We start from the raw sequence: 230,686 nt of genomic DNA on the forward strand, positions 1-230,686 counted from the left end.
CACAATATGCATTGGAGCAATGCTCAAATATTGAAGGCATGACAATTTACGGACCGAAAGAACGGGCTGGGCTCGTTACCTTCAACCTCGAAGGCATTCATCCTCACGATGTGGCAACTGTTCTGGATGCGGAAGGTATTGCGATCCGAGCCGGGCACCATTGCGCCCAGCCATTGATGAAATGCTTAGAAGTATCAGCGACAGCACGGGCGAGCTTTTATCTATATAATACTGAAGAAGAAATTGATTTATTCATTCGCGCAATTCAAAAAACAAAGGAGTATTTCGGCAATGTCATTTGATAATCTTGACACATTGTATCGTCAAGTCATTATGGATCACTATAAAAATCCTAGAAATAAAGGCTCTCTTCAAGACAGCGTTACGGTTGACATGAACAATCCAACCTGCGGTGATAGAATTCATTTGACAATGAAAATTGAAGATGGAAAAGTCATCGATGCGAAGTTTGAAGGGGAAGGCTGCTCCATTTCGATGTCATCGGCATCCATGATGACCGAAGCGATCAAAGGACAAACGATTGAAAATGCTCTTAAGCTTTCTAAAATCTTCTCCGATATGATGCAAGGCAAGGAATACGATGATGATATTGATTTAGGAGATATTGAAGCATTGCAAGGCGTTTCAAAATTTCCAGCTCGAATCAAATGTGCAACGCTTGCCTGGAAAGCGATGGAAAAAGGTGTGCGATCTGAAGTCGAGTGATAAAATTAAATTAGATTGGAGTGAGAAAGTATGGCGAAAAAAATGCCTGAAATAGGCGATTATAAGTATGGTTTTGTCGATAAAGACGTTTCTATATACCGAGCAGAACGCGGATTGACAAGAGAAATTGTTGAACAAATTTCGAAAATGAAAAATGAGCCTGAGTGGATGCTGCAATTCCGCTTGAAAGCTTTAGACCATTTTTATAAAATGCCAATGCCTCAATGGGGCGGCGATTTGTCTGCTTTAGATTTCGATGAAATTACTTATTACGTAAAACCTTCTGAACACTCAGGACGTTCTTGGGATGAAGTTCCAGAAGAAATTAAACGCACTTTTGATAAGCTCGGAATTCCTGAAGCGGAACAAAAATATTTAGCAGGTGTTTCTGCCCAATACGAATCAGAAGTTGTGTATCACAATATGAAAGAAGACCTTGAAAAAATGGGCATCATTTTTAAAGATACAGACAGCGCCTTAAAAGAAAACGAGGACATCTTTAAAAAATATTGGGCGACGGTCGTTCCGCCGACTGATAACAAATTTGCCGCTTTAAACTCTGCAGTTTGGTCAGGGGGTTCATTTATTTACGTTCCGCCTGGAGTAAAAGTTGATACGCCTTTGCAAGCATATTTCCGAATTAATTCAGAAAACATGGGACAATTTGAACGGACGTTAATTATAGTTGATGAAGGTGCCCACGTTCATTATGTTGAAGGATGTACGGCGCCTGTCTACACAACTAACTCGCTGCACAGTGCTGTTGTAGAAATCATTGTGAAAAAGGGAGCCTATTGCCGCTATACAACAATTCAAAACTGGGCAAACAATGTGTATAACTTAGTAACGAAACGTGCGGTTTGTGAAGAAAATGCAACAATGGAATGGATTGACGGAAACATCGGTTCGAAATTAACTATGAAATATCCTGCAGTCGTTTTGAAAGGTGAAGGTGCACGCGGCATGACATTGTCCATTGCCCTTGCCGGTAAAGGTCAACATCAAGATGCAGGAGCGAAAATGCTTCATTTAGCGCCGAATACTTCATCTACGATTGTTTCGAAATCGATCTCGAAACAAGGTGGAAAAGTAACGTACCGAGGTATAGTCCATTTTGGTCGGAAAGCAGATGGAGCACGTGCAAACATTGAATGCGACACATTAATCATGGATAACCAATCAACTTCCGACACGATTCCATATAATGAAATCTTAAACGATAATATATCTTTGGAACATGAAGCAAAAGTATCGAAAGTATCTGAAGAGCAGCTGTTTTATCTCATGAGCCGCGGCATTTCTGAAGAGGAAGCAACCGAAATGATCGTCATGGGATTCATTGAACCATTCACAAAAGAGCTGCCAATGGAATACGCCGTTGAAATGAACCGCCTCATCAAGTTTGAAATGGAAGGAAGTATTGGATAATCCTTATAATACTAAGGGGGTGTCTAATAAGTCGTTTTTACGGCTTATTGACGCCCCCATTAATGTTTTAGAAAAGTTGATATATCGGTGTTTATAATTTTTTGTTTTCAATGGGGATTTGACTTTCTGGACAGTCCCACAATTCACCCACAAAAATTAGATATTCATGTTTGTATACCGTTAATACAACTCCAGTGCCTCGTCCTCAATTTTCTTGGTCACATGGAGATATGTGTCAGCGGTATTTTTATGCTTTAGTATCTTAATCTTTCGCTCCAGCTAAAGGAGAGCATCATGTAAAGAAAGAACAAGGAGTTTGCATGTTTGCACACTTCTGTGGCAGCAGGAAACGTCACTCACCGGACTATTTCTATAGTTTACATTGCATAACAGCTTTTCTCCAATGCCAATAGTGGCTGTGAGAAAGAAGAATCAGAAGGCTTTAAAATTTCCCTTGCCCCTCTCCTCTAGAACACCATAAATGATGGCTTACGTTTTTCTATGAGTCTTGAACATTTCTCATACCAAAATAAAACCGAGCCGCAAATCATTGCAAGGAGAATAAAAGATAACAAGAAAAATAATGGATTGATAAAACCAAATGCTATATTATTTGCAGTAATTTCATCTCCTGATAAAAATTCATCATATTAGGAGTATAAGATGTTGGCCAAATATAACTGTTCCTAAAATATATAATTATGGAGTGCAAGAGAAACAATCACGGCTTCTTTCACGATCTTCAACACAACCACCTTAATACATTTGTATTGCGCGTCATTTTCTGAAGCCGCATCCTTTTTAATGAGACCCTTTCATAAAGAAGAAGCAAACTTATTTATACGATCAAAATATATTTAGCCCTAAGCGATAATTTACCTATTAAAATCCCATGTCCATTCCCAAAACTTACTACCTTGGGCTACTATAAAGTAATCAAACCATTTTTCAAAAGTCAGGTTTAGAAACCCAAACGGATCGTCCAAACTTCCGCCGTTGTCAAGCCAATAAAGATATCCTTTTCTTTCGGGAGCTAAAGCTATAATGAGCCGGCAGCCATCGTAGCCATATCCAATAGGAAACCAATCTGGAGGATAATCAATATATTGATAATCCTCTAGTATCTCTTCGACAGATAATAATTGCAGTCCACCTCCGTTTTCAGGATCATCAAATAATGTAGCACCATTACATATTTTCAGAAAGTCTTCATAGTCACTAGGAATATTAAAAGGCAGCTTCTTGATTTCTTCTTCTGTTGCAGGGGGATTGAAACGAAATTGTAGTTTTCCTAAAAATCCTTCTTCATTTTGAACAACCAGCATATTCTTTTCATCTAGTCTTTTATTCAAAGCATCTAAAGTCATTTTGATTCGTACTGACATGTTGTGGCTATCACTCCTTTTATCATTCATCCAGCAAGGACTAACAATCTTTCTGTGGAAATCCTTTTACAGTTGTATGAGGTTACTAAAATTGTAGAATACGGTGTATTTTATCATTTGGCCAAACTGTGCTCTTATATGTTTATTATACCATTTTCTGTAATTTTTCTATCTGAAGTAGTCCAATTGGCAGCATCAGCTTTTTCAAGTTGTAAATGATGAATCTGTGAATTATTTCCTGATCATAGATCCTTATAACATCTTTACTTTACCTGTTTTTTCGATCAGCAACTGTACAGGATGAGATATTTGAACTTTTTTGTTGCAAAACTCTTTATTTTTATTGTTGTTATAAATACAATGTCCAAAAATACTGCCAGCCTTTTATAACAAAAAAATGCTTAAATCGTGAATCTTTTTCGATGCTGTATTATGATGAGTATATAAAGACTACATTGATAGGAGTAAGAAATGATTTACATAGGCTTGACAGGTTGGGGAGATCATGATTCTCTCTATCCATCCGGAACATCATCGAATGATAAATTAACGATTTATGCAGGACATTTTCCTGTTGTTGAGGTCGATTCCACTTTTTATTCGATACAGCCTGAGAAAAACGTTCGAAAATGGGTGAACGAGACGCCCCAAAATTTTCAATTCATTGTAAAGGCGTATAAAGGAATGACTGGACACGAAACAGGCTTAGGATCTTTCGAAAGCCGCTCAGAAATGTTCGCTGCTTTTTATAAAATGATTCAGCCCTTTCAAGAAGCGAATAAATTGGCAATGGTTCTTTTTCAATTTCCCCCTTGGTTTCACTGCAAAAGAGAAAATGTTGATTTCTTGCGATGGTGCAAAGAGCAAATGAAGGATGCCCCTTGTGCACTAGAATTTCGCCACCGCTCCTGGTTCCTTCCTACATATTATGAAAAAACGCTTCAATTCATGGAGAAGGAAGGGTGGATTCACACCATTTGTGATGAGCCGCAGGCAGGGGAAAATTCAGTTCCGACCGTATTATATTGCACGAATAGAGAAAAGACCTTGGTAAGATTTCATGGACGAAATGTTCATGGATGGCTGAGGCCAAAAGAAGGGAATTGGCGTGAAGTACGATATTTATATAGATATAATGAACAAGAGCTTGATGAATGGAAAGGACACATAAAAATGCTGAAAAAGCAAACTAAAGATCTCTATCTCATTTTCAACAACAACTCGGGCGGAGACGCGGCGGACAATGGAAAAGAACTGATGAAAAAGTTAGGAATTACATATCATGATTTAGCGCCAAGGCAGCTTGATTTATTTGAGTGTTTTGAAAAGTATCCCACTGAAGGAGAGAGCGACTTTGATTGAGACGGTTCATATATATCATACGAATGATCTGCACAGTCATTTTGAAAATTGGCCGAAAATCGTTCATTATCTAAAAACAAAAAAACATATTCATAAAAGTAAAAACGAAACTGTTTTTTTATTCGATATCGGCGATCACGTCGATCGCTTTCACCCAATTACTGAAGCGACCGGGGGAGTCGCAAATGTTGAGCTGCTGAATCATTTAACTCCAGATGCAATAACGATTGGAAATAATGAAGGAATTACTCTTCCTTTTGAAGCATTGGATCGGCTGTATAATCATGCACAATTCCCTGTCATTGTGTCTAATTTATTTTACTTAGACGGTACTAGACCAAAATGGGCAAAGCCTTATGTGATTAAACATTTACAAAATGGAGTCCGAATCGGTATTTTAGGCGTAACGGTTTGCTTTGAGCAATTTTACCGTCAGTTAGGGTGGATGATAACAGAACCGATGGCAAATATAAAAGAAACATTGGAGGAAATCCGGGGCAAAGCAGATGTTATCATTCTTTTATCACACCTTGGAATATCCGATGATGAATGGATTGCTCAACAATTTCCTGATATCGATGTTATATTAGGAGCCCATACACATCATGTGCTTGATCGTGGAAAGCTTGTAGGCAATACGCTTTTGGCGGGAGCAGGAAAGTTTGGACAGTGGCTTGGACATATTGAACTTAAGATCGACTCTGCTCAAAAGAAGCTGGTAAATAAAAAAGCGGAGATTATTGAAACGAAAACGATTGAAAAAGAAGATGTTTTTACTATAAAGTGGCTTGATCAAAAAAAAGCTGAAAGTGCTCAAAAACTTAACGAAGCTGTTGTGGAATTAAAAGAAGAATTACGGATTGATTGGTTTTCAGATTCACCATTTGCAAAACTGTTGGCTTCCGCTTTAAAAGAATGGTGCGATGGGGAAGTTTCCATGGTGAATGCCGGAGTATTGCTTGAATCGCTTCCGAAAGGACTCGTCACAAAAGGCGATTTGCACCGGATTTGTCCTCATCCGATTAATCCTTGTAAAATCATGGTTCAAGGCGATCAATTAAAAGAAGTTATTTTACAAGCACGGACAAAAGAAATGGAGCAATTGAAGCTTAAAGGATTAGGCTTCAGAGGCAAAGTAATGGGGCGTATGGTTTTTGACGGCATTGAAACGGTCATGGAAACGTTGGAAGATGGCAAGGAACATGTGAAAAAGATCTTTGTAAATGGAAAACATCTTGATCAAAATCATGTGTATGCAGTGGCAACTATTGATATGTTTACATTAGGTCCATTATATCCGCAATTAAGCCGTGTAAAGAATAAAATATACTTCATGCCTGAATTGCTAAGAGATGTACTTGCTTGGAAATTATCGAAACAGTTCCTGCAAATCCATCAATAAATTTTTGTCAACATCTCCTTTCCTTTCATAAAGTGAAGTAGGGAAGGAGGGTATTTTATGGTATCTGTATCGCCGGTTAAAATTGGTGATCATCAATTTACCGCCATTACCATTCAGCTGCCAAAAACGAATTTCATGGCTGTTACAGCCGAAAAAGGTTATATTATGTGCGGTGCGCTTGATGTAGCCTTATTGAATGAAAAATTAAAAGAGAGAAAAATTATTGCCGGCCGCGCTGTCGGAGTGAGGACAATTGAGCAGCTTCTTGAAGCCCCATTGGAATCAGTCACAACAGAAGCGGAGGCAATTGGCATTAAGGCAGGGATGACAGGCAAAGAAGCACTATTGAAAATGGTAGAAAAATAAAAAACAACCATTATCTTTTTATAAAAGAATGATTATTGCTCATCTATAGTGTACAGATGAAAGAAGTTTCCAAAACGTACCATCTATGAATTTAAATAAGATGTATTCCTTAATGGATTTTTCAACAGACATGAAAAAGTATTTTCTATCATTTGATCAGTGATATAGTCGCAAGTAATTGCCATTCAGTCGAGTAAAAAACATAAAATTGATTCATAAAGAGCCCGTTCCTGAGTTGGTGCGGGCTCTTTATTTTTTTTCTTTTTGCCATTCAAGCCGTTCCCATAGTTTTAAATGCGGATAAGGGTCAAAAGACCACTCGGTTTTACCGTTGTCTTTATACATCCCGTAATGCAAGTGCGGCGGGAATTTGCCAGATGTTCCTGGAGGGCCGTAGCCGCTGCTTCCGACAGAACCGATGATTTGCCCCGGTTTTACGATTTGTCCAACGTGAATGTCTTTGGCAAAGCCGTTTAAATGTGCAAAATAATGGTACGTATTCTGAATGTCCCGAATACCGATTCTCCAGCCCCCATAGCGATTCCAGCCTTTCATTTCGACAATTCCGTAGCAAGTGGAACGAACCGGTACGCCATAATGTGCAAATATATCTGTGCCTTCATGAATTCTCCGGCCGCCCCATCCACGCGCATCTCCCCATGTGTCACGGTAGCTGTAATCAGTTCTGACGGGAAGAGGAAAAGCATGCTCGTTTAATTGCAGATGCCCGAAATGTTTGAACAATTTCATATGACCTAAAATAATTCCGACCGTTTTATCACGGTGATAATAAGACCATAAACCAATTTTTAAATTTTCTATATCATTACCATATTTTGATAAAAAATGTGCAAAACTATATAAGACATCTTCATCATGATCCATTTGCGCTTTGCCGTCGCCGTTTCCATCCATTCCGATTCCCCCGAATAGCTGAATGCTAACCGGATTTTGGTCGTTCAGATTCGGATTGGCTGTCCCAGCCCATTTATCAGGAGGAATGTAAATGCCAATAACTCCTTTTTGTTTTGGGATATCATTTTTTATTTTTCTGACGTTTCGTTCGTATTGGTCGCACGCAGCCAATACATACCAAGGAATCTGGGTGATGGCTTCCACCTTTTTATACAGGCTCATTCGCAAATGATTTATTTGTTGTTCAGTTAATTGACTGGACGCATTGGCATGGCTGGAAAATAAAGATAAAAGTGCAGCCAATAATAACATTTTTCTGAGAACCACAATTGATAAACTCCTTTCCATCATGTCATGTCTTAGTGTAAGAAAAAAGTAAAGTTTCAATGGCTGGAAATTGAAGGAATATAAAATTCCTTTTTCTTGTCCAATATCTTTCCTTATGTTAAATTGACTATAGTGTATCATCTTTATTTTTTTAATGATTACATATTGGAGATGATGAAAAATGGCTCAAAAAGAAGAAAGTTTACGAAAACCTGAATGGCTTAAAATAAAATTAAATACAAACGAGAATTACACAGGGTTAAAAAAATTGATGCGCGAGCAAAAGCTTCATACGGTTTGTGAAGAAGCGAAATGCCCCAATATTCATGAATGCTGGGCAGTGAGAAGAACGGCAACATTTATGATTTTAGGAAGCGTTTGTACACGCGCATGCCGCTTCTGTGCAGTGAAAACAGGACTGCCAACCGAGCTTGATTGGCAAGAGCCGGAGCGTGTAGCGGATTCCGTCCGCATTATGAACTTAAAGCATGTTGTCATCACTGCAGTTGCCCGTGATGATTTGAAAGATGGCGGAGCAGCCGTTTTTGCTGAAACGGTTCGTGCTGTGCGCAAAAAAAATCCATTTACTACAATAGAAGTTCTTCCATCTGACATGGGCGGAGTGTACGAAAATTTAAAAACATTAATGGATGCTAAACCTGATATTTTAAACCATAATATTGAAACTGTTCGGCGCTTAACCCCAAGGGTTCGCGCTCGTGCAACCTATGAACGTTCTTTGGAGTTTTTGCGGAGAGCAAAAGAAATCAATCCGGATATTCCGACAAAATCAAGCATTATGATCGGGCTTGGGGAAACGAAAGAAGAAATTATCGAAGCGATGGATGACCTTCGTGCAAATCATGTTGACATCATCACAATCGGACAATATTTGCAGCCTACGAAAAAACATTTAAAAGTTCAAAAATTTTACCATCCAGATGAATTTGCAGAATTAAAAGAAATTGCTTTGTCAAAAGGATTCAGCCATTGCGAGGCAGGTCCGTTAGTCCGTTCGTCTTATCATGCTGATGAACAAGTAAATGAGGCAGCCAAACAGCGGCAGGCAAAAGCTTAAAGCCACAGAGCCGTCAAGAACTTCTTGACGGCCCGTTTTAATAAAAATAGGTAAATAACCTCTAAAAAATTCACCTATGCATCAACGTTTATTTCATTGATCTTTTATGTCGTGATCAATACTTTCGTTCATTTCTCCGAATCCTTCGCCATTTGCATTTTCACCAGCATTCAATTTTCTTCCTTGGGGAGACTTTAACATGCGCTGAATGGTCTGGTTTAAATTGCGGTTAATATTTGGAGACTCTCCATCAAGAGTGCTGTATGATTCGATTTCTTTAAACAGATTAGGATTATCGGTTACATAAATATGAAAATAACGCGGAACAATGGATGCAGCTGTCTTTTTCACTTGGTCAGCTGTTTCAAATTTGTTGTTTGAATCGGTTTTATACGCTATAAGAACTTCTTCATCTGTTACGAGCGTAGCAGCATCATGAACATTTGGAAGCTGGACGGCAAGCCTTCCGATTACGTCTGCTAATTGTTCCCGATTGATGACAGGAGTTTTTACTGTGGCTTTCTCTATTCCGGCTGTTGGACTTTTTTGATGCCGGACATATCCAAAGCTGTCTGAATCTTTATTGCTGTTATAATTATCATTTCTTTCTGCCACGTTTACAGTATTCCCGTTTTCATTATATAGACCTTTTCCTTCTTGATCATATTGGCACCCGCTGGCTGCAAGCGCAGCTATGATAAAAGGAGTAAAAAGCCTTTTTTTCATTTCAGCACCTCCTTATAATTTTAGGATTGCCGCTTTTAAAAAATTGTTGTCAGGCAATTGATGGAGGGAAATCATTTGTTTATGATAAACATATGGAAGAGGGTGAATTTGTAAATGATCACAATTTTTAATCAAACATACGAGCTTATAAAAGATTTTAAAAATGGTTTTAATGAAGAGGCTTTTAAAGCAAGGTACAGTGAAATTTTAAACAAATATGATTATATTGTCGGCGATTGGGGATATAGCCAATTGCGGCTGAGAGGATTTTTTGATGATCAAAACCAAAAAGCAACACATGATACGAAAATCAGCTCATTAGATGAATATTTGTATGAATATTGCAATTTCGGCTGTGCTTATTTTGTATTAAAGAAAATAAAAAAATAAACGCCAGATGCAAAAACATCTGGGTGTGAAAAAGTAATCAGGACGGCATACAGCCGTCCTGATTACTTTATTTCATACGGGTCTTCTTCATTTTTATCAGGTTCATCATGAGGAGGATGACTGCCCGGAAATTGTCTCGGCAAATTCTGATGCAAGGATTTGAATTCATAGTTAAAACTGCTATATGGACGCTGACCTTCTTCCCAAGGTGTGCTTTTATTCTCCACAGGTTCATCCTTTCCCCGCGGAGCTCCGTAGGCGCCTTCCGGCATATCCTCCGGGATAATATAGTTTCGCATTGTTTCCACTACTGAAAAATCAGTATATTCATTTTGTTTGTCCATTTTGTTCACCTGTCCATGATTTTACCATTATCGTTCCTCATGGAAGGTAATTTATTCATTAGACGATCTCATATAAAAACTCCCGAAGCTCTTTTGCGTCTTCATCATTTAATTGATAAACATCTTCTAAATACCCCGGTTCTTTAAGATCATCTTCCCCAATGATCGCAAACCGGTTGCTTTGCAAATTTAGTACAAGATATTTTCCGTAATAGCGGTCCGATTGAATAATGGCTAAATCAAAGCGTTGATTTTCTCCCATAAAGCTAACAAATCTTGTTTTTGTCTCGACGGTTTCATCATACAAAAAAAAGCGTTCGGCCATGATTCATTACCTCCGTTTCTTATAATTGCATTGTAGCATAAGATGATGCATTCACAACGATTTATCGCAAATTTGTGAGAAAACTTACCTCTGCTTCGATTCGCATAGCGATTTTTCTGTTGAAATAGAAGCAAAATAACACAATTTTTTTATCAGCCCGCACATCTGCTGCCAATCAGCCCATGATTTCTGTATCGAATGGGAAGTTAATTGGAGAAACATATCATGAATCGGCACGAAAGTCATATTCAAAATCCTCCTCTGCTTGTCATGAAAAATCGTCATCTGTAAAAGCAATTTTTTGTGCCTTTACTAAATTGAAAAAATCTAAGCGGATCGGATCCTACCCGGCATGCAAGATGTATCAAACCGCGGAAAGCTTGCGCCTGCTCAATAACGAAATCCAAATTTTAGAAACATCAGCTCTGTTTGCCAAAATCGATCCGTCTAACGAGAGGATTTTAGTGCTCTGCTTTAAAAAACTCAAAAGTGTGTAAAGTAGTAGGTAGTTCAAATGGTCGAGTATGGTAAAATAAAAAACGGATACAAAAACCTTAAGAAAGGAAAGAAATCATATGTATTTTGTGGACAGAAAAAAGATTGAAGATACTGTAAAATTTGTAGAAGATCTTGTATCCATGTTTGAAGGACATCAACAGTGGGAGTCTGATGTTGAAAAAAAAGCGTTGGAGCGGATTGCCCAATTGTTGATTGAGGCGATTTTAGATATCGGAAACGGAATTATTGACGGTTTTATTATGCGGGACCCGGGAAGCTATGAAGATATTATTGACATTTTAGAAGATGAATCTGTCGTTGACAGCAGGGATGCGGAAGGATTAAAAAAATTAATTTCCTACAGAAAAATGCTCGTTCAAGATTATTTAAACATACGGCATGAAGAACTGTATGATTCAATATCAACCCATTTACAAGTTTTGAGAAATTTTTGCCATCGTGTTCGAACCTACTTGGAAGATGAACTAGGACCAGTTACAGCTTTTAAGCCGTAATGGATTGATTGAAGGAGTGAAAAAAAATTGAAGAAATATAAAGGATATTTCATCGATTTAGACGGCACCATGTATCGGGGTACAGAAAAAATTGAAGAAGCTGAAGAATTTGTTAAAAAACTGAAGGAAAAAGGAATTTCGTACTTATTTATGACAAACAATTCTTCTAAAACCCCGAAGCAAGTAGCTGAAAAACTAATCAGTCTCGGCATTCCGGCGGAAGAGCATCAAATTTTAACTTCAAGCATTGCCACAGCCAATTTTATTTGGGAAAGAAAACAAAATGCTTCTATATATGTAATCGGTGAAGAGGGGCTGCGAAAGGCCTTGGAGGAAAAAGGTTTTCGCTTCGTCGATGAAAATCCGGATTTTGTCGTTGTGGGTATTGATCGAAACATCAATTATGAAAAGCTTGCCAAGGCCTGTTTAGCGGTTCGCGCAGGTGCAACATTTATTTCAACAAACGGGGATACTGCTCTGCCGACTGAGCGAGGACTGCTTCCAGGCAATGGCGCCATTACATCGGTCATTTCAGTATCTACAAATGTTCAGCCGATTTTTATCGGAAAACCTGAAAAAATTATTGTAGAGCAAGGGCTGAAAATGCTGAAAACGAAAAAAGAAGAAACGCTTCTTGTCGGAGATAATTACGAGACGGATATTAAGGCAGGTATCCAATCAGGGATGGACACCCTTCTTGTGCATACAGGCGTAACAACGAAAGAACACTTAAAAGATAAAGAAATACAACCGACTTATACAGTGAATAACCTTTCGGAATGGCATGTGCTATGATGAAGCCTTTTTCTTTTCCAGCTGATTTCACAATAGGTGCTCCGCTGCCCCTACTGTGAATCAGTGGATCGATGGGCGAGCCGGCTTGAAGCTGCCGCTGCAATGGCTCCGACAATATCATCTAGAAAAGTATGACACTTACCTGTGCTTTTATCGTTTAAATGAGCAAGTATACCAGGCTTTTGTTTATCGATATAGCCATAGTTCGTAAACCCGATTGATCCGTAAATATTCACAATGGAAAATGCAAGAATTTCATCAATTCCATATAATCCTTCATCCGATTGGATGATCGACTGAAGAGGCTCCTGTAAACCCCCCTTTTCTGCTAGAACATCTAATTGAATTCCGGTTAAAATGGCATTTTGAACCTCTCTTTTCGAAAGAACTCTTTCCACGTTTTGCAAACAGTCTTCCTTTGTTAAGTTCGGATAATATTGCTGCTGTAAAAAATAGACGAGCTCTGCGATGTCATCCGGTGTAACTCCTCTATCTTTCAGCCATTTTCTTGCAGTTTGCTCTATTTTATCCATGTCGTTCACCCTATCTTTTACAAGTATATGAAAGTGCTGAAATCGGCTGTGACGCCGATTTCAATAAATTCTTGCTTAAATTTTCAAAAAGCATCAACATCTTTTTTATATTGTATACACAAAAGCTTTTCTACATGTTATAGTTTATGGCATTTTTTCATTATTTATATTGGGGTGTTTTTTTGAACAATGGATTTATAGGGGGAACTAGGAATGAAAGAGCTTTTAAAAAAGCATTATGGAATAGATGTACTCGACTTTTTTTCAATTGGTCAATGGCAGGGGTTTAAAACAAAAAGAAATATCGGTTTTATTGCTGCTGTTTCACATATTGACCATAAGGAGCTTTATGAACTGTATGAAATGAGTCGTTATCTCCTTATGACTAACGAGAGAAAAGCTGCTTCGTTTTTATTAACTGTAAATGGGGATCTTACGGCAGAACATAATGGAACGCGCTACGCTGTGTTTCAAATACCTCATCAAACAAAGCGGCTTAATATAACTTCTCTCGGAAAAGAGCTGTCATTTTTTCACGAAGTTGGCAGAAGGCTGCCTTTTACTCCCGTTCATTCGAATCGAATTGGGCAATGGAGAAATTTATGGGCAAGGCGGATCGATCAAATGGAGCAATTTTGGAGTATTCAAATTGCTTCAAAGCCTCATCACGCCTTTGACAAGCTATTTATTGAATCCTTTCCATATTATTTAGGCTTAGGCGAAAATGCCATCCAATATTTAGCGGATACTGAGCTTGATGATCGACCATTGCCGGTTGATTCCGGCACCATATGTCATCAACGTTTTACGAGAGAAATATGGGAAAACGCATTTTCATTGCCTGTTGATTTCGTTTTTGATCATGGAGGAAGAGATATTGCTGAATGTTTAAGGTATGATTTTCTGACAGGAAGGCAAACAATTGATGAGCTTTTTTTGGCAGAATACGACCGAGCGTCTCCGTTATCCTCTTTTTTTTGGCGGTTAGTTTTTAGCAGGCTTTTGTTTCCTGTTCATTATTTTGAATGTGTTGAAAACTATTATCTTGCAGAGGAAGAAGAAAGGGATTCTCTGCAATTTCAAATGGAAAAAATTTTGCAAACATCTTCGCAGTATGAGCAATTTTTATCTTCGTTTTCATCTATGATATATTTGAGGAAAAAGCAAATTGTATTGCCGGCTTTGACATGGTTATAAAAGGTTCAGTCGCATTTTGTTGTGGTATCATAAAAAAGAAAGCAGCTAAAATCTTGCAGCTGTTTCGAACAAAGCATTGATTTTGTCATATCAATTCAAAACAATAGCTATTTATTAGAAGAAGGAGAAGATGAATCAGTGACCCAATATATTTTTGTAACAAGAAAACTGCCAGAAAACCTATTGGATCCTCTTCGTTCTATCGGAGTTGTCGACATATGGGAGCAGGATTCTCCATGTCCGAGGTCTGTATTATTGGAAAAGGCAAAAAAAGCTGATGCTCTGCTTACAATGCTGTCAGACCGGGTGGATGAAGAACTGCTTCAAAAAGCCAAAAAATTAAAAATCGTTGCTAATTTAGCAGTCGGGTATGACAATATCGATCTCGAAGCGTCGAAAAAGTACGGCGTGACTGTAACTAATACACCGGATGTACTAACAGATACGACTGCCGATTTAACCTTTGCTTTGTTAATGGCAGCGGCAAGAAGATTGGTTGAAGCTGCGGAGTATGTAAAAGAAGGAAAATGGACAGGGTGGTCTCCATTTTTGTTGGCAGGAAGCGATATCCATCATAAAACGATTGGGATCGTTGGCATGGGGAAAATTGGAGAAGCTGTTGCGAGACGGGCAAAAGGATTTGATATGGAAATTTTGTATCATAATCGTTCAAAGAAACCGGAAGTGGAAAAAGAGCTTGGAGCGAAATACTGCACATTTGATGAATTGCTAGAGAAAGCCGATTTTGTCGTTAATTTAACACCATTAACAAATGAAACGAAAAACTTGTTTGACGAGGAAGCCTTTAAAAAAATGAAAACAAGTGCAATATTTGTTAATGCTGGCAGAGGAGCATCTGTTGATGAAAACGCTTTGTATAATGCTCTAAAAACTGGTGAAATCGCTGGTTGTGGATTGGATGTGTTTAAAGAAGAACCGATTGATTCCAATCATCCGCTTTTATCATTGAAACAAGTTGTAGCACTTCCGCATATCGGCAGCGCGAGTCGGGAAACCCGCATAAAAATGATCGAACTTTGCGTCGAAAATATTCAACGTGTGTTAACGGGCGAGAAACCGAAAACAGCCGTTGTTTAAACGCCCAAAAAGCGTTTACATATGCGGATGATGAAAATTTCTCTTGTAAAATCAGTCATTGAAATTTATAATGTCTTATAAAACAGTTAATGTCTTTTTACGGCAGACAATTGTCTATTATAAATAAACATAAGGGAGATGAATTGGTTGGAATCAATCTCAGTAGGACTGCTCGGTTTAGGCACCGTTGGTAGCGGAGTAGTAAAAATCATTGAAGACCACCAGGATAAGCTCATTCATTTAATCGGGTGCCCGGTGAAAGTAAAAAAAATTCTTGTTCAAAATACAAATAAAAAAAGAGACGTTCATGTAGAACCTTCCCAATTAACGACAAATGTTCATGAGGTAATAGAAGATCCGGATATTGACGTTATTATTGAGGTCATGGGGGGAATTGAGCAGACACGGGAATATTTGCTTGAAGCATTAAATCGGAAGAAGCATGTTGTGACGGCAAATAAAGATTTGATGGCCGTGTACGGAACTGAGTTGCTCAAAAAAGCGACGGATAACGGCTGCGATCTTTTTTATGAAGCAAGTGTCGCAGGCGGCATCCCGATTCTGCGTACATTGGTAGATGGATTGGCGTCAGACCGGATTACAAAAATGATGGGGATTGTTAACGGAACGACAAACTTTATTTTAACGAAAATGTCAAAATACGGAACCCCTTATGAAGAAGTGCTGAAGGAAGCGCAAAGATTAGGATATGCAGAAGCTGATCCGACTTCTGATGTAGAAGGCTTGGATGCAGCGAGAAAGATGGCGATTTTGGCAAGACTTGGATTTTCTATGGAAGTAGATTTAGAAGATGTGGAAGTAAAAGGGATAACGGATATTACACAAGAGGATATTGATTACAGTAAACGGCTCGGCTATACGATGAAATTAATCGGCATCGCCCATCGAAGCGGTGATAAAATTGAAGTTAGTGTACAGCCTGCACTGCTGCCCGATCATCATCCGTTAGCTTCCGTCCAAGATGAATATAATGCGGTTTATGTGTACGGCGAAGCAGTAGGGGAAACAATGTTTTACGGTCCTGGCGCAGGAAGCTTGCCAACTGCAACCGCTGTTGTTTCGGATTTAGTAGGCGTATTGAAAAACATGCGTCTAGGTGTAAATGGAAGAAGCGCCGTAGCCCCGCAATATCAGAAACAATTGAAGGCACCTGAAGAAATTTTTGCCCAATACTTTTTACGAATTCACGTAGAAGATCAAGTTGGAGCTTTTTCAAAAATTACATCCCTCTTTTCAGACAGAGGTGTAAGCTTTGAGAAAATTCTCCAATTACCTCTGAAAAATAAAGATTTAGCGGAAATTGTCATCGTTACCCATAAAGCATCGAAAAAAGATTTTGAGGAAATTTTAATGGAGCTCCGAGATTTGCAGGTTGTTAAGGAAGTTAAAAGTACGTATCGAGTAGAAGGGAACGGCTTATTATGAAATGGAATGGACTAATTGCAAAATATAAAGAATTTTTGCCAGTAACGGACAAAACACCGATGCTGACATTGAACGAAGGTAATACTCCTCTCATTCATTTAGAAAAATTATCTGAAAAATTAGGCGTTGAGCTGTATGTGAAAACAGAAGGAGCGAATCCTACCGGTTCATTTAAAGACCGCGGTATGGTGATGGCAGTTGCAAAAGCGGTGGAAGAAGGAAGCACAACTATAATGTGCGCTTCAACTGGAAATACGTCTGCAGCTGCTTCCGCCTATGCGGCACGTGCAGGATTGCGTTCCATTGTTGTTATACCGAACGGAAAAATCGCTTTTGGAAAGCTTGCCCAAGCAGTTATGTACGGCGCAGAAATTTTTGCAATTGAAGGAAACTTCGATGATGCCTTAAAAATGGTTCGTGAAATTTGTGAAGAGCTGCCAATTACTCTTGTCAATTCTGTAAATCCTTACCGAATTGAAGGGCAAAAAACAGCGGCGTTTGAAATTTGTGAACAGCTGGGAAAAGCTCCGGATTATTTGGCGATTCCGGTTGGAAATGCTGGAAACATTACAGCATATTGGAAAGGATTTAAAGAGTTTAATGAGCGGCACCAAACAGGGCTTCCAAAAATGCACGGTTTTGAAGCGGAAGGCGCCGCAGCCATTGTAAAAAATCAAGTGATTGAAAATCCGGAAACAGTGGCAACTGCCATTCGAATTGGAAACCCAGCAAGCTGGGAATTTGCTGTCAATGCTGCCAATGAATCAGGCGGAAAGATCGATATGGTAACAGATGAAGAAATTTTGGATGCTTATCAATTAATTGCAAGAACGGAAGGCGTTTTTGCTGAACCTGCTTCAAGTGCATCTATTGCAGGAGTGATGAAAGATGTAAATTCGGGGAAAATCCCGAAAGGAAGCACAGTTGTAGCAGTATTGACCGGCAACGGATTAAAAGATCCGAATACTGCGATCGATGTGTCATCCATCCAGCCGATCGTGCTGCCTAATGAAAAGAAAGCTGTGATGGACCATCTCAAGGGAGATGGGCATGTATGAAAGAAGGAGACATGTTAAAAATTCAAGTTCCCGGAAGTACAGCCAATCTTGGCCCCGGTTTTGATTCTGTAGGGCTCGCTTTAAACCGCTATTTAACACTAGCCGTTACATTTGCGGAAAATTGGACATTTAAGCCGGTAAGTGAAGAAGTAGCAAACGTACCGGAAGGGAAAGAGAATTTAATTTATAAAGTCGCTTCCAAGCTAGCAGAAAAACATAGTGTTAATCTTCCTGCATGTTATGTGGAAATTTCAAGTGATATTCCGATGACAAGAGGACTCGGAAGCAGCGCGGCCGCCATTGCAGCAGGGATTGAGCTTTGCGATCGTGTTTGTAAACTGAATTTGAGCGATGAAGAAAAAATTCATTTTGCCAGCAAGTTTGAGGGACATCCGGATAATGCCGGAGCTTCTATAGTAGGCGGTCTAGTGGTCGGCTATTTAACAGATGACCACACATATTTTGTAAAAGTGGATAATCTGGATGTGGATATTATCGCGGTTATTCCGCCATATTATTTATATACGAAGGATTCTAGAGGCGTTTTGCCGAAGACATTTAAATTTCAGCAGTCGGTGAAAGCCAGTGCGATCAGCAATGTGCTTGTTGGGAGCATCATGAATAATAATTGGGAATTGGCAGGCCAAATGATGGAAATGGACATATTCCATCAACCGTATAGGGAAAGTCTAGTTCCTGAACTGTCAGCTGTTCGAAAGATAGGAAAAGAGCACGGTGTGTACGGGACTGTATTGAGCGGTGCAGGTCCAACGATATTGTGTTTTGCTCCAAAAGGCATGAGACACTCATTGCGTCCTAAACTAAAAGAGGCTTTTCCTCATTGTGAAGTAACACAGCTAGAAATTGATTATGAAGGGACAAAGTCTTGGTTTACTCATATTGAAAGCTTGATATAAAGAAACAAACCGGCTTTTCGCCGGTTTGTTTCATTAAAATACTTGTTCTACTTCTACGATGCCTGGAACTTCTTCCAGCAGAGCCCGCTCAATACCTGCTTTCAAAGTAATGGTAGAACTTGGGCAGCTCCCGCACGCACCTAAAAGGCGCAATTTCACAATGCCCTCTTCAACATCAACTAATTCGCAGTCTCCGCCGTCACGAAGCAAAAACGGGCGCAGCTTATCTAAAACTTCCTGTACTTGTTCTTTTATTTGAACATCTGACATACTATCGACTCCTTTCTTATCCATCATTATATTCAAAATGAGCGATAAAATCTATTTGTAAGTTTCAAATTCATTGTATCACATTTTTTTTAAATCTAATATGGATAATCTAGGAGATCATCATTTTATTAAATAGGAGAGAACAAACATGAGAAAACCGGTAGAAATTTGCGTTTATGGTGCAGAAAACTTATGTCCAAGCTGTGTAAATTCGCCTTCAGCAAAAGATACATTTGAATGGCTGGAAGCAGCACTGACTAGAAAATATCCAGATCAGCCATTTGACATCACATATATTGATATATATTGTCCTCCGGAAGATGAAGAGAAAAAGAAAATAGCCGATCAAATCGTGAAGGAAGAATATTTTTATCCCCTTGTTGTCATAAATGGAGTGGTAGTAGGAGAAGGAAATCCAAAGATAAAAAGGATTTTTCAAGAGATGGAAAAACATGGTTACCAACCTGTGTAAGAAAGAGTTTACTCGTCATCCAGAACTGTGAAAGAAAAAGTGCATTGTCGATTTCTTCAAGCCAAAAGAACAGATTCGCTAAAAAAAAAAAAAACGCTGCTTCGTTTTTTTGCATGCAAAATAATAGACAACTGTATTTCTCTTGATTTATATTTTCCAGTGAAAGAGTTCCGGAAAAAGAGAAGCCGGACGTACAAATGAACGCCCGGTTTTCTCATGCTCCACTATGATATTTATAAATCCAAAGAATTCCTGATTTTAAAAGACGTGGCACACGTCCAGTGAGTGCGCGATCTCCTACCATCCCAAAACCTGATTTTTTTCCGAGAGAACCGAGAACGCCTTTTAATTTGAACGGCGGCAGTTCCTCTGGAAGAGGTTCGTTGTTCCATTTTTTGAGCAATACTTGTACAATTTGTTCAGCCTGCGCTTCGGCAAGTTGAGCACTTGGTGCGTAAGGAAGGCTTGCACAGTCTCCAACAACATACACATGTTCATCTTGAGGAAGATGATGGTATTTTGTTAAAATAACCCGTCCTTGCCGGTCTTTTTCAACATTCAATTTCCTTACGACATAATTCGGTTGAATTCCTGCGGTCCAAACGACAACATCACAAGGAATCGGTTCATCATGGTTATAAACCATATTTGGCTCAACTTTTGTAATATTGGCGCTGTTGATTACTTCAACCCCGTGCTCTTCAAACCATGTTTGGACATATTTGCTTAATCGTTCCGGGAAGTTTGATAAGATCACTTTTCCGCGGTCAAACAGCTTGATTTTTAAATCGGATCTGCTTTCACGCAGTTCGCTTGCCAATTCAACGCCGCTCAATCCGGCTCCAACTATGCAGACTGTTGCACCTGCTCCTAAATTGTTCAGCTTTTGATACGTTTCACGTGATTGATCGATTGTTTGAATGCTGCAAGTGTATTTGTCAGCACCCGGAACATTATGATACTTGTCTTCGCATCCTAATCCGATGATAAGATCATCATACGTGATTGGAGATTGATCTTTTAAATGTACAAGCTTTTGTTCAAGGTCAATGTCCGTGACTTCACCGTAATGAACGTTCAATTTCGGGTGTTCTGGAAAGGCCACGCGCACGTGCTGATCTGAAATCGTTCCCGCAGCCAGCGCATAGTATTCCGTTTTTAAACAATGATAAGGGTTTTTATCCACTAATGTTATTTCGACACCATCCGGCAAGTTATTGGGAAGCAGCTTGTGAAGAATTCTCATGCCGCCATAGCCGCCTCCGAGGAGCAGTAACTTTCTCATCGCGATTCCCCTTTTCCCTGCAAATGTTTACCCCAAAACTGTGACAATCGTAACAAATGCCACTAAAAGTATAACGAATTTATGTATAAATCACAACATACTTAAGGAAAAATAGCACAATTGTTATGGCAAAATGTTAAATGAGCCTTGAAGTTCAATGCTTTGACAATGAAGAAAAAAAGCATTATGATAGGCTACTGAGTATAGAAGGAGGACAATTCACGTGAAACCAATTATAGAGTTTTGTGTCAGCAACTTAGCAAACGGTTCACAAAAAGCATTAGAACAATTAGAAAAAGATCCTAATTTAGATATAGTTGAATACAGCTGCCTAGGGTATTGCGGCCAATGCTACGAATCGCTTTTTGCCCTTGTAAACGGAGAAGCGGTAGAAGGGGAAACGGCAGAAGAGCTAGTGAAAAATATTTATCAATTTTTAGAAGAAAATCCAATGTTTTAATAGAAAATAAAAGTGAATGATAAAATTAAAAGGGAGACAAGCTTTTGATTCTCCTTATTTTGATCCTGTCTCTAAATATTTCATTCGAGGTATGAGAGCATATTATAAAATGTAAGTATGAATCTCAATATTGTTTCTCAGTACGACGCTTGCCTTTGCGGATGAGTCTTTTTTTTACGTATGAGCAAGGTGTTTGAAGCGGCAGGCTGATGATATAAAAAATAAAAGCCCCTCTTATATTTCCCGAGGAGCTTTTATTTATATATGAAAACGGGGGATATTTTTATTGTCAACAAATTTTGAACGTTTTATACTTATAAAAACAAATTTTTTGTTGTTTTGGAGGAAAAGATGGAAACTTTTCAATTTACAAAAATGCATGGATTAGGAAACAGTTATATTTATGTAAATGGATTCGAAGAAACGCTTCCGGAGCATCTCCTGCCAGATATTGCGCGAAAAGTTGCGAACGTTCATACCGGCATCGGTTCAGATGGGCTAATATTAATTCTTCCATCTGAACGTGCGAATGTGAAAATGAGAATTTTCAACAGTGACGGTTCAGAAGGAAAAAACTGTGGAAACGGTTTGCGCTGTGTCGCAAAATATGTTTATGAGCATAACATAGTAAAAGAGAAAAAGTTTTTGATCGAAACACTTTCTGGCTTGGTTGAAGCCGAAGTCCATGAAGAAAATGGACGAGTATCAAGCGTCACAATTGATATGGGTCACCCTAAGCTGTTAAAAAAGGAAATACCGATGGCCGGAAACGGAGATGAAACAGCTATTGGTGAAATCATAGAATTTAACGGCTCGAAATATGAAGTCACAGCGGTTTCGATGGGAAATCCACACATCATCTTTTTTGTAGACGATATTGAGAAAGCTCCATTAACAACATTGGGACCGATTGTCGAAAAAGATGCAAGATTTCCAGAAGGGGTAAATGTAGAATTTGTCGAAATCGTCAACGACCATGAGCTTCATTTTCGAGTATGGGAAAGAGGTTCAGGTGTCACACAAGCTTGCGGCACCGGAGCATGTGCGGCAGTGGTCGCATCCGTATTAAACGAGCAAACAACAAGAGGCAAAGAAACAGTTGTCCATCTTGCCGGCGGCGATTTATTTATTAAATGGACTGACGAGGGGAACATTTTGATGAAAGGACCTGCTGAAACGGTTTGCACGGGGACCTATTATTATGAATCCGGTTCAGAAATTTGAGAGTTTTTTTCTGAAAAGGTATACTAAAAGTGACTCAAAAATTAATGAAAAGGAGGATGGGTCATGTCTGAAATTGTTATGCTTACCGAAGCGGCAGCTTTTCAAATAAAAGATATGATGAGAGAAAATGAAGAAGAAGGCGCCTATTTGCGTATTGGTGTGAAAGGCGGCGGCTGCACTGGACTTTCATACGGCATCGGGTTTGAACAAGAAAAACAAGAAGATGATCACGAATTTGAACAATTCGGCATTCGGATTTTAGTGGATAAAGACAGCGCCCCTATATTAAAGGGAACAAAGATTGATTATAAACAATCGATGCTTGGTGGAGGATTCACGATAGACAACCCTAATGCGATTGCGTCTTGCGGCTGCGGCGCCTCCTTTAGAACTGCAACACACGCTGGAACACCGGAAGAGTGCTAAAAAAGATTCTTTCCTGAAGCCAAGCATAATGATCGCTTTATTCCTTAACTTTTTCTATACTCACAATAAAATATATCCTAATAAAGTGGAATCCAAAAAGAAAAAGTCTGCTTTATTAGGATATTTTTATGGGAAAAACGGCTAAATGCAACTTATTAAAAGTGATAGAGAATTAAATGAGGATATTTGCAGATCACAGATTTTCATCATGGAAGACCGTGCGAAAGACTATATGAATCACCGATGAAAGTTGAAAAAAGATAGGGCTGTCCGTTGAGTTCCTAAAATGAAGGATTTTGGAGCTACTGTGAAGGATAAAAATAAAGGAATAAAATTTGTAAATGTCCTTCATAGAGGCAATGAAGTCCAACAAGAAGCAATTGTATGTGTTGAATATCCGTCATAAAACTTTTGAAGAACTTAATGAAGAAAGAGAGCATAAGAAAAGTCATTTATAAAACTTCTGAAGGATATAAACAAAGGAAAAATGGTCTGTCCGATAAGCCCCTTCTTCTTGATGCAGTCTGGTTTCTTTAGAAAAGTACTTGACAAAAAGGCTGTCTCAAAAGGTCATAAAAAATGACCTTTTACGAGACAGCCTTTATTCTTTCCAATAAAATTTACTTTTGCTTGTTATTCCCGCTGTAAGGGAGCTGTTCAGAAAGTCAAATCCCCATTGAAAAACAAAAAATCATAAGCACCGATATATCAACGTTTCTAAAACATTAAAGAGGGGGTCAATAAGCCGAAAAAATGACTTATTAGACACCCACATCTTTTTTCATCAATTAAACATACTTGTGCTGTGCATTGGCTGAACTTTTGCGCTTGGGTCAATATAAGCTTTGGCATTGTTTACAGCTGTTGGACCTTCGCCAAACCCAGTCGCAATTAATTTTATTTTTCCTTCATAAGTACAGATGTCTCCGGCAGCATAAATTCCCGGAATATTTGTTTCCATTTTTGAGTTAACAACAATCGAATTTTTCTCAATTTCCAGCCCCCAGTTTTTGATAGGGCCTAAAGAGGAAACGAAGCCAAAATTGACAATTACTTCATCTACATCAATAATCTCTTTCCGATCTCCTTTTGCTTCTTCGACTACGACTTGTTCAATTCGATCCTTGCCGATAAGCTCAACAGGAACAAAAGGTGTTAATATATTTGCTTTAGAATTTTTTAATTGATTTACGCTATGCTCGTGCGCGCGAAATTTATCTCTTCGATGGACAACCGTTACTTTTTCTGCAATAGGCTCAAGCATTAACGCCCAGTCAACAGCTGAGTCGCCGCCTCCAAACAGGACGACCTTTTTGCCTGCAAAATAGTTTAAATCTTCTACAAAATAGTGCAGGTTTTTCCCTTCAAATTGCTCAGCATTTTCCAGCTGAAGTTTACGTGGTTGAAATGCGCCGTTTCCGGCAGTGATGATAATCGTTTTTGAATAATGTATTTCTGAATTTGTCGTTAACTTAAATGTCCCGTCACTTTGTTTTTCAACTTCCTGAACTTCCTGTTCAAGGCAGACGGTTGGATTGAATAAGGCAATTTGTTCTTTTAAATTATTGACTAATTCTTGAGCTCTAATTTTTGGAAACCCCGCTACATCATATATGTATTTTTCAGGATAAAGCGCTGTCAATTGCCCTCCTAATTGTGGAAGGCTTTCAATAATTTTAACAGAAGCCTGCCTCATTCCTCCGTAAAAAGCTGTGAACATCCCGACAGGTCCCCCGCCAATAATCGTTATATCGTAGACTTTGCTGTCCTCTTTCACAGACGATTCCCCCTCTTGTTAATCTTTATTAATCATATCATAAAAAAAAGATTGTAAAAATACAAAAATTCTGTCATTTAAAGATTTATAAAGTTGATCATTTAGCTTAAAAATAAACTTGAAAAGTTGGACACAAACGGATATCATGACTATAGGTAAAAAGATGTTAAATTTTATTGACAATTTTGCCCTTATAATTTTTTGTCCAAGAACGTGAATATTTTCACAAATTATGTGAAAAGTGAGTCTAGAATTGACCGCTTTAAAAATTACGGAAAAGGTTGGTGTGTCTTGTGAGAAATCCTAAAGTTGTTATTTTAGGTGCCGGTTATGGAGGATTAATGACCGTAACACGTCTACAAAAAATGGTGAGTGTGAACGAGGCTGATATTACACTTGTCAATAAGCATGATTATCATTATGAAACAACATGGCTGCATGAAGCATCTGCAGGCACCCTTCATCATGACCGATGCCGCTATCCAATTAAAGATGTAATTGATACAAACAAAGTAAACTTTGTGCAAGATTCTGTAAAATTAATTAAAACAGATGAGAAAAAAGTCATTCTTGAAAATGGCGAGCTTAACTATGATTACTTAGTAGTCGCTCTTGGGGCTCATCCGGAAACGTTTGGAATCCAAGGGTTAAAAGAATACGCTTTCACAATTTCCAACATTAATTCTGCTAGACAAATTAGAGAGCATATTGAATATCAATTTGCTACATACAATACAGAAGAAGAAAAAGATGATACACGTCTAACCATTGTAGTCGGAGGTGCAGGATTCACTGGAATTGAGTTTTTAGGCGAACTTGCCAACCGTGTTCCTGAGCTTTGCCGAGAGTATGATATTGACCCTAAAAAAGTCCGTATTATTTGTGTGGAAGCAGCACCGACAGCACTTCCAGGTTTCGATCCTGAACTTGTGGAGTACGCAGTCAATCAACTGCAGCGCAAAGGTGTTGAGTTTAGAATCGGCACAGCGATAAAAGAATGTACTGAACAAGGAATTATTGTTGGGAAAGACGATCAAACGGAAGAAATAAAAGCAGGCACTGTTATTTGGGCGGCTGGTGTGCGCGGAAACAGTGTAATTGAAGAATCTGGTTTTGAGGCAATGCGGGGCCGCGTAAAAGTAGAGAAAGACTTGCGCGCACCAGGACATGATGATGTGTTTATTATTGGAGACTGTTCATTAATTATTAATGAGGAAATCAATCGTCCATATCCGCCGACAGCACAAATTGCAATGCAGCAGGGAGAAGTTTGCGCGAGAAATTTAGCTGCATTAATTCGCGGTAAAAAAGAACTCGAACCATTTAAGCCAGATATTAAAGGAACTGTTGCTTCTCTAGGAGAAGATGATGCAGTAGGTATTGCGTTAGGCAAAAAAATGGTCGGTACAAAAGCATCCTTCATGAAGAAAATGATTGATAACCGCGCGCTATATATGGTTGGCGGAGCAGGTCTCGTGTTGAAAAAAGGAAAATTCAAATTTTTTTAAGCTGAAGAAAAGAGCAAAGGCTTAAGGGCTTTTGCTCTTTTAAAATAATGTTTTATAAACATGAACAGCTTTTGTAATTTCTTTTAAAGCAGGAAAGTAAAATGTTTGGAGAAGGAGCCGCTCTGTATTTATTGAATTTTCGTAGTAATAAGCTTTTAAACAAATTAAATTAAAGAGCTCGCTATGCTGATTGCGATTAGAGGGTTCGATTCAGCATAAAATCGCCATGCAGATCTGCAATTATATAGTAGCCTGATGTATTTGGTCTGTCGGACAGCTATACCCGATATTTCCTTCAAAGTTCTTCGTTTTATTCTCAAGTTCTTGTGCTTCTTTTGTTTGTTTACACCGTCTTTTTTGTGCTTGAAGGAATGAAAGTTCTCTCTTAAATGTTGAAGCCAAATCCCTCTTTATGGTACAAGCACAAAAGCTTCTCACATGAGTAAAAAACAGACAAAGCACTGTACAATAGGACAATCTTTCTTAAAGGTGATTTTTGGCATTTTAAAACATTTGGGGAAACTTCCAGTTTTTTTTGTATAAATTTTGAACTGCTCAAAGGTTGGAGAGCCTACTGAGAACCTTTTTGTGTGCATGTCAAACTTGCTTTGCCGATTTATGCCATTAAATGAAATCTTGTACTTGATATATTGGAATAAATAGGTTAATAATTAAGGTAACAATTTATCGATTTGCTGCTTTAAAGATTTGGCACATGTAAGAAGATCTGGCAAATTAACAAAGGCTGGTCAAGTTTTTTCCTTATTAAACCACATAAAAACTTTTAATAATAATACGACAGTTTTCTGAGGGTGAGGACACGATGATGAACATACCGGTGCTGTTGATTTCCATGCTGCTGTTCTTAGTTTTATTTTTTGGAATCGGTTTTTTATTAAATATGCTTTTAAGAATGTCATGGATAATGGCGATACTTTATCCGTTAGTATGTATTTTTTTAATTGATGAAGTGAATTTTTTTGATTATTTCAAATCACCTAGCCGCTCATTTTCTCTGTTGGGGGAAAAAATCGCCTCTCTTGCCGTAGCAGACATTCTCATTTTAGGAAGCGGGATGGTAGGTGCGATCCTATCAGGGATTGTCATTCGAATGCTTCGAGCAAGAGGATATCAAATGTTTTAAGCTTTTCCGTATAATCGGAAGGCTTTTTTTTTAACAATGTTATTTGAGTGCCTACATTTTATTTTTAATTTATCGGAAAATTTATACATGTCGGAACGTATTGAAAAATACGCTCCTTTCAAAAGCTCCTCCAACGTATATTTTGTTTGCGATTTGGAAACAAATAGACGGTGAGAGGAGTGAAATTAGAAAAAATGAAGAGTATAAAAATGTGGACTAGAAGAATTATGATGAGTCTGTTGTTTATTGGGGCGTTTTTAACAACTTTTGAAACCATTTCAGGTGTGAAAGCAGATGAACTGACAAAATGGGTGATCAAACAATATAATCAAAGAGAAAATTCCCAACAAGCCGTTGCAAAAAATATTAATCATGCAAATCAAGGACAGACGATGGAAAAATCCATTGATTTATCAAAGTATCCAAAAAAAACAGTTGTGGCTACCGGATATACAGCCGGATATGAGTCGACAGGAAAACATCCTGGCCACCCTGAATATGGAATTACTTATTCAGGTGTTAAAGTAAAAAGGGATCATTTTTCCACTATAGCAGCAGATTTAAACGTTTTTCCGATCGGAACGATACTTTATGTACCCGGATATGGCTACGGAGTTGTTGCAGATAAAGGTGCTGCGATTAAAGGCAATCGGCTTGATTTGTATTATGAAACAGTAGAAGATGTTTACAATCAGTGGGGAAAGAAAAAAGTGGATGTTTATTTAGTTAAAAAAGGAAACGGAACGTTAACAGAAGAGGAATTAAAAAAATTAAACGAAAATAAAACGATGGAAGTTTTTAGACAACGGTAGCTTATCCCACAGGGATGGGCTTTATTTTTTGGTTTGAAAATAAAGCAAAGTTCTATTCGACCTCGTATAATAATTGAAGGAGGTGGAAAAATGTTTAAAGTACTAGACGGTTTAGAAGGGGAAAGTTTAATTGTTGGCCTTTTTAAGCAAAACGGAAATTTGTCAAAAGCTTTGCAGGAGCTGGATAAAAAATTGAACAATCAACTCACCAAGCTTATAAAATCAGGTGAAATTTCTTCTGCGAAAAACAGTGTCGCAAAACTATATACATTCGATGCTGAAAACGTAAAACGAATTTATTTTGTCGGGCTTGGGAAAGAAAAAGAATTCACGTTCCAAAAGGCAATGGAAGCTTTTGGGCATGCGTTTCAAGCTGTTCAACAAGATCAGAAAAAGATTGTAAGCGTACAGCTTTCTACCTTTATTGGAGGAGATGTGGAAGAGGTAGATGCAGCTCATGCACTAGCGGAAGCGTTTGCCCTTTCTACATACAAAATAAAAAACTATAAACAACGATCAAGCAGCAGCGAATCAAGCATTGAAGCTGTTCATGTTTTGACAGATGCAGATAAAGCGAAAATAAACGCAGCCTTAACTGCCGGTTATGTTTATGGAAGAGGAACAAATTCGGCAAGAACTCTTGTGAACATGCCTTCAAATTTATTAACTGCGACAGAACTCGCGAATTATTCCATCGAACTGGCCAAAAAATATTCTTTTGAGATCGAAATCCTTGAAAAAAAGGATATGGAGGAAATGGGCATGGGGGGGATATTGGCGGTAAATAAAGGCTCCAGTGAACCCCCTAAAATGATTGTGTTAAAATACCAAGGAAAAAAGATTTGGGACGATGCGATTGGTTTAGTCGGCAAGGGAATTACTTACGATACTGGGGGCTACTCGTTAAAACCTAGAGATGGGTTAGTAAACATGAAGACTGATATGGCAGGAGCAGCAGCCGTTTTAGGAGCGATGGAAATTATCGGTGAAATAAAACCGAAACAAAATGTTGTAGCCGTTATTCCGGCTACTGACAACATGATTGGCAGCGGAGCGATGAAACCGGATGATGTCATCGTGTCATTAAGCGGAAAAACAATTGAAATTTTAAATACAGATGCTGAAGGGCGTTTAGCTCTTGCAGATGGCATCACTTATGCAAAGCAGCATGGAGCGAAATACATTATCGATGTTGCCACTTTAACCGGTGGAGTTATTGTTGCTCTAGGAAAGCACACAACAGGTGCGATGACGAACAACGAAAAACTGTATGATCAGCTTTTGAAAGCGTCTGTTGAATGTAATGAAAGAATATGGAGATTGCCAATTTTTGAAGATGACCGTGAGCGGGTAAAAAACAGTAAAATGGCGGATTTGAATAATTCCCCTGGCCGGGAAGGACATGCGATAATGGGCGGTGCTTTTTTAGCAGAATTTGCTGAAGATACGCCGTGGGTTCATTTAGACATTGCCGGGACATCCACTACTGCTAAGAAAGGCCCTCTAGGACCTGAAGGAGCAACTGGTGTGATGACTCGAACATTGGCGGCCTTTGTGGAAAAATTCGTGCCGATTAAATCATGATGGAGTCATCCATCATTCGGTTGAACTATTGCAGATTAGGCTTTATGTCAGAAATGTTATTGCTGTTTCAGTTTTTCGGCAGGAGCCGCAATTCAATATAGGAGAGAGACGGAATCTATTTTGTAAAAAAGATGACCCATTCAGTATGCTTGAAAATCGTGGATTGATTTCTTTCTGACATGTATGTTGTCGGAAGCAACACCAAATTAGGATAATGTGTCGGCACATTCTGACTTAACAAATTGCTGCACATTTATCCTGATTTGGTCTGTATTGTGCACGATTAGCCCAGTACTTAACATGTCTGTAAGTGCGCATTTTTTATTGCTTTTCAAAAGAGAGCGAAGGCTTTTTTTGCATTTTTGATAATAGATTCGCGGAGAACTGTTTTCCTTCTTGTAAGGTAAGTCGAAAATATATGTGTATTATGTGGCAGAATTCATATTTGCGAACTCTTTTTCAAAAACTTTTTCTACAGGAACATAATTGTACCCAAGATCGCGGGCGACTGCCTCATACGTTATTTCTTTGTTGGCAACGTTGACACCTAATTTGATCGCTTCGTTTTTGGCGATTACTTCTACTAACCCTTTGTTGGCTATTTGCAATGCATATGGAATGGTCGAATTAGTAAGGGCGAACGTAGATGTTCTCGGAACTGCTCCCGGCATATTCGCAACTGCGTAATGAAGGACTCCGTGCTTTACATATGTCGGATTGTCATGAGTGGTGACATGATCGCTCGTTTCAAAAATCCCGCCCTGGTCAATGGCAACATCAACGATGACTGATCCAGGTTTCATCGATTTTACCATTTCTTCAGTCACAAGCTTTGGCGCTTTTGCACCGGGGATTAAGACAGCACCGATGACTAAATCCGCTTCTTTTACTGCTTCGAAAATATTATAGGAGTTAGACATGAGCGTTTGAATGTCGTTGCCAAAAAGATCATCTAATTCCCGAAGACGCTTAGGACTTACGTCAAGGATCGTTACATGAGCTCCTAAACCGATAGCCATTTTTGCAGCATTTGTACCGACTACCCCGCCGCCGATGATGACGACCTTGCCGCGTTCAACGCCTGGAACACCGGATAATAGAATACCTTTTCCGCCGTACGGTTTTTGTAAAAATTGCGTTCCAACCAGTGTTGCCATACGACCGGCCACTTCGCTCATCGGTGTTAACAGGGGTAACGAATGACCGTCAGAAACTGTTTCGTAAGCGACCGCAATCACACCGGATTCCTTCAACTCTTTTGTCAGTTCAGGATTAGCTGCAAGGTGCAAGTAAGTAAACAGAATAAGACCATCACGGAAATATTTATATTCTTCTTGAAGCGGCTCCTTGACCTTCAACACCATATCTGCTTCCCAAACCTTGCTTGTATCATGAAGAATTTCGGCGCCTGCTTGAATATATTCTTCATCATGAATTCCGCTTCCAAGACCTGCACTTTCTTCTACGAGTACACGGTGACCTGCCTTGACTAATGAAACAACTCCAGCTGGTGTAATGGCTACACGATTTTCGTTATTTTTAATTTCCCGCGGTACACCAATTATCATTGCAATCCCTCCTGTATAGTATAATTTCGTTTTAATATTCCATATGTACCAACAATGAGTCGGAATTTTCATGTACCTGTCCATTTTATTGTTTCTTTTCCTGCTGGCAATCATTCATTGAATTTTTTGTTTTTATATCATATGCAAATCGGTGTATGTTTGTCTGCAGCTTTCAGCGAAACCGCCAGTATATTTGCATGAATTTATAAAATCCACTTCCGTTGCGAAAATTTCGAACATATGGTATCTTATACAGAAATATTTAGGAGGGATGAGCTGTGAAAAGGGTCACTTTAATGGAAGTCTTCACTCATCCAATTACACAAAAATATTTAAAACGATCTGGCATCGCTCACGCGATTAAAACGGCTGATCACGCTTTTCGTCTTGCGATAGCATTCAATGTAAATCCCGATCTTGCGACAAAGGCGGCGCTGTTGCATGATATTGGCCATTATGAATGGTACACGGACGGTAAATGGGATTATGAAAAATATCGAAAAAATGATATTCATGCAATAAAAGGAGCGAACAGGGCGCATAAACTGCTGATAAGGCTTGGGGAAAAGCCTGAAGCAGCCAAGCAAATTGCTTTAGCTATTCTCCTTCATACGGATTCGTATTTGCCTGATGGTAATTTAAAGCAAAATCCTCTTCAGCGTATAGTTCGGCTTGCTGATGAATTGGATGAAGAACCAGGCGGAATGCATCATTACCGTCAAATTGACGAAAAGCTGGCTTTAAAGAAAATTAGGACTCTAGATAAAAAAGTTGAAAAGTACTATTCTCAGTTAAAATCCATTGTATAAGCGAACAATTTAGGCGTTTGATCATACAATACTATAAACAAACAATGGAAGTGGTGGTTTCGTTTGCCTTCTTTTGTAGGTCCAATTGAGATTAATGAAGTCGACTCAGGAATCATAAAAGTGGGTGACAGCTTTTCTATTTCTCCTAAGGCGAGTTTAAAATCTGCGCTTGGTTCAGGAGCTTTAAATGTTGGAGACTATGTAAAAACATTTGACGTTCGTAGCAAAACGAATGAACATTCGAAAAGTTTCATTGATCAACCGATAATAGGGAATAGGTAAAATATTTTGCAAAACCTGAGATTGATTTTTCTTTCAACTCAGGTATTTTTTTATATAGAGGGAAAAAAGGAGTGAAACAATGAAAGTACGAAAGGCAAATATAATACATAACGATGAAGAGATCAGAAACGTCTATATTTATGAAAACAAAAAAGAGGAGTATATATTAGTTGCTGTACCGCAGCTTGAATGGTCCAAGATCATTAAATATGAAGAAATCAATGACAAAACAAGAGAACATTTACAAAATTCTATTGCAAAAAGATCGAATGAGAACATTGCCATTTCACTTTCTTCGAAAATTACTCAATGGATACAGGAAATGTAAATTTTCAAGAGGATTTGAGAAACATGTAACCTCTGCTGTCAGACGGAGGTTACATTAGATTGCTTTCTTTTCTCTCTACTAATTCTATGACATCATGTATGTCGACTTGTAATACGGAGCAAATTTTTGCAAGCTTATCTAGAGGAAGGCGCTTCGTTTTGTTGTGGCACATTTCCCATACAAGCGTATGGCGAATATCAGCTTGACGGGCAAGTTCTCGTTTGGTCATTCTTTTTTGTTTCAATAAATTGTCCAATTTAATATGTATAACATATTCTTTTTTTTCCACTATGTTCACCCTTATTTGTCATATCTTCTCGGGATTTAGAAAATATTCTATCAATGTTCTTTCGTTCATTCAACCCTCTTTTATCAAAATTTTCCTTCTTTTTTATATGAATTTAACAAATGGGGGAAAGAAGGAGTCCTTCTGTTATAAAAATCATGATCATGCAATCTTTATAACAAGTTTGCCATACATCGCAAAAAGACACATACAATCACATTGCGTGTTTTTCGGTATCACGCATAAAACTTCAAATTAGTTTTTCGGTGAAAAATGATCGAAAATTCTATAAAATAAATATGAAAGATCGAAAAAAGGATCTTTTCAAGGGAGTGTGATACTTTGAATCATCAAGAAATCGAAAAAATCAACAAGATCTTCTTAATGCTTGAAAGGGAGTTAGACGAAACGAAAAAGGCGCTTGATAATATCAATAAGAGCATTGACAAATACGATAAATATCAATATACGAAAATTGTATAATGAGGCGACGACCAAATTTGGTCGCCTTTTTTATGATAATATATATAATTTATAGTATAATAATTGTAAAACATCCATAGATTTCAAGCTGAATATAAATCAGATCAAAAGGAGGGGATGGCATTAAAAAGTGAGTTATTATTAAACAAAGTTCAAGTGGCAATGTTTATGAAGGATGCGGTCGAAAGGTCTGTAGACTGGCTTTACTTGCGGAATCTTTTGCATCGTTTTATCGAATCTAAACAAACATTTCCTTTTGCAGAGCTTTGTTATTTGCATGCGAACGTATTCAACAGCGAAAATGATGAAGAAGAATTGTACAAGCTTATGGCAGCTGTTGAATTGCTCGTCCTAGCTTTTGATATGTTTGATGATTTGGAGGATCTGGACAACTTTACAGAACCGTGGATGGATATTGATAGAGGGGAAGCGATTAACAGCTCATCCTTTCTTTATACGTTAAGTTTATCGCATATCCATTCGCTGTCATCACCTTATCGTTCTGAGATCCTTGGTCTGTTTCTTGAATATGCTTTGCAGGCTATGAAAGGCCAGCATATTGATTTGGCAAATGCCGTGAAGACAGAAAAAGAATGTTTGCAAATGATTAGATGGAAATCAGGTTCCCTTACAGCTCTTGCAGCTGAAGCGGGTGTCATGTTTGCATGCGGGAAAAGATACGAGGAAGTTAAGGAATACGGGCACCAAGTAGGGATTGCCGGCCAGATTGAGAATGATTATAAAGGATTGTTTACTCCGCATAAACAGGACAGGAAGTTTTTGAAGCCGTCACTGGCATTACTTTATTTGCAAAGGAAATTTAATCAAACAAGCGTGGATATTTTACAATATGTGCACAGCGGAAAAGACTTTGACGAATACTTTGGAAGCATTGTAGCTTTTAAAGAAAAGCTGTTGGAAGCGGGAGTCACCCAATATTTAAATGTGATGAAACACATCGCGCTTAAGAAGGCTGAAACTTATATAAAAAAACTTCCGCTGCCTGCTGAAAAATTGGATGAACTATTAACAAATTTAATCAAAAAATAAAAAAGGAGAGATCAATATGCAAGAAATCGTAAATTTCTTAATCGAAAACCCTGATGTTTTGGAGAAAGTCGTGAATGGACAAGCTAGTTTGATTGGAGTTGAATTGGAAGAATTATTGGGTATAATTGATGGGTTTGTAGATACGCTTTCTGCAAATTACAGCTATTGGTTATCATAATTTTAAAACGTTAAGCGGTGGGTAGTGTTGATTGAAAAGTTTAAAATAATGGATAGATTTTATAAATTATTAGTCATCATTAGCGTTTTCATTGTTTCTCATTCATTATATCTATTTTTTAAAGCTCCATATATTGGAGCTAATCTTAAATTAAATGAGAAAGGTCAAGTTGAAATCGTTGATTTAGATCCTGCTGCTTGGGCGAGCAAAGCGGGGATGAAAAAGGGGGATATATTATTAGAACTTAATGGAGAAAGAATTCAAGGTATAAATATTCAACTTCAACAAGACAGTATTTTAAAGATTAAATCTCAAGATGGAATTAAAGTATTAAAAGTAGAAAATTTAATTTTTTCTGAACATTCCTTGTACATGCTCATTATTCCATTAATTATTTATTTTCTTTGTTTGTTTTGCAGCTATTTTATATATAAATCAAATGAAAAAATAAATAGTATTTCTCCATATTTTTTAAACATTTTTTTATTGTTTATTTCTTTAGCTTATTTAAGCGGCAGTGCTTCGGCACGTGGTGATCATGTTTCACAATACTTAGTGCTCTTATTTTTTATTAGTGTTCCAGTCATTTATTTACATTTTTTATATTATTATTTTCTTGAATTTGGAAACGTATTGTTCAACAAAAAACTGATATATGCAGGGTATTTTATCGTTTTCCTCAATATAGTTGCGAGAATCATTGAAGATTTTTATAATCATTTAAGTTTATTCACAAAATTCTTTAGTTTATTTTCTTTTTTAGTTGTCTTTTTTATAAGCTTTGTTACCAAAATTGTTGGTTTAAGAAAAGTTAAATTTTCTGAAATTGAATACCCTGTCAAAGTACTAATCGTTACAAACGTTATTGCTTTTTCACCGTTTATTGTTCTATATGTCATCCCTTATTTGTTTTTGGAACAAGCAATTTTTTCGCCTGCCCTTTTAGCGTCATTTTTGTTATTAGTACCTTTTTCCCTTGTGTATCAGTTTCTATCATCAAAGATATATGATATTGAGTTTATTCTAGGCAGAGTCAAATATTATGCTCTCCTTTCCATTTTGCCGACTATCTTTTTAGTGGCTTTTATCATACTGCTAAAAGAACATAATCCCAAAATTTACCCTATTCAACTTTCAATTATTATATATATATTAATGATATTTGTTTTTTATTTTAAAGAAATTGTTGACTTCCGCTTCCGGTTTAAGCGGTTTTCGGAAAAATATAATTATCAGGACAGCATTTTGAAGTATGCGTCAAGGATCCGGAAAGCAGGCAGTTTAAAACAGATGATGGCTGAGTTAAAATCGACCATTTTAGAGGTTTTGAAGGTCAGCCGTGCATATTGCCTTGTTGTTCATGAGAGTGGACGGATCGAAATGGTTGATGATGATGGGGATGGCGGTCTTTTAGAAATTGCCCCATACGAAAAAGATATTTTAAATGCTGTAACAGAAATAGGGAAAATTGTAGAATTTGATAAAGGGTTTGTGTTAACTGTCGGTGAAACGAATAGACGGAAATATGTTATTATTTGCCTTTCTGTCATCAAAACCCCTAAACTGACTCGTGATGAAATTTCTTGGCTGAATTCCCTTGCTTTTTATACGAATGTAACTGTAGAAAACTTTTTGAAAATAGAAGAATTGATGGAAAGGCTTGAAAAAGCGGAAGAGGGAAACAGCAATCCTGCATGGCTCAAAAAACTGCTGTTTGCAATTGAAGAGAAGCAGCGCTCCAATTTGGCGAAAGATTTGCATGATTCTGTGCTGCAAGATTTGATTTCGTTAAAAAGGCAATGTGAATTGGTTCTGGAGGAATCTGGACAATATCCTGCTGCTACGATCGAAAAAATTCAGAGCATGAATCAAAACATTCTTGATATCATTCATATGACGAGGGAAACGTGTCAAGAGCTGCGTCCGCAAATTTTATATGACTTGGGACTCGTCAAGGCGGTATCAAAGCTGGTAGCGCAATACGAAGAACAGTGTAATTTTCAAATCCGCTTTAATACGGGGAATTTTAACAAGCAGCTTGATATAAACATGCAGCTTAATTTGTACCGGATCATTCAGGAGCTTTTATCAAATGCGCGCAAGCATTCGAATGCGAAGCAAATATTAATTATGCTCGTCAATATAAGAGAAAAAATTGTATTGCACTATGAAGATGATGGCGTAGGCATCGATGAAGAACTGTTGTATGCGAAAACAGAAAGCATGGGATTGTCCGGAATTAGAGAGAGGGTAAAAGCTTTGGATGGTGAAATGAAGATTGAGACTTCTCCGGGAAATGGATTTCGGGTCTTAATTGAAATTTAATCACATTCTTGACTTGGCTTTTGCCAAGTCATTTTACTGTAGATTTTGTCTAAAGAGGTGGAAAACATGATTCGTATTTTAGTGATTGACGATCATCCTGCTGTGAGAGAAGGGACAAAAGCGATATTGGAGACGGATTCTGAAGTTGAAGTGGATTGTCTGGAGCCTCCTTATACGGCTGAACTTATGGAGAAAATCGATTTTTTGCAATATGATGCAGTTCTTATGGATATGAATTTAGGTGACGTCAACGGGATTGAACTGGCAAAGCAAATAACATCTCAAGAACACCAATGCAAAGTCCTTCTTTATACTGGATATGATGTCAATGATTATATGGAAGAAGCGATTTCCTTAGGCATTCATGGAGTGATCAGCAAGACGGAGTCAAAAGAGAAAATATTATCTCACATTCGCCATGCGTTGCTTGGTGAGATTATTCTATCATTTGATTACGTAAAAAAATTGATTGAACGACAGACATTAAAGTCGCCATCTATGAAAGAAGCAAATGAGCCTTTAACAGATCGGGAAAAAATGATTTTAATGGAGGTCGAAAGAGGGTTAACAAATCAAGAAATAGCAGATAAGCTGCATTTAAGCAAAAGATCGATTGAATATAGTCTGACTTCCATTTTTAATAAGCTGCACGTCAGCTCTCGGACAGAAGCCGTATTAATTGCGAAGTCAGAAGGCATTCTTTAAATAAGAAGTCCCGTCCAATTTGATTGCTAAAAAAGATAAGGCTCATGAATGAACCTTATCCTTTGCTTTCTTTTTTTCTTTTAACTCATCAATTTTGCTGTTTTCCCATAGTTTCACTTTTGTATGGTAAGCTGCGCGGCTGATTAAATGTCCTGCTACAGGCGATGTTAAAAATATAAACAGGATTCCCAGCAAAACTCTTCCATTCATATGGTTTTCAAGCACCCAAAAATATAAGAACACCCCTAGTAAAATAGAGAGCACACCTAATGTCGCGCTTTTGGAAGCCGCATGGTTTCTCGTATATACATCTGGTAGCCTCAACACACCAATGGCGGAAATTAGGCTGAAAAAGGCTCCTTGGAGAATGAGATATCCGATCACAAACTTACTGATTGTTTCGATCATTTTCGATAATTTCTCCTTTCTCCAAGAATTTAGCAATCGATACCGTGCCGATAAAAGCTAAAATTCCAATTAATAAAATAATGTCCAAAAAAGCGCTTGTATCTAAAACAATCGACATGATCGCTGTGATCCCGACTAAGTTGATGCCGATCGCATCTAATGATATGGCACGGTCTGGAACGGATGGGCCTTTGATGAGCCGAATCATCAATAAGAAAGAGGAAGCAGCGATAAGAGCCAAAGAAATCCAAATAATAAATTCAAACATTAACGGCTCACCTCCTTAATAGCTTTCTCAAAACTGCTTTTTATATCTTTTCTTGCTTGTTCGACATTCGCTATATCCACAGAATGGATATAAAGCGTTTTATTATCATCGGAAATATCAATAACAAATGTTCCTGGTGTTAAAGTAATGAGATTGGATAGAATCGTAATTTCCCAATCTTTTTCCAATTCTGTTTCAAAGGCAAAAATTCCAGGCTCCATTTTCAATTTTGGCGACAAAACGATTTTTAAAACAGCAATATTTGCAAGGACAAGCTCCTTCAAAAAGATGAATATGAGCTTTATGACAGCGGCAATATTGTACAGATAAAATCGTCTTGGAAAAAAACGGCGCAGCGCGAAAAGAATGATAATACCTAAAAGATATCCGATAAAAAATGTGATGAATGAGTAGTCATCCTGCAAAAGCATCCATGTAATGGCAATCATAAAATTTAACAGTATTTGAAAGGCCATGTGATCTACTCCTTTAATACGGCTTCAATATAAAGATCTGGAGAAAGAAGAACCTGTTCCGCCTGTTTGATGTATGAAGAGATAAATTCTGTGCCAAGCCCGTAAAATAATGAGAGAGCAAGCAAGAAAGCAGCCGGAACGTAAAGACTTTTTACTTGACTGGTTTCCCGAACTTGCGGAATTTTTTCCTCTCCCCAAAAACCGTTAATAAATATTTTCATCACAGAATATAGGACTAAAAGGCTTGAAAGCAAGACTGCGAAAGCTAATACAAATTCACCTTGCTCAAATCCCCCTTGGACTATTTTCAGTTTCCCGATAAAACCGCTTAATGGTGGAATGCCGGCTAAAGCTAATGCGGCGATAAAAAACATCCACCCAAGTGTTGGGTATTTTTTTATTAGTCCACTGAATTTATCAAGGTTTGTTGTTCCAGTGATCGAAAAGACGATTCCGACCAAAAGGAACAGCAACCCTTTAATAATCATATCGTGGATCATGTAATAAACAGATCCTTCTAAACCTGATTCGGTCATTGTGGACACTCCGAATAAAATGACACCAACGCCTGTCAAAATGTTGTATATCACGATCTGTTTAATATCCGAGAAGCTAATGGCGCCAATAACGCCAAATATGATCGTAAGCACCGCCAGCCATGCGATAAACGTATGAGTAAATGCAATGTCCTGCAAAAAAATAAGCGTAAACACTCTTGTGATCGAATAGACGCCAACTTTTGTCAAAAGAGCACCAAATAGAGCCGTAACAGCTGCTGGCGGAGCCTGATAGGAGCCGGGCATCCAGAAAAAAAGCGGGAAAATGGCTCCTTTCAATCCGAATACAATTAAATACATGATGGAGATGGCCGCGATGATGCCGGATGAGCCTAATTCTGCGACTCGCAGGCTCAAGTCAGCCATGTTTAATGTACCTGTTACAGCATATAGAAATGCAACGGATATGACAAATAAAGCCGATGAAATAACGTTTACTAAAATGTATTTAATAGTTTCTCTTAATTGCGGCTTTGAATTTCCGTGAACAATTAAAAAATAAGAAGACATGAGCATAACTTCATAGAACACAAACAGATTGAAAAGATCTCCTGTCAGAAAAGCACCGGACACTCCGGTCAATAAAAACATGACGCCGGAATAGTAGAAAAATTTGCTTCGATTATAAACTACTATTTTGTAGGAAAATAGCAAACAGGCAAAAACAATAATGTTTGCCGTTAAAACAAGCAGAATCGCGTACATATCGGCTACAAGAACAATCCCAAACGGCGCTTTCCAATCTCCGACTTCAAGGGAAATGATTCCGTTTGTATGAACATAGTGAACAAGGAAAACGGAAATGCCGATATTTATAACGGAAGAAACAGCGCTTAAATATTTTTGCACTTTTTCTTGTTTATTGAAAAAAATAAGCAATACTGCAGTTATCATAGGAATAATAATCGGTAAAATAATGATATTGTTATTCATTTCTGATCATTTCCCCTCAATTGATCCATATCGTCTGTTCCAAGTTCTTGATAAGATCTGTAGGCTAACACTAAAAAGAAGGCTGTTACTCCAAAGCTAATGACAATTGCAGTTAATATAAGTGCTTGCGGCAAAGGGTCTACATAAGAAGCTGCGTGTTCATCTAGCAGCGGAACAGTTCCTTTTTTCAGTCCCCCCATCGTTAAAATGAGGAGATGAGCTCCGTGACTCAAAAGACCTGTTCCAATAATGATCCGCAATAAACTTTTTGAAAGCATTAAATATGTAGCTGTCATAAACAAAATTCCTGCAACAATGGAAGTTACAATCTCCATTATTCCGTCTCTCCAATCGTTTGAATAATCGTCATTGTCACACCAACAACAACAAAATATACACCGAGATCAAAAATGACAGCAGTCGCAAGATGCGTATCGCCTAAAACCGGTATGTGAACGTGGCCATGTGTATGGGAAAGGAACGGAACTCCGAAAAGAAAGGAGCCGATCCCCGATAAAATCGCAATCAATAATCCGAACGCCGCCACTTTAACATAATTAATGGGCAAAATCGCTTTCACGGTTTTGACATCAAAAGCGATCAATAATAAAACGATTGCTCCTGATGTGATGAGCCCGCCGATAAACCCGCCTCCAGGGGCATTATGGCCAGCGAAAAATAAATGGAACGAAAAAATGATCACGATAAAAAGCACGATTTTTGTAATTGTTTGCAAAATAAGATCATTCGTTTTTAAACCCGTTTTCTTCAACGTCTTTCCCTCCTGTGCGAAGGCGAATCATACTGTAGACAGCAAGCGCTGCGATTGCCAAAACAGTTATTTCAAACAGCGTGTCAAAGCCGCGGAAATCGACTAGTATAACGTTGACGACATTGTATCCGCCGCCCAAGCTATAGCTCGTTTCCAGAAAGTATTCCGCGATCGTTTTTCCAGTGCGTTCGCTGCTTGCGGAAATGGCCAGCAGCGTTACAATCCCCCCGACGCCTGCTGAAATTATAAAATTCACTAGGCGGAATCTTCGAGTTTTATCTTTTTTCTGCAGCTCAGGTAAGAAATAAAAAGCAAGCAAAAACAAGGCAGTTGATACCGTTTCAATAACTAGCTGCGTTAAGGCTAAATCCGGCGCTCTAAATAAAACGAAAAACAGTGCGAGTGAATACCCGACGGAGCTAAGTGCAATAATGGCTGTCAATCTGGATCTTGCCAAAACAGCTGTGATTGAACCGGCTATCATAACAATCGACAGGATCAATTCATAAATTCCGACAGGTGCAGCATCATCCGCAGCAAAAGAGATTGATTGCTTGATGATCATTGTCGCTCCAACTGCCATGATCATAAATGCAAAAATATAGACGAGATAGTCGCGAATAAATCCAGTCATATAAAAGCTTGTCAGCCGGTTGGAAGTTTTGCCTGCCGTTTTTAAAGAATGATCATATAATTGATTGAGCGTCATCCTTTTCGGCTGCAGATCGTAAACTCTTTTCCATTTTGACGCTGTCAAGTATAGGAATATTCCAAGTATCACTACGCCAACTGTCATCCAAAATTCCGCAGTAAAGCCGTGCCAATGTGAAATATGAATGTGAAAATGTTCTCCATCCTTCAACACGCTAGGCATGACAGATTTCATTGCCGGTTCGATTAAGCTGTAAGCAAGCAAGTTTGGAAAAAATCCAAAAATAACAACAAGGGATGCCAGCACAATAGGCGGAATCAGCATTCCGATCGGCGCCTCGTGGGGCTTTTTAGGCAGATTTTCCAGCTGCAATTTTCCAGCAAATGTTTTAAAAACAAACATCATGCTGTAAATAAATGTAAAAATACTACCGATCCATGCGAGCACTGGAAGTAAAAACCCCCATGTTTCTGTTTGAAATACATCCATGTTCAATACTCGAATCATACCGGTAAAAAACATTTCCTTGCTTAAAAATCCATTAAATGGTGGAAGACCTGCCATAGAAAACGCGCCGATTAAACCGATCGTAAAGGTAATGGGCATAAGGGACATGAGTCCGCCAAGCTTTCTAATATCTCGAGTGCCTGTCTCATGATCAACAATGCCTGCAACCATAAATAGGCTGCCTTTAAATGTCGCATGGTTAATCAAATGGAAAATCGCTGCTAAAATCGCAACTGAATAAAATTCAAAATGATCAAACAAGAGAGCGGCAGAGCCGACACCTAAAAGGGACATAATCATGCCGAGCTGGCTGACAGTTGAAAAGGCTAACATCGCTTTTAAATCTGTTTGTTTCACCGCATGGAAGGATCCCCAGAATAAGGTGAAAATTCCGAAAAGTGAAACGATCCAAAACCATTCGGCACTTCCTGCAAATACAGGTGTGAAACGAGCAACTAAATAAATGCCTGCTTTCACCATCGTTGCTGAGTGGAGATACGCACTGACTGGCGTTGGCGCTTCCATCGCATCAGGCAGCCAAATGTAAAAAGGAAATTGGGCGGATTTTGTAAATGCTCCCAATAAGAGCAGAATAAGGGCTGGGATAAATAATCCATTGTCGGCGATACTGTTGCTTTGGGCAATTGTTTCACGAATGCTGAATGTTCCAGTCATGATGTAGAGCAAGATAAATCCGCCAAGCATGGAAAGCCCGCCGAAAACAGTAATAAGCATCGATTTTAGCGCCCCGTAACGTGATCTTTCCCGATAATGCCAATAGCCAATTAATAGAAAAGAAGAAAAGCTGGTAATTTCCCAAAAAGTATATAAAACAATAGTATTATCAGTTAAGACTACTCCAAGCATTGACCCCATAAACATCAACAAATAAACGTAAAACGCATTCAGCTGTTCTTTTTCCTTCGACAAATAGTAGATCGAATAAAGAACAACGAGAGAGCCGATACCGGTAATGAGCAAAGCAAACAGAAGGCTAAGTCCGTCCACATAAACAGCAAAATCAATTCCTAATGATGGAATCCATTTAACAGTTTGTACGATACCTTCTTTATACTTAACTCCCGGCAAAAATTGAAGAAAAAATATGAATAAACATATAGGAAGGGGAAGTACAAACCATCCAGTATGTATTTTCCGAAATGTCTTATATAGGAATGGTACCATGAAAGCAAATAGAAATGGAAATAATATAGCCCAATGCAGAAATGTCATGTAAACCCTCCTTATCCAATGTTTTGGACTAGCTGTATTTTATTGTTCTCAATATTTTTTGCATATATAGCTTTTTAAATTTCAAGTTCATAAGACCACAAATATCGTATCAAAAAAATCATAAAATGTATATTTTTTTGTGAAATTTCCCACCTTGAAAATGAGGTGGTATGATGACAAAAAAGGTAATGACAGCCATTTTAATTTTTATCTTATTATTCAGCATTTCATGGTATTTGCATGAACAAACGAAACAGACGTATGTACATCCATCATATGAGTGGACGCCAATCAATACTTTTTCCAAAAATATGAAGGGAGAAACGTTTGCACCAAGAGAATACATTCGTGTCATCAATTACTTAGAATGAAATGCCAAAAATATTTAAGCAAATACAAGTAAAATCGAGTTTTTTAAAGGAAATTGGCGATTGCCCAGTTTTTTTCTTTATTTACAGGAAGAACAATTTATGAGATGAACAGGAAGTTTTAAAATTTCCTCGGATTATTGTAAAAAACGTTTTTTTATGTTTTCACTAGGAAGGATGCATTTGTTTTTTTGACCGAACCATTTATATCGGTTTTTAGCAATGATCTGATAAAAAAAATCGCGAATTGGTTTCGGGATGATGATGAATCCGTAAAATATTTTCAAAAACCCGCTTAAGTGTTTGGCGATATGTAAAGCAGCAGTGGATTTTGTATAACAGCGATTCCCATCCGATAATACGAGCGAATCAAAAGATTCAGTCGAAAGGCCGAATTGCTGTAATAATTCCTTTCCCTTGCTTGATTGCAGCGGTGCGAATATAAAAATTTCATCTGGATCGTGCGAAATGATGAAATTTACGGTCGAATCGCAAAAATTGCACATGCCGTCGAAAAGAATGATTTTTTTTGGCTTCATCGATATTCACTCCTTTCTTCTATTTTATAATAAAAAATTCATAAAAAATTTTTTATTTTCCGAAATGGAAGATATTTATTCTTGTTAAATGATATAATGAAGTAACGGTGTTTTCGGAGCAGTGATTCATAAGGGGGGAGGATAACGTGGAGGCCAAGAAGCAGTTATTTATTGATTTTGAATTTACAATGGCTGAGAACAAAATGAATCCGGAAGGCTTTTTTCCGGAAATTATCGAAGCGGGTGTCGTAAAGGTAGAAAGGGGAAAAATTAAAGAGACGTTTTCCACATTTGTAAAACCTAGATTTTTTCCAAAATTAACAGAACGATGTAAGCGTTTTTTGGAAATTACCCAAGAACAAGTTGATAACGGTCTATCGTTTTCCGAATTGGTTCATCTTCTTCGCAAGCTTTCTTTTGGGGAAGAAACAATGATCGTGACATGGGGCAACATGGACATGAAAGTTCTTCGCCATAATTGCAAAGAGCATGGACTGCCATTTCCAATAGCAGGTACGGAGATCGATTTATCAATGGAATATAAAAAATTTTTTGGCGACCGCAATCAAACAGGATTGTGGAAAGCTGTGGAGGAATACGGCAAAAAAGGAATCGGCAAGCATCATCGTGCACTTGACGATGCGTTAACAACTTTTAATATTTTTAAGCTGATTGAAAAAGATAAGCAATATCTTTTGAAACCAAAGCCGCTGACAATTGGTGAACGAATAGATTTAACAAAATTATGGCAAAAGCAAGCGACATGAAAAGGCCAGCTGCAATTTGTAGTGGCCTTTTCATAATGCTTTAAAATATTCTCTCTCTAATCGATTCAAGTTTTCAAGAGAACGCAATGCCCAATCGCTTCCATCTTCCTCAAGCTCCTTCTTTAAAGCAGCGGAAGCTTCTTTCAGAGAAGTTTCGTAATCAGGAATTTCCCCGTTATAATGGTGAACCATTTTTTTTGGAATATTTGCTTGTTCATTGAAGGAAAGTGCTTTGCGTTCATGAAAGAACGGAACATCTGCTTGTTTCGGCTGGTGCAAATCCCCTTGCATCGGATGTTTTAAAACCGCTTTTACTCTTACTAAATAATGATTCTCCCGAATTTCGGTAACTTCCCCGATATATTTACCGGTTTTATAAATGCCTGTAACGATATCCCCGACTTTTATGTCCAAAGTTTTCCCCTCCAGCAATTGTAATGTTTTCACCTATTGTACACTTTTATTTTCAGAGCAGATGGCATGATAAAGCAAAATTTTGCTATAGTAGAAAGATAGAATGGATTTGAAAGGTCGTGATGATCATGGAATGGCTTCTAAATTTTATTCTATATTTTCCGGAAAATAAAATTGAATATTTATATGGTTTTTTGCAAATGGTTCCGTTTATCATTTTAGCTGTAGTTGCGATCATTTTTTTTAAAAAAATATCCCGCAAGGAAGAAGAAAAAGCGAATGAGCTGCTGAAAAAGCTTTCAGAAAATGAGAAAAAAAGAAGCTGAAACCGGGAGGCGATGCCTCCCAACGAATGTTAAGAAAGAGCCGTTTTTAGTCTCTTTAATCCATCTAGGACCATCTGCCGCGGACAGCCGATATTCATCCGCACAAAACCTTCTCCAGCCTTGCCGTATTTACTGCCCAGTTCCAATGCTAATTTTCCTTTTTCAAGCAGCTGTTTTTTTAATTGTTGTTCAGTCATATTTAATGAACGGCAATCAAGCCAAATTAAATACGTAGAATCAGGATGGATTACGTTTATACTTTTTAAATGCTCCCCAATATATTGTTCGACAAGTTTTACGTTTTCTTCAAGGTAAAGGAGAAGTGAATCCAGCCATTCATGTCCGTTATTGTAGGCTGCTTCCATTGCCGTAATGCCAAAAATATTTAAAGAAAAATGCCCCTGCTTTCTTTTCACTTGTTTAAATTTACCTAATATTTTCTTATCAGGAATGATCACTGCTGAAGCTTGAAGGCCGGCAAGATTAAATGTTTTGCTTGGCGCAATAGCTGTAATGGAATTTTGAGCAAATGATTCACTGATGGAAGCAAAAGGAGTGTGCTTATTGCCGAACAGCAAAATATCTGAATGAATTTCATCTGAAAAAACAAACACGCCGTTTTCTAAGCACAATTCGCCGATTTTTGCAAGCTCCTCTTTTGTCCATACTCTTCCGCTCGGGTTTTGCGGGTTGCAAAGAATCAGCATTTTGACGGATGGATCTGCCAGCTTTTCCGCCAAATCTTCAAAATCGATAGAATAACGCCCGTCTTTTAAAACTAATTCATTCTCCACAACAATGCGTTTATTATACTTCACCATGTCAAAAAAAGGCTTGTATACCGGGGGCTGAATCACAATCCGATCCCCCTCTTCCGTTAATGCTTGGATGGCTATGCTCATTGCTTCCACTACGCCTGAACAAAAATCAAGTGAATCGGCTGAAATTTCCCATCCATGTCTTGTTTTTAGCCAATTTTGAACCGATTTTTTTGTTTTGGAGGCGACGCCAGTATAGCCGTACACACCGTGTTCGACTCGTTCTTTCAAAGCCGCTATGACCGCATCGGGAGATTTCAAATCCATATCAGCTACCCACATTGGCAAAACATCTTCATGTCCGAACAATTCTTTTGTGAAATCCCATTTGTAAGATTGTGTTCCTTTTCTTTTTATTACTTGATCAAAATCACTCATCTTCTCACCTCAATACCAATGTATATGTGCTAAAATACAATTGCAAACATTTTGTACCAATTTGGGGGAAGCGATATGGAACAAAAAGAGGCAAATTTATTTATGATTGAACTGTTAAGTGAATGGGATCCGCTCCAACTGGGCAATGATGCTTACGAACTGGAAATAGTTGATTGCATTCAAGCCGTTCATACAATTGATCACCCTTTACAGTTGGCTAGGAAGATTCAGTCAATTTACGAATTCTCTTTTGAAGAGGTTATACCTTTAAAGGAATGTGAAAAAATCGCCAAAAAACTATTGGCGATTAAAAAAAATGTGTCATGCCAATTATTGTAAAAACGCTTACCTATTTAGCCGAAACAAAAATCAAAAATGTGATTACTAACATGATATGGCCGCTCTTCAGGCACTAAATGGCCTGTTTGTTTGAAGGAGACAAAACGAGAGATGGGCAAATCTTTCTGAAGCTGGTATCCGACTTCGATTGGAACGATTTTATCTTCTTCCCCCCATACTAATAAGCATGGAATTTCAATCGTTTTTAAGTCTTGTGAGGAAAGATCTCCTTCACGTTCACGAATCATTCGGGTCAATGCTCTGAAAATTTTATCGTCATAAAACGGTTCGCTATATCCGTATATCATGTCTTCGTTAATGAGCGATTGGTCGTGCACGACACTGCATAAGCTTTTCCATACGCCTTGCCTGATAAATTGTCTTTTAACGTAAAGGTAAAAATACGGGAGATATGAACAAAATATGAGAGAGGAAGGCATCTTTTGCATATAACCAGAGCTGCAAATGAGCACAATTTTTTTAAACAAATCAGGTTTTTGCTTAGCTGCATATAAAGAAATTTGTCCGCCCATGGAATGGCCGACAATTACAGCCTGTTTGATTTGCAGACGTTCTAAAAGCTCTATAACCGCTTTTGCCATGTTGTGATAGGAATAGAAAAACTTCGTTGCTTTTTCTGATTTCCCAAATGGGGGAAGATCAATGGCTATAATGGAAAAGTGCTTTTTTAATAAAGGGATTAATTTTCTATAGCTGAAGGTGGAGGATAAAAATCCATGAATCAGCACGATCGTATCTGTTTGTTGTGGATGATGATAATATTCGTAATATATATTTGTTCCTAATATTTTCATCTTGTGATGGATTTCCTTTAGCAATGCTTATTTCTCCTTTCAGTAATTTTGTACCGTTAGTTTATCCATCAATTTAAAAAATTTTCTGGCATAGTGATGTAAAAATTCTGGAACGTGATATAATTATCTGAAGATTCCATTTTAGGGGGATTTACAAAAATGAAATTGACTGAAAAGGAAACAGAAATTTTAGAAATTTTGGAGGAAGACAGCCGCTTAACACCTGAAACAATTGCGAAAATGATTGGACTTTCTGAGGAAGAGACAAAGAAATTGATTTCAGGTTTAGAAGAGAAAAAAATCATCGTGAATTATGCGACAACTATTGATTGGAAAAAGGTAGACGGACATGAAGGCGTAACAGCCATGATCGATGTAAAGGTGGCTCCAAAAAGAGGCGTAGGGTTTGATGAAATTGCCGAACGCATTTATCGATTTAACGAGGTTAAATCGGTTTATTTAATGTCAGGCGCTTATGATCTTTCTGTCGTGATTGAAGGAAAAACAATGAATGATATAGCCCGTTTTGTATCGGAGAAGCTGTCAACGCTTGAATCCGTTTTATCTACAACAACACATTTTATTTTGAAAAAATATAAACATGACGGAATCATTTTTGATCACGAAGATAAAGATAAAAGAATCGTGGTGTCACCATGAAAATGAAGACGTTAAATTCATATTTGTCAGAAACTGTCATAAATATGAAGCCATCAGGCATCCGCAAGTTTTTTGACCTGGCTGCCAATATGGAAGGCGTTATTTCACTTGGTGTAGGAGAGCCTGATTTTGTCACTCCATGGAATGTACGCGAAGCCTGCATTCTTTCCTTGGAACAAGGATTTACATCTTATACAGCAAACGCTGGATTGTATGAGCTTCGCGAAAAAATCAGCGAGTATTTGTTCAAACGTTTTGATTTACAGTACGATCCGGCTGAAGAAATTATTGTAACAGTTGGTGCGAGTCAAGCGATCGATATAGCTTTCCGGTCTATTATTAATAGCGGGGATGAAGTATTAATAATAGAACCTTGCTTTGTTTCATATGCGCCTCTGGTCACTCTCGCGGGAGGGAAGCCTGTCAGCGTATCTACCTTTGGAGAAGAAGAATTTAAAGTCAATCCGAAAATTTTGGAAAAATATATTACAAGTAAGACAAAAGCCATTATGATTTGTACGCCAAACAACCCGACAGGAACGGTTTTATCGAAGAAAGAGCTGGAAGCAGTTGCACAAATTGCTAAGCGATATGACTTGCTGGTAGTGGCTGATGAGATTTATGCTGAGCTCTGTTATGAAGACGAATATGTAAGCATGCCGAGTATTGAAGGTATGAAGGAACGGACAATTCTTATTTCCGGCTTTTCTAAAGGCTTTGCCATGACAGGGTGGCGGCTTGGGTATATAGCTGCTGACCGAGTTTTTGCGCGTGCAATGTTGAAGGTTCATCAATATTCGATCATGTGCGCGCCGACAATGGCCCAATACGCTGCATTAGAAGCATTGGAAAATGATGAAGATGTTTTATATATGCGGAAAAGCTATCAAAGAAGAAGAAACTACATTATTCAGTCGTTAAATGAAGCCGGTTTATTTTGTCATATGCCGGGCGGTGCCTTTTATGCTTTTCCAAGCATTAAAAGCACCGGATTGTCTTCCGAGGAATTTGCGGAGAGATTGCTTTTAGAAGAAAAAGTAGCAGTAGTCCCCGGCAATGTTTTTGGCCAAAGCGGCGAAGGATATATTCGTTGTTCATACGCATCATCTATGGAGCAGCTTCAAGAAGCGATGAAAAGGATCAAACGATTTGTACAATCTTTATAATGCTTTTATTGCCTGGCCTAATATGAGGCCAGGTTTTTTTATTTATTTTTGCTCAAATGAGTACATTGTGTTATAATTGATCACCGCATATTCGTTTTAAGCAGAAATTATGAATTAGGAGTGTTTAAATGGCTAATCAATATCCTATCGGGGCTGTTTTAGTTGGTAAAGTGACAGGAATCCAGCCGTACGGTGCATTTGTAGCATTGGATGAAGAAACGCAAGGTCTAGTGCATATTTCGGAAATTGCCCACGGATATGTAAAAGATGTCCGGGATTACTTAAAGATCGGCGATGAAGTAAATGTAAAAATTCTTTCTGTTGATCATGAATCGGGAAAGATCAGCTTATCCATTAAGGCAGTGGAAGAAAAATCAAAACCAATTGCTAAACAAAAAACAGAAAACGAAGCGTCAAGAGGCTTTAACACATTGCGTGAAAAGCTGCAGGAATGGATTGAACAATCAAAACACGAAAATATTATAAAAAAATAAAGACATACGCATCATGGTCATGGCGGAATTTTACGGAAACGTTATTGTAGAACACGAATTTGCTTTTTAATACTTATTCCTGTTACAAAGACTGCTATCGAACTTTGCCCGGACATTCTTTTAAAGATTTATCGAATGTCATTTCGGTTATAGAAGTTCGAAAAGCGGCAATCCTTCAAGCTGCGCTAATGAAAAAAACCGGCAATTATGCCGGTTTATTTGAACCCTACTTTTCGGTTCTGTCGATTTTAGAAAAAAATTATAGAAGGTTTTTTTACAGAAAATTATGTCGATTTTTTAAGCTCCGAATTTTGATCTCATTGAAATGCTTGTTGTCTTTATCTTGTTTCCGTCTTAGGCTCATTACGGGCAAATTCTGCATCAGGTTTAAATAAGAGAGCAAGATTAATGAGACCGGCAATACCGACTATACCATAAATGATTCTAGATAAAGCAGCATTTTGGCCGCCAAAAATAGCTGCCACAAGATCAAATTGAAAAAATCCGATAAGACCCCAGTTCAGGGCTCCGATTATTGTAAAAAGCAGTGCAATCCGCTGTAAAGTGCTCATGTTGCTACCTCCTTTAAGTTGAATTTTTCCTTATTAACTTGTATCAAAATGAAAAATTTATACATCTGATAGCAGGAATAATGAGCCTGTTCTGTTTATTGTTTTCTTGATTTCGACAAATATTTTCGATAAAGTGGAAGACATGGCAGATAAATTTTTAGAGATGGAGGAATTGGCTTATGGCACATGTACGTTTTGATTACTCTAAAGCTTTATCTTTTTTTAGTGAGCAAGAATTTACATATTATCAAGATTTTGTAAAGGTTGCCCATCATTCCTTGCATGAAAAATCAGGTCAAGGAAGTGATTTTTTAGGCTGGATCGATTTGCCGCAAGATTATGACAAGGAGGAATTTGCACGGATTCAACAATGTGCCGAAAAAATCCGTTCGGATTCTGATGTATTGCTTGTCATCGGAATCGGAGGTTCTTATTTAGGTGCTCGAGCTGCAATTGAAATGTTGAACCATTCATTTTTTAATGCTCTTTCAAAAAGCCAAAGAAAAGCGCCGCAAATTATTTTTGTCGGAAACAATATAAGTTCTACATATATCCAAGATGTTATTGATTTTATAAAAGAAAAAGATTTTTCCATTAATGTCATTTCTAAATCTGGAACAACGACAGAACCAGCGATAGCGTTCCGAATTTTCCGCAAATTATTAGAGGATAAATATGGAAGAGAAGAAGCGAAAAAACGTATTTATGCTACGACAGATAAAGCGCGCGGAGCCCTCAAAACACTCGCAAATGAAGAAGGATATGAATCATTTATTATCCCGGATGATGTCGGCGGACGATATTCTGTTCTAACTGCTGTCGGGCTTCTTCCGATTGCGGTAAGCGGAGTGGATATTGAAGAGATTATGAAGGGCGCTCAAGATGCAAGAAGAGATTTTTCTTCTTCCGAGCTAATGGAGAATCCAGCTTACCAGTATGCCGTTGCGCGCAATATTCTTTATAATAAAGGGAAAACAATTGAAATGCTCATCAATTATGAGCCGGCTCTTCAATATTTTGCGGAATGGTGGAAGCAGCTTTTCGGGGAAAGTGAAGGAAAAGATTTGAAAGGTATTTTCCCTGCTTCAGCCAACTTTTCGACAGATCTGCATTCGTTAGGACAATATGTGCAAGAAGGGCGCCGGGACATATTTGAAACGATCTTACATGTAGAGAAGGTACGGCATGACATAACGATTGAAGAAGATGAAAGCAACCTGGACGGATTAAATTATTTAGCCGGAAAATCTGTTGATTTTGTCAATAAAAAAGCATTTGAAGGGACTCTCTTAGCTCATACTGACGGGGGCGTACCGAACCTCATTGTTTCCATTCCTGAATTAAACGCTTATACATTCGGATATCTCGTTTATTTCTTTGAAAAAGCTTGTGCAATGAGCGGTTATTTACTTGGCGTTAACCCGTTTGACCAGCCAGGCGTAGAAGCATACAAAATCAACATGTTCGCTCTTTTAGGCAAACCGGGCTTTGAAGAGAAAAAAGCTGAGCTTGAAAAACGCTTGAAATAAAAGGGAATCATGTAAAAAAGAACGGCAATTGCTGAATTTTCCTTTGCCAAGCAGACAGAATTTGATTAAGCAGCAGCTGTAGCTATTTCTAGCTACAGCTGTTTTATTTTTGTCTATCTGCTGCCCGCTTCCGACAATTGGAATGCAATGTTGCTCTTTTATTCCTTTATTTAGAAAAATAAATACACAATTTGCTCTTCATCGCAATATTTTTGACTGTCACGTTATATCCCTTCCATTAACAGAAGCCCTTTAACTTTTATCTGTCCGCTGTAAGAGCGTGGAGCATATTATTGGGAAGAGGGATCCGCATAGTTAGAGCAAAAATTCGAAATAAAAAACCAATTTTTTAACTTAAAATAATGACTTTCCATCAAACGAACAATTCGCTCGAATATTTGCCGAATGCAAAAATCGCCATTTTCCATAAAGCTTGAAGAGCATCTTTCATGACTACTTTTTCACCATTGGGTAAACATAATAAAAAATGAGCAGGAAGGTGTTTAAGTTATGATTGAAATTTCTTCATCTTTGGAAGGAAAACAATATCCTTTATACGATTTAGAACTGGAATTAAAACAGTTAGGATACACAATTGGAGGGAATTGGGATTATGATCACGGTTATTTTGATTATCTGATGGATGATGACGACGGATACCACTTTTTAAGAATACCGTTTCGTGCTGTCGACGGGCAATTGGATGCACATAATGCAACGGTAAGACTCGGCCGGCCTTTTATTTTAACCCACAAATATAAAGAGGGACTTGACGATCATGCGGCAATTGGAAACTTCCAAGCCTCCTTTAATCAGTTTTCCGAACCGGCGGAAAAAGATGCCGATGTTTTAGAGCCTTATGTTCAATTAGGAGAGACACTAATTCAAGAGCTTGAAAGAAGATTAAATTAGCTTTTTAAAGCTATTAAACAATCGTGTTGAACGACTGTAAAATTGTGGGGAGGGTTTAGAAAAATCTCTTCCCCTCTTTTGATGCCAAAAAGAATGATGCCATTGGAAAACAGGTCATTATGTAATTGCTGAAAATTTTTCCCGATGTCCTGGTCTGTTGGAGATTCAATTGTTAAGCGGGCGCCGTATGCTTTCCCGAGCTCTAATATAACATTCGAAAATCCATTCTGAAATAAGAAGCTGTTTAAAAAGACTTGACCAACCACCTGGAAAGATTGAATAATCTCATCAGCTCCCGCCCGTTTGGCATTCAATGTTTGTGTTTTTGTCATCATTTCGCAAATGGTGTACACGGACGGATTTGACGCTTTTACCGTAATTAATACTAAAATCGTGAGCATGTCGGCTTCCAATTCGTTTCTATGTTGATCAGCTGTGATGAAGACAGCTTTTGCCTCTTTAATGTTTGCTTTATTTAAAATTTGATCATCGGCAGGATTTCCTTTAATAAAGTGTATGTTTTCATCAATATAAGGTGCCTCAGATAATGTTTGGTCGATAAGAACAATAGGGCAGTAAAATTTTATAATACGCAGTGTTTCAATAATCTCCTTTGTTTTTTCATTCCAGCCAATTAATAAAAAATGGTTTTTCCCTTTGAAAGGAATTTCCCCGTCAATATAGGCATTTTGCCTTTTTACAGCAGCAGCTGATAAATTCGTAAAATAGGATGTTAAAAATGCTACTCCGGTCAAAATTAGTATCATTCCGAATGTACGTCCCAAAAAAGTTTTTGGAACGAAATCGCCATAACCGGTTGTAGACATTGTTACAAGAGCCCACCATATGCCTTCAAAAGGTGTAGGAAACTCCTTCGGTTCTATGTAAGAAATCATCGTGCCAAACAAAATTAAAATCATTAACACAATAACAGACATTCGGATAAAAACCGGCCACCTTAAATATTGAATCCAAAGCTTTGTCGATTTCATGATTTACTTCCTTTCGTTTCGGCAAGAAAAGAGAAAATTTCTGTAATAATTGTATTGATTTTTTTGGAAACGGCCTCTTTTCCGTATGCATCGACCGCGCGTTTAATCGCCTTGATGGTTTGATCTTCAAATTCTATAATGCTTACATCTTCTTCTGATTCATTGTACAGCTCGATAAAAACATCTAACGCATCGTTCATGTTATCAATTGCGGTACTCAGTTGTTTTTTCTCTTCATTATTAAGTTTCATCTCAACACCCCTGTATTAGTATGTGCAAATTCTTTTTTGAAAATGAAACTTTTCGTATACAAATGCGTATGAATATGTTGGACAGCTGAATTCATAATTATGGGGTGATTTTACAGTAAAGCTGAATGAAATGGTTCATGTCATCGTAGAATAGTAAAGACATGTGTCAGTTCTTTTACATTGATACAAAATTCTGTACAAATTCCTTCAAAAATTGTTATATTATTGTTAACTATAAAAAATAGAACGGGAGGTTTTTCAAAATGCTTTTTCATCCGATGGACATTCTGGTGTTCATTGCCTTCGGAATATCTATTTGGGCGCAATTCCGTGTGAAAGGGAATTTTGCTAAGTATTCCGATGTGATCGCTTCGAGTCATTTAACAGGGGCAGAAGTTGCGCGGAGAATTTTGGATCAAAACGGACTTTATGACGTTCCAGTCGAGCCTGTTCACGGGCAGCTGACAGACCACTACGATCCAATTCATCGGGTTGTGCGGTTATCAGAGCCGGTTTATTACGGAAATTCGATTGCGGCCGTCTCCGTCGCGGCGCATGAGTGCGGACACGCAATTCAACATAAAGAACGGTATGGTGCTCTTGTGTTAAGACATAAAATGTTTCCAGTTGTCAATCTTACATCGGGAATTGCTCCGATTTTGCTTATTGCCGGGTTTTTATTACAAAGCTTAAACTTGTTAGGGCTTGGGATTATCTTTTTCTCCGCTGCAGTTGCATTTCAGTTGATCACATTGCCTGTTGAGTTTAATGCGAGCTCTAGAGCAAAAGCTATTTTAGTAAGCGACGGCTTTATCCGAAACGAAGAAGAGCACGGAGTCAATAAAGTATTAAATGCAGCGGCTTTAACGTATGTTGCGGCAGCTTTAATATCTCTATTTGAACTTCTGAAATTCGTGATGATTTTCTTCCAATCTCAAGAAGAATAAAAATTGGAAAAGGGGCTTATTCGTATAATAGGCCCCTTGTCATTTTAGAAAAAGCGCAAGGCTAAGAGGCGGTGTTTATCATGTTAAAAAAATTTATATTACAGACGAGCCGGCGTGATGAAATGATTGACATTACAATGTCAATTCAACAGTTTGTGCATGAATCAGCCGTTTCAGAAGGGATAGTTGTGGTATACTGTCCGCACACGACAGCAGGCATTACGATCAATGAAAATGCTGATCCTGACGTAAAGCGGGATATGATTCGCCGTTTCGATGAGCTGTACCCATGGGAGAATCCGCTTGACCGGCATTTTGAAGGGAATACTGCTGCTCATATGAAAGCAAGTACTGTCGGAGCATCCCAGCACGTTATCATCTTGGAAGGAAATTTGCTGCTTGGGACATGGCAAGGCATTTATTTTTGCGAGTTTGACGGACCTAGAAAACGGACATATTATGCAAAAATTTTAAAAGGATAGGTTTTAGTTAAAATGTATAAAAAGTTTGCCCGATTCTAGCCGAAATTCGTTTATTTTTATTTTCACGAATATAGTTTTGATAAGTTGATAGGTACTTGTAATTCGGTCTTGTAACTTGATCTTTTAAATAAGCCGATTCAACCGCTTGTCTTTTTCGATATCGATTTAACGTTTCGATGACGCCTTTTGCATCACGAATTCCGATTCCGTGACCGTAATACAGATTATTGCCGAGATGAATCGCATTTACCCCCCGCCACTGTGGTGTTTCCGGGTTAAAATCCGGGTTGTTGAAATAAACGCAGTCTCCTGGGACAAAATCAGTCGTAACGGTCGTTCGGACTCCGAGGTCTTTGTCGTAATGCCAGTCATATAAAACAAGATCTGCAAATAAATAATTAAAAGCTTTTTCTCCTATTGAATCAAGAGCAGCTTTATAGAACACAATGACTATAGCTGTTGCACATTCAAATGCATATTTATTTCCATTTATAAAAATGTCCTCTATTCCTTTTGCCGGAGTCACATCTTTTTTTAACAAAAACGCCCCTTTACTGCTCAGCTGCCAGAAGCGATCATGACAGTATGAATTTTCAAATGTCGCAAATTGCGCTTTGCTTTTTAAAAGGTCGAGCGAAGCTTCGATCGTTTTTCTCCTGAATAAAATTTCAAACTTTAATTCATTTAAGGATTCATAGCGATAAACTTTGTGGCTGTTTGCCATCCAATCAATAATTTCCCGATCTTTTGCATCTGAAAAAAATTCTTTTAATTCATTAGCTGTAATAGGCCTATTTTGAATTGCAATCATTTATCGTTCCCCCCTCTGTAGCCATCGTATGATTTTGATAAGTAATTGGTCCATGTAAATTCTGATATATCTTTGAAAAGAGCGTTACCGCATCAACTTTTTTACAGGAGAAAAACCTCTTATGAAATTTCGTCATTTGTATAAATTTATACTTGTATTGGAAAAATCATCACGCTATAATATTGTCTGTGACAAATGAAAAACGGGGCATTAGCTCAGTTGGGAGAGCGTCGTGCTGGCAGCGCGAAGGTCAGGGGTTCGAGCCCCCTATGCTCCATTTAAAAAACCCTTGTTGACCAAGGGTTTTATTATTTCTTCATAAAAAATGAGTTTTTTGTGATAATATTCGTCTTCAATGAAAAGATGAAGGAAAAAGCTTTTCCGTAAAGATTGTATAAATCTACTGATTGAATTTATAAATATATTTTGTGATAAAAAAAGTTTGTAAAAAATGCAAATATAAATCCGAGTGGAAACGAAAAAATGACGGACCAACCGTTCACTTTTCCGTTTTCTTCGCTTATTCTTATAGCTTCTTTATATCCATATGCAAAATGGAAAATGGATAAAAAATAAGCAATAATTAAGAAAGCCAGATCCATTTTTATCCCTCCCGCTTTTGTCTCTCTAAATTTTATATATTCATGCTTGTCCATTTTTAATACAAAAAAATAAATGCTATGGCTGCATCAGCATTCTGCTTTTATTTGTACTTGGCTGCATCGCGTCTTTTTTTAAGTTGAGGAAACTATTGTCTCGATCGATAAATTGCTTCACAGTGTCAGGTTTCAATCCGGTGAAATCGTGTTTATGAAAACGGTGATGCTGACAAATGCTTGACATCGATTTTCCTTTGGCTCGTTAGATAGAAATTTTAGCGGATCACAAACAGTAAGAGGTGCTTAACAATGCGTTTGTTTGTGGTAAAATATGTTCTAACAGATAATTATTTGAATGAGTATGCTTTCGTCTACTAAATCAATTTTTGTCTAACGACTATCAAAAATAAATCTTTTTTTATAAAAATTTATATTGCAATTAGTGGTTAATGGTGATAGAATATCAAATGTCGTTAAGATCAATGAGACATTAGTCATGAATAAAAAATTACTTTTTAAAAAAACTCTTGACATTTTGCTCTGAATAGTTGTATATTGAAAAAGTCGCTGTAAAAATACAGCGGAAAATGATCTTTGAAAACTGAACAAAACGAAAAGCGTGCCTGTTGATTCTGACAAGAGCATTTGGTGACAAACTTTTTTTTGGAGAGTTTGATCCTGGCTCAGGACGAACGCTGGCGGCGTGCCTAATACATGCAAGTCGAGCGGACCGAAGGGAGCTTGCTCCTTTAGGTTAGCGGCGGACGGGTGAGTAACACGTGGGCAACCTGCCCTGCAGACTGGGATAACTTCGGGAAACCGGAGCTAATACCGGATAACACCGAAAACCGCATGGTTTTCGGTTGAAAGGCGGCTTTTAGCTGTCACTGCAGGATGGGCCCGCGGCGCATTAGCTAGTTGGTGAGGTAACGGCTCACCAAGGCGACGATGCGTAGCCGACCTGAGAGGGTGACCGGCCACACTGGGACTGAGACACGGCCCAGACTCCTACGGGAGGCAGCAGTAGGGAATCTTCCGCAATGGACGAAAGTCTGACGGAGCAACGCCGCGTGAGCGAAGAAGGTCTTCGGATCGTAAAGCTCTGTTGTCAGGGAAGAACAAGTACCGTTCGAACAGGGCGGTACCTTGACGGTACCTGACGAGGAAGCCACGGCTAACTACGTGCCAGCAGCCGCGGTAATACGTAGGTGGCAAGCGTTGTCCGGAATTATTGGGCGTAAAGCGCGCGCAGGCGGTTCCTTAAGTCTGATGTGAAATCTCGCGGCTCAACCGCGAGCGGCCATTGGAAACTGGGGAACTTGAGTGCAGGAGAGGGGAGCGGAATTCCACGTGTAGCGGTGAAATGCGTAGAGATGTGGAGGAACACCAGTGGCGAAGGCGGCTCTCTGGCCTGTAACTGACGCTGAGGCGCGAAAGCGTGGGGAGCGAACAGGATTAGATACCCTGGTAGTCCACGCCGTAAACGATGAGTGCTAAGTGTTAGAGGGTATCCACCCTTTAGTGCTGCAGCAAACGCATTAAGCACTCCGCCTGGGGAGTACGGCCGCAAGGCTGAAACTCAAAGGAATTGACGGGGACCCGCACAAGCGGTGGAGCATGTGGTTTAATTCGAAGCAACGCGAAGAACCTTACCAGGTCTTGACATCCCCTGACAACCCTAGAGATAGGGCGTTCCCCTTTCGGGGACAGGGTGACAGGTGGTGCATGGTTGTCGTCAGCTCGTGTCGTGAGATGTTGGGTTAAGTCCCGCAACGAGCGCAACCCTTGACCTTAGTTGCCAGCATTCAGTTGGGCACTCTAAGGTGACTGCCGGCTAAAAGTCGGAGGAAGGTGGGGATGACGTCAAATCATCATGCCCCTTATGACCTGGGCTACACACGTGCTACAATGGGTGGTACAAAGGGCAGCGAAACCGCGAGGTGGAGCGAATCCCAAAAAACCACTCTCAGTTCGGATTGCAGGCTGCAACTCGCCTGCATGAAGCCGGAATCGCTAGTAATCGCGGATCAGCATGCCGCGGTGAATACGTTCCCGGGTCTTGTACACACCGCCCGTCACACCACGAGAGTTTGTAACACCCGAAGTCGGTGGGGTAACCCTTACGGGAGCCAGCCGCCGAAGGTGGGACAAATGATTGGGGTGAAGTCGTAACAAGGTAGCCGTATCGGAAGGTGCGGCTGGATCACCTCCTTTCTAAGGATATATACATTGAAATAGGGTACGCTTTTCCGTTTTGTTTAGTTTTGAAGGATCATATCCTTCTTGATTGTTCTTTGAAAACTGGATAACGGAAAGACATTCACGAATAGATCGCTCATGTTAGGAAGAAACGGTTAAGTTAGAAAGGGCGCACGGTGGATGCCTTGGCACTAGGAGCCGATGAAGGACGGGACAAACACCGAAATGCTTCGGGGAGCTGTAAGTAAGCGTCGATCCGGAGATGTCCGAATGGGGGAACCCACTGCCCGTAATGGGGCAGTATCCATACCTGAATCCATAGGGTATGGAGGGCAACCCGGGGAACTGAAACATCTAAGTACCCGGAGGAAGAGAAAGCAACAGCGATTCCCTGAGTAGCGGCGAGCGAAACGGGAACAGCCCAAACCAAGAGGCGTGCCTCTTGGGGTTGTAGGACACTCGATTAAGGAGTGACAAAGGAACGGGGTAGACGAAGAGGTCTGGAAAGGCCCGTCAGAGAAGGTAACAACCCTGTAGTCGAAACTCCGTTCCCTCCCGAGTGGATCCTGAGTACGGCGGGACACGTGAAATCCCGTCGGAAGCAGGGAGGACCATCTCCCAAGGCTAAATACTCCCTAGTGACCGATAGTGAACCAGTACCGTGAGGGAAAGGTGAAAAGCACCCCGGGAGGGGAGTGAAAGAGAACCTGAAACCGTGTGCCTACAAGTAGTCAGAGCCCATTAACGGGTGATGGCGTGCCTTTTGTAGAATGAACCGGCGAGTTGCGATTTCGTGCAAGGTTAAGCCGAAAGGCGGAGCCGCAGCGAAAGCGAGTCTGAAGAGGGCGAAATAGTACGAGGTCGCAGACCCGAAACCAGGTGATCTACCCATGTCCAGGGTGAAGGCAAGGTAACACTTGCTGGAGGCCCGAACCCACGCACGTTGAAAAGTGCGGGGATGAGGTGTGGGTAGGGGTGAAATGCCAATCGAACTTGGAGATAGCTGGTTCTCTCCGAAATAGCTTTAGGGCTAGCCTCAAGGGAAGAGTCTTGGAGGTAGAGCACTGATTGGACGAGGGGCCCCCATCGGGTTACCGAATTCAGTCAAACTCCGAATGCCAATGACTTATCCTTGGGAGTCAGACTGCGAGTGATAAGATCCGTGGTCAAAAGGGAAACAGCCCAGACCGCCAGCTAAGGTCCCAAAGTATACGTTAAGTGGAAAAGGATGTGGAGCTGCTTAGACAACCAGGATGTTGGCTTAGAAGCAGCCACCATTTAAAGAGTGCGTAATAGCTCACTGGTCGAGTGGCTCTGCGCCGAAAATGTACCGGGGCTAAACGTATCACCGAAGCTGCGGGTTGACACCGTTGGTGTCAGCGGTAGGAGAGCGTTCTAAGGGCATCGAAGCCGGACCGGAAGGACCGGTGGAGCGCTTAGAAGTGAGAATGCCGGTATGAGTAGCGAAAGAGGGGTGAGAATCCCCTCCGCCGAAAGCCTAAGGTTTCCTGAGGAAGGCTCGTCCGCTCAGGGTTAGTCGGGACCTAAGCCGAGGCCGAAAGGCGTAGGTGATGGACAACAGGTTGATATTCCTGTACCACCTCCTCACCGTTTGAGCAATGGGGGGACGCAGGAGGATAGGGCAAGCGCGCGGCTGGATGTGCGCGTCCAAGCAGTTAGGCTGGCAAGCAGGCAAATCCGCTTGCCGGAAGGCTGAGCTGTGATGGCGAGGGAAAGGAAGTACCGAAGTTCCCGATTCCACACTGCCAAGAAAAGCCTCTAGCGAGGTGAGAGGTGCCCGTACCGCAAACCGACACAGGTAGGCGAGGAGAGAATCCTAAGGTGAGCGAGAGAACTCTCGTTAAGGAACTCGGCAAAATGACCCCGTAACTTCGGGAGAAGGGGTGCTCATCAAGGTGATAAGCCATGATGAGCCGCAGTGAAAAGGCCCAGGCGACTGTTTAGCAAAAACACAGGTCTCTGCGAAACCGTAAGGTGAAGTATAGGGGCTGACGCCTGCCCGGTGCTGGAAGGTTAAGGGGAGCGCTTAGCGAAAAGCGAAGGTGCGAACCGAAGCCCCAGTAAACGGCGGCCGTAACTATAACGGTCCTAAGGTAGCGAAATTCCTTGTCGGGTAAGTTCCGACCCGCACGAAAGGCGTAACGATCTGGGCACTGTCTCAACGAGAGACTCGGTGAAATTATAGTACCTGTGAAGATGCAGGTTACCCGCGACAGGACGGAAAGACCCCGTGGAGCTTTACTGCAGCCTGATATTGAATGTGGGTACAGCTTGTACAGGATAGGTAGGAGCCAGAGACGCGTGAGCGCCAGCTTGCGCTGAGGCGACGGTGGGATACTACCCTGGCTGTACTGACATTCTAACCCGCGCCCCTGATCGGGGCGGGAGACAGTGTCAGGTGGGCAGTTTGACTGGGGCGGTCGCCTCCTAAAAGGTAACGGAGGCGCCCAAAGGTTCCCTCAGAATGGTTGGAAATCATTCGGAGAGTGCAAAGGCAGAAGGGAGCTTGACTGCGAGACCTACAAGTCGAGCAGGGACGAAAGTCGGGCTTAGTGATCCGGTGGTTCCGCATGGAAGGGCCATCGCTCAACGGATAAAAGCTACCCCGGGGATAACAGGCTGATCTCCCCCAAGAGTCCACATCGACGGGGAGGTTTGGCACCTCGATGTCGGCTCATCGCATCCTGGGGCTGTAGTCGGTCCCAAGGGTTGGGCTGTTCGCCCATTAAAGCGGTACGCGAGCTGGGTTCAGAACGTCGTGAGACAGTTCGGTCCCTATCCGTCGCGGGCGCAGGAAATTTGAGAGGAGCTGTCCTTAGTACGAGAGGACCGGGATGGACGCACCGCTGGTGTACCAGTTGTCCCGCCAGGGGCATCGCTGGGTAGCTATGTGCGGAAGGGATAAGCGCTGAAAGCATCTAAGCGTGAAGCCCCCCTCAAGATGAGATTTCCCATCGCTAAACGCGAGTAAGATCCCTTGAAGATGACGAGGTAGATAGGTCCGAGGTGGAAGCGTGGTGACACGTGGAGCTGACGGATACTAATCGATCGAGGACTTAACCAAGAAAGAGCATCTATTCGTGAAGGAACCGTTATCTAGTTTTGAAAGAATTATGGACTTTTATTTACTTTGCATATGTCCTCTGGTGATTTTTGAATTGGAGGATTAGCTCAGCTGGGAGAGCACTTGCCTTACAAGCAAGGGGTCGGCGGTTCGATCCCGTCATCCTCCACCATACAGTATATCGATTCAGCTCAATTGGCAAAGCACGGTCGAGATATCGTCTTTCATGCTGCTTCATCGTACCAATTGAACTTTTCCTTGGACAAGATTTCTAAGATTGGAACGACGATCAAATGAAGCAAGACTGATTATTGATTGTTGTATTCATCATGCCGGTGTAGCTCAATTGGCAGAGCAACTGAATCGTAATCAGTAGGTTGGGGGTTCGATTCCTCTCGCCGGCATCATTAAAGGTGTTGCATATTGAGCAGGAACTTTTAGATTAGTCGTCAGAGAAACGAGCAATGCTTCGACGAACAATCAGAGAGTTGTCCCGACGCATCCAACATCCTCGAAAAGACTGGCAGAGGAAGGGACATCTGACAAATGAAAAATGGATTAGGAGAAAAAAATTTTTTATGAGCCATTAGCTCAGTCGGTAGAGCATCTGACTTTTAATCAGAGGGTCGGAGGTTCGAATCCTCCATGGCTCACCATTTTGACGCGGGTGTGGCGGAATTGGCAGACGCACTAGACTTAGGATCTAGCGCCTTACGGCGTGGGGGTTCAAGTCCCTCCACCCGCATAATACGCGGAAGTAGTTCAGTGGTAGAACACCACCTTGCCAAGGTGGGGGTCGCGGGTTCGAATCCCGTCTTCCGCTTTTCTCTGCCGGGGTGGCGGAATTGGCAGACGCACAGGACTTAAAATCCTGCGGTAGGTGACTACCGTACCGGTTCAAGTCCGGTCCTCGGCACCATATTTGCGCCCGTAGCTCAATTGGATAGAGCGTTTGACTACGGATCAAAAGGTTAGGGGTTCGACTCCTCTCGGGCGCGCCATATCGGGAAGTAGCTCAGCTTGGTAGAGCACATGGTTTGGGACCATGGGGTCGCAGGTTCGAATCCTGTCTTCCCGACCAGGGAATTTAAAGGGGCCTTAGCTCAGCTGGGAGAGCGCCTGCTTTGCACGCAGGAGGTCAGCGGTTCGATCCCGCTAGGCTCCATATTTAATTTGGCGGTGTAGCTCAGCTGGCTAGAGCGTACGGTTCATACCCGTGAGGTCGGGGGTTCGATCCCCTCCACCGCCATTTTTCGGACCTTTAGCTCAGCTGGTCAGAGCAGACGGCTCATAACCGTCCGGTCGCAGGTTCGAATCCTGCAAGGTCCACCATCTTTATTATATGGAGGAGTACCCAAGTCTGGCTGAAGGGGTCGGTCTTGAAAACCGAGAGGCGGGTCAAACCGCGCGGGGGTTCGAATCCCTCCTCCTCCGTCATTATTATCGCGGGGTGGAGCAGTCCGGTAGCTCGTCGGGCTCATAACCCGAAGGTCGCAGGTTCAAATCCTGCCCCCGCAACCAATGGTCCCGTAGTGTAGCGGTTAACATGCCTGCCTGTCACGCAGGAGATCGCGGGTTCGATTCCCGTCGGGACCGCCATTAATTATTGATTCAACAGCTGTAGGAGGAATTTTTCAAGTACAGCAGGTTGTGTCAATGAATTCTTTCTTTAATGATGGATTGTACATAATTTTTTATCGGAGTTTTACGGCTCGGTAGCTCAGTCGGTAGAGCAAAGGACTGAAAATCCTTGTGTCGGCGGTTCGATTCCGTCCCGAGCCATTGTTTTATTAATTGCGGCGACTGTGGCGAAGTGGTTAACGCACCAGATTGTGGCTCTGGCATTCGTGGGTTCGATTCCCATCAGTCGCCCCATTTGCCTATAGTTAAGTATTTATTTCTATCATCAGCTTATTATGCGGGTGTAGTTTAGTGGTAAAACCTCAGCCACGAGCGACACTTCAATGAATAATCTGCGAGTTGCCTCGACGCATTTACATCCTCGAACAGTGCTGGAAGAGGAAGAGGCATGGAAATTGCGTGTTTATCATTTAAATAGAAAAATAAATATTTTCGCGCGGGTGTAGTTTAGTGGTAAAACCTCAGCCTTCCAAGCTGATGTCGTGGGTTCGATTCCCATCACCCGCTTAATATGGGCTTGTAGCTCAGCTGGTTAGAGCGCACGCCTGATAAGCGTGAGGTCGGTGGTTCAAGTCCACTCAGGCCCATTGCTATTTTTTAAGCAGCCTAGTTGGGCAATTGACATTGCTGCAATTGTCAGTCAAAAGCTGTTCTATTTGGCAAAATGCCTTAAATTTTTTTATATTCCGCAGTAGCTCAGTGGTAGAGCATTCGGCTGTTAACCGAACGGTCGCAGGTTCGAATCCTGCCTGCGGAGTCATTTCGAAATCAAAAAAAGCGTTGCAGTTTGCAACGCTTTTTTTGTCTTCTTGTAATTTTAATCATTTTTCGCATATGGTTCTTTTTCTGTTAATGGAAGATCTCCCCATAAAACTGTTAAATCCTCTTCATCAAGCATTTTTTCATATCGTTTATGTTCATGTGACGGATAGACGTTTACGTTTTTTCCCTCAATATCTGTATAAATGAAGTTTTCAATATCTTCAATATATCCAATTTCATCATCGGAATTATACATATCTCCGTACGATAACGGTGGAGTTCTTACATCTTGCGGTGTTTCTGACGTTCCGTATTCGATAACATCTTGAAAATAATCATACGGCTCAGTAACAGCGGTATTTTCATGGTCGATTTGAGAGGATCCGTGAAAAGTCGCATCAAGTATTTCTTCCTCTACAGGTCTTTCATGAGAAATCGTTTGAACTAGAGTATGTTCTTTGCATGTTTTGGCTGTCGGTATGGCTTTGAGACGGTCTTCATCAATTTTTTTTCCGCAGACGGAACAAGTACCGTATGTGCCCTCATGAATTCTTTCTAATGCTTCAACGATCTCTTCATATTCTTTTTCTAAATGTTTATTTAAAGCTAAATCTTTTTCTCTTTCATACAGTTCGGTCGCATCGTCTCCGGGGTGATTGTCGTAGCTGGAAAGCTCTCCAGTTGATTCATGGTCCAGCCCTTTTTCCAATTGAAAATGATCGTTATTGTCCCAACGTTTTTCAATCTCATTTTTCATGAATATTAATTGCTTTTGGAAATCCTTTAATTTTTTTTCGTCCATGTCCATATGAAAGACACCTTCTTTTTTAGAATCTAAAGCTATTTTGGACGAAAAGGAATAAATTATAACTTTAAAATCATGAAAAAAATTCACCTTTCCAGCCATAAATTTCATCATCATTTTAAAACATGTCAGGAAAGGATTGCTGCTTCCGCGCCTTTTTTAACGCTATGCTTTGAAGCTGATGGCACTTGAAAGGCTAATACAACATCATTCGGCTGAGAAACAGGCTGGCTATCCGATAAAGAGGCTGTGACCTATCGAGATGTTTTTTCAGGAAAAAACATTTGCTCAGCATATTGAAATTGCGAGTGGATGATACAGAACAAATTTCACAGTAAAGCTTAATAAAAAAACACGATAGTAAACATACTATCGTGTTACTGAGATATGATGGTGCTTATGAGCAAACCTGCAGCAAGCAAAAAGCCTAATAAAGTGTTTGTTTGCGATGTTGCTTTCATGGCCGGCATCATTTCAATAGGCTTTGTTTTGCCGACAAATCGCTTCACCGCCTGAATAGCTTTTGGAATGCTAAGAAAAGCAAGAATAGACCACCATGTGGAATAATCAAAAATGATCATAATAAAAATGAGACAGTAAGAAACAATAAACATAATTGCTAAAAATCGAATTGCATTCTGGCGGCCAAGCAAAATTGCTAATGTTTTTCTTCCGTTTTCCTTATCGCCGTCTAAGTCTCTTATGTTATTCGCAAGCATGATGGCGCCGATCGTGATCGCAATCGGGATCGAATGAATGAAAGCTGTTGAAGTTAGATAACCTGTCTGAATAAAAAAGGAAATAAGGATAATAACGACTCCCATAAATAAACCTGAAGCTAGCTCGCCAAACGGCGTGTAAGCGATTGGATATGGACCTCCAGTATATAAGTATCCTACTGCCATACAAATTGAACCGACTAATGCCAACCACCAGCTTGACTGGAGACAGATGTAAATTCCCAATAGGATAGAGACAACAATACATGTGATTGCTAAATTTAAAACGGTTTGGGGCTTGAAGCCATTTCGGACAATTGCTCCTCCAATTCCGACAGATTCTTCTGTATCAAGACCTCGTTTATAATCGAAATATTCATTAAATAAGTTTGTGGCTGTTTGAATTAACAACGAGGCAGTAAGCATCGTAAGAAAAAGTCCAATATGAATGGGTCCTACTTGCAGTGCCAAAAGAGTTCCGACAATCACGGGGACAAATGCTGCAGTTAATGTATGGGGTCTTAAAAGCATCCACCAAGCCCGAAACCCTCGTTCAGCTTTTATAATGGGTACATTATGTGACTCCGTTTTAGGATGCATAATATGTTCTCTCCTTTATTTCATTCTGAAAACGAAAGCTATTCCCCACAACCTAGTCTAGAAAAATGTCGAAAGAGTGTCAATTGTTTTTCATTGGAATAAATGCTCAAGCCCCATCAAAGAGCTGAGGCAGTTTGTTTGCTTGTTGTTTTGCATTGCGTCATTCTATAATATAGTTGACATAAATTTTGAACAGGTGTATCTTAATATAAGCTATTTTTCGGTTATGGAGGGATCATCTTTGGTTTCAATTCCATGTTCAGATACATTGAGGGATAAAGTTGCGAATGCTGTCAATCATGTCAAAAAATATTCCCATCCAATCATTTTAAGTTATGTATTTGAAATCAAGGAGAAAGATCCGCTCCAGATTTTCTCAAGCTTTCAATCGGCTTATGCAGGGAAAAGATTTTATTGGGCGACACCTGATCGTACATTTATCCTTTGTGGAATTGGTGTTGAGCTCGAATTGACGACAGACAAAAAATTTTCCAACCGTTTTTTTGACATTTATTCAAAGTGGAAAGATTGGAAAGAGCATATACAAATTGAAGGCGCCCATCCGATTGGAACGGGTCCGCTTCTTTTTGGGGGTTTTTCTTTTGACCCTTTAAAAAATGCGAATTCTTCAAAATGGAAACCGTTTCATGAAGCACGATTCACTTTGCCTTCTTTCATGATTACAAAAATTGGCCGTCACACACTTGCTACTATAAACAGGTTAATTCAATCAACTGATGATATAAATGAAATTATAAATCATTTCAATACATATGAATACACCTTAAAGAAAAAAAATGAAGACACAAATTCTTTTTTGAATTTTACCATCAAAAAAGAAAGTTTGTTTCATAAAAAAGAGTGGATGGCAGCTGTTGAAAAAGCAACAGAACAAATAAAACAAAACCGTTTTGAGAAAGTCGTATTGGCAAGGGAAATGCTGCTGGAGTTTGAGGGATCGATTGATATACATTATGTTTTATCAATGTTAAATGAACATCAGCCTAATTGTTATTTATTTGTTGTTGAAAATGAAGGAAAAACGTTCGTTGGCGCAACTCCTGAGCGGCTTGTAAGTAAGAGAGACCAAAAGGTTCAGTCTGCATGTGTAGCAGGATCAATTAAAAGAGGAAAAACAGTGGAGGCAGACGAAGAATACGCTCAGATGCTGCTTTCAGATACAAAAAACATTCATGAACATCAAATTGTTGTAAAAGCGATCGAAAAAGTGTTCCGTGAATATTGCCAAGAAGTGCAACTACAAAACAATCCAACGATTTTAAAAACGCCGAATATTCAACATTTGTATACACCTGTTGAAGGAACCGTAAAAAAAGGTTTTACGTTGATTGATTTTGTAGAAAAATTGCATCCGACCCCTGCGCTTGGCGGCTATCCGAAAGATGCTGCTCTAGCATTTATTCGCAATGAAGAACCTTTAGAGAGAGGCTGGTATGCTGCTCCGGTTGGATGGATGGATGATCAGGACAACGGAGAATTTGTCGTTGCGATCCGTTCAGGTCTGCTGGATGAGCAAAAAGCTTATTTGTACGCAGGATGCGGGATTGTTGGAGATTCAAAGCCGGAAGAGGAATACAGGGAGACAGAAATCAAATTTGGACCTATGCAGCATGCATTAGGGGGAAAACTGAATGAAAAATAAAAATCTATCTGACTATGTCATTGCATTTGTAAATGGATTAATTACAAAAGGTATTTCTGAAGTTGTGATTAGCCCAGGTTCACGATCTACCCCGCTTGCGATCACATTTGCAGAGCATCCGAAAATACATACTTATATTAATATTGATGAACGATCTGCAGGTTTTTTTGCTCTTGGATTGGCTAAAAAACAAAGAAAACCAATTGCTTTGCTTTGCACATCAGGAACAGCTGCAGCAAACTATTATCCAGCTATCATAGAAGCCCATTATTCACGCATCCCTCTTGTGATTTTAACGGCTGACAGACCTCATGAGCTGCGGGATATTGGAGCTCCACAAGCAATTGATCAAATTCATCTGTATTCGAACTATGTGAAATGGTTTGTTGATTGCGCTCTTCCTGAAAGCAGTCAAACGATGCTGTTATATATAAAAAATATCGCTCAACGGGCGGTCCAAACTGCAAATGAAAATCCGAAAGGACCAGTCCATATCAACTTACCTTTCCGAGAGCCGCTTTTGCCCGATCTATCGAAAATCCATCAATTGCAGAAGTCTCTTCATATTGAGCCAGTGGTGGAAATAAAAAAGCTGGTCGAACATGAGCAAATTGAACGGATTGTGGATGAAATCGATTCAAGCGAGAATGGACTTATTGTATGCGGGGAATTACATAACAAAGAGTTTCGTGAACAAGTTTTGGCACTAGCAGAGAAATTGAAATTCCCGATATTAGCGGATCCGTTGTCCAATTTACGCTTTGGCGAACATTCTAAACATTATATTATTGATTGTTATGATTCCATTTTAAAAACGATGGAAAAGAAAGCGTATCTGAAACCTGATGTCGTCCTTCGTTTTGGTGCAATGCCCGTCTCAAAACCGCTGTTTCTATTGTTAAGAGACCATCCTGAAATAAAGCAAATTGTGGTTGATGGTGATGGCGGTTATCGCGATCCTACTTTATCAGCAGAACATGTTCACAGTGATGAAGCCTATTTATGTGAAATGCTGATCAAAAAATGTAAAGATAAACAGGAAACATCCTGGTGCAAAAAATGGAAACAAGTAAACAATCTCTTTCGAGAGTATTTGTCAACGCCGGTCATTGAGGAAGATTCTTTATTTGAAGGAACGGTATATGTCGAATTGCAAAAATTGCTCCCGGATCGCTGCAATGTATTTGTAGGAAACAGCATGCCGATTCGAGATGTCGACACGTTTTTCCATAACAGTGATAAAAATATTACGGTTTATGCCAACCGGGGAGCGAATGGAATTGACGGAGTCGTTTCGACAGCCCTTGGGGTTTCTGCAGCTAGTCATGAAAAAACTATTTTAATCATAGGGGATTTATCATTTTATCATGATTTAAATGGACTCCTTGCTGCAAAACAAAATAAATTGAACTTAACTGTTTTATTAATTAATAATAACGGCGGCGGCATTTTTTCATTTTTGCCGCAGGCGGATGAAAAGACGCATTTTGAACAATTGTTTGGCACCCCGACCAATTTAGATTTTCAATATGCAGCCAGCTTATATAGTGCACATTATAAAAAAATTTCCACTTGGGAAGAATTCAGAACCGAGTTTCAAATCTGCATGAATAGAGATGGATTAAATATTATTGAAATCCCGACCAATCGACATTCACGAGTCAACGAACAGAGAAAATGGCTTCGTTCTGTTTCCTGGGAAATAGAAAGGATGTTATGATGGGAAAATTGGCCGTTCGAAATGTGAATTATTGGGCTGAAACGTTTGGAAAGGGGGAGCCACTTGTTCTCCTTCATGGTTTTACAGGAAGCGGAGAAACCTGGGGATTTTTGAAAAATAGTTTAAAAAAATACCAGCTAGTACTTATCGACATCATCGGCCATGGTCAAACAGATTCGCCTGAAAATCCTGAAAGATATCGGATGGAAGAAGCAGTTGAAGATCTAAAAGAAATATTTCTTTCATTCAATATTCGAAAAGCGCATGTGCTCGGGTATTCAATGGGCGGAAGATTGGCATTGAGCTTTGCAATGAGACAGCCGGAATTTGTGAAGACTTTAATATTGGAAAGCAGTTCTCCTGGATTAAAAACTGAAAAGGAACGAGAGACGAGAAGGCTGCAGGACGAACAACTTGCCCAAATGATTTTGGACGAAGGGATTGCGGCATTTGTCCAACATTGGGAAAATATCCCTTTGTTTTTAACGCAAAAGTCTCTCCCGCCTGCCGTCAAGGACAGAATAAGAAAGGACCGGCTGAAAAATAATGCAATTGGATTGGCAAACAGTTTAAAAGGAATGGGAACTGGCGTTCAACCTTCATGGTGGGGAGCATTAAAAAGTTTCAACATCCCTACATTATTAATTTGCGGTGAAAGGGATCTTAAGTTTTGCAAAATTATGAAAGAAATGAACCAATTGATTCCTTGCTCTGAATTAAAGGTCGTGCCGCAGGCCGGACATGCAGTTCATGTGGAACAGTCAAAATTTTTTGGTAAAATAGTAGATGAGTTTCTCCAACATTTTTCTACATATTAAAGGAGGATAAAAATGGGATTTCCTTGGGTAAAAGAACGAGAATATGATGAAATCATTTATGAAACGTACAATGGGATAGCAAAAATTACGATGAATCGTCCTCATGTACATAATGCATTCACACCAAAAACGGTCGCGGAAATGATCGATGCTTTTTCCTATGCGCGGGACGATGATAAAATTGGTGTAATTATTTTGACAGGTGCTGGTGATAAAGCGTTTTGCTCAGGCGGAGATCAAAAAGTGCGGGGGCATGGCGGATACGTCGGGGATGATAAAATTCCTAGATTAAACGTTTTGGATTTGCAACGGCTTATTCGGGTGATTCCAAAACCGGTTATTGCGATGGTGAACGGATATGCAATTGGAGGAGGACATGTTCTGCATGTCGTGTGTGATTTAACGATCGCATCCGAGAATGCAATTTTCGGACAAACAGGCCCAAAAGTTGGAAGCTTTGATGCGGGATATGGAGTGGGACTGCTTGCCCGGCTTGTTGGTACGAAAAGAGCTCGTGAAATATGGTATTTATGCCGTCAATATAATGCGCAGGAAGCTTATGAGATGGGCTTAGTCAACAAAGTTGTCCCATTAGAGCAGCTTGAAGAGGAAACTGTCAAATGGTGTGAAGAAATTTTGGAAAAAAGCCCAACTGCTATTCGCTTCTTGAAAGCTGCATTTAATGCAGATACAGATGGTCTCGCCGGTCTCCAACAATTTGCGGGGGATGCGACATTATTGTATTATACAACAGATGAAGCGAAAGAAGGACGAGATGCATTTAAAGAGAAAAGAAAACCTGATTTCAAACAATTCCCGCGTTTCCCATAAAAAGAACAAGCAGCTTGATGGCGATGCATCGAGCTGCTTTATTGTGCAATAATCGAGGTGTCGAGACATGAGTGCAAATCGAAATGAAACACCGAATTGGCTTAAACAGCGAGCTTTTTTGACTCCGGACCGATTGGCCATTCGTTATGAGGGGAAAAATTATTCATTTTTGGACTTGCATCAGCTTGTTGAAAAAAGAGCAAGACAGCTGCATCAAATAGATATCAAGCGTGGAGATACAGTCGGGCTTTTAATGAAAAACAGCTTAGAAATGGTCATTAATATTCATGCTTTAATGTATCTCGGTGCGGTCAATGTTCTTTTGAATACTAGACTAACAGCTGAAGAATTATTATGGCAAATAAATGATGCGAATATAAAATGCGTTATCTGTGATGATGAATTATCGGTTCATTTTCCCGGTAAAAAAGTTATGACATTATCAGAGTTGAAGCTTTGTGATGAAAAGGAAGCAGCATTAGATGACAGCTTTATTTTAGATGACGTGGCAACGATTATGTATACGTCTGGAACAACAGGAAAACCGAAAGGAGTTCAGCAAACATTTGGGAATCATTGGTGGAGTGCGATCGGTTCTGTGCTGAATCTTGGACTGAAGGACGGCGATTGCTGGCTTTTGGCAGTTCCTCTTTTTCATATAAGCGGACTGTCAATTTTGATGCGCAGCGTCATTTATGGAATCGGAATTGTTCTCCATTCTTCATTTTCAGCGAAAGAAGCAAACAGAGCGATCAAAAATGAAGGAGTTACGATTGCTTCCGTCGTTACGGCCATGCTGAATGACATGCTGCAGGAATTAGGAAGTGACACGTATCCGAAATCGTTTCGCTGCATGCTTTTAGGAGGAGGTCCTGCCCCGCGGCCGATTCTTGAACAATGCCGTGAAAAAGAAATTCCCGTTTTTCAAACATATGGGATGACGGAAACGTGTTCACAAATTGCCACATTAGCCCCTGAATTTTGCTTTTCAAAACTCGGATCTGCGGGAAAACCGTTGTTTCCAGCTCAAATTCGGATCGTAGCAGACGGCAGGGACTGCTCCCCTAATGAAGAGGGAGAAATTGTAGTAAAAGGACCGAATGTTACACCGGGGTATTTACATCGTCCAGACGCAACAAACGAAGCTATACGTGACGGCTGGTTTTATACTGGAGATTTAGGCTATCTGGATGAAGAAGGATTTTTATATGTATTGGACCGCCGATCCGATTTAATTGTTTCGGGAGGAGAAAACATTTATCCGGCGGAGGTTGAAGCAGTTATTTTGTCGCATCCTTCCGTAAAAGATGTAGGAGTGGTAGGAAAAGAAAATAAAAAATGGGGAAAAGTTCCCCATGCTTTTGTCGTCCGAAGCGAAGAGGTGTCTGAAGAAGAATTAAGGCAATTTTGTTTGAAAAAGCTGGCAAAATACAAAGTTCCAAAAGGATTTACATTTGTTGAATCTCTGCCACGAAATGCATCTAAAAAGCTGCTCAGGAGAAAACTAAAAGAATGGCTGTAGTTTTTGGCTATTCATGATCGACAGTTAAAATATCATATTGGCTAATATGCAATAAGTGGTGGATTTCGTTTGGCAAATGTTCGAACGAGCCGTATTCATAGCTCCACAAATTTAAAAAAGAACAAACAGAAGAATGGAACGTCTCTTCTGTTGCATTATTCACTTCATGTTTAAATTGAGCGATCATATTTTCCATATCTTTTGCTCCCCTTTAGCTTTATTTGATAATTGTAGTATTTTGCATTATTTTTCATTTATTCACTCGTTTTTTTATTTATATCTTTTTCAATTTCCGGGACAGGGTCAAATCCTCCCGGGTGAAACGGGTGGCATTTCAAGATTCGTTTTACTGTCAGAAAGCCGCCTTTGACAGCTCCGAAACGCTTCACTGCTTCAAGCCCGTATTCAGAGCATGTTGGGTAAAAGCGGCATGAAGGCGGCTTTAACGGGGAGATAAAGATTTGATAAAAACGGATAAGGGCGATCATGACAGATTTCACAGCAAGCACCTCTTTTTTCTGGAATCTTGACAACATTTTAACATAAATGTATGTTATAAAATTTTGTGTTAAAATGGAAACTAAGAAAATGTAAGGAGTGATGGGAATGCCTTCAGTGGAGAGTTTTGAACTGGATCATACAAAAGTGCAAGCACCGTATGTCAGACATTGCGGAGTACATAAAGTCGGCACGGATGGAGTAGTTAACAAATTTGATATCCGCTTCTGCCAGCCGAATAAGCAGGCAATGAAACCGGATGCTATTCACACATTGGAGCATCTTCTGGCATTTACAATTCGCAAATATGCGGAAAAATATGATCACTTTGATATCATTGATATTTCTCCAATGGGGTGTCAAACAGGCTTTTATTTAGTCGTTAGCGGGGAACCGACCGTAAAAGAAATCATTGATTTATTGGAAGAGACAATGAAAGATGCTGTAGAGCAGACAGAAGTGCCTGCCGCAAACGAACTGCAATGCGGCCAAGCGAAGCTTCATGATTTAGAAGGCGCCAAAAAGCTCATGGAATATTGGCTAAAGCATAGTAAAGAGGATTTGGAAAAAGTGTTCAGCTAACAGCTACACGCAATGATGCAACTTTTTTTATAGTTTTAAGAGTGCAAAAAAGGGGTACTGTATAACTAAAAGATTAAATAAAAAGGAGATGGGATTATGTCTAAACAAGATTTATTTCAAATCGTAAATAAACAAATTGCGGATTGGACGGTACTTTATGTAAAATTACATAACTTTCATTGGAATGTAAAAGGAGACCAATTTTTCGTTCTCCATGAAAAGTTTGAAGAGCTGTACAATGAAGCTGCTGGTTATATTGACGAATTAGCGGAAAGACTTTTAGCTTTGGGCGCTAAACCTGTTGCTACGATTAGAGAAAGCCTAGAAATCTCCTCTATTAAAGAAGCAGAAGGCGTTGAAACTGCAGAACAAATGGTGCAGGCAGTTGTTGACGACTTTTCCGCCATCATTCAAGATTTGGACAAAGGAATCAAAGTTGCTGAAGAAGTGAATGACGAAGCAACTGGTGACATGCTTCTCGATATTAAAGTGAATCTTGAAAAACATAACTGGATGTTAAAGTCATTCCTTGGAAAATAATTATATCCTTCCTCTTTTGGCTGCGTTAGGCAGCCTTTTTTTATAAATATTTTTCTTTGATAAGGCAATACTTAAAAAGAGGAGGGGGATATAAATGTCCGAAAATCCAAAAAAAACCTATTATATATCAGTAGCTAGCGGTGAGATTTCCCAAAGCAGAGAAGCATCTCCGTGGGATTTTCAAATTTCTGCCAATGATGAGGAAATTACGGAGTTACGGGAGTATTTCGATCAGATTCATTCTACCAGCTGGCAAAATTTCTTCCGGGCGCATGTTCCGTATATACAGTATCATTATGACAAGGAAAATGATGCGATTGATGCTTTAACAAAAAAAGTATATGAATTCATTTATAAGCATGGCGACGAAGAAGCTAGAAAACATATTGCTTCAATGGGTCTTATGCATAATCAAGAATAAGTTATACAATCCTCTTTTCCATATGTTATGATGAAAACAGATAAATGGGAGTAGAGGGATTGATTATGTTTTATTTTAAAGATTTTTACGGCAATGATGTATACCTGTCTTTCCGTCAACACCCTTTTTCTGTTTACCCGAAGCATGTTTGGGTCATCTGCCGATATGAAAACAAATGGCTTTTAACTTTACATGAAGACCGGGGCTACGAGTTTCCAGGAGGAAAAGTCGAGAACGGCGAAAAGCCGGTTGAAGCTGCTGTCCGGGAAGTGAGGGAAGAAACGGGAGGAATTGTCCAAGATATCATATATATTGGGCAATATAAGGTTATAGGAAAAGAGAAAACGATTGTGAAAAATATTTATTATGCGGAAATTGAGAGGCTCGAAAAACAGAGCACGTATTTTGAAACGTTAGGTCCAGTCCTGCTTGCGGACTTGCCTGAAAAAATTGAGGACGATCATCGCTTTAGCTTTATTATGAAAGATGATGTTCTAAAACGCAGCTTGGACAAAATTTATGCCGATTACATAAAATAGCTTTTAAATTCCTGAAAGTCGGTTTAGAAATTGTTTAAGGGGGTGTCTAATAAGTCGTTTTTACGGCTTATTGACGCCCCCATTAATGTGTTAGAAACGTTGATATATCGGTGTTTATGATTTTTTGTTTTCAATGGCGATTTGACTTTCTTGACAGCCTCTTATTGGCTTTTGATTAATGTTTTTTCAATTAGTTCGACAATTTTGTACATGATCGTTGCAAAGATGGCAATGATAACTAGGCTTAACAGCACAAGGGTAAAATTAAAAACTTGGAACCCGTAAATAATCATATAGCCTAATCCTTTAGCTGAAACGAGAAATTCTCCGACGATCACACCCACCCAGGATAACCCGACATTGACTTTCAAAGTAGAAATAATGGTTGGAAAAGATGACGGCAGGATCGCCTCTCTGAACACGTGCTTTTTGCCTGCCCCAAATGTTTGCAGCACTTTTATATAATTCGGATCCACTTCTTTAAAGGAAGTATAGACTACAATTGTAGTAATAATAACCGAAATGATTGTTCCCATCGCGATAATTGAGGTAAATCCGGGCCCAAGTACGACGATGAAAATCGGCCCAAGAGCTACTTTCGGCATTGCGTTTAAAACCACTAAATACGGATCTAATATTTTAGACAGCCTTGGAAACCACCATAATAGAGCAGCAAGTAATGTCCCGAATAATGTCCCAAAAATAAACCCCAAGACCGTTTCAAAAAGCGTCACGTTCAAATTGGCAAGTAATGTACCGTCCTGCAGTTTTTCAACAAATAAGTGAAAAATTTTTGTCGGCGAACTGAATATGAGCGGGTCTATCCATTTTTGGCTGGATGACACCTCCCATATGAGAAAAAAAGAAATAAAAATTAAGATTTGATAAAAGGTAATCCATTTCTTTTCCTTATTCAATCTTTGCAAATATTGTTTATGGAGGAGATCAATTGTTGTTGTTTGTTTCAAGCTGATCTAACTCCTTCCAGATTAAGTCAAAAAGTGAAGTATACGTTGGATGCTGCCTTGTTTTAAACGGGGATGTATCCCGCAATTCTTTTGGGACAGTAAATATTTTGGCAATTTTGCCAGGCCTTTTGGATAGCAGGACAATCCGATCGCTCATGGCGATTGCTTCCCCAATATCATGCGTGACTAGAATGGCTGTTTTTTTAAAATCCTTTAATGTTTGAAAGACTAAGTCTTCAAGCTTTAATTTCGTTTGATAATCGAGGGCGGAAAAAGGTTCATCCAATAGCAGCATTTTCGGATCTGTAGAAAGAGTGCGGACTAAAGCGGCTCTTTGTCTCATTCCGCCTGATAATTGATTCGGATATAGCTTTTCTACATTTTCGAGACCCATTTGGTGCAGAAGCTGAAATGTCCTCTTTTTCTCATTTTCATTCAGTTTGTTCAATAATTTTAATCCAATTAAAATATTTTCCTCTATCGTTTTCCATGGAAATAAATAATCTTGTTGCAGCATATAACCGACAGACGGTGTTGCGGAAGATATTTGCTTTCCGTTCAAAATAACTTGCCCTTCTGTCGGTTTCATGATACCGGCAATGATGGAAAGCAGCGTTGTTTTGCCGCAGCCGCTAGGACCTAGAAAGGATATAAATTCCCCTTCCTCTACTTCCAAATGGATGTCCTCCAAAGCAGTCGTTGCCGATTTTTTTGTAAAATAAGTATGGCTGACATGATCGATCGTTAAAAATGACAATCTCCTCCCCCCTTGTCGATAAATTTACTCCTTTTGAAACAACATTATTTTGCCACTTCGTTTGCTATGGACGTGTTGACTAATAGTTCATAATCAATTTTCTCCGGCAGTTCTCCTGCTTCTTCCATAATTTTTTGCAAATTGTTCCATTCGTCCTCATCTAACAGCGGGGTTTTTGCATAGGATCCTTGGCTTTTATAACGGTCAATGGAAGATATTAAAATATCGATCGGCGTATCTTTAAATTGCGGCGCTACCGTTTCGGCAATTGTTTCGGCGTCATGTTCTTCCACCCATTTTTGCGCTTTGTAGAGCGCTTTTGTGAATTTTTTCACCGTTTTATCATTTTTCTTAATATAGCTTTCTTTTGCCATAAATGTTGTATAAGGAACTTTGCCCGATTCCTTTCCAAAGGATGCGATAATATGACCTTTTCCTTCTTTTTCAAAAATACTTGCGGTTGGCTCAAACAGCTGAACATATTCGCCTGTACCGGAAGCAAAAGCATTTGCAATATTCGCAAAGTCGATGTTTTGGATAAGGTTTAAATCTTGATGCGGATCGATGTTATGCTTTTTCAGCACAAATTCCCCTACCATTTGCGGCATGCCGCCTTTACGCTGTCCTAAAAAAGTGCTTCCTTTTAAATCTTCCCATTGAAAATCATCCAACTTGGCTCTGGAGACAAGGAAAGTGCCGTCCGTTTCGGTCAGCTGGGCGAAGTTAATGACTGGGTCATTTGCTTCTTGGGCATATACGTAAATGGACGTTTCCGAACCGACAAGACTGATATCAGCGCCGTTTGATAAAATGGCGGTCATTGTTTTATCTCCGCCCCAAGTAGTTTTTAATTCTACGTCCAGTCCTTCTTCTTTGAAAAATTCTTTTTCAATGGCTACGTACAATGGTGCGTAAAAAACAGAATGAGTGACTTCCGCCAGCCGAATTTTTTCCACTCCGCCGCCGCAGGCTGAAAGAGGTATGATGAAAAGGATCACCAATACGATGGAAGCAAGCCTTTTTTTCATGTGAAATCCTCCCTAATGATGTTCATATTAAAGGAAAAATGTTTAAATATATTTATCTAGGATAAAGTATGAAAAAAAAATATAATGTGTGATTGCCTACCTAAATGGAGGTTGAAAAGATGCTGAGAAACGGAGAAATAGTTGACAAACAAATTTTCCCATCACCGAACCCTTCGATTAAGCTTTCCATCGTGACATATATTTCTGAAGGACTAAAAGTGAAAGGTCTGTTAGCAGAGCCTGTTCAAGAAGGTGTTTATGATGGCTTTTTATATTTGCGCGGAGGGATTAAAAATGTTGGTATGGTTCGGGCAGGAAGAATTATACAATTTGCATCAAAAGGCTTTATCGTGATGGCTCCCTTTTATCGAGGAAATTTAGGAGGAGAAGGGAATGAAGATTTTGCGGGGAATGATCGTTTTGATGCGGTCAATGCATTCTATTTGTTGATGAAACATCCGCAAGTGAATCCGGATCGCATTCACGTTTTTGGCTTTTCAAGGGGAGGAGTCATGGCCTTGCTTACTGGGATTATATGCTCAAATGTTCGATCTGTTGTAAGCTGGGGCGGGGTGTCTGATATGTTTTTAACTTATGAGGAGAGAAAGGACTTAAGAAGGATGATGAAAAGAGTTATTGGAGGGACACCGAAGAAATATCCTGACCGCTATAAATGGCGGACACCGTTGTATTACCTTGAAAAAATGCAAGCACCCGTTTTAATCATTCATGGGGGAAAAGATGAAAACGTGTCAATTGAACATGCATATCGATTGGAAAGAAGGCTGAAAGAATTGGGAAAGCAAGTGGAAAGCTGGTATTTCCAACATTTTAGTCATCATTTTCCGCCTCGGCATAACCGGATGGTTTTAGAACGAATGATAAAATGGATGAAAAATTGACCATTATATTTTTCATATGATACATACTAAAAAATGATCGATCAAATGAAAGGGGATTGGAGAAATGGGCATGCCGCTTGAATTAAATACGATGATTATTACAAAAGGGAAGGAAAAGCGGATAGAGGAAAACGTATTTCAGCTTGTCAAAGATGGCTATCGCCTTTATCCTATGAATATTCCTTTGGAAGTTCGAAAAACGTTGATAAGCGATCCTACAGGAACAGCTGAAATTATTAAATTGGAATGGGCTGATAACAAAACCGTGCTTACTTATAATCTCACTTCATTGTACTCAACCAATTAACCGTCACCATATTTCCGTTCATTTGCTGAACGGATTGTGGAAGGAGGAATTTGCTTAATTTTTTCGAGTACGGCTTCCATTTGTCTTATCATAAAAAATCGCGTAACCCCTTTTTCATAAAAGTTCGTTGAAAAAGGGGTTTTCGTCTAAAAATCTGCGTTGCCGATTTGTTTTGCCAAACCACATAAAAATATTAAAAGGCTATCGACAAAGTGATATGCTCCCCTTAAGGTAGACAGATTAAAATATAAAAAATCTGTTTTACCTTAGGGGGAGTTTTTCTATGTATAAGCAATATACAACAGAGCTCAAACTTGAAGTTTTACTTGCATATGAAAACCGAGAATGTACTATTCAAGAGCTTTGTAAAAGGTATCAAATTACTAAATATTCTTTAAGGCAATGGATAAAGACAAACGAGGAAGAAAAAAAGAAGAAGCAGAGTTATCTCCAGAAGAGAAAATGAAACTGGAGATGAAAAAGTTAGAAAGAGAAAATGAGCGCTTACGTGCGGAGAATCTATTTTTAAAAAAGTTAGAGGAAATCGAAAGGAGGTGAAAGTAAACCAAATCCGTTTTGAAGACAAGTATATCGCAATCCGGGAACTTCATGAGAAAGAAAACTAAGCATAATCTTATATGTGAAATCGCCGGTATTTCACGAGCTGCTTACTATAAGTGGTTAAAACGTTTTCCCTCAACATGTTGCAGAAAATATATTGAATCGTGAATTTACAGCGGAAAAGCCAAGTGAAAAATGGGTAGCTGATGTCACAGAATTAAAATAGGTTCATCAAAGAGAGCCTATTTAAGTGCTATTCTTGATCTATATGATGGATCAATTGTGAGCGATGTTTTAGGACATTCCAATCATCATCATCTTGTATTCAAAACGTTGGATTAAGCCACCGTACTTTTAAAAGGAGAGCATCCACTTATTCATAGTGACCGTGGGTTCCAATATACCTCTCATGGTTTTAAACGTAGGATAGACCAAGCAGGGATGACACAAAGTATGTCAAGAGTAGGCAGATGTATTGATAATGGGCCAATGGTATCTTTTTGGGGAACGCTTTAAATGCGAGAAGTATTATTTACATAAGTATCAGACATTTAAAGAATTAGCTCTTGCGATGGATGAGTACAACCGCTTTTATAATTATGAAAGGTATCAAAAAAGATTAAGCGGCTTTAGCCCCATGGAATATAGAGCTAAAGCCGCTTAGGTATATTTTTATTATTTCTACAGTCTACTTGACAGGGGACAGTTCAAAGCTGTAGCCGAAAGTAAGTAATTTTTTTATATGATTGGACCGCCAAGTTCTTCAATTTCCTTCGGAACGTTCGAGAATTTTTTGAAGTTCTCTTTGAATGCTTTTGCTAATTCATACGCTTTTTGTTCATAAGCGTTTTTATCACTCCATGTTTTAATAGGCTGTAAAACTTCATCAGGCACTCCTGGAACATGAGCAGGAATCGCCAGCCCGAAAATAGGGTCTTTTACAGTTTCCACCTCATCGAGTTCGCCTTCCAATGCTGCCTGAACCATGGCTCTTGTATAAGCAAGTTTAATTCGTTTTCCTACTCCGTATTCTCCGCCGGTCCACCCTGTATTGACTAAAAATACTTTCACATCATGTTCTTCGATTTTTCTTCCGAGCATTTCAGAGTATCTTGTAGCTGGAAGCGGAAGAAATGGTGCGCCAAAGCATGTGGAGAACGTTGTTTTAGGGGAAGTAATACCCCTTTCCGTTCCAGCAAGCTTGCTCGTATAACCGCTTAAGAAATGATACATAGCCTGTTCTTTCGTTAATTTGCTTATTGGCGGTAGAACACCGAACGCATCAGCTGTTAAAAAAATAATAGTGTTAGGGTGACCCGCAATGCTCGGTTTAGCAATATTGTCAATCGCTTCAATTGGATAAGCCGCACGGGTGTTTTCTGTTAATAAGGAGTTGTCATAATCAGGAATTCGTGTCGATTCATCAACCACAACGTTTTCCAAAACGGAACCGAATCGAATCGCGTTATAAATTTGAGGTTCTTTTTCTTCAGACAAACCGATGCATTTTGCATAACAGCCGCCTTCAATATTAAAAATACCAGATGAAGACCAGCCGTGTTCATCATCACCAATTAATCGGCGTTTTGGATCGGCGGAAAGTGTTGTTTTGCCTGTTCCCGATAAACCGAAAAAGAGCGCGACATCGCCTTCTTGACCGACATTGGCGGAGCAGTGCATTGAAAATATATCTCTTTCTGGAAGCAGGAAGTTCATGACGGAAAAGATAGACTTTTTCATCTCGCCTGCATATTCAGTTCCGCCGATCAGGATTATTCTCTTTTCAAAAGAAATAATGATAAATGCTTCTGAGTTCGTTCCATCCACAGCTGGATCTGCTTTAAAGGAAGGAGCGGAAACAATCGTAAACGGATTTTTATGCTCCTTTAAATCGTCTTGGCTTTTCGGACGGATAAACAGTTGGCGAGCAAATAAATTTTGCCACGCCAATTCATTGACCACTTGAATTGGAAGACGATATTTTTTGTCAGCTCCGGCAAATCCGTTAAAAACATAAATTTCATCTCTATTTTTTAAATATTGTATGACTTTTAAGTACAGTTTTTCAAAAACTTCTGATGAAATTGGCTTGTTGACGGGTCCCCAATCAATTAAATGCTTGACAGAATCTTCTTCAACGATGAATTTATCTTCTGGTGACCGGCCGGTATATTTGCCTGTTGTAACCGAAACTGCACCTGTATTTGTTAAAAAACCTTCTTTCCTAGCTAAAACTTTTTCTACAAGTCGTGCGACTGGTAAATTATGATATGCATTTGGTCCGCTGATCAACGAAGCTAATTCATTTGATACATCTACAATATTCATATACATACCATCCTTTTTTTGCATATTTGAAATGGTTTTATAGAAATAGTATAACACATTCGCAAAAATAATCCATCCTATTTATCGATTTCTGAAAATAATGTTTTTACTATATATTTTGCCTTCATTTTTGGGCATCATACGAATCATGATTGATCAGCTGATACTGAAATAATGGATATCAGATGATTTGGAAAATTACAGAGAAGCTTTATTTATTGTTGACAAGTACTTTTTTGCTCCTGTATGATATACATTTGAACGGATACTCTTATCCCGAGTTGGCGGAGGGACAGGCCCTATGAAGCCCAGCAACCGGCTCGTTGAAAGAAGACAGTAGAATATGGCTTTCAAAATCCCGGTATTCTATGGACATACAACATGATGCGAAAGAATTCCATATTCATAGACGAGCAATGGTGCTAACCTGATGCAAGGTTATATCCTTGAACGATAAGAGTGAAAGGCAATGATGTTTATAACAACCTTTCCTCTGGCAGGGAAGGTTTTTTCTATGTATAAGAGAAATCTCGTTTAGCCAAGTTTTTCTTATCGTACGAAATTTTGATATGTTTACAACAGTGGTGAGGGAATGAGTTCCGTGTCAATGTCAAGGAGTGTAGCACTCCATAAACATCATTTTAAGTTTGAGGAGGAAGCAGTAAATGACAAAAAAGCGCCGTCTGTTTACATCTGAATCCGTAACGGAAGGGCATCCGGACAAAATTTGCGACCAAATTTCAGATGCGATTTTAGATGCCATTTTAGAAAAAGATCCGAACGCACGTGTAGCTTGCGAAACATCTGTCACCACCGGACTTGTATTAGTCAGTGGAGAAATTACGACAAGCACGTATGTGGATATACCAAAAATTGTGCGAGAAACGGTCAAAGAGATCGGCTATACGAGAGCTAAATACGGTTTTGATGCTGAAACTTGTGCTGTTTTAACATCAATTGATGAGCAATCACCCGATATTGCTGCAGGGGTGGATAAAGCTTTAGAAGCGCGAGAAGGACAAATGACTGATGAAGAAATTGAAGCGATTGGCGCTGGAGATCAAGGGTTAATGTTCGGTTTTGCATGCAATGAAACGAAGGAATTAATGCCTCTCCCGATTTCCATTGCCCATAAGCTTTCACGCCGGCTTACAGAAGTTAGAAAAAGCGAAGAAATTCCTTATTTGCGTCCGGACGGAAAGACGCAAGTTACGGTAGAATATGATGAAAATGAACAGCCGGTTAGAATTGACACAATTGTCATATCGACTCAACACCATCCGGAGGCAACTTTAGAACAAATTAAGCAGGATATTAAAGAAAAAGTAATTGATCCGGTTGTGCCAAAAGAACTGATCGATGAAGAAACAAAATATTTCATCAACCCTACCGGACGTTTCGTTATTGGCGGACCACAAGGAGATGCAGGATTAACGGGACGAAAAATCATTGTCGATACTTACGGAGGCTATGCGCGCCATGGCGGAGGAGCTTTCTCAGGAAAAGATCCGACGAAGGTAGACCGATCTGCAGCTTATGCGGCTCGTTATGTAGCGAAAAATATTGTCGCAGCCGGACTTGCAGACAAATGCGAGGTTCAGCTGGCCTATGCAATTGGTGTAGCGAAACCTGTCTCTATTTCTGTTGATACGTTCGGTACTGGCAAAGTAAGCGAAGATGTTTTAGTTGAATTAATTCGCAATAACTTTGATTTGCGCCCAGCTGGCATTATAAAAATGCTTGACTTGCGCCGCCCGATTTACAAACAGACAGCTGCTTACGGTCATTTCGGACGCAACGATCTAGATTTGCCATGGGAACGCACAGATAAAGCGGAAGCTTTGCGCGAACAAGCTCATCAATATTTGTAAAATAAAAAAGGTGTCCAATGCGATGCATGCATTAGACACCTTTTTGCTTTTACGGTCCGAATGCGACAAAACAGATGGTGCCTGCTGAAGCTCCTAGAACTATTCCCGCCAGCACATCTGAAGGGTAGTGTAGGCCAAGAAAAATTCTTGATAGTGCCACACTGAATGCGAGAGGAAGCAAAATCCATGTTAAGGCTGGAAAAAAGAGCAAAAATGGTGTAGCCACTGAAAATACAGCTGTCGTATGTCCAGAAGGAAATGAATGGTCAGTTAACGGATTTTCTAACACTTTTGTTTCAAATAATGTAAGATAAGGCCGTCTGCGTGGATAAATTCTTTTCACAATGAAAACCGGAATATGACTGAAAAAAAGAGCAGCTGAACTTGCCAAGGCAACAGTTTTTACAGGTTCATTAAAAAATAACATCAGCATTAAACATGTTGCAATTGAAAAAACAGCCCCTCCTAAATGAGTAACATACCGAAAATAAACATTCAGTCCTTTTCGTTCAAAATGCGAATTAATCAGTTTGAACAACTTGCACTCAAATTGGTAAAGCTGATTCAGCAGTCTGCCCATGTTAAAGTTCCTCTTTTCAAAAAGCAAAAATTCTTATAAAAAATTTTCTCTCATATTTATGTAAACTTCAACAAATCTAATAAAAATTTTACAAAATTTTAAAAATACATGAAGCTGCCCGGTAAAGAATGACATTTGAAAGAGAAAGTTTTAAAATGTTTTTATAAGCAATTTATATGTTGTTCATACGAGCAATATTTTTATAATATTGAGCTTTTTCGATATACTCGCGACGGATGCGTTCCATATCTTGAAGATCTTCTTCTGTTAATTCTCTAATCACTTTGGCGGGTCTTCCGAATGCTAAAGTTTTCTCAGGTATCTTTTTGCCTGGCGGGACAAGACTGCCTGCACCGATAAAAGCGCCTTTTCCGATTTCTGCTCCATCCAGAATAATCGAACCCATTCCAATTAGAGCTCCTTTCCGCACAATCGCACTATGGAGCAGAACTTGATGGCCGACGGTTACATCATCTTCAATAATTAACGGTTTATTTGGGCTCTGGTGCAGACAGCATTGGTCTTGAATATTGACCCGATTTCCAATAATAGTTGGGGCGACGTCACCGCGAATAACCGTCTGAAACCAAATGCTTGATTCATCTCCTATTTGAACATCGCCGGTGATTGTGACAAAATCAGCTATATAAGCCGAATCGCTAATTATAGGTTTTTTGTCTTTATATGGATAAATAACCATGGGAACCATCCTTTTCTTTTTTTCATATTATAACAAATTTTCCGTCATGTTCGGAAAGGAGTTAATTATGTGGAAATGGGTAAGTTCTACTCCTAAAGCTGCGATTGTCATCATTCATGGAGCTGGAGAACATCATGGACGTTACAAATGGCTGATAAAAAAGTGGCAAACAAACGGGTACCATGTTGTCATGGGGGATTTGCCAGGACAAGGAAATTCATCCTCCAGACGGGGACATGTCCAATCGTTTGATGAATATATTGATGAAGTTGACCGTTGGATCAGGGAGGCTCAATCTTTCCAATTGCCGCTTTTTTTGCTGGGGCATAGCATGGGCGGTTTAATAGCCATACGTACGCTGCAGAGAAATAAAATTCCGTTAAACGGGGTCATTTTATCTTCGCCATGTTTAGGAATTTTGCAAAAACCGAGTAAAGCGCTCGATCTTTTGGCAAAAGGATTAAATATTTTCGCGCCTAGGGTACGCTTTGATTCCGGTTTGACAGTTGAGATGGCAACGAGAAATAAGGAAATTCAAGACATAAACAGAAACGACTCCCTTTACGTAAGAAAAGTTTCTGTGCGCTGGTACAGAGAGCTTCTTCATGCCATTGAACTAGTATTTCAGCAGCTTCCGCAGTTTCCAGATGTCCCTCTTTTCGTCATGCAGGGAGGAGAAGACAAAATTGTTGATAAATCAGCAGTTCAAAAATGGTATAGTCAGTTGAATCTCACGGAAAAGAGCTATAAAGAATGGGAAGGACTATATCACGAAATTTTTAATGAACCGGAAAGAGAACTTGTTTTTCAAGATGCGTTGAGATTTACAGAAAGCCATTTAACATAAACACTGGAATTTTACAATGAAGAGGTGAGTTGATCTTTGAGTATACCTGAACACCCTATCAGCCTTATGTCAAGAGTTTATAGGGAAATTCTTCCGACCGTCCATTATTACTTAGATGGGTGGAAAAAAAAGGCTGAGGAAATACCGAATCCTGAATTGAGAAAGCAGGCGCTTGCAAGCATAAATACGAAGGCATTTCATTGCGAAGGAGGAAGCATTTTAGCGCTTTTGTCGAACTCTCATATAGAGGAATGCATAGAGTTTATCGTTGCTTATCAAACGATTAGCGATTACTTGGATAATTTATGCGACAGAAGCACTTCTTTTGATCCGGAAGATTTCCGCATGCTGCACCAATCAATGAAGGATGCGCTGTCGATTCATGCAGAATTAAAAAATTACTACCAATTTCGTGAGGACCAAGATGACGGCGGATATTTAAAAGAGCTTGTCATGACATGCCAAAGAATGCTGAGCCAATTGGAGAACTATCCGGTTATAGCTGGCTATTTGATGGAGCTTTGCGAATATTATTGTGAACTGCAAGTACATAAGCATGTAATAGAAGAGGAAAGAGTGCCAAGGCTAGTACAGTGGTTCGAACAATATAAATCTTCCCTCCCGGATATGCGGTGGTATGAATTTTCTGCCTGCGCTGGATCGACATTGGGCATTTTTTGTTTAGTCGCCTATGCATTTCAGCCCAGCTTTAACGAAGCGATTGCCAAAAAAATTAAAGATGGTTACTTTCCATATGTGCAAGGGCTTCACATTTTATTGGATTACTTTATTGATCAAGAGGAGGATCAATTGGAGGGCGATTTAAATTTTTGCAGTTTTTATGAAAGCACATCAGAAATGATGGAACGATTAGCTCATTTTGTACATGAAGCGGACAAAAATTTAAAAGGTATTCCGAACGAAAATTTTCATAAATTAATTAACCGCGGATTGCTCGGCATTTATTTATCTGATGACAAAGTATTAGTACATAAAGATTTAGGAAAGCTGGCTAAAAAATTAATAAAAAAAGGAGGAACAACCTCCGTTTTCTTTTATGTGAATGCTAGGGCATATCGAACGTTCCGAAAATGGAATTTGATTAAATCTTCTTGATGGATAAAGCTAGCCGGGATATTATTCCCGGCTATTTTGCTTTTTCGATTGCTACAATAAACGGAGGGGAATTTTTTTGGTTTAAAAAACGATATTCAAGTACATGAGCAGTATGTTGATCGATTTGTTCGGCAAATTTAAGAAGCTCATCTCTCTCACGTTTTCCTTCCGGATGGCCGTGATAAACGACCAGCACGATCATTCCACCGGGTCTTAATATGGATAAAAGCTGCTTTACTGCTTCAATAGTTGATTCTGGTTTTGTCACAATGTTTTTTTGGCCACCGGGCAAATAACCGAGATTAAACATCGCACCGGCGATATGATTGTGATGTTTTTTCGGAATCGTATTGAAAATGTCATCATGACTGGAATGAAACAAAGTAACACGGTCGATTAAACCGGATTCCTTCAACCGTTTTTCTGTCTCTTCAAGCGCTTGTTTTTGAATATCATATCCAAACACATGACCTTGTTCGCCAACGAGTTGTGCTAAAAAGACGGTATCATGTCCGTTCCCGACTGTTGCATCAATAACGATATCGCCGTTTTGGACAGCGGAAGCCATCAATTTTTTTGCAAATGGAAGAATGCGAATGAGGTTCATTTTGACATCACTCGATCTTTTGTATAATACTTCCCTTGGTAGCTGTTTCGTTTTTCGAGTTCGGCATCAATGGCATTCAGCACTTCCCATTTGTTAACGCTCCACATCGGCCCTATCATTAAATCGATCGGACCGTCGCCTGTAATGCGATGAACGATCATTTCGGGAGGCAGTACCTCTAGCTGATCGCAAACTAATTGTACATATTCATCAAAGGATAAAAAGCGCACCATCCCTTTTTCATATTGCTTAACCATCGGTGTACCTTTTAACAAATGGAGCAGATGAATTTTAATTCCTTGAACATCCAGCTTAGCAACTTCTTTTGCAGTTTCCATCATCATATCGTACGTTTCAAGCGGAAGACCGTTTATGATGTGTGTGCAAACTCGGATTCCGTGCTTTCTGAGCTTGTTAACTCCTTCCACATAACATTCATAATCGTGCGCACGGTTAATTAAATCAGCGGTCCGCTGGTGAACGGTTTGCAATCCTAATTCAACCCAAAGATATGTCCTCTCATTTAATTCCGCCAAATAATCAACAACATCGTCAGGCAAACAGTCAGGCCTTGTAGCAATGGACAAACCGACAACTCCTTCGAGACCTAATACCGTTTCATATTTCTCACGAAGAACTTCCACGGGTGCATGAGTGTTTGTAAATGCCTGAAAGTAAGCAATATACTTTCCGTTTTTCCATTTCTCATGCATTTTGCTTTTAATGTCGTGAAATTGCGTAACAAGATCATCAGCTCTGTTTCCGGCAAAATCGCCCGACCCTGCGGCACTGCAAAACGTACACCCGCCATGTGCTACCGTACCGTCGCGGTTTGGACAGTCAAATCCTCCGTCTAAAGCAACTTTAAACACTTTATCTCCAAATGTATTTCGTAAATGGTAATTCCATGTATGATACCGTTTGTTGTCATTCGTATACGGAAATGGATTGTGGTTCGCCAATTCCTACTCCTCCTGTTTCGATATACTATCAAGACATTTTACCATGATTGCCAAACCAATCTCAAATAAGAATTTACCAGCTTTTTTCATGATGGAGCTTGCAGAAATAGCGAAAAATACAGTTGATGAAGAAAATTCTTCATCAAGGAGGGGATTTGTTTGGCTACTAGACAATCCGTGGAAGAGTGCATTCAACATTGCCAGCAAGCATTGGAATATGCAAATGAGCAATATATTGAAGGGCTGAAACAGGAGCATTACAATGATGAAGAATATACAAATGCACAGCAAAAGCTTCAAGATGCACTTGCAGAAGTGGAAAAACTCAGTTTAAGCGCAAATGACCAGCAGCGGGAGCAGCTTCACCGCATGCGCCTTCAACTGCAGCACCTTCAAAATGAGATGATTTTGCTCGATCATTAAAATTCCAGGGCAAAGCCTGATTGTAGGCTTGCCCTTTAATTGCAATTATGATTTTTCATTTATTCTTTAGCCGATTTGATCTTATATATAAATTTGCATAGGGAAAGAATGGTTTTTGGAATAAAAACGAAAATATAGAATAAAAATATCTTTCAACAGATTGCGCAATTACCGATATAAAAGCTCGGCTCAATGCGAATGAACGATTACATTTTAAAACAAAATCGGGATCAGTTTGTTGAACATCAGTCAAACTTCTAGAAAAAGCTGCTATACGACTATGTACATCATAATTTTTCCCTAAGATCAAGAGCCCCCGAACGAGTGAAATCATTCAGTGTTTTTTATATGCGGAATCAGAAAATGTTGATTGCATCTTTTCTGTATTATGTGTACTATATAATGTAGTACACATAATACAAAAGAGTCCTTTTTGTAAGAAAGAAGGGTATTTGATGTTTGAAATTGACCCGAGAAGTGCCACTCCGATATATGAGCAGATCATAAAAAAAATGAAAGAACTATGTATCAAAGGTGTGTTAAAGCCTGGCGATAAACTGCCCTCTGTAAGAGAGATGTCTTCCATGATTATCGCTAATCCTAACACGGTTTCAAAGGCTTATAAAGAGCTGGAAAGAGAAGGCTTGATTGAAACGCTGAGAGGACGGGGGACATTTGTATCGAAAATGGTGCAGAAAAAGCTGGATGAAGAGAAAATTGAAATAATTAAAGAGGAGCTGCGGCAAATTATGATCGACGCATTTTATGCAGGAATCAGCTTTGAACAAATATACCAATGGATGAAAGACATGAATAACGAATTTGCCAATGCTTTTCATAAATAAAGTTTAGCAAAGAAAAAGTATTTGAATCTCTGCAGCGTGAGTTTCAGCTTGTTTGGCTAAAACGGTTCAGAAAAGATAAAGGAAAAACTTTGTTCGGAGGGCATATCTTATTCTTCTCGGTGTTATTCATGCAGCTTTGGCTGTCCATTAGCTAGCTAAAAAATCCCCGGAAAAACGGCATAAATTCAATTAAACCAATGCGTATCGGTAAGATTCTTGTATGAACCATGCGAGTAAACGGGCAGAATTATTTTTTGTTGGACATTAAAAAATCCCAATCCATATATTTGTCATTTTAGCTATTGCAACCAACAAAAAAACGAAAATTTCCAGTGAAATGTAAATGTAATAAAATAATAAAGGATTCTTAATTTTTTTCTCCTAAAATTATAAAAGGAAATATACATTTAAAGTGAAACTATTTTGATTTTAGTTCGTTCTAATTGTTGAGCTGCTTTAAGTTGAGGTGAATAAAATGTTAAAAGACCCAAAGATATTAATATTAACGGCAAATTACGGAAACGGTCATATCCAAGTTGCTAAAACATTGGAGCAGTCTTTGCATAAGATGGGAATCAACAACGTAAAAGTTTCTGATTTAATTAGCGAGTCTCATCCAATTATGGCGGAAATTACAAGATATTTATATTTGAAAAGTTTTTCCATCGGTAAGCAATTTTATCGGTTATTTTATTATAGTGTGGACAAAATGTCTAACAAACGCATTATGAATTTGTATTTGAAGCTTGGACACCGCAAGTTGAATCAGCTAGTAAGGGAGATAAATCCTGACATCATCATTAATACATTTCCTATTTCCGTTGTGCCTGAATATCGCACGCGGACAGGCGTGTTCATCCCGACATTTAATGTGCTGACCGATTTTTGTCTTCACCGAGTATGGGTTCATAAAAACATTGATAAATATTATGTTTCGTGCGACGATGTGAAGGAAAAACTGACAATGCTCAACATCCATCCAGCGCTTGTCAAAGTAACCGGAATTCCTATTCGGCCGCAGTTTGAAGAAAAAATGGAAACGATCGATTTATATAAAAAATACAATTTGGATCCGAACAAGAAAACTTTGTTAATTGCTACAGGCGCTCATGGAGTTTTAAAAAATGTAAAAGATTTGTGTGAATCATTTTTTACACGAGATGACATGCAAATAGTCGTTGTATGCGGAAATAACCAATCGCTGAAAGATGAGCTTGAACCGCTTCAGTATATTCACCCGGATCGAATAAAAGTTTTTGGCTATGTCGAAAGAATCGATGAGCTCTTTCGCATTTGTTCCTGCATGATAACAAAGCCTGGAGGGATTACTCTCAGCGAGGCGGCCGCATTAAAAGTTCCGCTTATTCTCTATAAACCTGTTCCGGGGCAGGAAAGGGAGAATGCCGATTTGTTTGCAGCAAAAGGGGCGGCGGTTGTCATCAATAAGCTTGAAAAAGTTCAAGAGACGGTCAATGATTTATTTAACCACCCTGAAAAAATGGAAAAAATGAAAATGAGCATTGCTGAATTATATAGACCAAACGCTGCTGACACGATCTTGCAGGACATTTTAAATGAAGCAGAAATGCTGCTTGATTCAAGCTTGAAAGGGTCTGTCAATTATTAATTATTAGACTGAAATCCAAATTTTTCGACATTGACTTGCATGAACTCATAAAATTCATTAAAATAACAATATGATAAGTGGATGAAAAAGCAAGAACGGTGAAAAGGATCAGTAGTGGATAAAGGCGTCTAGAGAGTTGACGGAAGGTGAAAGTCAATCGTTGTTTATTCACGAACTCCCCTTTGAGTTGCGGGTGTGAAATGTATTCCGGTACAGACTAATGCCCGACGTGTTTCCACGTTACGGAACAGAGTGAGTGCATTTGCGCTAATTTGGGTGGTACCGCGGGAAATTGTCTCTCGTCCCTTCGTCGTGGGGATGGGAGTTTTTTTATTATTTGACGCTTATACATATATATAGCAAAGGAGGATTTTTACATGTCTTACAACCATCGTGAGATTGAGAAAAAATGGCAAGATTATTGGCTAAAAAACAAAACATTTAAAACAGAGGATGATTCCGATAAACCGAAGTTTTATGCATTGGATATGTTTCCGTATCCTTCGGGAGCTGGTCTTCATGTAGGCCATCCTGAAGGTTATACGGCAACCGACATTTTGGCACGAATGAAACGGATGCAAGGTTACAATGTTCTCCATCCGATGGGATGGGATGCATTTGGACTTCCGGCTGAGCAATATGCTTTAGATACCGGCAACGATCCTGCGGAATTTACGAAAAAAAATATTGATAATTTTCGCAGACAAATTCAATCACTAGGATTTTCCTATGATTGGGATCGGGAAGTAAATACAACTGATCCGGAATATTACAAATGGACGCAATGGATCTTCTTAAAGCTTTATGAAAAAGGACTTGCTTACATTGATGAAGTGCCCGTCAACTGGTGCCCGGCACTCGGAACTGTTCTTGCAAATGAAGAGGTCATCGACGGAAAAAGCGAACGGGGAGGACATCCTGTTGAACGCCGTCCGATGAAACAATGGGTGTTAAAAATTACCGCATATGCTGACAGGCTGCTGGAAGATTTAGAAGAGCTTGATTGGCCGGAAAGCATAAAGGAAATGCAGCGAAATTGGATCGGCCGGTCGGAAGGTGCGGAAGTTCATTTTACAGTCGATGGAACTGATAAAACCTTTACTGTTTTTACTACTCGTCCAGATACGCTTTTCGGTGCTACGTATACAGTGCTTGCGCCTGAACATCCGCTTGTGAAAGAAATTACAACCGAGGAACAAAAAGAAGCGGTGGAAGCCTATTTAGATCAAATTAAAAGTAAAAGCGATCTCGAAAGAACGGACTTGGCGAAGGAAAAAACAGGCGTGTTTACCGGAGCCTATGCTGTAAATCCTGCCAATGGAGAAAGATTGCCGATTTGGATTGCCGATTATGTTTTAATGAGCTATGGTACAGGTGCGATCATGGCCGTGCCTGCCCACGATGAACGGGACTATGAATTTGCGAAAAAATTTGACCTGCCGATTAAAGAGGTTGTCGCTGGAGGAAACATCGAACAAGAAGCTTATACAGGAGACGGCGAGCATGTAAATTCCGACTTTTTGAACGGATTGAATAAAGAAGAAGCAATTGAAGCGATGATCAATTGGCTGGAGGAAAACAAAAAAGGACAAAGAAAAGTGACATACCGTCTCCGAGACTGGTTGTTCAGCCGTCAACGTTATTGGGGTGAACCGATTCCGATCATCCATTGGGAAGACGGCACGATCACAGCTGTTCCTGAAGAGGAGCTGCCGTTAGTGCTTCCGGAAACAGATGAAATTAGACCTTCGGGAACCGGTGAGTCACCTTTAGCGAATATTGAGGATTGGGTGAATGTCGTTGACCCGAAAACAGGCAAAAAAGGGCGGCGCGAAACAAACACAATGCCTCAATGGGCGGGAAGCTGCTGGTACTATTTGCGCTATATTGACCCGCACAATTCAGAACAATTAGCTGATCCTGAAAAATTGAAAAAATGGTTGCCTGTGGACATTTATATCGGCGGGGCTGAGCATGCTGTTTTACACTTGCTGTATGCCCGTTTCTGGCATAAATTTTTATACGATATCGGAGTAGTTCCGACGAAAGAACCGTTCCAAAAATTGTTTAACCAAGGAATGATCCTCGGCGAAAACAATGAAAAGATGAGCAAATCAAAAGGAAATGTCGTCAATCCTGATGAAATCGTTGAAAGCCACGGAGCGGATACTCTCCGTTTATATGAAATGTTCATGGGTCCGCTTGATGCATCCATTGCATGGTCAACAAAAGGACTCGACGGCGCAAGAAGGTTTTTAGATCGTGTATGGCGGCTGTTTGTAATGGAAAATGGCGAGTTGAATCCGAAAATCGTCGATGAACCGTCTCAAGAGCTTGAACGCATTTATCACCAAACAGTGAAAAAGGTAACGGAGGATTATGAAAATCTGCATTTTAACACAGCTATTTCGCAACTGATGGTATTTATTAATGAAGCTTATAAAGCGACAATTCTTCCGAAAGAATATATGGAAGGCTTTGTAAAGCTTTTATCGCCGGTTGCTCCGCATATTTGCGAAGAGCTTTGGGAAAAACTCGGCCATTCTGAAACGATTGCTTATGAATCGTGGCCGGCATGGGATGAATCAAAGCTTGTCGAAGATGAAGTGGAAATTGTCATTCAAATCAACGGAAAAGTGCGGGCAAAGCTGCTTGTACCAAACGATGCTTCTAAAGAGGAAATGGAAAAAATCGCGATGGATGATGAAAAAATAAAAGAACAGCTTGAAGGCAAAACCGTTCGTAAAGTGATTGCTGTTCCTGGCAAGCTTGTCAACATCGTAGCCAATTAAGCTTGAATATCAATGAAAGGATGGCCATTCATGGTAAAAGAAATCACACCAAATGATCTCAAAACGAAGCTTGAAAACGGCGAAACATTAGACATTATTGATGTCCGCGAGGAAGAAGAAGTAGAAGAAGGCATGATTCCACAAGCAAAACATATTCCGATGGGAGAAATCCCGGACCGCATTGAAGAATTTGATAAAGAAAAGGAATATATTTTCGTCTGCCGCTCAGGAAGAAGAAGTGAAAATGTTTGTTTATATTTACAGGATCTTGGTTTTAATGTCATCAATATGGTTGGCGGAATGCTCGAATGGACAGGGGAAACTAAACCGAAGAGCGAGATAAAAAAATAAGTGGAAAAACCGCGCTTATGTAGGCGCGGTTTTTTCCTTATAAAGGAAGATTAGCGTGGCAAAACAGTAAACCATACCGCATGTAATACCCTCAAAATCCCCATAAAAACTGCCGACATGAGCAAATCTTTTCCCTTTATTAAAAGTGTCATATTTGTACAAGCATAAAAGTATATTGGAAGCAACGAGATAAATAAAGGGAGTGTGAAGAAATTGAGCTATAAAGTCGCCATTTTTGACGAAGAGCATGAAAAAGATTTAGAAGAGGAAGTGAACGCTTTTTTAACTGCGCTTCCAAGTCAAAAATATATCGACATAAAATATCATGTAGCGGTAACATGCGATCAAAAAGGTGAACAAATTTACTGTTTTTCAGCGATGATTATTTACAAAGAATAAGAAGACTTTCACATTAATAATGAAAAGTCTATTATATTTAGTAAGAATGTAAACAGAATTAAACGTGAAGCGTTGGTTGATTGTAATTTTAGAGAATCTTCGTCAATGCATCAATGTTCGCATGCGCTCCAAGCAGTTGCTATGCCCAGTGGATCTTGAAAGCTTATAAGCACTGATCCAGATAGGAAACACTTTATAAATTGTACCTGATGTGAGAAAGTCGAATAAAACTGAAATGATCGCCATCGTTTTGCAGGATGGAAGACGGACTAACTCATGAAAAAGCTTTTTAAAGCAAGCTTTAGACCCGTTTGAAAATCCTTGTTTATGGGGAATCTAGGTCTTTTTTTATTGGAAAAAAGATTTCAATGCCGTTCCGAAGCGACCGCATGAAAAAAGGATGACCAATTTTTTTAAGTTATCCTAGAACCTTTTGAAAGGAAAAAACGCTTCGCATCAACCAGAAATTGTAAGCGCAAGGACAAAAAAGGGTGATCATATGTACTACAGTGCGATGTTGAATATAAAAGGAAAAAAGACAGTCGTTGTCGGCGGAGGGAAGGTAGCGGAAAGAAAAATAAAAGCTTTGCTCGATGCATGTGCTGATATAACGGTTGTCAGTCCCGATCTATCAGATCATCTTCTTCGAATGCATCAAGAAAAAAAAATATCGTGGAAACAAAAAACGTTTGAAAAAGACGATGTAAACGGTGCGTTTCTAGTCATTGCGGCAACGAATGAAAGGGAAGTTAATGAGCAGGTCTACCAGTCATGTGAAGCACATCAGCTGATCAATGTAGTGGATGCACCTGAAAAAAGCAATATCATTATGCCGGCAACATTTAAAAGGGGCGATTTAATCATCAGTGTATCAACGAGCGGGAAAGTTCCGGGGCTCGCCAGAAAATTAAAAAATAATTTGGCAGAGCAGTTTGATGAACATTTTGCTGACTATGTTGAATTTTTAAAGGAAGGTCGAAAACGTGTCTTAGAAGAAATCAACGACCCAGAGCAAAAAAGGATTGTTTTACATCAATTATTAGACAAGAGCTTTTTAGAAGCTTCAAATGAAGAACGGTATAAGCAGCTGGAAATGCTTTTGAATGCGAACAGGTCTAGCGAATAGCTAAACCGGATCGCACATGGCCGTTCAACGGGATAGCGATTTGTGCAAAAAAAGAATCGCCCCCAAAAGTCAGCTGCCCTGACTTATCGGTTCGCCCTTTTCTACGTAACGGCTTGCGTACAAGCCTGCCAGCCGTCCTGTTACGAGCGCAGCCGTGATGTTGTAGCCGCCCGTGTAGCCGTGAATATCCAATATTTCGCCGCAAAAATAAAGCCCATTCATTAGTTTAGAGGCCATCGTCTTTGGATCGATTTCCTTTATAGAAACGCCTCCGCCGGTCACAAACGCTTTTTCGATTGGGAGCGTGCCGTTTGCTTCGAAGCGGAAATCTTTCACTAAGCGGACAAATTGGCGCAGCTTATCTTTTGAAAGCTGGGAATATGTCATCGAATGATCGATTTCGGATTCCTCCAGCAAAAATAGCAAATATCGTTCAGGCAAGAGACCTTTTAATACATTTTTAACAGCCTTTTTCGGTTCGCCTTTCAATTTAAGCAAAATATGCTGAAAAAGATTTTCTTCATTTTCAGTAGGAAAAGCGTCAATTGACAACGTCACCGTTTTTTCTTTTTTCAATTGTTTTACAACAAATTGGCTGCATCTTAGTGCAGCTGGACCTGATACGCCAAAATGGGTAAAAATAAAATCCATTTTGTGCGTAATAATTGGTCTGTCCTTTTGATTCAACACACTTAAAGCCGCATCTCTTAACGACAGGCCTTGCAATTGTTTTGTTCGGATAAACGGTTCATTCGAAGTAATCGGAACTTCAGTTGGAAATAATTCCGTCACAGTATGACCGGCTTTTTTTGCCCACACGTATCCGTCTCCAGTACTTCCGGTATGAGGGACAGATTTTCCTCCTGCAGCTACGATAACAGCTTTGGCAGGAATAAAGGTTTTATTTTTCAACCAGATTCCTTTTACTTTGCTTTCACTGTATTCGATGTTTTCAACCGGATGATTTGTTTTAATTGTAACGTTCAGCCTTTTCAGTTCGGAAAGTAGCGCATTGACTACGTCTTGAGCTCTGTTTGATACTGGAAACATCCGGCCATGGTCTTCCTCTTTTAAACGAACTCCAAGGTTTTCGAAAAAGCGTATAATGTCTTCATTATTAAATTGCGAAAAAGCGCCATACAAAAATCGTCCGTTGCCGGGAATATTTTTGATAATTTCTTCAATTGACCGGCGATTTGTCACATTGCACCGTCCGCCACCGGAGATCGCCAGCTTTCTTCCTAATTTTTCTCCTTTATCGACTAACAGCACGTTCGCTCCGTTTTCAGCGGCGGCGATGGCGGCCATCAATCCAGATGGTCCCCCTCCAATTACTGCTACATCATAATTCATATTCTCACAACCTTTAAGATGTTGATGTTGCTTGTCCAATTTATTCGTACTTTTAGATTGATCCTAGTTTCGTCTACATCCTAGTCTTATATCATTATAAAAAGATGAATTTTTGAATTCAATGAGTGATGACTATATCTTAGTTCCTAGTGAATGTGGTAAAATGTTATAGTTGAAAATTTTTGTTAGAAACAATGGTGAGCAAAAGATGTCGGATAAATTATTAAGAGGGACGTTTATTTTAACATTAGGTACATATATTTCAAGGATTTTAGGAATGATTTATGTCATTCCGTTTTTCGCGTTGGTTGGAGAAACGGGAAGTGCTTTGTATCAATATGGATATGTTCCGTATACGATTTTTTTAAGCATTGCGACAATGGGATTTCCTATGGCCATTTCAAAATTTGTCGCAAAATATAATTCCATTGGTGATTACGAGACAAGCCGCAGAATGTTTCGATCTGGGATGCTGTTTATGCTTCTTGGAGGAATTTTCACTTGTTTTATTTTATTTGTGACTGCGCCTTTCTTTGCGGAACACCAGCTTGGCCAACAGGAGCTGCAAGGTGTGACAGTTGAGGATGTCACATATGTTATACGAATGGTCAGCCTTGCGCTTATAGTTGTTCCGATCATGAGTTTAATACGAGGTTTTTTTCAAGGGCATCAGTCGATGGGCCCGACGTCCGTTTCCCAAGTAATAGAACAGCTAGTGCGCATCATTTTTTTGCTTGTTTCCAGCTATATCATTTTAAAAGTATTACATGGCGATATCATTACAGCGGTGGGTTATGCGACATTTGCCGCCTTTGTTGGCGCCATCGGCGGGCTGTTCGTCCTTTTTTTGTATTGGATGAAAAGAAAAAATTCCTTATTGGCGATGCAGGAGAACAAAATTGAACCTTCCGGCATTTCCACGAAGCAAATGTTTCTCGAGGTGTTCAGGTATGCCGGTCCGTTTGTATTTGTCGGACTAGCTATTCCTTTATATCAATTTGTCGATTCTTTTACGTTTAATAAAGCTATGATTCAGGCGGGAGAAGGCGAAAGAGCGCAAGAATTATATGCCATGGTCAATTTTTTAGTGAATAAAATTGTCATGATTCCTGTTTCTTTAGCAACTGCTTTTGGCTTAACGCTCGTGCCGGCCATTACAAATGCGTTCACGAATCAAAACTTTCCGTTTGTTAGAAGACAAATTGACCAAGCGTTTCAAACATTAATGTTTCTCGTTCTCCCTGCATCCATTGGGATCATTATTCTTTCCGAACCAATCTACATGTTTTTTTATAATGACAATGAAACAGGTGCGAGCATTTTAGCTGCCTATGCACCGATCGCTTTGCTTTTTTCTTATTTCACTGTTTCAGCCGCCATTTTGCAGGGGATTAATAAACAAAAATTGGCTGTCATCAGCCTTGCATTCGGTCTTCTGCTAAAAATTTGTTTAAACAGCTGGCTTATCACGCAGTTTGGTGCATACGGTTCGATTATGGCAACTGCGATCGGGTTTCTTGGCTCGCTCATATACGGATTAATGATGATTCGCCGTCATACAGGCTACTCGTATAAAAGATTTTGGAAAAGAACAATATTTACGGGAATTTTGGTCATCTGTATGTCAATTGTCGTTGTAGCGTTTTCCTCTCTCTTCACTGTCTTTTTTGATTACCATGCAAGTAAAACAAATGCCGCCATCATGGTTGGAATTGCTGCATTATTAGGAGCAGGCTCGTATTTTTGGCTGGCTAAGCAATCAGGATTCCTAAAAGTTATTTTTGGAACTAGATTTTTAAGTAAGAGGAAGGAAAGGGGGTAGATAATATGCGTATTGATAAACTATTAGCACATGCTGGCTACGGCAGCAGAAAAGAAGTAAAAAAGCTGCTAAAGGAACGGGCCGTTCATGTTAATGGAGAAGTGGTGACGGATCCGAAAACAAATGTCGACCCGAATAAACAAGAAATCATCATTCACGGTGAACAGGTGTTGTACAAAGAACATGTTTATTTCATGATGAACAAGCCAGCTGGTTTTTTATCTGCTACAGAAGACAACGTCCAAAAGACTGTGGTCGATTTGCTTGATCCGGAAGATCTTCGCTATAATCCCTTTCCTGTCGGCAGGCTTGACAAAGATACCGAAGGGCTATTGCTGTTAACATCGGACGGACAGCTTGCCCATCAATTAACATCGCCCAAGAAAAATGTTCCTAAAAAATATTTTGCGGAAGTTATTGGTCTAGTGGCAGAGGAAGATGTCGAGCGGTTCAAAGCAGGTGTAAAACTTGATGACGGTTATGTTACAAAGCCTGCCTTGCTTGAAATTATTAAGGCAGACGACATTTCTGAAGTTTTTGTCACCATAACGGAGGGGAAATACCATCAAATTAAGCGGATGTTTTCTGCTGTCGGAAAAAAAGTGAAATATTTAAAACGAATCCAAATGGGAACGCTTGAACTAGATCAAACATTGCAAACAGGGGAATATCGAGAACTGACAAAAGAAGAATTAGAACAACTGCGATCGATTCAAGGGCAGCCGGGCGATTCAGCCGATTTTCCTTTGTAGTTTGAAAAACGTTCAAATTGAACTTCCGTTTTTTAAAAAGGCGGACAAACTGGCGCCGAAAAAGGTGGAAATTGCTTGCAACAGCAGACAAAAAGGGGCTGAGACCAAAAGTTATGTAACTTTTGGATCAGCCCCATATATGTATGTGAACGAATAACCAAATTTTCTTTTTTTAGTAGCTAGGATGACATCTTGACCTTCTTGTTAGTTGTTGCCCATTTTCCTCTTGCAGGACTGTGCACTAAATCGTTATATGCTAACACGTTTAAATCCCTCTGAATCGTTCTGGGGGTAATACCAAATTCATCGACAAGCTCTTGAGTTGTTACTGTACCCCTTTCATGAATGAACATGTAGACGGATTTGATTCGGGTTAGCATACGGTTTGTTGAAGGTTTCAAAAAACCACTCCCTATCATTTAATGCATCGAAATCACAAACCTACATACTCTTCAATGTCCATGCATTAGATGTCAAACTCCTAAAGTGGTACAATTCCATTATACACAATTTACATGTAAACTTTCCAGTGTGTTCATAAAATTCACATAATATTTACAATACTTACCTCTCATAGGCCGATTTAACAGCTTGAACTGACCCCAGTCGAATAGACAAATAGTGAAGTGATGATTCCTTCAATCGGTAAAAAAGGTTCCATTGGTGATTAGATTTTCAAAAATTCACAAATTATCTTTGTCTAAGCAATACAGATGCAAATAAAAAACGTTGTATGAGCAAAGGCAAATTTTTGCTGTCAAAATTGATGATCATAAAAAAGATGAAAGGAACTTATCTGACAAATGTTGGAAATCTTATGCATAAAAATACTTCAATGATGATATATTTCTTTTTACTACTTAGATAACATTTACAGTAAGAGTACAAATAAAATGTAACATTGTTGTCTAGGAAAAATGTGCGTTTGGCATAGAAGAACGAACACGATAAGCCCTATTAAGATGGTGAAACTTTCTCGAAGAATCTCGATACGTGTTACGATATAAGTATAGATTTTTATTGAGATAGGAGGATATGGATAAAGAGATGAATTGGCAGTATTAATGTTGTGCTATTAGAAAAATATTTACATTATTGGTATTATATGTTATAATTTCAGGTAAAAATAATATAGAATTTTTAAAATTTTAAAAAGAAAGGGGGAAGAAAATGAAAATTATGAAATCGAAAGTGTTACTGCAGTAATAAGTCTTAGTATATTAATCTTAGGAATTGGACCAATAGGAGCATCGGCAGCTACTCATAGTAAGACAACTAAAATAGCAACATCTAAAGTAGTGAAAGATTCAGTCGATGAAGAAGCTAAATTAAAAGTTCTTGCATCAATATTAAGAGCAGGTGGATGGGTACTTGAGAAAGCTCTCGCACCTTTAAGCAAATCAGCAGCTAATAAAATAAAAAAATATCGATTAAAAATAGCCGATGGACTGGAAAAAGCAGAAAAAACAACAGAAAGCGGAATATCTAAAGGTCTTCAAAAAGCTGGTATACCAGAAGATGTTGCAGATGATATTGCTAAAATTATCGTTTCATTTCTATTATAAACTTAAGAAATAAGGAGGGAGCAGAACAGTCAACTGTTCTGCTTTTAATTGTTGACATGAAAAAAGATTTTTTTTTAGTTCCTATATTTATAGTAATTGTTTTAATTATCATTATATGTTTCATAATGGGTTTACAGTATGTAGCGAGTATAATTGTTAGTTTCGAGTTTTTAAGTTTTTATGGACCAATATTTTTATCTTTGAATGTACTTACTGGATTTATCTTACTTATTCCTTTAAGTATCTTATTGGAAACTATTGTTAATTATACGGGGTTTAATAAAATTGGAGGAATTTTCATCGTTCACATAATCGAGTTATCATTATTTATTTTTTATATGAAAATTACAGTACCACGTATGAATATTGTTAAATTCTATTCTGATACAGAGATAATTTTTTATACAATTATGTATTTTGGTTTTTTGGGAATTGGAACAATTGGGAAAATGATAGAAAGAGAAGATAAGCAATCCCAAAATACAAATAAGTGAAAGGAATTTATAAAATGAAAAATAGTCGATGTTTTTTTATTTTAAAATTTACTATTCTATTTATTTTTCTCTTTAATAACAATATTAATGCGGGTGCTAAAGAAGGAAACATTAATACAATCATTACTCCTTTTTCAATTATTGGGAAAGATGAACGATCTGAAGTAGAAAATTCAGAAAAAAAAACCTACTCATCTATTTCTTTCATATACTCTCTTGACTCAATCTGTACAGGAACGATTATTGACGATGATAAGGTTTTGACCGCAGCCCATTGTGTATATAATCCAGACACAAAACAGTTTTATAGAAATAGTACAATATATCCAGGAGTAAATAAGGATGAATTTCCTTTTGAATCTGCAGATTCTATAGAATATATTGTTCCAGAACCATATATTCATTCAGGGAATTCTAAATTTGATTATGCCATTATCAAATTAGATAAACCCATTGGGCAAAACATAGAAAAGTTGGATATTAAAAATATTAAGTATACCAAAGGAAAGCCTATTAAAGTTATTGGCTATCCAGTTGATAAACTGGAGGAAACTGGTACAGTCTCACAATATGAAATGAATGGAAGGGTATTGAGCGAAGATATCTTTAATCTTTATTATGATATAGATACGACATCAGGTCAATCGGGATCTCCGATTTTAAATAGTAAAAATGAAGTTATAGGAATACATATAGGAAGTTACAGAACGAATGGCTTAAATGGAGGAATTAAGGTAAATAAGGTAATGAAAAATTTTATAAATAAAAATTTAGAAGAAAAATAGGAAGGGAATAAAAAAATTGCAAATAAAGGTACTGTCAAGAATTTTGTGTAACGTTCAATAGAATATCTCAGATTATGCTTTATTCGGTAATAAAGTCATTTATCTCTTCTGATCCCCTTACACACTTACAAATTTATGGACGTTCCTTTTCTTGTTCACCTACACCTCATACCGTTACGATCATGATGATATTTTAACTGTGGCTGCCTAAAAAGTCGTTTGTAAGGATTATTGACAATCCTATCGACGTTTATGACTTAATAGGACTTGAATTTCTAGATAAACCCTTATGATGATTAATGCTCCACAAATTTAATAGTTCGTTCCAACTATATAGAGGTGCAGCCTGCGTCCAATCTTAATACATAGAAAGACACTTTAGAATGGATGACATGCATAGAAAAACTCCCCTTAAGGCAAAACAGATTGCTCTACCTTAAGGGGTGCATATCAGCTTAGAGAGGCATCTCCAATTTCAAAAACCCGATATCCATTTTTTATTTTTAATAGATTTTCCTTTTGGGAAAGCCTCTTAATTAATGACCTCCCAGGAAAAAGAGCTGGATGAAAAATAGTACGGCGAAAATGTACAAAAATGGATGAACCTCTTTCCATTTTCCTTTCATGACTTTCATGAGAGGATAAGAGATAAATCCGAGCGCAATTCCAGTTGCAATACTTGATGTAAGCGGCATGCTTAAAATGACTAAAAAGGCCGGAAATGCTTCATCAATTTCTTTCCAATTAATTTCGGCAATTGAGCCCATCATTAAGCTTCCAACTATAATTAACGCAGGTGCTGTAATCGCTGAAATGCCGGACACAGCAGCAACGATCGGACTGAAAAATGCAGCAACACCAAACAATACGGCAACGGTTAAAGTTGTCAATCCAGTTCTACCGCCAGCAGCTACTCCTGAAGAAGACTCAATGTAAGCACTCGTCGGAGTTGTTCCGAGCATAGCGCCTGCTGTTGCTGCTATTGAGTCAGCTAGAAGGGCTTTGCGTGCGTTCGGCATTTCATCCCCTTTCATTAAACCTGCTTGTTTGGCAACGCCGATCATTGTTCCAGTTGTGTCAAAAATGGTCACTAATAAAAAGGAAAAGACGACTGCAAATAAACCATGTTGAATCACATCCCCAATTGCATCAATCGGGTTGGCGATTATAATGCCTTCCGGCAGTTTTGGAATTGAAACAATTCCTTGGTCAAACGATAATTGTCCGGTAAAAAATGCGATGATACCGGTACAAATCATTCCGATAAAAAGTGCACCATGAACATTCAAGCTCATTAAGATAAGAGTTATAGCAAGGCCGACAAGAGCGAGAACGACGGAAGGAGAATGCAGATCCCCAAGAGTCACTAAATTTTGCGGATGATCGGTGATCAGCCCGGTCAATCTTAGTCCGATAAACGCAATAAATAAACCGATGCCGGCGGTAATTCCATTTTTTAAATTGCTTGGAATGGCTTCGATTATTTGTTTACGAAACGGAGTTAGCGAAAGAATAATAAACAGGATGCCTGCAAGAAATACTGCTGAAAAGGCAATTTCATAATTAACTTTTTCCGCCCCAACAACAGTATAGGCAAAATATGCGTTCATTCCCATACCTGGAGCGATCGCTATCGGATAATTTGCCGAAAGCGCCATCCATAAAGTACCGATGATCGTGGCAACAACTGTCGCTGTAAACACTTGATCAAACGGAACGCCTGCTTCCGATAAGATAATTGGGTTGACAACAACGATATATACCATTGTTAAAAAGGTGGTTAAACCGGCAATAATTTCAGTTTTAACATTTGTTCCGTGTTCTTTTAGTTTAAACATATGATACCTCCAATTAAATACGAACATTTTATAAAAACATATATATAATATTCGTTTTTTGGCTATTTTGCAAGAAGGCAACCACATTTTTTGCTGAAAAAAAAGAGAATCTTTATGTTACACTTAAATAATAAGAGAAAGAAAGGATCGAACGTATTATGAACTGGATGGATGAAGTGTTAAAAAGAAAAGAAGAAATTATTTTAGAAACACAAAAATTTCTACAAATCAAAAGTGTGCTCGATGAAAAAACAAAACAAATTGGAGCACCGTTTGGCAGAGGAATTAAGCAAGCGTTAGAACATCTTTTGCAAAAAGGGGAAAAAGACGGGTTTCAAGTCAAAAATTTAGACGGATATGCCGGTCATATTGAAATGGGAAAAGGAAAGGAAATCGTCGGCGTCCTCTGCCATGTTGATGTCGTGCCAGAAGGGGACGGCTGGTCATTTGATCCTTACGGCGCAACGATTCATGATGGGAAAATATATGCCCGCGGTGCGTTGGATGATAAAGGGCCGACGATGGCAGTATACTACGCCATGAAAATTGTAAAAGAATTAGGTCTTCCGTTATCTAAGCGGGTGAGAATGATCATTGGCACTGATGAAGAAAGTGACTGGCGCTGTGTCGATCATTACTTTAAGCATGAAGAAATGCCTGACATCGGATTTGCGCCAGATGCTGATTTTCCAATTATTCATGCAGAAAAAGGGATAATCGATGCAGTGTTTTCGGTGAATAGCGTGAATAAACATGCAGCAGGAAAATATGTGTTAAAAAGCTTTTCTTCCGGCAGACGGTTTAACATGGTTCCTGATTTTGCGAAAGCTGTGCTTGGAAATGTCCAAAATTTCTCAGAGGTTGAAAAAAGCTTTAAGCAATTTTTATCAGCATCACAGTTAAAAGGTCGAATGTATCAAAATGAAGAAGGTGCAGTCGCCGAGCTTGAAGGGATATCCGCTCATGCGATGGAGCCTGATAACGGAAAAAATGCCGGGATTTATTTGGCGAATTTTTTGTCAGCATTGCCGCTGGATGGCGAAGGAAAAGGCTTTGTTGATTGGATTAATCGTTATTTTTATCAAGATACAAGAGGGAAAAAGCTGGATATCTCAACACAAGATGAAGTAAGCGGTGAGTTAACGGTGAATGTCGGAATTATTCATTACGAAAAGGGGAAAGAGAAAACCGTTAGCATTAATATCCGCTATCCTGTAACAAAAAAAGGGAGCGAGATTAAAGAAAAACTAGAAAAAATAGCTGGTTGCCAGCTTATTCACTTTTCCGATTCAGCTCCCCATTACGTAGAACAAAATCATCCGCTTATTCAAACATTGAAAAAAGTGTATGAAGAGCAAACAGGGCAAAAAGCGGAGCTCATCTCCATCGGCGGCGGCACTTATGCCAGATCTCTCAAGGCAGGAATCGCCTTTGGTCCGTTGTTTCCGGGAAGGGAAGATATCGCTCATCAAAAAGACGAATACATTTATATCGAAGACCTGTTAAAAGCGACAGCCATCTACGCTCAAGCGATTTATGAATTAGCCAAATAAGTGTCCTTTAGTCTACTAGCTTCAGCCCAATAACAGAAACGATAATTAAGGCGATAAATGTTATTCTCCATTTGTCTTTCGGTTCATCGAATACATACATGCCGACGAGCGTGCTGCCGACAGTGCCGATACCTGTCCAGACTGCATAGGCAATGCTCATCGGGATTTCATTCATCGAAAGCGATAAAAAATATAAGCTTAAAATAAATCCGCCAATTAGCATAAAGAAGGATGAGAAGCTTGGCGACGAGTTCACTTTTGTTAATCCTGTTACGCCGATGACTTCGCAGCATCCTGCAATAATTAAAAATATCCAGCTCAAGATTTGTCACCTTCTTTTGCTTCCAATTTGCTTGTTTGATATTTCAGCCCGATGATTCCGCAAATTAGCGACAAAATAAATACCATTTTCATCGGGCTGAAATGGGCGTCGAATAAAATAATCTCACATAAAATTGTTCCTAAAGTGCCGAGTCCGACAAATATTGTATATACCGTTCCTGTCGGCAATTTTTTAGTTAAATAAAGAAGCAGCAAAAAACTTATGCAAATAGAGATCACGGTTAGCATCCATTCCAAAACATTGTCTGAGTGCTTTAAGCCGATGACCCACGCCACTTCAAAAATAGCCGAAACAACGATTAAAAACCAATTCATAAACAAATTCCTCCTTTCCATCACAATCAAAAAAGCCTGCGAGAAACCATAAGGTCATTCTCCCAGGCTTTTATCCTTCCGTGTACACAGCAATTTGTGCGTTTTCTCTCGGACCAGTCCAAGCGAACGGCACTTGCGGAACCCTAGAAAACTTTACATAATTAGATTCAATTATCTCACAGAAACAGCAAGAAGGCAATTTATAATCGGTTATTCAAATAAGAACAAATCGCTTGATAAATAGCGTTCGCCTGTATCAGCCGTCATGCACACGACAACATCATCAGGAGATAATCTTTTTGCAACTTGAATTGCGGCAAAACATGCAGCACCTGATGAAGGTCCCACTAATATAGCTTCTTCCTTGGCGAGTCTGCGGGTGATTTCGTACGCTTCATCGTCCTTCACTTTGTGTATTTCATCATAAATGTTCGTGTTTAATGTTTTAGGGATAAAGCCAGGACTTGTTCCGACAAGTTTATGCTTGCCAGGACTGCCCCCGGATAAAACAGGTGACCCAGCAGGCTCGACAACGTGAATGGTCATCTCAGGAAAATATTTTTTTAACGTTTCTCCCGTGCCGGTGATTGTTCCTCCTGTTCCAGACGTTGCAACAAAAGCGGAAAGCGGTTTTCCTATTTCTTTCATTGCTTCGACAATTTCTAAAGCTGTTGTTTTCCGGTGGGCATCTGGGTTGGCAGGGTTTTCAAACTGCATCGGTATGAAGCTGTTCGGTATTTCCTTTACCAGTTCTTGCGCCTTTTTAATCGCACCGGGCATTTTCTCGTCCCCAGGCGTTAATACAACTTCAGCTCCGTATGCTTTCAGCAAATTGATCCGTTCTTCTGTCATGGTGTCCGGCATGACAATAATTGCCCGATATCCTTTGGCGGCCGCATTCATGGCGAGCCCAATGCCAGTGTTGCCGCTTGTCGGTTCAATAATTGTAGCTCCCGGTTTTAACAAACCTTGTTTTTCAGCTTCTACGATCATATTATAAGCAGCTCTGTCCTTAACGCTGCGGGTAGGATTAAAATACTCAAGCTTTACATAAATATCTGCGCCGTTTTTCGGGCTAATTCTGTTTAATTTGACTAATGGAGTTTCTCCTATTAAATCAGCGATATTATGAACTACGCGCATTCAAAACACTTCCTTTTGATATAGTCCATCCATATCATATCATAATTTATACGGACAGAAAAACTCGGATATACAAAGAATGCGCAGTTTTTGCTACAATATGTTCGAAAGTGAGGATAGAAAAAATGCAAAAACATTATTTTCTTGCATTGGATGTTCCGATTGAAACGGCAAAAAGTATTACAAAATGGATATCAGCGAATCAAGATCGGTGGCACTTTTCGCGTTACGTCCATCCTTTTGACTATCATGTAACATTAGTGTTTTTAGGGAATGTTGATGCAAAGAGGCTTGCTTTGCTGTCAGAAAGCTTGCTTGAGCCCTGCCGGAAAATTCCGTCTTTTTCACTTGAACTTTCAGAGGCAGGAATTTTTGGGAAACGGGAACATCCGCGAATTTTATGGGTAGGCGTGAAAGAAAACGAGTTATTATACCAGTTGCGAAATGAAGTTTATAATACGTGCAAAGCTTTCGATTTCTCTTTAGATGAACGTCCGTTTAGACCTCATATTACTGTCGCCAGAAAATGGGAAGGACAGCTTTCATTTTCCTTGGAGGAGAAAAGCGCCCCATATTTGTTAAACGAACATTTTCATGTGGGTTCTGTTACTTTATTCCAAACGAATATTGACCAAACGCCTAAATATGAAGCGATCAAACAAATTCCTCTTGGAGGATAATGAGAGGAGTAAGGGGTAAAAAAATTGAAAATATTTAATTTGATATGGCAAATAGGTTTGTTGTATGTCATTTATGTTATTGGCACGTTCCTTCAAAAATTGTTTCATTTAATGATTCCAGGAAGCATTATAGGCATGTTGATTCTTTTCGCTCTTTTGCATTACGAGCCTTTTCAAAATTTAGTGAAAGACGGATGCTCTTTTTTAGTCAAGCATCTTGCCCTTTTATTTATTCCTGCGACAGTTGGGGTGATGGAATATTTTTCGCTGTTCCAATCAAAAGGTATCTTGACAGTATTCATTGTCATTATTAGCACGGTGCTGGTGATGTCCATTTCATCTTTTGTCAGCCAGATGACCGCTGCCAAAAAAAAAGCAGGCTGCTGGGCAGAATGGGAGTGATCAAAGCTTATGAAAATAATAGTCTCCATCTTAATGATACTTGCTACAGTGCTGATTTATTGGCTAATGGTTAAATTGTACAATAAAATCCATATTCCATTATTAGTTCCGATTGCCACTTCAACATTTGTCATCATTAGTTTATTGATTACATTTCATATTTCGTATCATACGTACATGTATGGAGGAAAATGGATTGATGAGCTTCTAGGCCCTGCCGTAGTCGCGCTGGCATTCCCGCTGTACAAGCATCGATCAACATTGAAAAAGTACGCTGTATCAATTGTTTTGAGCGTTGTCGTCGGCACGATTATCGGGCTGTGTTCAGGAATTATGATGGCTGTTTTATTCGGAATAGATAAGGAACTGATTCTTTCGCTTGCACCCAAATCGGTCACTTCGCCGGTAGCTATGGATATCACAGACATAATTGGAGGTAATCCTACCCTTGCTGCAGTTTATGTCATGATAGCAGGAATATTTGGTGCGATGTTTGGACCTTATTTATTGAAATTACTTCGCATACATCATCCAATTGCTATTGGGATCGGATATGGTACAGCTTCCCACGGAATTGGCACAGCGAGGGCAGCAGAATACGGCAGTCTGGAAGGAGCAATCGGTTCGATTTCGATGACGTTAAGCGCTATATTTGCTTCCATTATCTGCCCGTACGTTGTTCAGCTATTTTTGTAGAGATAAAGAGGAGATGACGCGATCTTGGCTCAGTTGATTAAAATGGAGGATTATATATCAAGGTATGAAATAGATCTAAATCGTTATGCCAATCAATTTATCCGCTTGAAAAAACAACAGTGGGAAGAAATTAAAAAAAGGTTTGAGAGTATCCAATTTGCTCATTCAACCTTAGATAGTGAAAAACAATTGTTTTTAGATCGGATTTTCAACTCCCAGCTTGTATGGGCAAGCTCTACCATTCGGGAAATTTCCCCGATGGATGAAGCTTTTGAAAAGGATTCGCTGCTCAAATATTTTTTGCAGCGGTTTCCTGACACTTATTTTGTCATGTATTATCCGGTTTTTCTTATTAAAAAAGCCTCTGTCCAAGGAGAAATTATCATCATTCGGCCAACAGATATCGTATGCCTTACCGCATTAGAATATAAAGAAAACAACGTATTAATCGGTACAAAACAGAAATTTTGGCTGAAACGGGACGATCAAGGCGAGAAAAAAATATTATCTCCCATTATCGGATTGGAGCGGACAGCAAATATAGTAAAACAGATTTTATCAAATGCGGAGGTTGACTTTCCAATTCGAAAAATATTATTAAACAGAACGGGATATATACATGCTTCAGAGCTGCCGGCAGATATTGAAATAATTGATGTGAGAAGCTACGACGACTGGTTTCAAAATATGCGGCGCCAGCCTTCTCCTTTTAAAAATATGCAACTAAAAGCTGTAAAGGCTCTTTTAGCATCATGTGCAACAAATGCGGTAAAACGATTTAATGAATGAATTTTTTGAAAATGTTCGATTACATGTTGTTCTTTATGGAAGTATGAGGGTATGTTTTTACTTTTTCTTGACGAAAAAGACTGTTAGAAGATAAAATTTATTATGGATAGCTATTGGAAACATCTCATTCAATTCAATAGCTGTCTTTTTTATTGCGCAGGGTGAATCTACTAACGAAATGTGGGCTTGAAATTGAAGGTGAATTGGTTGGAAGACGTATTAGGTAGCGATTGGGAAATATCTCCGGCAGGAGGAGCGACAGGAGAAGCCTTTTATGCTGAAAAAAATGGAAAAAAACTGTTCTTAAAACGCAATTCTTCGCCGTTTTTAGCTGTTTTGTCAGCGGAAGGAATTGTTCCTAAGCTCGTTTGGACGAAAAGAATGGAAAACGGTGATGTGATTACGGCGCAGCATTGGCTAAACGGGCGCGGTTTAAAACCGAAAGATATGAAAAACGAGCACGTTGCGGAGCTCCTAAAGAAAATCCATCGGTCGTATGAACTACTTGATATGTTAAAACGTTTAGGAAAAGAGCCGCTCTCGCCTGAAACGCTGCTCGAAAATGTAAAAAAAGCAGCGAATTTGGAGCTTTTGGAGCTTCCGGTTATTCGACAAGCACTATGTTATTTGGAACAAAACGTGACAGAGGTGCAGCATAAAGAAGCTGTTGTTTGCCATTGTGATATTCATCATAACAACTGGCTTTTATCTGAGGACAACCAATTGTATTTAATCGATTGGGATGGAGCAATGATTGCCGATCCGGCGATTGATTTAGGAATGCTGTTATATACTTACATTCATGAAAGTGAATGGGATGAATGGCTGAAAAAATACGGAGCTGATTTAACGGACGATTTAAAAGTTCGCATGCATTGGTATATGTTAGCTCAAGTCATTTTGTCCATCTCTTTTTTGAGAAAGAAAAACAATGAAAAAGAAATGGCGGAGCAGCTGGAATTTTTAAATGCTTTGCTTAGGAAAGGGCATTGATATCCTCAAGCCATTGAGTCAACTGCCCTTGATGTGAGGCGATAAAATCGGTTATATCGCTGGAATTTTTCCCGTTTTGGCAATAAGTATATATTGTTTCAAGCGATTGCTTTAACTGATCATTAACTTCAGCATTGGCCATTAATGACCGAATGAGGCGCTCTAATTGCTCATATTCCGCTACTGATCCGCAGCATTCACTTTCATGTTCAGATAAAATATCTTTCAGAAGCATCAGTTGATCACGATAATTCAATTGCATTCATTCTCACCCCATTTCTTTATTGATTAGAATATACATCATTTCGATTTCTATACAATAAAGAGCCGTTCAGTATACGGCTCTTTTGACATAGTAAAAAAATAAACAGAGGTGGAATATGCGTTTAAGAAATAAGCCTTGGGCCGGAGATTTTTTAAGAAATCATCCCCAATTTGTTATACAGCAGCCTTTTGAATGGAAAGGGAAATGGAACGATTTGTTCGGGAATGAGCATCCCGTTCATATAGAAGTCGGCACCGGCAAAGGACAGTTTATTGTCGGTATGGGGAAGCAAAATCCGCATATTAATTATATCGGCATTGAGCTTCAGGAAAGTGTCCTCGTCTCGGCTTTAAAAAAATTAAAAGAAGAGGAACTTCCGAATGTAAAGCTTATGAACGTAAATGCGAGCCAGTTAGCTGAAATTTTTGCGAAAGGCGAGGTTGAGCGAATCTATTTAAATTTTTCAGATCCTTGGCCAAAAAAACGCCATGCAAAGCGGCGCTTGACACATCATTCCTTTCTTTCCATTTTTGAGAGCATTTTAGCTGATGAAGGTGAAATTCATTTTAAAACGGATAACCAAAGGCTGTTTGAATATTCGCTTGTCAGTTTTTCCGAATACGGATTTTTATTGAAATGGGTAAGTTTAGATCTTCACCAAAGTGATTTTACAGACAATGTAATGACGGAATACGAAGAGAAATTTTCCAAAAAAGGACAAAAGATTTATAGGGCGGAAGTGAAATTGCGAAAGTGAAAATTCGGTAAAGACAAACATCCCTGCACGATAGTGTGCGGGATGTTTTTTTTTTTTTTTTTGATAAAAAATGGAATTTTCGAGGGATGAATCTTCTGCATTCTTCAGTCTTTTGCTTAAGCAAAAACTTTAGGCGAATTGATTTGTTTCGTACACGTGAGGATTCCGTAAGCACATTTTTAAAATGTTCAGATTTATCGTTTCATTTTTATTCGTCATTCGATCTTCGAGAAAGGAGAAAGCCAGTCTTTTACGCGGCGCCTCGCCGCAAACATCGAGGCCGATCACTTTTTTTTCATTTAATATTGTCCGCAAATAAAAAAGCAATGTTGCAGCACTCATTGTACCTTGGTCCCAGTTTGTCACCGCCTCCCCTTTTTTTAAAACATCTTTGTCGATGCTAATATAAACAAAATCATTTTGTATTTGTTGAATTTGTTGTAAAATATACGGATGATTTTCAGGTGTATACGGGATGACCTTGACTTTTTCTATTTCTTGTTTTTCTGTCCATTTTGGACCGATGATAATGGCTTTTGTTAAAAAAGGATTGTCTTTTAGCGCAAAAGATAACCATGAGCCGCAAGAAATTGGCATGTTCCTCCCGATTGCAGAATCGTCTAAGTCTGTATGATGGTCAAATAGAAGAAGGGTAAACGGAAGTTTTATTTCATTCAACAGGAGATATGTAACATAGTGATAATCGCCGCTGCCGATGAACGTAATTCCTTTTTGCTTGCGGCTCAACAGCTTTCTTTTTATTACTTTTAACGATTGTCCGTCACAAAACAGCCGGGTTCCTTCTAAATCAGTGAAATCAATGCATTCGTGAGAATACGATTGTAATTTTCTTTGATAATGGTATGTTTCATCAAAATGTAAAATCGTCACACCTTTTTTAACAATCCCCATTTTTTTCACTCCCCAAAGAGACAAAGAAATTTGTTTTCTCTGTTTCTTGTTAAGAGGAAAGCTGATTTACATGTAAAATGGTTCCGCTCGATGCATCGACAATAACTTCAAACTGTTCAGTTTTCCCTTTATAAAAACGGCTGATTCCTGCCTCATACACTTTATAAGATATATCATTTTTTTCATAATCTTGCGGGATGGTGTAAATCCAGGATCCGTTGATTGGGCCTTTTTGTTTAAAAGCTTTTTTCACCGATTCAAGTGCTTTTTCCGGCGAAAGAAACGGCTTTTTATATTCGTTTTTTAATACATATCCGACGGCAATCCCTGCTGCGAAGCCGATCAGGAAATTTTTCCATTTCACAATCTTCCCTCCTTAAACAATTTACTATTAGTATAACGCAGTTTTGTTACATTTGTGGAATATACATTCATCATTCGCTAAAATAAGTTTATACATATTTTGTGTACGTGATGGTCTAAATTAAGCTAAAGAAGGGGATATAAACATGAACAACGAAACGTTGGATTTATTTAAAACATTAACAGAGCTGCCGGGTGCATCAGGCAATGAACACGCTGTTCGCTCATTTATGCGCAAAGAGCTAGAAAAATATGCAGATGAGATCGTTCAAGACAAACTCGGCAGCATTTTTGGAGTGAAAAAAGGCAGTGAGGATGGACCAACTATAATGGTTGCAGGCCATATGGACGAGGTAGGCTTTATGGTCACATCTATTACAGAAAATGGAATGATCCGCTTTCAGCCGCTGGGAGGATGGTGGAGTCATGTTTTGCTGGCGCAGCGCGTGCAAATTATAACTGAAAGCGGTCCGGTGATCGGCGTGATCGCATCCATCCCTCCGCATTTGCTCAATGAGGAAGTTCGGAAAAAGCCGATGGAAATTAAAAATATGCTGATTGATATCGGCGCTGATAATCGCTCAGATGCGGAAGCCATAGGAATCAAGCCAGGACAGCAAATTGTGCCGGTCTGCCCGTTTACGCCGATGGCTAATTCGAAAAAAATTTTGGCAAAAGCTTGGGACAACAGGTATGGATGCGGGCTGGCCATTGAGCTGTTGAAAGAAGTGAAAGATGAAACATTGCCAAACGTTTTGTATTCTGGAGCGACTGTCCAGGAAGAAGTAGGGTTAAGGGGAGCGCAAACGGCCGCCAATTTGATTAAGCCGGACATCTTTTTTGCATTGGATGCGAGTCCTGCCAACGACATGAGCGGGGACAAAAACGAATTTGGTCAGCTTGGAAAAGGTGTTCTGCTGAGAATTTATGATCGGACAATGGTCACTCATCGGGGAATGCGGGAATTTATTCTTGACACAGCTGAAACAAACAATATTCCATATCAATATTTTACATCCCAAGGCGGAACAGATGCAGGCCGAGTGCATATTTCTGGCAGCGGAGTGCCTTCAGCGGTAATCGGGATATGCGCCCGATATATTCATACTCATGCTTCGATTATCCATGTCGATGATTATTTAGCAGCAAAAGAATTGCTTGTGAAGCTCATAAAAGCTTGCGATCGATCCACTGTTGAAAAGATTAAGCAAAACGTTTAACATAAAACATTCCGGAGGGAAAAAATGAATGTCGCAATCGGATCGAAAAACCTGGCGAAAATCAATGCGGTGAAGGAGACCTTTTCTCTTTTGGAAGAGAAGAACATGGAATTCATCTCAGTTGATGTTCCATCCGGGGTTTCAACACAGCCATTTTCCGATGAGGAAACATTGCAGGGGGCATTAAATCGGGCAAAAAATGTCTTTGAAAAAGTTAAACCGGATCTTTCGGTTGGTCTTGAGGGGGGTGTGGATGTTACACCTCGCGGATTGTTTTTATGCAATTGGGGTGCATTAATTGATAAAGATGGAAATGAATATATTGCTGGAGGGGCGAGAATCCCGCTCCCGAATGAATTTCTTGAGCCGTTGAAAAAAGGCTTGGAGCTTGGAGATGTAATGGATGCATATGCGAAAAAAAGAAATGTGAGACATCGAGAAGGAGCAATCGGAATCTTTACAAACGGCTTTATCGACCGTAAAGAAATGTTTGCACATATCGTGAAGCTGTTAATAGGACAATATCAATTTTCCAAAAAAAATTAACTTTGATCGGCTCAGGCATGCGAGTTAGTAGCTTTTTTTGCTGAGATTTGTTACGATGCCAATGAAAAAAGATAAAAGGAGACTTGCAGAGATGGAAAACATTCAATCTGTTGATCATTTTTGGGAGCTTACGAAAGGAAAAAATGCTTTATTTGTATTTTCGGCTGATTGGTGTCCAGATTGCGGGTTTATTAAGCCGCATCTTCCTGAATTGGAAAAGGAGAATCCGCAGTTCGCATTTTATTATGTCGATCGGGATGAATATATCGATTTATGCGCAGAATTAAATGTTTTTGGCATCCCAAGCTTTATCGCATTTAACGAGGGAAAAGAGATCGGACGCTTCGTCAGCAAAGATCGGAAAACAAAAGAGGAAGTTCAGCAATTTTTAGATGGCTTAAATCTTTAATATAAAGAAAATAAAAAGGAGATGATCAGCCTTATGAATTCTGAACAAATGGTCGAATTGTTAAAAGAGAAGTTAAATGATTACTCATTTCACTTTTCATTTAATCGAAAAAAGGATACGTTAAGAATCGAAGATCCAGAATTGAAAAAAGGGCTGACACTCTCCTTGCCAGGTATTATTTCAAAATGGAACGAAAAAAAAGAAAAAGCGATTGATGAATTCGTTTATTACATAACCGAGTCTCTCTCAGCTATGAAAAATGAAGGTGCATTAAGCGGCAAGGAAAAACAGATTTATCCTGTCATTCGCTCAACTTCCTTTCCGGTTGAGTCGAATGGCGTTCCTCTTATTTTTGAGGATCATACTGCTGAGACCCGCATTTATTATGCCCTTGATCTCGGAAATTCGTATCGCCTAATTGATGAACAGATGATGAAGAAGGAGAATTGGACGCGCCAGCAATTGAAGGAAATGGCTGCCTTTAATTTGCGTTCATTGCCGACAAAAGTAAAAGAAGATAAGGTCGCAGGCAATGTTTTTTATTTTTTTAATTCAAATGACGGCTACGATGCCAGCAGGATTTTAAATGAGTCAATTTTAAAAGAATATGAATCAAAAGTTCAAGGGGACATGACTGTCAGCGTCCCTCATCAAGACGTGCTGATCATAGGCGACATTCGAAATGAAACGGGTTATGACGTGCTGGCACAGCTGACGATGAGCTTTTTTACAAATGGGAGGGTGCCGATTACGGCTTTATCCTTTATTTATGAAAACAAAAAGCTCGAACCGATCTTTATTTTGGCAAAAAACCGCAGAAAACTGACGAAAGGAGACGATGACAAGCAATGAATGTATTTTACAATAAAGAAGGAATCGGCGATGTACTCATCATCTCTTTAAAAGATATACCGTATGAACAGAAGCGGTTTGAAAGAAAAGGAGATGTTGTAAAAATATTTGATGCTGAAACTAATGAAACAGCAGGCTTCAACATTTTTCAGGCAACTTCTTATTTTTCGCTTGACGGAAACGGCCAATTAGATGTAACGGCAGAAATGGTGGAAAAGATCAATCAAACAATTGCGCAAAATGGTTTTTCAGATAAGCTGGAGGCGGATTTATCACCGAAATTTGTCGTTGGCCATGTATTGGAAAAAGAAAAGCATCCGAACGCTGACAAATTAAGTGTATGCAAAGTCGATGTGGGGGATGAAGTGCTTCAAATTGTTTGCGGGGCACCGAATGTTGCGGCTGGACAAAAAGTTGTTGTTGCAAAGGTAGGAGCGGTTATGCCAAGCGGAATGGTGATAAAAGAAGCTGAACTAAGAGGCATTTCCTCGAGCGGCATGATCTGTTCGGCAAAAGAATTAAACCTGCCCAATGCACCAAAAGAAAAAGGGATTCTTGTATTGGAAGATAGTCGAAAGCCAGGGGAGCCGTTTTTTAAGTAAAAATGCGATAAAATTTCAAAAAACACGCGGAAAACATTTTGTTTGCCGCGTGTTTTTTATATGATGATTTATTAATTTTTGACTCATTTTAAATCATGATTCAACCGTTCCACTGAATGAAATGAGCGGTGATCAGGAAAATAGCAGATAATCCAAACCAAATTAAAAATAATGGTACATAAAAGCGAACCCATTTTTGCCATGAAACTCCAGCTAGTGCTAGTGCAGCCATAAAATATCCTGAAGTTGGAAATAATATGTTGCCTAGCCCGTCTCCAAATTGGTAGGCCAAAACAGCTGTTTGTCTCGTAACTCCGATTAAATCAGAAAGCGGAGCTAAAATCGGCATAGTAACTAATGCTTGTCCGCTGCCTGACGGAATTAAAAAGCTAAATAGCATTTGGACAATAAACATCCCAATGACACTAAATGTTCCTGGTATTTCGCCTACTATCGTTCCTAGTGTATGGACAATGGTGTCCATTATTTGCCCGTCTTCCATAACTACTGATACTGCTCTGGCAATACCAACAATGATTGCCCCAACTAAAACTTCACGAAAACCGTCATTAAATGCTTCGCAAATATCGTTTAATGTTAATCCAGCGATCAGACCTACAACCACACCCATTATAATGAACAGTCCAGCCATTTCTAACATAAACCAGCCTTGAGTTAAAACACCGTACACTAATAAGACAAAAAAGGATAACAATGCAAAAGAAGCAGCTTTTTGTTTTTTATTCATTTCATTCCTTTTGGATACAGATTGATTGAAGTACATATTCCTTTTAGCATGATCGTCTTTATATACTAAGCTTGCTTCAGGATTCTTTTTAACTTTTTTAGCATATTGCATAATGTAAATCATTCCTGCTAAAACAAAGACAACGAAAGCCGCTATGCGAAAATCTATACCTGAGTATATTGGAAGTCCTGCAATTTTTTGACCTAAACCAGTATTAATAGGGTTAAGAAAGCCTGTCATAAAACCAGCAGTAGTTGCAACTAAAGCAACCGCCGCCGCCACCATTGAATCAAATCCTAAAGCAATAAATAGGGGGAGAATTACAGGTATATAAACTAAACTCAGTTCTTGCGTTCCAATTAAACTGCATATAATTGCGAATACAGTCATTAAAACTGGAATTAACACAATACCATTGGAAGCAAATGTTCTTGCTAGTTTCTCTACTCCTATTTCTATAAGTCCTGTTTTTCGAATAACGGCAAATATACCGCCGATGATCAAAGTGAAAAAAACGATATCACTTGCTGCAACTAATCCTTTTGGGACTGCCATCATAAATTCAACAGGACTTACAGGTGCTGCTTCAACAAAATCAAATGAGTTTGGATCAATCGTTGTTCTTCCTTCAGGTCCTGGAATACGTTCATAAACGCCAGCAGGTACAAAATAAGTAGCGGCTGTAGCAAGAATTATTAAAACAAACAATATGACATAAATATGAGGCATTCTTAATTTCTTTTTCTCCAATTGTGGTTTTTGATTAATAAAAGCTGCATTTTTTACACCTTTTTCAGCTTCCATTTTTTATCCCTCCTCCTCTGTTTGTGACACTTTATGTTCGTTTTTATAACATAATAATTTGTGGTAGCTATTCTGTCATTGGTTATTTTCACTGAAAATGAACTATTTTTTTGTAAAATCTATTAAATTTTACAATTATTTTAATTTGAAAAGCGAAATCATGTTATAAAAAATAACATAAAATTATTTAAGTCTTCAAAAAGTGCTGATTGATATAGAGGTATGTATCGGATGTACGAGCGAAAAAGGGAAGTTAATAAAAACTTATTGAATGTGATAAGAAAACGAAAACAACGAATTTTCAAAAAAGTCTTCCAATCTGTATTAATCTGTTATATATTAAAAATGTAATTTAAAAACTGTTTTATAACAAGGTAGGTGAGGAAACGTGAAGGCTAGTGCAGCATCTAGGCTGGAAGTGAAGGGAACTCTTCTGCCTTCTTATAGGGAGATTTTAACGAACGAAGCCCTTCAGTTCGTCGAAAAGCTTGAACAAACATTTGGTTCAAGAAGAATCGAGCTGCTTGAACTGAGGAAAGAACGGGAAAGGCGAATTAATGAAGGAGAGAAGCCGTCGTTTTTAAAGGAGACGGAACATATTCGAAAAGGGGACTGGACGATACCGCCTGTTCCAAAAGATTTGCAGGATCGCAGAGTTGAAATTACTGGACCTGTCGACCGGAAAATGATTATCAATGCCTTAAATTCAGGCGCAAAAGTTTTTATGGCGGACTTTGAAGATGCAACATCACCGACTTGGGAAAATATTGTGGAAGGACAAATTCACTTAAGGGATGCGGTCAACAAAACGATTGAATATGTGAATGAAAACGGAAAGGTATATAAGCTGAATGAAGAAACGGCAACGCTGATCGTGCGGCCGAGAGGACTCCATCTAGAAGAAAAACATGTCCTATTGGATGGAAAACGGATTTCAGGCAGTCTGTTTGATTTTGGCCTATATTTCTTCCACAATGCAAAAGAACTGATCAAAAGAGGAAGCGGACCTTACTTTTATTTGCCGAAGCTGGAAAGCCACTTAGAAGCCAGATGGTGGAACGATGTTTTCTGTTTCGCGCAAGATGAATTGGGGGTAAAGCGGGGGACGATTAAAGCGACCGTTCTGATTGAAACGATATTGGCCGCGTTTGAAATGGACGAAATATTATACGAGCTGAAAGAGCATTCAGCTGGATTGAATTGCGGCAGATGGGATTACATTTTTAGCTATCTGAAAAAATTCCGAAACGATCAAAACGTCATTTTACCTGATCGGGCGCAAGTAACGATGACGGTTCCGTTTATGAGGGCGTATTCTCTGCTCGCGATTAAAACGTGCCATCGCCGGAACGTTCATGCCATTGGAGGAATGGCAGCGCAAATTCCGGTTAAAGATGATCCGGTGAAAAATGAAGAGGCGTTCCAAAAAGTGCGCGCTGATAAAGAGCGGGAAGCGAAAGATGGACACGATGGCACATGGGTGGCACATCCTGCGCTTGTACCGGTTGCCAAAGAAATTTTTGACCAATATATGAAACAACCTAACCAGATTGATAAACAGCTAGATGTTGAGATTTCAGCAGAACAGCTTCTTGAAGTCCCGGAAGGAACAATTACAGAGCAAGGATTAAGAACGAACATTGATGTCGGCATTCGTTATCTTGCATCATGGCTTTCTGGAAGAGGAGCTGCACCTATCCACAATTTGATGGAGGATGCTGCAACGGCAGAAATTTCAAGGGCACAGGTATGGCAATGGATTCGTCATCCAAAGGGGGTGTTGGAGGACGGACGGAAGGTTACAATAGAGCTTTATGAAAAAATTAAGCAGGAAGAGCTGGAAAAAATAAAACAAGAGTTTGGTGAAGAAGCCTATCAAAAAGGGCGTTTTGATGAAGCGGCGAAATTGTTTGATGAGCTTGTGAGAAATGATGAATTCGTAGATTTTCTGACGCTTCCAGGCTATGAAAGATTAAATTAAAAAATATTTCAAAAAAGGGGAGAGAAAAGATGACATTACAAGAAAAAGCGAGACAATTGCAAGAAAGCTGGGAGAAAGATGAACGCTGGAAAGGGATTACACGCCCTTATTCGGCTGAAGATGTGTTGAAGCTTAGAGGTTCCATTGAAATCGAATATACTCTTGCCAGAAGAGGAGCAGAAAAATTTTGGAATTTAATGAAAACTGAGGAATACGTAAATGCCCTCGGAGCTTTGACAGGAAATCAAGCTGTCCAACAAGTAAAAGCCGGATTAAAAGCAATTTACTTAAGCGGCTGGCAAGTGGCAGCAGATGCTAATCTTGCGGGGCAAATGTATCCGGATCAAAGCTTGTATCCTGCTAACAGTGTGCCGCATGTCGTAAAGCGGATTAATCAAGCTTTGCAGCGGGCAGATCAGATCCATCATATGGAAGGGGATCATTCAATTGATTGGTTCGTTCCAATTGTTGCGGATGCTGAAGCTGGATTTGGCGGTCAGTTGAACGTTTTTGAATTGATGAAGGCGATGATTGAAGCAGGAGCAGCTGCTGTTCACTTCGAGGATCAATTGTCTTCTGAGAAAAAATGCGGCCATTTAGGCGGAAAAGTTTTGCTCCCGACACAAACAGCTATTCGCAATTTGATTGCTGCAAGACTGGCTGCTGATGTGATGAATGTTCCGACTGTTATCATTGCTCGCACTGATGCCAATGCGGCTGATTTGATCACAAGCGACATCGATGACAGGGATAAAGAGTTTATTACTGGGGAACGGACACAGGAAGGATTTTTCCGCACTCGCGCTGGTCTTGATCAAGCGATTGCTAGAGGTTTGGCATATGCGCCATACGCAGACATGATTTGGTGTGAAACATCTGAACCTAATTTGGAAGAAGCACGGAAGTTTGCTGAGGCTATTCATAAAGAATTCCCAGGCAAGTTATTGGCATATAACTGCTCGCCTTCCTTTAACTGGAAGAAAAAGCTTGATGACGATACTATCGCACGTTTCCAAAAGGAAATTGCTTCTTACGGCTACAAGTTCCAATTCGTTACTTTAGCTGGATTCCATGCATTGAATTACAGCATGTTTGAACTTGCACGCAAGTATAAAGATCATGGAATGGCTGCCTACTCTGAACTTCAGCAAGCCGAATTTAGAAGCGAACAGTATGGTTATACAGCAACACGGCATCAGAGGGAGGTTGGAACTGGTTATTTTGATGAGGTTGCCCAAGTGATTACTGGAGGTACTTCTTCTACAACCGCTTTAAAAGGGTCTACGGAAGCTGAACAATTTACCACAACTTAATTGACTGGCCATAATCATTACCTTCACATAGATTGAGCCAATCCTCTGGGATTGGCTTTTTTTTATCATTTAACGCACCCATTTCGCATATTCTTTGGATAGCTCCATAAATTTTTCTCTATCTTTTCGGTCCAGAGCATCATTAATTTTGTCTTCCAGCATTTTTTTTCGATGATTGAACCATGCTTCGTCCAGAATCATTTGGATGTATACATCCATCATGAAGTTTTCTGGATTTTCCTTCACAGAACGGGTCTTCATCAGTTCGGAATAAGATTTCCGGTTTTCCATAACCCATCACCTCTGATGCCTTTTTTATATTATATGGATTTCGGAAGGAAAAATCAACTTATAATTTGTAATTTTTAGAAAAATTATATTAACAATAACATCTTACCTTGATCTAATGCTTTGTATTTAAAAATTTTAAAAAAATATAGAAATTTTGGAATTTTTATGATAGATTTGAATCAGTAAAAAAGAACTATTATATAGAAAAAATTAGGAGGTAAGAATTCTAGTGAGTACGAAGCAGTTTGAGGCAGAAAAATGTATTGTAAATGGGGAAACAATGGCAATTTTGCCTTTTAGAAAAGAACATCACTTGTACGCTAAAATTTTGGAAACTAGCGGAGAGCGCATAGTACCTATTCGACCTGTTTATGTTATTGATCAAAGCTGCCGTTATTATGGTTCAAGCTTTAAAGGAAGAGTTGAAGGATCAAAAGGGCTGCTTGGCATAACAAAAAAGCTTCCGATTGTCATTGATCCTGCCAATTCCCTTTATTTTTTTCCTACTCATTCACCCGCAAGGCATCAGTGCGCCTGGTTTTCCCATTCCCACATTTCCCGCTTTATGAAAACAGATTCGAATTGTACGGAAGTCATATTCCGTAACGGTCAGAAAATAGTTGCTGACATATCTCCATCTTCTTTTTCCCATCAATTTTATAAAACGGCACATCTTCGAACGATTATCTCTTCAAGAATTGAGCAGGAGCAGCGCCGCATGAACACAATCCTTTTTCCGAAGGAGCAGCATGCATATATTTATGAACAGCTCGTTCGCGAATTCAGAAAAGAAGATGGATAAGCTTTATCTTCCGGCACGCAAGCTGTCAATTTGCGTGCTTTTTTCCGTGTTAGAAAATGGGGGAGATTTCATTTTTTCTGTTATAAGGGGACAGGCATTCAACGGGCGAAACAAATAGTCCTGTTCCCTCATCTTCTGTAGCGAACGGTTTGGCCGTTGTCTTTCTTTTAAGATAAAAAGTCTAAGAGGTTGGAATGCCAGATTTTTTTTCAGTTTTAAACAAATAATGTTCAATCAGTTCATTTACTTTATTTCGGATTCTTGGATTGAAGTAGCTGTGGTGTTCTTCGTAGCCGTTATAGTAGAAAGTGTACGTTGTGAATGCTTCATCCTGTTTGGCTTTTAAAACTTTCACCTTTTGTCTGCGCAATTCTTTGCGAACCTCTGCCAAATCTTTTTGTACAAGCTTTAACGCCTCTTCAATTAGATGCAAATAAGGATCTTTCAGCTTGAATGGACTTTTTTTTACGACATTCATGTCTTTGTTCAGCACCGTAGCAGTCATCGGTAAGTAGATCGACTGTTCAATCAAATGGCGAATGTCGGTTGGTATTTTCGACATAGGGAATACCTCGCTTCAAATGGAACATATGTTCTATTTTTATTATAAAACAGGAAAATAAATCATTTCAATTAATTTTTTTCGGCAAAATTTTTCAACTTATGCTCAAAAGGTGTAAAATAAAAGGAGATGTTGAAGTAAGGAGTTAAGATATGGATGTCATTGCATTTTTCGATTCCATTACATTAGAAGATGTTGAACGATTCTTTAAAGAATACCGAGCGCTCGGACCTCTTCCAGGGATTCTGCTTCCGATGCTTGAGGCTTTTTTTCCGTTCTTGCCTCTTATTCTGTTTGTAATTGCGAACGCTAATTCATTTGGACTTTGGTTCGGCTTTTTGTACTCGTGGATCGGTTCATCGGCAGGCGCATTGCTCGTGTTTTTTTTAGTGCGAAAGTTTGGCCGGAAGCGTTTTTTAAATTTTTTAAGCAGACATGAAAAAGTAAGACGAATGATGAACTGGGTCGAACGGCACGGCTTTGCTCCTTTATTTTTAATGCTCTGTTTCCCTTTTACGCCTTCTGCGCTTGTAAATGTAGTAGCCGGTCTTTCCAAAATCAATGTGTGGCAGTTTGCGCTCGCTGTTTTATCAGGGAAGCTCGTGATGATTTTTATGCTTAGCTTATCAGGGTATGATTTACGGGAGCTGATTGAAGAGCCCGTCCGGTTGATCATTGTGTTTGTTGTGATGGCGCTCATGTGGTTTATCGGAAAAAGGATTGAGCAGCGTTTAAATGTTTCGTTAATTAAACGAAAAGATAAAAAGTAGGTGAAGAGCCGTGAGGAAAAAACGAGTTATTGCGGGAATCGTCACTTCAGCTCTTTTATCAACCGTTTTAATTAAAAATATTGCGTTTGCCGCGTACACTGTTGATGGCGTATCGATGCAGCCCACCTTAAAAGAAGGCCATCATTTTTATATAAATAAATTGACGAATCGGTTTAATAAAATTGAACGGTTTGACATTGTCGTGTTTCAGATGCCCGGCGAAAAGCAAGTTTTGGTTAAAAGGGTCATCGGCCTTCCAGGAGAAAAAATTGAATATCGAAACGACAAATTATATGTGAATGGGAAATATGTACCGGAACCATTTTTAAAGAAAAATAAAGAAAAAGTATATGGAAATCCAATCACAGGGAATTTTACATTAAAAGAAATAACTGGAAAAGAAGCGGTGCCGGAAAAATGTATTTTTGTCATTGGCGACAATCGGTTAAACAGCAGGGACAGCCGGCATTTTGGCTTTGTTCATGAAAAAAATGTGATCGGAGAGGTAAAACCGTAAACGATGATTCCTATTAGTTGGAAATTCGGATTGTCCGAATCAATGGATTTTCAAAACCATTTACAGTAAAATAAATGTATTCATAAACACGAAATCAGAATGGGACAAGAAAATTGTCCCATTTTCCGTTTGGATGCCTTCTGAAGGGGGGAGATTTCATGGGTATTAAGTTTTTGGTCGGTTCATCCGGCACAGGAAAAACGACGGCAATCTTAAACAAAATTAGGGAAAAATTAAAAGAAGATCCGTATAATGGAAAACCTATTTTGTTTCTTGTTCCAGATCAAATGACTTTTCAAATGGAATATGAACTGATGAAAACTCCGGAATTAGGAGGAATCATTAGAGCACAAGTATTGAGCTTCAACCGTTTGGCGTGGAGGGTGCTGCAGGAGGAAGGAGGCATCAGCCGTACCTTTATTTCCCAAACAGGCATGAACATGTTTCTTCGAAAAATCATCGAAGAAAAAAAGCACGAATTTAAAGTGTTTTCCAAAGCCAGTGAAAAAAAAGGCTTTATTGAGCATATCGAACAGATGATTACAGAAATGAAAAGATATATCATCAGTCCAGATATGCTGGATGATCAAGTAAAAAAATTAGCGGAAAGCCATGATCATAGAGAGCGGATTCTTTCCGATAAATTGAAAGATTTGGCGGGCATCTATCGTTCCGTGGAAAAATTATTTGCTGATAAATACATAGATTCAGAGGATTATTTGCAGCTTCTTTCAGAGAAGATTTATGAATCAAGCTACATGGACGGAGCGGAAATTTATATCGACGGCTTTCACAATTTTACGCCTCAAGAATTGCAAGTAATCGAATCGATGCTGAAAACAGCTTCTTCTATAACAATTGCTCTCACATTGGATAAACCGCCTGAAGAGGCCGTTGCCGACGAGCTTCATTTATTTTACATGACGGCTGAAACCTTTTCTTTGCTGAAAAAAATGGCTGAACGAAATAATATTTCCATTGATGAAGTAGCATATATGACTGACCGGAAACGTTTTATTGAAGAGCCGTCACTTGTTCATCTAGAAAAAATGTACTCTTCCCATACTCCCGAACCTTTTCACGGAGACAGCGCGATTGTATTTATGCAAGCGGTGAATAGACGCGCCGAAATTGAAGGGATTGCTAGAGAAATTATCCGCCTCGTTCGGGATGAGGGAGTGCGATTTCGGGAGATTGCACTGCTTATTAGAAACATGTCCGATTACAGAGATTTGCTGGAGCAATTGTTTCAAGATTACGAGATTCCTTTTTTTATAGATGAAAAAAGCTCAATGACATATCATCCGCTGATCGAATTTATCCGCTCGAGCTTGGAAGTCATAACCGGAAACTGGCGGTATGAAGCTGTTTTCAGAACGATTAAAACAGAATTTCTTTACCCGCTAGATGCCGATAAAGCCGAAATGAGAAAAGAAATGGATCAATTGGAAAATTATGTGCTTGCCTACGGTATTCAAGGGAAAAAATGGACGGATCAAGCCGGCTGGACGTACAGGAAGTACCATTCATTCTATGACAACGACAAAAAGACAGATGAAGAAGAGGAAATAGAAAAACGGATCAATCAATTACGGAAGCTGATTGTGGAGCCTCTGCAGGCATTGGAAAATAAGATGAAACGCGCCAAAACCGGCAGGGATATGGCCGAAGCGCTATATATGTATTTAGAACAAACAAAAGTGCCTGATAAGCTGGAGCTTCTTCGTCTAGATGCGGAAAATGGAGGGAACTTGATTGAAGCAAGGGAGCATGATCAAGTTTGGAATGCTGTGATAGAGCTATTGGATGAATTTGTAGAAATTATGGGCGATCAGGAAATTTCCATTCATTTGTTTAGGGAAATGGTCGAAACCGGAATGGAATCGATGAAATTTTCTCTCGTTCCGCCGGCCATTGACCAAGTGATTGTCGCAACACTTGACCGGTCACGTTTATATGGCATTAAGATGGCATTTATTGCAGGAGCAAATGACGGAGTGCTTCCAGCAAAACCGGTGGAAGACGGAGTTTTAACAGATGATGAAAGAGAGCTTCTATATCATAATGGAGTGAAGCTTGCGCCGACAGCTCGAAGAAAATTGCTGGATGAAAATTTTTTGATTTATTTAGCGCTCGCGTCTGCTAAGCAAAAGCTGTATTTATCGTATTCTTTGGCGGATGAAGAAGGAAAAGCGCTCATGCCGTCTATTATTGTCAAACGGTTAAAAGAAATGTTTCCAGATGCTAAGGAAATGATCTCTCTTAATGAACCGGAAAGTGAGGAGGCGGAAGAACAGCTTTCTTTTATTGTCAGTCCGAATGTTTCTTTGTCTGTTTTAACTTCAAAATTGCAAAATTGGAAAAAGCAGTATCCTCTCCATGAGCTGTGGTGGGATGTTTACAATTACTTTGTATATGATCAAGAATGGAGCAGCAAAGCGAAAAAGGCGATTGCCAGCCTGTTTTATTCAAATACAGAAAGACCTTTATCCGAAGAGGTAAGCAGAAAATTATATGGACGGAAAATACAAGGAAGCGTTTCAAGGATGGAGCGGTTTCGGGCATGTCCTTTTGCCCACTTTGCTTCTCACGGCTTAAAGTTAAAAGAACGGGAGTATTACAGATTGGAAGCGCCGGATATCGGCCAATTGTTCCATGCGGCATTAAAGCTGATGGCAGACCGGCTTCAAAGCATGAAAGTAGAATGGCGCGAATTAACAAAGGAGAATTGCGAAAGACTTGCTCATGATGCAGTCGAACAGCTGGCGCCGAAGCTGCAAAAAGAAATTTTAATGAGCACAAACCGCCACTATTATATTAAACGCAAGCTTCAAAATATTGTTGCCCGCGCATCAAAGGTTTTAAGCGAACATGCAAAAGCAAGCGGTTTTGTCCCAATTGGTTTAGAAATATCATTTGATGAAAAAAGCAAGCTCCCCCCGTTCCGATTTAAGCTTGAAAACGGATGTACGTTGGAGGTCGTCGGAAGGATAGACCGAGTGGATAAAGCGGAAAGTTCGAAAGGTCTTTTGCTTCGCATCGTCGATTTTAAATCGAGCGACAAAACATTAAATTTGGCAGAAGTGTATTACGGCATTGCGCTGCAGATGCTCACTTACTTGGATGTTGTTATTTCCAATTCTCAATCTTGGCTTGGCGTAGAAGCGACTCCAGCAGGGGTGCTGTATTTCCATATTCATGATCCGTTCATACAGTCCCCAGATTTATTAACGGATGATGAAATAGAAGAAGAAATTTTGAAGAAATTTAAAATGAAAGGCTTGCTGCTTGGAGACGAAGAAACGGTGCGGTTAATGGATCAAAAATTGGAAAGCGGCTATTCCAAAATCGTTCAAGCCGGCATAAAGAAAACCGGGGAATTTTATGCAAATTCTCAAATCGCCAGCGAGGATGAATTTCATGCATTACGCTCGTATATCCGGCGCGAATTTAAGCGGATCGGTACGGAAATAACAGACGGAAATATTTCCATTGCGCCATATAAAATGAAAGAGAAAACGCCTTGCACCTTTTGTTCCTTTAAATCGGTCTGTCAATTTGATGAATCGATTGAAACGAACCGTTTTCGCATATTGAAAAGCTTAAAAGGGGAAGAAGTGCTGCAAAAGGTAAGAGAGAAGGTGGATTCAGATGAAGAATGAGCTGAAAAAGTTAGAAAAAGGCCAATGGACCGATGAACAATGGAAAGCGATTGTTGCCGACGGACAAGATATATTAGTGGCGGCCGCTGCCGGATCAGGGAAAACGGCCGTTCTAGTTGAGCGGATTATTCGCAAGCTGACCGACAATCAGCATCCTGTAGATGTGGACCGGCTGTTAATCGTAACGTTTACAAACGCTGCGGCTGCAGAAATGCGCAGCAGAATTGGCGAAGCGCTGGCAAAGGCTTTGCGAAAACAGCCTTCTTCCCTCCATCTGCGCCGCCAATTAACCCTTTTAAACAAAGCGCAAATATCAACATTGCATTCTTTTTGCCTGCAAGTCGTTCGCAAATTTTATTACAAAATTGATATTGATCCCGGGTTTCGAATAGCGGACGAAACAGAAATGGAACTGTTAATGGAAGATTGCATGGATGAATTGTTAGAAGAAGAATACGGAATGGAGCATAATGAACTATTTTTCGAATTAGTTGACAAATATACAGGCGATCGCTCAGATGATGAAATCAAAAAAATTATTAGATCCATTTATGAATTTGCTAGATCTAATCCATTCCCGGAAAAATGGCTTGATGAAATGGTGCAAATGTATGACATAGAACAAGCTGAATCATACGAGGACTTGCCGTTTTTTCAATATTTACGGAAGGATATAGCGATACAGCTTTCCGGAATAAAGGATTTGTTAGCGAGAGCTCTCGACATTACGAAATTGCCGGGCGGCCCCTCTCCAAGGGCTGAAAATTTACTCGATGACATGAAACAGGTGGAAAACATTATAAACGCTTCATCGTGGCAGGAGCTTGCCGAGCAAATGAGAGCTTTTCAACCGACACGCGCCAAGGCATGCAGGGGAGAAGAATATCGAAAAGAGCTCATTGATGAAGTGACGGAAATGAGAAAGAAAGCGACAAAGGAAATAGAGAAATTAAAAAATGAGCTTTTCTCTAGGGATATTCAAAACCAACTGCTCGATTTGAAAAAAATGAAGCGCACAATGATTTGTTTAGCCGACTTGGTGAAAAAATTTGCTGTCCGGCTGGAAGCAATGAAAAAAGAAAAAGGAATTGTCGATTTTTCGGATCTTGAGCATTATTGTTTGCAAATATTAACAGAAAAAGATGAGAAGGGAAATGTTGTTCCGAGTGATGCTGCTTTGTTTTTCAAACGACAATTTCAAGAAGTATTAGTGGATGAATACCAAGATACCAACTTGGTGCAGGAAGCGATTTTAAAGCTGGTGTCAAAGGATCATGAAGCGGAAGGAAATTTATTTATGGTCGGCGATGTAAAACAATCCATTTATCGTTTTCGGCTGGCTGAACCGTTATTGTTTTTGGCGAAATATAAACGGTTTACCTCCAGCGGAACGAATTCCGGCTTGCGCATCGATTTAGCTAAAAATTTCCGCAGCCGAAAAGAAGTTTTGGACGCCACAAATTTTCTTTTCAAACAATTGATGGGAGAGACTGTAGGCGAAGTCGTTTATGATGAGGCAGCAGAATTGAAGCTTGGCGCACGTTATCCAGAGAACAGTAGAATGAATACAGAGCTCCTCCTAATAGACCGCCGGAAGGAGGAATTAGCAGAAAAAGAAGAAATAATGATTGAATTTGATGAAGAAGAATTGGAAACGGTGCAGCTTGAAGCCCGCCTTATGGCGAAAAAAATAAAAGAGCTTATTCAGGAAGGCTTTCCTGTTTACGACCGAAAGCTTGATCGTACGAGACCTGTCACATACAGAGATATTGTGATCCTGCTTCGTTCGATGCCTTGGGCGCCGCAAATCATGGAAGAGTTTAAGCAGCAAGGTATTCCGGTGTATGCGAATTTATCAACAGGATATTTTGAAGCAACAGAAGTGGCCATTATGCTTTCGCTTTTAAAAATTATCGACAATCCTTATCAAGATATTCCGCTCGCTTCTGTGCTGCGTTCGCCGATTGTCGGCTTAAGCGGAAATGAACTTGCCATCATCCGTCTTTATAAGAAAAACGGTCCGTATTTCGATGCACTTGAATCATTTTTGCAGCAAGAAAAAGCCCATCATAGCGAGCTTTATCAGAAAGTAAGCGAATTTGTCAGCCGGCTCAATCAATGGCGGAACTTGGCGAGAAAAAGCTCCGTTTCGAATTTAATTTGGCAATTGTACCGTGATACCCGCTTTTTTGACTTTGCAGGCGGAATGCCCGGCGGAAAGCAGCGGCAGGCCAATTTAAGGGCATTATATGACAGAGCAAGGCAATATGAGGAAACGTCCTTTCGGGGATTGTTCCGATTCCTGAGGTTTATTGAAAGAATGCAGGAACGGGGCGATGATTTAGGAGCAGCAAGAGCTTTAGGAGAACAGGAAGATGTTGTCCGAATTATGACGATTCATTCAAGCAAGGGGCTTGAATTTCCGATTGTTTTCTGTGCAGGTTTATCTAAACGATTTAATATGAAAGATTTGACCAAAAAATATTTGCTCGATAAAGAATTAGGATTTGCCTCGCTGTTTATCGATGAAAAAAAGCGGATTGTGTATCCTACTCTTCCTTATATAGCTGTAAAAAAGAAATTGAGAATGGAAATGCTTTCGGAAGAGCTTAGGGTATTGTATGTGGCTTTGACTAGAGCAAAGGAAAAGCTGTTTTTAATCGGCACAGTGAAAGACGGAGAAAAAAAGTTTAAAGAATGGGAGCAATCATTCACTCACCGCGAATGGCTGCTTCCAGATTACGATCGTTTAAAGGCAGTATGTTATTTAGATTGGATCGGTCCTGCTGTCATCCGTCATAAAGATGCGGCAATTTTACGAGAAGAAGAAAGAGAAGCAGCGGATGAAATCTTCTCTTATCCGGTGAAATTGCAAATTGATGTGATTCCTGAAGAAAAATTAAAAGAGCAAAATGAGCAGGCAGCGGTTATGATGGATGAAAAAATGGACGCTTTGAGAAATTTTGTTCCTGTTCAGTCAACAAGTAGCTTTGCCAACCAAGTGCAAAATCAGTTGTCCTGGATCTATCCTTTTTCAGATGCAGCCTCTCTCCGGTCGAAGCAATCGGTGACGGAAATCAAAAGAAGACTTCAATTTTCAGATGAATACAGCGACATTTCCATAAAGAAGAAAATACAAGGGAATTCCTCGTACAAGCGTCCGAAATTTATGCAGGCAAAATCTCTTACAGCAGCAGAAAAAGGAACGGCCATGCACACAGTGATGCAGCATTTGCCATTGGGTGAAGACTTGACGGAACAAACGATTCGACAAACCGTGCATTCTCTCGTGAAAAAAGAAATATTAACGGAGGAGCAGGTGGAAGCGGTCAATGTAGTAGGAATTGTGCAATTTTTTGAATCACCGCTGGGTAGACGCCTAAAAGGCGCAAAAAAAATTTTTCGCGAGATCCCTTTCAATTTGGCAGTTCCGGCGAACGAAATTTACGAAAAAGGAAGTTCTCTCAATACTGAAACGGTCATCGTTCAAGGTGTGATCGACTGCCTTTTTGAAGATGACGATGGGCTCGTTCTGTTAGATTACAAAACGGATGCGGTAAAGGATCGTTTTCCATCCATTGAAAAGGCAAAACAGGTGCTTGCTTCTCGATATGAAATTCAAATTGACTTGTATGCAAAGGCGGTAGAGTCAATCTTAAAAAGACGAGTCGATGATCGGTATTTATTCTTTTTTGATGCAGGGCTCATCATAAAATTATAGATTTGCAGACTATTTTAGAGGTGAGGCAATTGAGAATCTTGCATACGGCGGATTGGCATCTCGGAAAAACGCTTGAAGGTCGGAGCAGGCTAAAAGAGCAGGCACAGTTTCTTGATGAACTGTATGAAATTGTTGTAAAGGAGAAAATTGATGTCATTTTGATGGCAGGAGACGTTTTTGATACGGTGAATCCTCCGGCAGGAGCAGAAAAGCTGTTTTATGAAAGTATTTCAAGACTTTCTGAAAGAGGTAAAAGACGTGTGATCATCATTTCCGGAAATCATGACAGTCCGGAACGATTGCAAGCAGCAGCTCCGCTGGCAAAGGAGCAGGCGATCGAGCTGATCGGCTACCCGAGAGGCGATGTTTTAACGGTTGAAGTTCCGCGGACAAATGAAACAATGAAGCTGGCGGCGCTTGCTTATCCGTCGGAAGCAAGGCTGAATGAACTGCTTTCAAACGAATATGATGAACTCTTATTGAGAGAGCATTACGATGAAAAAATTCGCGGCTTGTTTGCAATGATGAGCAGAGAGTTTGAACCTCATACGGTGAATATTGCCATGAGCCATCTTTATGTAGCCGGAGGCAGCACGACAGATTCGGAGAGACCGATTGAAGTCGGCGGAGCGTATACAGTTCGAGCCACAAGCCTCCCGGAAAAAGCGCAATATGTCGCATTGGGGCATCTTCACCGGCCGCAAAATGTTAAAAAGTCCAATGTGCCGGCAAGATATTCCGGATCGCCGCTTGCCTATAGCTTTTCTGAGGCAGGTTATACGAAGTCTGTCACAGTGATCGATGCAAAACCCGGCGAGAACGCGGTTGTTTCCGAAATTTATTTGTCGAGCGGAAAACCGCTTGTGAAATGGAAAGCAACTGGCGGTCTTCTTCAAGTTCACCAGTGGCTTGAAGAAGGAAGAGACAAAAACGCATGGATTGATCTTGAAATTTTTTTGACCGACAGCCTTTCATTAGAAGAAATTCATCGGTTGAGAAAATGGCACGACGGTTTTATTCACATCCGGCCGATTTTTGAAAAAGAAGCCGAAAAGGTCCAACAAGAAAGAAGAGAAAATCTCCCGATTGATGAAATGTTTAAACGTTTTTACAAAAAACAAACTGGCGGCGCCGAGCCGGAGGCAGAGCTTATTGAACTGTTTATGACATTGCTCTCTGAAGACTTAAAAGAGGAAGGAGCACAGTCATGAAGCCGATAAAACTTTCTTTAGCTGGACTGAATAGCTATCGAAAGATGCAGACGGTCGATTTTGAAACACTATGCGACGGCGGTGTCTTCGGAATATTTGGTCCGACTGGCAGTGGAAAATCAACGATATTGGATGCCATTACGTTAGCGCTTTATGGAAAAGTAGAGCGAGCGGCCAATAATACGCAAGGGATAATGAACCATGCGGAAGATCAATTATATGTCAGTTTTACATTTGAGCTTGAAGATGGCCGATCAAAAAAAAGATACACTGTTGAACGAGCGTTTAAGCGGGTGGATAATGTCAGGATCAACACAAGGCTGTGCCGGCTTCTCGAAATAGGAGAAGAAACGGTCGTTTTGGCAGATAAAACAAATGATGTAAATGACAAGATTTACGAGCTTTTAGGGCTGACGATAGAGGATTTTACCCGCGCTGTTGTCCTTCCGCAAGGGAAGTTTGCTGAATTTCTTTCTTTAAAAGGCTCGGAAAGAAGGAAAATGTTTGAACGATTGTTCAATTTGGAACGATTCGGCGACCAATTAAATAAAAAGCTGAAAAAACGTCTTTTGGAATCAAGACAGCAATTCGCTGAATTGTCAGCGGAACAAGCAGGTCTTGGCGATGCCTCGAAAGAAGCTGTTTTAGAGGCAAAAAAAACGTTTATACGCTGTGATACAGTGCTGAAAGAACGGGAAAAGCAGCTGGATGAGGCAGCAAAGGAATTTGAGCGGATTCAGACAATCTGGAATTTGCAGACGGAAAAAACGACTTATGAGAAAAAACGACAGGAGCTTGAGCAAGAAAAGGAGCGGTTTCAAGAAATCGAAGAAAAGCTGAAAAAAGCTGAGCAAGCGGAGATGCTGAAACCATATGCGGAAGCAGTGCTCGAGCATTTAGCGGAAAAGGACCGTTTTGAAAAAGAAACAGAGCTTTGGCAGCAGGAAGAGAAAAAGCTAGCAAGCCTTTATAAAGAAAAAAAGGAAGCTTTTGAAGCGATTCGTGCCAAAAAAGCTGTTGAAGAGCCGGAGCTTTTAACAAAACGTGAACTATTGAAACAGCTTATCTCATTGGATGCAGAAATCAAAGAGGATGAAGCATCGTTTGCAAAGCTGAAAGAAGACTATGAAGCATTGAAAACGAGGCTGCATGAAAAACAGCATACAGAGAGAAAGACGAGCGAATTATTAAATAGGGCGTTAGAGAAGCAGCAGGCTTTAAAACAGCAGGCGAAAGAAGAAACAGTTTCAAGAGAATTCCGGGAAAAAATCCAAAAAGCATATCAACAGAAGCTGAAAATCATGCAGCTTATGAAAGACGAATATGAATTAAAAAGCAAAAAGCAAAAGAAAGAAGACCAGCTTAACGAATGGCGGGAAAAGGCTGACGAGTCCGCCCGCAAAAAGAGTGAATTAAACGAACGCCTGGCAGGTAATTTCAATCAATTACAAAAAGTTTATGATCGTTTATGCAGCCAAATGCGGGAGCATGAATTTTTTAAAGAAAAAGTAAAGGATGATTTACAAGCTGCAAAAAGTCAGCTTGAAGAAGAAAGAACAAATCAGGCGGCAGCTTTGATTTCCGAGCAGTTGACGGAGGGGGAGCCTTGCCCTGTCTGCGGCTCCACACATCATCCGGCCCCGAACAGACATTTTTCGATTGAACGTTTAAAAAAATTAGAAGAAACAACGCAGCAGCTAGAACGAATTTTCAAAGAATGTGATCAAACCGAACAGCTGTATTCCTCGCTGAAGCAAAAGCTGCAGGAGCTGTCTGAAGATTTACAAGCGGAACAGTCATTCCTTGCCGGAGTGAAAGAAATAGCGTCGGCTAACGAAGAGCCGATCATTACGATGGACGATAAGCCTCATGATCTTTTGGCATATGACAAATTTAAAATCGAATGGAAAGCTTTGAACCAAGATTACTTAGAAATAAAAGACGCAATAAGAAAAACAATAGCAGACATTCGTGAAGTCAACCATATTACAGCACAAATAGAACCGTTGCTGGATGCTGGGGAAAAAGACTTATCCGAAATCATGCTACAATTGCAAAATGTAATAGAGCAGCTGGAAGAAGAAAAAAGAAAGTGGGATTTAGAGTTTGCTGATCTCGATATGGATCAAATCGAGATGTATGTAAAGGAAATTAGTAAAAAAGACTCGCTCGTTGAACAGCTGCACGAACGAATTGAAAAAAGCGTCAGCTTTATTCAAGAAAAAGAACAGGAAATCGAGCGGTTAAGGGAAGAAATACTCAATCTTTCCACTCAATTAGCTGCCAAAAAAGGAGAAATGGACAGGCAGGCAGAACTGATAGCCGATAAACAGAAAAGGCTCACAGCGCAAAGAGCTGCAAAGGAAAACCTTTTAACAGAGCTTAAGAGGATCGATCTTGCCCTTGAACAGCTAAAAAGGGATGAACAAGCAGCTTATGATATTTTCCAAAAAACGGCAAATGAATATCAAAAAGCTGAAAGTCAGCTCCATACCGCCAAACAGCAATTGACAAGCTGTATAAGCAAGCTTGAAAAAGCGGAAAAAAATTGGAACGACCGAAAACAGCAGACTCCTTTTGCAAATGTGCATGAAGTGAGAAATTCCGTTTTGCAGGAAGAAGAAAAACTGGCTATGCAAACGAGTCTAGATCAATATAAAAAAGAAATGGAGCATGTAGCATCTGCAATTGAACGTCTGGAAGAAAAATTAGGCGGAACTGTTCTTAAGCAGGAAACATGGGAAGAAACGAAAAAATGCTTAGAAGAAGCTAGAAAGCAAGTAAACGAAGCAATGGAACAAAGAGGCGCGGCGGCAAAGCATTTGCAGCTGTTAAAGGAAAAACATGAACGATATGTGGAAATAGAAAAAGAGAAAGAAGAGTTGCAGCTTCTTCTTAATCGGTTAGAAAAACTTCAAGCCGTCCTGAAAGGGAATAGTTTTGTCGAATACATGGCTGAGGAACAGCTTCAACAAATAAGCTTTGATGCTTCACAGCGGCTTGGGGAATTGACAAGACAAAGATATGCGATTGAAGTCGATTCAGAAGGCGGTTTTATCATGCGTGACGATGCAAATGGCGGAGTAAAACGACCTGTTTCGACATTATCTGGCGGAGAAACATTTTTAACTTCTTTAGCCTTAGCTTTGTCGTTGTCCACCCAAATTCAGCTTCGCGGAAAATATCCGCTTCAGTTTTTTTTCCTTGATGAAGGGTTTGGAACGCTTGATGCAGAGCTTCTCGATACGGTTGTATCGGCTTTGGAAAAACTGCAATCGCAAAATTTATCCGTTGGCGTAATCAGTCACGTGCAGGAGCTAAGGGAACGATTGCCTAAGCGGCTGATCATTGAGCCAGCTGAACCTTCCGGAAATGGAACGACCGTGCGAATCGAAACGATTTAATTACATGAAGCAAGGATATTTCTGACCTAGTATGCCGTTACCAGTTAACAGCAAGTATTACATTCTCTAAAGGATCTTAACCGCTCAACATGACGGGGCTGTCTAATAAGTCGATTTTCCGGCTTATAGACGCCCCGTTAATGTTTTAGAAATGTTGATATATCAATGTTTATGATGTTTCGTTTTCAATGGATTTTGACTTTCTAAGACAGCCCCTGCTAATCTTAGCATGTTTTGATTGCTGTGCTCATCCGTACTTTTTTAACCGTTTTTCATTGTTTTGACAAGATGTATGCTGCTTCAGCATTCTCCAAATAAGCGAAAAAAGCAGGTTCGATGGTGACGCCTGCTGCATCATGCACAAATCGTTTCAGCATTTCCAAATAAGCTTAAAAACAGGAGAACGGTACCATCTGCAATTTACCCCGTTTTGAAATAGGTTGAGTAAAAGTTTTCCGTCAAAAAAAAAGACTATGAAAAGGCGAGTCTTATAAAATATAAAATTCCTCTTTTACAACGGGATGAAAATCACTTTACGAAATTAACTGTATTGTATGTTAATGTTGTGAGTGCGAATGCTTTCTAACTGTATAACAGTCCATGAAAAAACTAATGCAGGTTTTCAGCTTCTTTGAACCGATTCATAGTTTCACTCTATTTGTGCATCATGAGGACATCCATTCCTAAAAAGAGTCTTTTGATCTGAAATGCAAGACAATGCGCTTTTTTTATTGAGCAGGACAACAAATTGAATGTCCTGCTCGCAAATAGTGTTTCTGGATCATAATATAAATCCAATCGTTATTTTTCACTAAGTCTTTTTAACGAACCAGGTGGCTATGCATTTGCCGTCTGGTTTTGATCATTTACGTCCGGATCGATTCCGTTTGTTATGCTGAGACCGTTGTTATTAATATGAAAATCGCCTGTGCAGCTGCTACCAGAGCCGCTGATGGATTTTGATGCTGATTTTGGAGATAAATAAAAGGAATCTCCGAAATTCACAACTCCTCCTGAAACGGAATTAATTTTTATCGGTCCGACAATCGCTGGCATGAGGAACATCCTTTTCCTTGTTGTCTCATAAATCACATGCGTAGAGAAAATCTATTGTTCAGGGATCAATATGTTTTGTCCTGTTGAAATTACCGTTGTTTTTCGTCGCCATCAACGTTTTTAGACAATTGTCGAATATGTTTTATTCGTGCTTCCGCGCATATTTCTTCGGCTGATCCAAAGTTCACGATGCTTGAAGATGAAATGCCCAAAATTTTTACGTGATCGACATATATGTTCGGAGAATTGTTTGAATATGCGCTGGAAAATTGTTCGTCAAAGGAAGGCTGAGGAATAGATTCGCGGAAAAGCTGATAGGAGCGAAACGACCCTTCCTTTGTATTAAATTTTTCATAGTCCCGCTGAACTGCCAGAACATTCGTTTTAGGGGTAATTTTTTTCGCGTCACCGATTTGGAATACGGAACAGATGTCTACTGAGTGTATATACGCCACTCTTATGTTCGCAAATCTTTTTAACAAATACATTAGTCTAATGACAAAGGAACAAATGGACCGATGATTAATGATTCAGGTGGCGTATCAAAAATGGAAGAAAGAGAGATTTTATCCGCATCCCCTATTAAAAAAACTGATGAACTTGAAACCCCTATGATTCTCACCATGCCCACATGCAAGCCGTTATTGATGACGGTAAAATTCATGACAATTCGTCGCCTTTCTTTTTATTGGGGAAATGTTTAAAAAAATGATCGATCGATTGATCAATATCTTTTTTTACCTTTTCTTCAATCCATTGTATTTTTTCTTTTATATCTGTTTGTTCATGGAGACGGAGTCTTTGTAGATAATAAGTAATCCTTCCTTCAAGTTGTTTTCTAATGTCTTCTATGATGATAGCTTTATATGTTTCATCTAATTCATATTCATAGTTTTTAGCAAAGTCTTCAATCTTTTTCGGACATTCTTCTTGTAAATAACTATGAATGCTTTCAACGCATTGTTCGAATATTTGCTGTTTTAATTCGCGATGAACATCATCGACGTTTAGTTCTTCATTTTTTACGGAAAATTGTTCAATTGCCTCCTGATCGGCAGGATTTAAACCGATATTCAAGACTCCTTCGAGCGTTTCGATTTTCAATTGGTCAAATTTGTACTCAACTTTTTCAATATTTGTATAAGGTTTGTTTTTGATCTCTTCCATTTGTTCTTCAAGGTAAAGAAACCCTTTTTCCAGATGGTCGATTCTTTTGCTTTGGGAATGGAGATATTGTTCCAATTTTAGGATATATTGCAATAATGATTGCACAGTGTAATTCATGATGTTCTCCCCACCTTTATCAGCATTCGTTACCATATTTATATTCTTTTCCAAATGAAAGGTGAATCACTATGAAATGCTTGGTGGACGGAGAGGCACAATGACTCCGTTTCCCTGGCCGGATGGAGCGGGAGACGGTTCAGTAAATTGTCCTGTGTTGTATAAATTCGACAGCGGTTTTATGATTCCGGCGCTGCCGATTTGAAATACGGATGAATTGGCGATCGTTCCGATACGTATAAATTGTATGTGAATCGATTGTTGAATATAAAAATTCATAAAACCACCCTCTAAGCGTTTAACACTTGCGGCTGATCAACGAGATCACTGTCAAACGTATTCGTAATGCTGTTTTGATTAAATACGTAAAGACCGTCGCCTGTATTGAAGGAACCTGCCCCTGCGAATGTTTTCACTTCACTGTATGGTGAAATGTTTACGACGTCTCCGACATGAACGACACTGGCCGTCCCGACGCTATTTACCTTCATAGCACCAACAATTGCAGGCATCGTTTTCCATTCCTTTACCTTAAAAGTTATTTAGCTATTTTTAGTGTATGTTATGTCTTGAAAACTGTGATAAACGTTTAGAGTCGCATTTTTGTATCCTCAATATTTCACAAAATAACTATGCAAAATTCGTGGTGCTTTTAGCCCGTTTACATGAAAAACTCCATCAAATGATTGCACAAAAAAATTTTTTTGCCCGAATAGCATGATGACTCTTCTTGTTTTACAATGTTTTTCATTTGTCAAGGAAAAATAATGGAAAAAAGTACAAAAAAATTATTATTCTTACTTGACATATAGGATTAATACGATTAAAATGTAACTCAATATTATTTTCTTAAACTATCAAAAAGTTTTTGTCGTGAAAATCCCTACCGTTTTAGTCGAGATTAATCTAGTAAACTTTCAGGGGAAGGGGGCATTTGGTGAAGGTTTCAAGCAGAGGTGAATATGCATTACGTGCTTTGCTTGTACTTGGTCAGCAACAGGGAAAAGTCTGTCCGATCAATGAAATCGCCAAACAAACGCTAGTTACGGTCAAATACTTGGAACAAATCTTGCTCCAATTAAGAAAATTGGGGTATGTGCACAGTAAAAGGGGTATACAAGGAGGCTATATGCTCCGTTTATCGCCGACTGACATTAACATAGGGGAGGTTATCCGGCAAATTGAAGGTCCTTTATCTCCAATGGGGTGTGCCAGTACGACGGCTTATGTGCCGTGTCCATTGGAAGATAAGTGTTTATTAAAGCCGCTTTGGACGGTTGTACGTGACACAATTGCCCGCGTTCTTGAACAAACAACTTTAGATGATTTATTGAATAAAAGAATTACAACGGGAATTGGAGGGGAGAGCTTTGTTAAAAACGAAAATTGATCAGGAGTGGATTGAAAGAATTATACGTTCACTAGAAGATTTGGAATACGGATCTGTGCAAATTATTGTACATGACTCAAGAATTACACAAATCGAAAAATTGGAAAAATTCCGTTATCCTTTAGAACGAAAGGATAGCCATAACAAAGGGGCTAAGTGAACATATAAAACAATATCATAAAGAGGTCGTCGATCGGTCCACCGAAGACTCCCTATGTCTTTTCAATATTCCCGGATCGAGGAAGTTTTTTTATTTATAACACCGCCATCGAAACATAGCGGAAAGGGAGATGAATTTTATGAATATTACAAATAAACGTAAGTCAAAAGGACTATTTTTTCTATTATCTGTTATTACAAGTGTAGCTCTTGTTTTAAGTGCTTGTGGTTCAAAAAATGAAAGTGCCAGCTCCAGCTCAGAGGGAGATAAAAAGGCAGTCGAGTTATTAAACGTTTCTTATGACCCTACACGTGAGCTTTACCAAGACTTTAATAAAGCTTTCGCAAGCTATTGGAAAGAAAAAACTGGTCAAGAGGTTACGATAAAGCAATCACATGGCGGTTCTGGCAAGCAGGCGCGGTCTGTTATCGATGGTTTGGAGGCTGATGTTGTAACGTTAGCGCTGGCTTATGATATTGACGCCATTGCAGATACTGGATTGATCGAAAAAAATTGGCAACAAAGATTGGATAAAAACAGTTCTCCTTACACGTCCACTATTGTGTTTCTAGTACGCAAAGGAAATCCGAAAGGTATTAAAGATTGGGACGATCTTGTCAGATCTGATGTTTCGATTATAACCCCCAATCCAAAAACATCGGGTGGAGCACGCTGGAATTATTTAGCTGCATGGGGATACGCATTGAAAAAATATGGCGGCGATGAAGAGAAGGCAAAAGAATTTGTTGCGAAAATATATAAAAATGTTCCAGTATTAGATTCCGGGGCAAGGGGTGCTACAACAACATTTGTCGAAAGAAAAATCGGTGATGTTCTTCTTGCTTGGGAAAATGAAGCTTTTCTAGCCATCAATGAATTAGGAAAGGATCAATTTGAGATTGTTGTGCCTTCTGTAAGCATTTTAGCAGAACCTCCTGTTGCTGTTGTAGACAAGGTGGTTGATAAGAAAGGAACGCGCGAAGTAGCTGAAGAGTATTTGAAATATTTGTACACGGAAGAAGGACAGGAATTGGCAGCAAAGCATTATTATCGTCCAACATTGCCAAAAGTCGCTGAAAAATATAAAGATACATTCCCGCAATTGGAACTCTTTACAGTTGACGAACTGTTTGGGGGCTGGAGAGAGGCTCAGAAAAAACATTTTGACGACGGCGGTATTTTCGATCAAATTTATCAGCCGAAATAATGATTTGTTCCGATGAATGGAGGATTGGAAGTGGCCAAAACAAAACAACAGCACAGAAAAGGGGTTATTCCAGGTTGGGGACTCACGATGGGCTTTACGCTAACTTATCTTAGTTTAATAGTGTTGATCCCCTTGTCCGTTATCTTTTTAAAAGCCTCAACACTCAGCTGGGAGCAATTTTGGCAAATCGTCACAACTGACAGGGTGGCAGCCTCGCTTCGTTTATCTTTTGTTTCTTCATTTATTGCCGCTGCCATCAATTTAGTTTTTGGTCTTTTGCTTACTTGGGTGTTAGTGAAATATGATTTTCCAGGGAAAAGAATTATCGACGGATTAATCGATTTGCCGTTTGCTCTCCCAACTGCAGTAGCGGGAATTTCTTTAACAGCTGTTTATGCCCCGACAGGCGTTATTGGACAGTATTTGGACCGCTTCGGTATTGAGGCTGTTTATACCCCGCTCGGTGTCGTAATTGCTTTAACGTTTATCGGATTGCCGTTTGTTGTGCGGTCTATCCAGCCCATTTTGCATGATTTAGATCAGCAGTACGAAGAAGCGGCAGCTGTTTTAGGTGCAAACCGTTGGCAAACGTTTTGGAAAGTGATTTTGCCATCACTTGTTCCTGCGATGTTCACCGGGTTTTCGCTCGCATTTGCGCGGGCGTTAGGCGAATACGGATCAGTCGTTTTCATTTCCGGCAATATGCCAATGAAAACGGAGATCGCCCCTCTTTTGATCGTCACCAAATTGGAACAGTACGATTATGAGGGGGCAACAGCGATTGCCGCTATTGTATTGATTATCTCTTTTTTCCTGCTTTTTCTTATAAATTATTTGCAATGGAGAACGAGTCGAAAATATTTTATTCATTAAGTCACTAAGGAGATGTTATGCCTCAAATGGGTACTAAAACGAAGAAACAGCCTCTTGTCGGTGTTCATACAGAATCTGCGTGGATTCGTTTTATATTGACGGGAACGGCTCTATTATTTGTTGGTTTTTTTCTCATTATCCCGCTAATTACTGTTTTTACAGAAGCTTTGAAAAACGGTTTAGAAGTTTATTTTGCTTCGGTTACAGAACCGGATGCTCAATCAGCGATCCGTCTTACACTTTTGACCGCAGCAATAGTAGTGCCATTAAATTTTATTTTTGGTATTGCTGCTGCATGGTGTATCACAAAGTTTCAGTTTCCCGGGAAAACCTGGCTCATCACGCTTATTGATTTGCCGTTTTCTGTATCGCCCGTTATCGCTGGTTTAAGCTTTGTTTTATTGTTTGGTGCACAAGGTTTGTTAGCGCCGGTTTTAGATTCGCTCGGATTGAAAATAATCTTTGCTGTCCCAGGCATAATTTTGGCTACTTTATTTGTAACTTTTCCGTTTGTAGCCCGCGAGTTAATACCGGTCATGCAGGCAAAGGGGAGTGAACAGGAGGAAGCCGCTTTATCTTTAGGTGCCAGCGGATGGAAAACATTTTTATTCGTGACGCTTCCAAACGTCAAATGGGGAATTTTATACGGCGTCATCCTGTGCAATGCGAGAGCAATGGGTGAATTTGGAGCCGTTTCTGTTGTGTCAGGGCATATACGAGGAATGACAAATACGATCCCGCTCCATGTAGAAATTTTATATAATGAGTACCAATTTACTGCTGCATTCGCAGTCGCTTCCCTTTTAGCTATGTTGGCGATCGTTACATTAATTGTTAAAGGGGTGCTTGAATGGAAGGGTGTAGTTGATGGAAAAGGGTAAGGAGTGTGCATCATGGATATCAATGTGAAGCAAATTTCTAAAAATTATGGCTCATTTCAAGCATTAAAAGAAGTAAATTTAACAATACCGTCAGGGAAGATTACCGCTTTGTTAGGTCCATCCGGTTCAGGGAAAACTACGTTGCTGCGGATGATTGCCGGATTGGAAATGCCTGATAGCGGAGGCATCTATTTTGGCGACCATGATTATACGACAAAAACGGTCCGTGAAAGAAATGTCGGTTTTGTTTTTCAACATTACGCTTTATTTCATCATATGAATGTTTTTGAGAATATTGCATTCGGACTTAAAGTGCGTCCGCGAAAAGACAGACCGACCAAACAAGACGTCCAACGAAAAGTAAATGAATTGCTTCATTTAGTCCAATTAAATGGTCTTGATCGCCGTTACCCGGCTCAATTATCAGGCGGACAGAGGCAGAGAGTTGCATTAGCTAGAGCGTTAGCAGTGGAGCCGAACGTGCTTCTGCTTGATGAGCCGTTTGGAGCTCTTGATGCAAAAGTGCGTCAAGAATTGCGGAGATGGTTGCGGCAGTTGCATGAACAATTACATGTAACAACTGTTTTTGTTACGCATGACCAAGAAGAGGCCTTAGAGGTTGCTGATCAAGTGGTAATCTTAAATAATGGACAAATTGAGCAAGTCGGAACACCGGATGAAGTATATCAACATCCAAAAACGAAATTCGTGTATCAGTTTCTAGGGCGTGTTAATGTTTTTCATGCTGAAGTGAACGATGGTCGCCTACATATCGGAGAAGCATTATTTGCTGCACCTGATGAAAACATTCAAACGAAAAAAATGATCGGGTATATTCGTCCTCATGAAGTGCGAATAACTCGACATAATGATAATCAAAAATCAATTCAAGTAAAGGTTCGCCGCATCCAATCTTATGGTCCGATTGTCCGTTTGGAATTGGAAAGATTGAAAACGAATGATCTGATCGAAGTGGACTTGAGTGTTGAACAGGCGAATCAACTGAACGTGAAAAATGATGAGATTCTTTATGCTGACTTGGAAAAAATAAAGTTTTTTTCAGATTCTCCATCCGTAGAATGAATAAATAATGTCGCCAAGATCATTATCACTCGAAAAGCCTGCATTTCAAAAAGAATGTAAATAAATTTGACTAATAGTTTTTATAAGGACAAAGGGGGTAGCAAAATGAGGAGAAAAAATCAAAAATCTTTGCTTGCCTTGCTTTTAATCATGATTGTTAGTTTATTTGCTGTTATATCCGGCTGCTCAGGAGAAGAAAAGAATGTGAAAAGCGCCGGTGAATCTCAAGAAACAAAAGATAAAGAGGAAAAGGTAGTTAGAATCGGATATCAAAAATACGGGACATTAAACATCTTAAAGAAACAAGGAACGCTGGATAAAGCGTTAAAAAGTCACGGATATTCTGTCGAATGGATTCAATTTCCGGCAGGTCCGCAGCTTTTGGAAGGATTAAATGTCGGCAGCATTGATATCGGGCATACTGGCGAAGCGCCGCCGATCTTTGCACAAGCGGCAGGCACTGATTTAGTTTATATTGGTCATGAGCCAGAAAGCCCTCTTTCAGAAGCTATTCTTGTTCCAAAAGATTCACCCATCCGCACTGTTCAGGATTTAAAAGGTAAAAAGGTTGCGCTCAACAAAGGCTCAAACGTCCATTACTTGCTCGTAAAAGCTTTGGAAAAAGCGGGGCTGACCATAAATGATATTGAACCTAAATATCTCGTACCGGGAGATGCAAGAGCAGCCTTTGAACAAGGAAGTGTGGATGCATGGGTCATTTGGGATCCTTTCTTTGCTGTTGCTGAAACGGAGACAGGCGCCAGAGTTTTGGCAGACGGAAAGGATTTAGTGAAAAATAGAGAGTTTTATTTAGCGAGCAGAAAGTTTGCCGAAAATCATAAAGAGGTTATCGATCTGTTATTGGAAGAAATCAATAAAACAGATCAATGGGCTAAAAGTGCTCCAAAAGAAGTTGCAGAACTATTGTCACCTGAATTGGGAATTGATGTTGCTTCGCTTGAAAAAGCAGCTAAAAGAAGAACATATGGTGTTCAGAAAATAAGCGAACAAGTTCTAAATGATCAGCAGGTAATAGCAGATACTTTTCATCAATTAAAATTAATTCCTGAAAAAATCAATGTAAAAGAAGCAGCTTTGGAGGAAACAAACAACTAAATGAAAACAATAGCGAACCGACCAGACAACTGGAGGCTCCTACTTAGCAGAAGCATGCTAAGAAAGGGGCCTTTTTGCGCATTTAAAACCTTGAATGACAGATGAAAATCTAAAAACGAAATGGGTGGAGTGAAAAATGAACATTTTTTGGTTTATTCCAACACATGGTGATGGGCATTATTTAGGTACTACCATTGGAGGACGTACAACCGATTTGTCTTATTTCAAACAAATTGCCCAAGCAGCGGATCGCCTTGGTTACAGCGGGGTACTGATTCCAACTGGAAGATCTTGCGAAGATGCTTGGATTATTGCCTCTGCCTTAATTCCCGTTACGGAAAACTTACGGTTTCTTGTGGCAGTTCGGCCGGGGTTGATGGCTCCTTCCGCTGCTGCAAGGATGGCCTCGACATTTGACAGAATTTCAAATGGACGATTGCTAGTAAACGTTGTAACCGGTGGTGATCCGGTGGAGCTGAAGGGTGATGGAATTTTTTATTCACATGATGAAAGATATGAAGTGACTGACGAATTTTTGACAATTTGGCGAAAGCTGCTTGCAAATGAAAAAGTCGATTTCACAGGTCGTTACTTACAGGTGGAAGGAGGAGACCTTTTGTTCCCGCCAGTGCAAAAACCATATCCGCCTGTCTTTTTCGGCGGTTCATCATTGGCTGGCCAGCAAGTAGCGGCAAAGCATGCAGATGTATATTTAACATGGGGAGAGCCGCCGAAACAGGTTGCTGAAAAACTGAATCAGGTGAAAAAGCTGGCAGAGGAACAAGGAAGAACAGTGCGCTTCGGCATTCGCTTGCATATCATCGTCCGTGAAACGGATGAAGAAGCATGGCAAGCAGCCGAACGGTTAATCAAATATGTGGATGATGAAACGGTCGCTCAGGCACAAAAGGTTTTTGACCGTTTTGATTCAGTAGGGCAGCGCAGGATGTCAGATCTTGTGAAAAGAGACCGCAAGTCGCTTGAAATCAGCCCGAATTTATGGTCAGGAATCGGTCTTGTGCGCGGCGGAGCAGGTACGGCGCTAGTCGGCAGTCCGGAAACAATTGCAGAAAGGATGAAGGAATATGCTGATCTCGGCATCGAGACATTTATTTTATCCGGCTATCCTCATTTAGAGGAAGCATATAGAACAGCTGAACTGTTGTTTCCTCACTTGCCGATAAGCCATGTTCAAAGAAACAGTGAACCACAACCGTTTGGACCATTTGGAGAAATTATTGCCAACAACAGTTTACCAGCAGAAATGGAGAGAATCAGAAAATGAAAAAGTCGTTGTTTTCCGATCAAGTAAAAAAACAATTAATCCCATGGCTTTTGCCTATATTGATTTTAATCATTTGGCAATTGTTATCCTCTAAAGGGATTCTTTCAACAAAAATTCTTCCAGTGCCGTCAGACGTTGTGATGGCAGGAGTGGAGCTCATTCGTTCTGGTGAATTGTTTCAGCATTTGCTGATCAGCTTTAAACGAGCCATAATCGGTTTTTTGATTGGAGGAAGCATTGGCTTGTTTCTCGGCCTTATTAACGGGCTGTTTCCGATCGCAGATAGAATTTTCGATACAACGATTCAAATGGTGCGGAATATTCCTCACCTGGCCATGATTCCTCTTGTCATCCTTTGGTTTGGAATTGGTGAGGAAGCCAAAGTATTTTTAGTAGCAGCTGGAGTGTTGTTCCCGATTTATGTGAATACACTTCATGGCATTCGGTCAGTAGATCAAGGGTTGATTGAAATGGGACGGGTATATGGACTTCGTTCCTGGCTTCTCTTTTGGCAAGTGGTGTTGCCCGGCGCCCTCCCGTCTATTTTAGTCGGAGTTCGATATGCACTGGGGATCATGTGGCTGACGTTAATTGTTGCTGAAACAATTTCCGCAGATTCTGGTATCGGATATATGGCCATGAATGCGAGAGAATTTATGCAAACAGATGTAGTGCTGCTCAGCATTCTTCTATATGCATTATTTGGAAAAATAGCGGATTCAATGGCAAAATGGCTTGAAAGAAAATGCTTAAATTGGAATCCAAATTATCAAAACTTGTAGAGAATGGGGGGATAAATGTGGAATCTCCAACTTTTGGAACTCATCTGCAAATCAATGGTGTAGAGAAACACTTTGGGAATCAGCAAGTTCTGCGCGGAATTGATCTTGAGGTGCAGCCTGGCGAGTTTGTAGCGATCATCGGCCGAAGCGGCTGCGGAAAAAGCACGCTGCTTCGTTTAATTGCCGGATTAGATGAGCCGACAGCTGGTGAGATCAAGGCTAACAGCGAATTGATGAAGGGATTAAATCCGGAGGTTCGCATTATGTTCCAAGATGCCAGACTTTTGCCTTGGAAACGCGTAATTCAAAATGTAGCGATTGGCATGAAAAAAGAAGATTTACCTAAAGCGGAGTTAGCTCTAAAGCAGGTTGGTCTGATCGACAGGGCAAAAGAATGGCCTCACGTTTTATCAGGAGGACAAAAACAACGGGTGGCACTTGCAAGAGCATTAGCAAGCAAGCCAAGGCTGTTGTTATTGGATGAACCATTAGGTGCGTTAGATGCTTTAACACGCATTGAAATGCAGCGTTTGATCGAACGATTATGGAAGGAGCAAGGATTTACAGCTTTGCTGATTACACATGATGTGGAAGAAGCGGTAGCAATGGCAGATCGAGTGGTGTTGATAGAGGATGGAAAAATTGCGATGGATACACCGATTAAATTTCCTCGTCCTAGGCAGCGCGGTAATGCCGCATTTGCAGCCCTCGTCGAAAAGATTTTGCGCCGCGTAATGGGTGAGGAAGAAAACACACCAGCTGTCTATGCAAGGCAATCAACGTAATAAGCTTAATAATCATTAAAGGGGGATTTACTAATGAAAATTATCAGAAAAAGTATGTTTTTAAGTTTGATTTTCCTTTTAGTGCTTTGGATTTCAGGCTGCGGCAGCAAGGAGGAGGCAAATGAGACCTCCAATGCGGAAAAATCAAATGCCAAAGCGGAAGAGGAGACATTACCAGACGAACTTAGAATTGGCTATCAAAAATCATCTATTTTGCTTTTCTTAAAGGAAAAAGGCAGCTTAGAAAAAATTTTGGCTGAAAAAGGAGTTAAAGTCACATGGCATGAATTTCAATCAGGACCGCCATTATTAGAGGCGTTGAATGCAGGAAAAATTGATGTAGGATATGTAGGCGGAGCACCTGCTGTACTTGCAGGAGCCGTTTCAGATTCTGAATTAGCCTATCTTGCCTATGAACCGGAAGTATATCGGGCGATTGTTGTTCCAAAAGATTCACCTATTCAAAAGATAGAAGATTTAAAAGGGAAGAAGGTTGCTTTTGGTAAAGGATCAAGCGCACATTATTTGCTCCTTACTGCTTTAGAGAGTGTAGGGCTGACTTTGAATGATATTACTCCTGTCTATTTACAGCCTTCAGATGCTAGAGGAGCTTTTGAACGCGGCAATGTGGATGCATGGGTGATTTGGGATCCATATCTTGCGGACGCAGAAGAAAGTGGAGGTGCTAGAATCATTGCCGATGCAAAAGGTCTCCCGCGTCAATATGGATTTATTGTAGGAAGACGCGATTATTTTCAAGAAAATCGTGAACTTCGAAATTTAGTGATCAGTGAACTAGAGAAGGTTCACAAAGAGATTCAAGCAGACAAACAAGGGGCTGCCGAAAACTTTTCACAGAAAACTGGCATTTCGAAAGATGTATGGAAGCAAACTTTGGAAAGAAGAGAATATGGAGTATTTGACATCACACCTGAAGTGGTGGATGCCCAACAGAAGCTTGCAGATACTTTTTTAGAGGCAGGATTGATAAACGAGAAAATAAATGTGCAAGATGCTGTTCTTTCAGATTAACGAAGCAAGAAAGTGGTCATTTCATGCTTTATAAGTTATAATGACCCTGAAACGGAATGTTCAAAAGAAAGATCCATGCGATAACGATTGACAAGCGCAAATAGTTGTCCTTTTACAAATGGAGGTGTTTATCCCTCCATTTGTTTTTGTGGAGAACAGTTGTCCTTATCTTCACGGAAGCGGTAATGGCCGGTTTGCAAGCGGGCTGTCTGTGAACCTTGAGGCCGTTTTTCTTTTCAAAATTTTTTTCATTGAATGAGATAATCTTTTCGCTGCGGGAAAGGATGTAATGAATGGAAATTACCCGTAAAAATCCAAACTCGTTTTTAACGAAAACAAACGGCTATTTGCAAGGGTATTCGTACAGTTTAAATCCGTATGTCGGCTGTTCATACGGCTGCCATTATTGTTATGTACAAAAGCTTCCAGTCGCATTGTTTAAGAAAAAAGAGTGGGGAACATGGGTTGAAATAAAGGATGAAAAGCCAAACCAATTTTTAGGCGAATTGAAGCGGGCCAAGAAGAAAGGGAAAGTGACGATTTTCATGTCATCCTCAACAGACCCTTACCAGCCGCTGGAAGCGAAGGAATTACGAACAAGAAGGCTCCTTGAAGTGATAGCAGAAATGCCTCCGGACTTTTTATTTGTCCAGACGAGAAGCCCGCTTGTCACTAGAGATATTGATATCTTTCAAAAATTGGGGGATCGGGTGCTTGTCAGCATTACCGTTGAAACGGACAGAGATGATGTGCGCAAAATTTTTTCTCCAAAGGCGCCGCCGATTCAAGCTAGGATCAATGCGCTTAAAAAACTAAATGAAGAGAACATTCCGTCACAGGCGGCAGTTTCTCCTGTACTGCCTTTTTCTCCTAATTTTACGAATCTATTACGGAATGCGACGAAACGAGTCTGTTTAGATGATTTCTTTTTAGGAGATGGAAGCGGCGGAAGACGATCACAGGCGCTCGGTTTGTCAAAGCTTTTTTCGCAAATTGGAGAAGAAGAATGGTTTTCCCCTGAAAACATCGAATATGTGAAAGACTTATTTTTACATGTGTTTGCGAAAGATCAGCTGTTCATTTCTAGGCAAGGCTTCATTCCGCCCGATGGGAGTCATGAAGAATGATCGATTCTCATATTCATTTGGATCAATACGATCCAAAAACTATTGATGAGCAAATCAAAAAGTGGCAGGAAGCGGGCATTACTCATGTTGTGGCCGTTTCAACCGATTTAACATCCGCCTATAAAACGCTTGAATTGAAGCAGAAACATGAAGATTTTATTATAGCAGCTGCCGGCTTTCACCCTGAACAGGAGATTCTTGAAGAACGGGAGCTTGAAGAGCTTCTATCGCTGATTCGAACAGAGAGGGCGATTTCAGCTGTCGGGGAAATTGGTTTGCCGTATTATGAAAAAGAGCGATTATTTGCAAAGTATTCGGAACAAACTTATATAGATGTCTTGAAGGAATTTTTGAAAATCAGCGTTGAACATTCACTGCCAGTTGCCTTGCATGCAGTTCATGAAGATGCGGAAAAAGCTTTCCATCTTTTGCAAAAACATCAAGTGAAAAAAGCGCATTTTCATTGGCTTAAAGCGGCATCATCTGTAGTGAAGGAAATTTGTAAACAACACTATTATATTTCTGTGACTCCGGAAGTTTGCTACCGCCTGCGCGATCAGCAGCTTGCTGAACAAGTTCCGATGGATCAGCTGCTTATTGAGACGGACGGCCCTTGGCGGTATGGGGGAGCGTTTAAAAATGTTGACACAACCCCGTTATTTTTAAAGGAAATTTGCCGCAAATTGGCGAATATTAAAAAGAGGCCGCGTGAAGATATTGTGCGCACAACTGCAAATAATGCGAAAAAACTTTATCTTAATTGGGGGTAGAACATGAAGCTTGTCACTGCAAATATTCACGACAGAACGTTTATCGGACTAATTTTTAACGAAGATTCGGTTATTGATATTCAAAAAGCGGAACTGAAGCTTTATGAATCGGAAATATCGCCTGCATCGCTGCAAGCGTGCATTGAAATGGGTGAAAAATTTGTCCGCCATATTGAAGCATTACAGGAATGGGTTGCGAAGGAAAAAGAAAGGGAGACATATGTCTATCCGCTGTCAGCTGTTAAACTCCAAGCACCGATTCCACGGCCGAAGAAAAACATTATGTGCGTCGGTAAAAACTACCGTGACCATGTTGCGGAAATGGGAAGCGAAAGTGATATTCCTTCCGATTTGATTCTGTTTTCCAAACCTTCAACTTCCGTTATTGCTCATGAAGGAGAAATTGATCCTCATCTTTATTTAACCGACGAACTTGATTATGAAGGGGAACTTGCAGTTGTCATTGGGAAAAAAGGAAAACAAATTCGCGAAGAAGAAGCCTATGACTACGTTTTTGGATATACGATCATCAATGATGTCACAGCAAGAGATTTGCAAGCTCGCCACAAACAATATTTTTTAGGAAAAAGCTTGGATACATCATGCCCGATGGGACCGTATATTGTACATAAATCGGCTGTTTCGAATCCACAGCATCTGTCTATCGAGACGAAAGTTAATGGCGAAATTCGGCAGCAAGCCAATACAAATCAAATGATTTTCCCGATTAAACGGATCATTTCCATCATTTCTCAAGGCATGACTCTTGAACCGGGAGATATCATTGCAACAGGTACACCTGCGGGAGTCGGAAAAGGCTTCAATCCGCCGAAATTATTAAAGCCTGGCGACACTGTCGAAATTACGGTAGAAGGAATTGGCACGTTGAGAAATAAAGTCAAGGAAATTTAATAGCGAAAGGACGGGCAAGAGTGAGCCCCTTTAATCTTTCGTTTTAGTGCGTCTTTGTCAATTTAGTGAAATCATTTTATTTATCATAGTAATTGCTATGTTTTTGGATGATCATTTGATATGATGAATGTGGACTTGCAAGTATAGATGGGGGAGGGCATTTATGACACATTTGCATATTACATCATGGGTCATTTTGCTGATTTTGTTTTTCATTGCCTTTGCCAAACCTTCAAAAGGTTTGCATATGGCTGTGCGAATCTTTTATTTAATCGTGTTGGCAACTGGACTTGAATTAATTTTCCGCTATAATGTGTTCAGCATGGCCAACTATGTAGGGGAATATGTCGCTAAAATTTTCCTTGCCATTGTTTTGATCGGGCTTATGGAAATGGTTTTGGGCAAAAAGAAGAGAAACGAATCGTCCAAAGGCATTTGGATCGGCTTTTGGATTGTGCTGATTCTCGTCATTTTGCTTGGATTTAGACTGCCTCTTACTTTTTAAAAAATATGTTGATGCAAAAATATAGGAGCGTATTTCGCAGGGGCTGTCTTAGAAAGTCAAATCGCCATTGAAAACAAAAAATCATAAACACCGATATATATCAACGTTTCTAAAACATTAATGGGGGCGTCAATAAGCCGTAAAAACGACTTATTAGACACCCCCCTATTATTTTTCTTTCTTGTCTTTGACAAGAAAAACCAGCCTTAAAAAAACATCCAAATCCTATAATTATTAGAATTATATGGCCTATATTTTATATCATCAATGGTTAATGAAAATAAAAAAGCTCCAAGCAAAATAAATGGAATAGCTAATAACCACCCCAAATTATGAAACTCCCCTTATCTCGTTTTTTATTAAGGCTTGAATATTAATTCGATATGAGTTCATTGAAACCTTGCTAATCGCCAAAAAGTTGGACGAAATTCCATGATTGGAAAAAAGTTTCAATGCAGGCGATGCTTACGTTTACTTTCTTTTTGTAAATATCCTAATGTTTTAGGTTCATATTTTTGTTTTTATAAACATTTTTCTGTAGCGCAGTCTACATTGATGTTGGGCAGCCGGTCTGTTTCGCCCATCATTGAATAAATACTTAGCCACAGGATGACAATTCGAACGAATAGCATCTTTTTGAATATCCAGCATTATCAGGCTGCAGCTGTTTTTTATGTGTCTCCTTAAAAAATTTAAATGACTATTTCTGCACTCTCCCTATCAATTGCAAAGCTTTCATTACTCCGACTGTCTTAAAAGTACTTTTTAACTAAATCCTTTTTTCCTTGAATTGCAGTTATGAAATAGAGCTGACAAAGCTTCGTTCCCCTGTGCTTACAGTGAATTCAAACAGGTCTTTTTGTTTGTCTCCCCGATGGAAAAAATGCTGAACCGCACAAAGAGAATCCGTATTATCAAATATAAAAACAGAAGCGCCTTTCATCGGTTTGTTTCCATGGTGATACAACAATTGATTGTGGCAGTAGATGATGTCATAAACGGAAAAGGATAAAGCATTTAAATGGTGTACAAACATTATAAAGCTTTCATCATCCAATTCATTTAAAAAACAATGAAATGCATAGGGGAATGTCTTCTTGATTCGAATTTTTCCGCCTGACCGCAAGTATTCTTCCTTATTATGTCCAATATCAACCCATCGGCCGTTTTTCAAAAGTTCAATGTGCTGATCGTTTAAATCATCAAGAGAAATCTGTTCATCATCTTCATCATCGATCAAAATCGGTTTTGCTTGAAGCATTTCAACGGTTGCAGTCCGAAAACTCCTTTTTTGTTTATGGAGAAGGTCATTTTTTACGTCCGAAAACAATATGAACACCTCAATACTTTTTATTGATTGTTTTAGACAAAATGCTTTCTTTTTATACAAATGGGCAGGTAACATTGAACTTTTTTTGCATACAATAGCTACATCTTTCATGTTATAGATAGTGGGGTGATAAGCATATGTGTGGAATTGCTGGCTGGGTAAATTTTCAACAATCACTTTTCCAAAATACTGAAATAATGGAAGACATGATTGATACGTTAAGCAAAAGAGGGCCTGATGATACAAATATTTGGGGAAAGAAGCACGTATTGTTCGGGCATAAAAGACTTGTTGTCATTGACCCGGAATGCGGTCGACAGCCGATGACAAAACAAAAAGAAGATAATTCCTACACGATTTGTTATAACGGCGAGCTATACAATACGGAAGATATTCGCAAAGAATTATTGAAAAAAGGCTATACGTTTCGCGGCCACTCAGATACGGAAGTTCTTTTAGCTTCATACATGGAGTGGAAAGAAGAATGTGTGCACCATTTAAACGGAATTTATGCTTTTGCCGTTTGGGATTCAGCAGATGAAAAATTATTTATAGCACGCGACCGTCTTGGCGTTAAACCGCTCTTTTTTTATGAAAACAACGGTAATTTTCTGTTCGCTTCTGAAATAAAAGCCCTTTTAGCCAACCCTGAAGTCGATGCTTTGCTCGATCAGGAAGGGCTGCAAGAAATTATGGCGCTGGGGCCGTCGAGATCTCCCGGTTCAGGCGTTTTTAAAGGAATCGAAGAGCTTAGACCCGCCCATGCCCTCGTTTTTAATCGAGATGGCTTAAAAATATGGAGGTATTGGAACGTTAAAAGCCATCCGCATGAGGATTCTTTTGAAGAAACGGTCGAAAAAGTGCGTGAATTACTAATAGATGCCGTCACAAGACAGCTTGTCAGCGATGTTCCGCTATGCACGTTTTTATCGGGAGGATTGGATTCGAGCGCCATTACAGCGATTGCCGCCAGGACATTTGAAAAGGAAGGAAAGGGGCATCTTCATACTTATTCAATTGATTACGAAGGGAATTCTGAGTATTTTCAACAAAGCGAGTTTCAGCCGAATGCTGATGCCTACTGGATTCATTTAATGAAGGAATCTTTTCAAACCATTCATCACGAATGTATCATGACACAGGAAGAGCTTGTCTCATATTTGCAGGAAGCAGTTGAAGTCCGTGATCTTCCGGGGATGGCGGACGTCGATTCTTCACTTCTTTGGTTTTGCCGGCAAATTAATAAGGACTTTGTCGTGAGCTTGTCGGGAGAATGTGCGGACGAAATTTTCGGCGGATATCCGTGGTTTTATCGTCCTGAGGAATTGGCAAGAGAAGGATTTCCGTGGATTCGTTCATTAGATGAGCGGATCAAGCTGCTCCGGAACGATTGGCAAAAAAAGCTGAATATAAAAGAATATGCTTTAAGGCAATATGAAAAAACGATTGAAGAAACACCTGTTTTAGATGGAGAACCTGAAACGGAAAGAAAAAGGCGGGAGCTTTTTTACTTAAATATGATATGGTTTATGACAACATTGCTTGACCGAAAGGATCGCATGAGCATGGGGGCATCGCTTGAAGTGCGCGTTCCGTTTGCAGATCACCGGCTTGTCGAATACGTCTGGAATATTCCGTGGGAATGGAAACGATATGGCGATCGGGAAAAAGGCCTATTACGGAAAAGCTTAGAAGATCTTTTGCCGAAGGAGGTTGTCTACAGGAAAAAAAGCCCGTATCCGAAAACACATCATCCGAAATATACGAAGCTTGTAAAAGAACAGCTTGAAAACGTATTGGCCATGAAAGACTCCATATTGCACGAGCTTTTCGATGGGAATGCATTAAATAAATTAGTAGAGACAGACGGTGCATCTTTTCAACGCCCATGGTACGGACAGCTGATGACGGGACCGCAGCTGTTAGCCTATCTTTGGCAAATTCACATTTGGTTTGAAAAGTACCGGATTAATATCATTTGATGAATTTAGGGAAAATGAGGATGTCTTAGAAAGTCAAATCGCCATTGAAAACAAAAAATCATAAACACCGATATATCAACGTTTCAAACACATTAATGGGGGCGTCAATAAGCCGTAAAAACGACTTATTAGACACCCCCCTTGCTTTTTATAATAAAGAAGGACAAACATGTTCAGCATGTTATAATGTTTTTATAATGAAATTCAAAAATGATCTGCAAGGGGAGCGGGAGGGGAGAGATATATAAACATTTTGTAGAAACTGAATGATTCATCGGTAGAAAAAAGATTTTTATGAAAATGATGAACGTTTTCAAAAAATTTTCTAATGTCTAGGAATCAAGCAGGGAGAGAAGCTTACAATAAGATCCGAATTTGGCCTGGTACGGTTCATGTTGTAAGATAATAGTTCAAGAAGATCATGAATGAAAAATTAACTGACCTAACTTTTTGAATACGTTGACGAACTGTTTGATCGTGGCGCAATCCAGGCAAAATGATGTAGGTAACGCAATGATTTCAAACATGTAAACTTATTTTTCAGTTAGCATGGAAGGAATAAAGGCTCTTTCAAATGAAACGGGGATAAGCCAGCGAGTGATTCGCGAGGCTTATAAAGAAAAACTCATCGGAAAAGGGGATAAATCCCATCAAACATTACATACATTCGATGAGAAGATTGACAGCAAACCAAAACAGATGCAACACCGCTTGCCGATTTTGCGGAAGAGTTGAAGCGGCGAACTTAGATGAATTGAGCGACAAGCATGGATTTTGCTGACATAAGGAGGATTTTGACGAGTGAAAAAAGGATTGATCTTCATTTTGTGTGTTTCATTGCTTTTTTGTTTTTCAGCGACTGCTAGCGCTGTAAACTTGCAGGATGAGTCAATTTATCACGTAGCAGTTGACCGCTTTTACAATGGAACGACGGCCAATGACGGCGAAAGAAAGGGCGGTCTTGAACATTTTCTTGGGGGTGACTTGCAAGGGGTGATCAAAAAGCTGGATTACATAAAAGGAATGGGCTTTACAATCGTTTCATTATCACCAATATTTCAAAATGAGGCAAACGGCTTTCATGGGAAATGGGTGAAAGACTTTAAAAAAGTGGACGAGCATTTTGGAACAATGCAGGATTTAAAACAGCTGACAAAGGAAGCACATAAACGTGATCTAAAGGTCATGATAGATTTTGTTTTCGAAACAGGACCGAACCACCCTTGGCTGTCTGATCCAGCTAAAAAAGAATGGTTTGTTGAAGGAAGTACGACATTCGATGTTTCCCGCCCCGATGTTCAAGCATTTATAATCGATGTCGCTAAATGGTGGATCAAACAAAGTGATATTGACGGGTATCGGTTGATTGACGCGAATCGAACTGGACCTCAATTTTTAAAAAAAATGGCTGAAGAAGTTAAGTCTGTCAAAAAAGATTTCGTTTTAGTGGCAGATATTGGCGGGGGTGATCCGAATACATATCAAAACAGTGGAATCGATGCCGTGATGAATACCTCTTTTGCGAAAAATGCGCAAAAATCATTTTCGAATGTGGATGAACCGCTTTCAGGATTGGACGGGTTTGCGCAATCCAATCTGCCTGTCGTTTCGTTTTTAGATGACGAGGATATCGTTCGTTTTACAAGAAAAGCTGTTGAGAATGAAGCGTTTCCAGTGACAAGATTAAAACTTGCCTTGACGTATTTATATACTTTACCGGCTGTTCCTTTTGTTTATTACGGGACGGAGATTGCATTGGATGGCGGAAATGGAGCAGTCAATTATCGGATGATGGATTTTCGCACGAGCACCGAAATAGTCGAGTACATAACAAATTTAGCCGACATTCGCAAAATCCTGCCTTCTCTCCGAACAGGGCAATATCATTTGTTGTATGAAAAGGACGGCATGCTCGTTTATCAATTAAAAAGCGGTGATGAAACATCCATTATTGCCATTAACAACACATCGCAAACAAAAAGCGTAACGATCGGATTTCGATATTTGCCGGATAATCACGAATTGAGAGGGTATTTAAAAGGGGGAAGCATAAAAAGTTCAAAGGACGGATACACGATCACTTTGGAACGGGAAACATCGGAGATTTTTAAACTGGACGAACAAAAAGGCGCGAGCATCCCTTTTATTTCCATTTTGATCGGAGTCCCAGTTTTGTTTATCCTTTTCTTATATGCCGCATATAAAAAAGGGAAGGGAAAACAGCCGTCGTAAAATGCAAAATAAAAAGCTGATCCCTTAAAGGTGCAAAAAAAGGACAAACTCGTCTTGATTTGCCATTTTTAAGCTGCTTCTATGTACACATAGGCTTTAAACAGGAATTTTTCAACTGAAAGCTTCGGGGCGGAAAGTTCGCCTAGCACATCTTCCTTTTCATATTGAGATGTTGGAAAAGAAGCCTAATTCTTCCTTTTTGAACGCAAAAAAGCCCCTTCCTCATATCAAGACGCTGGAAAAGGAGCGGCTCCATTTAAAGTGGGTAAAACAATATTGATCAATGGATAACAGATTAGGAAAGAGGGCTTCTTATCAATAGCTTGTGAATTTGGAACAAGCTTTTGCTCGCTTTTTCGTTGTGACGTTTGTATTTTAATTTTAAAGGATGCAATGTTTTTTCACGTTTATGTTGTAGGCTTGTGCTTTTTCTCATAAGATGGGAGTAATAGAAAAAGGGGAGGAGAAATGTATGAAGCCGCTTCGCTTACGGGGGCATCATTTATTATGTGTGCACGGATTTCGCGGAATGGGATATAGTCCATCGTTTGTAGAGAAGATGTGGGAAGTAGTTACAAAAATTCGTGATGAAGAGCAAGACTTTCCCATTCAAGTCGTCTCTGCACTTGATGATGCGTGCATGGCATGTCCGCACCATGGAGAATCGACGTGCCAAGCGGATCCGAATTCAAATGAGCATGTGATTTCCATGGATCAAAAAGTAATCCGCCATTTAGGCATTGAAGAAAATGGGATTTACTTAAAATCGGAATTAATGGGGCTCACGGCCCAAAAAGTAGTCCCTGACGACTTAGATTACTTATGTGCGAATTGCTCCTGGCTTCCGCACGGTGTATGCAAAGAAGGCATCGCCAATGTCCGTAACGGGAATATTGCGCAAAAGGAAGCTAAGTAGCTTTTTTCGGTTTTCGTCACTGCCAAATCTGTCAGTGTAGCTGATTACGGCTTTTCAAAATTATTGGTGCATATTGGCGCAATCTTGTTGAAATTTTGTACTCTTTTTCGTCTTCGTCATCTTTTACATAATCCAAGTATTAGCGAAACCATGTTGAGATTTTGCCCCTGTTAAGCAGGAAATAGCCTCTGCGTGGAAATAGCCGAGCGACAATTCGGCTATTCTAATTTTAAACACGGAGGCTATGCTTCTTCACTATAATATTGCAAGCTTTGTAGAAAGCTGTTTCCGTTTCTTTTCTATAGGAATCATGAATGAAGATGTCATAAAGGTTTGCAACATTTGTTGTCCTATGGATCATAAGCTGTCAGCTTAAAAGAAGGGTGCTTCCATGACGATTTTTCTTTCGAGCTCGGGAACTGGATTAATAAGTTGGAGGAAAACTAGATTGTTTGAAACGCTCTGTATCGGACGACGATAAGATTTGAATTAATAAGTTGGAGGCAAACGGATTGAGCAGCACTTCACCGTTTTTATACTCTTTCACTAGGGATTCGCACTGTGATCGAAGTTGACCAACACCAGTAGGCTCCTAAATTAAAAGTCTGATGGAAGGTGCCATTTTTATAAAAATTTGAAAGGCTCGTCTTGTTTTAAAACAAACAGACGAGCCTTCTTTTCGTAAAGGTGAAAATAGATTGCAAAGACATTTTTTTAGCCTTGATGAAGAAATTTCACGCAAACCGGATCAGGCACGGAAATTTCTGATGGCAAGCGTGTCAATTTGCCGGTTTCAGGATCGCGTTCAAATAAGACGGCGTTGCTTGATTCTTGGTTTGTGGCGATCACAAATCTTTCTGTCGGATCGAGGACAAAGTCTCTAGGCCAATGGCCGCCGGTGCTTGTCCATTCAACAAATTCAAGCTTGCCACCATCATTTTCTACCTTGAAAACAGCAATGCTGTCATGGCCGCGGTTAGCAGCATAAACGAACTTGCCGTCGGAAGAAATGTGAATGGCGCTGCCTTGGCTGTTTTCTGCGAAATCTTCCGGAATTGCTGGGATGTATTGCAGCTCTTGAAAACTTCCTTCATCTGCATTATAAGAAAGAACGATCACTTCATTGCTTAATTCCGTCATCACGTAAGCGAATTTTCCGTTTGGATGAAAGACGATATGGCGAGGGCCGCTTCCAGGTTTAACAGAAAGGCTGCTCACCTTCTTTAAAACACCTTGATCACAAGAGTAGGTAATAATTTGGTCAATTCCTAAATCAACAGCTACAACATATTTTTCATCTGGTGTAAACCCCGAATAGTGAGCGTGCGGTTTTTCTTGCCTTTCAAGATTAGGGCCTGAACCTGTATGTTCTGCAACGCTTGCCGCTGGATTTGCGCTTTTGTCTTCATTCAGCAAGTAAGCCTCGATCGTTCCGCGATGGTAATTAGCGGTGACGACGAAATGGTTTGCTTTGTTGACGCTGACGTGGCACGGAGAAGGTCCTTCCGTCACTTGCTGGTTGATGCTTTGCAGATCGCCTGTTTGTTCGTCAATGGAAAAAACAGCAAGTCCCCCTGAATTTCCGTCTTTAACAACCGAATATAAATTTTGATTGTCTTTGGAAATCGCGACATATGTCGGATTGTCAAGCTCTGCTGCTACTTTAGCTTCACTAAGCTCTTTTTTCTCAGTGTCCAAAGTAAATTTGTAAATGCCTTTGCTTTCACCTTTCGTATATGTACCGATATAACCGATGAATGGATTTGCCACGAAACATGCTCCTTTCAAATATACTTTTCTAGAATTATATCATGGAAATTCTCCTATTTTTCTATTTTAAAATGAACGAAAATTAGACAAAAATTTACAAATAATTAAAATCAACTAAATATTTCGATATTACAATAATTGAGGTTAGAAAATTTTAGGGAGGAGTTTTATTTGAAAAAAAGAAAGAGACGCTCTATGCTGGCTGGAGCTTCCGCTGTTTTGCTTGTTCTTGTTTCCGTGTTAACACCGATACATACGTATGCAACAGCAACAGTTGCAGGAGACGCCGAGCAGCAGATGGAGGAACAAACGAAATCAACGGATAAACCAAATCAAGAACAACCGCTTCATCAAAATGACAGCGAGCCAAATGTTGAAGAAAACAACTCTCAGCAAAACGAAGTTCAACAGGACAAAAGTGATGAAAGACAGCCTGATGCAGCAAATGAAGAAGTGAAAGAACCTGCAAAAGGAGGGGATCATCCATCTTTTCCGGTTAATGAAAGTGAACAAAAGCAGCAAGAACCAGAACAGCAAGATACTGATACAGTTCCCGAAACTTCAAAACAAGAACCAGAAGCAAATTCACAAACTACCCCCCAACTTGAACAGCAAGCTGTAACACTGCCACTGGAAATCGTTCATCAGCCACCGGCAGTCATTCAAAAAGACCGGTCGCTTAAAATTGATGCGGAAGGAAAAGACCTTGCAGAGTTGACATTGTTTTATCGTACAGCTCCGGGTATGCTTGTGAAAAGCATGAAAATGGAGAAAATAAATGATACAACCTTTACGGCAACTGTACCAGAAAGCGACTTATGGTCTTATACTTTTTCTTATTGGTTTGAAGGGAAAAATGAGACAGAAACAACAAGACTTCCAATAAATTCTTCTGAAACATTTTCAGTAGCTATTCAACAAGATGCGGAACCGGATTATCAAAAAGTTCCGAAAATCTTAATCACCGAACTGGCTCCAGACACGTCAAATGTCGGAAGTGCTGACGGATATGAATTTATTGAGCTTTACAACAATACCAACAAGCCGATTGAATTGCGAAATTATGAACTTCATTATCAATATCCGGGTACAGCAAAAGCCGATCAAGTTTTTCAATTTTCGGATAATCAAGTAATAGCTCCGCAAAAAACTTTCATTCTCTGGGTGAAAAATAGTTCTAATCAATCTTTAAGATTGGAAGATTTTAATCAATTTTACGGAACGGATTTGAAAGAAAGCGAAGTCCAAGCCTTGCCATTTGAAGGAATGGCTAACAGCGGCATCCGGGCATTAGCTGTTTATTCAAAGGATGGTTCATTAGTATCTGCAGCAGCATATAATGATGGAGCTGATGATGTTGAAAGAGATAAAGGAATCATTTATCAATTTACGGAAGAGACGAAAATGAAAAAAATTGGCTTAAGTGAAAAAGCTAATCCAGGTGCATTCATCGAAGGGCAAGTGCCGAAGACACCTGTCGCCATTGAAGAGCCTGATGACAAAGAAGCTCCTGTCATTACACATCAGCCAATAGCAGAATGGGAAAGCGAGGAGCCATTTATTGTAAAAGCTACAGTCACTGATAATAAAAAAGTCCGTTATGTCACATTATTTTATAAATTGACGGAAAATGGAGCATACAAATCCCTTCAAATGACTGAAAACGGAAATCAAAATGAATATAGGGCGGCGATTCCCAGTGCGGACATGTGGGGAAGCGAACTCCTATATTACATAGAGGCATCAGATGGAACAAACACGGTCAAAACAGAGGAACACCATGTTCAACTCAAAACTCCCAATATTGATTATCAAAAAGTCCCAAAACTTCTCATTACTGAAGTAGTTCCGGACAGCGCCAATATAAATGGGTTGGACGGTTATGAATTTATTGAAATTTATAATAATACTAATCAGACCATTGATTTTAAAGACTACAAAATCCGTTATCGATATCCGCAGGAAGGTGCAGAATCCGATCTTATTTGGGGACCTCCTAATGAGGATCAATCACTGCAAATTCCTTCAGGTGGGACGCTTGTATTTTGGATCATCAATCAAGGGAATGCATCGTTGGCTGTTGAAGATTTTAATAAACATTATGGTGTTTCGTTAGAAGAGAACAAAAACATTGTGAAAATTTATAATAACGGGATGGCCAACAGTGGTGCGAGATCATTAGTAATTGCCACAAACAGCGGAAAAGAAATTTCCGTTGCTCATTATAATGATCAGGTAAATATTGATGATACTAAAGAGGACAAAGGGATTTTGTACAAATATCCTGCGGATGGAAGCAATATAATGCAAAAAATTAGTGCCGGCGTTGAAGCGGCTACACCCGGATCGGTAAAAGACGGACAAACTCCGAAAGTGAAAGTAACTGTTCCAGCCGATTCAATGGCGCCAACTATTGAAAATTTAACAAATACTGAAAAAGCCATGGAAACGGATAATATTTTCATCAAAGCGGAAGTAAAAGATAATATCGAAGTCAAAACCGTTTCTTTATACTACCGGACAAAAATACAAGAACCATTTAAAAAAGTGAATTTAGAAGAAAGCTATAATTCGAGATTATATGAATATACGATTTATTCGCCTGAATTAATTGGGAAAAAAGTAGTAGAGTATTATTTTGTCGCTGGCGATGGAGTGAATATCAAGGAGTCTCCTAAGTTTACCGTTCAAATTGGAAATGCAAATAAGAAGCAGGGATTGCGGTTAAATGTAGAAAATGGACAAATTGTTTCAAAAGAAACCGTAGTGAAGGCAACAGGCGATCTTACACCTGAGGAGGTTTCCTTATATATTGATGGAGCAAAACAAACAAATACTTTCCGCACGATTGAATCAGACGTTTATTTTGCCTTTGATGTTCGTAAAACGAATCTTTATTTTCAAAACGGTGTGACGATAGGAAATGACATTTTGAGAATATTTGATGACACCATTAATCAATATGCAACAATTACGGTTCCGATTTCGTCGGAAAGGCTGAAAATCGGTGAAGATTTATCAATTGCGATTAGGGCAGGCACAAAGGTCAGTCCATTTGATGAAACATCTGAAGAAAATCGAGATGATTTTTATGTAAAAAATGTGCGATTAGTTTTATCTGACGGCACAACTCTATACAGCAGCGAGCATCAAGATCAAAAACAGGAGATTTCCGTCGGCGACAGTGCCGGATTAAGCCCGGTTGTCGAATTTACGTTCAATATTCCGGATGAAAAATTTACTTCCCTCGGTTACTTATGGAATAGCGAAAATGAAGAAGATGGCGAGCATGAAGTGAAAGCAGTTGACCAAAAGGGGAATGAAGTGAAATCGACAGTTATTGTCGATAACACAATGCCAATCATTAAACCAACTATTGAGGAAGGAAAAAAATATAAAGGATCTTTTGTTATTGATGCTGAAATTCAAGATAAATGGAGTAAAATTAGATCGATCACTGCCAAATTAGATGATCAATATATCGATCTTCCATTTGCAGCTTCGTCAGCACAGCTTCAATCAGGCAAACATCAACTTGTCATTACAGCTATTGATGAGGCAGGCAATGAAGGAAAAAGCGAAGTCACTTTCTATACAGTGGACGAACATCCGCTCTTACCTGATTTTTCCGAAACAGATGAGGATGCTTTAAGTGCTAAATTGTCCGTAAGAGTGGCGGATCCGACAATGGACGATCTTGATGTATCTTTCTTTCAAGCTTTTCAGTATAAAGCATCAGATGAAGAACATGTAGATATTTTGCAAAATGCATCTGATACAGAACCGCCTGCTGGATTTCAAGTTGAAGGCGAAAAAGTTCTTTCGAAAGATGAACGCAGGAAGTTGGAAAACGCAGATGGCGAGGCGCTTGCAACAACATCAACTGAGCAGTTTCCGTATCATCGCTTCAACGTTACCGTTGATCAAAAAGTTGATGAAAATGATGAAATAGAACTTATTTGGAACGGTTCTTCATTGCCGGGACGAAAAGTGACGATGTATGCCTGGAACAATATGGAAAATAAATGGAAGGAAGTTGCTTCACAAACTGCCGGTGAAGAAAGATTTCAATTGAAAGGGAGCGTAATTGCGAAAGACTATTTGAAAAACCAAAAGGTGAGCGTGATCGTTCAAGACCAAATCGCGCAAACTATAGATTATGATTATACGTTTGTATGGATGAGCGATACGCAATATTATTCGGAAAGCTATCCACACATTTATCAAAAGCAAGTCGAATGGATTCGAGATCAAAAAGATAATCTCAATATTCAGTATGTATTTCATACAGGTGATCTAGTCGATGAAGCAGATGATCATAATCAATGGGCAGTGGCCGATCAAGCTATGAAAGTGCTAGATGATGCAGGAATCAGATATGGAGTTCTAGCCGGCAATCATGATGTTGGCCATAAAGACGGAAGCTATGACAATTATTATCAATATTTCGGCGAGAATCGGTTTGCAGGTCGTGACTATTATGGAGGTTCTTATAAAAATAACCGCGGTCATTATGATTTAATTTCGGCGAACGGTAATGATTATATTATGGTGTATATGGGCTGGGGCGTTTCGGATGAAGATTTGGACTGGGTGTATTCGGTGCTTGAAAAGTATCCCGATCGGAAAGCAATTTTAGCATTCCATGAATATTTACTAGTCAGCGGAAACCGCAGCCCGATTGGAAATCAAATTTTTGAAAAAGTTGTTAAACCAAATAAAAATGTGATGGCGGTATTATGCGGACATTATCATGACAGCGAGACATTAGTCGATGAGATTGATGATAACGGAGATGGAGCGCCTGACCGAAAAGTATATCAAATACTTGCTGATTATCAAGGCGGTCCTGAGGGCGGCCAGGGCTATATCCGTTTGCTGCATTTCAATACAGATACGAATCAAATTTATGTAAAAACATATTCGCCTTATTTAGACGACTACAACTTTTACGATCCGGAACAGTATCCAGGAAAAGATGAATTTATCATTGAAACCGATTTACAACCGCAAGAGAAAAAAGTAGCAACAGATTCTTTTGTTGTCAACGTCTATACCGACAGCTTGATCGGCAAAGTCGAAAACGTTCCGAGTGGCGAAGTGGCCTCTGTCATGTGGCATGATTTAGAGCCAAACCAAGTGTATTATTGGTACACGGAAGCGGAAGATCAATTTGGCGGTAAAACGCGCTCATCGATTTGGTCTTTCCAAACGAAAGAAGGTGAAATTGTTCCAAATCCGGCTGATCCGGGAGAAGGTGGAAATGATCCGGAAAAAGACAACAGGGATAAAGGTGGTCAAGGCGATAAAACACCTTCCGAAGGTGGCAGCAAAGACAATAAAACACCTTCCGAAAGCGGCGGCCAAGAAAAAGATCAAGATCATTCGGGTAACGAAGTTCATCCTGAAAACGAAAATCATAATGGAAACAACGGTAGCGGATCAGGCGGCACAAATAATCCTTCTGGTACGGATGGAACTACGGATGGAACGAAATTTGAACAGGTGAGTGAGAATCAAGCTTCGGCATCACTTCCGGATACAGCAACGTACGTGTATCGCTGGCTGCTGATAGGCATGCTGCTGATAGCAATGGGAATGATGCTGAAGATTCGTCACCGCAAAGCTATTTACAAATAAAATAGGCAAATGGGGCTGTCTAATAAGTCGATTTTCCGGCTTATAGACGCCCCTTTAATGTTTTAGTAACGCTGATATTTCAATGTTTATGATGTTTCGTTTTCAATGGATTTTGACTTTCTGGACAGCCCGTTTCTTGGTGCGCCCGACATGGGTGTAATCTCTAGGATGAAAGTCCCGAGCTCTGAAGGCAGAAGCAGCAGTTAGCTTAACGCAAGGGTGTCCGTGGTGATACGGATTCTGATGGAAGCGGGCGGCAAACTTTGGGTCTCTTGCCTGAATAGTCAGCCGTCCTATGATTTTTTCCATTAAAAAATGACCATTTGAAAACTTCTTCTATATCTATTATGAAAAAACAATTTCTATAAAGTTTGTAAATGATCGGAAATTAAAATTGACAAAAAGAAAAAAGTATTGATAAAATTACCAATGAATTGGAAAATTTAATATAATATTCAAAAAAATGAAAGTGAAGTTTAGAGTTTACAAAGAAAATAGATTTTTCCATTATTCATCGGGATAAGCAGTGGTTTTAGCACAAGTATCTTTATACAAAATAAAAGAACTATTTTCAGTTATTGTTGATCGCTGGACAGTGCATTTACGTGAAGAAAAAAGGATAGAAAACATGATCCCGTTTTCTCTCTTTCGATCTATCATAATTGAATGTTTCCAATCAACTGCAAAGCGGGGAATATAGAATGCTGTCATTATATATTCAACACAAGAGACACGGTGATGAATTTGAGCTGAAAAATATAGAAGTGACCATCATGCCTTCTCAAATCACATTATTATTAGGTCATAATGGGGCGGGGAAAACAACCATTATTAAATCACTCTTTGGATTAATGGATTATGTCGGTACTTTATCCGTAAATAACAAAAAGATTGATTTGAATGTTTCTGAAGATGTGGATTATTTGAAGAAAAATGTTTCCTATATTTCAGATGAGATTGCTCTTTTCGATTATTTGACGCCGAAAGAATACTTCTCTTTAATCGAAAACTCATTTAAACATCAGGTAGACCATCAGTTATTAGAAAAGCTTATAAAAATTTTTGAACTTGAAAGGTATCTGCATATACCGATAAGCAATTTATCTCATGGCAATAAGAAAAAAACACAAATTGTTTCACAGCTTTTTAAAGGAAGTGAATTTGTCATCTTTGACGAGCCGACGAACGGGCTGGATCCCGATATGGTCATTATCTTGCGAAAAACTCTTCATTTTTTAAAAACAAAAGGCATCGGGATTTTATTGTCCACCCATCACCTTAGTTTTGGGGAAGAATTGTACGACAAGGTTATTTTGCTTCGAAACGGAAAAGTAAAATTAAATTGTACGCGGGATCAAGTATTTGAGCAGTTTGGCAGAATGTCTTTGGAAGAAATATATGAAGAGGCAAACAAGGATTATTACTTGAAAGCAGAGGAGATTTTAAATGCCCCCGATGTTCGAGATAATAGCGAGGATCGAGATTCCGAAACAGGTTAAAAAAGCAAAAAATATCTTTTTGAACTACCCGACTCATTTATTGGCAGTTGTTTTAGGAGCGATTCTCCTTTATGTCGTATATGCCTTAATTTTATTTCAATATTTGGATTTCATTCCATTGAATAAGACAGACGCTTTTGATTCAATTTTGGTGTTCAGCATCTTATTGGCGTGTTTCCTTATGATATTTTCCAGAGAAAAGTTAAAAAGAAAGGAGTATGCCTTTTTCTTTTTAAACACTTCTATTAATGCGGGTCAATTTGTTGCGGGAAGCTATTTTTTGTTATATGTCTTTTTTAACATCTTCATTTTTTTCGCATTTTTGCCTTTGCTCATTTCTTTTTATATAAAACATATTCAAATACATATCTTTCATATTTTTCTAGTTCTTCTTTTGTTGTTTATTATTTTTTGGTTCATCCTGTTTATTTGGATTTTATCCTCTTTGATTGTCGGAAAATGGCTGGGCAGACATAAAGATGGACTTTATTTCAAATCATTATTATTTATGTCCATCATATGGGGGCTGCATTTTGTTTCTAAACATATGGCGGAGCGTATAGGAAATTTCGGCTTTCTGTTTTGGATCGGTTGTTTGGCCGCTCTTTTAATATTATGGATAGGGATAAAAAATTTATCGGGAAGGTATTTATTTGGTTTATTTCAGCAAAGCCATACAGGTAATTATCCTAAAAAAATAAAAAGCAAGGAATTTAAGCTTAATCATTACGTTATTCATTTTGTATTGGAAGCAATCTATTATTTTCGAAATCGAATTTTTGCGGAAATGGCTCTTATGTTCTCGATTCTCTATGCTCTCACCATAGGGGTTTATATTTTCTCGGATGCAATGACCTTTGCCATTGTATATTCATTTATTATGAATTTAGGTTTAAAAGAACTTATGATTGTTTTGCCTTTATGTATTGGGATGCATTTTAGGCAATATAATCTTTCCATATTTATGATCAATGCACCGGCTTCCGTCTATTTTTTTCCGAGAATATTCATGGCAATAGCAGTAAATTTTATGATTTATTTTTTATTTGTAGTTTTAAATTGTTTTATATTAAATCAAGATTTTCTTCCGCAATTAACCGGAATTTTTTCTATTTTTTTCGTTACAATGCTCTCAACCTTTGCCGGATTTATAGCGAGAATTCATGACGGGAATAAGGCTGTAGCGTTAATTATAATCCTTGTCATTGTGGCAATCATTGATTCTTTTTTACATTATTTCATTTCGCAAAGTTATTATATTGATTTTATATATGTTGCAGGCGGGATTTTTCTATACTTGATTTCTCAAAATATTTTTTTAAGAAGGCCTGTTTTCAAATGATAAAAGTGCTATTAGCAGTCTGGCCTCCAATTTTTCATGAGACGGGATATATCGCAATGAATTATAAAGAGGGGATGAAAAATATTGGACTTCGGCAAATAATCAATTTGAAGTATTTTTATGTAATATATTTCAATTCTGAAATAAATTTGTGCATTTGCTCCAATGGCAGTGTCGATAGTGTGAATAAATATGACTGACAGCTTTTTTGTGAAGATGTTATTTTTAACATCGTTATGTAATTTGCTCTTTTTGTCCTCAAATGGCCTGATGAAAAAAATTGTAAAAGCAATAGAAGAAATGAGGAAGATGTTATGACAACTTTCTTTAGAGCGCTTATGGGCGGAATCAGTTTAGTTTTTCTGTACGCTTTAATAGTTCTAATAACTCCTTTTATTATTCGGTTATCCGGCATCACCCACATTGAATCAAGTCCGAAGATTCTGAACCTTCCCTTATATGTCATCAAAATAGAGGGAAGTAAATTTGTAGCGGAAGCGACCTGGTTAGGCTTAATTCTTTCACTTGTAGCAGGCACGGCTTTTTATTACTTGGTTCATTTCTTTACAAGAAACAGATCCCGTTAATTCATTGAAGGAGCCGCTGAAGAGAGGGGCTTGTAAAAAATTTTGCTTATTTTTCACGACATACCGTCAAGCAAAATATTGAATGCCACGAAATTTTCTTCTTTACTTTGGATTTGAAAGCGATTGATGCAGTCTGTAGAATTTTCCAGAAATTAATAATCCAGTGGAATTCATTTATCAGCATCTGACAGGAGTGAACATGTATCGATGACTTTTGTTTAGCATATTGATCTGGCCATGTGGATATTGCTCTCAGATATGCCAGAGCTATTTACAAATAGAAAAGCCCCAAAGTATTGGATTTTGGGGCCTTTTTGCAGATTAACCATTTACGATCGTGCCGCCGTTTACGTGGAGAATTTGCCCTGTCATATAAGTAGAATCGTCACTTGCTAAATATACATAAGCAGGCGCAACTTCCATCGGCTGTCCGGGCCGCTTCATCGCTGTGTTGGAGCCAAAAGAAGCTACTTTTGTACGATCAAAAGTAGAAGGGATGAGCGGTGTCCAAATGGGTCCTGGCGCTACACCGTTGACTCGAATGCCTTTAGGGGCCAATGATAAAGCAAGAGAACGGGTAAATGACGCAATGGCGCCTTTTGTTGCCGAATAATCAATGAGCTGTTCATTTCCATGATAGGCTGTAACAGATGTCGTATTTATGATCGTGCTGCCTGTCTTCATATGGGGAAGAACAGCCTTTGTCATGAAAAAGAACGAAAAAATATTGGTCCGAAACGTTCGTTCAAGCTGTTCTGCTGTAATAAATTCAATTCCTTGCTGCGGATGCTGCTCGGCTGCGTTGTTTACTAAAATATCCACTTTTCCAAATTGATCTTTTGCTCCCTTCACCGCTTGCTGGCAAAATGCTTCGTCTCCGAGATCGCCGGCTATTAAATGACATTTGCGCCCGAGCTGTTCAACATACCCTTTTGTTTCCTTTGCATCTTCATGCTCATTTAAGTAAATGATGGCCACATCGGCACCTTCTTTGGCAAACAGCACCGCAACCGCCCTCCCGATGCCGCTGTCTCCGCCGGTAATGACCGCTGTCTTTCCTGCAAGCTTTCCGCTGCCTTGATAAGAAGGATCATCAAAGATTGGTCTTGGATTCATAAACGATTCAATCCCCGGCTGCACATTTTGCTGTTGAGGCGGAAGTGTATTTGGCTGATTTTGCTGCTGAACCATAAAAACCTCCTCCTAAAACAAGTAAGTATATAGTTAGTATGGGAAGTTGACGGGATAATAAACAAAAATTGATTAACGGTATATTTTAGAAAAAAATGATTTTTCAAAAAACTATTGATGCAACAATCTGTTTTATGGTTATATTTAGGTGAAGTAACAGTATTTGGTTATATAATAAAATGGAGAATATTTGATATGACATTTGGAAAAAGCGAACCGTTAATAACAAAATGGCTTTTGGGTGATGAAATGTTAATAATAAAGTGGCTTAAATGGAAATTAATGATAAGATGGAGAAATAAAATCGGAGAATATAAAACTGATTCCTGATAAATATTTAGAAGGAAGGACATTATTTTTATTGAGTATCTTAAAAGATAAACTTATTTTTTCGATGAATCTCATCATTTTAAATATTCTTTTTCAACTAATATCGCGAGATTATATCGAATAAAGATCATCGCAAATGGATTCAAAAAGGAACATTTTACCGCTTAATAAGCCCATTTGACGGGACGGAAATGTGACGGCATGTATGGTTGTTTCAAAAGATCAAAAAGAAGCGCTTGTAGGTTACTACCAAGTGCTGGCAAAACCAAATCACGGATATTCACGCATTCTGTTAAAAGGGTTAAATGGCGATTTTTGAATATGAAATAAAAGGAGTCGAAAACACATTTTTTGGCGATGAACTGATGAACGTCGGCATTCAGCTGACGAACAATATCTTTGATGCCCGCTTCGGGGTCAATGAATCGGGCGATTTTTCTTCAAAACTCTTTAAGCTCAAAGCAAAAGAATGGTAGAAACCGGGGCGCCTGCCTCGGTTTTTTCATTCGAGCCTCAAATACTTCCCCTTACACCCAGAAGGAGTGATGGATTTTTCCCGCAGGCTGGGGCATGGATCGGGGAGGAGTCAAATTGCCCAAAGTACACAAAATCCGGGCAATTTGCAAAATGCGAACGGTATTTACGGATTTTAGGTTGAAGTCATGAGTTTTGCTAATTGGCAGCGATTGTTGCTTCGCCTTGTGGATGATCATGTAAGTGAATGATTTTGTTGCATACTGTGTCAAAATCATTGCTATGGTCTATAATGATAAAAATGGAATTTGATGAGCCGTTTTCAATTAATTTCTTTATCTTTTCTTTACCGCTAAAATCCATATGAGAAATTGCTTCATCAAACATAATGATGTTTGCCCCTTTTAAAAGGGCTCTGGCAATAGCAATTCTTTGAATTTGGCCTCCTGATAAATTTTTTCCGTTTTCCCCAACTAATGTATTTTCTTTATCAGGCAATTTTTCTATAATGTCATCTAAACCAGTTGTTCTCAGCACTTCCATATAAGCATTCGAATCAACGTTTTCTACACCATATTTAATATTGTTTTCAATTGTATCGTTAAATAAATATATTTTTTGCGATACGATGCCAATGTTTTTCCGAAGCGATTTTTTATCTATGTCATCAATCGGTATTCCATTTATAAGAACTTGTCCTTTTCCTTTTTGCACATTATATAATCCCATTAATATTCTAAGTATTGTTGTTTTGCCGGTTCCATTTTTCCCCTTTATTAAAAGCTTATCAGCAGGGGCTAGCGAAAAACTTACATTATTCAAGATATATGGCTGGTCTTCTTTATACCTAAAAGATACACCTTTAAACTCAATGCTCTTAATATCATTTATTTTGACTTTATTCTGTTCCTCGTCTTCTCCTATTTGTTCAATAAATATATGGAGCCTTTTTAAACTTACTAATGCCGGCTGGATCGTTAGAACAGTAGCCGATATATTTTGAATTGGCGAATACAGTCTGGGAAGGTAGTTCATAAATACCATATACCCGCCTATTGTCATACTATTTATTATGACATCTTTTCCACCCATAACGATTAATAAAACAGAGGACAGTGAACCAACCAAAACAATTAATTCCATACCAATTGAATAAAAGATTGATTGTTTAATATTGGCATCCACTAGATCTTTAGCTGCTGAATTGATTTTTTCTGTTTCCTTATCCTCTACCGAGAGATTTTTGACTTCTTCGATACCCTGTACTGACTGCTGTATTTTGTTGTTTAAAACGGCACTTTTTTCAGCTGTTTCAGTAGATATATGAAATATTGAAGACAAGAATTTGTTTGAAATGATGTAATATGCCGGCATTAGCAGACATAAAATTAATGTTAATTTGAAATTGATTGCTGCCAGAATAATAAGGGTAGCAAACAGTTCAAAAAAACTCAGCAAAATTTTAAATGTGTTGGCAGAAAACAATCCCCCTATATTATTTACCTCATTTAATCTTGATGTAATATATCCGCTGGGGTAAAAATTGAAAAACTCCATAGGCAGTTTCAGCAGTCTTGTTGATATATTTTGCCGAAGCTTCAACACTATATTCTGGCTTACTTTTGTAAAAACTACATTGGAAAAATAGTTGAGCATACTCTTAATTACATATATTAATGCAAGTATTGCACTGAATAAAAGAACATAGTGATAATCTTTTTTTGCTATTCCAAAATCAAAAATATTCTTAATGATTAATCCTGGAAGTACAGTGATTACAGAAAGAACAACTAATAAAAGAAAAGCTATAGACAAGCTCTTTTTAAATTCTTTTAAATAGCTAAACAATAATTTTACGCTGTTGTTCATATATATCGCCCCGGTTTAGTTAGTAGAGGTAACCGTTGATTTTTCTATTTTATTGCAATAGACCATTCCATCAATCCTTTTGGATTTAAAATAATCTAGCGCACGGCAATCAAAGCAAAATAAATTTCTCTCACAATTTGAACAATGTTGAATTTTCGTTTTAGACATCTCCCAAAAAATTTTGTATTCTTTTCTGTGGAAAGCTTCCCAAAGTTTCTCTTTTTTTAAATCTCCCAACTCATAATCCCTTATCATCATGCAAGGATAAATTTTGCCGTCAGAGGAAATAAAGATTTGGCCGTATAAACAGTTGTTATATTTTTTTAAATAGGGAACTGAATTCAAATTGATAGGAATTTCTCTATTTTCAGGGTTCATCATTTCAGCTATTCTGCTAATAGAGTAATATTTATTTGTAGGATATATATAGATATTTTGGTAATTTCTCTTTCCAAATTTTGATTGAATCTCTTCAAAAGAAGAATCATCTAAAGAAGAGACTATTATTGAAACAGTATGAGGTATTTTGTGTGTATCAATTATTCTAAAAGTTTCCTGAATACGTTCAAAAGAGCCGTCAACTTGGGTGATTTTTTCATATTGTTTATTTTTGGAACTGAAAATTTGCAAAGCTAATGAAACATTTTGATCTTTTAAGAACAGGCCAATATCGTTATTTATTAAAGTGCCATTTGTAAAAATGGTAACGTTGATTTTGTGTTTAAAAAGATAATTTAGCAGTTCTTTTAATAAATGCCATTTTAAAAATGGTTCTCCTCCTGTTATAAAGCATTCCTGTATCCCTAGTTTTATGCTTTGATCAATTATATCCTTCCACTCATTGAAATTCATCTCTTCTTTGGCCGGCCATTTTTTACATCCGCATGATCTGTAGATTACATTTTCTTCGGTACAAAATAAACACTTTAAATTACACGTCCCGGTTAACTCAATTACCAATCGATTTAGTCTAAAAGGGATTAATTTATCGTATTTTAATGTAGCAATTCTACTTGTTTTTATTTTTTCCAAGTATACACCATCACGATAATAAGCACCTAAATCATGTTCCAATAAATAATCTATTAATTTATCAGGAATGTTTTCTTTATCCTGTTCGTTATTATTTAATGATTCTATAGCTTCGGCATCAGTTTTATTAAATTGAAATTTCTTTCCGCTTATTAAGTGATAAAGTACCGCCCCTTCATTTCCCTTCAAAAATATGACTTCCGGATGAAGTTTAAAGTTCATACGTTTCCTCTCCTTATTCTCTAATCTCTTGAAATATTCCCGGATTATTTTCTAAAATAGAGTAGTATGTAGAGAAAGAATTTATAATTCCTTCTCTAAAGTTTTTGCAAAAAGTGTCTTTTAATTGAAATCCTTGTCCGTCAGTTTCAGTTATTACATAGCAAAGGTTGCAAATATTATTTAAATTACAATTTTTGCATCCTGCTAAAGCAGAGAAAAAATTATTCATGTAATTAGCTTGCTTAGTTGGATCCAAGCCGGTTTCTATATTTCCAACAGGATAATGAGGATTAATTTTTTCGCACATATGAAAATTTCCATCACTATCTACAGCCAATTTATGGATTCCAGGCAGGCAAGTACCTCTTAACTCATTATTGCTATAAGCAGTATTCATCATAGGATCGAAGATGATGCTTTTAAGAATTGTTTTGGAAAAGTTAGTTGCTTTCTTTTCAAACTGTTTATCTTTCGCTCTTTCAATGAGTCCTTTGATAAAATCTTTTCTTCTTTCTAAATATGATTGCTCCAACTGGACACCTTTATAGTACTCAGTATTTATATTACTTACCCTGTTTACTCGCTGAATCCGCTTATCCAGTTCAGGATGCTCCATAAAGTATTTATCTAATTTACTAAAATCTGTTAAATTATCATAAGTTATTAATATTCCATAAGGTAGTACCGGTTTATTTAGTCTCACTTTTTCCCGATATATATCATCCATTAAAGCCAGATTTTTAAAAACTCTGTCAAACGTTCCCTTTTCATTGATTGTAACCCGGTTTCTATCATGATTTTCCTTATCACCGTCTAAACTTACAGAAATAGAAAAATTTTTATCAAACATATAATTGATTTTGTCTTCAGTTAATAAATATGCATTGGTTGTTATTGAAAAGAAAATATTGTCAAATACCTTTTTGTAATTATCGTTGGTGTACTCAACAACCTGTTTTATAAGTTTCCAGTTTATTAAAGGCTCTCCCCCATAAAATCCAATGGATATACTTAAATTGGGGTTGTATTGGATACTTTTAATATTTACATTCATATAGTAATCAATAGCGGATTTTGCGGTTTGAAAATCCATACGTTTATTTGAAAAATTCTTTGAGTAAAAATAATGATCAGAGTAAATACAATATTTGCATCTGAAATTGCAAGCATCGGTAACAATTAAGCATAGATGCGATATTCCCTCTGTCAGTAATTTTTCTTTAATAAATTGTTCAGTGATTTTTGGCAATTGAAAATCTGATTGAAAGAGGTTATATTTTACAATTTTATGAAGCAATTCATTTAGATTATTTTTTTGGAAGTCTTCTTCATGAATGGTGTCACCTATCTTAATTGCCGACAAAAAGTTTTTTTCTGATTTATTTACTGGAATAACTATTCTCGTACTGTTGTCATAACAATAATTACCTTTTTCGGTATCAAATAATAATGGTTCAGTTAAAAATTTAATCATTTTCACTTCCTCCTCACTTATTTAAAAGTACCAAGAGCCACAAAAGGCGTCATGGCTCTTGGCCTATTAAGATATTAAGCTTTAAAGAAGCGTGCTTCCCCTGCTGCAAACCCTAATACGTCTGCGATCGGTGAGACTGTGTCAGCTGCACATGCAGCACCGCATGTTGCGATGCATTTCACCTGACAGAATAAGGTTGCCATTGTCATCCTCCTTTCAATTTTAACGTTAACCCTGTTGCAACCATCTTAGGGGAAGAAAGTGAAGAGGCCTCTCTACCAAAAATTATAAATGATGAACTCCATTAATTTACAGAAAAATTTTACATATTTTTGAATTTTTCCAACTATATGGGAGGCTTTTAAAAAGGTCAATCTGACAGGGCATGAAAACAAAAAAATGATGGAATGATCCGGCGGAATGAGAAAATGGGTGGGAATCGCACAGCTGTTAATGAGAAAGCCGTCGATCTTAATTTTTGATGAACCGACAGCGGGATTGGACATTGAAGAGCGGATTCGCTTCCGCAATTTGCTAAAAAACCTTGGTTTGGAGCATACCGTCATCATTTCGTCGCATATTGTCGAAGATATTGAGTTTTTATGGACAAAGATCGGTGTTTTAAAAAGCGGAACGTCCTATTCGAAGGAACGCCAGCCGAGCTGAAAGCCCATGCGGAAAGATATGTATGGGAATATCGTGTCTCGCCGAATGAATTGGATACCATCATGGCGGAAAATGAAGTGATTCAGCTTCTCGAAGAGGGAGACGGCGTGAATGTACGGGTGTTTGCGAAAAAAGAGGAAGAAGGGGCGAAACAAGTCGCACCAAGACTAATTGATCGGTATTTAGCCGTTGTTAGGGGTTGAACTAAAATGAGAGATTATTTAGAAAGCAATTATGCACCTTTGTATTTGACCGAAAGACGATGGGGCTCACTTTTTTTGTCCCTGCTGTGATGTTTAGCTTATCTATGTTGCTTATTCTGTTTGTTCCAAGAGAGGAAGATGATATTCACAGTAATATCATTATTATTCAAGGGTTTTTTATACCGTTTACTTGCTGGTGCCTTATGTATCGGCTGAGTGAAATGTATGAAGAAGGGGCGCATGAAACGTTAGTTCCATATTACTAAAAACGGTTTGGGATGGATTTCTTCCAGTACTTGATTGTCAATATTATCGGGGTTTTTCATTTATGTACCGCTTTTGTGATGAAATACGGGATGACTTCGTTATCTGGTCTTAACGTGATTCATTTTATGATTTTAGTATTATTCTATATGCTTTTTGGCACATCACTTATCGTGCTGATTAAAAACATTGAGATTTCTCTAACGATTATCGTGATTTACACGGTTTTAGAAGTGCTTACGTTAGGAGAATTTATCCATGGCCGCACATCTTTCTATTCGATCCGCCTGTTTGGGATCCATTTTTATTGAGAAAATGGTTATTTTTGTCGATAACCGTTATCGTGCTAATGTTTATAACAGTTGTTTTCATTCAGCGGGCGGATAGGAAGCCGCAATAGGCTATTTTAATACAATTTATTCAAGCTTATGGTTAGGAAAAGCTTTGAGGCGATTTAATAAAAAATGGATAACGAAGTGCTAAACGAGCACTTCGTTATCCATATGCATCCGAAAATAGCTTGCCCTTAACGGCGAGACGAAATATTAAAGGACATTAAAATATCGAGCTTCAGGGTGTGAGACGACGAAGGCAGAGACGGATGCTTCCGGTTCCATCATAAAGCCTTCCGTCAGCTGGATGCCGATTTTTTCAGGCTTTAACAGCTTAAACAGCTTCGCTTGATCTTCTAAGTCTGGACAAGCCGGATAGCCAAATGAATAGCGCTGACCTTGGTATTTTGCTGCAAACCGTTCCTGCATTGTGAAGTCAAGCGGATCCGGGAAGCCCCATCGGTCGCGGATCAGCTGGTGCGTCCGCTCTGCAAGACCTTCTGCCAGCTCCAGCGCCAATGCTTGAATCGCATGGCTCCGGAAAAATTCACCGCTTTCTTTAAACTGCATGGCGATGCTGCGAATGTCTTTTCCAGCAGTTACGGCAAACAGGGCGATATAATCATGCGGTGTTTCATCTGACCGTTCGCTTACATAGTCGGCAATGCATAAAAACGGCGGCTTTTCCTGCCGAGGGAATGTAAACGTCTCAATGATTTTATCTTTTGCAGCCGGATCTAAAATGTGAATGGAGTTTCCTTCGCGATAGGCCGGGAAAAATTGATAAATAGCAGATGGACGGAACCAGCCATTTTCTTTCCCTAAACGCAGCAATTCATCTATTTCATTTTTTAGTTCTACCGCTTTTTCCTGTTTTTCCAGAAGCATCTGTTTGACATTGCCTTTTAATCCGAGATGGTGTCCTAAAAGCATTTGCATGTTCACATACGGGACGACTTGGGCAATATCAATGTTTTGAATAATGTGTGGATTGCAGTCAGCTGGATGATATACGGTCGGTTTGGACACAGATGATTTTTTTTCAATGATCATAACAGGTTTGCTGCTTTTCTGTCTATTCTGTTTTTCCTCAACTGCGACCGTTCTTTTCTCAAGGAAAGCATCCGGGTTTTCTCTCAGCTTATTGGCAAGCGACAGCCCGTCCATTGCATCTTTCGCATATAACACAGGACCGTCATATTCCGGTGAAATTTTTTGATCGGTAAATTTGCGTGATAATGCAGCACCGCCGACTAAAATCGGAATCGAAATGTTGGCTGTTTTTAAGTCTTGTGCTGTTAACACCATTTGCTGGGCTGATTTGACGAGCAGTCCGGAAAGACCGATAATATCAGGCTTTTCATTATTGACCGCTTCAATCAGCTGCTGCGGCGCAACTTTAATGCCTAAATCAACGACGCGGTAGCCGTTGTTGGAAAGAATAATGTCAACTAAATTTTTGCCGATGTCATGGACGTCGCCCTTGACTGTAGCTAAAATGACTTTTCCTTTGCCGCTGTCATCTTTTTTTTCCATATACGGTTCTAAAAAGGCGACAGATGCTTTCATCACTTCCGCACTTTGAAGCACTTCAGCAACAATCAGCTGATTGTCGTTAAACAGTTCGCCGACAATTTCCATTCCTTTCATTAACGGCCCGTTGATGATATCAAGAGGATCATCATATTTTTCTAGTGCCAGCTGCAAGTCTTCGATTAATCCTTGCTTTGTTCCTTCCACAACGTATTGTGCGAGCCGTTCCTCCAAGGTTAATTCCGTTTTCGGCTTTTTTTCCTCTTTCTTTTTGTCGCGGTAAAAGTTCGTAAATTGTGCGAGCGTCTGATCATTTGTTTCAAATAATAAGTTTTCTGCCAGCTTCCGCTCTTCTTCAGGGATCGAAGCGTACCGCTCTAATTTTTCCGTATTGACGATCGCATAATCGAGCCCTGCCTGTGTGCAATGGTATAAAAAAACGGCGTTTAATATTTCTCTGCCGACCGGCGGAAGCCCGAAAGAAACATTGCTGATCCCGAGAATAGTTAAACAGCCGGGAAGATGTTCTTTAATTAAACGGATCCCTTCGATCGTTTCTTGGGCAGATCCGATATATTGCTCATCACCTGTGCCGACAGGGAAGACGAGCGGGTCAAAAATAATGTCGCTTGGACTTATACCGTGTTGATTGACTAAAATGTCATAAGACCGCTTGGCAATCTCCAGCTTTCGCTCCGCAGTCAGAGCCATTCCGTCTTCATCGATTGTACCGACGACAACAGCTGCACCGAATTGTTTCACAAGCGGGAGAACTTCTTCAAACCGTTCTAAGCCGTCCTCTAAATTGATCGAGTTGATGATCGCTTTCCCTTGTGAGTATTCGAGCGCTTTTCTGATGACATTGGCGTCGGTTGAGTCAATGACAAGCGGCGCTTTTACTTTTTTTACAACCTCGCGGATGAAGTTTTCCATATCTTCAAGCTCGTTTCGGTCCGGATCTGCGAGACAGACATCGATGACATGGGCGCCGTTTTTCACTTGAGCGCGGGCGATTTCCGCTGCTTCTTCAAATTTTCCTTCCGCAATGAGACGCTTGAATTTACGCGAACCGATGACGTTTGTACGTTCACCGACAAACAGCGGGCGCATTGATTCATCATAGCGAAGGGGCTCGATGCCTGATACCGTATGTTGATTTTGCTTTTTGACGATTTTTCGCGGTTTTAAGCCTTCCATTGCCTCCCTTATTGCGCGAATATGTTCGGGAGTTGTTCCGCAGCAGCCGCCGACCATATTAAGCCAGCCTCTTTCTGCAAACCCTCTGATTTTTTTTGCTAAAGATTCCGGTGATTCATGGTAGCGACCTTCTTCATCAGGCAGTCCGGCATTCGGATAACAGCTGACAGCGGTATTGGCGATTTCAGACAATGTGCGGATGTGATCGGTCATGAATTCAGGACCTGTCGCACAGTTTAAGCCGACGGCAATTGGATTCATATGTTCAGCTGAAATGTAAAACGCTTCAATATCTTGACCGGCAAGAGTTGTTCCCATCGGTTCTATCGTTCCGGACAGAATGATCGGCACTTCTTTCTTGAGCTTTTGAAAAGCTCGTTGAATTCCTAAGTAACCTGCTTTCACATTGAGCATATCTTGGCTTGTCTCAAGGAGAAGTACATCAACGCCCCCCTCTAACAGTCCTTCCGCTTGAACTTGATAAGCTTCTGCCAATTGTTGGAATGTGACGCCGCCTGTAACGGAGAGCGTTTTAGTCGTTGGCCCCATTGATCCTGCCACAAAACGAGGCCAATCCGGTGTTGAATATTTTTCTGCAGCGCGCTTTGCAATCTCCGCTGCTTTTTTATTTATTTCAAAAGCAAGGTGCCCCAAGTTATATTCCTCGAGGACGATGCTTGTACCGCCAAACGTATTTGTCTCGATAATATCAGCACCTGCTTCAAGGTACGCTTCATGAATACGGACAATCGTTTCAGGGGAAGTGATGTTTAAATATTCGTTACATCCTTCATATTCTTCACCGCCAAAATCTTTCGCAGATAATTCTGCAGCTTGAATCATTGTTCCCATGGCTCCGTCTAGTATTAGAATTTTTTTCTCCAGCTGTTCCTTTATGTTATACATGGGAAATCTTCCTTTCTCGTTTTGCCTTTTCTTTTTCATGAATGTATTCCGTCAGCTCGACTGTCATCTCATAATGCAAAAACGGAGTGATTAAGTAAATGCCGTTAAACAGGTCAAATGCTGCGTCAATAAGCGATTTTGCAATGGCAAGTCCTTCTCGTTTTCCCTTTTCTTTATCATTGCCTGCTTTTTGCATCTGTTCGCGAATCGAATCGGACAATTTAATGCCTGGCACTTCGTTATGAATAAATTCAGCATTGCGGCTGCTTATTAACGGCATAATCCCGAGATATATCGGAACATTCAGATGTTTTGTTGCTTCATATACTTCTTCGATCAGCTTCTCCGAGTAGAGCGGCTGCGTAATAAAATAATCGGCTCCGCAGCTGATTTTTTTCTCAAGTCTCTGAACTGCGCGATCAAGATGTCTTACGTTCGGATTGAAGGCGGCGGCTACAGTAAAGTTTGTTTTTTGACCAAGTGATTTTCCGGAGTATGACAAACCTTCATTAAATTGCTTAATTAAGCTGATTAAATCAAATGATGATAAATCATAGACAGAGGTTGCACCCGGAAAATCACCGATTTTGGACGGGTCACCGGTGACCGCTAAAATATCGTGCAGGCCAAGAGTATGCAGCCCCATTAAATGGGATTGAATGCCGATTAAATTTCTGTCACGACATGTTAAATGAACGAGCGGGCGAAGCTGGAAACGGCTTTTCACAATATTTGCGCAAGCAACATTGCTGATTCTTGGTGTAGCAAGGGAATTATCCGCAAGCGTAATTGCATCAATCCCCGCTTTTTTCAACGCTTTTGCTCCTGTTAAAAATTTTTCCAAGCCGAGCGTTTTCGGCGGGTCCAATTCTACAATCACTGAGCGTCTGTTTTTTGCAATATCTGGGAGAGGAGTTTCTTGACTTTCTTTCATAGGTAAAACATGAATTGGAACATTTCGTTCTTTTACTTCTTTCTCTGTGACAGGAGGGAGGTTTGATACAGCTTCAGCCATTGCCCGAATATGTTTCGGCGCGGTTCCGCAGCATCCGCCGAGAAGCCGGACACCTTGTTTTCGGAATTGAAGAGCCGCTTCATAAAAATAGTGTTCATCTGATTCATAAACTAATCTTCCGTTTTCATACCTTGGCAGGCTGCCGTTTGGAAAAGCGGATAAAAAGGCATGTTCAAACAGCGGCACTTCTTCCAGAGATTGCAGCATATGATAAGGGCCTAAACGGCAATTGAGGCCGACAATATCTGCACCAAGTTCTTCAAGCATTTTCAAACCGTCTGCCAATCTTGTTCCATTTTGAAAGACGCCTTGTTCGTGCAAAGAAACATTTGTGATAATGGGCAAATCCGTTTCTTTTCTAGCTATTTGCAAAACGGTTTTCAGTTCTTCCAAGTCGTAATAGGTTTCTAAAATAATGCCATCTACGTTTTCGGATAAAAGGACATGAAGCTGCTCACGAAAATTTTCGGCAATGTCAGATAGCGTGAAGGCGCTTTTTTGAAACGAACGGATGCCGCCGATTGTTCCGATGACATACCCTTTGTTTTCCATTTTTTGTAACGCCCTCTTTGCAAGTTCAACCCCTTTTTGGTTGATGATCTTTATATCATCTTCCAGCCCATATCTGGCAAGCTTTATGCGATTGGCGCCGTATGTATTTGTTTGAATAACAGTTGCGCCTGCGTCTAAATAGGCTGAATGAATCCGTTCTATTTCTTCCGGTTTTGAAACGTTTAGCTCATCAAAGCATCTGTCTATTCCGAATGAGTATAGTAGAGTCCCCATTGCTCCGTCGGCAATTAATATATGATTCTGTAAATCTTGTAAAAGCCCCATAAAAAGTCCTCCAATCAAATGAAATAGGCGCCTGCAAGGAGGCGAACACCTATATAAAAAAGAAAAGCCTTCTAAGAAGAAGACTTTTTCTTGAACATTTTCCCCTTCTTCTTATCTTCCGAGCGCAAATTTACGCATCGCTGGATTTAGCACCTTGGTACCCAAAGTTTTTGGGTAATCCGGTTGCTGAAGGTTCATCGGGCCAGTCCCTCCGCTTCTCTTGATAAGAACGCTTTACCGTATGAAATTTTAAAACAACGGATTAATCCTAATTTAACGAATTTTATCAAAATAATCAATATAAAATTTCAATTTTGTGAACAGGGCAAAGCTAGCGAAAATTAATAAATTGTACGTCGATCGGCAAGTCGGCGCTTTTCACAGCTGCAATCACTTTTTGCAAATCGTCCTTGCTTTTGCCGCTTACCCGGACTTGGTCGTCTTGAATTTGGCTTTTTACTTTTAGCCCGGTATTTTTGATCAGCGCATTGATCTTTTTCCCGTTTTCTTTGTCAATTCCGTTGACAAGTTTGGCTCTTTGTCTGACAGTGCCTCCTGAAGCCTTTTCGATTTTCCCGTACTGAATATTCTTGGTTGCGACACCGCGTTTAATCATTTTGCTTACTAATACATCTTTTAGTTGATTCAGCTTATATTCATCGTCAGAGATTAGCACAAGCTCATCTTTTTCTAGGGATATATCGCTTTTAGATCCTTTGAAATCATATCTGTTTACAATTTCTTTTTTCGCCATTTGAATGGAATTGTTCACTTCGGCAATATCCACTTTTGAGACGATGTCAAATGAATTCTCCTTAGCCAACTTTTTACCTCCAATAACGTTATTTACATTCATTATAGTGAATGTCGTTCAGTTGAACAACTCTTTTAGGGGTTCCTCGCAAATTAAATGAAAAAACCGTTACTTAAAGCAACGGCAAGGAAATTAATATCTGCTTAAATGCAATTAAGCTAAAGATGTCGCTTTAGAACATTTAGGGGAAAGAAAGTCTTGCAAGTTTTTTACTGCTTCGAGCGAATCTTCTCCTTCAGCGCTGATGACTACATGACCTTCTAAAAAGGCGGAAAAACCGAGCATGCTTAAAACGCTTTTCGCATTTAATTGGAGCTTTTTTGTTTGGAATAAAATGTAGCTGTTAAATTTAATCGCTTCATGGACAAGGGAAATGACATATTCCGGCTCCATCTCTTTTGTAAGATACACGGAAATTTCATGTTTCTTCATTGTGCCACCTCTTGTATACTTATTTTACAATATCTTACATTAATAAAGGATAGATTCCCACATGTTTGTCATTTCCTCTTACATATAAAAAATGACCTCCGCTTTCGAATATGGAAACGTTCTGGATTTCTCTGTTTTTTAATGAAATGAATGGTCTAATCAAATTGAAAGTTATTGCCCCACCCATGTTTTATTAGACAAAAATGAAAACAAAAGCTAGAGAAAAGATGCATACTGCAAGATAAGAAAGCGTCTTTTTCTTTCAGAACGTCCGGATAGAAGAGGTGGAAGACTCGCCTTTAGAGATATTTCAAAAAAAGAAAAAGCCCGACAGGCGGGCATTATAAATGATCCGTTTTCTTTGAGTATTGCCGTTTTCCAAGCTCTCGATTTTTTTCCTTCAATAGATTTTTTTCGTGTCGTTTTGCATTGTTGTCTACAGCTTTTTTATCATTATCGCTTGTTTTGGACATTCAGGAAGCTCCTTTCAATACTGTTATATACTTATGATTTCCATGAAGCTTCTTGAATATGTTTATTTAGAAAAAATACAGCAAGGGTGCCGGGGCCAGAGTGTGCACCAATGACAGCACCGATCGTATGGATGATAATTTCTTTTGGATGAAACGTTTCTTCAATTAATTGTTTTAATTCGAGAGCTGCTTCTTCATCATCACCATGGCTGATGGCGATTGTCTGTTCATTCAATCCGTCTCCACGCTCTTCCATCAGCTCAAGAATTCTCCGGTAAAGCTTCTTTTTCCCGCGGATTTTTTCCAGCGGGATCAGCTTTCCTTCTTCGACATGCAAAAGCGGCTTGATATTTAGCAGTCCGCCAACAAACGCAGATGTTTTGCTGATTCTCCCGCCGCGAGCCAAATATTCCAGACGATCAACTGTAAAAATGTGCTCCATATGACTGCAATACTCTTTTACTGCATTTGCCATTTGTTCTAAATCAAGTCCTTGTTTTGCTAATTGAATGGTGTAGCGGACAGCAAGTCCATACCCAAGTGAAGCACATTTCGAATCGATAATTTGCAGTTTCCAATTCGGATATTTTTCAAGCAATTGCTGCTGAACCATAACGGCAGTTTGATATGTACCGGACAATTCGGAAGAAAAGGCAATATACAGCGCCGGCTGATTGTCTTTCGCCAGCTTTTCAAATTGATTGGTGATTGTTTCCGGTGATGCTTGTGATGTTTTAGCAACGTTTCCAGCTCTCATATAGTCGTAAACTTCTTTCGGTTTGATTGTCAATTGATCCTCATAGTCCTTCTCGCCAAGGTGGACACGAAGAGGGATGAAAGAAACGCCTTGATCGTTTAAAAAAGAGACAGGCAGATCACAAGCACTATCGACGATAATGTGAATATTCATTAATCACACCTACTTTTTTTCATTTACATATAGTCTATCTTGATCACAAATAGAAAACAATACAATTTGTGCAAACTGAAAATTTAAAAAAGAAGGACAAAAAATGGACGAAACAAGAGGAGCTCGTTTCGTCCATTTCATATTTATTCCTTGTTCAAAATGTGCCGTACAATCGGCATTCTGGATGGTTTTATGCCTGCTCGATTTTTTCTCGATGCAGATGCTGTACAAAGATTGGTCTGTTCAAATTCGATCTGTTCATTATAATAACAGCCCTTAAAAGGATTCGAAAATGAACGGAAGGGCATTATCCTTCGAAGCTTGCTTCGTTATTGACTCTTGCTTCTGATTCGGCAAACGTCATACGGTATGGAAACTTTTCATCATGTTTTTTGACAGCACCTTTTCCTTGCTCAATGAATCGTTTCGATTTATTCCGTTTGCCCAAGTTTGAATCCCCCTTTTGATCATTGACGAAATGAGTTCGTCAATTATAGGGTATCCCTTTTTAAACATCTAAATCCTTGTCAATTGTTGTGAGGTGTAAAAAGATAATCGAACTTTTGGACTTTTGCAAAGATTAAAGGGACAGCAATTCCTTTAAAAATTTTGCAACTCCGTCTTCTTCATTTGTCAGCGTAATTTCATCAGCAATCTCTTTGAGCGGCTCAATTCCGTTTCCCATTGCAACGCCTAATCCCGCATATTCGATCATTTCCAAATCATTGTCTTCGTCGCCAAAAGCGATAATTTGCTCTCGAGGGATATTGTAAAATTCGGCGATTTTTTGCAATCCGACTGCTTTATTAATGCCTGCTCGGATAATTTCAATAACATGCCACGGGTGAGCCCAGCTTCTGTGGTCTACAACTTCCGCATGAACTTCATTTAAATAATGGCGAATCCGCTTGACATTTTCTTCGTCTGAATGGATTAACATGCTTGTGACATCGCGATTTAAAACAGCTTTTAAGTTGCCGATTTCAATTTTCGGATTTCCTATACTGAAAATATCCAACCATTGTTCATTATGGTAATGAAAATAAACATGATCAAGCACTTCTGCTAAAATGTTATGGACTTGATGCTGTTCGGCGATTTCTACAATTTCTTTTACAACAGATACATCAAGGGTTGTATGATGAAATCCCCAGGATTCATCCAGCGGATGATGGACAAAGGCTCCGTTAAAATTGACAATCGGGGTTTTTAAATTTAATTCTTCGTAATACATTTTGCTCGAGCGGAACGGCCTTCCTGTTGAAATGCATATGATATGCCCTTCTTCTTGTGCTTTTTGCAAAACATTTTTTGTAAAAGGAGAAATCGTTTTGTCATCTTTCAGCAATGTGCCGTCTAAATCCAATGCGATTAAATGTTTTTTGGCCATAATCTCTCCTCATTTTTTGTTTTTATTTAGTGTATCTTTTTTCCATCTTTTTTGTCCACATGTTAAACTAATTTTAGCAAAAAAATAATGAAAGGAGCATCCTAATTGAAGGTCATTGTTGAGCATACGATGGCGGACAATATCCCTGTACTGCATGTATGCAAAGAAGATTTTATAAAAGATGAGCTGCCGCTTGTTGTGTTTATCCATGGATTTACGAGCGCAAAAGAGCATAATTTGCACATTGCCTATCTTTTGGCGGAAAAAGGTTTGCGAGTAGTATTGCCTGATGCGAAATTTCACGGAGAGAGGGATGAGAATCTTTCAGAGGCTGATTTAAATTTAAATTTTTGGAATATTGTTATCAGTTCTGTTAAAGAGCTCGAAAAAATAAAAAATTATTTTTTTGAAAAAGAATTGATTGACGGGAAAAATATAGGGGTAGCGGGAACTTCCATGGGCGGTGTTGCTACACTTGGAGCGCTCACTCAATATCCGTGGATCAAAGCTGCTGTCAGTTTAATGGGCAGCCCAAATTATCAGGAATTTTTCAAATATCTTGTGGACTCCTATCAAAAAGCAGGCTATACCTTTCCGTTGTCTGAAGAAGAAATTCAGCAGCAATTCGATGCGTTGTATGAGTATGATTTATCCGTACATAAAGAAGCGTTATGCAACCGCCCCCTTTTGTTTTGGCACGGGATGAAGGATCAAGTTGTACCATTCGCTCCTACTTATCAATTTTATGAAGAGATAAAGCCGTTGTATGCTGACAATCCGGAACATTTGGCATTTATTGCGGAAAAGGATGCAGGGCATAAGGTGTCTCGAAAAGGGGTGCTAGAAACGGTTGAATGGTTTGTACGGCATTTGAGGTAGAAAATTTTTAATGTGACATTAACTTCGATATAATGTAATTAACGAATATAAGAGGAGTGGATCGAAATGGATGAAGCGCTGAAGGAAAATATAATGGGTGCTCTTGAACAAGTTATTGACCCAGAACTCGGCATTGACATTGTCAATTTAGGATTAATATATGATTTGGAACTGAACGATGAAGGAGTCCTCAAAGTAACTATGACATTGACGGCAATGGGATGCCCCCTTGCTGGAACAATTGTTCAACAAGTAAAAGCTGCGCTTGACGGAATTCCAGAAATCAAAGATGTCGATGTCAACATCGTTTGGAATCCACCTTGGACGAAGGACCGCATGTCCAGATACGCAAAAATTGCCTTGGGTATTCAATAAAAACTTGTGCAGACTGGCGGAAAAGGCCAGTCTTTTTTATTATGCAAATGTTTTATCAATTTGGCTGCAAGTATCATTATGTTTTTATTTTCGTCTTTATCGCTTCTTTTGTTTATCTCTCACCATAATGGAGCTTTTATCCCGAAACATAATTTGCATTTTTTCTTCAGCATGGCATATCCGGATAATTTGCAAGGGATTCCCTGCTCTCTACTACATTAAGAATCCTTGTTTTTGAACAGAAAAATTATAAATATACAATTGATTTTATTTTTATACAGTATTATAATGGTAACTAATTTAACGGAATGAATTGAAGGTGATTGAGGTTGAATATAGGAATTATCGGGGCAACAGGATATGGCGGTGTGGAACTTTATCGAATTTTAGCCAATCATCGGTATGTCGAAAACATTCATTTATATACATCTTCAGCAGAAAAAAAGAGCTATATTGACGAATATCCGCATTTATCCCATATAAAAGAAAATGAACTAAAACCGCTAGAGCCGGATCAAATAAAAGAAGAAAATGATGTTGTTTTTCTTGCGACGCCGTCGGGGATATCGGCTTCACTGACGCCGGAATTGCTTGACGATCAATTGAAAATCATCGACTTATCAGGCGATTTAAGGTTAAAAAACAGTGATGATTATGAAAAATGGTATAAAAAAGCACCAGCGCCTGAAATGCTTTTGCAGGAAGCGGTATACGGCTTGACAGAGCTGTATCGTGAGGATATTAAGAACGCTAAAATTTTGGCGAATCCTGGATGCTATCCAACTGCAACCTTGCTTGGCCTAGCACCGCTTGTGCGGGAAAAAATCGTCAAAGAGAACTCGATCATTGTTGATGCAAAATCGGGTGTTTCAGGTGCAGGTCGAAACGCGTCGCTTGCTACAAGCTTTGTTGAAATACAAGATAATTTCAAAATTTATAAAGTACATCAGCATCAGCATATACCGGAAATTGAACAGGAGCTTCATAAGTGGGACGAGAAAGTCGGCTTCATTTCGTTCAGCACCCACTTAGTGCCGATGACAAGAGGGATTATGGCGACAATGTATATTGAATTATTAGAAGAATGGAATACTTCAAAATTAGTAGATTTATATGAATCGTTTTATAAACATTCACCATTTGTGAGAGTGCGTACAAACGGAACGTTCCCAAGCACAAAGGAAGTGTACGGCTCGAATTATTGCGATATCGGTCTTGCATTTGATCAAAGAACAAGTCGGTTGACAGTCGTATCTGTCATTGACAATTTGATGAAAGGCGCTGCAGGGCAGGCAGTGCAAAATTTCAACATTATGTCAGGATTCCAAGAAAATGAAGGACTAAACTTTTTGCCAGTATATCCATAACATCAAGGAGGACTTCTAGTGACAACCAAAATAAGAAAAATAGACAACGGTTCAATTACAACACCGAAAGGCTTTTATGCAGGCGGCTATGAAGCGCACATCCGCTACACTCATAAAAAAGACATCGGCATCATTTATAGTGACGTTTCAGCAACAGCTGCAGCCGTTTACACACAAAACGTTGTGCAAGCTGCCCCAATTTTTGTGACAAAAGAGAGCATTGCAAAGGAAAACAAAATTCAAGCGGTGATTGTCAACAGCGGCAACGCCAATGCCTGTACAGGCGAAAAAGGTTTAAGCGATGCATACGCAATGCGGAAATGGACGGCTGAAAAGCTTGGAATTGCAGATCATCTTGTGGCTGTCGCTTCAACAGGAGTAATTGGCGAATATTTAAACATGGAAAAAGTCCAAGAGGGGATCAACAATATTGAATATGAACGTTCATCAGCAGGAGCCAAAAGCTTTGCCGAGGCTATTTTGACAACAGATACGTGTGAAAAGACTGCCTGCTATCAATTTGAAATCGAGGGAAAACAGGTGACCATCGGCGGAGCAGCAAAAGGATCGGGGATGATTCATCCCAACATGGCGACAATGCTCGGGTTTTTGACGACAGATGCGAATATCGATGAAAAATCGCTGCAGCAAGCTTTCCGAGAAGTTATCGATGAAACGTTTAATCAAATAACCGTTGACGGCGATACATCAACAAATGATATGGTGCTTGTTTTAGCAAACGGAAAAGCTGAACACTCAATGCTGACGGAAGAGCATCCAGATTGGCCTGTTTTTAAAGAGGCGTTGAGAAAAGTAAGCGAAGATTTAGCAAAGCAAATTGCCAGAGACGGTGAAGGTGCGACAAAATTGATTGAAGTTTCTGTTAATGGGGCTAAATCAAAGCAGGAAGCGAACATCATGGCCAAGACGATTGTCGGATCCTCCCTCGTCAAAACTGCAATATATGGAAAAGATGCGAACTGGGGAAGAATCTTGTGCGCCGCCGGCTACAGCGGAGCGGAATTCGATCCGAATCAAATGGAAGTGTATCTCGGCCATATCTTATTATTTAAAAACGGATTGCCAGTTTCATTTTCGGAACAAGAAGCGATCCAATATTTGGATCAGGAAATCGTAGAAATCAAGGTAATGTTAAATAATGGTGAAGTACAAGGAAAAGCATGGGGATGTGATTTAACATATGAGTATGTCAAAATCAATGCAAGTTACCGGACATGATAAACCGATTGTTGTCATTAAGCTTGGCGGCAGCATGCTGGAACAGCTGTCAGAAAGCTTTTTAGACAGCATAAAAGAACTGTTAACTACGAAACGGGTCATTATCGTCCACGGTGGAGGACCGGACATTAACAATATGTTGACAAAATTAAATGTAAAAAGCGAGTTTTACAACGGCATGCGTAAAACGACAAAAGAAGTGCTTGAAATTGCAGAAATGGTCCTTTCAGGAAAAATTAACAAACAGCTTACGGCTCTGTTGACACAAAAAAGTGTGAAAGCGATCGGTCTTTCAGGCACTGATGGTCAGCTAATTGTCTCGTCATTTTTAGATGAAGAAAATCTTGGCTTTGTCGGCAAAGTCGAGCAGATTAATGATGAACTATTGCGTTCGCTGCTAATTCTTGACTATGTTCCAGTCATTGCCCCGATCGGCATAACGGCGGATGGGCAAAAATTAAATATCAACGCAGATCTGGCTGCTAGTGCAATTGCTGAAAAAATAAATGCGGAACAGCTGCTGTTTGTGACGAATGTTCCGGGAATTTTACATGACGGCAAGCTTATTGAAGAAGCAACGGAAACGATGATCGAAAAACTCATTGAACAGAAGGTTATTTACGGCGGGATGATTCCGAAAGTACAGGCGGCTTTAGATGCGCTTTCTGATCAGCTTGAGCATGTGATGATTGTGAGCGGCAACGACCGTATTTTTAAGGAAGGGAAAATGATCGGGACGAAAATTACGAAAAAACGAGAGGTCGTGGTCAAATGAGTTATTTATTTCCAACCTATGCGAAGTGGGATGTGGCGATTGAAAAAGCAGAAGGAAGCTATGCATATGATGCAAACGGAAAAAAATATTTAGATTTTATTTCCGGAATTGCTGTATGCAACCTGGGTCATTGTCCGAAGCAAGTGGCGGATGCCATCACTGAACAGCTGCAAAAGGTATGGCATACTTCTAATCTTTTTCATATCCCCCTTCAAGAAGAGGTTGCCAAGCAATTGGTGGAGCATTCAAGCGGAGATGCCGTATTTTTTGCGAACAGCGGCGCCGAAGCGAATGAAGCCGCCATTAAACTGGCTAGAAAACATACCGGCAAACATAAAATCATTACATTTTACCAGTCTTTTCACGGCAGAACATTTGCGACTATGACGGCTACTGCTCAAGAAAAAGTACATAAAGGGTTCGGTCCTCTCATTCCTACGTTCGAATATCTTCCTTACAATGATGCAGCTGCGGTGAAAAACATTCATGATGAGGATATAGCTGCTTTTATGCTGGAAGTGGTTCAGGGCGAGGGAGGAGTTATTCCTGCAACGAAGGAATTTTTACAGGCGGTAGAAGAAAAGTGCAGCGAGATCGGCGCATTATTCATCGTCGATGAGGTGCAAACTGGAATCGGACGCACCGGAAAAGCATTCGGCTACCAGCATTACGGCATTTCTCCGGATATTATCACTGTCGCCAAAGGATTGGGAAGCGGATTTCCTGTCGGAGCCATGATCGGAAAACAAGAATTGATCGAAAGTTTTTCACCGGGAACACACGGTTCAACGTTCGGCGGGAATTATTTGGCTATGGCAGCTGCGAAAGCAACTTTGGAAACTGTTTTTCAGCCAAGCTTTTTGCAAAGCGTTCAGGAAAAAGGTCAGCGGCTGTTCGAAGGTCTATCAGAACACTTGAGAGATGTGCCTACTGTAAAAAAAGTGCGGGGTAAAGGATTGCTGCTTGGAATTGAGCTGGATATTGAGGTCAATAAAGTGCTTGCTTCTTTAAGAGAAGAAGGGCTTCTAGCACTTTCAGCTGGATCCAATGTGTTACGGCTTCTTCCTCCGCTCACTGTTTCGAATGAAGAAATTGATTTAGGACTGGGCATTATTGCTTCTGTTTTGAAAAAAGAAAAAATCTTCTCTTCCTAAAAGAGGAGAATTTTCTTGCAAATTGTTGTATAAATATACATCAAAGAGGTGTTCAATATGCAAGGTTATCTTGTATTAGAAGATGGAACAGTTTTTGAAGGCAAGATGGATGAAATCGTGTCTCCTGTTAAAGGGGAACTCGTTTTTTATACAGGAATGACAGGATATCAAGAGGTGTTGACAGATCCTTCCTACAAAGATCAAATCGTCGTTTTTACGTATCCGCTTATTGGCAATTACGGCATCAATGATCAAGATTTTGAAAGCAAAAAGCCGCAGGTGAAAGGGGTCATCCTTTTTCAGCTGACTGAACACTATTCCCATTATAAAGCGAACCGTTCATTAAAAGACTATTTACAAAAATGGAATATTCCTTATTTAACAAATGTTGACACGAGAGCTGTTGTCAAACAAATCCGATCAAAAGGGACATTGCATGCGGTCATTTCAAAAGACAAACAATACGACTCTCAGGATAAGCTCTCCGATTTTCCGATTCGCGATGTTTCTGCAAGCGAAATCGAAACGTTTGGCAATGGTGCGACACACATTGCGCTAATTGATTTTGGATTTAAAAAATCGATTTTGAATTCTTTGCTGAAAAGAGGCTGTAAAGTTTCAGTCGTTCCGTTTCATCAAATGGAAAAAGTGTTTGAAATCAAGCCGCATGGCATCGTGCTGTCGAACGGACCGGGCGATCCAAAGCAAATGAAAAATTATTTTTCAACATTAAACCAATTGATGAAGCAATATCCGACGCTCGGGATTTGTTTAGGGAATCAGCTGATTGCCCTGTCGTTTGGCGGGAATACAACAAAGCTCAGATTCGGGCACCGCGGAGCAAACCATCCGGTAATTGATCAAAAAACAGGAAACGTATTTATTACATCACAAAACCACAGCTATGTGGTGGATAAAAAAAGCTTGGAAAAAACACCTCTTAAATTGCGATATACAAATGTCAATGACGGCTCAGTTGAAGGGCTTGAGCATGAAAAATTGAAAGTCATGTCTGTTCAATTTCATCCGGAAGCCCATCCAGGACCGGAAGATGCTAGTTTTATTTTTGATGAATTTTTAGACACATATGTAGCAGCAGGGAGAGAAAAAGTCTATGCCTAAAGATACATCATTAAACAAAATACTAGTGATCGGTTCAGGTCCGATCATTATCGGCCAAGCGGCGGAATTTGACTATTCTGGGACGCAGGGATGCTTGGCGTTAAAAGAAGAAGGATTTGAAGTTGTACTTGTTAACAACAATCCTGCAACGATTATGACCGATACGAAAATTGCCGATGCGGTCTATTCAGAGCCGCTTACGGTGGAAAGCATTGAAAAAATAATTGCAAAAGAACGTCCAGACGGCCTTTTGGCAACATTGGGGGGCCAGACGGCTTTAAATCTAGCTGTGGAGCTTGATCAGGCAGGGATTTTGCAAAAATACGGCTTGAAACTGCTCGGAACCTCGATCGAATCGATTCAAAAAGGGGAGGACCGGGAGCTATTTCGAAAGCTGATGATTGATTTGAACGAGCCGATCCCGGAAAGCAAAATTGTGGAGGATGTTCCGTCCGCCCTTCAATTTGCTGATGAAATTGGTTTTCCGATTATCATTCGTCCGGCTTATACGCTTGGCGGCAAAGGCGGAGGCATCGCCTACAACCGAGAAGAGTTTATTTCCATTGTCACAAATGGACTTAAAATGAGCCCAATCAATCAAGTGCTTGTGGAAAGAAGCATTGCCGGATTTAAGGAAATCGAATATGAAGTGATGCGCGATGCAAAAGGTACTTGTATTACCGTCTGCAATATGGAAAACATTGATCCAGTCGGAATTCATACCGGGGATTCGATCGTTGTTGCCCCATCTCAAACATTAACAGATGAAGAATATCAAATGCTCCGGCAGGCGGCTTTGAAAATCATCGATGCATTAAAGGTGGTCGGGGGCTGCAACATTCAGTTTGCACTTGACCCTGAAAGCAAGCAATATTACGTGATTGAGGTCAACCCTAGGGTAAGTCGCTCTTCCGCACTTGCTTCGAAAGCGACCGGTTACCCAATTGCCAGAATGGCTGCAAAGCTAGCTGTTGGCTACTCATTAGCGGAGCTGAAGAACCCGTTAACGATGTCGACATATGCCAGCTTTGAACCTGCACTTGACTATGTAGTTGTCAAATTTCCGCGCTGGCCGTTTGATAAATTTACAAAAGCAGATCGGAAGCTTGGAACAAAGATGAAAGCAACCGGCGAAGTGATGGCGATCGAACGGACGATGGAAGCCGCTCTGCAAAAAGCTGCGGAATCGTTGGAATTAAATAATATCGGCATTTATTTGCCTAAGCTTGTGAAAGAAGATACGTCAGCTCTTATTAACCGCCTCCAGCATGCAGATGATGAACGCTTTTTCATCTTAATGGAGCTGTTAAGAAGAGGAGTTTCTATAGATGAGCTTCACAGCCAGACAAAAATTGACTATTATTTCTTGCATGTTTTCAACCATCTAATTGAACTTGAAGGAAAAGCGAAAAAAGAAAAGCTGTCTCCAAGCCTTTTAAAAGAACTGAAATTTTTCGGTTTTTCCGACCGTTCGATTTCATATTGGCAAAAGACAGAAGAAAAAGAAATCCGAAAGCTCCGTAAAGAGTGGGGGATTAAAGCCATATTCAAAATGGTTGATACATGTGCAGCAGAATTTGAAGCGAGAACAAATTATTTCTATTCTACGTACGTTTTCGGTGAAAACGAAGCTGTCTCCACAAGAGGAAAGAAGAAGGCGCTTGTCATTGGTTCCGGCCCGATTCGCATCGGACAGGGAGTTGAGTTTGACTACAGTGCTGTTCACTGCATTCAAACATTGCAAAAGCTTGGATATGACGCGATCATGATCAACAATAATCCTGAGACGGTCAGCACTGATTATGAAACAGCGGATCGATTATATTTTGAGCCGTTAACAGTCGAGCATATATTAAATGTTGTTGAAAATGAAAACATTGACGTAACGCTCGTCCAATTTGGCGGCCAGACGGCGATCAACTTAGCGGAGAAGCTTGAAAAAGCAGGCGTGAAGCTGCTTGGTACAACTTCTGAGCTTCTGGACATATTGGAGGATCGAGAAAGATTTTATCAGCTATTAGACGAAACGAATATCCCGCACATTCAAGGAGCAATGGCACATACAAAAGAGGAGGCGATATCGGAAGCGAAAAAGCTGCGGTATCCGATCCTGTTAAGACCTTCATATGTTATTGGCGGAAAAGGCATGGTGAAGGTAAAAAATCAAGAAGAGCTGCTTTCGTTAGTGGAGCAGACGGACGAAAATCATTTTCCTCTTCTTTTAGATGAATTCCTTTTTGGTCAGGAAGCGGAGGTTGATTTAATAGCTGACGGGAAAAATGTGTTTATTCCGGGATTTATGGAGCATATCGAGCCCGCTGGTGTTCATTCTGGCGATAGTTATGCGATTTTTCCAGCTGTGTCGTTGTCAAAAGAAATAAAAGAAAAAATGACCGACTATGCGGAAAGAATGGTTCAACATTTGCAATATAAAGGCATTATGAACATTCAATTTTTAATTGATGGTCAGGACGTTTATGTGCTGGAAGTGAATCCGCGTGCGAGCCGGACTGTGCCGATCGTCAGCAAAGTTGCCGGAGTGCCGTTAGTAGATCTTGCGACAACCATTTTAACCGGAAAAATGTTAACTGACTTACATCCTCAAATAGCAGCCCATGAATATGTGGCTATTAAATATCCGGTATTTTCAACGCACGCCCATTCAGATGTCGATATGAAACTAGGTCCGGAAATGAAATCGACGGGCGAAGGAATGTGTGTCGGCAAATCTGTGGAGGAAGCGATGCGGAAGGTATTCGATCATTTATTTCCAATTCATTCGGACGGTATTTTTGTGGATGGAGATAAGAAAGATGATGTACTCGATTATATAAAACCGGTAACGGATAATTTTGAAAGTTGGCTTGAGAAAAAAGAAGCGGTGCTTTATTATAATCCGGAAGAAAACGATCAGGCAAAGGCAAGACGACAAAAAGCGCTTGAACGAGGAATTATGGTATTGACGGAAGAAGCATCATTTCAGGCATTTTTAAGTGCACTAACAGTTAGCAAATACACGCCTATTTCTTTACATGAACTGTCAGATAAAGGAGTCGAAATGAGTTTATGAGCACACTTAAAGGTCGTAACGTTTTAAAGCTGCTTGATTTTACATCAGAAGAAATTCAATATTTGCTCGAGGAAGCATTGAAATTAAAGCAAAATCCGCTATCAAACGTCCTTCATGGGAAAACGCTGGCGATGATTTTCGAAAAATCATCCACTCGAACTCGTGTCTCCTTTGAAGTAGGAATGCTGCAATTAGGGGGACATGCGCTTGCCCTTTCTTCAAAAGAGCTTCAGCTCGGGCGCGGTGAGACAATCGCTGATACAGCGAGAGTATTGTCGCGATATGTGGATGCCATTCTTCTCCGCACAACTGACCACAATCGGGTCAAAGAGCTTGCCGAATATGCAACTGTCCCTGTCATCAATGGTTTGTGCGACTTGTACCATCCTTGCCAAGCGTTAGCTGATTTATTGACAATTTATGAGCTGAAAGGCAAATTTTCAGGCGTAAAAGTCGTTTATGTTGGCGACGGCAACAATGTCGCCCACTCCCTTATGGTTGGCTGCGCAAAAGTTGGCGCTCATTTTACGATCGCAGCTCCAGAAGGCTATGAGCCAAATGAAAGCATTTTGAAACAGGCGAAAGAAATTGCTGGCGAAACGGGCGGGAAAGTCGAATTAATTCATAATCCAGACGAAGCGGTTCAGGATGCTGATATTATTTATACGGACGTTTGGGTCAGCATGGGACAGGAAGAAGAAACAGAAGCAAGAATGAAAGCATTTAAACCGTTTCAAGTAAATCAATCCTTGCTGGCAAAAGCAAAACGAGATGCAAGCTTCCTTCACTGCCTGCCGGCTGCGCGCGGTTTGGAAGTGACAGATGAAGTGATGGACGGAAGCCAATCAGCGGTATTTTTGCAGGCCGAAAACCGCCTTCATGCGCAAAAAGCAATTTTAAAAGAAATTATGGCTTAACAAGATCTTTCGTTGATAAAGCAGGATGATCTCCTGCTTTTTTCTTTTGAAACCGGGGCGAAAGGTTTTACTCTACTGCATATATATCCAGACAAAAAAGAACGACAGGTGAGACGATTTTGGTAATAATTGTAAATAATGATTCTCGCAGAAACAGTAAAAAGAGCTTTTGATCCAGCATTCGGTGCTTGAACGCTTAAACGATTTTTTCAAAAGGATGCCATATGCAGTGAGTTCGATTTTGGGCGTTGAGTAAAGTTTCGAAGTACATCACATAATGAAAATTATCAAAGGTGTTTCTGTCTATACATGAAAAATCTTCTGATAGCCAACAATAATGTCCAAGGAGGGATGATTCATGGGTCAAAATCGTCAATACAGGCCTGGTCAAAAAGCACCTAACAACGGAATTTACATCGAAGTCGGCGAGACCGGATCGATGGTGGTCGATCCCAAAAAGGTTGAACTCAAAGCAGGAGATCGATTCCCCGAAACATCCAACCATAATCGGGTTTGGACCTATAAGCGCAAGCCGTAATATTTCGAACAACGCTAAGCCATTCGGAAAACGAATGGCTTTACTTGATTTATAAAGAAGTTATAATAAAATTAAAGGTCAAAAAAAGTCAAAATAGGGGCGTTTCGGTATGGATGTAAATCAATTCACGGAGAAGCTGCAAAAAGGTCTGGTAGAAGCTCAAAAAATCGCAAAAGAACATGAACATCAAGAAGTGGATGAATTTCATATTTTACTTGCTTTTCTGCGGCAGTCTGACGGGATTTTTCCAAGAATTTTAGAAAAACTTAAATGTCCTGTACAACAAATTGAGTCAGCGATCAACGAGTATTTACAAAAAAAGCCGAAAATATCTGTTCACGGAAACGGTGAGGTAAGTATTTATATTTCCCGTACTCTTTCAGAAGCTTTTGCAAAAGCGGACGAAATAAGGAAAGATTTTCAAGATGATTATTTATCAGTTGAACATATTATATTGGCATTTTCCGAATCGAGCTCAAAAGAAGTGAGAGAGCTTTTTCAGCAATATCACTTAACAAAAGCTGCCATATTGAAAGTGTTAAAGGAAATAAGGGGGAATGCTCGGGTGACATCACCTAATCCAGAAAGCACTTATGAAGTATTGGAGAAATACGGCCGTGATTTAGTTAAAGAGGTGAAAGAAGGAAAAATTGACCCTGTCATTGGCCGTGATCAAGAAATTCGGCGCGTGATCCGAATTTTATCAAGAAAAACGAAAAACAACCCGGTGTTAATCGGTGAACCAGGGGTTGGAAAAACAGCGATCGTGGAAGGATTAGCCCATCGGATTGTACGAAAAGATGTACCGGAGGGATTAAAAGATAAAACAATATTTGCTTTAGATATGAGCTCGCTCATTGCGGGAGCCAAGTTTCGCGGAGAATTTGAAGAAAGATTAAAAGCTGTTTTGCAAGAAATTAAAAAGAGCGATGGACGGATTATTTTATTTATTGATGAATTGCACACAATAGTCGGGGCCGGCAAAACAGAAGGAGCGATGGATGCCGGCAACATGTTAAAGCCGATGCTTGCGAGAGGTGAGCTGCACTGCATAGGAGCAACGACACTTGATGAACATCGCAAGTATATTGAAAAAGATCCGGCGCTTGAGCGGCGTTTTCAACAGGTGCTTGTGAGCGAACCGTCTGTGGAAGACACGATTTCTATTTTACGAGGACTAAAAGAACGGTTTGAAATCCATCATGGAGTCAAAATTCATGATTCGGCGATTGTAGCTGCGAGTGAGCTCTCGCACCGCTATATTACAGAACGCTTCCTGCCTGATAAAGCGATTGATTTAATCGATGAAGCATGCGCGATGATCCGCACGGAAATAGATTCAATGCCGACAGAACTTGATGAAGTGACGAGAAGGATTATGCAGCTTGAAATTGAAGAGGCTGCATTGAAAAAAGAAACGGATGACATCAGCCGAATCAGATTGGAAGAGTTGCAAAAGGAACTTGCAAATTTAAAAGAGAAAGCAAATGAAATGAAGGCGAAATGGCAGCTTGAAGTCGAAGGTATTCAACAGCTTAGAAGCTTGAGGGAAGAGCTGGAAAAAGCACGCAGAGATTTAGCTGATGCTGAAAATGAATACGATTTAAACAAAGCGGCTGAGCTGCGCCATGGAAAAATTCCGGCGCTGGAAAAACAAATCAAACAGCTGGAAGAAGAAATGAAGCAGAAAGAGGAAAACAAGATGCTTCGCGAGGAAGTAACAGAAGAGGAAATTGCCGGTATTGTGTCAAAATGGACTGGCATTCCGGTAGCAAAGCTTGTACAAGGGGAAAGAGAAAAGCTTCTGAAGCTTGAACAAATATTAAAAGAAAGGGTCATCGGGCAAGACGATGCAGTTGAATTAGTATCGGATGCAGTTTTGCGTGCGCGGGCAGGCATAAAAGATCCGAACAGGCCGATCGGCTCCTTCCTCTTTTTAGGTCCGACAGGGGTCGGGAAAACGGAGCTGGCGAAAGCATTGGCAGAAGCGCTTTTTGACAGCGAGGACGAAATAGTCCGCATTGATATGTCGGAGTATATGGAAAAACATTCTGTCTCAAGGCTGATCGGCGCACCTCCGGGTTATGTCGGATATGAAGAAGGAGGACAGCTGACGGAAAAAGTTCGGAGACATCCGTACTCGGTTATATTACTGGACGAAATCGAAAAGGCTCACCCAGAAGTGTTTAACATATTGCTGCAAATGCTTGATGACGGCAGGGTGACCGATTCGAAAGGAAGAACAGTTGATTTTAAAAATACAGTGATCATTATGACATCCAACATCGGTTCTCAGCATTTGCTCTCCGGTTTAAATGATGAGGGGGAAATAACAGACGAAGCGAAAAAGAAAGTTCTTGATGAGCTTTCCATGCATTTCCGGCCAGAATTTTTAAACCGGATTGATGACACGATCCTGTTCAAGCCTTTAACAATGAACGAAGTAAAGGGAATAGTAGAAAAACTTTTAAAAGAGCTTCAAGCGCGCCTATCCCATAAACAACTTACACTAAAGATTACAGATGAAGCGAAGGAATTCATTGCAAAAAGAGGATTTGATCCTGTATTTGGCGCACGGCCGCTGAAACGGTTTATTCAAAAGCATGTAGAGACAAAACTTGCGAAAGCGGTTATTGCTGGAACCGTTCATGATCGTGACCAAGTTCTGTTAGGGGTAGAAAATGAAGAAATTGTTATAAAAACGGATTTGCATGCTCATGAGAAGAGCGGAGCAGCAAAATTAGAATAGCTATAAATGGATATTAAAACCCTTCTCAATCGAGGAGGGTTCTTTTTTTTGTGCGGACCATGTAGACATAGGAAACTGTGTCCTGGCGGCGGGGAATCTGATTCGGAGACTAAAAACAGGGCGAGATTCCTATCAGGCTAGTTTCATGGGGAGATTGCACAGCTAAGCAAGCCTGATTCTGCCTAAAGACTAGAAAACTATAATTGGAAAAGTGTAGTGATTTATAAGTTTTTCCGCCAATCTTAGTTGTGCTGACGTATACGTAACAGCTTCATGTAAATTTGCTAGGCTGAAATCTTAATTATACTGACGTATATGTTAACTGGTAAGGGTCTGTCCAAAGACAAATCTCCATTGAAAACAAAAAATCACAGGGGATGTCTTAAGACCAAAAATGACTTATTAGACTATCCCCTTTTTTTTGAATTTGTCTATATTATGACGTAACAAGTGAGGCTTCGCCGATAGCAGCAGGCATCTAATCGCTGATTTTCGTTTTAAAAAAAAGAAATTGGCAATTCGCCAATTTCGACAAATTCTTAATGCTCTTCTGAAGGTTCAGCCGGAATTAACTCCCCAATTATAAAGAGAAGTACGGTAAAAACAACAGAGATTATAATTGCTGTTGAAAAATGGAATGCAGAGCCTGTCATGGAAGAAACAACATAGCTGGCCATGTTGACAAGCAAAAACGTCCAAAAAAATGTTGCGAAATATCTCATTATCTTCACCTCGTTTATTCCTGTCTTTACTTATATTATCATACAACATTTTTCATGAAAACGGTTGTTTCGCGATTTTTTTGCGAGCCTTTTTGACATTTCGTACATACATTATAAAAGGTCATCGATGGAAAGGTGGTGGGCAAATGGAAGGTGTTTCGGAAAGATTTTTTCAAATTGAAAACGAGTGGAATGTCATTCATCTTCCGGAAAAGCCGAACGGATTCGGCATCTTGATCATTGGCGATCGAACCCATTTTGTTGAAAATGGTTCAAGCTACTGGTTGGAGCATTACGGGCGGCGTCAGCTGATCAATACGTTAAAAAGCTGCGGATATACATTGTTTCATTCCAATCTTTACGGACGCCATTGGGGCAGCTCTCACGCCGTTTTGTTGGCAAAACAGCTTTATCATCTTGTCATGAAACAAGAAATTTTAAATAAAAAAATCCATATACTGTCTGAAGGTATAGGAGCACTCGTTGCGCTGCAGTTGATGGAAGAGATGCCAAATTCCATCCGTTCATCGGTGATGATCAATCCTTGTTTGGACATAAAAGCCCAAATAGCGGAAGAGAAAAAGAATAAATTTTTTTACAAACAAATGATAAAAGAACTATCAAAAGCTTACCAATTAGATGAAAAAGCTGTCACCCATTATCCCTTTGTCCGTATACAAGACTTTGTATCAAAAATACCTGTAGGCATCTGGCAGAAAATGAACGGGGGAAGCTATTCCTATAAAATTCATGGAAAAAAATATGAGGAATGGAGAAAGCAGCTGAAAGCTCCAATTCAATTCACATTTTATTTCCAGGAAAATATAAATCGGATCCATGATATGATAAGAAGTTTTTACAAAGAGCATGAAAGAATCTTATAGAAATGGAATTGAGGCCTGGGCGAAAATGCTCAATAAGTGAGCAGGCTGCCCCCTTTTTGTTTGAAAAGGGCATTGGACTAATCTCTTCTTTTTTCGCATACGATACAATAATAGTTTTTTCATAAAGGAGGTTTTCAAAATGTCAACTGCCTTAAAGCAGTGTAAACATATTTTAATTGTTGGGGTTCATCAATTTGAAGGCTTTCATATATGTTCAAAACTGGTAGAGGAAGGATTACTAGTCGATGGAGTGGTAATCGTTCCTAAAAATCCGTTGCAAAAAAAAATATGCGAAGAAGAAATGATGTGGCTCGGGCGGAACGCACATTTTCATTTATTGGAAGAAGACAGCTGGATAGAGGATGCTTCCAAAAAGCAATATGATTTGATTTATTATTGTCAAACAGATCATCAACCGATAGACGATGAAGCTGAAAAACACCGATTGGAAAAAACGGTCGAAATCGCATCCCTCAAGCAGACTCCGATTATTTTTATATTTTCTCTTGAAGGAGAAAATCCGCTGGAATATAGGGATGAAGAAATTGACAGCTGGATGCAGCAAATAGGACAAAAATGGACTTTCCCTTATTTATTTGTTTATCTTCCAACCGTTTTCGGACCTTGGCAGCCGCTAGGCCATTGGATTTCGAACAGTTTGTTGGAATGTACAGGCATCAGCCGTTCCAAGACGAATGCGAATGAAAAAATTGTCATTCGTGACATTCTTCATATTGATGAAATAGTTCCGGTGTTAACAGAATTTGACGAAGATTTGTTTGCGAAAAAAACAATTTACTTGATTTCCGACGACAAAGAGCGCATCAAGAAGGTGATGAGCTTTTTTGACATTTTTCATTACATTTACAAGCCTATATCGAAAAGCGAACATCATTTAGTTGTTCCAAAGACGGTCGAAAACATTGAAAAGAGTTTGCAAGAATTAAAAGATTTTTTCCTGCAAAATACACGCAGACTTTATACCTAAATATAAAATTTCTTTACTTCATTGACGGCGTATAGCAAAATAAAAGAGGAATGAAGTGAAACGTGAAAATTTTAGTACTAAATATACATCGTGTTAAAGAGGAAGCTTCCTAGAGAAACGCCTCATAAGCTATATTTCGTGACAATCAAATTGACCGTAAATTCAAAAGATCGTTTTGAACTTAGCTGAGATCGATATGTAATCATTTCGATTATTGAGAAACCTCACCATTTCAATGATGATGCAGTTCACTGGTTTAAAGGAGTTGCTTGGTATGTATAAAAAAATGTTTGTGATCATTTTTATTTTATTATTTCTCGTTGGCTGCGGACAAGCATCAGAAAAAGGAAAACTGAAAAAGGTGGGTTTGCTCGTTCCTGAAACGATTAATGATCAAGTTTGGGGGACAAAAGGGTATAAAGGGCTGTTAAAAATTCAGTCTGAGCTGAATGTAGATGTTTTTTATAAAGAAGGAATGAATTCCGAAGCGGCGGTGAGGGAGGCGGTCGAAGAATTTCACGGAAAGGGAGTTAATTTAATTATCGGGCACGGTCACGAATATGAGGGTTTTTTTAGAGATTTGCTGGATCAATATCCAGATATTCATTTCGTTTTTTTTAATGGTGATGCAAAAGGCCCGAATGCCACAAGTTTAAATTTTGAGGCGCATGCCATGGGCTTTTTCGCAGGAATGGTGGCAGCACATATGACAAAAACAAACGAAATCGGAATTATTGCCGCTTTTGAGTGGCAGCCTGAAGTGGAGGGGTTTTATCAAGGGGCGCAATTTGAAAATCCAAACGTAACCATTCACATTGAATATGTCCAAGGGTTTGATCATGTTGACTTGGCGCTTGAGAAGCTCGATAAGCTTGTCGCAGAAAATGTAGATGTTGTTTATCCGGCAGGCGACAGATACAACGTGCCAGTGATCGAAAAAGTGAAGGAAAAAGGAATATATTCAATTGGCTTTGTTTCAGATCAAAGTGATTTGGGCGAACAAATGGTTTTAACAAGCACAGTACAGCATGTGGATGAGTTGTATTTATTAGTCGCAAAAAAATTTATAAAAGGCGAACTGGAAAGCGGGAATTTATATTTTGATTTTCAAGATGGTGTGATTGATTTAGGGAAGTTCAGCCCTCTAGTAGATAAAGAATTTAAAAATAAAGTTTTAAAATATGTGGAAGAATATAAGAAAACAGGGAAATTGCCTAACGAATAATGCTATGGTGAGATAAATAAAATAAAAATTTTGGGGGATGGTTGAATTCATCCCCTTAATTTTTAAATAGTTTTTTAATTTGATTGACGAACGGCTTTATTTCTTTAATAATTGGCTTCAGCTCAGATAATTTTGTCACAATATCATCGACTTGCTCAAAAATTTTTTGATAGTCTGATTGCTCGTTTTGCTCGTTTTTTTCGGAAGTTTTTTCAGAATGAACCGGAAGCTGCCGGCCGAACATAAATTGGGTAAAAAAATCGGGTTCTGGTGCTTCTGCTTTCTCTTTTTCATCTTCCTGCCGCTCGTTTACGTTTTCATCACTCATTCCCGTTTCACCTTCCGTTCTTTTTTCCTTTTCATCCTATTTTATGAAACAAAACTGAGTAAGGAATAGACGATTAGCTCAATCTATCAGTCAAAAACAAGAAAACCTGTAGTTAACTGTTATGAAGCATATTGCTATAAGTAGAAAAATAATATAAAATTAGTACCAAGTCATAACATTTGATAATAATTTTTTGTGAAGGAGATGTTCTTGATGAGAGCTGGGATCATCGGGATAGGCCGTTATATACCGGAAAAAGTTGTGACTAACTATGATTTAGAAAAAATCATGGATACGTCTGATGAATGGATTCGAACAAGAACCGGCATTGAAGAGCGGAGAATTGCTTCAGATGATATGAAAACATCGGATTTGGGCGCAAGAGCGGCATTAGAGGCCATTGAAGATGCAAAAATTTCCCCGGAAGAAATCGATATGATTATAGTTGCGACCGCAACACCTGATCAATCCTTTCCGTCAGTTGCCTGTGTTCTGCAGGAAAGACTTGGTGCAAAACGGGCTGCTGCTTTGGACATAAGCGCCGCATGTTCAGGTTTTATTTATGCGATGGCAACGGCAGAGCAGTTTATACAAACAGGAGCTTATAAAAAAATTCTTGTCGTTGGAGCCGAAAAGCTTTCGAAAATTACGGATTGGAATGACCGTTCAACAGGTGTTTTATTTGGGGATGGTGCCGGGGCGGTTGTTTTAGGCGAGGTAAGTGATGACAGAGGGATTCTCTCATTTGAGCTAGGAGCGGACGGAAGCGGCGGCAAGCATTTATATGAAAAAGGCCATATTGTGATGAACGGGCGTGAAGTATTTAAATTTGCTGTGCGGCAGATGGGAGAATCAAGCATTAATGTACTGGAAAAAGCGGGATTAACGAAAGAAGATGTTGACTTTCTCATTCCGCATCAAGCAAATATCCGCATTATGGAAGCCGCCAGACAACGGCTTGAATTGCCGGAGGAGAAAATGTCCAAGACGATTCACAAGTACGGGAATACTTCCGCAGCATCAATACCAATTTCTTTATACGAAGAAGTAAAAGCTGGTAAAATAAAAGATGGTGATCTTATTGTGATGGTCGGCTTCGGCGGAGGTTTAACATGGGGAGCCATTGCATTAAGATGGGGACAGTAAAATCATTCAATCAAAAATAAAAATGCTTTTTTTCCGTCATACAAACCGAAAAAGGCGAGGTGTAATGATATGGAAAAACGTAGAGTAGTTGTAACAGGCATCGGTGCTGTGACACCGATTGGATTGGATGCGAAAACAAGCTGGGAAAATGCTTTGAAAGGTGTATCAGGCATTGGAGAATTGACGAGAGTCGATAAAGACATATTTCCTGTCAAAGTTTCCGCTGAAATAAACGATTTTAAACCTGAAGATTTTATGGATCGGAAAGAAGCGAGGAAAATGGATCGCTTCACACAATTTGCATTAGCCGCCTCGTTGATGGCGCTTGAAGATTCAGGTTTAAAAATAAATAATGAAAACCGTGAACGGGTAGGCGTTTGGATCGGTTCAGGCATAGGCGGAATGGAGACGTATGAACAGCAATTCGAAACTTTTCTGGAAAAAGGTCCGAGACGTGTAAGTCCTTTCTTTGTTCCGATGATGATTCCTGATATGGCAGCCGGACAGGTGTCCATAGCGATCGGCGCGAAAGGTCCAAATTCATGTACAGTCACTGCCTGTGCAACAGGATCAAATTCAATCGGCGATGCCTTTAAAGTAATTCAACGTGGCGATGCCGATGTGATGATTACGGGCGGAACAGAAGCGCCGCTGACCAAGATGGCTTTTGCAGGTTTCAGTGCAGCAAAAGCGTTGTCGACAAATCCTGATCCGAAAACTGCTAGCCGTCCTTTTGACAAAAACCGCGATGGCTTTGTCATGGGAGAAGGTGCAGGAATACTTGTTCTTGAAGAGCTGGAACATGCTTTAAAAAGAGGAGCAAGCATTTATGCAGAAATCGTCGGCTATGGATCAACAGGCGATGCCTATCACATTACACAACCGGCTCCTGGCGGAGAAGGCGGAGCACGTGCAATGAAAATGGCAATTCAAGATGCAGGCTTAAAACCGGAAGATATCGATTATATTAATGCCCATGGAACAAGCACCGAATATAATGATAAATTTGAAACATCGGCGATTAAAGAAGTTTTTGGCAGCCATGCTTATCAATTAACCGTCAGCTCGACAAAATCGATGACAGGTCATCTCCTTGGAGCAGCAGGAGGAGTTGAAGCCATTTTCACCATTTTAGCAGTGAAAGAAAATATAATTCCTCCGACAATTAATTATGAAACACCTGATCCTGACTGTGACTTGGATTATGCTGTTAATCAGGCTAAACAAAAAACAGTTCGGGCGGCGCTCAGCAATTCCCTTGGTTTCGGAGGACATAACGCCACGCTCGTTTTCAAGAAATTTGAAGAAGCCTGATGTCAGCATATAGGAAATTAAGGATTATATGAAACCGTTATTGCCTAAACAGGCAGTAGCGGTTTTTCTTTTTAAAAAAAATTCAAACATCTTTCTTTTCTAATGAATAGTGTAGAAAAGGAGGTGCGAAGATTTGGGAGTTATTGACACAAAAAACTGGTTGAAGGAAAGCCGGAATCCAATCGAGCTTTGTGAAAAGCTAGAGAAATATTTTCACCATTTACAAGCGGAGGAAATCCATCACTACCTGTCACAATACGGCATGCTTCGAACTGGCTATGAACATTGGCTTGTTAAGGCTGATGATTCGAATATTTGGACAAAAGCAAATAACATTTTTTTGAAGTTAAAGAAAAGATGGAACGGTCCAGATGTCCCTATTTTTATTTTTCCTGTTGAAGAGCGAAAAAGTTTTTTTGGGAGAGATTTTAAAGGTCGTTCGGGGTTGTCTTTTCAGGATAAAATGTTTTTATTTTTATCGCCGGATGTAAAAAATGATGAGCTCATTGCGCTATTGATTCACGAATATCATCATATTTGCAGGCTTAGGAAAAATCCGAAGCACGAAAAAGACTATACGCTTCTTGATGCGATTATTTTGGAAGGTTTGGCGGAGCATACGGTTTACAGAACGATAGGTGAGCAGCATGTAACAAATTGGGTGAAAAAATATTCGAAGAGACAACTATACAGCTGGTGGAAAAATTTAATTGTTCCGAATCAAGACATAAAATGGGATCATCCGTTATTCGATCAGCTTTTGTTCGGAAAAGGCTTTTATCCGACCATGCTTGGATACGCAATTGGATTTGATATCGTACAAACGTTTTATAAACAAAAACCGTTTTCAACAAAAGAAAGCTTTTATTTGCCTGCCGAACAATTCGTGGAAAGCTATGAAGGGGCTGTCCGATAAGTCCCTAAAATGAAGCAAGTGGAGAAAAACAATTCGTTTCTCTCCACTTGCTTTTATATTTTTTCGATTTTTATCTGAAAGTAGCTGGCGGATGCCGGCTACTTTCAGTATGTTGTGGGCTAATGCCACAATCCCAAACTCAACATGTACCTTGTCGAGGCCCCGCAAAGAAAATCTGCGGAACGACCGATTGCCCTTGATGTGACCGAACACACTTTCTGCCTCGACTTTGCGTCGAGCGTAGATGGCGGCTTTCTCTTCACATTCAAGGGCTGTTTTGGCCTTTGCTTTCATTTCTTCGAAGATGGGATTCCAGTGAACTTGACGATTTCCCTTCGCTTTTGTGCATTTCGCTTTCAATGGGCAATCGGTACAATCTTCACATTCGTATATTTTGAAGCTTTGTTCATAGCCAGATGGATTCTTTTTGTTTTGGTATTTTTTAAACGTTACTCTCCTTCCATTCGGGCAAATAAAACAATCATCCTCTTCACAATAGGTCCAGTTTTTGGCATTTTTAATGTCTTTTTTGTATGTACGTGTTTGTTCTTTTACATAGCTCCCATAAGGAATTAGAAACTCAAAACGGGGCTCTTTCTCATCACCAACTGCATATACATAGTTTTCTTCACTACCATAGCCTGCATCCGCAATGACCGTTTTGGGCATCGGTAATGAACTGGAGGCTAGCTTCTCCATATGTGGGATAAAGCAACGTGTATCGGTCGGTCGTTGATGAATGGTATAAAACAAGATAAACTGATTCTCTGTCCCCATTTGCACGTTGTATCCGGGCTTGAGCTGACCGTTTTTCATATGGTCTTCTTTCATGCGCATGAAGGTTGCGTCTTTGTCTGTTTTCGAGTAGCTGTTACGGTCACCGAACATTTCCTTTTGTTCCTTGTATCTTGCCATTCGGGGCAGGAAATCTTCACGAATTTGTTTCACCGATTTCTTTAATTGACTGCGTTTTTTTCGCTTCTCTTTCCGAATGGATGTATCGGTCTCCTTTTCGATTTCTTCCGTTAGCGTTTCAACTTTTTCTTCTATTTCTTTTGCGATTTCCTCCATGTTTTGTTCGGTGATCTCTGTATGTTGATCGCTTTCCTTTTGCCCTGTTCCGGCTTCTAATTGGGTTAATTCATGAATGTGCTTTAGTGTTTCTTGGATTTTTTCTTTTAATTTCTCTTCGAATTTCAAAGTGGATTTTTTCCACACAAAAGAATACTTATTGGCATTGGCTTCGATCTTAGTGCCATCCAAAAAGTAGTTTTCCATCGTGATGTAATGTTCTTTTATCAATTTGAGAATCATGACTTCAAAGAGCTCATCCATGAAAGCTTTCATCCGTTCCCCTCGGAACTCATTAATGGTGCGAAAATCTGGTTGTTGCATCGCTGAAAGCCACATGGCAGGAATATTTTCTTTAACGAGTTTTTCGATTCCTCGGCAGGAATAAACCTTTTGAGAATAAGCATACAGAATGATTTTCAGCATCATTTTGGGATGATAGGAACTTCTGCCGCCGCCTTTATAATGAGAAAACAATTGTTTATCTGGTATCGCCTCCACCATTTCGTCCACGACACGTGCCACGTGATGTTCGGGTATAAGAGATTCAATATCATAAATCATTTGAACTTGACGGTTGTCATATGGTTTGAAAGTAGGGGCTAAATTTCTTTTGGCAGGAGTTTTTTCTTCTTTTCCATCTAGAGGAAGTGTCATTTGTGTGTTATAATTTTCACGAGTAATCATTTGATTGCTCATAAAAAATCGTCCTTTCTGTAATGTTGTGTGGTAACTTCATTTTACTAGAAAGGACGATTTTTTTGTGCATTTTTTTTAAAAAGTGAAAAAATGAGGGGCTCCAAAAAGTCAGTTACCCTGACTTTTTGGACAGCCCCTTCTATATTTATTAATAATTTGGACAGACTGTGAATATGAATAAAAAATAGAACGAAACTTCCAATGATGGGGGAATGGATTTGGCACGATTAAAACGACCATGGCTGTATATATCGATTCTCTTGTTTTTATTGCTTCTACATGGCTGCTCAAGTCTGGATTATAATAGAAAGCCGCAACCAACGGTTAAGGAGATAAAAGAGGAAGAGCTCGATCCGCTGATTGTTCCGGAAACATTTATAATCGGTTCAACTGAATCGCCGCAGCTTTTTAATCCTTTGTATTCTCTAGATGAATCAAGCTCGCAGTTAGAAGGGATGCTTTTTGATGGACTGGTGACAGTTGATGAGCAGCTGCGGCCGAAACCGCATCTGGCTGAAAAGATTCAGCAATCAGAGAATGGACTTGAATATACGGTCACTATTCGGCGCGGGGTCAAATTTCATGACGGAAAAGAATTAACGGCGGATGATGTTGTTTTTACTTACAGCATTCCTTTAAGCCCTGATTATAATGGCGAAAGAAGTTCAGACTTTGAAATGATTGACAGCATTGAAAAGCTTGATAAGTATACAGTGAAATTCCGTTTAAGAGAAAAAGACGCCTCCTTTCTTCCAGTCACATTATCATACGGCATATTGCCGAAGCATTTGTTGAAAAATGTACAGGTTGCAAAATTAAAGGAGCATAAGTTTAATACATCACAGCCTGTGGGCACTGGGCCTTTTCGGTTCGTAAAATGGGAAAAGAATGGATTCGTAGAGCTGGCCGCAAATGAACATTATTTTTTAGGGAAGCCTCGAATCAAATCAATCAAGTATAAAATTGTTCATAACCAGGAAGCTCTTTACGAACAGCTGAAAAACGGCGAGGTTCATTACGCCCCTGAAATAGAACTAACCAATGTAAAAAAAATAAAAAGGTTAAGAGGATTGGACGTTCAATCGAACATTTCCCATTCTTATGTGTTTATCGGCTGGAATGAAAAAAACGAACTTTTTCAAGATAAAAAAGTAAGGCAAGCCTTGACGATGGCGATCAACCGCAAAGCTATCGTTCGCAAGATTTTGCACAGACAAGGAAAGGAAGCACATATTCCAGAAACGCCTATTGCTTCTATTTTTACCGACGAAATTCAAACATTAAAGTATAACCGGAGAGAAGCAAAAAAGCTGCTGAAAGAAGCGGGATGGGAAGATACGGACAGGGACGGCATACTGGATCGAGAAGGAAAAGATTTCTCGTTTACGCTAAAAACGAACAAAGGAAATGTTGTTCGCGAAAAAGTTGCGTTGCTCGTGCAAAAACAATTGAAAGAGATCGGAATTGACGTGAAAACGGAGTTTTGGGAATGGGAAGATTTAATTAAGCAAATTTCACCGCCGAATTGGGATTACGATGCGTTGATTTTAGAATGGTCGTTATCTAAATTTCCGAATCATTTTGATATTTTCCATTCCAGTCAGAGAGAATATGGATTGAACTTTGTTTGGTGGGAAAACGAACAGGCCGACCTGCTGTTGTCTAAATCTAGAAAAATAATGGACGAAAGCGAACGAAAACAAATTTACAAGGAGATATTTCAAATTATCGAGGATGAACAGCCATATACAGTTTTATACTATCCGAAGGAATTTCGGGCGTTGCCTGAACGGTTAAACGGCTATATTTTTCATCCGAAAAATTATTTTTATAAAGTGCATGAATGGTCCTTTTCTGAAAGCTGACAGGCCTGAAATCCGCATTGATCAAAAGTGGAATACGTAATGATGAAAAGTTTTTTGGGCAATGAAAAATTTGGAATAAAAACCTTCTCCGCTGACCATAATGATGACAAACAGTCTTGTAGTAAGGGGGCTAATTATGCTGAATTTGTACGATGTTTGGGTAAACTGGTTTGAAGGAGAAGAAAATGGTTATAATGTTTGTCATTTTCATGAATGGAGAAAGGATGATAAGGTTGAACTGTTAGACCAAGTACCGCTGATTAAAGTGAGTAAAGAACTTTATGATTATATTGAAAATGACTTAAAAGAACTGCCTGAAAAACTTTTAAAGGATGTTTACCAGAAGGCATACGCCCGGAAAAACCATGAGAGAATTCAGCTAGATTATTGCTTTGTTGTTTCGGATGGCAACGGCATTTTAGCAGTAGATACGATCGGATATACGACGCCAATTCGCAAAAGCCGGCTTATCCCAAGACAAGAGCAGCTTGTATATGACATGGTGAAGGATTTAGAGCCGGAATCATACGAGTTCTCACAAACAAATGACAAAGACAAAAAAGATTATCATCTTTTATCCCTTGCACCTGAATATATGCACGGATTAACCCGCAAAGAAAGACAGCTGAAACAGCTTTTGTTTATGGCTCTTGATCAATTGCAATCGACAAAAAATACGGCGGAAATGAAATATTGGTATACGGAATGGAATCCGTACATGTATGGTCAAATTCAATCACTCGGTTTTGAGGAAATTTGGACTATGCTTTATGAGGAAGCGATTGTCGGATGGTCTCAAAAGCATGAACAATTATGCGAACGATTAATAAAAGGGCAGCCTTTCTTTGAAAAGCTTTGGGAAATGGAGCAAGAACCGAAAGTAAATTAAGGAAGAGGGCACTATATCAGCCGCCCTCTTTTTATCGAACATATTTTTTTAAGCTAGTATATTTGTTTTGTTTAATCAGCTCCATCATCAATCGTCATTCGTTCGCTAGCGCTTTTATTTTCGTTTTTTTCTTCCCAATCCCATTGCATTCTCCATTTTTTTCAACATTTTGGATGCTACTTTGTTTGCTTCCTCCCGGCCTCTGTCTAAAATGTCATCAAGTTCATCAGAATCAATGAGCTCATAATATTTTTCCTGAATCGGCTTTAAAGTGTTAATGACGACTTCTGACAAATCCGCTTTAAATTCACCATAGCCTTTTCCTTCGTATTTTGTTTCCAGCTCGGCAATTGACACGCCAGCTAAAATTGAATAAATAGATAAAAGGTTGGAGATGCCAGGTTTGTTCTCTTTATCATAACGAACCACTCCGTCTGAATCAGTCACAGCGCTTTTAATTTTCTTTTCAATTTTTTTTGGATCATCGAGAAGGGAAATAAACGATTTTTCATTCGCATCGGATTTGCTCATTTTTTTCGTCGGATCTTGAAGCGACATAATCCGAGCACCGACTTTTGGAATGCGGACTTCTGGAATTTTAAAAATGTCTGCATATTTTTTGTTGAATCTTTCGGCTAAATCCCTTGTCAATTCCAAATGTTGTTTTTGATCCTCGCCGACTGGAACAAGGTCCGTGTTGTACAAAAGAATATCGGCGGCCATTAAAGGCGGATAAGTTAACAGTCCTGCTGAAACAGCTTCTTTCCCTTTAGATTTATCTTTAAATTGTGTCATTCTTTCAAGCTCGCCAATATAAGAAACGCATTGAAGCATCCATCCTGCCTGCGCGTGAGCGGGCACCTCCGATTGAATGAAAAGGGTGGATTTTTCCGGATCGATGCCGACTGCTAAATATAATGCAGCAAGGCTCTTAATGTTTTTTCTTAATTGAAGTCTGTCTTGCGGAACAGTTATGGCATGCTGATCGACAATGCAAAAATAGCATTTATATTCATGCTGGAGCTCTACAAATTGTCTCATTGCTCCGATATAGTTTCCGAGTGTTAACGTGCCGCTAGGCTGAATTCCTGAAAAGATCGTTTTCATGTGCAAACTCCTCCTGATTTTTATATATAAAAAAGCCCATCCGTCCGAATAGGGACGAATGGACCGCGGTGCCACCCTAATTATTTCACAAACATTCATGTGAAATCACTTTTCGTCTTTTAACGCAAGACAAAAACGCCGCAGCTTACTGATTTCAGCTGAGAGCTCAAAAGTCCATTTCCATACCGGACAGTGTTTGTTTCCACCAGCCACAAACTCTCTGAAAACTGTTTTCGGCATGTACTTCTCTTTCTCATCGCCTATGTATTCATTTACAGATGATTATAAAAAAATTGTGTATTCTTTGCAACTTCTCAGCGTCTTTCTGAAAAAATTTCTTTTTCATGTTTGATCGAACCAAAAAAGGGGAAAAGAAGAGTAGAGAAAGAAAAGAGGTGTTAATTGAGAAAATGGCCTTGAAAATGATCATCATTCACCGGTTGTAACATTTTTGTTATAATTTGAGAAATAAAAACATATAGGCGAAGTTGCTTTTTTATAGTATAATAATCAATACAAATTACTTTTTTAAATTTATTTTAATGTGAGATTGGCATAGTTTTTATATATACACTTATATTTTTCTCGAAAAGGAGAGTGATTGGCATGGTAATATTGTATACATCTCCGAGCTGCACATCTTGTAGAAAAGCAAAATCTTGGTTGGAAAAGCATCAGATTGAATATAGAGAGCGGAACATTTTTTCCGAGCCTTTAACGATCGAAGAAATTAAAGAAATTCTTCGTATGACAGAAGACGGAACAGATGAAATTATTTCCACTCGTTCAAAGGTTTTTCAAAAATTGAAGGTTGATGTTGAATCGCTTCCTTTGCAGGAGCTGTATGATATTATCCGGAAAAACCCTGGAATTTTGCGCCGCCCGATTTTGATTGATGAAAAACGTCTTCAAGTCGGTTATAACGAGGATGAAATACGACGCTTTCTGCCAAGAAAAATTCGCACCTACCAGCTGAGAGAAGCTCAGAGAATGGCAAATTAAAAGGGAATGATGCCTTCCGTACGCAAAGCAAAATAGATTGCGGAAGGCTGTTATTTTTTTGTTATATTGTACAGAAGGGCAAAGAAAAGGATGAGACAAGCTGTGAAATAAGGGAGAGTTTGTGCAACAGCTTCAGTTTTCAACAGAGGGGTCATTTTTTCATCCGTTGCCATCATTTTACCTGCTGTATAAGCTAATATTCCTCCGCCCCCGTAAATGAGCAAAGGAAATCGGGACATGGCAGACATGATAAATCTGCTTCCCCAAATAATGATCGGAATGGATATAAGAAGACCTGTTATGACAAGAAAGATATTTCCTCCAGCTGCTCCAGCAACCGCAATGACATTGTCAAATCCCATAAAAATGTCAGCCAAAACAATCGTTTGGATGGCTTTCCACAATGAGCGGTGGCTTTTCACGGAAGTATGCTCACCTTCATTTCCTGTCAATAATAAAAAGGCAATATACATTAAAAATAATCCGCCAAAAAACTGTAAAAAAGGAATGTTCAATAAATGGACAGCCAGTAATGTCAACAAAATTCGGCTGAGTATCGCGAGGATTGTTCCAAATAAAATTCCTTTCCTCCGCTGATTTTCCGGCAAATTGCGGCATGCCAGCGCAATGACAATGGCATTATCTCCTCCTAATATGAGGTCAATGCCAATGATAAGGAATAAAGATGTGAAAAATTGTTCATCCATCAGTCAACCTCTTTTCAAATTATGGCTCGTACAATATATATGAAAAACGAAATATTTTATGCTTAATAGGTAAATAACGGTTTTTTTCAAAATCAAGGCTTTTTTTATTTCTTTATGAAGTGATTTATCATACAATAGAATTAGAATTGAACAACTTGGTGCTCGCGATGAAAATTTGGGAATTTTTTAAATTAGGAAAGAAAAGTGCAACGAATTCGGGGGTTTATTGTCCCTTCCAAAAATTTAAAAAGAAGGGAAGGTTGTTCAAATGGAAATCGAACGCATTAATGAAAACACAGTAAAATTTTATATTTCATATGTTGACATAGAAGAACGAGGATTTGACCGAGAAGAAATCTGGTATAACAGAGAAAGAAGCGAAGAGCTGTTTTGGGAAATGATGGATGAAATTAATGATGAAGAAGACTTTCCGCTTGAAGGTCCGTTATGGATTCAAGTTCATGCCAATGACAAAGGGCTTGAAGTCATTGTCACAAAAGCACAGCTGTCAAAAGACGGACAAAAGCTGGAGCTTCCGGTAGTCGATGAAAAATTAAGAGAAATCCCGGTTGATGAGAATATAGAATCTTTGTTGGACAAACATTTTAATATGTCTGAACGATCTTCCTCAGATGAGAAAGATGAAACGGCGCAATTGCAATTTGTCATAAAGTTTCAGGACTTTGAAGACGTTATTTCGTTAGCATCCCATCGTTTGGACGGATTTTTGAATAGCTTATATGTATTTGAACAAAAATATTATTTATTCGTTGAATTTTCGGATAAAGACGATGAACAAATTGAAAATTTGCTCAGCATTATGCTTGAATACGGTCAGGAATCAAGGATGACAATTCACCGTCTTGAAGAATACGGAAAGCTGATTATGAAGGACAATGCCTTGGAACAAATCGAAACGCACTTTTCTTAAATTGCCGATTTCATGTTCGAAATCGGTCTTTTTTACTTAAGGAACGCTTTCAATATCGCAGATCCAACAAATATGTCCAAATCGAGAGATAAGAAATATCGATTGCCTGGAGGAAGCTTATGAGAAAATTTCTGCAAGTAATCGTTTTTGCCATTGGTCTAGCTATCATCTTGTATTTAACTAAGAACATCTGGGAGGAATGGTTTTTAGGAGCCGTTTCCATTTTGTTCACGTTATCCATCATTTTTATCGGTTTTGTTATTTTCTTGGAAAACCGCCACCCAACTCAAACGCTTACTTGGCTTGTTGTTTTAGGAGGATTTCCATTAATAGGCTTCTTCTTTTATATATTTTTTGGAAGAAATGTCCGGAAGCATCGTCTATTTAAGAAAAAAGCTTTAATAGATGAGCAAGCTTATGCCAAATTTGAAACCAGCTTTCATACATATGAAGATAAAATTAAATTCATGAGAAATCACCAGCGCCTATTATTTAAGCTTGCCCATAAGCTTGGTCACAGTCCGATTTCTTTTCGGACAAATACAAAGGTGCTGACGAACGGCATTGAAACATTTGACCATATTTTTCGAGAGCTTCAAAAGGCGGAAGATCATATTCATCTTGAATACTATATTGTTCGGCATGATGTAATTGGGCAAAAATTAAAAAAGCTGTTGATCGAAAAAGCGAAAAACGGTGTAGAGGTTCGATTTTTATACGATGCAGTCGGCAGCTGGAAGCTGTCCAAAAAATACAGGAAGGAGCTCCTCGATGCCGGGGTGGAAATGGTTCCATTTTTACCTGTAAAGCTTCCGTTTTTGTCTAACAATATTAACTTTCGCAATCATCGTAAAATTATTGTGATTGACGGAAAAGTCGGCTTTGTCGGAGGTTTAAATATAGGAGATGAATATTTGGGAAGAAATCCGTATTTCGGCTTTTGGCGGGATACGCATATGATGCTCGAAGGGGAAGGAGTACGGACGCTCAATCTTATTTTTTTACAGGATTGGTATTATATGACTGGGCAGAAGCTACTTACCGATCGATATTTGCTGCCTCATTTTCAAATGGACGATAAAGAAGGAGGCGTTCAGCTAATCGCCGGCGGTCCTGATAATAAGTGGGAGGTCATTAAAAGCTTGTTCTTTTCGATGATCGTTTCCGCAAAAAATTCGATATGGATCGCCTCTCCGTATTTTATTCCTGACGAGGATATAAAATCCGCTTTAAAGATTGCTGCGCTGAGCGGCATTGACGTTCGTCTCCTCGTTCCGAAAAGGCCTGACAAACGGATTGTATTTTATGCGTCGCGATCTTATTTTCCGGAGCTTTTAGAAGCCGGGGTTAAAGTGTACGAATATGAAAAAGGGTTTATGCACAGCAAAATCATTATTGTTGATGGCGAACTGGCATCGATCGGTACGGCGAATATGGATATGAGAAGTTTTCATTTGAATTTTGAAGTAAATGCTTTTTTATACCGAACGGATAGCATTGAAACGCTTGTAGAGGATTATATTCGAGACATTGAAAATTCAAGTGTCATCGACCTTGAACAATTCAAAAAACGCCCGCTATATATAAAGCTGTTTGAATCAACGTCGCGGCTTTTGTCTCCTTTATTATAAAACACCGTTTTTGATAAAGCGGTGTTTTTTTAGGATAAAAACTATTTGAGCGGATTTCACAACATCACGGGTGAATTGACGGCTGTAACGATGTAAAATGGCGAACCTTTTATTGAAACGAATGAAGCAACATCTAACTCCCGCCTCTTTAGCGGCAAGCATGCGTTTTTGAAAAAAGTATATTTTTCCATGAAGTGTTTCTGGCATCTTTTAAAACTTTTGAAAAACGCTGCTTTTGAAAGGATTTTTTTCCCTTTTGTCGAATGTTTTTATTTGTGAAAGGAAGTGATGATTTATATGCTTGTTGCCCTTTTGCGAAACGGCGAAAAAGTAAATGTCGCCGCCCCGTACTGGTCGACAGAAAGGCTTCTAAAACTGAAAGAAGAGCATGCCTTTTTTTGTCCAGCTTGCAAGGAGCCGGTAAAATTAAAAATAGGTAAAATCAAAATTCCTCATTTTGCCCACTTAACGGCCTCTTGTCAGGCTGATTCGGAAGCGGAAAGCACGTACCATTTGAACGGAAAAAAGCAATTGTATGTTTGGTTGAAAAGGCAGCGGTTAGCTGCGGAAGTGGAAAAATTTATACCTTCTATTGCACAACGAGCGGATCTGTTTGTATCTTTTCAGCATAAACGGTATGCGATTGAATACCAATGCTCTAATATTCCCCCTGATCAGGTGATAAAACGGACAAATGGCTACAAAAAAGAACGAATTAAACCGATTTGGATATTAGGCTGGAAAAAAATGAAGCAAGTCGGTGAACATCAATATCGACTGACTCCTTTTCATTGTCAGTTTCTTCATTCCCCGCAAAACGATCGTCCTTTTATCATCAATTATTGCTCAGATAAGAAAACCTTCATCTTTTTTTCCCATCTGATTCCGTTTTCTAAACAGAATATTTTTGCCGCATCTGCTATGATCTCCCCAGAGTCGTTTTTCTTTCGAGATTGTTTGCAAGGAAAGAGTCTGGCGGCAAACGGTTTATGGAAGCATTGGCTGAAGAAAATAAGTCAATATCGCTTAAAGCCGCTGTTTCAAAAGACGAACGAAGAGCGAAAGCTGCAAAAAAAGGTTTACGAAACAGTTGGCTTATCTTTATCGCAGCTGCCAGTTGAAGTTTTTATCCCTTTAAAAAGCGGTTATATGGTTGATGAGGCGGTCTATATTTGGCAATGCTCAGTTTTATTATTTATTGAAACATTGCGCGCTGATGAAGTATTTCACGCAGAAAAGCTAGTTTGGCACCTTAAGAAATTAGGGATGAAAGAAAGAAGCTGTAGCGTAAAAACGGATTTAAAAAAGCCGATTATTGAATATTTAACGACTCTTTCCCATTTAAAATTTTTGCAGCCAATCGGTCCATATTCGTTTCGAAAAACATCATCTCCTTTTCATTTGGAGTCGATGGAAAAGCGTGAACAACGTCTTGGACATTATTTGGACAAGGAAGGTATGTTTTTTTCTGCTGTAGAATAATATAAGCATAGTGATTTATTGCGTTTTGAAAAAAATTTCAATATGATGGAAACAGACTGATTTTTTTAAAGGGGGAAATCGAGAATGGGCAATGAAACAGCTGTCAAAAGGCTGCCAAAACGGGAAGAAATCCCTGTTGAGTATACTTGGCGGCTAGAAGATATTTTTGCTTCTGATGATGAATGGGAAAAAGAATTTGAAGAAGTAAAGCAGCTAATTCCAAAAATCGGTGAATATAGAGGAAAATTAGGTCAATCCTCCGATCTGTTATATGAGGCGCTCTCTTATCAAGATTCCGTGATGGAGAGGCTTGGAAAGCTTTATACATATGCCCATATGCGCTACGATCAAGATACAACTAATTCTTTTTATCAAGGATTGAATGACCGGGCAGCAAATCTTTATACACAAGCTTCCAGCCTCTCATCCTATATCGTTCCGGAAATACTATCCATTGAAGAAGAAAAGCTTCAGCAATTTTTGAAAGAAAATGATCAATTGAAGCTTTATGCACATGCCTTGGACGAAATCAACCGGCAAAGACCGCACGTGCTCGATGCGGAGCAAGAGGCTATTTTAGCTCAAGCTGCGGAAGCCCTGAGCACTGCCTCCAATACGTTTGGAAAATTAAATAATGCGGACTTGGAATTTCCAGCAATTAAGGATGAAAATGGAGAAGAAGTGGAAATCACTCACGGCCGTTATATCCAGTTTTTGGAGAGTGAAAATAGACGAGTCCGTCGCGATGCGTTCCAGGCATTATACGCAACATATGGAAAATTTAAAAATACGTTTGCCAGCACATTAAGCGGAGCTGTTAAGAAAAATAATTTTTATGCGAAGGTGCGGAAATATGAGAATGCCCGCCAGGCTGCACTAAGCGCCAACAACATTCCCGAGGAAGTCTACGACAATTTAGTAAAAACGATCAATGAACATTTGCCGCTGCTCCATCGTTATGTCGATTTGCGGAAAAAAGCGCTGAAGCTTGATGAACTTCATATGTATGATCTTTATACGCCGCTTGTACAAAACGTCGATTTGAAAATCACGTATGAAGAAGCGAAAGACATCGTATTGAAGGGGCTTGCTCCATTAGGTGAAGAATATGTCGGCATTTTACAAGAAGGCTTTGAAAACAGATGGATTGACGTTAAGGAGAATAAAGGGAAACGAAGCGGAGCTTACTCCTCTGGCGCCTATGGAACAAATCCATATATTTTGCTGAATTGGCAAGATAATGTGAACAATTTATTCACACTTGTTCACGAGCTTGGCCATTCGGTGCACAGCTACTATACAAGAAAAACACAGCCGTATCCGTACGGAGATTATTCTATTTTTGTCGCGGAAGTGGCTTCTACATGCAATGAAAACTTGTTAAATGAATATTTGCTCAACACGATCGATGATGAAAAGAAACGTTTATACTTGCTGAATCATTTCCTTGAAGGGTTTAGAGGAACGGTATTCCGGCAAACGATGTTTGCTGAGTTTGAACATTATATCCATTTGAAGGCGCAAAACGGAGAGCCGCTCACACCGGAATTTTTGACGCAAACGTATTATGAGTTAAACAAAAAATATTTTGGTGACAACATTGTGGTCGATGAAGAAATAGGCTTAGAATGGGCAAGAATTCCGCATTTTTATTACAATTTTTACGTTTATCAATACGCAACAGGCTTTAGTGCTGCAAGCGCCTTGAGCAAGCAGATTTTATCGGAAGGAGAAACTGCCGTTGAAAGGTACATTAATTTCTTGAAAGCGGGAAGCTCTGATTATCCGATTAATGTGCTGAAAAAAGCAGGGGTCGATATGACATCAACCAAGCCGATTGAAGATGCTTGCAAAGTATTTGAAGAAAAGCTGACGGAGATGGAGGAGCTGCTGTTAAAGTAAAGTGAAAGAAAACAGGAGCATCATCTGAATCCAAAAAATTAGTGGCATGAGTTCGATCTGGAACTGGACTCATGCCTTTTTTGTTTCCGGTCATATAAAAACTGCACCTCCAATTGTCAGTTGTATCTACTAATTGAGATGCAGTTCATCATCCCGTCCTCTTTTTTATCTTAAAATCCGCGGAACGTTTTTCGATGGTTAAACAGAAGAAACGATATGAAAAGAGAAATAAAAAGCAGGGGGGCAGAAACGAAAATCGGTGCGAGATTCATCAATCCTAACAGATTATAAAAAAAAGCGAAGATGACGAGCAGCAGGCTGATTATGAGCCAAAATGTTTTCACGATTTTTCCCTCCTACACATGTTCTAAAACGAGGAAAAAGATTTTGTATATTGTATGCAGCTTGCCCGTTCTTCATGTTTTGTGACAAATTTGTGAATTGTTGTTTTCCCCTCTTGCAAACTGAAAAAGGAATTTGTTATATTAAAAACGTGAAATTGATCACAAACAAACATTTACCCCTTTGTTTGACCGTGAAAAATTTCTCCCATCCCCTTTGTTGTCATAAGACAAAAAAGAAACCACAAACGTTTGTTTGTGGTTTCTTTTTTTAATTGTTTAATAAAGATAAAGCGCTTACATTTTTGATTAAAAACGTTCCCCATCAGCATAGAAGCCGATGGGGAACGTTTCGTTGAATTAAACCCCGCATTTCACTGCCCGATATAGCGCCAAAATGTTCCATATTTTACAGGCACCCGCTCAACTTGTTGCTTTAAAAGCAGTCTTTTCATTTCACGTTCCGTTTCTTCATCAGTCATGTTATACACAACAGAAATCTCTTTTGTTGCGACAAATTTATAATGCTTTAAAAAAATCTCTATTGGCGGCACTTGAGACGGCTTCGGTTTATCTCCGACAAGCTCGCAAAGAATATCAACATATGTTTCATAAGGATATAATCCGGTAATTTTTAATCCTTCCTTCTCTTCACGGCAATGAAAAAAGACAAGGGAAGGAATTTCATGCACGTCCATTTCTTCTGTAATTTTATAATCGCATTGAAGTGCTTTTCTTGCACTTTCGGAATATAAGTCCCTCTCAAATTCATTGACATCAAGGCCGACATTTTTAGCAATTTGTATGAGAACGTTTTGATCAGAGACATTTTGCTTTTCTAAAAAAACAACTTCCTGTAAGTGCCGCAAGAAACGGATGCCCGCTTTTCTCCCTTGAAGCTCCGCTGCTTTTAAAGCAAGGGAAGCTCTGTAGGGTGATGATATAGGGTTTTCAAGCCAAAGGTTGCCGTCACATGACATGCCGGTTCTGCTCGCTATCTTCTCCCATGATTGGGCAATTGTTTTCGGTTTCCGCCGTTTTGTTAAGTTTAAATTAGCAAGCTTTCCGCAAACAATATGGCGCAATGAGAAAAGCCTGCCGTATTCGATTTGCAGTTTTTTGATAAACGGTTCAAGCGCCCAGCATTCAGGGCATAGCGGATCAATAAACATATAAATCTCGATCGGCTTTTTAGGATGGCTGTGACAATGAGAAAAGAAGTGAGCAGCATTCACTTCGTCTTTTTTGTCAGGTTTCAACTGAATACTCCTCCTGATCTTCGTCTTTCGAATTAATCATGTGATGGGCGGTCACCACAAGCCGATCGTAGAAAAACTCTCGTATTTCCCCGTCAAGTCCGACCTCGTCCATTGCTTTTCTCATACATGAGAGCCAAGCTTCTGCTCTCCTCGGCGTAATCGGGAATGGAAGATGGCGGGCTCTGAGCATCGGATGTCCGTGTTCTTTTGTGTAAAGTGGCGGACCACCTAAAAACTGTGTCATAAATTGTTTCTGCTTTCTGGCAGTTTCCGTTAAATCCTCCGGGAAAATAGGTTTTAAAAGAGGATGTTTTTTAACATTTTTGTAAAAAGCATCGATTAGAGCGTGAAGTTTCTTTTCTCCAATCGCGTCATATGGAGTTAAGGGTGGTTTTGTCATGGTGATAGCTCCTTTGGAATCATTCGTTAATAATGATGTTACATTTATTTTATCAACATAACTTATTTATCTCAAACGAATCGCTTTGAAGGAGTTGGCTGAGGCAATGCAAACAAAAGGATAAATAGCGAAAGCGGGAGCTATTTCCGCAAATATGTTGTGCTTGCTGTGAAATGAACATAGAAGGACTTGTGGCTTGAAGCGCAGCTATCGAAGATTAGCCGAAATCGATTGGATAACAAATGTTTCCAACTACTTTTAATGAAAAAGAAAAAGGTGCTGTTTGTTTGCACCTTTTTACGCAAAATATTTTTGAGTAATTTTATTTACATAGTTTTGCGTTTCTTTAAATGGCGGGATGCCTCCATATTTGTCGACATTTCCCGGACCGGCGTTGTATGCAGCCAGCGCCAATTTTACATTACCGTTATATCGGTTTAAAAGCTGTTTTAAATATTTTGTGCCGCCCTCGATATTTTGCACAGGATCAAACGGATTTTTTACACCGAGCGCTTTTGCTGTAGAAGGCATGAGCTGCATATAGCCGGCAGCTCCTTTAGGACTGACGGCATTTGCCTTGAAGCTTGACTCCTGTTGAATCACAGCTCTGATTAATTTGGCATCGACGCCGTATTTTTGAGCCATCTTCTGAATGATTTCATTTAGATCAGCGGAAACCTGTTTCTGTTCATTTGTTTTTTTGGCAGATTGGGAGGAAGACAGTGAAATATTCTCTTTGGCCGTTTCAGATTGTACATCTTGTTCGATGAAGGCATTTAAAACATCCTGAAAGTTCAGCGAAATTGCTGCATCTTTTGTTTGCGGCCCATCGGATTGGCCTGACAAAAGACGAAGGACTTCAAGCTCAAACAGAACATTGAAATTATAGTTTGTATTCATCACAAATTCTCCTTTGAAAATTTTGCGGAATAAAACCGCTTTATTTTATTTTCTGTTTGACGGATCGGGATGTTGTGTTTGTTTAAAATCTCCAAAAATTGCTGCTTTCCTTCCTTTTCATCCTCTGCCTCAAATTCGATTTCAAAATCCTCTCTATTTTCATATCGGCTATGATCGAGAACAATTTCACCATTTTTATATTTTTTTGTTGCCCGGCTTGTAATGAGCGAACCGAAACAAAGAAGGCTTTCGGGCTTGATTTCAAGCTGTTTGATTTTTTCGACCACTGATCCCTCCTTCGGAAAGACTGACTCATGAATGGCTGAAACTGCTTCTTGATCGGTTAAAAACTGGTGTGTTTCCAGCAATCCGACATGATAAGGCTCCTTTAATGTCAAAACATATTGATCCTTCTTTTTACGAATTCTTAAAGCGGCGCCATGATTTTTCAACGCAAAACATTTTGTGTCAAAATAATAGTTTTCCTGCTCGGCAAAATCTTTTTCGGTCAATTGAAAAAAATCAGCTAAGCGGTGGAATTCTTCTTTTGTAAGCAGGTTTTTAAATTCTATCTCAAGCTCTTGAACCATCGGGCATTCCTCTCTATGATTAATATCAAAATAAGGTAATGTAGTTATTAATATGATACAATAAAATATACACGAGATGAACTTGAAATGTTTGATTGGAAGGGTGAACAGCATGAAAAAAAGAATTAAAGTGCTGGCGGTTAGCAAAACGGAAGGCAAATTGCTGCTCGAAACGGAGCATGTCCATGATGCAGGGAATCTCGCAGCAAAAGGACAGATGCTGGTAGATTCAGACCAATTTTCTTTTATATACATATTGGATAATGGCGAAGACTTTCTTTACATAGATTTATCATCGGATATTTGGCCTCATTTAAAAGAAGCCAAAAATGAAGAGCTTCCTGTTTATGCTAAAGTGGGAGAAAAAGAAATTTTGCTTACCCAATTTCACGAGGAGCTCGAGTTTTTGCTTGAAAATATAAAGGGAAACGCAAATTACGGCGAGGAGATGGAAAAAATGGTCGAAAGCGTGTTTTATTAGGAGGGGGGCTTTATGAACTACAAGGAATGGGAGCAATTTTTAGCGCCTTATAAGCAGGCAGTGGAAGAATTAAAGGTCAAATTAAAAGGGATTCGTTCCCAATTTGAACTAAGAGGAGAGCATTCTCCAATTGAGTTCGTGACAGGCAGGGTAAAACCTGTGCCGAGCATTTTAGATAAAGCGAAGCGAAAACAAATTCCACTTGATAAAATAGAAGAAGAAATGCAGGACATTGCCGGTCTCCGAATGATGTGCCAATTTGTCGGCGACATTCAATTGGTTGTTCAAATGCTAAGAGATCGGCATGATTTGGAAATCGTGGAGGAAAGAGACTACATAACCCGAAATAAAGAAAGCGGCTACCGCTCTTACCATGTTGTGGCCCGCTACCCGGTTCAATCGTTCGAAGGATTGAAAAAGGTTTTGGTTGAAATTCAAATTCGTACGCTTGCCATGAATTTTTGGGCGACGATTGAGCATTCTTTAAATTACAAATATAGCGGGAACATACCTGAACAGATTAAAATCCGCTTGCAGCGCGCAGCTGAAGCAGCTTACCGGCTGGACGAGGAAATGTCGCAAATACGGGGAGAAATTCAAGAAGCGCACGCGATATTTTCACGCAAAACAGAAACAACATAAAAAAGGAGAATGATACTTAAATGAAGTTTTCGATCACATCAAAAGGTGATGAAACATCTAATGCTTTGGCGCAAAAAATCAGAACCTATTTGCTCGATTTCGAGTTTCAATATGATGAAGATCAGCCGGATATCGTGATTTCCGTCGGGGGAGACGGAACATTGCTTTATGCATTTCATCGATATAATAAACGATTGGATAAAACAGCGTTTATAGGAGTTCATACGGGGCATTTAGGATTTTATGCCGACTGGCTCCCGAATGAAATTGAAAAAATGGTGATTGCAATTGCTAAAACACCGTTTCAGATCGTTGAATATCCATTGCTTGAAGTGGTGGTCCGGCATAATGGCGGGAGTGAAGCCTCCTACCTTGCGCTAAATGAATGCACAGTGAAAAGCATTGAAGGGACTCTCGTCATGAATATAGAAATTAAAGGGCTTCTCTTTGAAACATTTCGAGGAGATGGGTTGTGTATTTCAACACCGACAGGAAGCACCGCCTACAATAAAGCGCTTGGCGGTGCTCTCATTCATCCTTCACTGCGGGCTATTCAATTAACAGAAATGGCTTCCATAAACAACAGGGTGTTCCGGACAATCGGCTCGCCGTTAATTTTGCCTGACCACCATACGTGTATGCTAAAGCCTGTCAATGATGTTGATTTTCAAATTACAATCGATCATTTAACACTTCTTCACAAAAACGTCAGGTCCATCCAATGCCGGGTCGCACAGGAAAAGGTAAGGTTTGCGAGATTTCGGCCTTTCCCATTTTGGAAGCGGGTCCGGGACTCGTTTATTGGCGACAGATAAAGGAAAGAGAAAAACATGGGGACATTTCAGCTTCATTGGGACATCAAAAAAGAACATCATGGCTGGCTGCTTAGAGAATTTTTGCG

The 230,686-nt window shown here is 39.4% G+C and carries 223 protein-coding genes, 20 tRNA genes, 2 rRNA genes, 2 pseudogenes, 3 riboswitches and 2 other annotated features (2 of these 252 only partly in view); of the genes and pseudogenes, 164 read left to right on the forward strand and 83 right to left on the reverse strand.

The genetic code is table 11. The annotated features are described in order from the left end of the window. The 3 genes in view from NSQ84_RS04050 to sufB are tightly spaced (at most 30 nt apart) and all read left to right on the forward strand, a layout consistent with a single transcriptional unit that may run on beyond the window. Positions 1-302: the end of a cysteine desulfurase gene (locus NSQ84_RS04050; RefSeq protein WP_063386928.1), read on the forward strand. 919 nt of this gene lie to the left of the window's left edge; 302 of the gene's 1,221 nt are visible here — the last part of the coding sequence; its start codon lies beyond the left edge, outside the window; it ends in the stop codon at positions 300-302. Next, positions 292-726 (forward strand): Fe-S cluster assembly sulfur transfer protein SufU, encoded by a 435-nt coding sequence (sufU, locus tag NSQ84_RS04055; protein ID WP_063386927.1) that lies wholly within the window; start codon positions 292-294, stop codon positions 724-726. The genes NSQ84_RS04050 and sufU overlap by 11 nt, the downstream gene beginning before the upstream one ends. A gap of 30 nt (positions 727-756) precedes the next feature. Next, positions 757-2,154, forward strand: coding sequence for a Fe-S cluster assembly protein SufB (gene sufB, locus NSQ84_RS04060; protein WP_063386926.1), 1,398 nt, complete (start codon positions 757-759; stop codon positions 2,152-2,154). Positions 2,155-3,029: 875 nt separating this feature from the next. Here the strand turns inward: sufB and NSQ84_RS04065 are convergent. After that, the gene (locus tag NSQ84_RS04065) at positions 3,030-3,539 is read right to left on the reverse strand and encodes an SMI1/KNR4 family protein (protein WP_162877020.1); all 510 of its coding nucleotides are present in this window, start codon (positions 3,537-3,539) and stop codon (positions 3,030-3,032) included. A 471-nt stretch (positions 3,540-4,010) separates the two neighbouring features. Between NSQ84_RS04065 and NSQ84_RS04070 the strand changes: the two genes are divergently transcribed. From NSQ84_RS04070 to NSQ84_RS04080, 3 genes are read left to right on the forward strand one after another with little or no spacing between them, the layout of a single operon-like run. Next, complete coding sequence (locus NSQ84_RS04070; RefSeq protein ID WP_066249206.1) at positions 4,011-4,901, forward strand: DUF72 domain-containing protein; 891 nt, start codon at positions 4,011-4,013, stop codon at positions 4,899-4,901. Further along, on the forward strand, positions 4,894-6,303 hold the full coding sequence (locus NSQ84_RS04075; RefSeq protein WP_066249209.1) for a bifunctional UDP-sugar hydrolase/5'-nucleotidase: 1,410 nt from the start codon (positions 4,894-4,896) through the stop codon (positions 6,301-6,303). The genes NSQ84_RS04070 and NSQ84_RS04075 overlap by 8 nt, the downstream gene beginning before the upstream one ends. Before the next feature lie 57 nt (positions 6,304-6,360). Beyond that, positions 6,361-6,669, forward strand: coding sequence for a DUF1805 domain-containing protein (locus NSQ84_RS04080; protein ID WP_063387095.1), 309 nt, complete (start codon positions 6,361-6,363; stop codon positions 6,667-6,669). Positions 6,670-6,918: 249 nt separating this feature from the next. On the opposite strand, the gene NSQ84_RS04085 is transcribed toward NSQ84_RS04080, so the two are convergent. Next, on the reverse strand, positions 6,919-7,896 hold the full coding sequence (locus NSQ84_RS04085) for a M23 family metallopeptidase (protein ID WP_130157080.1): 978 nt from the start codon (positions 7,894-7,896) through the stop codon (positions 6,919-6,921). A gap of 196 nt (positions 7,897-8,092) precedes the next feature. Here NSQ84_RS04085 and lipA point away from each other — a divergent pair, with 196 nt between their 5' ends. Next, positions 8,093-8,989 (forward strand): lipoyl synthase, encoded by an 897-nt coding sequence (lipA, locus tag NSQ84_RS04090; RefSeq protein WP_063387093.1) that lies wholly within the window; start codon positions 8,093-8,095, stop codon positions 8,987-8,989. A 93-nt stretch (positions 8,990-9,082) separates the two neighbouring features. Here lipA and NSQ84_RS04095 read toward each other — a convergent pair whose 3' ends face one another. After that, on the reverse strand, positions 9,083-9,715 hold the full coding sequence (locus tag NSQ84_RS04095; RefSeq protein ID WP_094245251.1) for a YhcN/YlaJ family sporulation lipoprotein: 633 nt from the start codon (positions 9,713-9,715) through the stop codon (positions 9,083-9,085). 114 nt (positions 9,716-9,829) lie between these two features. Here NSQ84_RS04095 and NSQ84_RS04100 point away from each other — a divergent pair, with 114 nt between their 5' ends. Further along, on the forward strand, positions 9,830-10,105 hold the full coding sequence (locus NSQ84_RS04100) for a YutD family protein (RefSeq protein ID WP_063387091.1): 276 nt from the start codon (positions 9,830-9,832) through the stop codon (positions 10,103-10,105). Between the two features lie 62 nt (positions 10,106-10,167). On the opposite strand, the gene NSQ84_RS04105 is transcribed toward NSQ84_RS04100, so the two are convergent. The 3 genes from NSQ84_RS04105 to NSQ84_RS04115 all read right to left on the reverse strand — a co-directional run bounded on the left by NSQ84_RS04105 (position 10,168) and on the right by NSQ84_RS04115 (position 11,020). Then, on the reverse strand, positions 10,168-10,449 hold the full coding sequence (locus NSQ84_RS04105; RefSeq protein WP_063387090.1) for a hypothetical protein: 282 nt from the start codon (positions 10,447-10,449) through the stop codon (positions 10,168-10,170). A gap of 58 nt (positions 10,450-10,507) precedes the next feature. Further along, on the reverse strand, positions 10,508-10,774 hold the full coding sequence (locus NSQ84_RS04110) for a DUF3055 domain-containing protein (protein WP_063387089.1): 267 nt from the start codon (positions 10,772-10,774) through the stop codon (positions 10,508-10,510). Between the two features lie 84 nt (positions 10,775-10,858). Further along, the gene (locus NSQ84_RS04115) at positions 10,859-11,020 is read right to left on the reverse strand and encodes a hypothetical protein (RefSeq protein ID WP_157727910.1); all 162 of its coding nucleotides are present in this window, start codon (positions 11,018-11,020) and stop codon (positions 10,859-10,861) included. Positions 11,021-11,349: 329 nt separating this feature from the next. Between NSQ84_RS04115 and NSQ84_RS04120 the strand changes: the two genes are divergently transcribed. Further along, a complete protein-coding gene (locus NSQ84_RS04120) occupies positions 11,350-11,787 on the forward strand; it encodes a DUF86 domain-containing protein (protein ID WP_094245252.1) in 438 nt (145 codons plus the stop codon). Positions 11,788-11,814: 27 nt separating this feature from the next. Beyond that, positions 11,815-12,582, forward strand: a complete 768-nt coding sequence (locus NSQ84_RS04125; protein WP_094245253.1) for a TIGR01457 family HAD-type hydrolase — start codon at positions 11,815-11,817, stop codon at positions 12,580-12,582. Positions 12,583-12,632: 50 nt separating this feature from the next. Here NSQ84_RS04125 and NSQ84_RS04130 read toward each other — a convergent pair whose 3' ends face one another. Then, positions 12,633-13,115, reverse strand: coding sequence for a phosphatidylglycerophosphatase A (locus NSQ84_RS04130; RefSeq protein ID WP_063387086.1), 483 nt, complete (start codon positions 13,113-13,115; stop codon positions 12,633-12,635). Between the two features lie 213 nt (positions 13,116-13,328). Between NSQ84_RS04130 and yutH the strand changes: the two genes are divergently transcribed. From yutH to thrB, 5 genes are all read left to right on the forward strand, one after another. Next, positions 13,329-14,312 carry a spore coat putative kinase YutH gene (yutH, locus tag NSQ84_RS04135; RefSeq protein ID WP_130157051.1) on the forward strand — a complete coding sequence of 328 codons (984 nt, stop codon included), beginning with the start codon at positions 13,329-13,331 and terminating at the stop codon, positions 14,310-14,312. Positions 14,313-14,450: 138 nt separating this feature from the next. Continuing rightward, a complete protein-coding gene (locus NSQ84_RS04140) occupies positions 14,451-15,410 on the forward strand; it encodes a D-glycerate dehydrogenase (protein WP_130157053.1) in 960 nt (319 codons plus the stop codon). A 147-nt stretch (positions 15,411-15,557) separates the two neighbouring features. Continuing rightward, complete coding sequence (locus tag NSQ84_RS04145; protein ID WP_186439305.1) at positions 15,558-16,856, forward strand: homoserine dehydrogenase; 1,299 nt, start codon at positions 15,558-15,560, stop codon at positions 16,854-16,856. Beyond that, complete coding sequence (gene thrC / locus NSQ84_RS04150; protein ID WP_063387082.1) at positions 16,853-17,914, forward strand: threonine synthase; 1,062 nt, start codon at positions 16,853-16,855, stop codon at positions 17,912-17,914. The genes NSQ84_RS04145 and thrC overlap by 4 nt, the downstream gene beginning before the upstream one ends. Beyond that, positions 17,911-18,831 carry a homoserine kinase gene (thrB, locus tag NSQ84_RS04155; protein WP_063387081.1) on the forward strand — a complete coding sequence of 307 codons (921 nt, stop codon included), beginning with the start codon at positions 17,911-17,913 and terminating at the stop codon, positions 18,829-18,831. Before thrC ends, thrB begins: the two co-directional genes overlap by 4 nt. A 33-nt stretch (positions 18,832-18,864) precedes the next feature. On the opposite strand, the gene NSQ84_RS04160 is transcribed toward thrB, so the two are convergent. Continuing rightward, the gene (locus NSQ84_RS04160) at positions 18,865-19,125 is read right to left on the reverse strand and encodes a NifU family protein (RefSeq protein ID WP_232515736.1); all 261 of its coding nucleotides are present in this window, start codon (positions 19,123-19,125) and stop codon (positions 18,865-18,867) included. Positions 19,126-19,249: 124 nt separating this feature from the next. On the opposite strand from NSQ84_RS04160, the gene NSQ84_RS04165 reads away from it, so the two are divergent. Further along, a complete protein-coding gene (locus NSQ84_RS04165; RefSeq protein WP_066249224.1) occupies positions 19,250-19,573 on the forward strand; it encodes a YuzD family protein in 324 nt (107 codons plus the stop codon). A 214-nt stretch (positions 19,574-19,787) separates the two neighbouring features. On the opposite strand, the gene NSQ84_RS04170 is transcribed toward NSQ84_RS04165, so the two are convergent. Then, positions 19,788-20,858 (reverse strand): NAD(P)/FAD-dependent oxidoreductase, encoded by a 1,071-nt coding sequence (locus tag NSQ84_RS04170; RefSeq protein ID WP_063387078.1) that lies wholly within the window; start codon positions 20,856-20,858, stop codon positions 19,788-19,790. A gap of 223 nt (positions 20,859-21,081) precedes the next feature. Here NSQ84_RS04170 and NSQ84_RS04175 point away from each other — a divergent pair, with 223 nt between their 5' ends. From NSQ84_RS04175 to NSQ84_RS04185, 3 genes are all read left to right on the forward strand, one after another. Further along, positions 21,082-21,318: a YuzB family protein gene (locus NSQ84_RS04175; RefSeq protein WP_094245256.1), complete on the forward strand. Its 237-nt coding sequence runs from the start codon at positions 21,082-21,084 to the stop codon at positions 21,316-21,318. Positions 21,319-21,669: 351 nt separating this feature from the next. Further along, entirely contained in the window at positions 21,670-22,542 is an 873-nt protein-coding gene (dapF, locus tag NSQ84_RS04180; protein ID WP_339212238.1) for a diaminopimelate epimerase, read from the forward strand. Positions 22,543-22,605: 63 nt separating this feature from the next. Beyond that, positions 22,606-22,968 (forward strand): iron-sulfur cluster assembly accessory protein, encoded by a 363-nt coding sequence (locus NSQ84_RS04185; RefSeq protein WP_063387075.1) that lies wholly within the window; start codon positions 22,606-22,608, stop codon positions 22,966-22,968. A gap of 784 nt (positions 22,969-23,752) precedes the next feature. Here the strand turns inward: NSQ84_RS04185 and NSQ84_RS04190 are convergent. Beyond that, positions 23,753-24,745: an NAD(P)/FAD-dependent oxidoreductase gene (locus tag NSQ84_RS04190; RefSeq protein ID WP_063387074.1), complete on the reverse strand. Its 993-nt coding sequence runs from the start codon at positions 24,743-24,745 to the stop codon at positions 23,753-23,755. A 284-nt stretch (positions 24,746-25,029) separates the two neighbouring features. Here NSQ84_RS04190 and NSQ84_RS04195 point away from each other — a divergent pair, with 284 nt between their 5' ends. From NSQ84_RS04195 to NSQ84_RS04210, 4 genes are all read left to right on the forward strand, one after another. Next, positions 25,030-26,253 carry an NAD(P)/FAD-dependent oxidoreductase gene (locus NSQ84_RS04195; RefSeq protein WP_186439306.1) on the forward strand — a complete coding sequence of 408 codons (1,224 nt, stop codon included), beginning with the start codon at positions 25,030-25,032 and terminating at the stop codon, positions 26,251-26,253. An 826-nt stretch (positions 26,254-27,079) separates the two neighbouring features. Further along, entirely contained in the window at positions 27,080-27,397 is a 318-nt protein-coding gene (locus NSQ84_RS04200) for a YuiB family protein (RefSeq protein ID WP_063387105.1), read from the forward strand. A gap of 194 nt (positions 27,398-27,591) precedes the next feature. Next, positions 27,592-28,209 (forward strand): 3D domain-containing protein, encoded by a 618-nt coding sequence (locus NSQ84_RS04205; RefSeq protein WP_063387072.1) that lies wholly within the window; start codon positions 27,592-27,594, stop codon positions 28,207-28,209. Positions 28,210-28,299: 90 nt separating this feature from the next. Next, positions 28,300-29,793 carry a leucyl aminopeptidase gene (locus tag NSQ84_RS04210; RefSeq protein ID WP_063387071.1) on the forward strand — a complete coding sequence of 498 codons (1,494 nt, stop codon included), beginning with the start codon at positions 28,300-28,302 and terminating at the stop codon, positions 29,791-29,793. Between the two features lie 425 nt (positions 29,794-30,218). Here NSQ84_RS04210 and ald read toward each other — a convergent pair whose 3' ends face one another. Further along, positions 30,219-31,361, reverse strand: a complete 1,143-nt coding sequence (gene ald / locus NSQ84_RS04215) for an alanine dehydrogenase (protein WP_063387070.1) — start codon at positions 31,359-31,361, stop codon at positions 30,219-30,221. 278 nt (positions 31,362-31,639) lie between these two features. Here ald and NSQ84_RS04220 point away from each other — a divergent pair, with 278 nt between their 5' ends. From NSQ84_RS04220 to NSQ84_RS04230, 3 genes are all read left to right on the forward strand, one after another. Then, a complete protein-coding gene (locus NSQ84_RS04220; RefSeq protein ID WP_063387069.1) occupies positions 31,640-32,170 on the forward strand; it encodes an HD domain-containing protein in 531 nt (176 codons plus the stop codon). A gap of 63 nt (positions 32,171-32,233) precedes the next feature. Then, complete coding sequence (locus NSQ84_RS04225; RefSeq protein WP_339212240.1) at positions 32,234-32,452, forward strand: spore germination protein; 219 nt, start codon at positions 32,234-32,236, stop codon at positions 32,450-32,452. A gap of 79 nt (positions 32,453-32,531) precedes the next feature. Next, entirely contained in the window at positions 32,532-32,780 is a 249-nt protein-coding gene (locus NSQ84_RS04230; RefSeq protein WP_327873263.1) for a YueH family protein, read from the forward strand. Positions 32,781-32,829: 49 nt separating this feature from the next. On the opposite strand, the gene NSQ84_RS04235 is transcribed toward NSQ84_RS04230, so the two are convergent. Next, complete coding sequence (locus NSQ84_RS04235) at positions 32,830-33,069, reverse strand: helix-turn-helix transcriptional regulator (RefSeq protein ID WP_232515690.1); 240 nt, start codon at positions 33,067-33,069, stop codon at positions 32,830-32,832. A gap of 339 nt (positions 33,070-33,408) precedes the next feature. Here NSQ84_RS04235 and NSQ84_RS04240 point away from each other — a divergent pair, with 339 nt between their 5' ends. The 5 genes from NSQ84_RS04240 to NSQ84_RS04260 all read left to right on the forward strand — a co-directional run bounded on the left by NSQ84_RS04240 (position 33,409) and on the right by NSQ84_RS04260 (position 37,807). Beyond that, a complete protein-coding gene (locus tag NSQ84_RS04240) occupies positions 33,409-33,549 on the forward strand; it encodes a DegQ family regulator (protein WP_063387066.1) in 141 nt (46 codons plus the stop codon). Positions 33,550-33,666: 117 nt separating this feature from the next. Beyond that, the gene (locus NSQ84_RS04245) at positions 33,667-34,599 is read left to right on the forward strand and encodes a polyprenyl synthetase family protein (RefSeq protein WP_339212242.1); all 933 of its coding nucleotides are present in this window, start codon (positions 33,667-33,669) and stop codon (positions 34,597-34,599) included. Positions 34,600-34,615: 16 nt separating this feature from the next. Further along, positions 34,616-34,777: a competence pheromone ComX gene (gene comX, locus NSQ84_RS04250; RefSeq protein WP_082830253.1), complete on the forward strand. Its 162-nt coding sequence runs from the start codon at positions 34,616-34,618 to the stop codon at positions 34,775-34,777. Positions 34,778-34,804: 27 nt separating this feature from the next. Continuing rightward, positions 34,805-37,102: a histidine kinase gene (locus tag NSQ84_RS04255; protein WP_339212243.1), complete on the forward strand. Its 2,298-nt coding sequence runs from the start codon at positions 34,805-34,807 to the stop codon at positions 37,100-37,102. A 66-nt stretch (positions 37,103-37,168) separates the two neighbouring features. Next, a complete protein-coding gene (locus tag NSQ84_RS04260) occupies positions 37,169-37,807 on the forward strand; it encodes a response regulator transcription factor (RefSeq protein ID WP_327873259.1) in 639 nt (212 codons plus the stop codon). Between the two features lie 42 nt (positions 37,808-37,849). On the opposite strand, the gene mnhG is transcribed toward NSQ84_RS04260, so the two are convergent. From mnhG to NSQ84_RS04295, 7 genes are read right to left on the reverse strand one after another with little or no spacing between them, the layout of a single operon-like run. Further along, positions 37,850-38,215 carry a monovalent cation/H(+) antiporter subunit G gene (mnhG, locus tag NSQ84_RS04265; RefSeq protein ID WP_311066995.1) on the reverse strand — a complete coding sequence of 122 codons (366 nt, stop codon included), beginning with the start codon at positions 38,213-38,215 and terminating at the stop codon, positions 37,850-37,852. Continuing rightward, positions 38,196-38,483 (reverse strand): Na(+)/H(+) antiporter subunit F1, encoded by a 288-nt coding sequence (locus tag NSQ84_RS04270; RefSeq protein WP_339212246.1) that lies wholly within the window; start codon positions 38,481-38,483, stop codon positions 38,196-38,198. The genes mnhG and NSQ84_RS04270 overlap by 20 nt, the downstream gene beginning before the upstream one ends. Further along, entirely contained in the window at positions 38,483-38,959 is a 477-nt protein-coding gene (locus tag NSQ84_RS04275; protein WP_130157059.1) for a Na+/H+ antiporter subunit E, read from the reverse strand. Before NSQ84_RS04275 ends, NSQ84_RS04270 begins: the two co-directional genes overlap by 1 nt. A 5-nt stretch (positions 38,960-38,964) precedes the next feature. Then, complete coding sequence (locus NSQ84_RS04280; RefSeq protein ID WP_327873258.1) at positions 38,965-40,449, reverse strand: Na+/H+ antiporter subunit D; 1,485 nt, start codon at positions 40,447-40,449, stop codon at positions 38,965-38,967. Then, positions 40,446-40,784, reverse strand: coding sequence for a Na(+)/H(+) antiporter subunit C (locus NSQ84_RS04285; RefSeq protein ID WP_066249252.1), 339 nt, complete (start codon positions 40,782-40,784; stop codon positions 40,446-40,448). The genes NSQ84_RS04280 and NSQ84_RS04285 overlap by 4 nt, the downstream gene beginning before the upstream one ends. Further along, positions 40,784-41,221 (reverse strand): Na(+)/H(+) antiporter subunit B, encoded by a 438-nt coding sequence (locus tag NSQ84_RS04290; RefSeq protein WP_130157063.1) that lies wholly within the window; start codon positions 41,219-41,221, stop codon positions 40,784-40,786. Before NSQ84_RS04290 ends, NSQ84_RS04285 begins: the two co-directional genes overlap by 1 nt. Next, positions 41,193-43,613, reverse strand: coding sequence for a Na+/H+ antiporter subunit A (locus NSQ84_RS04295; protein WP_327873257.1), 2,421 nt, complete (start codon positions 43,611-43,613; stop codon positions 41,193-41,195). Before NSQ84_RS04295 ends, NSQ84_RS04290 begins: the two co-directional genes overlap by 29 nt. Positions 43,614-43,786: 173 nt before the next feature. Between NSQ84_RS04295 and NSQ84_RS04300 the strand changes: the two genes are divergently transcribed. Beyond that, entirely contained in the window at positions 43,787-43,984 is a 198-nt protein-coding gene (locus tag NSQ84_RS04300) for a hypothetical protein (RefSeq protein WP_066249259.1), read from the forward strand. Between the two features lie 134 nt (positions 43,985-44,118). Here NSQ84_RS04300 and NSQ84_RS04305 read toward each other — a convergent pair whose 3' ends face one another. Next, the gene (locus NSQ84_RS04305) at positions 44,119-44,526 is read right to left on the reverse strand and encodes a thiol-disulfide oxidoreductase DCC family protein (protein WP_327856012.1); all 408 of its coding nucleotides are present in this window, start codon (positions 44,524-44,526) and stop codon (positions 44,119-44,121) included. Positions 44,527-44,666: 140 nt separating this feature from the next. Between NSQ84_RS04305 and kapD the strand changes: the two genes are divergently transcribed. Continuing rightward, positions 44,667-45,287, forward strand: a complete 621-nt coding sequence (gene kapD / locus NSQ84_RS04310) for a 3'-5' exonuclease KapD (protein ID WP_063387101.1) — start codon at positions 44,667-44,669, stop codon at positions 45,285-45,287. Positions 45,288-45,317: 30 nt separating this feature from the next. Here kapD and NSQ84_RS04315 read toward each other — a convergent pair whose 3' ends face one another. Beyond that, positions 45,318-45,701: a kinase-associated lipoprotein B gene (locus tag NSQ84_RS04315; RefSeq protein WP_063387055.1), complete on the reverse strand. Its 384-nt coding sequence runs from the start codon at positions 45,699-45,701 to the stop codon at positions 45,318-45,320. A 128-nt stretch (positions 45,702-45,829) separates the two neighbouring features. Here NSQ84_RS04315 and NSQ84_RS04320 point away from each other — a divergent pair, with 128 nt between their 5' ends. Next, positions 45,830-46,027, forward strand: a complete 198-nt coding sequence (locus tag NSQ84_RS04320; RefSeq protein ID WP_063387054.1) for a hypothetical protein — start codon at positions 45,830-45,832, stop codon at positions 46,025-46,027. A 29-nt stretch (positions 46,028-46,056) separates the two neighbouring features. Here NSQ84_RS04320 and NSQ84_RS04325 read toward each other — a convergent pair whose 3' ends face one another. Further along, positions 46,057-47,223 (reverse strand): MalY/PatB family protein, encoded by a 1,167-nt coding sequence (locus tag NSQ84_RS04325; protein WP_339212249.1) that lies wholly within the window; start codon positions 47,221-47,223, stop codon positions 46,057-46,059. Between the two features lie 75 nt (positions 47,224-47,298). On the opposite strand from NSQ84_RS04325, the gene NSQ84_RS04330 reads away from it, so the two are divergent. Further along, the gene (locus tag NSQ84_RS04330) at positions 47,299-47,562 is read left to right on the forward strand and encodes a DUF1871 family protein (RefSeq protein WP_066249268.1); all 264 of its coding nucleotides are present in this window, start codon (positions 47,299-47,301) and stop codon (positions 47,560-47,562) included. Between the two features lie 14 nt (positions 47,563-47,576). On the opposite strand, the gene NSQ84_RS04335 is transcribed toward NSQ84_RS04330, so the two are convergent. Continuing rightward, positions 47,577-48,377: an alpha/beta hydrolase gene (locus NSQ84_RS04335; RefSeq protein ID WP_063387100.1), complete on the reverse strand. Its 801-nt coding sequence runs from the start codon at positions 48,375-48,377 to the stop codon at positions 47,577-47,579. Positions 48,378-48,536: 159 nt separating this feature from the next. Between NSQ84_RS04335 and NSQ84_RS04340 the strand changes: the two genes are divergently transcribed. The 3 genes from NSQ84_RS04340 (at position 48,537) to yugI (ending at position 50,697) form a co-directional block, all read left to right on the forward strand. Continuing rightward, the gene (locus NSQ84_RS04340; protein WP_063387051.1) at positions 48,537-49,037 is read left to right on the forward strand and encodes an Lrp/AsnC family transcriptional regulator; all 501 of its coding nucleotides are present in this window, start codon (positions 48,537-48,539) and stop codon (positions 49,035-49,037) included. After that, the gene (locus NSQ84_RS04345) at positions 49,034-50,203 is read left to right on the forward strand and encodes an aminotransferase (protein WP_339212251.1); all 1,170 of its coding nucleotides are present in this window, start codon (positions 49,034-49,036) and stop codon (positions 50,201-50,203) included. Before NSQ84_RS04340 ends, NSQ84_RS04345 begins: the two co-directional genes overlap by 4 nt. A 128-nt stretch (positions 50,204-50,331) precedes the next feature. After that, a complete protein-coding gene (gene yugI / locus NSQ84_RS04350) occupies positions 50,332-50,697 on the forward strand; it encodes a S1 domain-containing post-transcriptional regulator GSP13 (RefSeq protein WP_063387050.1) in 366 nt (121 codons plus the stop codon). A gap of 338 nt (positions 50,698-51,035) precedes the next feature. Here yugI and NSQ84_RS04355 read toward each other — a convergent pair whose 3' ends face one another. Further along, positions 51,036-51,269, reverse strand: a complete 234-nt coding sequence (locus NSQ84_RS04355; RefSeq protein WP_063387049.1) for a DUF378 domain-containing protein — start codon at positions 51,267-51,269, stop codon at positions 51,036-51,038. A 179-nt stretch (positions 51,270-51,448) separates the two neighbouring features. Here NSQ84_RS04355 and NSQ84_RS04360 point away from each other — a divergent pair, with 179 nt between their 5' ends. Both NSQ84_RS04360 and NSQ84_RS04365 read left to right on the forward strand, forming a co-directional pair. Next, positions 51,449-52,798: a glucose-6-phosphate isomerase gene (locus NSQ84_RS04360; RefSeq protein WP_063387048.1), complete on the forward strand. Its 1,350-nt coding sequence runs from the start codon at positions 51,449-51,451 to the stop codon at positions 52,796-52,798. Between the two features lie 510 nt (positions 52,799-53,308). Beyond that, on the forward strand, positions 53,309-53,710 hold the full coding sequence (locus tag NSQ84_RS04365; RefSeq protein ID WP_063387047.1) for a YugN-like family protein: 402 nt from the start codon (positions 53,309-53,311) through the stop codon (positions 53,708-53,710). On the opposite strand, the gene NSQ84_RS04370 is transcribed toward NSQ84_RS04365, so the two are convergent. Next, on the reverse strand, positions 53,707-54,702 hold the full coding sequence (locus NSQ84_RS04370; RefSeq protein WP_063387046.1) for a potassium channel family protein: 996 nt from the start codon (positions 54,700-54,702) through the stop codon (positions 53,707-53,709). The genes NSQ84_RS04365 and NSQ84_RS04370 overlap by 4 nt on opposite strands. Further along, complete coding sequence (locus NSQ84_RS04375; protein ID WP_063387045.1) at positions 54,699-54,953, reverse strand: hypothetical protein; 255 nt, start codon at positions 54,951-54,953, stop codon at positions 54,699-54,701. The genes NSQ84_RS04370 and NSQ84_RS04375 overlap by 4 nt, the downstream gene beginning before the upstream one ends. Positions 54,954-55,216: 263 nt before the next feature. Here NSQ84_RS04375 and NSQ84_RS04380 point away from each other — a divergent pair, with 263 nt between their 5' ends. Both NSQ84_RS04380 and NSQ84_RS04385 read left to right on the forward strand, forming a co-directional pair. Further along, positions 55,217-55,900 (forward strand): zinc metallopeptidase, encoded by a 684-nt coding sequence (locus NSQ84_RS04380; protein ID WP_063387044.1) that lies wholly within the window; start codon positions 55,217-55,219, stop codon positions 55,898-55,900. A gap of 80 nt (positions 55,901-55,980) precedes the next feature. Beyond that, a complete protein-coding gene (locus NSQ84_RS04385; protein ID WP_063387043.1) occupies positions 55,981-56,382 on the forward strand; it encodes a secondary thiamine-phosphate synthase enzyme YjbQ in 402 nt (133 codons plus the stop codon). Positions 56,383-56,389: 7 nt separating this feature from the next. Here NSQ84_RS04385 and NSQ84_RS04390 read toward each other — a convergent pair whose 3' ends face one another. Continuing rightward, positions 56,390-57,193: a protein-glutamine gamma-glutamyltransferase gene (locus tag NSQ84_RS04390; RefSeq protein WP_063387042.1), complete on the reverse strand. Its 804-nt coding sequence runs from the start codon at positions 57,191-57,193 to the stop codon at positions 56,390-56,392. A gap of 204 nt (positions 57,194-57,397) precedes the next feature. On the opposite strand from NSQ84_RS04390, the gene NSQ84_RS04395 reads away from it, so the two are divergent. After that, positions 57,398-57,470: transfer RNA gene (locus tag NSQ84_RS04395), tRNA-Ala, on the forward strand. A gap of 136 nt (positions 57,471-57,606) precedes the next feature. Here NSQ84_RS04395 and NSQ84_RS04400 read toward each other — a convergent pair. After that, positions 57,607-57,795, reverse strand: coding sequence for a hypothetical protein (locus NSQ84_RS04400; RefSeq protein WP_063387041.1), 189 nt, complete (start codon positions 57,793-57,795; stop codon positions 57,607-57,609). Between the two features lie 657 nt (positions 57,796-58,452). Here NSQ84_RS04400 and NSQ84_RS04405 point away from each other — a divergent pair. The 21 genes from NSQ84_RS04405 (at position 58,453) to NSQ84_RS04505 (ending at position 65,474) form a co-directional block, all read left to right on the forward strand. Beyond that, positions 58,453-60,006 (forward strand): 16S ribosomal RNA (locus tag NSQ84_RS04405). Positions 60,007-60,144: 138 nt separating this feature from the next. After that, positions 60,145-63,076, forward strand: a 23S ribosomal RNA gene (locus tag NSQ84_RS04410). Together the 16S and 23S rRNA genes with 19 tRNA genes alongside form the textbook arrangement of a ribosomal RNA operon. 96 nt (positions 63,077-63,172) lie before the next feature. After that, positions 63,173-63,248, forward strand: a tRNA-Val gene (locus tag NSQ84_RS04415). 159 nt (positions 63,249-63,407) lie between these two features. Beyond that, positions 63,408-63,480: transfer RNA gene (locus NSQ84_RS04420), tRNA-Thr, on the forward strand. A 176-nt stretch (positions 63,481-63,656) separates the two neighbouring features. Next, positions 63,657-63,732 (forward strand) — tRNA-Lys (locus NSQ84_RS04425). 7 nt (positions 63,733-63,739) lie between these two features. Next, positions 63,740-63,821 (forward strand) — tRNA-Leu (locus NSQ84_RS04430). 6 nt (positions 63,822-63,827) lie between these two features. Beyond that, positions 63,828-63,899, forward strand: a tRNA-Gly gene (locus tag NSQ84_RS04435). 7 nt (positions 63,900-63,906) lie between these two features. Beyond that, positions 63,907-63,995: transfer RNA gene (locus NSQ84_RS04440), tRNA-Leu, on the forward strand. Positions 63,996-64,000: 5 nt separating this feature from the next. Further along, positions 64,001-64,077: transfer RNA gene (locus NSQ84_RS04445), tRNA-Arg, on the forward strand. Positions 64,078-64,080: 3 nt separating this feature from the next. Beyond that, positions 64,081-64,157 (forward strand) — tRNA-Pro (locus NSQ84_RS04450). 11 nt (positions 64,158-64,168) lie between these two features. Beyond that, positions 64,169-64,241 (forward strand) — tRNA-Ala (locus NSQ84_RS04455). A gap of 10 nt (positions 64,242-64,251) precedes the next feature. Continuing rightward, positions 64,252-64,325: transfer RNA gene (locus tag NSQ84_RS04460), tRNA-Met, on the forward strand. 6 nt (positions 64,326-64,331) lie between these two features. Then, a tRNA-Ile gene (locus NSQ84_RS04465) sits at positions 64,332-64,408 on the forward strand. A gap of 12 nt (positions 64,409-64,420) precedes the next feature. Continuing rightward, positions 64,421-64,510 (forward strand) — tRNA-Ser (locus tag NSQ84_RS04470). 10 nt (positions 64,511-64,520) lie between these two features. Then, positions 64,521-64,597: transfer RNA gene (locus NSQ84_RS04475), tRNA-Met, on the forward strand. 2 nt (positions 64,598-64,599) lie between these two features. Beyond that, positions 64,600-64,675 (forward strand) — tRNA-Asp (locus NSQ84_RS04480). 110 nt (positions 64,676-64,785) lie between these two features. Then, positions 64,786-64,858, forward strand: a tRNA-Phe gene (locus tag NSQ84_RS04485). A 17-nt stretch (positions 64,859-64,875) separates the two neighbouring features. Beyond that, positions 64,876-64,951: transfer RNA gene (locus NSQ84_RS04490), tRNA-His, on the forward strand. 202 nt (positions 64,952-65,153) lie between these two features. Continuing rightward, positions 65,154-65,224, forward strand: a tRNA-Gly gene (locus NSQ84_RS04495). A 6-nt stretch (positions 65,225-65,230) separates the two neighbouring features. Beyond that, positions 65,231-65,304 (forward strand) — tRNA-Ile (locus NSQ84_RS04500). 98 nt (positions 65,305-65,402) lie between these two features. Then, positions 65,403-65,474, forward strand: a tRNA-Asn gene (locus tag NSQ84_RS04505). A 60-nt stretch (positions 65,475-65,534) separates the two neighbouring features. Here NSQ84_RS04505 and NSQ84_RS04510 read toward each other — a convergent pair. Together NSQ84_RS04510 and NSQ84_RS04515 are read right to left on the reverse strand one after the other, a co-directional pair. Beyond that, positions 65,535-66,287: a TraR/DksA C4-type zinc finger protein gene (locus NSQ84_RS04510; protein ID WP_339212254.1), complete on the reverse strand. Its 753-nt coding sequence runs from the start codon at positions 66,285-66,287 to the stop codon at positions 65,535-65,537. Between the two features lie 374 nt (positions 66,288-66,661). Further along, positions 66,662-67,603: a 1,4-dihydroxy-2-naphthoate polyprenyltransferase gene (locus NSQ84_RS04515; protein ID WP_063386558.1), complete on the reverse strand. Its 942-nt coding sequence runs from the start codon at positions 67,601-67,603 to the stop codon at positions 66,662-66,664. A gap of 241 nt (positions 67,604-67,844) precedes the next feature. Here NSQ84_RS04515 and NSQ84_RS04520 point away from each other — a divergent pair, with 241 nt between their 5' ends. The 5 genes from NSQ84_RS04520 (at position 67,845) to NSQ84_RS04540 (ending at position 74,157) form a co-directional block, all read left to right on the forward strand. After that, entirely contained in the window at positions 67,845-69,266 is a 1,422-nt protein-coding gene (locus tag NSQ84_RS04520) for an isochorismate synthase (protein ID WP_339212257.1), read from the forward strand. Next, positions 69,256-70,986 (forward strand): 2-succinyl-5-enolpyruvyl-6-hydroxy-3-cyclohexene-1-carboxylic-acid synthase, encoded by a 1,731-nt coding sequence (menD, locus tag NSQ84_RS04525; protein ID WP_339212259.1) that lies wholly within the window; start codon positions 69,256-69,258, stop codon positions 70,984-70,986. Before NSQ84_RS04520 ends, menD begins: the two co-directional genes overlap by 11 nt. Further along, positions 70,986-71,804 carry a 2-succinyl-6-hydroxy-2,4-cyclohexadiene-1-carboxylate synthase gene (gene menH, locus NSQ84_RS04530; protein WP_339212260.1) on the forward strand — a complete coding sequence of 273 codons (819 nt, stop codon included), beginning with the start codon at positions 70,986-70,988 and terminating at the stop codon, positions 71,802-71,804. The genes menD and menH overlap by 1 nt, the downstream gene beginning before the upstream one ends. 12 nt (positions 71,805-71,816) lie before the next feature. After that, positions 71,817-72,635 carry a 1,4-dihydroxy-2-naphthoyl-CoA synthase gene (menB, locus tag NSQ84_RS04535; protein ID WP_063386561.1) on the forward strand — a complete coding sequence of 273 codons (819 nt, stop codon included), beginning with the start codon at positions 71,817-71,819 and terminating at the stop codon, positions 72,633-72,635. Between the two features lie 67 nt (positions 72,636-72,702). Continuing rightward, positions 72,703-74,157: an o-succinylbenzoate--CoA ligase gene (locus NSQ84_RS04540; protein ID WP_066249437.1), complete on the forward strand. Its 1,455-nt coding sequence runs from the start codon at positions 72,703-72,705 to the stop codon at positions 74,155-74,157. 7 nt (positions 74,158-74,164) lie between these two features. Here the strand turns inward: NSQ84_RS04540 and NSQ84_RS04545 are convergent, their stop codons facing one another. Further along, on the reverse strand, positions 74,165-74,353 hold the full coding sequence (locus NSQ84_RS04545) for a hypothetical protein (protein WP_063386563.1): 189 nt from the start codon (positions 74,351-74,353) through the stop codon (positions 74,165-74,167). Between the two features lie 58 nt (positions 74,354-74,411). Then, the gene (yidD, locus tag NSQ84_RS04550) at positions 74,412-74,657 is read right to left on the reverse strand and encodes a membrane protein insertion efficiency factor YidD (protein ID WP_063386564.1); all 246 of its coding nucleotides are present in this window, start codon (positions 74,655-74,657) and stop codon (positions 74,412-74,414) included. Positions 74,658-74,763: 106 nt separating this feature from the next. On the opposite strand from yidD, the gene NSQ84_RS04555 reads away from it, so the two are divergent. The 4 genes from NSQ84_RS04555 (at position 74,764) to ytkD (ending at position 76,737) form a co-directional block, all read left to right on the forward strand. Continuing rightward, on the forward strand, positions 74,764-75,237 hold the full coding sequence (locus NSQ84_RS04555) for an S-ribosylhomocysteine lyase (RefSeq protein ID WP_063386565.1): 474 nt from the start codon (positions 74,764-74,766) through the stop codon (positions 75,235-75,237). Positions 75,238-75,333: 96 nt separating this feature from the next. Then, on the forward strand, positions 75,334-75,777 hold the full coding sequence (locus tag NSQ84_RS04560; RefSeq protein WP_063386566.1) for a Dps family protein: 444 nt from the start codon (positions 75,334-75,336) through the stop codon (positions 75,775-75,777). Between the two features lie 94 nt (positions 75,778-75,871). After that, positions 75,872-76,198, forward strand: coding sequence for a hypothetical protein (locus tag NSQ84_RS04565; protein WP_063386567.1), 327 nt, complete (start codon positions 75,872-75,874; stop codon positions 76,196-76,198). A gap of 65 nt (positions 76,199-76,263) precedes the next feature. Next, on the forward strand, positions 76,264-76,737 hold the full coding sequence (gene ytkD / locus NSQ84_RS04570; protein ID WP_130158537.1) for an RNA deprotection pyrophosphohydrolase: 474 nt from the start codon (positions 76,264-76,266) through the stop codon (positions 76,735-76,737). 161 nt (positions 76,738-76,898) lie between these two features. Here the strand turns inward: ytkD and NSQ84_RS04575 are convergent, their stop codons facing one another. The 3 genes from NSQ84_RS04575 to NSQ84_RS04585 are packed head-to-tail and all read right to left on the reverse strand — an operon-like array spanning position 76,899 to position 79,490. After that, positions 76,899-77,705: an ABC transporter permease gene (locus NSQ84_RS04575; RefSeq protein WP_240326839.1), complete on the reverse strand. Its 807-nt coding sequence runs from the start codon at positions 77,703-77,705 to the stop codon at positions 76,899-76,901. Next, positions 77,683-78,462: an ABC transporter ATP-binding protein gene (locus tag NSQ84_RS04580; RefSeq protein WP_066249444.1), complete on the reverse strand. Its 780-nt coding sequence runs from the start codon at positions 78,460-78,462 to the stop codon at positions 77,683-77,685. Before NSQ84_RS04580 ends, NSQ84_RS04575 begins: the two co-directional genes overlap by 23 nt. A 44-nt stretch (positions 78,463-78,506) precedes the next feature. After that, positions 78,507-79,490 carry an ABC transporter substrate-binding protein gene (locus NSQ84_RS04585; RefSeq protein ID WP_339212261.1) on the reverse strand — a complete coding sequence of 328 codons (984 nt, stop codon included), beginning with the start codon at positions 79,488-79,490 and terminating at the stop codon, positions 78,507-78,509. 119 nt (positions 79,491-79,609) lie between these two features. On the opposite strand from NSQ84_RS04585, the gene NSQ84_RS04590 reads away from it, so the two are divergent. From NSQ84_RS04590 to NSQ84_RS04600, 3 genes and pseudogenes are all read left to right on the forward strand, one after another. After that, positions 79,610-80,392: a prolyl oligopeptidase family serine peptidase gene (locus NSQ84_RS04590; protein WP_063386572.1), complete on the forward strand. Its 783-nt coding sequence runs from the start codon at positions 79,610-79,612 to the stop codon at positions 80,390-80,392. A gap of 64 nt (positions 80,393-80,456) precedes the next feature. Next, the gene (locus tag NSQ84_RS04595) at positions 80,457-80,699 is read left to right on the forward strand and encodes a DUF2584 domain-containing protein (protein WP_063386573.1); all 243 of its coding nucleotides are present in this window, start codon (positions 80,457-80,459) and stop codon (positions 80,697-80,699) included. A 411-nt stretch (positions 80,700-81,110) separates the two neighbouring features. After that, positions 81,111-81,924 (forward strand): annotated as a pseudogene (locus NSQ84_RS04600) (IS3 family transposase); the annotation flags it as partial. 74 nt (positions 81,925-81,998) lie between these two features. Here NSQ84_RS04600 and pckA read toward each other — a convergent pair. Further along, positions 81,999-83,588, reverse strand: coding sequence for a phosphoenolpyruvate carboxykinase (ATP) (gene pckA, locus NSQ84_RS04605; protein WP_063386648.1), 1,590 nt, complete (start codon positions 83,586-83,588; stop codon positions 81,999-82,001). Between the two features lie 268 nt (positions 83,589-83,856). Continuing rightward, positions 83,857-84,048: riboswitch (SAM riboswitch) on the forward strand. Between the two features lie 205 nt (positions 84,049-84,253). Here pckA and metK point away from each other — a divergent pair. After that, on the forward strand, positions 84,254-85,459 hold the full coding sequence (gene metK, locus NSQ84_RS04610; protein WP_063386575.1) for a methionine adenosyltransferase: 1,206 nt from the start codon (positions 84,254-84,256) through the stop codon (positions 85,457-85,459). A gap of 49 nt (positions 85,460-85,508) precedes the next feature. On the opposite strand, the gene NSQ84_RS04615 is transcribed toward metK, so the two are convergent. Then, positions 85,509-86,039 (reverse strand): phosphatase PAP2 family protein, encoded by a 531-nt coding sequence (locus NSQ84_RS04615; RefSeq protein WP_063386576.1) that lies wholly within the window; start codon positions 86,037-86,039, stop codon positions 85,509-85,511. 172 nt (positions 86,040-86,211) lie between these two features. Further along, positions 86,212-86,739: a gamma carbonic anhydrase family protein gene (locus tag NSQ84_RS04620; RefSeq protein ID WP_063386577.1), complete on the reverse strand. Its 528-nt coding sequence runs from the start codon at positions 86,737-86,739 to the stop codon at positions 86,212-86,214. A 67-nt stretch (positions 86,740-86,806) separates the two neighbouring features. On the opposite strand from NSQ84_RS04620, the gene NSQ84_RS04625 reads away from it, so the two are divergent. Both NSQ84_RS04625 and NSQ84_RS04630 read left to right on the forward strand, forming a co-directional pair. Then, positions 86,807-87,586, forward strand: coding sequence for an alpha/beta hydrolase (locus NSQ84_RS04625; protein WP_063386649.1), 780 nt, complete (start codon positions 86,807-86,809; stop codon positions 87,584-87,586). A 36-nt stretch (positions 87,587-87,622) separates the two neighbouring features. After that, positions 87,623-88,702 (forward strand): tetraprenyl-beta-curcumene synthase family protein, encoded by a 1,080-nt coding sequence (locus NSQ84_RS04630; protein ID WP_063386578.1) that lies wholly within the window; start codon positions 87,623-87,625, stop codon positions 88,700-88,702. Between the two features lie 31 nt (positions 88,703-88,733). On the opposite strand, the gene NSQ84_RS04635 is transcribed toward NSQ84_RS04630, so the two are convergent. Continuing rightward, positions 88,734-89,309, reverse strand: a complete 576-nt coding sequence (locus tag NSQ84_RS04635) for a class I SAM-dependent methyltransferase (protein ID WP_063386579.1) — start codon at positions 89,307-89,309, stop codon at positions 88,734-88,736. Beyond that, complete coding sequence (locus NSQ84_RS04640; RefSeq protein WP_066249458.1) at positions 89,306-90,271, reverse strand: TIGR01212 family radical SAM protein; 966 nt, start codon at positions 90,269-90,271, stop codon at positions 89,306-89,308. The genes NSQ84_RS04635 and NSQ84_RS04640 overlap by 4 nt, the downstream gene beginning before the upstream one ends. Before the next feature lie 159 nt (positions 90,272-90,430). Here NSQ84_RS04640 and NSQ84_RS04645 point away from each other — a divergent pair, with 159 nt between their 5' ends. The 7 genes from NSQ84_RS04645 (at position 90,431) to NSQ84_RS04675 (ending at position 97,834) form a co-directional block, all read left to right on the forward strand. Further along, positions 90,431-90,694, forward strand: coding sequence for a YtzC family protein (locus tag NSQ84_RS04645; RefSeq protein WP_063386581.1), 264 nt, complete (start codon positions 90,431-90,433; stop codon positions 90,692-90,694). 455 nt (positions 90,695-91,149) lie between these two features. Beyond that, on the forward strand, positions 91,150-91,539 hold the full coding sequence (locus tag NSQ84_RS04650; protein WP_311067003.1) for a GntR family transcriptional regulator: 390 nt from the start codon (positions 91,150-91,152) through the stop codon (positions 91,537-91,539). A 475-nt stretch (positions 91,540-92,014) separates the two neighbouring features. Continuing rightward, a complete protein-coding gene (locus tag NSQ84_RS04655) occupies positions 92,015-93,166 on the forward strand; it encodes a diglucosyl diacylglycerol synthase (RefSeq protein WP_063386583.1) in 1,152 nt (383 codons plus the stop codon). A gap of 89 nt (positions 93,167-93,255) precedes the next feature. Further along, positions 93,256-93,476, forward strand: a binding site (T-box leader). A 67-nt stretch (positions 93,477-93,543) separates the two neighbouring features. After that, complete coding sequence (leuS, locus tag NSQ84_RS04660) at positions 93,544-95,958, forward strand: leucine--tRNA ligase (protein WP_339212265.1); 2,415 nt, start codon at positions 93,544-93,546, stop codon at positions 95,956-95,958. Between the two features lie 30 nt (positions 95,959-95,988). After that, complete coding sequence (locus NSQ84_RS04665) at positions 95,989-96,309, forward strand: rhodanese-like domain-containing protein (RefSeq protein WP_063386585.1); 321 nt, start codon at positions 95,989-95,991, stop codon at positions 96,307-96,309. 213 nt (positions 96,310-96,522) lie between these two features. Further along, positions 96,523-96,708, forward strand: coding sequence for a sporulation protein Cse60 (locus NSQ84_RS04670; RefSeq protein WP_063386586.1), 186 nt, complete (start codon positions 96,523-96,525; stop codon positions 96,706-96,708). Positions 96,709-97,207: 499 nt separating this feature from the next. Next, positions 97,208-97,834, forward strand: a complete 627-nt coding sequence (locus tag NSQ84_RS04675; protein ID WP_144596686.1) for an NAD(P)-binding protein — start codon at positions 97,208-97,210, stop codon at positions 97,832-97,834. Positions 97,835-97,903: 69 nt separating this feature from the next. On the opposite strand, the gene NSQ84_RS04680 is transcribed toward NSQ84_RS04675, so the two are convergent. Continuing rightward, positions 97,904-99,187 carry an NAD(P)/FAD-dependent oxidoreductase gene (locus tag NSQ84_RS04680; protein ID WP_339212268.1) on the reverse strand — a complete coding sequence of 428 codons (1,284 nt, stop codon included), beginning with the start codon at positions 99,185-99,187 and terminating at the stop codon, positions 97,904-97,906. 208 nt (positions 99,188-99,395) lie between these two features. Between NSQ84_RS04680 and NSQ84_RS04685 the strand changes: the two genes are divergently transcribed. Next, on the forward strand, positions 99,396-101,009 hold the full coding sequence (locus tag NSQ84_RS04685; protein WP_066249479.1) for a polysaccharide biosynthesis protein: 1,614 nt from the start codon (positions 99,396-99,398) through the stop codon (positions 101,007-101,009). Between the two features lie 5 nt (positions 101,010-101,014). Beyond that, positions 101,015-101,761: a pseudouridine synthase gene (locus tag NSQ84_RS04690; protein WP_094245293.1), complete on the forward strand. Its 747-nt coding sequence runs from the start codon at positions 101,015-101,017 to the stop codon at positions 101,759-101,761. Positions 101,762-101,940: 179 nt separating this feature from the next. Here the strand turns inward: NSQ84_RS04690 and NSQ84_RS04695 are convergent, their stop codons facing one another. Further along, positions 101,941-102,162 (reverse strand): DeoR family transcriptional regulator, encoded by a 222-nt coding sequence (locus NSQ84_RS04695; protein ID WP_063386591.1) that lies wholly within the window; start codon positions 102,160-102,162, stop codon positions 101,941-101,943. Between the two features lie 897 nt (positions 102,163-103,059). On the opposite strand from NSQ84_RS04695, the gene NSQ84_RS04700 reads away from it, so the two are divergent. Beyond that, positions 103,060-103,326 (forward strand): hypothetical protein, encoded by a 267-nt coding sequence (locus tag NSQ84_RS04700; RefSeq protein ID WP_066249485.1) that lies wholly within the window; start codon positions 103,060-103,062, stop codon positions 103,324-103,326. A 508-nt stretch (positions 103,327-103,834) separates the two neighbouring features. After that, entirely contained in the window at positions 103,835-104,605 is a 771-nt protein-coding gene (locus tag NSQ84_RS04705; protein WP_339212270.1) for a trypsin-like serine protease, read from the forward strand. Positions 104,606-105,141: 536 nt separating this feature from the next. On the opposite strand, the gene NSQ84_RS04710 is transcribed toward NSQ84_RS04705, so the two are convergent. After that, positions 105,142-106,443: an NCS2 family permease gene (locus NSQ84_RS04710; RefSeq protein ID WP_063386600.1), complete on the reverse strand. Its 1,302-nt coding sequence runs from the start codon at positions 106,441-106,443 to the stop codon at positions 105,142-105,144. A 158-nt stretch (positions 106,444-106,601) separates the two neighbouring features. Here NSQ84_RS04710 and pepV point away from each other — a divergent pair, with 158 nt between their 5' ends. Continuing rightward, on the forward strand, positions 106,602-107,996 hold the full coding sequence (pepV, locus tag NSQ84_RS04715) for a dipeptidase PepV (protein WP_339212272.1): 1,395 nt from the start codon (positions 106,602-106,604) through the stop codon (positions 107,994-107,996). A 7-nt stretch (positions 107,997-108,003) separates the two neighbouring features. On the opposite strand, the gene NSQ84_RS04720 is transcribed toward pepV, so the two are convergent. From NSQ84_RS04720 to cysK, 3 genes are all read right to left on the reverse strand, one after another. Further along, the gene (locus tag NSQ84_RS04720; protein WP_130157144.1) at positions 108,004-108,318 is read right to left on the reverse strand and encodes a multidrug efflux SMR transporter; all 315 of its coding nucleotides are present in this window, start codon (positions 108,316-108,318) and stop codon (positions 108,004-108,006) included. After that, positions 108,315-108,653: a multidrug efflux SMR transporter gene (locus NSQ84_RS04725; RefSeq protein WP_130157146.1), complete on the reverse strand. Its 339-nt coding sequence runs from the start codon at positions 108,651-108,653 to the stop codon at positions 108,315-108,317. The genes NSQ84_RS04720 and NSQ84_RS04725 overlap by 4 nt, the downstream gene beginning before the upstream one ends. A 57-nt stretch (positions 108,654-108,710) precedes the next feature. Continuing rightward, a riboswitch (guanidine-I (ykkC/yxkD leader) is annotated at positions 108,711-108,811 on the reverse strand. 52 nt (positions 108,812-108,863) lie between these two features. Next, a complete protein-coding gene (gene cysK, locus NSQ84_RS04730; RefSeq protein ID WP_063386604.1) occupies positions 108,864-109,796 on the reverse strand; it encodes a cysteine synthase A in 933 nt (310 codons plus the stop codon). A gap of 125 nt (positions 109,797-109,921) precedes the next feature. Between cysK and thpR the strand changes: the two genes are divergently transcribed. From thpR to NSQ84_RS04755, 5 genes are all read left to right on the forward strand, one after another. Further along, a complete protein-coding gene (thpR, locus tag NSQ84_RS04735) occupies positions 109,922-110,476 on the forward strand; it encodes an RNA 2',3'-cyclic phosphodiesterase (RefSeq protein ID WP_063386605.1) in 555 nt (184 codons plus the stop codon). A gap of 24 nt (positions 110,477-110,500) precedes the next feature. Next, positions 110,501-110,878, forward strand: a complete 378-nt coding sequence (locus tag NSQ84_RS04740) for a CidA/LrgA family protein (RefSeq protein ID WP_311067008.1) — start codon at positions 110,501-110,503, stop codon at positions 110,876-110,878. Between the two features lie 9 nt (positions 110,879-110,887). Continuing rightward, on the forward strand, positions 110,888-111,574 hold the full coding sequence (locus tag NSQ84_RS04745; protein WP_186439324.1) for an LrgB family protein: 687 nt from the start codon (positions 110,888-110,890) through the stop codon (positions 111,572-111,574). Between the two features lie 24 nt (positions 111,575-111,598). Further along, positions 111,599-112,363 (forward strand): NERD domain-containing protein, encoded by a 765-nt coding sequence (locus NSQ84_RS04750; RefSeq protein ID WP_130157150.1) that lies wholly within the window; start codon positions 111,599-111,601, stop codon positions 112,361-112,363. A 198-nt stretch (positions 112,364-112,561) separates the two neighbouring features. After that, a complete protein-coding gene (locus NSQ84_RS04755; protein WP_082829584.1) occupies positions 112,562-113,356 on the forward strand; it encodes a phosphotransferase family protein in 795 nt (264 codons plus the stop codon). Here NSQ84_RS04755 and NSQ84_RS04760 read toward each other — a convergent pair. Further along, entirely contained in the window at positions 113,340-113,618 is a 279-nt protein-coding gene (locus NSQ84_RS04760) for a YtzH-like family protein (RefSeq protein ID WP_063386609.1), read from the reverse strand. The genes NSQ84_RS04755 and NSQ84_RS04760 overlap by 17 nt on opposite strands. A gap of 118 nt (positions 113,619-113,736) precedes the next feature. Here NSQ84_RS04760 and trmB point away from each other — a divergent pair, with 118 nt between their 5' ends. Then, positions 113,737-114,378 (forward strand): tRNA (guanosine(46)-N7)-methyltransferase TrmB, encoded by a 642-nt coding sequence (gene trmB, locus NSQ84_RS04765; protein ID WP_063386610.1) that lies wholly within the window; start codon positions 113,737-113,739, stop codon positions 114,376-114,378. Between the two features lie 129 nt (positions 114,379-114,507). On the opposite strand, the gene NSQ84_RS04770 is transcribed toward trmB, so the two are convergent. Next, positions 114,508-115,290, reverse strand: coding sequence for an arginase family protein (locus NSQ84_RS04770; protein WP_339211130.1), 783 nt, complete (start codon positions 115,288-115,290; stop codon positions 114,508-114,510). A gap of 49 nt (positions 115,291-115,339) precedes the next feature. After that, entirely contained in the window at positions 115,340-115,654 is a 315-nt protein-coding gene (locus NSQ84_RS04775) for a PepSY domain-containing protein (protein ID WP_063386612.1), read from the reverse strand. A 145-nt stretch (positions 115,655-115,799) separates the two neighbouring features. Between NSQ84_RS04775 and NSQ84_RS04780 the strand changes: the two genes are divergently transcribed. From NSQ84_RS04780 to ytpR, 5 genes are all read left to right on the forward strand, one after another. Further along, positions 115,800-116,873: a M42 family metallopeptidase gene (locus NSQ84_RS04780; RefSeq protein WP_339212274.1), complete on the forward strand. Its 1,074-nt coding sequence runs from the start codon at positions 115,800-115,802 to the stop codon at positions 116,871-116,873. 24 nt (positions 116,874-116,897) lie between these two features. After that, a complete protein-coding gene (locus NSQ84_RS04785; protein ID WP_311067012.1) occupies positions 116,898-117,419 on the forward strand; it encodes a DUF84 family protein in 522 nt (173 codons plus the stop codon). Between the two features lie 91 nt (positions 117,420-117,510). Beyond that, complete coding sequence (locus tag NSQ84_RS04790) at positions 117,511-117,828, forward strand: thioredoxin family protein (protein ID WP_063386615.1); 318 nt, start codon at positions 117,511-117,513, stop codon at positions 117,826-117,828. Positions 117,829-117,861: 33 nt separating this feature from the next. Further along, positions 117,862-118,680: a DUF1444 domain-containing protein gene (locus NSQ84_RS04795; protein ID WP_063386616.1), complete on the forward strand. Its 819-nt coding sequence runs from the start codon at positions 117,862-117,864 to the stop codon at positions 118,678-118,680. Beyond that, a complete protein-coding gene (gene ytpR / locus NSQ84_RS04800) occupies positions 118,677-119,282 on the forward strand; it encodes a YtpR family tRNA-binding protein (RefSeq protein WP_063386617.1) in 606 nt (201 codons plus the stop codon). The genes NSQ84_RS04795 and ytpR overlap by 4 nt, the downstream gene beginning before the upstream one ends. A 100-nt stretch (positions 119,283-119,382) precedes the next feature. On the opposite strand, the gene NSQ84_RS04805 is transcribed toward ytpR, so the two are convergent. Continuing rightward, positions 119,383-120,834, reverse strand: a complete 1,452-nt coding sequence (locus tag NSQ84_RS04805) for an AbgT family transporter (protein WP_339212276.1) — start codon at positions 120,832-120,834, stop codon at positions 119,383-119,385. 388 nt (positions 120,835-121,222) lie between these two features. Here NSQ84_RS04805 and aceB point away from each other — a divergent pair, with 388 nt between their 5' ends. Both aceB and aceA read left to right on the forward strand, forming a co-directional pair. Then, on the forward strand, positions 121,223-122,815 hold the full coding sequence (aceB, locus tag NSQ84_RS04810; RefSeq protein ID WP_063386618.1) for a malate synthase A: 1,593 nt from the start codon (positions 121,223-121,225) through the stop codon (positions 122,813-122,815). Positions 122,816-122,844: 29 nt separating this feature from the next. Then, positions 122,845-124,128 carry an isocitrate lyase gene (aceA, locus tag NSQ84_RS04815; protein ID WP_063386619.1) on the forward strand — a complete coding sequence of 428 codons (1,284 nt, stop codon included), beginning with the start codon at positions 122,845-122,847 and terminating at the stop codon, positions 124,126-124,128. Positions 124,129-124,197: 69 nt separating this feature from the next. On the opposite strand, the gene NSQ84_RS04820 is transcribed toward aceA, so the two are convergent. Beyond that, the gene (locus tag NSQ84_RS04820; RefSeq protein WP_063386620.1) at positions 124,198-124,419 is read right to left on the reverse strand and encodes an IDEAL domain-containing protein; all 222 of its coding nucleotides are present in this window, start codon (positions 124,417-124,419) and stop codon (positions 124,198-124,200) included. Between the two features lie 229 nt (positions 124,420-124,648). Between NSQ84_RS04820 and NSQ84_RS04825 the strand changes: the two genes are divergently transcribed. Further along, positions 124,649-125,221 carry a competence protein ComK gene (locus NSQ84_RS04825; RefSeq protein ID WP_082829581.1) on the forward strand — a complete coding sequence of 191 codons (573 nt, stop codon included), beginning with the start codon at positions 124,649-124,651 and terminating at the stop codon, positions 125,219-125,221. A gap of 181 nt (positions 125,222-125,402) precedes the next feature. Here NSQ84_RS04825 and NSQ84_RS04830 read toward each other — a convergent pair whose 3' ends face one another. Next, positions 125,403-125,783 carry a hypothetical protein gene (locus NSQ84_RS04830; RefSeq protein ID WP_063386621.1) on the reverse strand — a complete coding sequence of 127 codons (381 nt, stop codon included), beginning with the start codon at positions 125,781-125,783 and terminating at the stop codon, positions 125,403-125,405. A 152-nt stretch (positions 125,784-125,935) separates the two neighbouring features. Between NSQ84_RS04830 and NSQ84_RS04835 the strand changes: the two genes are divergently transcribed. The 6 genes from NSQ84_RS04835 to NSQ84_RS04860 all read left to right on the forward strand — a co-directional run bounded on the left by NSQ84_RS04835 (position 125,936) and on the right by NSQ84_RS04860 (position 139,068). Further along, positions 125,936-126,553 carry a TVP38/TMEM64 family protein gene (locus NSQ84_RS04835; RefSeq protein ID WP_063386622.1) on the forward strand — a complete coding sequence of 206 codons (618 nt, stop codon included), beginning with the start codon at positions 125,936-125,938 and terminating at the stop codon, positions 126,551-126,553. Positions 126,554-126,563: 10 nt separating this feature from the next. Further along, entirely contained in the window at positions 126,564-127,070 is a 507-nt protein-coding gene (lepB, locus tag NSQ84_RS04840) for a signal peptidase I (RefSeq protein WP_063386623.1), read from the forward strand. Positions 127,071-127,228: 158 nt separating this feature from the next. After that, positions 127,229-130,732, forward strand: a complete 3,504-nt coding sequence (gene addB / locus NSQ84_RS04845; RefSeq protein ID WP_311067014.1) for a helicase-exonuclease AddAB subunit AddB — start codon at positions 127,229-127,231, stop codon at positions 130,730-130,732. Continuing rightward, entirely contained in the window at positions 130,722-134,453 is a 3,732-nt protein-coding gene (gene addA / locus NSQ84_RS04850) for a helicase-exonuclease AddAB subunit AddA (RefSeq protein ID WP_311067015.1), read from the forward strand. Before addB ends, addA begins: the two co-directional genes overlap by 11 nt. A 29-nt stretch (positions 134,454-134,482) precedes the next feature. Further along, positions 134,483-135,664: an exonuclease SbcCD subunit D gene (locus tag NSQ84_RS04855; RefSeq protein ID WP_311067016.1), complete on the forward strand. Its 1,182-nt coding sequence runs from the start codon at positions 134,483-134,485 to the stop codon at positions 135,662-135,664. Beyond that, positions 135,661-139,068: an SbcC/MukB-like Walker B domain-containing protein gene (locus tag NSQ84_RS04860; protein WP_339212280.1), complete on the forward strand. Its 3,408-nt coding sequence runs from the start codon at positions 135,661-135,663 to the stop codon at positions 139,066-139,068. The genes NSQ84_RS04855 and NSQ84_RS04860 overlap by 4 nt, the downstream gene beginning before the upstream one ends. 837 nt (positions 139,069-139,905) lie before the next feature. On the opposite strand, the gene NSQ84_RS04865 is transcribed toward NSQ84_RS04860, so the two are convergent. From NSQ84_RS04865 to NSQ84_RS04890, 6 genes are all read right to left on the reverse strand, one after another. Then, the gene (locus tag NSQ84_RS04865; protein WP_063386628.1) at positions 139,906-140,124 is read right to left on the reverse strand and encodes a spore germination protein; all 219 of its coding nucleotides are present in this window, start codon (positions 140,122-140,124) and stop codon (positions 139,906-139,908) included. An 89-nt stretch (positions 140,125-140,213) separates the two neighbouring features. After that, positions 140,214-140,606 (reverse strand): spore germination protein GerPE, encoded by a 393-nt coding sequence (locus NSQ84_RS04870; RefSeq protein WP_161939795.1) that lies wholly within the window; start codon positions 140,604-140,606, stop codon positions 140,214-140,216. Between the two features lie 5 nt (positions 140,607-140,611). Next, the gene (locus tag NSQ84_RS04875) at positions 140,612-140,788 is read right to left on the reverse strand and encodes a hypothetical protein (RefSeq protein WP_063386630.1); all 177 of its coding nucleotides are present in this window, start codon (positions 140,786-140,788) and stop codon (positions 140,612-140,614) included. After that, positions 140,785-141,408, reverse strand: coding sequence for a spore germination protein GerPC (gene gerPC / locus NSQ84_RS04880; RefSeq protein WP_165381960.1), 624 nt, complete (start codon positions 141,406-141,408; stop codon positions 140,785-140,787). Before gerPC ends, NSQ84_RS04875 begins: the two co-directional genes overlap by 4 nt. Before the next feature lie 69 nt (positions 141,409-141,477). Further along, entirely contained in the window at positions 141,478-141,687 is a 210-nt protein-coding gene (locus NSQ84_RS04885; protein WP_311067018.1) for a spore germination protein GerPB, read from the reverse strand. 11 nt (positions 141,688-141,698) lie between these two features. Further along, positions 141,699-141,920, reverse strand: a complete 222-nt coding sequence (locus NSQ84_RS04890) for a spore germination protein (protein ID WP_063386633.1) — start codon at positions 141,918-141,920, stop codon at positions 141,699-141,701. A gap of 425 nt (positions 141,921-142,345) precedes the next feature. Between NSQ84_RS04890 and NSQ84_RS04895 the strand changes: the two genes are divergently transcribed. The 15 genes from NSQ84_RS04895 to NSQ84_RS04965 all read left to right on the forward strand — a co-directional run bounded on the left by NSQ84_RS04895 (position 142,346) and on the right by NSQ84_RS04965 (position 155,316). Then, positions 142,346-142,798 carry an Rrf2 family transcriptional regulator gene (locus tag NSQ84_RS04895; protein ID WP_063386634.1) on the forward strand — a complete coding sequence of 151 codons (453 nt, stop codon included), beginning with the start codon at positions 142,346-142,348 and terminating at the stop codon, positions 142,796-142,798. Further along, complete coding sequence (locus NSQ84_RS04900; protein WP_094245314.1) at positions 142,779-142,958, forward strand: YezD family protein; 180 nt, start codon at positions 142,779-142,781, stop codon at positions 142,956-142,958. Before NSQ84_RS04895 ends, NSQ84_RS04900 begins: the two co-directional genes overlap by 20 nt. A 139-nt stretch (positions 142,959-143,097) precedes the next feature. Further along, complete coding sequence (locus tag NSQ84_RS04905; RefSeq protein ID WP_311067019.1) at positions 143,098-144,165, forward strand: sulfate ABC transporter substrate-binding protein; 1,068 nt, start codon at positions 143,098-143,100, stop codon at positions 144,163-144,165. 87 nt (positions 144,166-144,252) lie between these two features. Further along, complete coding sequence (gene cysT, locus NSQ84_RS04910; RefSeq protein WP_235600405.1) at positions 144,253-145,038, forward strand: sulfate ABC transporter permease subunit CysT; 786 nt, start codon at positions 144,253-144,255, stop codon at positions 145,036-145,038. A gap of 26 nt (positions 145,039-145,064) precedes the next feature. Continuing rightward, complete coding sequence (cysW, locus tag NSQ84_RS04915; protein WP_094246455.1) at positions 145,065-145,919, forward strand: sulfate ABC transporter permease subunit CysW; 855 nt, start codon at positions 145,065-145,067, stop codon at positions 145,917-145,919. Between the two features lie 12 nt (positions 145,920-145,931). Beyond that, a complete protein-coding gene (locus NSQ84_RS04920; protein ID WP_311067020.1) occupies positions 145,932-147,002 on the forward strand; it encodes a sulfate/molybdate ABC transporter ATP-binding protein in 1,071 nt (356 codons plus the stop codon). Between the two features lie 105 nt (positions 147,003-147,107). Continuing rightward, entirely contained in the window at positions 147,108-148,118 is a 1,011-nt protein-coding gene (locus NSQ84_RS04925; protein ID WP_130158334.1) for a sulfonate ABC transporter substrate-binding protein, read from the forward strand. Positions 148,119-148,254: 136 nt separating this feature from the next. Continuing rightward, positions 148,255-149,403 (forward strand): FMNH2-dependent alkanesulfonate monooxygenase, encoded by a 1,149-nt coding sequence (ssuD, locus tag NSQ84_RS04930; RefSeq protein ID WP_066250608.1) that lies wholly within the window; start codon positions 148,255-148,257, stop codon positions 149,401-149,403. Next, positions 149,400-150,185, forward strand: coding sequence for an aliphatic sulfonate ABC transporter permease SsuC (gene ssuC / locus NSQ84_RS04935; RefSeq protein WP_066250605.1), 786 nt, complete (start codon positions 149,400-149,402; stop codon positions 150,183-150,185). The genes ssuD and ssuC overlap by 4 nt, the downstream gene beginning before the upstream one ends. Positions 150,186-150,202: 17 nt before the next feature. Next, positions 150,203-150,970, forward strand: coding sequence for an ATP-binding cassette domain-containing protein (locus NSQ84_RS04940; protein ID WP_235600403.1), 768 nt, complete (start codon positions 150,203-150,205; stop codon positions 150,968-150,970). A 33-nt stretch (positions 150,971-151,003) separates the two neighbouring features. Next, entirely contained in the window at positions 151,004-152,002 is a 999-nt protein-coding gene (locus tag NSQ84_RS04945) for an aliphatic sulfonate ABC transporter substrate-binding protein (protein WP_186439323.1), read from the forward strand. A 293-nt stretch (positions 152,003-152,295) separates the two neighbouring features. Beyond that, on the forward strand, positions 152,296-153,129 hold the full coding sequence (locus NSQ84_RS04950; RefSeq protein ID WP_311067021.1) for a radical SAM protein: 834 nt from the start codon (positions 152,296-152,298) through the stop codon (positions 153,127-153,129). Beyond that, positions 153,126-153,899, forward strand: a complete 774-nt coding sequence (locus tag NSQ84_RS04955; protein ID WP_327873806.1) for a TatD family hydrolase — start codon at positions 153,126-153,128, stop codon at positions 153,897-153,899. Before NSQ84_RS04950 ends, NSQ84_RS04955 begins: the two co-directional genes overlap by 4 nt. A gap of 3 nt (positions 153,900-153,902) precedes the next feature. After that, positions 153,903-154,811, forward strand: a complete 909-nt coding sequence (locus tag NSQ84_RS04960; RefSeq protein WP_063386644.1) for a fumarylacetoacetate hydrolase family protein — start codon at positions 153,903-153,905, stop codon at positions 154,809-154,811. Between the two features lie 163 nt (positions 154,812-154,974). Next, on the forward strand, positions 154,975-155,316 hold the full coding sequence (locus NSQ84_RS04965) for a YisL family protein (RefSeq protein ID WP_063386645.1): 342 nt from the start codon (positions 154,975-154,977) through the stop codon (positions 155,314-155,316). A 796-nt stretch (positions 155,317-156,112) separates the two neighbouring features. On the opposite strand, the gene NSQ84_RS04970 is transcribed toward NSQ84_RS04965, so the two are convergent. After that, on the reverse strand, positions 156,113-156,646 hold the full coding sequence (locus NSQ84_RS04970; protein WP_066250595.1) for a DUF2777 family protein: 534 nt from the start codon (positions 156,644-156,646) through the stop codon (positions 156,113-156,115). A 137-nt stretch (positions 156,647-156,783) separates the two neighbouring features. On the opposite strand from NSQ84_RS04970, the gene asnB reads away from it, so the two are divergent. The 3 genes from asnB (at position 156,784) to NSQ84_RS04985 (ending at position 161,776) form a co-directional block, all read left to right on the forward strand. Continuing rightward, positions 156,784-158,628 (forward strand): asparagine synthase (glutamine-hydrolyzing), encoded by a 1,845-nt coding sequence (gene asnB, locus NSQ84_RS04975; RefSeq protein WP_066250593.1) that lies wholly within the window; start codon positions 156,784-156,786, stop codon positions 158,626-158,628. A gap of 801 nt (positions 158,629-159,429) precedes the next feature. After that, positions 159,430-160,860, forward strand: coding sequence for an alpha-amylase family glycosyl hydrolase (locus tag NSQ84_RS04980; protein ID WP_339212283.1), 1,431 nt, complete (start codon positions 159,430-159,432; stop codon positions 160,858-160,860). A gap of 472 nt (positions 160,861-161,332) precedes the next feature. Next, a complete protein-coding gene (locus tag NSQ84_RS04985; protein ID WP_066250588.1) occupies positions 161,333-161,776 on the forward strand; it encodes a DUF1284 domain-containing protein in 444 nt (147 codons plus the stop codon). A gap of 714 nt (positions 161,777-162,490) precedes the next feature. Here the strand turns inward: NSQ84_RS04985 and NSQ84_RS04990 are convergent. Further along, positions 162,491-163,546 (reverse strand): lactonase family protein, encoded by a 1,056-nt coding sequence (locus tag NSQ84_RS04990; RefSeq protein WP_066251560.1) that lies wholly within the window; start codon positions 163,544-163,546, stop codon positions 162,491-162,493. Positions 163,547-163,717: 171 nt separating this feature from the next. Between NSQ84_RS04990 and NSQ84_RS04995 the strand changes: the two genes are divergently transcribed. The 3 genes from NSQ84_RS04995 to NSQ84_RS05005 all read left to right on the forward strand — a co-directional run bounded on the left by NSQ84_RS04995 (position 163,718) and on the right by NSQ84_RS05005 (position 172,027). Then, a complete protein-coding gene (locus NSQ84_RS04995; protein ID WP_339212285.1) occupies positions 163,718-169,186 on the forward strand; it encodes a lamin tail domain-containing protein in 5,469 nt (1,822 codons plus the stop codon). A gap of 701 nt (positions 169,187-169,887) precedes the next feature. Then, positions 169,888-170,685 carry an ABC transporter ATP-binding protein gene (locus NSQ84_RS05000; protein ID WP_066248413.1) on the forward strand — a complete coding sequence of 266 codons (798 nt, stop codon included), beginning with the start codon at positions 169,888-169,890 and terminating at the stop codon, positions 170,683-170,685. After that, a complete protein-coding gene (locus NSQ84_RS05005; RefSeq protein WP_339212287.1) occupies positions 170,633-172,027 on the forward strand; it encodes a hypothetical protein in 1,395 nt (464 codons plus the stop codon). Before NSQ84_RS05000 ends, NSQ84_RS05005 begins: the two co-directional genes overlap by 53 nt. A gap of 908 nt (positions 172,028-172,935) precedes the next feature. On the opposite strand, the gene NSQ84_RS05010 is transcribed toward NSQ84_RS05005, so the two are convergent. After that, positions 172,936-173,805, reverse strand: coding sequence for an SDR family oxidoreductase (locus NSQ84_RS05010; protein WP_066248403.1), 870 nt, complete (start codon positions 173,803-173,805; stop codon positions 172,936-172,938). A gap of 523 nt (positions 173,806-174,328) precedes the next feature. Between NSQ84_RS05010 and NSQ84_RS05015 the strand changes: the two genes are divergently transcribed. Both NSQ84_RS05015 and NSQ84_RS05020 read left to right on the forward strand, forming a co-directional pair. Then, positions 174,329-174,454, forward strand: a complete 126-nt coding sequence (locus NSQ84_RS05015) for a GH36 C-terminal domain-containing protein (protein ID WP_277874769.1) — start codon at positions 174,329-174,331, stop codon at positions 174,452-174,454. Next, positions 174,441-174,611 carry a GH36 C-terminal domain-containing protein gene (locus NSQ84_RS05020; RefSeq protein ID WP_199757321.1) on the forward strand — a complete coding sequence of 57 codons (171 nt, stop codon included), beginning with the start codon at positions 174,441-174,443 and terminating at the stop codon, positions 174,609-174,611. Before NSQ84_RS05015 ends, NSQ84_RS05020 begins: the two co-directional genes overlap by 14 nt. Positions 174,612-174,807: 196 nt before the next feature. Here NSQ84_RS05020 and NSQ84_RS05025 read toward each other — a convergent pair whose 3' ends face one another. The 4 genes from NSQ84_RS05025 to NSQ84_RS05040 all read right to left on the reverse strand — a co-directional run bounded on the left by NSQ84_RS05025 (position 174,808) and on the right by NSQ84_RS05040 (position 179,409). After that, positions 174,808-176,478, reverse strand: coding sequence for an ABC transporter ATP-binding protein (locus NSQ84_RS05025; protein ID WP_339212290.1), 1,671 nt, complete (start codon positions 176,476-176,478; stop codon positions 174,808-174,810). 15 nt (positions 176,479-176,493) lie between these two features. Further along, positions 176,494-177,732: a radical SAM protein gene (locus NSQ84_RS05030; RefSeq protein WP_066248394.1), complete on the reverse strand. Its 1,239-nt coding sequence runs from the start codon at positions 177,730-177,732 to the stop codon at positions 176,494-176,496. Positions 177,733-177,745: 13 nt separating this feature from the next. Continuing rightward, positions 177,746-179,206, reverse strand: coding sequence for a radical SAM protein (locus tag NSQ84_RS05035; protein WP_066248391.1), 1,461 nt, complete (start codon positions 179,204-179,206; stop codon positions 177,746-177,748). Positions 179,207-179,280: 74 nt separating this feature from the next. After that, positions 179,281-179,409 carry a huazacin family RiPP peptide gene (locus NSQ84_RS05040; RefSeq protein ID WP_158640141.1) on the reverse strand — a complete coding sequence of 43 codons (129 nt, stop codon included), beginning with the start codon at positions 179,407-179,409 and terminating at the stop codon, positions 179,281-179,283. A gap of 160 nt (positions 179,410-179,569) precedes the next feature. Here NSQ84_RS05040 and NSQ84_RS05045 point away from each other — a divergent pair. Both NSQ84_RS05045 and NSQ84_RS05050 read left to right on the forward strand, forming a co-directional pair. Then, positions 179,570-180,075 (forward strand): annotated as a pseudogene (locus NSQ84_RS05045) (ATP-binding cassette domain-containing protein); the annotation flags it as partial. Between the two features lie 296 nt (positions 180,076-180,371). Further along, positions 180,372-180,650, forward strand: a complete 279-nt coding sequence (locus NSQ84_RS05050) for a hypothetical protein (RefSeq protein WP_339212292.1) — start codon at positions 180,372-180,374, stop codon at positions 180,648-180,650. A gap of 234 nt (positions 180,651-180,884) precedes the next feature. Here NSQ84_RS05050 and metH read toward each other — a convergent pair whose 3' ends face one another. From metH to NSQ84_RS05090, 8 genes are all read right to left on the reverse strand, one after another. After that, positions 180,885-184,307: a methionine synthase gene (gene metH / locus NSQ84_RS05055; RefSeq protein WP_063387030.1), complete on the reverse strand. Its 3,423-nt coding sequence runs from the start codon at positions 184,305-184,307 to the stop codon at positions 180,885-180,887. Further along, positions 184,300-186,159: a bifunctional homocysteine S-methyltransferase/methylenetetrahydrofolate reductase gene (locus NSQ84_RS05060; protein WP_339212294.1), complete on the reverse strand. Its 1,860-nt coding sequence runs from the start codon at positions 186,157-186,159 to the stop codon at positions 184,300-184,302. Before NSQ84_RS05060 ends, metH begins: the two co-directional genes overlap by 8 nt. A 108-nt stretch (positions 186,160-186,267) precedes the next feature. Beyond that, a riboswitch (SAM riboswitch) is annotated at positions 186,268-186,389 on the reverse strand. 101 nt (positions 186,390-186,490) lie between these two features. After that, complete coding sequence (locus NSQ84_RS05065; protein ID WP_063387028.1) at positions 186,491-186,982, reverse strand: YajQ family cyclic di-GMP-binding protein; 492 nt, start codon at positions 186,980-186,982, stop codon at positions 186,491-186,493. 144 nt (positions 186,983-187,126) lie between these two features. Further along, positions 187,127-187,405, reverse strand: coding sequence for an HPr family phosphocarrier protein (locus tag NSQ84_RS05070; protein WP_063387027.1), 279 nt, complete (start codon positions 187,403-187,405; stop codon positions 187,127-187,129). Positions 187,406-187,746: 341 nt separating this feature from the next. Further along, positions 187,747-187,878 carry a DUF3941 domain-containing protein gene (locus NSQ84_RS05075; RefSeq protein ID WP_082829462.1) on the reverse strand — a complete coding sequence of 44 codons (132 nt, stop codon included), beginning with the start codon at positions 187,876-187,878 and terminating at the stop codon, positions 187,747-187,749. A gap of 31 nt (positions 187,879-187,909) precedes the next feature. Continuing rightward, positions 187,910-188,788 carry a DegV family protein gene (locus NSQ84_RS05080; RefSeq protein ID WP_339212296.1) on the reverse strand — a complete coding sequence of 293 codons (879 nt, stop codon included), beginning with the start codon at positions 188,786-188,788 and terminating at the stop codon, positions 187,910-187,912. A gap of 307 nt (positions 188,789-189,095) precedes the next feature. Beyond that, a complete protein-coding gene (locus tag NSQ84_RS05085) occupies positions 189,096-189,236 on the reverse strand; it encodes a hypothetical protein (RefSeq protein ID WP_063387024.1) in 141 nt (46 codons plus the stop codon). A gap of 132 nt (positions 189,237-189,368) precedes the next feature. Beyond that, positions 189,369-190,178: a Cof-type HAD-IIB family hydrolase gene (locus NSQ84_RS05090; RefSeq protein ID WP_066248385.1), complete on the reverse strand. Its 810-nt coding sequence runs from the start codon at positions 190,176-190,178 to the stop codon at positions 189,369-189,371. Positions 190,179-190,307: 129 nt separating this feature from the next. On the opposite strand from NSQ84_RS05090, the gene NSQ84_RS05095 reads away from it, so the two are divergent. The 11 genes from NSQ84_RS05095 to clpB all read left to right on the forward strand — a co-directional run bounded on the left by NSQ84_RS05095 (position 190,308) and on the right by clpB (position 204,363). Continuing rightward, a complete protein-coding gene (locus NSQ84_RS05095; RefSeq protein ID WP_066248429.1) occupies positions 190,308-191,057 on the forward strand; it encodes an alpha/beta fold hydrolase in 750 nt (249 codons plus the stop codon). Positions 191,058-191,123: 66 nt separating this feature from the next. After that, complete coding sequence (locus NSQ84_RS05100; protein ID WP_063387022.1) at positions 191,124-191,432, forward strand: metal-sulfur cluster assembly factor; 309 nt, start codon at positions 191,124-191,126, stop codon at positions 191,430-191,432. Positions 191,433-191,761: 329 nt separating this feature from the next. Continuing rightward, positions 191,762-192,799 (forward strand): N-acetyl-gamma-glutamyl-phosphate reductase, encoded by a 1,038-nt coding sequence (argC, locus tag NSQ84_RS05105; protein ID WP_063387021.1) that lies wholly within the window; start codon positions 191,762-191,764, stop codon positions 192,797-192,799. Between the two features lie 18 nt (positions 192,800-192,817). Further along, on the forward strand, positions 192,818-194,038 hold the full coding sequence (argJ, locus tag NSQ84_RS05110; RefSeq protein WP_311067033.1) for a bifunctional ornithine acetyltransferase/N-acetylglutamate synthase: 1,221 nt from the start codon (positions 192,818-192,820) through the stop codon (positions 194,036-194,038). Then, positions 194,001-194,813, forward strand: coding sequence for an acetylglutamate kinase (argB, locus tag NSQ84_RS05115; protein ID WP_242009260.1), 813 nt, complete (start codon positions 194,001-194,003; stop codon positions 194,811-194,813). Before argJ ends, argB begins: the two co-directional genes overlap by 38 nt. Next, entirely contained in the window at positions 194,810-195,967 is a 1,158-nt protein-coding gene (locus NSQ84_RS05120) for an acetylornithine transaminase (RefSeq protein WP_311067034.1), read from the forward strand. Before argB ends, NSQ84_RS05120 begins: the two co-directional genes overlap by 4 nt. Before the next feature lie 57 nt (positions 195,968-196,024). Continuing rightward, positions 196,025-197,089, forward strand: coding sequence for a carbamoyl phosphate synthase small subunit (locus tag NSQ84_RS05125; protein ID WP_063387018.1), 1,065 nt, complete (start codon positions 196,025-196,027; stop codon positions 197,087-197,089). Further along, the gene (locus NSQ84_RS05130) at positions 197,082-200,159 is read left to right on the forward strand and encodes a carbamoyl phosphate synthase large subunit (protein ID WP_144596630.1); all 3,078 of its coding nucleotides are present in this window, start codon (positions 197,082-197,084) and stop codon (positions 200,157-200,159) included. Before NSQ84_RS05125 ends, NSQ84_RS05130 begins: the two co-directional genes overlap by 8 nt. Beyond that, the gene (gene argF / locus NSQ84_RS05135) at positions 200,156-201,076 is read left to right on the forward strand and encodes an ornithine carbamoyltransferase (RefSeq protein ID WP_066248375.1); all 921 of its coding nucleotides are present in this window, start codon (positions 200,156-200,158) and stop codon (positions 201,074-201,076) included. Before NSQ84_RS05130 ends, argF begins: the two co-directional genes overlap by 4 nt. Positions 201,077-201,434: 358 nt before the next feature. After that, positions 201,435-201,614, forward strand: coding sequence for a YjzC family protein (locus tag NSQ84_RS05140; protein ID WP_339212298.1), 180 nt, complete (start codon positions 201,435-201,437; stop codon positions 201,612-201,614). Between the two features lie 109 nt (positions 201,615-201,723). Then, positions 201,724-204,363: an ATP-dependent chaperone ClpB gene (gene clpB, locus NSQ84_RS05145; RefSeq protein WP_339212300.1), complete on the forward strand. Its 2,640-nt coding sequence runs from the start codon at positions 201,724-201,726 to the stop codon at positions 204,361-204,363. A 539-nt stretch (positions 204,364-204,902) separates the two neighbouring features. Here the strand turns inward: clpB and NSQ84_RS05150 are convergent. Then, positions 204,903-205,085 (reverse strand): YjzD family protein, encoded by a 183-nt coding sequence (locus NSQ84_RS05150; protein ID WP_063387013.1) that lies wholly within the window; start codon positions 205,083-205,085, stop codon positions 204,903-204,905. Positions 205,086-205,231: 146 nt separating this feature from the next. On the opposite strand from NSQ84_RS05150, the gene NSQ84_RS05155 reads away from it, so the two are divergent. The 3 genes from NSQ84_RS05155 to NSQ84_RS05165 all read left to right on the forward strand — a co-directional run bounded on the left by NSQ84_RS05155 (position 205,232) and on the right by NSQ84_RS05165 (position 208,182). Then, positions 205,232-205,969, forward strand: coding sequence for a hypothetical protein (locus NSQ84_RS05155; RefSeq protein WP_311067038.1), 738 nt, complete (start codon positions 205,232-205,234; stop codon positions 205,967-205,969). 139 nt (positions 205,970-206,108) lie between these two features. Further along, positions 206,109-206,957: an NAD(P)-dependent oxidoreductase gene (locus tag NSQ84_RS05160; RefSeq protein WP_063387011.1), complete on the forward strand. Its 849-nt coding sequence runs from the start codon at positions 206,109-206,111 to the stop codon at positions 206,955-206,957. Between the two features lie 274 nt (positions 206,958-207,231). Continuing rightward, positions 207,232-208,182 (forward strand): BMP family ABC transporter substrate-binding protein, encoded by a 951-nt coding sequence (locus NSQ84_RS05165; RefSeq protein WP_066248363.1) that lies wholly within the window; start codon positions 207,232-207,234, stop codon positions 208,180-208,182. Positions 208,183-208,237: 55 nt separating this feature from the next. Here NSQ84_RS05165 and NSQ84_RS05170 read toward each other — a convergent pair whose 3' ends face one another. Beyond that, positions 208,238-208,510 carry a hypothetical protein gene (locus NSQ84_RS05170; protein WP_063387009.1) on the reverse strand — a complete coding sequence of 91 codons (273 nt, stop codon included), beginning with the start codon at positions 208,508-208,510 and terminating at the stop codon, positions 208,238-208,240. A gap of 213 nt (positions 208,511-208,723) precedes the next feature. Here NSQ84_RS05170 and NSQ84_RS05175 point away from each other — a divergent pair, with 213 nt between their 5' ends. From NSQ84_RS05175 to NSQ84_RS05185, 3 genes are all read left to right on the forward strand, one after another. Further along, positions 208,724-209,656, forward strand: coding sequence for a beta-ketoacyl-ACP synthase III (locus NSQ84_RS05175; protein ID WP_063387008.1), 933 nt, complete (start codon positions 208,724-208,726; stop codon positions 209,654-209,656). 69 nt (positions 209,657-209,725) lie between these two features. Continuing rightward, positions 209,726-210,970 carry a beta-ketoacyl-ACP synthase II gene (fabF, locus tag NSQ84_RS05180; RefSeq protein WP_339194724.1) on the forward strand — a complete coding sequence of 415 codons (1,245 nt, stop codon included), beginning with the start codon at positions 209,726-209,728 and terminating at the stop codon, positions 210,968-210,970. A 133-nt stretch (positions 210,971-211,103) separates the two neighbouring features. Beyond that, positions 211,104-211,886: a DUF2268 domain-containing protein gene (locus NSQ84_RS05185; RefSeq protein ID WP_339212302.1), complete on the forward strand. Its 783-nt coding sequence runs from the start codon at positions 211,104-211,106 to the stop codon at positions 211,884-211,886. Here NSQ84_RS05185 and NSQ84_RS05190 read toward each other — a convergent pair. Continuing rightward, positions 211,818-213,656: an IS1182 family transposase gene (locus NSQ84_RS05190; RefSeq protein ID WP_339212303.1), complete on the reverse strand. Its 1,839-nt coding sequence runs from the start codon at positions 213,654-213,656 to the stop codon at positions 211,818-211,820. The two genes, NSQ84_RS05185 and NSQ84_RS05190, sit on opposite strands and share 69 nt — an antisense overlap. A gap of 218 nt (positions 213,657-213,874) precedes the next feature. On the opposite strand from NSQ84_RS05190, the gene NSQ84_RS05195 reads away from it, so the two are divergent. Together NSQ84_RS05195 and NSQ84_RS05200 are read left to right on the forward strand one after the other, a co-directional pair. Next, positions 213,875-215,521: a peptide-binding protein gene (locus NSQ84_RS05195; RefSeq protein ID WP_339212304.1), complete on the forward strand. Its 1,647-nt coding sequence runs from the start codon at positions 213,875-213,877 to the stop codon at positions 215,519-215,521. A 136-nt stretch (positions 215,522-215,657) separates the two neighbouring features. After that, positions 215,658-216,410: a YjbA family protein gene (locus NSQ84_RS05200; RefSeq protein ID WP_066248356.1), complete on the forward strand. Its 753-nt coding sequence runs from the start codon at positions 215,658-215,660 to the stop codon at positions 216,408-216,410. Positions 216,411-216,524: 114 nt separating this feature from the next. Here NSQ84_RS05200 and trpS read toward each other — a convergent pair whose 3' ends face one another. Then, positions 216,525-217,517 carry a tryptophan--tRNA ligase gene (trpS, locus tag NSQ84_RS05205; protein WP_339212306.1) on the reverse strand — a complete coding sequence of 331 codons (993 nt, stop codon included), beginning with the start codon at positions 217,515-217,517 and terminating at the stop codon, positions 216,525-216,527. A gap of 47 nt (positions 217,518-217,564) precedes the next feature. After that, positions 217,565-217,783 (reverse strand) — a binding site (T-box leader). Between the two features lie 340 nt (positions 217,784-218,123). On the opposite strand from trpS, the gene spxA reads away from it, so the two are divergent. Then, positions 218,124-218,519: a transcriptional regulator SpxA gene (gene spxA, locus NSQ84_RS05210; RefSeq protein ID WP_063387002.1), complete on the forward strand. Its 396-nt coding sequence runs from the start codon at positions 218,124-218,126 to the stop codon at positions 218,517-218,519. 50 nt (positions 218,520-218,569) lie between these two features. Here spxA and NSQ84_RS05215 read toward each other — a convergent pair whose 3' ends face one another. After that, positions 218,570-219,226, reverse strand: coding sequence for a TerC family protein (locus NSQ84_RS05215; RefSeq protein WP_327873969.1), 657 nt, complete (start codon positions 219,224-219,226; stop codon positions 218,570-218,572). A gap of 268 nt (positions 219,227-219,494) precedes the next feature. Between NSQ84_RS05215 and mecA the strand changes: the two genes are divergently transcribed. The 4 genes from mecA to pepF all read left to right on the forward strand — a co-directional run bounded on the left by mecA (position 219,495) and on the right by pepF (position 225,172). Further along, on the forward strand, positions 219,495-220,157 hold the full coding sequence (gene mecA / locus NSQ84_RS05220) for an adaptor protein MecA (protein WP_063387000.1): 663 nt from the start codon (positions 219,495-219,497) through the stop codon (positions 220,155-220,157). A 119-nt stretch (positions 220,158-220,276) separates the two neighbouring features. After that, complete coding sequence (gene cls, locus NSQ84_RS05225) at positions 220,277-221,788, forward strand: cardiolipin synthase (protein WP_339212309.1); 1,512 nt, start codon at positions 220,277-220,279, stop codon at positions 221,786-221,788. Positions 221,789-222,076: 288 nt separating this feature from the next. After that, positions 222,077-223,270 (forward strand): competence protein CoiA family protein, encoded by a 1,194-nt coding sequence (locus tag NSQ84_RS05230; RefSeq protein ID WP_339212310.1) that lies wholly within the window; start codon positions 222,077-222,079, stop codon positions 223,268-223,270. Between the two features lie 84 nt (positions 223,271-223,354). After that, the gene (pepF, locus tag NSQ84_RS05235; RefSeq protein ID WP_144596605.1) at positions 223,355-225,172 is read left to right on the forward strand and encodes an oligoendopeptidase F; all 1,818 of its coding nucleotides are present in this window, start codon (positions 223,355-223,357) and stop codon (positions 225,170-225,172) included. Between the two features lie 170 nt (positions 225,173-225,342). Here pepF and NSQ84_RS05240 read toward each other — a convergent pair whose 3' ends face one another. The 5 genes from NSQ84_RS05240 to NSQ84_RS05260 form a co-directional block, all read right to left on the reverse strand. Continuing rightward, the gene (locus tag NSQ84_RS05240) at positions 225,343-225,516 is read right to left on the reverse strand and encodes a hypothetical protein (protein ID WP_162536160.1); all 174 of its coding nucleotides are present in this window, start codon (positions 225,514-225,516) and stop codon (positions 225,343-225,345) included. Positions 225,517-225,887: 371 nt separating this feature from the next. Then, positions 225,888-226,748 carry a ClpXP adapter SpxH family protein gene (locus tag NSQ84_RS05245; protein ID WP_232515740.1) on the reverse strand — a complete coding sequence of 287 codons (861 nt, stop codon included), beginning with the start codon at positions 226,746-226,748 and terminating at the stop codon, positions 225,888-225,890. Between the two features lie 13 nt (positions 226,749-226,761). Beyond that, complete coding sequence (locus NSQ84_RS05250) at positions 226,762-227,172, reverse strand: hypothetical protein (protein WP_063387493.1); 411 nt, start codon at positions 227,170-227,172, stop codon at positions 226,762-226,764. A 297-nt stretch (positions 227,173-227,469) separates the two neighbouring features. Next, a complete protein-coding gene (locus NSQ84_RS05255) occupies positions 227,470-228,072 on the reverse strand; it encodes a lytic transglycosylase domain-containing protein (RefSeq protein WP_082830278.1) in 603 nt (200 codons plus the stop codon). Beyond that, positions 228,072-228,662, reverse strand: a complete 591-nt coding sequence (locus tag NSQ84_RS05260; RefSeq protein ID WP_144596603.1) for a CYTH domain-containing protein — start codon at positions 228,660-228,662, stop codon at positions 228,072-228,074. Before NSQ84_RS05260 ends, NSQ84_RS05255 begins: the two co-directional genes overlap by 1 nt. A gap of 112 nt (positions 228,663-228,774) precedes the next feature. Here NSQ84_RS05260 and NSQ84_RS05265 point away from each other — a divergent pair, with 112 nt between their 5' ends. The 4 genes in view from NSQ84_RS05265 to NSQ84_RS05280 are tightly spaced (at most 20 nt apart) and all read left to right on the forward strand, a layout consistent with a single transcriptional unit that may run on beyond the window. Beyond that, positions 228,775-229,143, forward strand: coding sequence for a hypothetical protein (locus tag NSQ84_RS05265; RefSeq protein WP_130157355.1), 369 nt, complete (start codon positions 228,775-228,777; stop codon positions 229,141-229,143). Positions 229,144-229,155: 12 nt separating this feature from the next. Beyond that, on the forward strand, positions 229,156-229,785 hold the full coding sequence (locus NSQ84_RS05270; RefSeq protein WP_063387496.1) for a GTP pyrophosphokinase family protein: 630 nt from the start codon (positions 229,156-229,158) through the stop codon (positions 229,783-229,785). Positions 229,786-229,805: 20 nt separating this feature from the next. Next, positions 229,806-230,600 (forward strand): NAD kinase, encoded by a 795-nt coding sequence (locus NSQ84_RS05275; protein WP_063387497.1) that lies wholly within the window; start codon positions 229,806-229,808, stop codon positions 230,598-230,600. Positions 230,601-230,615: 15 nt separating this feature from the next. Further along, a protein-coding gene (locus tag NSQ84_RS05280; RefSeq protein WP_130157353.1) for an RluA family pseudouridine synthase crosses the window boundary here: on the forward strand, positions 230,616-230,686 show its beginning. It continues 829 nt past the right edge of the window; the window shows 71 of its 900 coding nt (coding positions 1-71); the start codon lies at positions 230,616-230,618; the stop codon falls past the right edge of the window.

Source organism: Aeribacillus sp. FSL K6-3256 (assembly GCF_037965805.1).
GTDB lineage: Bacteria > Bacillota > Bacilli > Bacillales > Aeribacillaceae > Aeribacillus > Aeribacillus composti.

What these genes read in the sequence shown, in the direction of transcription:
- sufU (WP_063386927.1), top strand. Translation starts at nt 292, where the DNA reads ATGTCATTTGATAATCTTGACACATTGTATCGTCAAGTCATTATGGAT.
- sufB (WP_063386926.1), top strand. Translation starts at nt 757, where the DNA reads ATGGCGAAAAAAATGCCTGAAATAGGCGATTATAAGTATGGTTTTGTC.
- NSQ84_RS04065 (WP_162877020.1), bottom strand. Translation starts at nt 3,539, where the DNA reads ATGTCAGTACGAATCAAAATGACTTTAGATGCTTTGAATAAAAGACTA.
- NSQ84_RS04070 (WP_066249206.1), top strand. Translation starts at nt 4,011, where the DNA reads ATGATTTACATAGGCTTGACAGGTTGGGGAGATCATGATTCTCTCTAT.
- NSQ84_RS04080 (WP_063387095.1), top strand. Translation starts at nt 6,361, where the DNA reads ATGGTATCTGTATCGCCGGTTAAAATTGGTGATCATCAATTTACCGCC.
- NSQ84_RS04085 (WP_130157080.1), bottom strand. Translation starts at nt 7,896, where the DNA reads ATGTTATTATTGGCTGCACTTTTATCTTTATTTTCCAGCCATGCCAAT.
- lipA (WP_063387093.1), top strand. Translation starts at nt 8,093, where the DNA reads ATGGCTCAAAAAGAAGAAAGTTTACGAAAACCTGAATGGCTTAAAATA.
- NSQ84_RS04095 (WP_094245251.1), bottom strand. Translation starts at nt 9,715, where the DNA reads ATGAAAAAAAGGCTTTTTACTCCTTTTATCATAGCTGCGCTTGCAGCC.
- NSQ84_RS04100 (WP_063387091.1), top strand. Translation starts at nt 9,830, where the DNA reads ATGATCACAATTTTTAATCAAACATACGAGCTTATAAAAGATTTTAAA.
- NSQ84_RS04105 (WP_063387090.1), bottom strand. Translation starts at nt 10,449, where the DNA reads ATGGACAAACAAAATGAATATACTGATTTTTCAGTAGTGGAAACAATG.
- NSQ84_RS04110 (WP_063387089.1), bottom strand. Translation starts at nt 10,774, where the DNA reads ATGGCCGAACGCTTTTTTTTGTATGATGAAACCGTCGAGACAAAAACA.
- NSQ84_RS04115 (WP_157727910.1), bottom strand. Translation starts at nt 11,020, where the DNA reads ATGACTTTCGTGCCGATTCATGATATGTTTCTCCAATTAACTTCCCAT.
- NSQ84_RS04120 (WP_094245252.1), top strand. Translation starts at nt 11,350, where the DNA reads ATGTATTTTGTGGACAGAAAAAAGATTGAAGATACTGTAAAATTTGTA.
- NSQ84_RS04130 (WP_063387086.1), bottom strand. Translation starts at nt 13,115, where the DNA reads ATGGATAAAATAGAGCAAACTGCAAGAAAATGGCTGAAAGATAGAGGA.
- yutH (WP_130157051.1), top strand. Translation starts at nt 13,329, where the DNA reads ATGAAAGAGCTTTTAAAAAAGCATTATGGAATAGATGTACTCGACTTT.
- thrC (WP_063387082.1), top strand. Translation starts at nt 16,853, where the DNA reads ATGAAATGGAATGGACTAATTGCAAAATATAAAGAATTTTTGCCAGTA.
- thrB (WP_063387081.1), top strand. Translation starts at nt 17,911, where the DNA reads ATGAAAGAAGGAGACATGTTAAAAATTCAAGTTCCCGGAAGTACAGCC.
- NSQ84_RS04160 (WP_232515736.1), bottom strand. Translation starts at nt 19,125, where the DNA reads ATGGATAAGAAAGGAGTCGATAGTATGTCAGATGTTCAAATAAAAGAA.
- NSQ84_RS04165 (WP_066249224.1), top strand. Translation starts at nt 19,250, where the DNA reads ATGAGAAAACCGGTAGAAATTTGCGTTTATGGTGCAGAAAACTTATGT.
- NSQ84_RS04170 (WP_063387078.1), bottom strand. Translation starts at nt 20,858, where the DNA reads ATGAGAAAGTTACTGCTCCTCGGAGGCGGCTATGGCGGCATGAGAATT.
- dapF (WP_339212238.1), top strand. Translation starts at nt 21,670, where the DNA reads ATGGAAACTTTTCAATTTACAAAAATGCATGGATTAGGAAACAGTTAT.
- NSQ84_RS04185 (WP_063387075.1), top strand. Translation starts at nt 22,606, where the DNA reads ATGTCTGAAATTGTTATGCTTACCGAAGCGGCAGCTTTTCAAATAAAA.
- NSQ84_RS04200 (WP_063387105.1), top strand. Translation starts at nt 27,080, where the DNA reads ATGAACATACCGGTGCTGTTGATTTCCATGCTGCTGTTCTTAGTTTTA.
- NSQ84_RS04205 (WP_063387072.1), top strand. Translation starts at nt 27,592, where the DNA reads ATGAAGAGTATAAAAATGTGGACTAGAAGAATTATGATGAGTCTGTTG.
- NSQ84_RS04210 (WP_063387071.1), top strand. Translation starts at nt 28,300, where the DNA reads ATGTTTAAAGTACTAGACGGTTTAGAAGGGGAAAGTTTAATTGTTGGC.
- ald (WP_063387070.1), bottom strand. Translation starts at nt 31,361, where the DNA reads ATGATAATTGGTGTACCGCGGGAAATTAAAAATAACGAAAATCGTGTA.
- NSQ84_RS04230 (WP_327873263.1), top strand. Translation starts at nt 32,532, where the DNA reads ATGAAAGTACGAAAGGCAAATATAATACATAACGATGAAGAGATCAGA.
- NSQ84_RS04245 (WP_339212242.1), top strand. Translation starts at nt 33,667, where the DNA reads ATGGCATTAAAAAGTGAGTTATTATTAAACAAAGTTCAAGTGGCAATG.
- comX (WP_082830253.1), top strand. Translation starts at nt 34,616, where the DNA reads ATGCAAGAAATCGTAAATTTCTTAATCGAAAACCCTGATGTTTTGGAG.
- NSQ84_RS04260 (WP_327873259.1), top strand. Translation starts at nt 37,169, where the DNA reads ATGATTCGTATTTTAGTGATTGACGATCATCCTGCTGTGAGAGAAGGG.
- mnhG (WP_311066995.1), bottom strand. Translation starts at nt 38,215, where the DNA reads ATGATCGAAACAATCAGTAAGTTTGTGATCGGATATCTCATTCTCCAA.
- NSQ84_RS04270 (WP_339212246.1), bottom strand. Translation starts at nt 38,483, where the DNA reads ATGTTTGAATTTATTATTTGGATTTCTTTGGCTCTTATCGCTGCTTCC.
- NSQ84_RS04275 (WP_130157059.1), bottom strand. Translation starts at nt 38,959, where the DNA reads ATGGCCTTTCAAATACTGTTAAATTTTATGATTGCCATTACATGGATG.
- NSQ84_RS04280 (WP_327873258.1), bottom strand. Translation starts at nt 40,449, where the DNA reads ATGAATAACAATATCATTATTTTACCGATTATTATTCCTATGATAACT.
- NSQ84_RS04285 (WP_066249252.1), bottom strand. Translation starts at nt 40,784, where the DNA reads ATGGAGATTGTAACTTCCATTGTTGCAGGAATTTTGTTTATGACAGCT.
- NSQ84_RS04295 (WP_327873257.1), bottom strand. Translation starts at nt 43,613, where the DNA reads ATGACATTTCTGCATTGGGCTATATTATTTCCATTTCTATTTGCTTTC.
- NSQ84_RS04300 (WP_066249259.1), top strand. Translation starts at nt 43,787, where the DNA reads ATGACAAAAAAGGTAATGACAGCCATTTTAATTTTTATCTTATTATTC.
- NSQ84_RS04320 (WP_063387054.1), top strand. Translation starts at nt 45,830, where the DNA reads ATGGAATGGCTTCTAAATTTTATTCTATATTTTCCGGAAAATAAAATT.
- NSQ84_RS04325 (WP_339212249.1), bottom strand. Translation starts at nt 47,223, where the DNA reads ATGAGTGATTTTGATCAAGTAATAAAAAGAAAAGGAACACAATCTTAC.
- NSQ84_RS04330 (WP_066249268.1), top strand. Translation starts at nt 47,299, where the DNA reads ATGGAACAAAAAGAGGCAAATTTATTTATGATTGAACTGTTAAGTGAA.
- NSQ84_RS04335 (WP_063387100.1), bottom strand. Translation starts at nt 48,377, where the DNA reads ATGAAAATATTAGGAACAAATATATATTACGAATATTATCATCATCCA.
- NSQ84_RS04340 (WP_063387051.1), top strand. Translation starts at nt 48,537, where the DNA reads ATGAAATTGACTGAAAAGGAAACAGAAATTTTAGAAATTTTGGAGGAA.
- NSQ84_RS04345 (WP_339212251.1), top strand. Translation starts at nt 49,034, where the DNA reads ATGAAAATGAAGACGTTAAATTCATATTTGTCAGAAACTGTCATAAAT.
- yugI (WP_063387050.1), top strand. Translation starts at nt 50,332, where the DNA reads ATGGCTAATCAATATCCTATCGGGGCTGTTTTAGTTGGTAAAGTGACA.
- NSQ84_RS04355 (WP_063387049.1), bottom strand. Translation starts at nt 51,269, where the DNA reads ATGAGCACTTTACAGCGGATTGCACTGCTTTTTACAATAATCGGAGCC.
- NSQ84_RS04360 (WP_063387048.1), top strand. Translation starts at nt 51,449, where the DNA reads ATGGCACATGTACGTTTTGATTACTCTAAAGCTTTATCTTTTTTTAGT.
- NSQ84_RS04365 (WP_063387047.1), top strand. Translation starts at nt 53,309, where the DNA reads ATGATTGAAATTTCTTCATCTTTGGAAGGAAAACAATATCCTTTATAC.
- NSQ84_RS04370 (WP_063387046.1), bottom strand. Translation starts at nt 54,702, where the DNA reads ATGAAATCGACAAAGCTTTGGATTCAATATTTAAGGTGGCCGGTTTTT.
- NSQ84_RS04375 (WP_063387045.1), bottom strand. Translation starts at nt 54,953, where the DNA reads ATGAAACTTAATAATGAAGAGAAAAAACAACTGAGTACCGCAATTGAT.
- NSQ84_RS04380 (WP_063387044.1), top strand. Translation starts at nt 55,217, where the DNA reads ATGCTTTTTCATCCGATGGACATTCTGGTGTTCATTGCCTTCGGAATA.
- NSQ84_RS04385 (WP_063387043.1), top strand. Translation starts at nt 55,981, where the DNA reads ATGTTAAAAAAATTTATATTACAGACGAGCCGGCGTGATGAAATGATT.
- NSQ84_RS04390 (WP_063387042.1), bottom strand. Translation starts at nt 57,193, where the DNA reads ATGATTGCAATTCAAAATAGGCCTATTACAGCTAATGAATTAAAAGAA.
- NSQ84_RS04400 (WP_063387041.1), bottom strand. Translation starts at nt 57,795, where the DNA reads ATGGATCTGGCTTTCTTAATTATTGCTTATTTTTTATCCATTTTCCAT.
- NSQ84_RS04510 (WP_339212254.1), bottom strand. Translation starts at nt 66,287, where the DNA reads ATGGACATGGACGAAAAAAAATTAAAGGATTTCCAAAAGCAATTAATA.
- NSQ84_RS04515 (WP_063386558.1), bottom strand. Translation starts at nt 67,603, where the DNA reads ATGCATCCTAAAACGGAGTCACATAATGTACCCATTATAAAAGCTGAA.
- menD (WP_339212259.1), top strand. Translation starts at nt 69,256, where the DNA reads ATGAAAAATAAAAATCTATCTGACTATGTCATTGCATTTGTAAATGGA.
- menH (WP_339212260.1), top strand. Translation starts at nt 70,986, where the DNA reads ATGGGAAAATTGGCCGTTCGAAATGTGAATTATTGGGCTGAAACGTTT.
- menB (WP_063386561.1), top strand. Translation starts at nt 71,817, where the DNA reads ATGGGATTTCCTTGGGTAAAAGAACGAGAATATGATGAAATCATTTAT.
- NSQ84_RS04540 (WP_066249437.1), top strand. Translation starts at nt 72,703, where the DNA reads ATGAGTGCAAATCGAAATGAAACACCGAATTGGCTTAAACAGCGAGCT.
- NSQ84_RS04545 (WP_063386563.1), bottom strand. Translation starts at nt 74,353, where the DNA reads ATGGAAAATATGATCGCTCAATTTAAACATGAAGTGAATAATGCAACA.
- NSQ84_RS04555 (WP_063386565.1), top strand. Translation starts at nt 74,764, where the DNA reads ATGCCTTCAGTGGAGAGTTTTGAACTGGATCATACAAAAGTGCAAGCA.
- NSQ84_RS04560 (WP_063386566.1), top strand. Translation starts at nt 75,334, where the DNA reads ATGTCTAAACAAGATTTATTTCAAATCGTAAATAAACAAATTGCGGAT.
- NSQ84_RS04565 (WP_063386567.1), top strand. Translation starts at nt 75,872, where the DNA reads ATGTCCGAAAATCCAAAAAAAACCTATTATATATCAGTAGCTAGCGGT.
- ytkD (WP_130158537.1), top strand. Translation starts at nt 76,264, where the DNA reads ATGTTTTATTTTAAAGATTTTTACGGCAATGATGTATACCTGTCTTTC.
- NSQ84_RS04585 (WP_339212261.1), bottom strand. Translation starts at nt 79,490, where the DNA reads ATGAAAAAAAGGCTTGCTTCCATCGTATTGGTGATCCTTTTCATCATA.
- NSQ84_RS04590 (WP_063386572.1), top strand. Translation starts at nt 79,610, where the DNA reads ATGCTGAGAAACGGAGAAATAGTTGACAAACAAATTTTCCCATCACCG.
- NSQ84_RS04595 (WP_063386573.1), top strand. Translation starts at nt 80,457, where the DNA reads ATGGGCATGCCGCTTGAATTAAATACGATGATTATTACAAAAGGGAAG.
- pckA (WP_063386648.1), bottom strand. Translation starts at nt 83,588, where the DNA reads ATGAATATTGTAGATGTATCAAATGAATTAGCTTCGTTGATCAGCGGA.
- metK (WP_063386575.1), top strand. Translation starts at nt 84,254, where the DNA reads ATGACAAAAAAGCGCCGTCTGTTTACATCTGAATCCGTAACGGAAGGG.
- NSQ84_RS04615 (WP_063386576.1), bottom strand. Translation starts at nt 86,039, where the DNA reads ATGGGCAGACTGCTGAATCAGCTTTACCAATTTGAGTGCAAGTTGTTC.
- NSQ84_RS04620 (WP_063386577.1), bottom strand. Translation starts at nt 86,739, where the DNA reads ATGGTTATTTATCCATATAAAGACAAAAAACCTATAATTAGCGATTCG.
- NSQ84_RS04625 (WP_063386649.1), top strand. Translation starts at nt 86,807, where the DNA reads ATGTGGAAATGGGTAAGTTCTACTCCTAAAGCTGCGATTGTCATCATT.
- NSQ84_RS04635 (WP_063386579.1), bottom strand. Translation starts at nt 89,309, where the DNA reads ATGAACCTCATTCGCATTCTTCCATTTGCAAAAAAATTGATGGCTTCC.
- NSQ84_RS04650 (WP_311067003.1), top strand. Translation starts at nt 91,150, where the DNA reads ATGTTTGAAATTGACCCGAGAAGTGCCACTCCGATATATGAGCAGATC.
- NSQ84_RS04655 (WP_063386583.1), top strand. Translation starts at nt 92,015, where the DNA reads ATGTTAAAAGACCCAAAGATATTAATATTAACGGCAAATTACGGAAAC.
- leuS (WP_339212265.1), top strand. Translation starts at nt 93,544, where the DNA reads ATGTCTTACAACCATCGTGAGATTGAGAAAAAATGGCAAGATTATTGG.
- NSQ84_RS04665 (WP_063386585.1), top strand. Translation starts at nt 95,989, where the DNA reads ATGGTAAAAGAAATCACACCAAATGATCTCAAAACGAAGCTTGAAAAC.
- NSQ84_RS04675 (WP_144596686.1), top strand. Translation starts at nt 97,208, where the DNA reads ATGTACTACAGTGCGATGTTGAATATAAAAGGAAAAAAGACAGTCGTT.
- NSQ84_RS04680 (WP_339212268.1), bottom strand. Translation starts at nt 99,187, where the DNA reads ATGAATTATGATGTAGCAGTAATTGGAGGGGGACCATCTGGATTGATG.
- NSQ84_RS04685 (WP_066249479.1), top strand. Translation starts at nt 99,396, where the DNA reads ATGTCGGATAAATTATTAAGAGGGACGTTTATTTTAACATTAGGTACA.
- NSQ84_RS04690 (WP_094245293.1), top strand. Translation starts at nt 101,015, where the DNA reads ATGCGTATTGATAAACTATTAGCACATGCTGGCTACGGCAGCAGAAAA.
- NSQ84_RS04705 (WP_339212270.1), top strand. Translation starts at nt 103,835, where the DNA reads ATGAAAAATAGTCGATGTTTTTTTATTTTAAAATTTACTATTCTATTT.
- NSQ84_RS04710 (WP_063386600.1), bottom strand. Translation starts at nt 106,443, where the DNA reads ATGTTTAAACTAAAAGAACACGGAACAAATGTTAAAACTGAAATTATT.
- pepV (WP_339212272.1), top strand. Translation starts at nt 106,602, where the DNA reads ATGAACTGGATGGATGAAGTGTTAAAAAGAAAAGAAGAAATTATTTTA.
- NSQ84_RS04725 (WP_130157146.1), bottom strand. Translation starts at nt 108,653, where the DNA reads ATGAATTGGTTTTTAATCGTTGTTTCGGCTATTTTTGAAGTGGCGTGG.
- cysK (WP_063386604.1), bottom strand. Translation starts at nt 109,796, where the DNA reads ATGCGCGTAGTTCATAATATCGCTGATTTAATAGGAGAAACTCCATTA.
- thpR (WP_063386605.1), top strand. Translation starts at nt 109,922, where the DNA reads ATGCAAAAACATTATTTTCTTGCATTGGATGTTCCGATTGAAACGGCA.
- NSQ84_RS04745 (WP_186439324.1), top strand. Translation starts at nt 110,888, where the DNA reads ATGAAAATAATAGTCTCCATCTTAATGATACTTGCTACAGTGCTGATT.
- NSQ84_RS04760 (WP_063386609.1), bottom strand. Translation starts at nt 113,618, where the DNA reads ATGCAATTGAATTATCGTGATCAACTGATGCTTCTGAAAGATATTTTA.
- trmB (WP_063386610.1), top strand. Translation starts at nt 113,737, where the DNA reads ATGCGTTTAAGAAATAAGCCTTGGGCCGGAGATTTTTTAAGAAATCAT.
- NSQ84_RS04770 (WP_339211130.1), bottom strand. Translation starts at nt 115,290, where the DNA reads ATGGGGATTGTTAAAAAAGGTGTGACGATTTTACATTTTGATGAAACA.
- NSQ84_RS04780 (WP_339212274.1), top strand. Translation starts at nt 115,800, where the DNA reads ATGAACAACGAAACGTTGGATTTATTTAAAACATTAACAGAGCTGCCG.
- NSQ84_RS04785 (WP_311067012.1), top strand. Translation starts at nt 116,898, where the DNA reads ATGAATGTCGCAATCGGATCGAAAAACCTGGCGAAAATCAATGCGGTG.
- NSQ84_RS04790 (WP_063386615.1), top strand. Translation starts at nt 117,511, where the DNA reads ATGGAAAACATTCAATCTGTTGATCATTTTTGGGAGCTTACGAAAGGA.
- NSQ84_RS04795 (WP_063386616.1), top strand. Translation starts at nt 117,862, where the DNA reads ATGAATTCTGAACAAATGGTCGAATTGTTAAAAGAGAAGTTAAATGAT.
- ytpR (WP_063386617.1), top strand. Translation starts at nt 118,677, where the DNA reads ATGAATGTATTTTACAATAAAGAAGGAATCGGCGATGTACTCATCATC.
- NSQ84_RS04805 (WP_339212276.1), bottom strand. Translation starts at nt 120,834, where the DNA reads ATGGAAGCTGAAAAAGGTGTAAAAAATGCAGCTTTTATTAATCAAAAA.
- aceA (WP_063386619.1), top strand. Translation starts at nt 122,845, where the DNA reads ATGACATTACAAGAAAAAGCGAGACAATTGCAAGAAAGCTGGGAGAAA.
- NSQ84_RS04820 (WP_063386620.1), bottom strand. Translation starts at nt 124,419, where the DNA reads ATGGAAAACCGGAAATCTTATTCCGAACTGATGAAGACCCGTTCTGTG.
- NSQ84_RS04830 (WP_063386621.1), bottom strand. Translation starts at nt 125,783, where the DNA reads ATGTCGAAAATACCAACCGACATTCGCCATTTGATTGAACAGTCGATC.
- NSQ84_RS04835 (WP_063386622.1), top strand. Translation starts at nt 125,936, where the DNA reads ATGGATGTCATTGCATTTTTCGATTCCATTACATTAGAAGATGTTGAA.
- addB (WP_311067014.1), top strand. Translation starts at nt 127,229, where the DNA reads ATGGGTATTAAGTTTTTGGTCGGTTCATCCGGCACAGGAAAAACGACG.
- addA (WP_311067015.1), top strand. Translation starts at nt 130,722, where the DNA reads ATGAAGAATGAGCTGAAAAAGTTAGAAAAAGGCCAATGGACCGATGAA.
- NSQ84_RS04860 (WP_339212280.1), top strand. Translation starts at nt 135,661, where the DNA reads ATGAAGCCGATAAAACTTTCTTTAGCTGGACTGAATAGCTATCGAAAG.
- NSQ84_RS04865 (WP_063386628.1), bottom strand. Translation starts at nt 140,124, where the DNA reads ATGCCAGCGATTGTCGGACCGATAAAAATTAATTCCGTTTCAGGAGGA.
- NSQ84_RS04875 (WP_063386630.1), bottom strand. Translation starts at nt 140,788, where the DNA reads ATGAATTTTACCGTCATCAATAACGGCTTGCATGTGGGCATGGTGAGA.
- gerPC (WP_165381960.1), bottom strand. Translation starts at nt 141,408, where the DNA reads ATGAATTACACTGTGCAATCATTATTGCAATATATCCTAAAATTGGAA.
- NSQ84_RS04885 (WP_311067018.1), bottom strand. Translation starts at nt 141,687, where the DNA reads ATGAATTTTTATATTCAACAATCGATTCACATACAATTTATACGTATC.
- NSQ84_RS04890 (WP_063386633.1), bottom strand. Translation starts at nt 141,920, where the DNA reads ATGCCTGCAATTGTTGGTGCTATGAAGGTAAATAGCGTCGGGACGGCC.
- NSQ84_RS04905 (WP_311067019.1), top strand. Translation starts at nt 143,098, where the DNA reads ATGAATATTACAAATAAACGTAAGTCAAAAGGACTATTTTTTCTATTA.
- cysT (WP_235600405.1), top strand. Translation starts at nt 144,253, where the DNA reads ATGGGCTTTACGCTAACTTATCTTAGTTTAATAGTGTTGATCCCCTTG.
- cysW (WP_094246455.1), top strand. Translation starts at nt 145,065, where the DNA reads ATGGGTACTAAAACGAAGAAACAGCCTCTTGTCGGTGTTCATACAGAA.
- NSQ84_RS04920 (WP_311067020.1), top strand. Translation starts at nt 145,932, where the DNA reads ATGGATATCAATGTGAAGCAAATTTCTAAAAATTATGGCTCATTTCAA.
- NSQ84_RS04925 (WP_130158334.1), top strand. Translation starts at nt 147,108, where the DNA reads ATGAGGAGAAAAAATCAAAAATCTTTGCTTGCCTTGCTTTTAATCATG.
- ssuD (WP_066250608.1), top strand. Translation starts at nt 148,255, where the DNA reads ATGAACATTTTTTGGTTTATTCCAACACATGGTGATGGGCATTATTTA.
- ssuC (WP_066250605.1), top strand. Translation starts at nt 149,400, where the DNA reads ATGAAAAAGTCGTTGTTTTCCGATCAAGTAAAAAAACAATTAATCCCA.
- NSQ84_RS04945 (WP_186439323.1), top strand. Translation starts at nt 151,004, where the DNA reads ATGAAAATTATCAGAAAAAGTATGTTTTTAAGTTTGATTTTCCTTTTA.
- NSQ84_RS04950 (WP_311067021.1), top strand. Translation starts at nt 152,296, where the DNA reads ATGGAAATTACCCGTAAAAATCCAAACTCGTTTTTAACGAAAACAAAC.
- NSQ84_RS04955 (WP_327873806.1), top strand. Translation starts at nt 153,126, where the DNA reads ATGATCGATTCTCATATTCATTTGGATCAATACGATCCAAAAACTATT.
- NSQ84_RS04960 (WP_063386644.1), top strand. Translation starts at nt 153,903, where the DNA reads ATGAAGCTTGTCACTGCAAATATTCACGACAGAACGTTTATCGGACTA.
- NSQ84_RS04965 (WP_063386645.1), top strand. Translation starts at nt 154,975, where the DNA reads ATGACACATTTGCATATTACATCATGGGTCATTTTGCTGATTTTGTTT.
- asnB (WP_066250593.1), top strand. Translation starts at nt 156,784, where the DNA reads ATGTGTGGAATTGCTGGCTGGGTAAATTTTCAACAATCACTTTTCCAA.
- NSQ84_RS04985 (WP_066250588.1), top strand. Translation starts at nt 161,333, where the DNA reads ATGAAGCCGCTTCGCTTACGGGGGCATCATTTATTATGTGTGCACGGA.
- NSQ84_RS05000 (WP_066248413.1), top strand. Translation starts at nt 169,888, where the DNA reads ATGCTGTCATTATATATTCAACACAAGAGACACGGTGATGAATTTGAG.
- NSQ84_RS05005 (WP_339212287.1), top strand. Translation starts at nt 170,633, where the DNA reads ATGCCCCCGATGTTCGAGATAATAGCGAGGATCGAGATTCCGAAACAG.
- NSQ84_RS05010 (WP_066248403.1), bottom strand. Translation starts at nt 173,805, where the DNA reads ATGGTTCAGCAGCAAAATCAGCCAAATACACTTCCGCCTCAACAGCAA.
- NSQ84_RS05020 (WP_199757321.1), top strand. Translation starts at nt 174,441, where the DNA reads ATGGCGATTTTTGAATATGAAATAAAAGGAGTCGAAAACACATTTTTT.
- NSQ84_RS05025 (WP_339212290.1), bottom strand. Translation starts at nt 176,478, where the DNA reads ATGAACAACAGCGTAAAATTATTGTTTAGCTATTTAAAAGAATTTAAA.
- NSQ84_RS05030 (WP_066248394.1), bottom strand. Translation starts at nt 177,732, where the DNA reads ATGAACTTTAAACTTCATCCGGAAGTCATATTTTTGAAGGGAAATGAA.
- NSQ84_RS05035 (WP_066248391.1), bottom strand. Translation starts at nt 179,206, where the DNA reads ATGATTAAATTTTTAACTGAACCATTATTATTTGATACCGAAAAAGGT.
- NSQ84_RS05040 (WP_158640141.1), bottom strand. Translation starts at nt 179,409, where the DNA reads ATGGCAACCTTATTCTGTCAGGTGAAATGCATCGCAACATGCGGTGCT.
- metH (WP_063387030.1), bottom strand. Translation starts at nt 184,307, where the DNA reads ATGTATAACATAAAGGAACAGCTGGAGAAAAAAATTCTAATACTAGAC.
- NSQ84_RS05060 (WP_339212294.1), bottom strand. Translation starts at nt 186,159, where the DNA reads ATGGGGCTTTTACAAGATTTACAGAATCATATATTAATTGCCGACGGA.
- NSQ84_RS05070 (WP_063387027.1), bottom strand. Translation starts at nt 187,405, where the DNA reads ATGAAGAAACATGAAATTTCCGTGTATCTTACAAAAGAGATGGAGCCG.
- NSQ84_RS05075 (WP_082829462.1), bottom strand. Translation starts at nt 187,878, where the DNA reads ATGTCCAAAACAAGCGATAATGATAAAAAAGCTGTAGACAACAATGCA.
- NSQ84_RS05080 (WP_339212296.1), bottom strand. Translation starts at nt 188,788, where the DNA reads ATGAATATTCACATTATCGTCGATAGTGCTTGTGATCTGCCTGTCTCT.
- NSQ84_RS05090 (WP_066248385.1), bottom strand. Translation starts at nt 190,178, where the DNA reads ATGGCCAAAAAACATTTAATCGCATTGGATTTAGACGGCACATTGCTG.
- NSQ84_RS05095 (WP_066248429.1), top strand. Translation starts at nt 190,308, where the DNA reads ATGGCGGACAATATCCCTGTACTGCATGTATGCAAAGAAGATTTTATA.
- NSQ84_RS05100 (WP_063387022.1), top strand. Translation starts at nt 191,124, where the DNA reads ATGGATGAAGCGCTGAAGGAAAATATAATGGGTGCTCTTGAACAAGTT.
- argB (WP_242009260.1), top strand. Translation starts at nt 194,001, where the DNA reads ATGAGTATGTCAAAATCAATGCAAGTTACCGGACATGATAAACCGATT.
- NSQ84_RS05120 (WP_311067034.1), top strand. Translation starts at nt 194,810, where the DNA reads ATGAGTTATTTATTTCCAACCTATGCGAAGTGGGATGTGGCGATTGAA.
- NSQ84_RS05125 (WP_063387018.1), top strand. Translation starts at nt 196,025, where the DNA reads ATGCAAGGTTATCTTGTATTAGAAGATGGAACAGTTTTTGAAGGCAAG.
- NSQ84_RS05130 (WP_144596630.1), top strand. Translation starts at nt 197,082, where the DNA reads ATGCCTAAAGATACATCATTAAACAAAATACTAGTGATCGGTTCAGGT.
- argF (WP_066248375.1), top strand. Translation starts at nt 200,156, where the DNA reads ATGAGCACACTTAAAGGTCGTAACGTTTTAAAGCTGCTTGATTTTACA.
- NSQ84_RS05140 (WP_339212298.1), top strand. Translation starts at nt 201,435, where the DNA reads ATGGGTCAAAATCGTCAATACAGGCCTGGTCAAAAAGCACCTAACAAC.
- clpB (WP_339212300.1), top strand. Translation starts at nt 201,724, where the DNA reads ATGGATGTAAATCAATTCACGGAGAAGCTGCAAAAAGGTCTGGTAGAA.
- NSQ84_RS05150 (WP_063387013.1), bottom strand. Translation starts at nt 205,085, where the DNA reads ATGAGATATTTCGCAACATTTTTTTGGACGTTTTTGCTTGTCAACATG.
- NSQ84_RS05155 (WP_311067038.1), top strand. Translation starts at nt 205,232, where the DNA reads ATGGAAGGTGTTTCGGAAAGATTTTTTCAAATTGAAAACGAGTGGAAT.
- NSQ84_RS05160 (WP_063387011.1), top strand. Translation starts at nt 206,109, where the DNA reads ATGTCAACTGCCTTAAAGCAGTGTAAACATATTTTAATTGTTGGGGTT.
- NSQ84_RS05165 (WP_066248363.1), top strand. Translation starts at nt 207,232, where the DNA reads ATGTATAAAAAAATGTTTGTGATCATTTTTATTTTATTATTTCTCGTT.
- NSQ84_RS05170 (WP_063387009.1), bottom strand. Translation starts at nt 208,510, where the DNA reads ATGAGTGATGAAAACGTAAACGAGCGGCAGGAAGATGAAAAAGAGAAA.
- NSQ84_RS05175 (WP_063387008.1), top strand. Translation starts at nt 208,724, where the DNA reads ATGAGAGCTGGGATCATCGGGATAGGCCGTTATATACCGGAAAAAGTT.
- fabF (WP_339194724.1), top strand. Translation starts at nt 209,726, where the DNA reads ATGGAAAAACGTAGAGTAGTTGTAACAGGCATCGGTGCTGTGACACCG.
- NSQ84_RS05190 (WP_339212303.1), bottom strand. Translation starts at nt 213,656, where the DNA reads ATGAGCAATCAAATGATTACTCGTGAAAATTATAACACACAAATGACA.
- NSQ84_RS05200 (WP_066248356.1), top strand. Translation starts at nt 215,658, where the DNA reads ATGCTGAATTTGTACGATGTTTGGGTAAACTGGTTTGAAGGAGAAGAA.
- trpS (WP_339212306.1), bottom strand. Translation starts at nt 217,517, where the DNA reads ATGAAAACGATCTTTTCAGGAATTCAGCCTAGCGGCACGTTAACACTC.
- spxA (WP_063387002.1), top strand. Translation starts at nt 218,124, where the DNA reads ATGGTAATATTGTATACATCTCCGAGCTGCACATCTTGTAGAAAAGCA.
- NSQ84_RS05215 (WP_327873969.1), bottom strand. Translation starts at nt 219,226, where the DNA reads ATGGATGAACAATTTTTCACATCTTTATTCCTTATCATTGGCATTGAC.
- mecA (WP_063387000.1), top strand. Translation starts at nt 219,495, where the DNA reads ATGGAAATCGAACGCATTAATGAAAACACAGTAAAATTTTATATTTCA.
- cls (WP_339212309.1), top strand. Translation starts at nt 220,277, where the DNA reads ATGAGAAAATTTCTGCAAGTAATCGTTTTTGCCATTGGTCTAGCTATC.
- NSQ84_RS05230 (WP_339212310.1), top strand. Translation starts at nt 222,077, where the DNA reads ATGATTTATATGCTTGTTGCCCTTTTGCGAAACGGCGAAAAAGTAAAT.
- pepF (WP_144596605.1), top strand. Translation starts at nt 223,355, where the DNA reads ATGGGCAATGAAACAGCTGTCAAAAGGCTGCCAAAACGGGAAGAAATC.
- NSQ84_RS05250 (WP_063387493.1), bottom strand. Translation starts at nt 227,172, where the DNA reads ATGACAAAACCACCCTTAACTCCATATGACGCGATTGGAGAAAAGAAA.
- NSQ84_RS05255 (WP_082830278.1), bottom strand. Translation starts at nt 228,072, where the DNA reads ATGAATACAAACTATAATTTCAATGTTCTGTTTGAGCTTGAAGTCCTT.
- NSQ84_RS05260 (WP_144596603.1), bottom strand. Translation starts at nt 228,662, where the DNA reads ATGGTTCAAGAGCTTGAGATAGAATTTAAAAACCTGCTTACAAAAGAA.
- NSQ84_RS05265 (WP_130157355.1), top strand. Translation starts at nt 228,775, where the DNA reads ATGAAAAAAAGAATTAAAGTGCTGGCGGTTAGCAAAACGGAAGGCAAA.
- NSQ84_RS05270 (WP_063387496.1), top strand. Translation starts at nt 229,156, where the DNA reads ATGAACTACAAGGAATGGGAGCAATTTTTAGCGCCTTATAAGCAGGCA.
- NSQ84_RS05275 (WP_063387497.1), top strand. Translation starts at nt 229,806, where the DNA reads ATGAAGTTTTCGATCACATCAAAAGGTGATGAAACATCTAATGCTTTG.